Consider the following 228,806-nt stretch of genomic DNA (forward strand, 5'->3'; position numbering starts at 1 on the left):
TGAAAACCCTGCGCGGCATCGACTGCGATCCGGACGACGTGGTGGTCACCACCGGTATCCGGCAATCCATCAGCCTGGTGTCGGGCATGCTCGCCCCCCCGGACAACCTCGTGCACATCGAGGACCCGGGCTATCTGTTGACCCGGCGGCTGTTCGAGGCGCGCCACCTGCGCGTGCTTCCCGCGCCGGTGGACGAAGAGGGGATTCGCGTGTCCACCCTGGACGAGCGCGCCGCCGCGGTTTACGTGACCCCCGCGCACCAGTCGCCCCTGGGGGTCACCATGAGCGCCTCGCGCCGCGCCGAACTGCTCGGCTGGGCGCGAAAGCATGGCGCGCTGATCATCGAAGACGATTACGACAGCGAGTACAGCTATCTCAAATCGCCGCCCCCGGCCCTCAAATCCAGCGACCGGGACGACCATGTGCTGTTTTGCAGCAGCTTCAACAAGGTGCTGTATTCGGCCTTGCGCATCGGGTTCATGATTCCGCCTCGCGCCTGGCGCGACGACCTGATCCACCAGCTGCGGGCCACCGGCGCCCAGCCCGGCCAGATCGAACAGCAGGCGCTGGCCTCGATGATCGCCAGCGGCGACATCTACGCGCATATCCGCCAGAGCCGGCGAGTCTACGAGCGGCGGCGCGATATCGTGCTGCAGGCGCTCTCGCGCTGGATCGACAAATCGCACATCGCCGGCGAGCACTGCGGCTTCCATTTCGTGATCCGCCTGCCCGCCGGCATGGACGATGCCGCGCTATCGCGGGAACTGGCCCGCGCGGGGCTGTATCTGCGCCCCGTGTCCGACTACGCGATCGTGCCGCGGCTGTCCGGCCTGCTCGTTGGATTCGCCTCGGTGCCGGATGCGGAGCTGGCCGACGCGGCCGAACGACTGGGCCGGGAACTGGCCGCGCGCGGGATGTGAGCCACACGGGCAAAAAAAGACCGGCGCGGGGCCGGTCAACGGGGCACAACACAGGCTGAAGAAAACTAGTGTTTCGTACGGTGCAGCGAATACAGCACGCCGCCGGCGAGCAGGCCGAGCGTCACCGTCAGCGAGACTGGCGGGGTGATGTGGAATCCCACCCACTGCTGATCATGCAGGTAGGTCAGCCCCACCTTCGTGCCGATGAACACCAGCACCAGCGACAGCGCGTATTTCAGATAGTGGAAGCGCTCCACCATCGCCGACAGGGCGAAATACAGGGCGCGCAGCCCGAGAATCGCGAAAATGTTCGAGGTGTAGACCAGGAACGGGTCCTGGGTGATGGCGAAAATCGCCGGAATGCTGTCCACCGCGAACACCAGGTCGGCCGTCTCCACCAGAATCAGCGTCAGGAACAGCGGGGTCGCCCACCAGCCGGGCGCCAGTCCGTGCGCCTCGCCGCGCACCACGAACGCTTTGCCGACCAGCGTCGGCGTCAGGCGCAAGTGGCCACGCAAAAAACGGTAGACGCGGTTTTCCTCGAGGGGGCGCGGCGTGTCGTCGGCGAACAGCATCTTCACGCCGGTCACGATGAGGAACAGGCCGAACAGCAGCAGCACCCACTGGAATTTCGCCACCAGGAAGGCGCCCAGGCCGATCATCACCGCGCGCATCACGATCACGCCGAGAATGCCCCAGAACAGCACCCGGTGCTGCAGGGCGCGCGGAATCCCCATCCCCCCGAAAATCAGCGCCATCACGAAGATGTTGTCCATCGACAGCGACTTTTCCACGAGATAGCCGGTGAGATACTGCATGCCGGCATCGGCGCCCCGGTACCAGGCCACCCAGCCGCCGAACGCGAGGCCGGCGGCGATGTAGAACGCCGACAGCTTGAGGCTTTCGGACACCGAAATCTCGTGCTGGTCCTTGTGCAGGACACCCAGGTCGAACGCCAGGAGCACCAGAACCAGCACCATGAACATCAGCCACACCCAGAGCGGGTAGCCGGCCCACAAGGTCGTCAAGGCTTCCAAAAGCGGCGTCTCCTTATTAAACGGCGCGGCGAGCGCTCAGCGCTTCGATGCGCGACTCAAGGCTCGGATGGCTGGAAAACAGCGCGACCAGACCTTCGCGTCCCGAGATCCCCGAGGCGGCCATGGAGGCCGGCAAGGCGCCGCTGTCCATCCCGCCAAGACGGCGCAGCGCCGCCACCATCGGCTCGGGGCTGCCCAGGAGGGCCGCGGCGCCGGCATCCGCGCGGTATTCGCGCTGACGCGAGAAGTACATGACCACGGCAGAGGCGAGGATGCCGAACAGGATCTCGCACACCACCACGGTGACGAAATAGCCGATGCCGGTGCCGCTCGATTCGCTGTCCTTGTTGAGCGCCTTGTCGACGAAAAAGCCCACCACGCGCGCCAGGAAGAACACGAAGGTGTTGACCACACCCTGGATCAGCGTCAGCGTCACCATGTCGCCGTTGGCGATGTGCGCCACTTCGTGAGCGAGCACCGCTTCGACTTCCTTCTCGTTCATGTTGGCCAGCAGGCCCGTGGACACCGCCACCAGCGAACTGTTGCGGCTCGCGCCGGTCGCGAACGCGTTCGGCTCGCCCTCGTAGATCGCCACTTCCGGCATCGCCAGCCCGGCGCGGTCGCTGAGCTTCTGAACCGTGAACATCAGCCAGCGCTCCGTCTCGTTGGACGGCTGCTCGATGACGCGCGCGCCGGTCGACCACTTGGCCATGGTCTTGGACAACAGCAGCGAAATGAAGGCGCCGCCAAACCCCATCAGCGCCGAAAACGCCAGCAACGTGGTCAGGTTCAACCCGCCGCCGGACACGAAGCGGTTAAGGCCCAGCAAATGGGCGGCCACCGAGAGCACCAGCATCACCGCGATGTTGGTGACGATCAGAAGAATCACGCGTTTCATGTGAGTCGTCCTTGAAAGTAATAACGTGAAGTGCAGCATAGATGAATTTAAGGCACGAATAAATCGAATATAATCGGAAGATCAGTACGAAAATTTCGAATCATGACCGGCAAACTGAATTACAAGCATTTGCGCTACTTCTGGGCTGTGGCCCGCGAAGGGAGCGTCAGCGGCGCGGCCCGCTCGCTCGGCATGAGCGCCCAGACGGTCAGCGGCCAGATCTCGCGTCTCGAGCAGACGCTCGGGCAGGCGCTGTTCACGCTGGAAGGGCGGCGCCTGGCGCTCACCGACGCCGGCCGCCTGGCCCTGCGCTACGCGGACACGATTTTTCAGTTGGGGGAGGAACTGGAGGATTCGCTGCAGCAGGGCGAACTGACCCACAGTGTGCGCTTCACGGTCGGTATCGCCGATGTCGTGCCCAAGACCGTCTCCTGCCGACTGCTCGCACCGGCCATCGAAGGCCGTCATCCGGTGCGGCTGCGCTGCCTGGAAGGCGATTTCGACGATCTGTTGAGCGATCTGGCGCTGCACCGTCTGGACATGGTGCTCACCGACCGGCCGGTGCCGTCCGGCGCCCAGCAGCAATTCCGCTCGTTCCTGCTGGCCCGCTGTCCGGTCATGCTGTTCGGCGCGGGCGAGCTGGCCGACCGCTACCGGGAAGACTTCCCCGGGAGGCTCGACGGTGCGCCGATGCTGCTGCCGACCCGCGGCAACGTGCTGCGCAGCCAGCTTGACCAATGGCTCGACAGCGAAGGACTACGGGTCGATATCCGCGCGGAATTCGAGGACGGCGCGCTGCTCAACACCTTCGGCCGTCAGGGACTCGGCCTGTTCCCGGCCTCGGCGTTCGACGCCGCCGATATCGCCGAAACCTTCGCCGCCGGCCTCATCGGTCATGTTCCTGGGGTGTTCGAGCATTACTATGCCATCACCCACGCGCGCAAACTGCAGCATGTCGGCGTGGAGGCCGTACTCGCCTCGGCCATGCCGGAACAGGGCGCTTCGTGAGGCGATCCCCTCTGAAAAAACCTGCGACATCAGTCACTTAACATTTGCATTTTGTAGCATGGTTGCTATTGTCATCCTCATAAACAAGGCTTTCGCCGCACAACACACGAGGAGAGAACCATGAAACGCATCATCCCGCTGCTGTCCATCCTGCTCGCGCTTTGTACTGTGTTCTTGAGCCCGCCTTCCTTGGCGGGCGACTATACCCGCACCCGCTATCCCATCGTACTGGTGCACGGTCTGTTCGGTTTCGACACGGCGCTGGGTCTCGATTATTTCTACGGCATCCCCGCCGAATTGCGCGAGGGCGGCGCCAGGGTCTTCGTCGCCCAGGTCTCGGCCACCAACAGCAACGAAGTGCGCGGCGAGCAACTGCTCGCCGAAGTCGAGCGCATTCTCGCGATGACCGGCGCCGACAAGGTCAACCTGATCGGCCACAGCCAGGGCGCGCCGACAGTGCGCTACGTGGCCGCCGTGCGCCCGGATATCGTGGCGTCGGCGACCTCGGTGGGCGGTGTCAACGGCGGCTCCCGCGTCGCGGACCTGCTGCGCGCCGCCGCTCCTCCCGGATCACCCGCCGAAGCACTGGCGGCCAGGCTGGCCGGCACGCTCGCCAAACTGATCAGCCTTGTGTCGGGCAACCCTTCGCTGCCCCAGGTGCCGACCGCGGCGCTGAACTCGCTGACCACGGCGGGAATGGAGCGCTTCAACCGGCGCTTCCCCGAAGGCCTGCCCGCCAGCCGCTGCGGTGAAGGCGCCCACGAAACCGGTGGCGTGCGTTACTACTCGTGGAGCGGCACCAGCGGCCTGACCAACGTGCTCGATATCACCGACCCGGGCATCGGCATCCTGAGTCTGGTGCACGGCGAGGCCAACGACGGGCTGGTGAGCCGCTGCTCAAGCCATCTGGGTCAGGTCATCCGCAGCAATTACGCGATGAATCATCTCGATGAGGTCAATCAGATGGTCGGTCTGGTCAACCTCTTCGAGATCAGCCCGGTCACGCTGTTCCGCCAGCACGCCAATCGGCTGAAGGAAGCCGGACTGTGACATTCGCGGGACGATTCGCCGTCGCCGTGCTCGCGCTCGCGGTGGCGGCCATGATCTTCTGGCCCGGGCGGGACGACCCGCCGCCCCGTTCCGAATCGACCGGCGTGGCGTTGTCCCAGCAGGGCACCCAACCCGACGGCGCGGCGCGCGAAGCGCATGGCCGGCCGGTGGCCGACGCGGCGCTGCGCCGGCTGTTCGACTATCACCTCGCCGCGCTGGGCGAAAAAAGCGCCGCGGCGATCCGTCAGTCGCTCGCCGCGGCGCTGCCCGCCGGCCTTGACGCGCGGGCGCGCGGGGCGGTGCTCGACCTGTTCGACCGCTACCGTGCGTACAAGCAGGCCGTCGCCGCCCGAACGCCGGGTGCCGAAGAGTCGATGAAAGCCCGCCTCGACGCGATGCGTGCGCTGCGCGGGCGTTTTTTCCGGGAAGAGGAGGCGCGGGGGCTGTTCGGCGACAGTGACCGCTTCGACGATTTCAGCCTCGGGCTTCTGGCGATCCGCGCGGATCCCTCGCTCAGCGCCCAGGAAAAGACGCGCCGCGCCGGGGAGCTCGAGGCGGCCTTGCCGGCCGCCATGCAAGAAGCCCGGCGCGAGGCGGTGGCGCACACGGCGCTCGCCGACCAGGAGGCCGCGCTGCTGTCGCAAGGCGGCGGCGACGACGACCTTTACCGGCTGCGCAGCCGCGTGGCGGGCCAGGCCGCGGCCGGACGGCTCGCGGAAATGGACCGCCGGCAAACCGACTGGCAAAACCGCATCGCCGCCTACCGCGCCGAACGGGAACGCCTGGCCGGCAATGCCCGGCTCAGCCCCGCCGAGCGCGAGACGGCGCTGGCGGACTATGCCCTGGCGCATTTCGACAGCCACGAACGCCGACGGCTCGCGGCCTATTGACGCGCGCCCGGCTGGCGCGGCTTGAGAAACCTGTCCATCTGTCCGAGCATCCAGCCCGGATCGTCGTACATGATGTAATGCCGCGCCGACTCGCTGAGCGCCAGCGTCACGTCGCGCAGGCCCGAGAACTGGAGCCGGAACGTGTCCTCGACATCGCGCCGCGAGGCGACATCCCGATAGGCGACCCAACTGCCCAGCACCAGCGTCGGCGCCACGATGGCCGGCAAGCCGGGACGCAGGTCGGCCTTCATCATTTCGTAAGTCGCCTCGGCGATGGCGCGCCGGTCGGACGCCTTGTCCATGGCCAGCACCCGGTCGATGTCGACGGGGCGCGTCGCCAGGGTCGCCGCGACCTCGCGCCGGGTTTTCGGGTCGTGGGGCGCGTTGAGCGCTTCATCGCGGCTCCTGGCCGCCTGCCGTTCGATTCCGGCGGCCGGGATATCGTTATCCTCGGCCGCGCCGAGCGCGGGCAAGGTGTCGATGATCACCAGCGCGCCGACCATGCCCGGATGCCGTTCGGCAAAACCCAGCGCGATCGTGCCGCCGAGGTTGTGCCCCACCAGCACGGGCCGCTCCAGATGGCGCTCGCCAAGGTAGGCGGCGAGCGCCGCGTCGACCCTGGGCAGCAGGGCGCCTTTTATCGGCGGCGCGCCGCCCGAACCGGCCAGCGTCAACACATGGCATTCGTAACGGCCGGCGAAATGTTTCACTGTCCCGTCCCATACGGCGCCGGACGCGCCAAGGCCGGCGATCAGGATCATCGGCGGGCCCTGCCCCGACACATTGGCGACGAACGCCGCGGACTCCGGGCCGGCAACGGCAAGATACGGCAGGAACAGGGCAAGAGCGGCAAGACGACATATCACGACGGCCTCCATGTTCGCCTGAGCAACCATGCCAAAAGTATAACAAGCAATGCCGATGTTCTTGCCGCCGATGATCGCCGCAATCCACAACGACGCGTGCCCTCCTGTCCGACGCCCGATTCGACCGCAAGATGCGGAGTGCCCCGCCGCGCCCGCTCCCCTAGTCTGATACCGGCAAAGTCACCCACACCCCGGGAGGGATACCATGAAGAAGTTGGCGAACAAAACGGCGATCGTCACCGGCGCCAGTTCCGGCATCGGCCGCGAAACCGCGAAGCTTTTCGCGAGCGAAGGGGCCGGTGTCATCGTTGTCGCGCGCCGGGCGGCCGCGCTGGACTCGCTGGTCGGCGAAATCGCCGCCGCGGGCGGCCGGGCGGTGGCGCTGGCGGGCGACGTCCGGGACGAAGACTGCGCGAAGCGCGCCGTGGCGCTCGCGCGGGAGCGCTTCGGCGGCCTGGACATCGCGTTCAACAATGCCGGCTCGCTCGGCGCGCAAGGCTCCGTGACGGAGATGCCGCTCGATGGCTGGCGCGACACGCTCGACAGCAATCTGACCAGCGCCTTTCTCGCCGCGAAACACCAGATTCCCGCGATGCTCGAACGCGGCGCGGGCGCCTCGCTGATTTTCACTTCGTCATTCGTCGGTTACTCGGTCGGCTTCCCCGGCATGGCGGCCTACGCGGCCGCCAAAGCCGGTCTTGTCGGTCTGATGCGGACCCTGGCCGCCGAATACGGCGCGGCGGGACTGCGCGTCAACGCCCTGCTGCCGGGCGGCACCGACACCGAAATGGGACGGGCGGCGGCGAGCACGCCGGAACAAAAGGCGTTCGTTGAAAACCTGCATGCCATGAAGCGGCTCGCCAGTCCCGTCGAGATCGCGAGATCGGCGCTCTACCTGGCCTGCGACGACTCCAGCTTCACCACAGGAACCACACTGTTCGCCGATGGCGGCGTCTCGATCGCGCGCGTCTGAAAACCCGTGTCCGGCGCTGTCATCGGGCCGGACACGGAACTCACCCCTATAGCATATGAGAATCCTTCCCTTGAAATTAATTGGAAAATTTAATTTAATATGAAGAATTAACTTGCTTTAGGAGTGGTGTTTTGTCGTTGCCCCCCGCTGTCCGCTCGTCCTCGTCCCTGTTTCCGATGGTGCTGGCCCTGATTCTCGCCGGCCTCAACCTGCGCCCGTCGATGGCCGCCATCGGACCGCTGCTCACCCCGATCCGCGCCTCGCTGCCCTTGAGCTTCACGCTGATTTCCCTGCTGACCATGCTGCCGGTGCTGGCCATGGGCCTGGCCATGTCCGGCGGCGGCCGGCTTGCCGCGCGGCTTGGCGAGCACCGCGCGGTCGCGCTGTCGCTGGCGGTGATCGGCCTGTCCAGTCTCGCCCGCCTGTGGGCGGACGACGCCGTGGCGCTGATCCTCACCGCGGTGACCGCGGGCGCCGGCATCGCGGTGATCCAGGCGGTGATGCCCGGCATCATCAAACATCATTTTCCCGGGGGGGTGGCGTTGCTGATGGGGCTTTACGTGACCTCCATCATGGGCGGCGCGGCCATCGCCGCGGCGGCCTCGCCGTTCGTCGAAAGCTACGGCGGCTGGCATGCCGCTCTCGCGGTCTGGTCGGGACTGGCGGCTCTCGCGCTGGCGGCCTGGTACGCGGTGCGCCGCCAGGTCGGTGGCGTGGCCGCGCATGACGCCGACGACAACGAGGCGCCGGAATCGTTCGCGCGCAATCCTCGCGCCTGGCTGCTCGGCGTGTTTTTCGGGCTGGGCACGGCGTCCTACACCTGCGTGCTGGCGTGGCTGCCGCCCTATTTTGTGGAAATGGGCTGGAAAGACACCCAGGCCGGCCTGATGCTGGCTTTCCTGACCAGCATGGAAGTGCTCTCGGGTCTTGTGCTGCCGACGCTCGCGCAGCGCGCCACCGACCGCCGGCCGATCCTGTTCGCGGCGCTCGCCGGCGTGGTGGCGGGCTTCTCCGGCCTGCTGCTCGCCCCGACGGCCCTGCCGATGCTGTGGACCGGACTGCTCGGCTTCGGTATCGGCGGCGTGTTCCCGCTGACGCTGATCATCACCATGGATCACATCGCCAGCGCGCGCCGCGCCGGACGGCTCGCCGCTTTCGTGCAGGGCACCGGCTATTTCATCGCCGCGTTCTCGCCGATGGCGGCCGGGGCGATCCGCGACGCGACCCACGGTTTCGCCGGCGCCTGGCTGTTGCTGCTGGCCGTGACGCTGGGCATGCTGTTCATGGCCTCGCGCTTCGATCCGGCCCGCTACGAAGCGCTGTTCGCCCGGGCCTGATCCCGGCCGTCACAGCCAGCGCGACTCGGTGGTGAAGCACACGCTCAGCCACTGGGTCGTCTCGTCCAGCCCGAGGCGGCGGCACAGCGCGTCGCGGAAGGCGTCCTGGGCACGCACGCCGGCCAGCGGCGAATCGGGATGGATTTTCAGGTTGATGTCCAGAAAATACGTGCGGCCGGACTTGGCCACCGACGCCGTATGCCCGAGCACGCCATTCCCGGGCAGCATGACCTCGAGGGCCTCCGCGACATTCCGGCTCATCGCGTCCGGCGCGATGAACAGCACCTCCTTGAGGTTGGCTCGGATCACCGAGAGCGGAATCGTCAGCGACATCAGCGACAGCACCACGACCAGCAGGGGATCGACATACGGCAGCCAGCGCTCGAAGCGCGACCCTTCCATCAGCAGCGCGGCAAGAAAACCGAGGCCGATGCCGAAACTCAACAGTCCGTCCACCAGCCACTCGCGCGCGTCGACATCGACCAGCGAGGAACCGAGTTTTTTCGCCATCGCCGCTTCATAGCGGTACAGCAGCGCGCACACCACGATCACCGGAATCTCGTACCACAACGCGATGCCGGCGTCGACGCGGTGGCCTCCGCCGGCCAGCGCCATCGCCGCGGTGGTCAGCGCGTACAGGCACACCAGCAGGATCACCAGACCGTTGAACAGGTTGATCAACGGCTCGAAGCGCGAGTAACCGAACTGGAAGCGCTCGTTTTCGGGGCGGGTCACCAGATGCGACACCAGCATGCCAAGACTCGTCATGCCGGTGCTGATCAGCGTGAAAAAACCGTCGAACAGAATCGATTGCGAACCGATCGCCGCGCCGATGCCGATACCGAGCGTCGCCAGCGACAGGGTGCCGGCCAGAGAAACGGCCAGGGCCTTCTGTTCTTCGTTAAGACGGGTGAAACGCGATAGCGCGGGAGACATGGGCAGGATAGAAAAAACGATGATCACGACACCCGCCATCGTGACAATAAACGGCACGCGCTGGCAAGTGCCGGAGCGGACCGGTCATGCGCCGGCGAGAACCCCGCGGCGCGCGACGCCCAACTGGCGCGCAAGGGCGGCGAGGGTCAGCGCGCCGACCGCGAAAAGCGCGATCCAGGGCAATTCGGGCACCGCCTCCCGCCGCGCCAGATCGTAGAGCATGCCGCCACCGAAGTGGCCAAGCCCCCCGCCCAGCGCGAAACCGATACGCCCGAAGCCCAGATAGCTGCCGCGCCGCGCGGGATCGGCCATGCCGGCCACGAGGGTTTCCCGGGCGGGTTCGGCGATCAGCGTGCCAAGGTAAAAACCGCCCAGCAGCAGGAACATCGCCGTCACGCCGCCAGCCAGCGCCATCAACCCGAGGCACGCGGTCATCAGCGCCAGCCCGGCCATCAGGCGCTGCGGCAAGCTGAAATAGCGCTCGCCCAGCCGCGCGAGCGGATAGAGCAGGGTCAGCGACAGCGCGGTTTCCAGCGCGTACATCCCGCCCACCACGGTATCCGAGCCGGACAGATGCCGGAGCGCCACGGGAATGGTCAGCATGACCTGCACCAACAGCGCGTAATAGCCGCTGAGCGTCAGGACCAGCCGGCGAAAAGGCGCGTCGGCCAGAACGCGGCGCATGCCCGCCAGGATGGGCTCCCTCCGCGACGCGATGCGCCAGCGCGGCAAAAACAGCGCATTGATCAGCGCGGCGGCCAGAAACAGCCCCGCCCCCGCGCCGGCCACCCAGCGAAAATCATAGCGCATCAGCCAGCTGCCCAGCAGGGCGGCGCCCACCGCGCCGGCGCTGTCGCACATCATCAGCAGCGCGTAAAAACGGCTGCGCTCGCGCGGCCGGGTGAATTTCACCGCGAGCGCCGAGCGCGGCGGCTCGAACAGTGTGCCGCCGAAGGCCGAGAGCAGGCAGGCCAATATCAGAAGCGACGGTGTGTCGGCCGCCGCGAGGACGGCGAAGCCCGCCGCGCGGACCAGCATGCCGGCGACGATCAGCGGCTTGGCGCCGAAGCGGTCGGCCAGCGAGCCGCCGACCAGGCCGAATCCCTGCTGCGCCAGTTGGCGCAGCGCCAGCGCCGCGCCGACCAGCGCGCCGGCCCAGCCGAGCCGGTCCACGAAATGCAGACTCACCAGGGGAAACACCACGAAAAATCCGGCGACGACCAGAAGATTGTCGATCACGATAAAACATTTGCCGAAACGGCGGGCTGGCGAGGCGGGGGTCATCGCGAAGCTCCATGAACCAGGACCGGCACCAGTGTGACGCGCACTCTGCTATAGTTGAAGCGGTTATCCAGCTATAGTTTTTATAGATTTTCATTATGTCTGTTTCACTGACCGATCTGGCGCTGTTGTGCGATATCGCCGACCGGGGAAGCTTCAGCCAGGCGGCGGCCCTGCGCGGCTGGTCGCAGCCCCAGGTCAGCCAGCGCGTCGCCGCGCTGGAAGCCTGGCTCGGCGTTTCCCTGTTCGTCCGGCACCGGCGCGGCGCCGAACCCACCCAGGCCTGCCTCGCCTTTCTCGACACGGCGCGCGATGCCCTGGCCCGGCTGGATGCCGGCCGCGACGCCATCGCCGGCGCGCCGGCGCTGCCGCTGATGCCGATCGCCTGCATGCCGTCCCTGGCATCGACGCTGTTCGGACCGCTGATCACCGCGCTCGCCGATGCCCCGCTGGAGATCCGCTGCCAGACCGATCATTCTCCGAACATCATGGAAAACCTGCTGGCGGGACACACGCGGGTGGGATTCGTGCTCCGCTGCCCGCCGGTGGCGGGCATCGCCATGGAACGGCTGGCCCGTTCGCCGATCATCGCCGTCGCGGGCAGCGGGCACCCGCTGGCCGCGCGGACATCGCTCGAGATGGCCGATCTCGCGAATTGCCGACTTGTGCCGCAAGGATGGGGAGACGGCTGCGAAACATTGATACGGACACTGCGCTCCCTGCGCGGCAAGGCGCAGCCGCTGCACACCGTGCAGCCGGCCTCGGCGGCGCGGGAATTGGCGCTGCTGCACGGTTTCGTGGTGTTCATGCCGGCGCTCGCGGTCACCGACGATCTGTCGGCGGGCCGGCTCGTGCGCTTGCCGCTGGGCGACCTGCCGGCCTGGCAATGGGAAGTGATGATGGCGTGGCGCCCCGGCAAGCGCACGGACGCCGCGCGCGAGCGCATTCTTGACGCCGCCCGGGATATCGCCGCCAACTGGCGGCGGGCCGGCGTCTCGCTCTAGGATGCGGCGCGTCAGGCCGCCTGGGAAACGAGCCGCAGCACGGAAGAGCGGCGGCGGGCAAGATGCGCGCGGAACGCCGCGTCGTCCAGCAGGGCTTCGCCGATCTGCACGGCGTTGAGGGCGGCGCCCTTGCGCAGGTTGTCGCTGACGATCCACAGGGAAAGACCGGAGTCGAGGCTCACGTCGTCGCGCAGGCGCGACACGAACACCTCGTCGCGGCCCTCGACGAACAACGGCATGGCGAAGCGATCCTTGTCCGGTTCGTCAAGCAGCGCAACGCCCGGCGCCGCGGCCAGGATTTCCCGGGCGCGCGCGGCGCCCAGCGCGGAAGCGAACTCGATATTGACCGATGCGGAGTGGCCGACCATCACCGGCACGCGCACGCAGGTCACCGCCATGCGCACGTCGAAGCCAAGCATGCGGGCCGTTTCGGCCACCACTTTCTCTTCCTCGCCGGTGCTGCCGTCCTCGAGAAACGCGCCGATGCGCGGCACGACATTGAACGCCAGCGGCGCGGCCTCGCCCCCGCCCCAGCCGTCAGGCCAGGACATCGACCGGCCGTCATAGCGGGCGCTGCGGCTCTGGCGCGCGAGTTTTTCCAGACCGGCGCGGCCGGCTCCCGACACCGACTGGTAGGTCGACATCACCACGCGGCGCAGCGCGACCTCGCGGGCGAGCGGCGCCAGCACCATGGCAAGGGGAATGGCGGCGCAATTGCCGACCGGCAGGATGCGGCGCTTCTGCCATTCGCCGATCCTGTCGCCATTGACTTCGGGCACGATCAGCGGCACATCGCCGGCAAGCCGGAACGCGGAACTGTTGTCGATCACCACGCAGCCGGCGGCGGCGGCCTTCGGGCTGATCCGTCGCGACACCTCGGCCCCGGCTGACAGGAACAGAATGTCGGTGCCGGCGAAGTCGTGCTCGAACAGATCGCGCACCTCGAGCGTCTGCCCGGCGGCATGGATCACACTGCCCGCGCTGCGGGCCGACGCGAGCGGCACCAACTCGTCGGCGGGAAACCCGCGCTCCAGAAGAATGCGCAACAACTCCCTGCCCACATTGCCCGTCGCGCCGCCAATCGCAATCCGCACACCCATTTTGTTCCGGTTCCTGGTGATCTTATTGATCGATGGTGGAAGCTTATGCCTTGAGCACCCGGCGGACAAACGATATGATCTCACCTCAGCCATCAGAAAATTTCACAGGTAGCCGTGAACCTTCCTCCACTGAAAGCCCTGGTCGCCTTCGAAGCGGCGGCGCGTTTGAAGAACTTCACCCTGGCCGCCCGCGAGGTCTGCCTGACCCATGGCGCCATCAGCCGCCAGATCGCCCAGCTGGAGGACTATTTCGGCCAATCGCTGTTCCTGCGCCAGGCGCGCGGCGTGGCGCTGACCGAAACGGGAGAGCGCCTGTTCCGCCATGTCGCCCCGATGTTGTCCGGTCTGTCGGCGCTCGGCGACGAGCTGCGCGCCCGCACGGGCCCGGCGCTGGTGCGGGTCAGCCTGCCCCCTTCGTTCGGCGCGCACTGGCTGATGCCGCGCCTGCCCGAGTTCTACCATGCGTTCCCGGATATCGCCATCGAGCTGTCGGCGTCGCTGGAAGAGGCGGATCTGGCACGCGACGGATTCGATTTCGAAATCCGTTACGGCAAGGGAGAGTGGCCCGAAGCCATCAGCGAAAAACTGTGCAGCGAAGCGTTAAGCCCGGTGTGCCATCCCGACGTGAAAAAACGTCTTGGCGACCTCGCTTCGGCGCGCCTTGGCGCACCGCTGCTGCACGATGTGAACCACGCGCACTGGGAGTCGTGGCTCAAGGAGGCCGACCGCCTCGCGTGGCTGGACAGCGGCGGCATGATCTTCAACGATGGCAATCTGCTGATCGAAGCCGCGCTCAATGGCTTCGGCATCGCGATGGGGCGCTCCTGCCTGGTCGACCATCTGGTCAGCGCGGGACGCCTTGTCGAACCTTTCACGCTGCGGGTCGAATCCCCCCAAGCCTATTATCTGGCGCGTACGGCGCGCGCGCTGCAACCGGCCGCCGAACGTGTCTGGCAATGGCTGTTGCACCAGGGCGCGAGCTGACTGGTCGCCCATTTTTGATGGCTATCAATTGCCAATGTCGTAATTCTTGATCATAAGTTAATGTTTTTGCAGAATGTCGCGATGGATACCGAAAAGGCGTCGGGGTTCGCCCTCCCCCACGAAGAAGCCCTTGGCGCCGTCTGGCTGGTCGGCCGCGACCGGCGCATCGAATTCGCCAATGCCGCGGCATGCCGTCTGTCGGGGTTGCCGCCCGACGCAATGACCGGCCGTCCGGTCGATCAACGGTTCTTCTCCACGCCCGACGCCCCGCCTCTGCCCCTCGCGCAGGGCCCCGGTCTGCGTTTTAGCCGTGAGCCCCTTCCCGACGGGCGCCTCCTGATCCAGGCCGCCCATCCCCTGCATGAAACCTGGCGGCAAAGCGAAGCCCGCTTCCGTCTGATGTTCGAATGCAGCCCGGTCGGCAGTTTCCACTTCGACGCCACAGGCCGGATCACCGCCTGCAATGACCGCTTCGTCGCCCTGATGGGGTCAAGCCGCGATGCGCTCGAAGGGCTGGACATGCTGTCCCTGCCCGACAACCGCATCACGAACGCCGTGCGCACCGCGCTGGCCGGCGACAGCGGCGTGTACGAGGGCCGCTACCACTCGGTGACCGGGCGGCGCGATCTGGATGTGCGGGCACTGTTCGCGCCGCTGACGGATCATCGCGGCGAGGTGACGGGGGGCCTGGGACTGGTCGAGGATTTCAGCGAACGCAAGCATGCCGAGGAGGCGCTGCTCGCCTATCGCCAGCGGCTGGCGCTGCTCGTCGAGCAAACCGCGCTGGCGGTCATCGAATGGGACGAGCGCTTTTGCGTGCGCGACTGGAACCCGGCCGCCAGCCAGATGTTCGGCTACAGCCGCGAAGAGGCGATCGGGCAGCACGCCTATTTCATTCTTGACGAGACGGAGCGGCAACGGGTGAACGACCAGGTGCTCCAGTCGCTGCTCAGTCAGCGCGGCGGGCACCGCTTCACCAACAACAATCTGACCCGCGCCGGCCGTACGATTATCTGCGAATGGTTCAATACCACCCTGGTCGACAGCGACGGGCGCACCCTGGGTGTGATCTCCCTGGTGCTGGACATCACCGAGCGGCGGCTTGCCGAACAACAGATCCGTTATCTGGCGCACTACGACCCGCTGACCGGCCTGCCCAACCGCGCCCTGCTCACCGACCGCGCGGTCCAGGCCCTCAACGCCGCGCAAAGCGAGGACCGGCCGCTGGCGCTGATGTTTCTGGACATCGACCATTTCAAGAATGTCAACGACACGCTGGGGCACAGCATCGGCGACGCCCTGCTCGCCAAGCTCGCCCGGCGTTTCGGCACGGCCTTGCGGCGCACCGACACGGTGTCGCGCCTTGGCGGCGACGAGTTCATTTTCTTGCTGCCCGACTGCGATGCCGACGGCGCCGCCCACGTGGCCCAGCAACTGCTCGCGGAAACCGCGCGCGACTGCCGGATCGGGCTGCACGAATTCAGCGTCTCCGCCTCCATCGGCATCGCCCTGTACCCGGTCGACGGAACCGATTTCGAAACCCTCTCCCGCGCGGCCGATATCGCCATGTACCGCGCCAAGCAGGAAGGCCGCAACACCTTCCGGCTTTTCGAGCCGAAGATGCAGGAACGCGCGGCGCGCCATCTTGCCATTGAAAACGCGCTGCGGCGCGCGCTCGAACGCAACGAACTGACCTTGCACTACCAGCCGCAGCAATGCCTCAAAAGCGGTCGCATTCTCGGCGTGGAGGCGCTGCTGCGCTGGAAGAGCGCCGAGCTGGGCGACGTGCCTCCGGCCGAATTCATCCCTCTTGCCGAGGAAAGCGGGCTGATCGTTCCGATCGGGGAATGGGTCATGCGCACCGCGGCGCGACAGATGGTGGCCTGGATGGCGGCGGGGCTGCCTCCTCTGGTGGTGGCCGTCAATCTTTCCATGGTGCAGTTCCGCCAGAGCAATCTGCCCGCCCGGGTCGGCGCGATTCTCGCCGACACCGGACTGCCCGCCGGGCTTTTGGAAATCGAATTGACCGAAAGCGTGTCGATGAACCAGCCCGAAGCGGCCATCGCCATGACACGCGCGCTGCAGGCCTGCGGGGTCATGCTGTCCGTCGATGATTTCGGTACTTGCTATTCATCGCTCGCCTACCTCAAGCGCCTGTCCATCGACAAACTGAAAATCGACCGTTCGTTCATCGGGGAACTGGACACCGATCATGACGATCAGGCGATCGTATCGGCGATTGTCAGCCTGGCCGGTTCGCTGGGGCTGCAGACGGTGGCGGAAGGCGTCGAAAGCCCGGGACAACTGGATTTTCTGTCGCGGCTGGGTTGCGATATCGCCCAGGGGTATCTCATCTCCCGTCCGCTCGCCGCCCCGGACATGTTCCGCTGGCTCAAGAGCCGCGCGGGCTCCGTCCGCGCCGCGCCCCTCACTGCGGCGACGGCAGGGGCAGAACCATCGTCTGTTTGACCGGCTCGAGCGTCACGGTGGACTTGACGCTGCGCACCAGCGGCAGGCACATCAGCCGGCTCATCACGAACCGCGACAGCGACGGCAGGTCGGGCACCACGATGCGCAGCAGGTAGTCGGCCTCCCCCGCCGCCGCGTAGCACTCCAGCACTTCGGGCAGACGGGCGATGGCGTCGGCGAACTCCCTTAGCGATTGATCATTGTGCCGCTCGAGGCTGACATAGGCGAAGGCCGTCACCGACAGTCCCAATAAATCCGGCCTGAGCGCGATATGGTAGCCCTGGATGATGCCGGCCTCTTCCAGGCGCTGAATGCGCCGCCCGATCTGCGAAGCCGACAGGGGAACAGTCGCCGCCAGTTTCTGATGCGTCGCCCGCGCATCCTTCTGCAGCTCGGTCAAAATCATGTAGTCAAAGCGATCGCACTCGATATTGCGCATTTTCCGCACCAAAACAATCAATCATGCGGATATTCTGCGAAATTAACCCAATAATGGCAAGGATTGCGGCCCATCCGCACGCGGGTATGCGTAAACTGAAAGACTGCCCCCACTGACGGACTGTCCGACAATGACTGATCACCCCGATTTCGTGGTGCCCGACATCACCACTCGCAAAAATGCCGGCCTGGCGCACGACCCGCGCGATTTCACCCTGCCCCAGCCGGCGGCCCGCTATACGGACGAAGACCATGCCACCTGGGCGACCCTGTTCCGGCGCCAGAGCGACATGCTCGAAGGCCGCGCCTGCCGTGAGTTCCTCGAAGGACTCGATCTGCTCGGCATCGATGCGGAACGCATCCCGGACTTCGAGCGGCTCAACCGCACGCTGGCCGCGGCGACCGGCTGGCGTCTCGTCGCCGTGCCGGGGCTGATCCCGGACGAGGTGTTTTTCGGGCATCTGGCCGAACGCCGCTTCCCGGTGACCTGGTGGATCCGCGAACCGCACCAGCTGGACTACCTGCAAGAGCCGGACGTGTTTCACGACCTGTTCGGTCATGTGCCGCTGCTGGCCCACCCGGTGTTCGCCGACTATCTCGAGGCCTACGGCAAGGGCGGCATGAAGGCCAGCCGGCTGGGCGCTCTGCCGATGCTCGCGCGGCTTTACTGGTACACGGTGGAGTTCGGGCTGATCCGCGAGGGCGACGACCTGCGCATCTACGGCGCCGGCATCGTGTCGAGCCGCTCCGAATCGGTGTACTGCCTCGACAGCGCGAGTCCCAACCGGATCGGTTTCGACCTGGAGCGGGTGATTCGCACCCGCTACCGCATCGACACCTTCCAGAAAACCTATTTCGTGATCGACGATTTCGCCCAGCTGTTCGATGCCACGGCGCCCGACTTCACTCCGATTTACCACAAGCTCGCGGCCTTGCCGACCTACGGCGCCGGCGACATCGCGCCGGGCGACACGGTGCTGCAGGCGGGGAACCGCGAGGGCTGGGCCGACACGGACGATCTTTAGCGCTCGCCAGTGGCAACCGCGCCCGCCATTGCCTAGGATAAAAGCGGGCGCGCGGCTGCGCGCCTTCATCGCGCGGGCGGAGACGCACTATGGACAAAAACAAAGTACTGGTGATCGACGACGATCCCCTGGCCTTCGAAATCATCAAGGGCACCCTGAAAGAGAAATTCGCCCTGAGCTATGCCGCCACCGGCGAAGACGGACTGGCGCGGCTGGAAGGAGAGGATCCGTTTCTCATCCTGCTGGACATCCAGATGCCCGGCATCGACGGGTTCTCCGTCGCCTCGCGCATCCGCGACATGGCGCTGGCCGACCAGCCCTACATCATTTTCATTTCCGCCCACAACACCACCGAGGAAAGGCTCAAGGCCTACGCCGCCGGGGGCGACGATTTCATTCTCAAACCGCTGTCGCCCAAAGAAGTGCTGTTCAAGGCGGAGCTCGCCCAGGAAACCCATCACGATATCCAGCATCTGAAAGCCTCGGCGCAGGAGGCGGTCACCGCCGCCGAAGAGGCCCAGTGCCTGGGCATCGGAATGCAGTGCCTGCGCCGACTGCTGACCGGCCGCGAGCCGGGCGAGCTGGTCGATGCGTTGCTGGCGGCGCTCGCGGCTCTGGGGCTCAAGGGCGTGGCCCAGGCCTCGACGGACGGGGGGGTGGTGACACGCAATACCGAAGGACGGTCGAGCCAGATGGAGCGCGTGCTGCTGGAGGGACTGGCGACCGAGGAGCGGCATGTGGTGGATTACGGATCGCGCACCACCTTCCAGTACCCGGGATTGCAGTTGCTGGCCAAGAACATGCCGGAGGACGACGAGGAGCAGCGTTCGCGCTACCGCGATGTGCTGGTTCAACTGGCGCAAAGCGCCTCGGAACGCCTGGCGGCTTTCGCCCCCGCCCAGGCCGGCTCAGGCATCGAAGACGTCAAGCTCTACCACGCCGAGGTCCTGTCTATCCTCGGCGACGCGCGGCGCTCGCTGAGCGACACCGCGCATGAGCTCCGGCTCTCGCTCGATCAGGAAGACACCCTGCTTGACGTGATGAACGAGACCACGCGACGCGTCAACCGCACCTTGCAAACCTTCATTCGGCGATAGGAGCGGTGGCTCGGCCGCGCGACACGGCCAGCCCCACCGCGGCGCCAAGCACCAGCAGGCTGCCGGCGAGGCTCTGCGCCGACAGCGTTTCGCCAAGGAAGGCGATGCCAAGACCGACGGTCACCACCGGCTCGAGGGTCGACACGATCGAGGTCAGCGTCGGCCCGATCCGCCGCATGCCGACAAGAAACGCCGCCACCGCCATCACCGAACTGAAACCCGCCAGGGCGAAGAGCGCCAGCCAGCCGCGCGCGCTGTGAGGCAGCACCACACCGCCCTCCAGGCTCGCCAGCGCCAGATGCACCAGGGCGCTCGCCAAGAGCACCACGAAGGTCGAGGCAAGCGGATCGGTACGGGTGGCGAAGCGGCTGCCGATCAGGATGTACACCGCGTACAGGCTGCCCGACAGCAGGGCGAGCAACACCCCGGCGGGCCGGCCGGCAAGCGTCGCCTGGCCAAGCAGCATGGCCAGCCCCAGCACGCAGACGGCCAGCGCCAGCCCTTCGGCGCGGCCGAAGCGATCGAACCCCAGCAGCGCGGCGAGGATCGCCACCAGCACCGGGTAGGTATACACCAGCAAGGCCACCAGGCCGCTGCTCGCGTAGTGCAGCGCGGAAAAGTACCCCCAGGCGAGCGCGGCGAACAGCACGCCGAGCAGCGCGAAGCCGGCGAGCTCGCGTCCGCGCGGCAGACGCCGGCCGCTCATCGCCACCCAGCCGCCCAGGACCGCGGCCGCCAGCAGAAAACGCATGGCCAGCAGCGATGACGTGCCGACCCCATCGGCATAGTCCAGTCTCGCGAACAGCGCCATGCTGCCGAACCCCATGGCGGACAGCATCACCAGAAACGGTCCTAGCGTCTCTTTTTTCGTTGTCATCGTTGTCACCGCGCAATCCCGCATGTCATTTTCCGTCAGTCTAGGGGCTTGCCGGAACGCCGCGCAAACTGATAGTTTTCGGTCTATGCCATAATAATTTCATGCCAACCGATGAGCCGCCCCGATCTGCCCCCCCTGTTCGCCCTGCGCGCCTTCGAGGCCGCGGCGCGCCTCGAGAGCTTTTCCGAGGCGGCCGGCGAGCTGTGCCTGTCCAGCGGCGCCATCGCGCATCAGATCCGCCAGCTCGAGAGTTGGCTCGGCATGCCGCTGTTCACGCGCCTCACCCGCGGCGTGCGGCTGACGGCGGCCGGACGCCGCTACGCGTCGCAGGTCACGGCGCTGCTCGATGCGCTGGCCGAAGCCTCGAGCGCCTTGCGCCACGAAGCGCACGAAAGCCGCGCCGTGACAGTCAGCGCCATGCCCTCGCTGGTGACGCGCTGGCTGATGCCGCGCCTGCCGGATTTTCTCGCGGGCCACCCCGGCGTCGAAGTGCGGGTGCTCGCGGCGGTCAAACCGAGCGATCTGACGCGCGACGCGGTCGATGTGGCGATCCGTCTGGGATCGGGCCCCTATCCGGGGCTGCAGGACGACATCCTGTTCGGGGAGGCCTTCGTCGCGCTGGCGAGCCCGGCCTTCCTCGCCCGCCATCCGGTTCCCCGGCCGGAGGCGCTGCCGGGACTGCCGCTCTTGCACGACGTGATCATCGCGCAGATCGACAGGCAGACCGACTGGAAAAAATGGCTGGCGGCGGTGGGCGTGCCGGTATCGGGCCGCTTGCCCGGTTCGCTGTTTTCCCATACCTACCTGACGCTGGAGGCGGCGGCGGCCGGGCAGGGCGTGGCGATCGCCAGCCGTCCGCTGCTCGGCAACTTCGTCAGTTCCGGCCTCCTGGTCGAACTGTTCGGCGGGCTGTCGGTACAGGGCCCCTATCATTACCATTTGCTGCGCCTGCCGGAAGCCGAATCGCGTCCCCAGGTGAAAGCCTTCTGCGCGTGGGTGCGTGACGAAGCTGGCAAGACAACGGCGTAACGCCAGAAGGAAAAACGCGTGTTCAAGGGAATGGTATTCGGTCTGGCCGCCGGGGCCTTGTGGGGCATGGTGTTCATCGCGCCCCGGCTGCTCGACGGATTTTCACCGATGCTGCTGTCGGTGGCGCGCTACCTGGCGTACGGAGTGTTCGCCGTGGCGATGGCCATCCCGCTGGGGCGGCGCCTGTTCGGCAAGGTGACCGCGCGCGACTGGCGGGCGCTGGCCTGGCTCAGCCTCGCCGGCAACAATGTCTATTACCTGTTGCTGGCCGGTGCGATCCAGATGGTGGGCGTGGCACCGACCTCGCTGATCATCGGCATGATGCCGGTGCTGATCACGCTGGCCGGCTCGCGCGATCAGGGCGCGATGACGCTGCGCGAGCTCGCCGGGCCGCTGACGGCGATCTGCGCCGGCATCGCCGCCATCAACGCCGACGTGTTCCTCGCCTCCTCGGGCGCCGGCACCGCGACGCCGCTGGTGCGCGCGACCGGCATTCTGTGCGCGTTCGGCGCGCTGTTTTCCTGGACAGCGTACGCCATCGGCAACGCCCGGTATCTTGCGCGCCGGCCGGTGTTCAACAGCCACGAATGGTCGCTGCTCACCGGTGTGGCCACCGGCGCGCTGGCGCTCCTGACCGTGCCGCTTCTGCTGCTGGCCTGGCGCTGCGGCGTGTTCACGCCATCCATTGGCGACCAGGGATTCGCGCGCTTCATCCTCGTGACGGCCGCCGTGGCCATCGGCGCGTCCATTTTCGGCAACGGACTGTGGAACGCGGCCAGCCGCCGCCTGCCGATGACGCTGGGCGGCCAGATGATCATCTTCGAAGTGCTGTTCGCGACCGCTTACGGATTTCTCTACGACGGGCGCTGGCCGCGCCCGCTCGAGTGGCTGGCGCTGTGCCTGCTGGTCGCCGGCGTCACCTGGTCGGCCAGAAGGCACAGCCGGCCGGGCGGGGTGGCGCCGGCCTGAAGGAAAGGAACATCAGCGCAGCAGCAGGATCGCCGCGCCCAGCGCGATGCGGTACCAGGCAAAGCCGCGGAAGGTGTGACGCGCGATGAAACGCACCAGCAGTTTGACCACCAGCAGGGCCGACAGGAAGGCGACCACGAAACCGACCGCGATGCCGCCCATCTGGCTGGCGTCGATCTTGTCGTGGTGCTTGAGCAAATCGTAGAAGGTGGCGCCGAACATGGTGGGAATGGCCAGGAAAAAGGAAAATTCCGTCGCCGTCTGGCGCGACAGGCCACCAATCATGCCGCCGATGATGGTCGCCCCCGAGCGCGAGGTGCCGGGAATCATCGCCAGGCATTGCGCCGCGCCGATGCCCAGCGCCTGACGCCAGCCGATGCGCTCGGTGTCGTTCACGCGCGGCGCGCGCGGCCGCGCTTCGACCGCGAGGATCACCAGACCGCCGACGATCAGCGCGATCGCCACGCTGGTCGGGTTGAAGAACAGCGCCTTGATTTTCGAACCGAAGGCGAGCCCGACCACCACCGAGGGGAAAAACGCCAGAATCACCGCCAGCGAGAAGCGCCGGGCTCCGGCGTCGCCGGACATGAGACCGCCCAGCACGCGCAGGATCTTTTCCCGGTAAAGCCAGCACACCGCCAGAATGGAGCCCAGCTGGATCACCACTTCGAACACCTTGTCGCTGCCGCTGTCGAACGACAGCCAGTCGCCGAACAAAATCAGGTGGCCGGTGCTCGACACCGGCAGAAATTCCGTCATGCCTTCGACGATGCCCAGCAACAGGGCCTTGAAGAGATACATCACATCCATAGCGCGTCCGCTTTCAGAGTTGTCCCGAGATCGAAGCGGCAATGTTCCTTGCTGCGACGCGATGCGTCAATGGAAAAAGCCGGGAAACCGCCCCCGGCTCTTCGACAACCGACAGCTACCGGACAGAATCGTCCGGTCTTTTTCCGCCTTCACTCGGGCCAGACGACCGGCGCTGCCGACTTGACGCCATCGGCGATACCCGAGGCCGTCAGGCTGCCATCGGTCGCCTGAATCACGATGTAGTACAAATCTTCCCGCGAGTGATTGCGCCAGGTGCGCTCGCCCTGTGGCGCCACGCGCAGCACGGTTCCCTCGCCCACTGCGATGACGCGGCCGTCGACCTGGAACTGGCCGTTGCCGCGCACGAACACATAGAGTTCCTCATGCTCGCGGTGGGAGTGGCTGAACGGCATCTGCGCGCCGGCCGGCAATTTGTTCAGCGAGACCTCCATCGAGGTCAGCCCCAGGGTCTCTTGCAAAAAGAGCTTGCCCGGATAGCCCTTGAATGTGTAGCGGTCCAGTTGCGCCAGCGCTCCGGCGTGGGCACAGGCGAAATGGTCGCCGCGGTCCGACAGGGTCAACGTCGTTGCCATACTGCTCTCCTCAAATAGATGCATATACACATAAATACCGGCCGGCGAAACACCGGACAGCTTCCCGGCCCTATCAGCCGGGGTCGTCGGCCAGCGCCCTGGCCAGCGCGAAACTCGTTCGCGACAACGTTTCCATGTCGACCCCGGCCATGCGCGCCTCCAGCTCGCGCTGAGCGGCTTCCCACAGCGGCATGGCCGCAACCATCACGGCCTTGCCGTCCGGCTCGAGGCTCCAGAGCTTCTCGCGGCGGTCGCGCCCCGGCACGGACGCGATCCATCCGCGCTGCTTGAGCCCGGCGAGGGTGCGCGTCAGGGTCGTGCTGTCCATCACCATGGCGTCGGCGATCGCGGCGACGGTCGTGCCGGGCAAGGCATCAAGGAAGCGCAGCAGGCCGAACTGGTTGATCGTCAGCCCGCATGGCTGCAGATGCCGGTCATAAAGCTGGGTCACGGCGCGGGTCGCTTGCCTGAGCGAGCCGCAGTGGCAGGGAAGACGCAATGCGCGCATGAAAACCGTTTTTTCAATGGGAATGAAGGCAAATTACATGCATATACACCTAATGTCAATACGGAACAGAAACCCGCCCGGGCGGAAAATCCCCCAATGCATTGATTTTTCATCATTCGTTAGTGATTGACGCGGGTTCAGAAAAGACAACGCCGCGGTCCGGAAGGGCCGCGGCGTTGTTCAAGACAGCGTGTCGCTTCAGAACGCGATATAGGGTCCCGCGCCCAGCGGCGTGGACGCGCCCTCCAGAGCCGTCACGACGGTCTTGCCGTAATAGAACGGCAAGCCCCAGTCGAACGAGGCTCCGAAACCGCTCAGCCCGCCTCCGCCGAGATTGGCGAAAGCGGTTTTGCCTGTCGCGACCAGCGCCTCGGCGTTCGCGATGCCAAAACTCACCAGCACGCTGCCCTGCCCGTTGCTGCCGGTCAGCGTGGCCGACAGCGCGAGAGTCGACGCCGGGCAGTAGAACCCGCTGGCGGTGGCGCCGCACAGGGGGATACTGTCCGAGAAAAACAGACCGTTCGAACCGGTGTCGATAAAGCTGTCGACCAGGGAAACCCCCTTGTACCGTGTGGTGAAGTAACCGCTGCCGTTCACCGCGAGCACGGTCGCCGCGGTCGCCGGACTGTTGTTGGCGCGTGTGCCGATACCGAAGGTCAGGGTGCCGCTTGGCGCATAAAGACCGCCCGCTCCAACCACCGGCAGCGTGATGAGCGTGCCGTTGTTATCCAGGGGAAACGCCGAGACCGGGTTGATCACCTGTTGGGCGACAGGCAAGGTCCGGGCGCCGCAGCTCGCGCCGGCGCAAGTGAAATAACGGCTCTGGCCCGAATTGGACTCGCAGGTGCTGCCGCAATCCTTCGCTTGATGACCAATACCGAGAATACCGTTGGCCTGCAGCCCGGACACCGAGGTGATCGGGGTGCCCTTGCTCAGGCAGGACGCGGGAGGCGGCGCGAAGCCGGACGGACTGACAACCTGAACGGGGATCGACGAGGCCACTTCGTCGCCCATTTTGACATCGGCCTGCACCACCGGTCCCCAGACCGGCCCGGAGGCGAAGGTGTAGCATTCGGCGACCGGCTGGCCGTTGGCGCTGTTCACCACCGGGAGAAACCCGCTGGCGTCGAACGCCGCGCCGATCAGCCGCAGGCCGACCGACCCGGTATCCAGCAGTACGTGATCGATCGACTGGCATTGCGAGGTGCCGGGCACACAGACCTTCACCGTGACGAAAGGCTGGTTGACCGAACGGTTGTTCGGTCCGCTGTCCACCACCACGCTGACGCTGTTGACGAACGACGGGGTGGCGGGTGTGGAAGGCGTGGCCGGCGTCGACGACGAGCCGCCTCCACCGCCTCCGCCGCCGCAGGCGGTCAACAGGCTGGCGACAAATACGATCAGGCAGGCGATCCGGTTTTTCATGGAAACGTCTTTCACAGGTTTACTGGATCACATCCACCGGCACACCGGCCGGCAGCAGGGATTTGAGCCATGCGCGACCACGGAAAGTCATTCCGCGGCCGAACGATTGCACCACCAGGTCGGGGCCCGCGACCTCGGCTCGGCGGCGGTTGCCATTGCCCTCGCCGATGGCCCGGGTGTACTCGGCGAACCGCGACTTGCCAAGCAGGGCGCTCAGATCGGGGATATCGGATCCGTTCCAGGTGACCGCGAACACCGTGCCATCGGCGGCCGCGTATTCGCGGATCGTGATGCCGGCCGGATCCAGACTGGTGCGAACCGAATAACCGGCCGTATTCGCCGCCGCCGCCGCGATCACTTTGCGGCCGGCCGGCACCGGATCGGACAATTTGTCGCCCAGCGCCGCATGAGCGGCGGGCGCCAGGCACGCGGTCGCGAACAAGAGACTCAATAACGCTTTCATGTCATCCACCCAGAAAAAAGAAATCTTGGCGCGAAGCCATATCTTCCCATAATGGCATAGCCATGACGGGCTGCCAGCCCGCCGGACAGGTAAATTTTTCTCAGAAATGGCGCGAATCCGAAATCCGACCCCTTCGCGGGGAAGTCCCCAAACCCATCCTTCATGAAAATTGACACGGCACCGCCCCAGCACGTTATGATGGATCCCATGCCATATCTTCAGTCCGCCCGCCTTTTCCTTTCGACCCGGCCGTGTTGTCGCCCCACGCCGGCGATGCGGACTGCCTGAACGATTTTCCCGTTTTTCCCGAGCCGGCCACAGTCATCGATCATGCTGTGGCCTTTTTTGCGTCCCTTTCACGGAGACTCGCCATGCCGCTTCACCTGTACGACACCTGGACCCGCTCACTGCGCCCCTTCGAACCGATTCAAGCCGGGCAGGTCGGTCTGTATTGCTGCGGCCCGACAGTCTACGACTACGCGCATATCGGCAATCTGCGCACCTATCTGTTCGAGGACGTGCTGCGCCGGGTTCTGCGGATCCATGGCTACGCCGTGCGCCATGTGGTGAACATCACCGATGTCGGCCATCTGGTTTCGGACGCGGACGACGGCGAGGACAAAATGGAGAAGGGCAGCCGCCGCACCGGCAAGCGCGCCGAAGAGATCGCCGAGTATTATCTGGCCGCCTTCCTGGCCGACTGGCGCGCCCTGAATCTGGAAGAGCCGGAAATCTGGTGCCGCGCCACCGGACACATCGGCGAGCAGATCGCTTTCATCGCCGATCTGCAAAGCAAAGGATTCACCTACCGGACGCCCGACGGCATCTATTTTGACGCCACGCGCCAGCCCGATTACGGCCGGCTCGCCCGCCTGGACACCGAAGGCCTGATGGCCGGCGCTCGGGTGGAGGGCGGCGACAAGCGCCACCCCACCGACTTCGCGCTGTGGAAATTCAGCCCGGAAGGCGAAACGCGACAGATGGAATGGGACAGCCCGTGGGGCCGGGGCTTTCCCGGCTGGCATATCGAATGCTCGGCGATGGCGGAGCACTACCTGGGGCCCTGGTTCGACATCCACTGTGGCGGCGAGGACCATATTCCGGTCCACCACACCAACGAAATCGCCCAGACCGAGGCGCGCCACGGCACGCGTCTGGCGAACTTCTGGATGCACGGTTATTTCCTGAAAACCGGCAACGGCAAGATGTCCAAGTCCGACGGCGAATTCCTCACGCTCGCGCGCCTCGCCGAACGGGGTTTCGCGGCGCTGGACTGGCGCTACCTCTGTCTGACCGCGCACTACCGCCACCAAATGGTGTTTTCCTGGGAGGCGCTGGAGGCCGCGGCCGTCGCGCGGCGGCGGCTGGGCGACGGGGTGCGGCGTCTTGGCGAAACCGACGGGCGGATCGACCCGGCACGGCGCGAGAGATTCATGGACGCGCTCGATCAGGACCTGAACCTGCCGCAGGCGTTGTCGATCGCCTGGGAGACGCTGGGCAGCGCGCTCGCCGACGCCGACAAGCGCGCCACCTTGCTGTGGTTCGACCGTGTTCTCGGACTGGATCTGGGGAAGGCGGAAACCGTTTCCGTGCCGGATACGGTGCGCGATCTGTTGGCGCTTCGCGAAACGGCCCGCGCCACGCGCGACTGGAAAGAAGCGGACCGCCTGCGCGAAGCGGTCCGCGAGGAAGGCTACGACATCGAGGACGGCGCGGAGGGCCCGCGCGTCAGGCCACGTCTTCCAGGCTGAACATCTCGGTCTGGTCGTCGTAGTTGAAGATCTCGGCGTACCGGCCCCAGTTGATCACCGAGTCGAGGGTTTCCTCCGCCGCTTCGTCGGAGAGGAAATCCTCCAGCTCCTGCTTGAAGCGCTCGCGCGGCGCGCGCTGGCCGGGGCGTTCGTGCAGCACGGTGGCGATGCGCGACACCAGCGGCACGGTACGCACCAGTTGCGCGGCGAACAGCTGTTTGCGCTCCTGGGTGTCGAACTCGCCGAACAGCTTGCCGAAATGGGTCAGCATGATGTCGCCCTCGGACAGTTCGGCGAATCCCATGTGCTGCAGAAATTCCGCCACCGGGAAGAGATCGTCGACCTCCAGGTGCAGGCTCTGGGCGATCTCGGGCAAGTCGGCGCGGCCGTTGTAGGGCTGCTGGGCCAGGGTTTCGATCAGACCGGCCAGAAGGTTGGTCGACACCTGCGGCAGCCAGCTGCCCAGCTCCAGGCCGGCCTTGCGCGCCGCGTCGGCCGCCGGGCGGGCGGTCATCTTGGCGTAGATATCGTCGACCAGCTGGCGGAACGCCGGATCCAGGCGGTTGCGCGGATGCGGAAATGGCACGGTGATTTCCGCCACCATGCGCCCGGGGTTGGACGACAGCAGCAGGATGCGGTCGCACATGAACACCGCTTCCTCGATATTGTGGGTGACGATCAGAATCGAGTCGATCGGCAGGTCGCCGTCGTTCCACAGATCGAGCAGATCGGTGCGCAGCGTTTCCGCGGTCAGCACATCGAGCGCCGAGAACGGCTCGTCCATCAGGAGCAGGGTGGGATTGACCACCAGCGCCCGCGCGAAGCCGACGCGCTGGCGCATGCCGCCCGACATTTCGCGCGGATAGGCGCTCTCGAAGCCGTCAAGGCCGATCAGGTCGATGGCCTTGAGCGCGCGCTCGCGCCGCTCCTTGGCCGGCACGCCAAGGGCCTCCAGGCCCGCCTCGACGTTTTCCAGGACGGTGAGCCAGGGGAACAGGGCGAAGGTCTGGAACACCATGGCCACGCCTTCGGCCGGCCCCTTGAGCGGCTTGCCGCAGTAGTTCACCTCGCCTTCGGTCGGCCGGATCAGGCCGGCGATGATGCGCAGCAGGGTCGACTTGCCCGAGCCGGAGCGGCCGAGCAGGCCGACGATCTCGCCCTTTTTCAGGCTCAGGTCGACACCATCGAGCACGCGCTGTTCGCCCTGGGCCTTCTGGAAGCCGACGCCCACCTGGCGCACATTGAGAATTTCGTTGGGGATCGTATTGTGCATGGTAAAGAGCCCGCGAATTTAGTGAAGACGCAGCCGGTTCTCTGCGTAGACGTACATGGGACGCCACAGCAACCGGTTGAACATCACGACGAACAAAGACATCACGGCGATGCCGAGAATGATTTTGGGGTAGTTGCCGGCCGCCGTGTTCACGGCGATGTAGGAGCCCAGGCCATGGGCCTCCAGCCGCGTGTCGCCCCAGGACACGAGCTCGGACACGATGCTCGCGTTCCATGCGCCGCCCGAGGCGGTGATGCCGCCGGTCACGTAGTACGGAAAAATCCCCGGCAGCATGACCTTGCGCCACCATTGCCAGCCGCGAATGCGGAAATTGGTCGCCACTTCCTTGAAATCGTTGGGGTAGGCGGTGGTGCCGGCGATCACGTTGAACAGGATGTACCACTGCGTGCCCAGCACGATCAGGGGGCTGAGCCAGATGTCCGGATTGGCGTCGAAATGCACGATGCCCACCACGAAAATCGGGAACAGCAGGTTGGCCGGGAAGGCCGCGAGAAACTGCGCGAGCGGCTGGATCTTTTCCGCCAGCCGCGGGCGCAGGCCGATCAGCACCCCCAGCGGCACCCAGACCAGCGACGCGAGCGCGATCAGCAGCACGACGCGCACCAGCGTGATCAGCCCGAGTCCCAGCACCTTGAGGACTTCGCCCAGCCCGACGCCGTCGGCCACGAAGAAACCGACCTTGAGCACCACAGCGCACGTGCCGACGAGCACCAGCGCCGCCCAGGCAAGGTCGCCGGCGCGCTCGCCGCCGCCGAGCCGGGCGAAGAGGCCGCCGGGCACCGACAATGGCACAAGCCGCGGCGCGGCGCGGCGCGCGATGAGCGCGATGGCGAACAGCACGATGCCCTTAAGACCGAGGAACAGCGCGATGAAGAGCGCGAGCCACCACCAGAAGCCGAGCGCCGGCAACACCAGCGGGAAACGCGCCACCGCGGTCAGCATCGCGCCCAGCGGACTGAGCGAGCGCTGGATCAGCCGCGTGCGGCGAATCAGGTTGAGCAGCCAGGACTCCGGCTCGGCCTCGCCGCGGGTGTCCTCGAGGCGGAACTTGTCGGCCCAGGCCACCAGCGGGCGGAACAGGAACTGGTCGTAGCCGATGATCACCAGCGTCATGGTCAGGATCACCCAGCCGACCGCGCCCAGGTCGCGGGCGGCGATCGCCGCCGCGAGGTAGGACCCCACGCCGGGCAGGGTGACGCTGCTGTTGCCCACGGTGATCGCTTCGGAGGCCACCACGAAGAACCAGCCGCCCGACATGCTCATCATCATGTTCCAGATGAGGCCGGGCAGGGAAAACGGCACCTCGAGCTTCCAGAAACGCTGCCAGGGCGTGAGCTGGAAGTTTTTCGTCACTTCCGACAGGTCGCGCGGCACGGTGCGCAGCGACTGGTAGAAGCTGAACGTCATGTTCCAGGCCTGGCTGGTGAAGATCGCGAAAATCGCCGCGCACTCCGCGCCGAGCACCCTACCCGGGAACAGGGCGAGGAAAAACGTCACGGTGAACGACACATAGCCGAGCACCGGCACCGACTGCAGGATGTCGAGAATCGGCACCAGCACCCGCTCGGCGCGCTTGTTCTTGGCCGCCAGCGAACCGTAGGCCAGGGTGAACACCAGCGCCGCCGCCATGGCGGCGAGCATGCGCAGGATGGTGCGCAGCGCGTACTCGGGCAGGTTGGCCGGATCCAGCGACACCGGCTGGGTCTGAATCGACGACAGCGGCGCCATGGTTTCCTGGAAACCCGTGCTGCCCATCACGATAAGCCCGATGATCAGCGGAAACGCCAGGAAGTCCCAGCGGTTGGGCAGCAACCGGCGGGCCGAGGCGTTGATCACGGGTGGCAGTATTGTTCTCATGCGCTGTAAGCCCCCATCGGCGCATCGCCGCCCGCGCCTCCCGGCAAACGGGGGCGGAGGGGCGGCGCCGGAAATAAAACTGTTACCGGCAGGCGGGATCGAGCCCGGCTGCCGGTAACGGATGTTACGGATAGCGTGTGTTAATGGCTGTCAAAAAACAGTGTTCCGGCCGTCGTCTCGGAACATTGACGCTATTATGCCACTCATTGGCTCCGCTGCGCTCGGGTCGCATCGTTCGTCGACGGCGCGGCGGCCTTCCAGCCCCCGCCCAGCGACCTCACCAGGCCCACGCTCGCGGCGAGCCGGCGCGCGGCGACGCTGTAGTACGCGCGCGCGGCCGACTCCGTGGCGTTTTTGGCCACCAGCACATTGAGCCAGGCGACCGTTCCGGCGCGGTACTGGTTCATCACGATGGTTTCCGCCTCGCGGGCGTTCTGCCATGCCTCGCGGGTGAGACGCAGCGACGCGTCGAGCGACACGCTCGCCGCGAGATTATCCTCCACATCCTGCAGCGCCGTCAGCACGGTCTGGCGGTACACCGCGACCGTGTTGTCGTAATTGGCGCGCGCCGCATCCTCCGCGGCCTTTCGCGCGCCGCCGTCGAACAGGGTGAGCGCCAGCGCGGGCCCGAGCGACCACAGGCGCGCCGGCGCGGTGAACCACTCCGCGGCGCGGTCCGCCTTCCAGCCGCCCGAGGCCGACAGGGTCAGATCCGGAAAATACGCCGCGCGCGCCACGCCGATCCTGGCATTGGCCTCGGCCACGCGGCGCTCGGCGGCGGCGATGTCGGGACGGCGTTCGATGAGGTTCGCCGGCAGGGCGTCGGGCAACGGCAAGGAAACCGGCACGCCGGCGGGGGGCGTCAGCGTCAGATCGGCGGGCGCCACGCCGACCAGCACCGCGATGGCATGTTCGTACTGCTCGCGCTGCAAGCGCGCGTCGGCCAGTTGCGCTTCGAAGGTCTGCAGCTGGGATTGCGCCTGCAACAGATCGGCGCGCATCGCCACCCCGGCGTCGAGCTTGTGCTTCACCACCTCGAGCTGCCCGCGATAGGCGTCCACGCTCGCCGCCAGCGAATCCTGCTCGAGCACCGCGACACGCCATTGCAGGTAGGTCGTGGCCAGCTGCGCCCGGGCGCTCAGTGTCGCCGCGGCAAGATCCGCCGCGCTCGCCGCCGCTTCGGCGGCGCCGGCCTCGGCCCCGCGCGCGAGCTTGCCCCACAGGTCGGCTTCCCAGCCGGCATTGAGCGACAGCGAGGCGGTCGTCGCGGCGGAAGAGCCCGGTGTTTTGCCGCGCGAACTCGCGGCATTGGCCGACAGCGTCGGCCAGCGCGCCGCCGATGCCTGATCGTACAAGGCCTGCGCGCTCCTGAGTTTGGCCGCGTACTGGGCGAGCGTCTGGCTGTCCAGCGCCAGACGCGCCTCCAGCGCATCGAGCTGCGCGTCGCCGAATCCCGTCCACCACTGCCCGCGCACCACCTCGTCCGCCGGCGCGGCGATCTTCCAGCCGGGCACGGCCTTATAGACGGCCGGCAGCGCCATGCCGGGGCGCGCGTAATCCGGCCCCGCCGCGCATCCGGCGATCAGCAACACACAGGCACTACATGTCATCCAGCGCAACATCGTCGTTCAGTCCTTCGCGGGAAGCGGCGCCGCCGTCCGGCGCCACGGGCGCCAGCGGCGCAAACGGTCAAGGTAAAGGTAGACCACCGGGGTGGTGTACAGCGTCAGGATCTGGCTCATCACCAGGCCGCCGGCGATGGCGATGCCCAGCGGCTTGCGCAATTCGGCGCCGTCGCCGCTGCCCAGCGCCAGCGGAATCGCGCCGAACAGCGCGGCCAGGGTGGTCATCATGATCGGTCTGAAACGCAGGCGGCACGCTTCCAGAATCGCCTCGCGGGGCGGAACGCCGCGCTCGCGCGTCAGCGTCAGCGCCACGTCGATCATCATGATGGCGTTTTTCTTGACGATGCCGATCAGCAGCAGCACCGCGATCAGGGCGATGACACTGAATTCGGTGCCGCAGGCCATCAGCGCCACGAGCGCGCCGACACCGGCGGACGGCAGGGTCGACAGGATGGTCAGCGGATGGACATAGCTCTCGTACAACATGCCGAGCACCAGATAGACCGCCGCGATCGCCGCCAGAATCAGCAGCGGCATGGTGCGGAACGCGTCCTGGAAGGTCTTGGCGGTGCCCTGGAAACCGCCCTGGATCGTGGTGGGCACGCCAAGCTTGGCCATCGCCGCGCCGATGGCGTCCGTCGCGTCCGACAGCGAGCCGTCCGGCGGCAGGTTGAAGGTGATGGTGGAGGCGGCGAACTGGCCCTGGTGATTGACCGACAGCGAGGTATTGGTGGTGGTCACCCGGGCGAACGCCGCGAGCGGCACCGCCCCGCGCGAGGCCGACATCACGTAGATGTGCTTGAGCGACTCGGGACTCTGCCAGTACGCCGGCGCGAACTCCATCACCACCCGGTACTGGTTGAGCGCTTCGTAGATGGTCGACACCTGGCGCTGGCCGAAAGCGTCGTTGAGCGTGGCGTCGACCTGGCGCTGGGTCAGGCCGAGGCGCGCCATGGCGTCGCGGTCGAACACCAGCGAGGTCTGCATCCCCTTGTCCTGCTGGTCCGAGTTCACGTCGGCAAGCTGCGGCAGCCGGGTCAGTGCCTGGCGGATGCGCCCCTCCCAGAGCCGCAGTTCGGCCAGATCCTCGCCCTGCAGGGTGTACTGGTACTGGGCGTTGCCGGAACGTCCGCCGATGCGGATATCCTGGACCGCCTGCAGGAACAGGGTCGCGCCCGGCTCGCGGGCGAGACGTTTTCTGAGGCGGTCGATCACCTGCTCGGCGCTGTCCTTGCGCTCGGACAAGGGCTTGAGCCCGACGAACAGGTTGGCGACGTTGCGCTGCCCGCCACCGGTGAAGCCGGTGACCACATCGACGGCCGGATCCTTGCCGACGATCGCCATGAAGCGCTGCAGGGTGCCTTTCATCGCCTGGAAGGACATCGCCTGATCGGCGCGCAACTGGCCGCTGAGCCTGCCGGTGTCCTGTTGCGGAAAAAATCCCTTGGGAATGGCGATGTAGAGCGCCACATTAAGACCGATCGCGATCGCCAGCAGCAGCATCATGAAGCGGCGGTGATCGACCGCCCACGTCAGCGAACGCCGGTAGCCCCCCGCCATGCGGTCGATCAGGCGCGCGCCCCGCGACGGCCGGTCGCGCGACGGATCCCGCCGCCGCAGCCAGCGCGAACACAGCATCGGCGCGGTGGTCAGCGATACCAGGAGCGACACCAGAATGGCGGCCGACAGCGACACCGCGAATTCGCGAAACAACCGCCCGACGATGCCGCTCATCAGCAGCACCGGAATGAACACCGCGATCAGCGACAGGCTCATCGACACCACGGTGAAGCCCACCTCGCGCGAACCGGTCAGCGCCGCCTGCAGCGGCGTCATGCCCTCCTCGATATGCCGGGCGATGTTTTCCAGGACGACGATGGCGTCGTCCACCACAAAGCCGGTGGCGATGGTCAGCGCCATCAGCGACAGGTTGTTCAGGCTGAATCCGGCGAGGTACATCACCGCGAAGGTCGCGACCAGGGACACCGGCACGGTGATGGCCGGGATGAGCGTGGCGCGGGCATCGCCGAGGAACAGGAACACCACCAGCACCACCAGCGCCACGGAAATCAGCATCGAGCGCTCCACCTCGAACAGCGAGGCGCGGATGGTCGGCGTGCGGTCCTGGGCGACCTGCATGTGCACCGACTGGGGAATGGCGGCCTGCAATTCGGGCATCAGCGCGCGGATGCGCGTGACCGTATCGATGATGTTGGCCCCCGGCTCGCGGAACACCACGAGCAGCACCGAGGGCTTGCCGTTGATGGAGCCGGCGTTGCGCAGATCCTGCACCGCGTCCTGCACCTCGGCGACATCGGAGAGCCGCACCGCCGCGCCGTTCTTGTAGCTGACGATCAGCGGCAGGTAATCGGCGGCGCGGCGCGCCTGGTCGTTGGCGCCGATCTGCCAGTGCCGGCCGCCGCTTTCGATCATGCCCTTGGGGCGGTTGGCGTTGCCCGCCGTGATGGCGGCGCGCACCTCCTCCAGTCCGATGCCGTAGTGATTGAGCGCTTCGGGACGCAGCTCGACGCGCACCGCCGGCAACGAACTGCCGCCGATGTTGACCTGCCCGACGCCTTTCACCTGCGACAGTTTTTGCGCGAGCACCGTGGAGGCGAGGTCGTACATCTGCCCCTGGGTATGGGTCTCGGACGTCAGGGCGAGAATCATCACCGGCGATTCGGCCGGGTTGACCTTGCGGTAGGTCGGGTTGGACGGCAGGCTCGAGGGCAGCGAGGCGCGCGCCGCGTTGATCGCCGCCTGGACGTCGCGCGCGGCGCCGTTGATATCGCGGTCAAGGTCGAATTGCAGGGTGATGCGCGTCGAACCGAGCGAGCTGGACGAGGTGATCTCGTTGACGCCGGCGATCCGCCCGAGAGCGCGCTCCAGCGGCGTGGCCACCGAGGAGGCCATGGTCTCGGGACTCGCGCCCGGCAGCGACGCTTGCACCGATATCGTCGGGAAATCCACCTGCGGCAGCGGCGACACCGGCAGCAGGCCGAAGGCCAGGGCCCCGGCGAGCAGCAGCGCCAGGGTCAGGAGCACCGTGGCGACGGGACGGCGGATGAACGGCTCGGAGGGAATCATGCCGCGGCCCTGTAACCGAAGCGCCGGGCCAGCCGGTCAAAAGCGAGATAAATGACCGGCGTGGTGAACAGCGTCAGCACCTGGCTGACCAGGAGGCCGCCGACCATGGTCACGCCCAGCGGCTGGCGCAGCTCCGCGCCGACGCCGCTGCCGAACATCAGGGGCAGGGCGCCGAGCAGGGCGGCCATGGTGGTCATCAGGATCGGCCGGAAGCGCAGCAGACAGGCCTGGAAGATGGCCTCGCGCGGCGCCATGCGCTCATTGCGTTCGGCGTCCAGCGCGAAGTCGATCATCATGATGGCGTTCTTCTTGACGATGCCGATCAGCAAAATGATGCCGATGATGCCGATAATGCCCAGATCGTTGCCGGACAACATCAGCGCCAGCAGCGCCCCGATGCCGGCCGACGGCAGCGTGGACAGGATGGTCACCGGGTGAATGTAGCTCTCGTAGAGCACGCCCAGCACGATGTACATGGTGACGATCGCGGCGAGGATCAGCCACAGGGTGCTCGACAGGGACGCCTGAAAAGCCATCGCCGCGCCCTGGAAATGCGTTTCCATGTCGGAGGGCAGGCCGATGTCGGCCTCGGCGCGCCGTATCGCCTCCACCGCCTCGCCCAACGAGGCGTCGCGCGCCAGGTTGAAGGAGAGGGTCGCCGACGGGAACTGCCCCAGGTGGTCGATGGCCAGCGGCGTATGGCCTTCGGAGAGTGTCGCGACGGCGGTCAGCGGCACCGGCGCGCCGCCGCCGGCCGGCGTCAGGTACAGCGTCTGCAGACGCGCGAGGCCGTCCTCGCCGGGACGCTCTTCGAGCACCACCCGGTAGAGGCTGGTCTGGGTGTAAATGCTGGAAATCAGCCGCTGGCCGAAGGCGTTGTAGAGCGCGTTGTCGATCTGCGCCGGCGTGACGCCCAGGCGCGCGGCGCTGTCGCGGTCGATGTCCACGCGCGCCAGAAGGCCCTTGTCCTGCAGATTGCTCGCCACATCGGCGAGCGCCGGTTCGGTTTTCAGGCGGGCGACCAGTTTGGGCACCCATTCGCCCAATTCATCCGGCCGCGTCGCCTGCACCACGAACTGGTACTGGGTGCGGCTGACCCGGGTTTCGATGGTCAGGTCCTGCACCGGCTGCATCCACGGGCGGATGCCCGGCACCGCGGCGGCGCGCGCCTTCAGGTTTTCCAGCACCCGGGCCACGCGCGGCCGCCCCGAGTCCAGCGGTTTGAGCGTGATCAGCATGCGTCCGCTGTTGAGTGTGGCGTTGGCGCCGTCCACCCCGATGAACGACGACAGGCCGTCCACGGCGGGGTCGCGCAGCAGGACGTCGGCCAGCGCCTGCTGGCGCTCGGCCATCGCCGCGAACGACACCGATTGCGGCGCCTCGGTGATCACCTGGATCGCGCCGGTGTCCTGCAGCGGGAAAAACCCCTTGGGCACCAGCAGGTACAAACCGGCGGTCAGCGCCACCGTGCCCAGCGCGACGGCGAGGGTCAGGCGCTGGTGTTCGAGCACGCGCGTCAGGAGGCGGCCGTAGGCGGCGATGACGCGCTCGAAAAAGCGTCCGCTCGCATGGTAGAACCAGCCCTGGCGCTCCTCCGGCACATGCTTCAGAAACCGCGCGCACAGCATCGGCGTCAGCGTCAGCGACACGAAGGCGGAGATCAGGATGGACACCGCGAGGGTGATGGCGAATTCGCGGAACAGCCGGCCCACCACGTCGCCCATGAACAGCAGCGGAATCAGCACGGCGATCAGCGAGAAGGTCAGGGAGATGATGGTGAAGCCGATCTGTCGGGAGCCCTTGAGCGCGGCGGCCAGCGGCGCCTCGCCCTCTTCGATGTAGCGGGCGATGTTTTCGATCATCACGATGGCGTCGTCGACCACGAAACCGGTGGCGATGGTCAGCGCCATCAGGGTCAGGTTGTTGAGGCTGAAGCCGGCGAGGTACATCACGCCGAAGGTGCCGACCAGCGACAGCGGCACCGCCACGCCCGGAATCAGCGTGGCCGGCAGGTTGCGCAGGAACACGTAGATCACCATCACCACCAGCGCGATGGCCAGCATCAGCTCGAACTGCACGTCCGCCACCGACGCGCGGATGGTGGTGGTGCGGTCGCTGACCAGCGACACCGACACGGCGCCGGGCAGGCTGGTCTTCAATTGCGGCATCAGCGCCTTGATGCGGTCCACCGTTTCGATGACGTTGGCGCCAGGCTGGCGCTGAACGTTCAGGATGATGGCCGCCTCGCGCCCGCTCCAGGCGGCCAGGCGGTTGTTCTCGGCGTCCTCGACGACCTCGGCGACATCGGACAGCCGCACCGGCGCGCCGTTTTTCCAGGCGAGCACGATATCGCGGTATTCGCCGGCGGACTTGAGCTGATCGTTGGCGTCGATGGTCGACGCGGTGCGCGGCCCGTCGAAGCTGCCCTTGGCCTGATTGACGTTGGCGTTGCCGACCACGGTGCGGATGTCGTCCAGGGTCAGGCCGCGCGCCGCCAGCGCGCGCGAGTCGGCGCGGATGCGCACCGCCGGCCGCTGGCCCCCGCTGATGCTGACCAGGCCCACGCCCGGCAGGCGCGACAGCTTTTGCGCGAGCCGGGTATCGACCAGATCCTCGAGTTTCGGCAACGGCAGGGTTTTCGAGGTGATGGCGAGCGTCACCACCGGGGTGTCGGCCGGGTTGACCTTGTTGTAGACCGGCGGCTGGGGCAGATCGGAGGGCAGGAGGTTGGAGGCGGCGTTGATCGCGGCCTGCACTTCCTGCTCGGCGACATCCAGCCCGATATCGAGGCCGAACTGCAGGGTGATCACCGAGGCGCCGCCGGAACTGGTCGAGGCCATCTGGTCAAGGCCCGGCATCTGGCCGAACTGGCGCTCCAGCGGCGCGGTGACCGAGGAGGTCATCACTTCCGGGCCGGCGCCCGGATAGAGGGTCACCACCTGGATGGTGGGGTAGTCGACTTCGGGCAGGGCGGAAACCGGCAAAAAACGGTAGCCGATCAGGCCGGCGAGCAGGATCGCCACCATCAGCAAGGTGGTGGCGACCGGCCGCTGAATGAACTGGCGGGACGGATTCATCGTATCAGGCGGCCTTGTTCTGCTTCTCGCCGAGCGGGGCGGAGGCATCCGGCGCATGGCGTTCGCCTTGCCCGACCGGGTTGACTTTCTTGCCGTCGCGCAGCTGGTCGAGCCCGTCCAGCGCGACCCGCTCGCCCACCGCGAGACCCGATTCGATCACGGTGCGCTCATTTTCCGAGGGACCGGTTTTCACCGGGCGCAGGCTGACGGTTTTGTCGGCGTTCACCACAAAGACATAACTGCCCGGCTTGCCCTGCTGCACGGCGGCGGACGGCACCAGCAGCACGTTCTTGCGGGTCGCCAGGAGCATGCGCACATTGACGAAACGGTTGGGAAACAGCACATCGTCCCGGTTGTCGAAACGGGCCTTCAGCTTGAGTGTGCCGGTCGCGGTATCGACCTGGTTGTCGGCGGTCAAAAGCTCGCCGCGCGCCAGCAGCGTGCTGCCGTCGCGGTCGCGGGCCTCGACCGGCAACGACGGATTGGCGGCGCGCGCCCGGATCAGATCATCGAGCCGCGTCTCCGGAATGGAGAACACCACATTGGCCGGACGCACCTGGGTGATGACGACAAGTCCCGAGGCGTCCGAGGCGCGGATCATGTTGCCCTCGTCCACTTGCTTGAGACCGGCCTTGCCCGACACCGGCGCGACAATGCGGCAGTAGGACAGTTGCAGGCGCGCCGCCGCCACGGCGCCCTCGTCGACTTTCACGGTGCCGGCGAGCTGGCGCACCAGAGCCTCCTGGGTATCGACCTGCTGGCGGGAGGCGCCGTTCTGTTCAAGCAGCGTGCGGTAGCGCGCGAGATCGGCGCGGGCGTTGGCAAGCTGCGCCATATCGCGCGCCAGTTGTCCTTCGGCCTGGGTCACCTGCACGGCGAAGGGACGCGGATCGATCTGGGCGAGAACCTGGCCGGCGCGCACCTCCTGGCCTTCCTTGAAGTACAGCTTCTCGAGCTGGCCGTCGACGCGGCTTTTGACGACGACGGTGTTGTTGGCCGTCACCGTGCCCAGCGCGTCGAGGCTCACCCGCATATCGCCGGTAGCCGCCGTCGCCACCGACACGGTCGGCGTCTGGCGGCCGCGCTTGCCGTTCTTGTCATCCTGCGCGCCGGCTCTCTGCCAGGCGAGCCAGGCGACGGCCACCGCAGTCAGCGTGGCGACGGCGAACAGGACGCGGCGGCGCGCAAAAACGGAAACAGGAGAACCGGCAGGGGATTCGGGGGGCATTTCGGGCTTGGACATGGCATCGGGCGTCGGTCGGTCAATAATGGGCCCCGGGTCGGCGACAGGCGGGACCCGGTAATCTGCAATGATAGACGCACAGGGGCTTTGAGAGTTTTACCCCTGACAAAAATTTACATTGTCATGGAACGGTATTAATTCTTGATGACCGCCTCGCGCAGCCGCGCGCAGACCCGGAGTGCGTCGACGGCGGCCGGCGGCGCCATGACCAGCAGCGCGCCGCGCCGCGCGTCCTTGTCGTCGTCCAGTTCCACCTCCAGCTCCAGGCGGCCGTCCAGATAATGGGCGCGCAACTGGTCGAGCCGCAACGGCGCGTCCGGGAAATGCCGGTTCAATTCTTCCAGCAGCGCCTGGCGCGGAGGCAGACCGAGGTTTTCCGGGCCATCGGCGAGATCGGCGTCGATATGAATGGTGATGTCGGCCACCGCGAAGCGCTTCATCACCCGGTGCCGGGCCTGCAGCGCCACCTGGTGGCCCTCGGACACGCTGATGTGGCTGTCGACCAGAAGATGCGCATCGATGATCGCAAGGTCGCCGGTCTTGCGCGTGCGGATATCGTGCACGTTGAGCACGCCGGGCGTCTCGCCCAGCTCCGCGCGGATCGCCTCCACCGACTCTTCGTCCAGTCCGCGGTCCATCAGATCCTGCATGGCGTCGTAGGAGAAGTTCCAGCCCATGCGCGCCACCATGAAGCCGACGATCGCCGCCGCCAGCGGGTCGAGCAGCGGCCAGCCCAGGAGGTTGCCGACAATACCGGCGGCCACCACCAGCGAGGAGGCGGCGTCGGAACGGGCGTGCCAGGCATTGGCCACCAGCATGCCCGACTTGACCCGGTTGGCCACCGCCAGCATGTAGCGGAACAGGCTTTCCTTGGCCACCAGCGCCATCATCGCGACGGCCAGCGCATACCAGTGCACGCGGGGGATCAGCGACGGATCGGCGAATTTGTTCGCGGCGTTGCCGAGCATGCCGATGCCGACGGCGATGAGCAGCACCCCGAGCGCCAGCGAGGCGGCGTTCTCGAAGCGGGAGTGGCCATACGGGTGGTTGCGGTCGGCGGCCAGATGACTGAAGCGGTTGGCCAGCAGCACCACGAAATCGGCGACCAGATCGGACAATGAGTGAATGCCGTCGGCCACGAGAGCGCTCGAATGAGCGAACACCCCCACCGCGATCTGCACCGCGGTCAGAAGAAGGTTGACGGCGACACTGACCAGTGTGCTCTTTTTGGCCGCGGCCTGACGTTCGCCGCCGGTGAGGGCTTCGGCCGGCGCGACGGAATGGTTGTGTGCATGCATGGAATCGGTTTTTCGCTGAACATCGGTCCGGCTCCGGAGAGCCGATTGCATTAAACTCTCCGAAAACGCTTAATGCAATCTTAAGAACGGGACGCGGCGCTTTTCAAGCGGACGATTTTGGCCGATGATTCGCCGTTCGTTTTTTCTCCCGCCAGGAATCGTCATGCCGACCATGCAAGCTGTCCTGTTCGCCATCATGCAGGGCATCACCGAACTTTTCCCGATCAGCAGCCTCGGCCACGGAGTCATCCTCCCCGAGCTGCTGGGCTGGCAGCTTCACCCGGCGAGCGAAGCCTTCCTGCCGTTCATGGTCGTGCTGCACCTGGGCACCGCGCTCGCCCTGTTCCATTTTTTCCGCAAGGACTGGTTCCGCCTGATCGGCGGTTTCGTGCGCGCCCGCGGCGGAGACTCCGATCCCGAGGCGCGCCTGATGTGGCGTCTGTTCATCGGCACCGTGCCGGCCGGCCTGCTCGGGCTGCTCCTGGAAAAGAAACTCAAGGTGCTGTTCGGTTCGGTCGACATCATTCTGGTGGTATTGATGATCAACGGCGTGATCCTGATCGCCGGCGACGGCCTGCGCCGCCGCACCGGCGGCAAACCCCTCGAGGAACTGACGCCACTCAACGCACTGCGCATCGGCTTCGCCCAGGCGCTGGCGCTGATTCCCGGCATCTCCCGGTCCGGCGTGACCCTGATCGCCGGCATCAGCACCGGTCTTGATTACGCCTCGGCGGCGCGCTTCTCCTTTTTGCTCGCCACGCCGATCATCGCCGCGGCCGGCATCCTGGAAGTGCCCAAGATGCTGAAGATGGGCGCGCACCTCGATTTGGCTCTGGTCGGCGCCTGCGGCGTGCTCTCCGGCGCCTTCGCCTGGCTGAGCACCTGGGCGCTGATGCGCTGGTTCAACAAGCATGAAATCCAGGCCCTGCGCCCCTTCGGCGTCTACTGCATCCTGCTCGGACTCGCCGGGCTCGCGCTGCGGCAGCTATGACGTTGCGTCGCGCTCAGCCGCCAGCATCGACTTTAGCCGGGAAAGAGGCTCGGCGGACAAACCGGCCGCTTCGAACAGGGCGCAGACGACACTGACCGGCCAGCATGCAGGAACGCCGCGCTATCCGGAGCGGCTTTCCGCGCTCACACCGCCGATGACAGCCGCGACATCCGGTTGCCATGCCAGGCAGTCCGGCAACCTGCCATCCACCGTCACCGTCAGTCCGCCCATCGAGCGCGACACCCCCGGTTCCGGCAATGAACGCAGACTCCCTGTCGGCAGAACCGGAGCTCAGAATCAGGCCTGTCTTTGCCACTAGCCGGACTCCGCACGAATCATTCATTGAACAGAAAACGCGTCGCAGGGGACGCGCCGCGCTGCGCACTCACACAACATCGTCGGGCTCTTGAAACGACGCCAACACCCCGGAGTACTCAGCGCGTCACCCGCGTCACGCCCGACAAAGCCAGGGTCTCCATCAGCCAGTCCCGGAAGGTGCGGATCTTGGGCAGATTGGCCGATTCTTCGGGGTACATCAGGCAATAGGACCATTCGGTCTCCAGAATCACCGGGAACGGCACCATCAGCCGGCCCAGCCGCACGTCCTCCTCGATCATCGACAGCTGCGCGAGCGCCACGCCCATGCCGCGCGTCGCGGCGTAAAGGGCGAATTCCAGCGCATCGAAGGTCAGACCGCTCTCGCTTTTCACCCGCGTCGCGCCGGCCAGCGACAGCCACTGCGCCCAGCTGTCCTGTCCGCGCCAGGGGTGCAGCAGCGGGTAATGGCGCAGGTCGTCCGGTTCGCGCAGGGGCGGGCGGCCGATCAGCAAACCGGGCGCGCACACCGGCACCAGCAATTCCTGGCTGATCGTTTCGAGCACCATGCCCGGATGCTGCTCGCCTTCGCGCACCCCCTGGATCGCCAGATCGATACGGCTGCGGTCGAAGGGCATGCCGTCGCCCAACAGGGTTTCCAGGTGCACGGTGTAGTCGGGAAAACGGGTTTGAAAATCGGGAAGGTTCGGCAGCACCCAGCGCATGGCGGGTGTCGCGGCCGCCCTGACGCGGATGTCGCCCTGCCGCACGCGCAAGGCGTCGCTCGCCTCGCGGATCAGCGTGAACGCATCGCGCACCGGACCGAGCAGGGCCTGACCCTCGACCGTGAGCGACAGCCCCCGCGCCTGGCGCACGAACAGCGTGGCGCCATAGAACGCTTCCAGTCCCAGGATCTGGCGGCTGACCGCGCCCTGGGTCAGAAACAGGCGCCGGGCGGCGCGGGTGAACGACAGCTCTTCGGCGACGACAAGAAAGACGCGCAAGGCGTTCAAGGGCGGCAGTTTCATCGCTCAGGCATGAGATATTTGCATGGATGTCATGATGATAACTTGTTTGTCAGCCATAGTCCTATTCGCGTATTCTCGATAAAACCGCCGAAAAATCAAAACGGATTGCTCTTTATGTTGAATCTTCTCAAAGCCCCCTATTTTCTCCAACGTTTCCCCTGGCTTGCCGAGCAATGCGCCGGTGTCATGCAGGAAGTCCGCCCGCTCTGGCGTCTTGCCGTGCCGCTGATTCTTTCCCAGGTGACCTGGACCGGCATCCTGTTCATCGATTCGATCCTGATGGGGCAGCTGGGCGCGGCCGCGCTCGCCAGCGGCGCACTGGCGCTCAGCACGTTCTTCTTCTGTTATGTGCTCGGCGCCGGCGTGATTTCCGCGTCGGCCAACCTCGTGTCGCTCGCGCACGGCGCGGGCAACCGCGACGAGGTGGCGTCGGCCACCCGCGCGGGCCTGATCGTGGCGCTCTTCTCGCCGCTCTTTCTGGGCGTCGTGCTGTGGAACGCCAAACCGCTGATGCTGGCCCTGGGCCAGGATCCGAAAACCGCCGACGAGGCGATCCATTTCCTGCACATTCTGATGTGGGGTCTGCCGTTCGGCCTGATTTTCCTGACGCTGCGCGGCTTCGCCTCGGGCATCGGCAAGGCGGGGCCCGTGCCGGTGATCACCGGCGCGGCGCTGGTGCTCTCGCCCTGTCTGGGCTACGCGCTGTCGCAGGGCGTGGGAACCTGGCCGGGACTGGGACTCACCGGCATCGCCATTTCCTCGACGCTCACCTATGTGTTTCTCGGCGCCTCTTTCGCCTATCTGGTCGCCGCGCGCGAGCCATATCGCCATTACCGGATTTTCGGGAAATTCACGCGGCGCGACGTCAAGGCGCTCGTGCCGCTGCTCAAGCTCGGCATCCCGGCTGGCGGCACCATGGGGCTGGAAAGCGGCATGTTCACCGCCTGCGCCTATCTGATGGGCGCGATCTCGGCCGCCGCGCTGGCCGCGCACCAGAGCATGATGCAACTGGTGATCGCCAGCTTCATGATCCCGGCGGGCCTGACTTTCGCCACCTCGATCCGCGTCGGGCAGTTGGCCGGCGGCGGGGATATCCGCGCGGCGACGCGCGCCGGCGCGGCCGGCCAGGCGCTCGGCATTCTCTGGACGCTGCTGACCACAGTCGCGCTGATCGCGATGCCCGAGCCGCTGATCCGTCTGTTCCTGCCGGATGGCCGCGAAGGGGTGGAGGCGGCGCGCGCTGTGGCCATGACGCTGGTGCCGGTGGTGGCGACCATGCTGATCCTGGACGCGTGGCAGACCATTCTTTCCGGCTGTCTGCGCGCCCTCAAGGACGCGAGGGCGACCATGATCATCTATGCGGTCTGTTGCTGGGGTTTGGCGATACCGCTCGCCTGGTTCCTGTCGCATCGCGCGATGGGACCGATCGGGGTATGGGTGGGGATGTCCGCCGGCCTGCTGGCGGTCACCCTGCTGCTGTTGGGGCGGTTCCGGCGCCTGACCCGTCACCTGGTCGACGGACGCCGGATGCTGTGACCGGCTTACTCGCCCATCGCGGCGAGGAGTTCGGCCTGGTGCTCGGCGGTGAGCGCCGAGGTCAGATCGCCCAGATCGCCGTCCATCACTTGATCGAGCTTGTAAAGCGTCAGGTTGATGCGGTGGTCGGTGATCCGGCCCTGCGGGAAGTTGTAGGTGCGGATGCGCTCGCTGCGGTCGCCCGACCCGACAAGGCTCTTGCGCGTCGCCGCTTCGCGGGCCTGGGCCTCGCGCAGCCGGGCGTCCATGATGCGCGCGGCCAGCACCGCCATCGCACGGGCCTTGTTCTTGTGCTGCGAGCGGTCGTCCTGGCACTCCACCACGATGCCGGTGGGCAGGTGGGTGATGCGCACCGCCGAATCGGTCTTGTTGATGTGCTGACCGCCCGCGCCCGAGGCACGGAAGGTGTCGACGCGGATGTCGGCCGGATTGATGTCGACGTCCTCCACCTCGTCCGCTTCGGGCATCACCGCCACGGTGCACGCCGAGGTATGGATGCGGCCTTGTGTCTCGGTGGCCGGCACGCGCTGCACGCGATGCCCGCCGGACTCGAATTTCAGCTGCGAGTAGGCGCCCTCGCCGACGATGCGGGCGATGACTTCCTTGTAACCGCCAAGATCCGACTCGGACGCCGAGACGATTTCCACCTGCCAGCGGTTGCGCTCGGCGAAGCGCGTGTACATGCGCAGCAAGTCGCCGGCGAACAATGCCGCCTCGTCGCCGCCGGTGCCGGCGCGCACTTCGAGGTAGATATTGCGCTCGTCGTTGGGGTCGCGCGGCAGCAGCAGTTTCTGCAGTTCGGTTTCCAGCTCGGCCATCCTGGCCTTGCCCGCCACGATTTCCGTTTCGGCGAACGCCTTCATGTCGGGATCGGCCAGCATCTCGCCGGCGGCCTCGATGTCGTCGCCGCACCGGCGATACGCCTGCCAGGCCTCGACCACCGGGGTCAACTCCGCATGTTCACGGGTAAGTTTGCGGTAAGCGTCCATATTGCTGGTCGCGTCCTCCTGCGCCAGAAGGCGCGTCACTTCCTCGAGGCGCTCGGCCAGTTGGGAGAGCTTCTCCGCGATCGACGGTTTCATCATCAGTCAGGGTGAATCCGGTAAAGACGCGCCACCGCATCGATCAGCGCGTCACGCTCCGCGCCCTTGCCCGAGGACAGCGCCTGGGTGGGTGGGTGCATCAATTTGTTGGTCAGCTGGACAGACAGGGTCTCCAGCACTTTTTCCGGGGCATCGCCGCGGGCGAGCTGCTTCATGGCGCCTTCCAGCGCCTGGCGGCGCACCCGCTCGGCCTCGTCGCGCAAGGCGCGGATCATCGGCACCGCGTCACGGCGGCGCAGCCAGTCGACGAACTCGACCACGCGCGCCTCGATGATGGTCTCGGCCTCCTCGGCCGCCGTCTGGCGCGCCTCGCGGCCGACCTCGACGATGCCGGCGATGTCGTCCACGGTATAGAGGAACACGTCGGGCAGATCGCCGACCTCCTGCTCCACGTCGCGCGGCACGGCAAGATCGAGCATGAACACCGGACGGTGGCGCCGCTCGCGGATGGCCCGCTCGACCAGCCCCTTGCCGACGATCGGCAGCTGGCTGGCGGTGGAGGTGACCACCACGTCGTAGCGGGCGAGCACATTGGGCAGGTCGGACAGGGCGATGGCGTTGCCGCCGAAACGCTCGGCCAGAACCTGACCGCGCTCGACGGTCCGGTTGGCGATGGTGATACAGGAGGGGTGGCGCGCGGCGAAGTGGGTCGCCACCAGTTCGATCATTTCCCCCGCGCCGATGAACAGCACATTCAGTTCGGAGATGGACGGAAAAATCTGTTCGGCGAGCTTCACGGCCGCCGCCGACATCGACACCGAATTGGCGCCGACGCCGGTCTTGCTGCGCACTTCCTTGGCGACCGAGAAGGTTTTCTGGAACAACGCGTTCAGCATCGAACCGAGCGTGCCGGACTGCTCGGCCTGCCGCACCGCATCCTTGATCTGCCCGAGAATCTGGGTTTCGCCCAGCACCATGGAGTCGAGGCCCGACGCGACGCGGAAGGCGTGGCGCGCGGCATCGACCGGATCGAGCTGATACAGGTAGGGACGCAAATCGTCGAGCGGTACGCCGTGGAATTCGGCCAGCCACTTGAGCGCGGCCTCCGGATGCGGACTGCTGCTGTAGATCTCGGTGCGATTACAGGTCGAGACGATCACCGCCTCGGACGCCGCACGCGTTTGAACCAGACTGCTCAGGGCATCGGGCAGCACTTGCGCCGGAAAGGCCAGTTTTTCCCTGACCGTCAGCGGAGCTGTCTGATGATTGAGACCGAAGGCAACCAGATGCATGGGCAAGAAAACGCCGCAAAGTAAATGGGTTATTCTAGCCCAAACTGGCCGGAAGGGCGACAGGGCGGGCCGGGCCGCTCCGGCGCCGGGATCCGGCGGCTTTCATTGGCGCGCATCAATCCCGAGTGTCCCGCAACAGAGTAATATCCCAACCATGACCAAGGAGGATACATCATGTCGCTGAACCTCGCGGATATTCGCCTGGAATACACCAAGAAGGAACTGTCGCCCGAAGAATGCCTCGACGATGCCGTCGCCCAGCTCGAGGCCTGGCTCGAAGAGGCGATGCACTCCGAAGTGCACGAACCGACCGCCATGCATGTGGCAACCGTGGGCAAAGACGGGCGGCCTACCGGCCGGATCGTGCTGCTCAAGGGCGTCGAGGAGGGCGAACTGCAGTTCTACACCAATTACCTGTCGCGCAAGGGCGAACAACTGGGCGACAACCCCGCGGTCGCCATCACTTTCTTCTGGCCCGAACTGGAACGCCAGCTGAGGGTGGAGGGTGTCGCCCGCCGCCTGCCGCCGGAAGTGTCCGACGCCTACTTCAAGAGCCGCCCCTACACCAGCCGCCTGGGCGCCTGGGCCTCGGAACAAAGCCACGAGATTCCCTCCAAGGCCGAACTCGTCAAGCGCGCCGCGCTCTTCGGGCTGAAACACCCGGTGAGCGTGCCGCGCCCGGACCATTGGGGCGGTTACGCGGTAAAACCCGATCGCATCGAGTTCTGGCAGGGACGCCCCAGCCGGCTCCATGACCGGGTCGTTTACACCCTCGAAGAGGGAGGCGGCTGGCGCAAGGCGCGCCTCGCGCCATGACCTGACCGGAAAGTCAGGCGACAACGCGATGGCCGGCCCGCTAGACTGCCGGCCATCGCCACGACCGCACAGGCCAGGGAGACCATCATGCGCGGTGCGCTTCCTCTCGTTCTGTTCCTCTCGCTTGCGTCTTCCGGAGCCTTGGCCGCCGAATGGATCGACCTCGCGACCACGGCGTCGCCAAGCCTCGAGGATTCGCTGCGCACGCCGGCCATGAAAGATTGCGAACTGCGCGAAGAGCGTTCGCTGCGGCGGCCGGACGGCAAGCGCGTGGTCCGCTACCGGCAGTACTACCGCTCGGTGCCGGTGTACGGAGAGACCGTGGTGGTCGACGATGGAGTCCCGTCGGGGCGGCTATTGTCCGGCATTGACCACGACCTGCCGGCGGTGACGCCCCGACTCGACGGCGATGCCGCGCTTGCCCGGGCACGCGAAAACGATGGCGGCAAACCCGCGCGCAACGCCAAAAGCGAGCTCTTCGTCTATCTTGACGGTTCGCGCGCGCATCTGGTCTATCAGGTTTCCTACCTGATCATTTCAGGGGCGGACAAGCCCTCGCGCCCGTTCGTTCTTGTGGATGCCAACAGCGGAACCGTCCTGAAGCGCTGGGAAGGACTGGCCACCGCGCCTGACCGCGGCATCATTCCATAAAACTTCCCGCAAGTCCGCCACATTTCATGTCATAAGCATTAAACATTCTGAAAAAGAGGCAAGCCGACGGCTCATTCAGCCCTGCCCCTTTTTCCATGATCCGGCATACCGAGTCCGCGGTAAGCCACACACCCTCCTTCACTGGCGAAGCTCCGACAATCAATCCGCCAACAGATTTTCCAACATCGGTGAAACCCTTGCCGCTATTGCCTTCTACCGAGATAGGCAGATACGCCTGACAAAACATGTCCAGTATCCTTTCCCTCACAAGGCACACCTCCACGTTCCTTTATCCGCATATTCGCATTTCATTTTTGTTAAATAAGTTCCATTTACTGTCATAAAGTACAGCAGTCAAAACGGCCATTTCATTCGATACCGAACAGTCCCGGATAAAAAAATTTCAGCCGGAGATACTTGTTTCATCATTCGATGACAATGGAGATCACACACATGAACAGGAAAACCCTTTCGTCCACCACTTTGGGCCTCCTGGCCCTGGCCGTTTCCGCCCAATCTTTCGCGGCCGAACGGATCCATCTGGAAGCGCACAAGCCGATCAAAGGCTTTGCCGCCAGTCAGGGACTCGCGGAGAGCCTCGGCGCCGCCCCCGCCGATCTCAAAGCCCTGCGCAGCATCACGGCGGCGAACGGCAAGAGCGCGACCCGCTTCCAGCAGTACTACCGCGGCATCCCCGTCTGGGGCGAAGCGATCGTCGAAGAAAAAGCCGGCCACGCCACCAGCGGCTACAGCGGCGACTACATTGCCGGCATCGCGGCGGATCTGCCGTCCGTCACCCCGGCGCTCAGCCGCGAACAGGTGCTGGCGCAGACCAAGGCGCTCAAAACCCGCGGCTATCCGACCCGCAATGACAAGGCCGAACTCCTGATCCGGCTCAACGAGAAAAACACCGCGCAGCTGATCTATCTGGTGTCGTTCGTGGTGACCGGCACGGCGCCGAGCCGTCCCCACTTCATCGTCGACGCCATGTCCGGCCAGGTTCTCGCGCAGTGGGAAGGCCTGAACCACGATCAGGCCAACGGCCCGGGGGGCAACACAAAGACCGGCCGCTACTACTACGGCAAGGACTACGGCCCGCTGATCGTCACCAGCGATTGCGCGATGGACAGCGGCAATGTGGCCACCGTGGATCTGGGCGGCGAAGAGGACAACTCGAGCACGGAGCCCTTCAGCTTCACCTGCCCGACCAACACCTACAAGGCCATCAACGGCGCCTACTCGCCGCTCAATGACGCGCATTACTTCGGCAACGTAGTCTTCAATATGTACAAGGACTGGTTCAACCTGCGCCCGATCCAGCAAAAGCTGTACATGAAAGTCCACTATGGATCCGGGTATGAGAACGCGTTCTGGGACGGCAGCGCGATGACCTTCGGAGATGGCGCCACCCGCTTCTATCCGCTCGTCTCGCTCGATGTCTCGTCGCACGAGGTCAGCCACGGTTTCACCGAGCAGAACTCGGGTCTGGTGTATAAGGGGCAGTCCGGAGGGATGAACGAAGCGTTCTCCGACATGGCGGGCGAAGCGGCCAAGTACTACATGAAGGGCAGCAACGACTTCCTCGTCGGCGCCACGATCTTCAAGGGCAGCGGGGCGCTGCGCTACATGGACAAACCGAGCCGCGACGGCCGCTCGATCGACAACGCCAGCCAGTACCGGGCCGGGCTCGACGTGCATCACAGCAGCGGGGTGTACAACCGGGCGTTCTACCTGCTCGCCACCACGAGCGGATGGAACACTCGCAAGGCCTTCGAGGTGTTTGTCGACGCCAACCGCCTGTACTGGACGGCCAACAGCACCTTCAACCAAGGCTCGTGCGGCGTGATCAAGGCGGCGCAGGTCCGTGGCTACAAAACCACCGATGTGGTCTCGGCGTTTAGCAAGGTGGGCGTGAGCTGCCCGTCGCGTCCGGCGAAATAATCGGGTCGACAAAAGAAAAAAGCGGAGCCCGGACGGCCCCGCTTTTTTCAGACGGAGGAATCCGGCGAGCGGATCGCCGTCACCGTCCACTTTTTCGGCATCAGCCGGCCCTTCTTGCCGCGTTTGCCAAGGTATTCCTCGAGCGCGAGCTTTTCATCGCCGGTTTTTCCTCTGACCGACACGGTCGACAGCAGAGCTTTCGGCCCGTCGACCAGCCCGGCCGCGGTCAGTTTCTCGCCGGCGTCCAGCTGCATCAGCATCAGTCCGCGCCCTTTGGACAATTCCCTCAGTTCGGCAACCGGATAGGCCAGCAAACGGCCGTTGTCGGCCGCGACCACCAGTTGCAGCGCCGGATCGGCCCGTTCGGGCAAGGGCAGCGGAGCCAGCAGGGTTTCGCCCTCTTCGAGGGTGATGTAGGCCTTGCCGGCCTTGACCCGTCCGGCCATGTCGCCGATACGGCCGATGAAACCGTAGGCGCCGCTGTGACTGAGCACATAGCGGTCGGTCTCCTTGCCGGAGAGCATGCGCACCACCTTGCCGCCATCCTGCACGTCGACCAGCGAGGTAACCGGTACGCCGTCGCCGCGGCCGCCGGGCACATCGGCCACATCGATGGTATAGGCCCGTCCGTGGTTGTCGAGCACGACGACCGGCCAGACCGTGCGGGTCTCGACCACTTCGTACAGGCTGTCGCCGTCCTTGAAGGCGAGACTCGACAGATCGAGCGAATGGCCGGAACGGGCGCGGATCCAGCCTTTTTGCGACAGGATGACGGTGACCGGCTCGTCGGCGATGGTCTGGGTCAGCACCGCGCGCTCGGCCGGCCGGATCTCGGTGCGGCGCGCATCGCCGAAGCGGGCGCGGTCGGCGCGGATTTCGCCGGTGATCAGTTCGCGCTTGGCATCGTCGTTGTCCAGCAGATGGCGCAGCGATTCGCGCTCCTCGCGCAGTTCCGACAGTTCCTTCTCCAGCTTGAAGCCCTCGAGCCGGGCCAGCTGGCGCAGGCGGATCTCGAGAATGTCCTCGGCCTGGATTTCGGTCAGGCCGAACGCCTTGATCAGGTCGGCCTTGGGCTCGTCCGACTCGCGGATGACCCGGATCACTTCATCGATATGGATGAAGACGACCATCCGGCCTTCGAGAATGTGAATGCGCTTGTCGACCTGCGAGAGGCGGTGCTCGAGACGGCGCGTGACCGTCTGGCGGCGGAACTGCAGCCATTCGCAAAGAATGGCGCGCAGCCCCTTCTGGGCCGGACGGCCATCCAGGCCGATCATCACGAGGTTCAGCGACACATTGCCTTCGAGGCTGGTCTGAGCGAGCAGCAGGCGGATGAATTCGTCCGGATCCTGGCGGCTCGACTTGGGCTCGAACACCAGACGCACCGGTTGGGCCGAATCGGACTCGTCGCGGACCCGGTCGAGCACCGACAGCATCAGGCTCTTGAGGTTCTGCTGATCCTGCGACAGGGTTTTTTTGCCGGTCTTGACCTTCGGATTGGTCGCCTCTTCGATTTCGGCCAGCACCTTCTGCGCCGAGCTGCCCGGGGGCAGTTCGGTGACAATCACGCGCCACTGGCCGCGCGCGAGCCGTTCGATTTCCCAGCGCGCACGCACACGCACCGAGCCGCGCCCCGTGGCGTAGGCGGCGCGGATGTCCTCGGGCTGGGTGATGATCTGTCCGCCGCCGGGGAAGTCCGGTCCCGGCACGATGCCCATCAGGTCGTCGTCCGGCAGGTCGGGGTTATCCAGCAGCGCGATGCAGGCGTCCGCCACTTCGCAAAGATTGTGCGGGGGAATTTCGGTCGCCATCCCCACCGCGATGCCGGAGGCGCCGTTGAGCAGCACCATCGGCAGGCGGGCGGGAAGCAGGGCGGGCTCGTCGAACGCGCCATCGTAATTGGGCACGAAATCGACCGTGCCCATGTCGATTTCCGACAGCAAGAGCTCGGCGATCGGGGTCAGGCGCGCTTCGGTATAACGCATCGCCGCGGCGCCGTCGCCGTCGCGGCTGCCGAAGTTGCCGTGCCCGTCGATCAGCGGGTAGCGCAGCGTGAAGGACTGCGCCATGCGCACCATGGCCTCATAGGCCGAACTGTCGCCGTGAGGATGGTATTTGCCGAGGATTTCGCCGACCACGCGCGCCGACTTGACCGGCTTGGCGCCGGCGGACAGCCCCATGTCGCGCATTGCGTACAGGATGCGGCGCTGCACGGGTTTCTGGCCGTCGGCCACTTCCGGCAGGGCGCGGCCCCGCACCACGCTCATCGCGTATTCGAGGTAGGCGCGTTCGGCGTAAAGATCGAGGGGAATCCAGTCGCCGCCGCCGTCGGCCGGCGCGGCCGGCACGTCGGAGGGAGGGCCGCCGGCCCCGTCCGCGACGGGGTCGTCGAACAGATCGTTATGGTTCATTTCGTTTGAGAAGGCAGAATGCTTGGTTAAACTCGAACAGGTTATCGGTCACATCAGAACGGGATTGTACTATGGCGAGCTTGATTCAGTGGCATTGCCACGACTTTAACGGATTCACGCCCGAAACCCTCTACCAGGCGCTGGCGCTGCGCGACCGGGTTTTCGTGGTGGAGCAACGCTCCATCTACGGCGACATCGACGGCAGGGACCCCGATTGCCGGCACCTCGCGGGGTACGCGGGCGACGGCCGGCTCGTCGCCTACGCGCGCATCCTGGCGCCCGGCGTCGCCTACCCGGATGCCGCCGCGCTCGGCCGCCTGGTGGTGGACCCCTCGCTGCGCGGACAGGGCGTGGGCCGGCAACTGCTCGCCCGGGCGCTAGAGGAAGCCGCCCGTCTCCATCCCGGTCCGGTGATGCTGTCGGCCCAGACCCGCGCCAGCGGATTTTACGCCTCGTTCGGTTTCGTCCCGGTCGGCGAACCGTACGACGACGGCGGTATCGAGCATATCGACATGCGCAAGGAAGCCGACTGAACCGCCGCCGGGACCGTCTGCGCGGTTTCGGCGGTCCGTCTCATTCCGGGAAAACCTCCCGCCAGGCGGCGTAGGAGATCAGACAATACAGGGGGCATAGAACCAGCATCGCGAACAACACCGACGCGAAGCCCCATAACGAGCCGGGAATGGCCGCTCCCCCCGCCTCGTAGATCACACCGAACAGCAGGAAATAGACCAGATCAAGCACCAGAAACGCCAGCCAGTTGATCCTCACGGCCCTGGCCGCTCCCTTGAACGCGTTGAATGGCAGATAGCCTTGCATCTCGACCAGAATGGGTGCCAGCATGCAAATCCACTTGCCCAGGAACAGAATAACGAAGAGCGCCATGAAGACAAAGACAAGCATCGTGGTGTAGACCTGGAAAATGAAACCCAACGCCAAAACCAAAAGGGCAATCACCAAATACAATCCGGTCATCAGCAGCGCCAGCATCCCGATCGATCGTCCCGAAGCCCTGAAGCCGACAAACAAACTCCCCACCGCGACCGGTTCGCCGTGCTCCGATTTACACGCGCAAGAAGCGACGCCGGCGGCAAACGCCATCTGCAGGAACAGCCAGGCGACCATGCCAAGCAGCGGCACAGCAAGCCCGCAGAGCATCGACAGAACGGTCATCGCCAGCCAGGGCAATGTCCAGAACAGCGGACGCACGCGATACAGCGCCCAACCTCGGGATAGCCAGCCGAACACGCTGCCGGCCCCCACTCTGGCGGGATTGAACGCCTCCGCCATCACCACATCCGTCATTTTCTTTTTCTCCGGCAAGACACAACGCCGCGTCCCGCCAATAACTCAACCACGACAACAGGCGGGGAATATCCCCGTTCCCCTTACTCCGGAAAAACATCCTGCCAGGCGGCATAGAGCGCCAGATAATACAGCGGGCACACGATCAACAGCCCGAGCAGCATCGGCAGCACGCCGAGGAAGATCAGCACGATAAACACCACCCCCATCACCAGGAAGGCCGCCCAGTTGGTCAGCACCGCGCGGAAACTGACCATCAGCGCCTCCAGGGGCAGCAGCCCCTGCATTGTCACCAGAATCGGGGCGAACAGGAAGGCCGACTCGATCAACAGGGAAAACGCGGCGAAGACAAGGGCGAGGAGAATGATCAGCATGGCCGATCCGCCCTGGCCGAGCGAAGCGAAACGCGACGGGTCCATGTCCATCATCGCCGTCATCATCGTCTTGGCCCCGGCGAAACCGAATCCGATGCCCAGCGCAATGCCGACGATCACCACCGCCACCGCGATCAGAAAAACGATCTGCACCAGGGTCAGTACGGCAAGGGGGCGCCAATTCTGCCGGATCGCCCCGAACAGGTCGGCGATTTCGATCGCTTCTCCGCGGCAGGCGCGTCGCGCGCACAGCGCGAAACCGGCGACAAAGCCCAGGTGAAGAAACATTTGCCCGATCCGGCCAAGGATCGGCACGACACTGAGCAGCAACGGCAGGATCACCGTCACCAGCCCGAACAGCACCCAGATCAGCGGCTGCGCGCGGAACTGCGCCCAGCCCCGGGAAATCCAGCCGAACACGCTGCCCGCCCGCACCTTCGCCGGCCTGAGCGAGTCCGCCGTCGTCGTCAAATCAATCATTTTTCTTTTCTCCGCCAAAGTGTTTCAAAAAATCCGCGCCGCCATGCCAACAGCACAGCGGTTGCCGTACCGATGCGATATCGGCGATAATTCCATGATTTCTCAATGGTTGGGCAACCGTTGCCCGCCATTGTTCCGGTTCCCCACTCTCGAGGTTTCTTTGCATGGTTACCCGAACCGAACTTGCCAACGCCATACGCTTCCTGTCGATGGATGCGGTGGAGAAGGCCAAATCCGGTCACCCCGGCATGCCGATGGGCATGGCTGATATCGCTGAAGTCCTGTGGCGCGACCACCTCGCCCACAGCCCCGCCAACCCCCACTGGCACAACCGCGACCGCTTCGTGCTCTCCAACGGCCACGGTTCCATGCTGCTGTACAGCCTGCTGCATCTGACAGGCTACGACGTCACCCTCGAAGACCTCAAGAATTTCCGCCAGCTTCACTCCCGCACGCCGGGCCACCCCGAATACGGTTACGCGCCGGGCGTGGAAACCACCACCGGTCCGCTCGGCCAGGGCATCACCAACGCGGTGGGCATGGCCCTCGCGGAAAAACTGCTCGCCGACGAATTCAATCGCGACGGCTTCCCGATCGTGGATCACACCACCTGGGCGTTCCTCGGCGACGGCTGTCTGATGGAAGGCATTTCCCACGAAGCGTGCTCGCTGGCAGGCACCTGGGGCCTGGGCAAGCTTATCGCATTTTATGACGACAATGGCATTTCCATCGACGGCGACGTCGAAGGCTGGTTCACCGACGACACCCCGGCGCGCTTCGAAGCCTACGGCTGGCAGGTGGTGCGCAACGTCAACGGGCACGACGCCAGCGAGATCGACACGGCGATCCGCACCGCCAGGGCCGAAACGTCCCGCCCGACGCTGATCTGCTGCAAGACCCGCATCGGCTTTGGCGCGCCGAACAAGGAAGGCGGTCACGACGTGCACGGCGCGCCGCTGGGCGCCGCCGAAATCGCCGCGGCGCGCGGGCACCTGGGCTGGCCGCACGAACCCTTCGTGATCCCCGCCGACATCGCCCGCGCCTGGAACGCGGTGGACGCCGGACGCGAACGCGAAGCGGCGTGGAACGCGCTGTTTAACGCCTATCGCGCCGCGCATCCGGAACTGGCCGCCGAATTCGAACGCCGCATGAACGGCGAACTGCCGGCCGGCTTCGCCGCGCATGCCGCGCAAAAAATCGCCGAAGCCAACGGCAAGGCCGAAACCATCGCCACCCGCAAGGCTTCGCAGAACGCCATCAACGCCTTCGCCGAAATCCTGCCGGAACTTCTCGGCGGCTCCGCCGACCTCACCCCGTCGAACCTGACGAACTGGAAGGGATCGCGCCCGGTCACCCGCGACGCGGGCGGCAACTACATCCACTACGGCGTGCGCGAATTCGGCATGGCGGCGATCCTCAACGGTCTTGCGCTGCATGGCGGCTTCCGCCCCTTCGGCGCGACCTTCCTGATGTTCAGCGAATACGCCCGCAACGCCCTGCGCATGGCGGCGCTGATGAAGATCAACCCGCTGTTCGTCTTCACGCACGACTCCATCGGTCTGGGCGAGGACGGCCCGACCCATCAGCCTGTCGAGCAGACCGCCACCTTGCGGATGATTCCGGGCATGACGGTATGGCGTCCGTGCGACACCGTCGAATCCATGGTTGCCTGGAGCGAAGCCTTGGCCGCGAAGGATCACCCGAGCTGCCTGATCTTCAGCCGCCAGAACCTGCCGTTCGTCGAGCGCGACGACGCCGCGCTCGAGGCCGTCAAACGCGGCGGCTACGTGCTCAAGGATGCCGACGCGCCGCGCGCCGTGCTCATCGCCACCGGCTCCGAAGTGGAGCTCGCGCTCAAGGCCCAGGAAGCGCTCGCGGCCGAAGGCGTTCCGGTGCGCGTGGTATCGATGCCCTCGACCAACGCGTTCGACCGCCAGGATCGCGAGTGGAAGAGCAGCGTACTGCCCGCCGGCGTGCCGCGCCTGGCGATCGAGGCCGGCGTCACGGACTTCTGGCGCAAGTACGTCGGCCTGGAAGGCGACGTGATCGGCATCGACCGCTTCGGCGAATCCGCCCCCGCGGGCCAGCTCTTCAAGGAGTTCGGCTTCACGGTCGACAACGTCGTGGCCCGCACCCGGGCCCTGATCGGACAGCACTGATGCATCATCAGGGCCGTCAGCGCGTCGCCGCCGACGGCCCTTGTTTCTATTCAACGGGAGAGAAATAGAATGACCATCCGTATCGCCATCAATGGTTACGGTCGTATCGGCCGCCAGGTACTGCGCGCCATCTTCGAAAACAACCTGACGGACGAATTCGAAGTCGTTGCGGTCAACGCAACCGGCGAGCTGGCCCTGAACGCCCACCTGACCCGCTTCGATACCGTGCATGGCCGATTCCCCGCCGAAATCTCGCATGACGACACGCACCTGACCATCGACGGCCACCGCATCCGTTTCTTCTCGACCCGCAACCCGGCCGAACTGCCGTGGAAAGCGCTGGATATCGACCTGGTGATGGAGTGCACCGGCGCGTTCACCAGCAAGGAGAAGTGCCAAGTGCATCTCGACGCCGGCGCGAAGAAGGTGCTGATTTCCGCGCCGGGCGGAAACGATGTCGATGCCACCATCGTCTACGGCGTCAACCACTCGGTGCTGACGCCGGCGATGACCGTGGTCTCGAACGCCTCGTGCACCACCAACTGTCTGGCGCCGGTCGCCCAGCCGCTGAACGACAAGCTCGGCATCGTCAAGGGCCTGATGACCACCATCCACGCCTTCACCAACGACCAGGTGCTGACCGACGTGCGCCACAAGGACCTGCGTCGCGCCCGTTCCGCCACCGAAAACATGATTCCGACCAAGACCGGCGCCGCCAAGGCCGTGGGCCTCGTGCTGCCGGAACTGGCCGGCAAGCTCGACGGATTCTCGGTACGCGTGCCGACCATCAACGTATCGCTGGTCGACCTGACCTTCGAAGCGGCGCGCCCGACCACCGTCGAAGAAGTCAACGCCATCGTCAAGGAGGCGTCCGACACCTACCTGAAGGGCGTTCTGGGTTACAACACCCTGCCGCTGGTGTCGATGGACTTCAACCACACCTCGGAAGCCTCCACCTTCGACTCGACCCTGACCAAGGTGTCCAACGGCACGCTGGTGAAGGTGCTGGCCTGGTACGACAATGAGTGGGGTTTCAGCTGCCAGATGCTGAACACCGCCCGCGCCATGTGCGCCGCCCGCGGATAACGCGGGATAAGGGGTTCCGCCCCGCCGGGGCGGAACCGAACCGGAACGATTGACTACCGTGTCCCGCGGCGGGACGCATCGAGGCAGACCATGGAATTCAAGAAACTGGCCGAACAGGCTCTCGAAGGCAAGCGCGTGCTGATCCGCGTCGACATGAACGTGCCGGTGAAAAACGGCGCGATCGGCGACGATACCCGCATCCGGGCGTCGCTGCCGTCCATCCGCCATGCGCTGGACAAGGGCGCATCCGTCATCCTGATGACCCACCTGGGCCGTCCGACCGAAGGCGAACCCCGCCCCGAGGACAGCCTCGCGCCGGTCGCCGCCCGCCTCGCGGAACTGCTGGGCCGCGACGTTCCGGTGGTGGCCGACTGGAAAGGCGGCATCGCGCTGTCCGCCGGCGACGTCGTCATGCTGGAAAACGTCCGCCTGAACAAGGGCGAGAAAAAGAACAACGACGAACTGGGCCGCGCCTACGCCGCCCTGTGCGACGTGTTCGTCAACGACGCGTTCGGCACCGCGCACCGCGCCGAAGCCTCGACCCACGCGGTGGCGGTTCACGCGCCGATCGCCTGCGCCGGCCTCTTGCTGTCCGCCGAACTGGAGGCGCTGGGCAAGGCGCTCCTCGCGCCGGCGCGTCCGCTGGTGGCCATCGTCGCCGGCTCCAAGGTGTCGACCAAGCTGACCATCCTCGAATCGCTGGCCGACAAGGTCGACCGCTTGATCGTCGGCGGCGGCATCGCCAACACCTTCCTGCTCGCCGAAGGCAAGCCGATCGGCAAGTCGCTCGCCGAGCCGGACCTGCTGGACGACGCCCGACGGGTGATCGCCAAACTGCGCGCGCGCGGCGGCGACGTGCCGCTGCCGGTCGACGTGGTGACCGCGCCGGAATTCGCCGAAACCGCGCCGGCCACCCTCAAGGCGGCGGGCGAGGTCGGCGACAACGACATGATCCTCGACATCGGACCGGAATCGGCCGCGGCGCTCGCCGCCATCATCGCCGAAGCGGGCACCGTGGTCTGGAACGGCCCGGTCGGGGTTTTCGAATTCGATGCCTTCGGCAAGGGCACGGAAACGCTCGCCCGCGCCATCGCCAATTCCAAGGCCTTCTCGATCGCCGGCGGCGGCGACACCCTCGCGGCGATCGCCAAGTACGGCATCACGGACCAGATCGGCTACATTTCCACCGGCGGCGGCGCCTTCCTCGAGTTCCTCGAAGGCAAGACCCTGCCGGCCGTGGCGATCCTCGCCGAACGCGCCCGCGCCTGAGCGACGACACCGACACGGAGACTCCGACCATGACCCTCGCCACCTGGCTGCTGTTCGTCACCACGGTGTTTTTCGTGTCGGCCACGCCCGGGCCCAACATGCTGCTGGCCATGACGCACGGCATCCACCACGGCATGCGCGGCACCTTCGTCACCTGCCTTGGGCTGATGTCGGCGCTGGCGCTGATCATGGCCGTTTCGGCGGCCGGGCTCGGAGCGCTCCTGGCGACCTCGGTCACGCTCTTCGCGCTCGTGAAATACCTGGGCGCCGCCTACCTGATCTACCTGGGCGTGCGCACCTGGCGCGCGCGGGCCGAACCGCTGAACGCCGACGGCGCGCGGCGGGCCGCTCCGGTTCCGGCCGGACGGCGTTTTCGCACGGGATTCCTGGTGGCGATGAGCAACCCGAAAGCGTTCATTTTCTTTACCGCCCTGTTTCCGCAGTTCATGAATGCGCATGCGCCGCAAGGCCCGCAGCTGGCCATCCTCGCCGCGACGTTTTTCGCGATCGAGGCCTCGTGGCAATTCGCCTATGCCGCGGGCGGCGCCCGGCTTGCCGGCTGGCTCGGATCGGCGCGCCGCGTGCGGCTCGTCAACCGCCTGTCGGGCGGCGCATTCATCGGAGCGGGCATCCTGCTCACTGGCGTGTCGCGCCAGGCGTAGGTCGCTTCACGCAACTTTTATTACATCAACTTTAGCGCCCTGATGAGGAGAAATTCATGGCTCTCGTTTCGATGCGCCAGCTGCTGGATCACGCAGCCGAGTTCGGATACGGCCTGCCGGCCTTCAACGTCAACAACCTCGAACAGATGCGGGCCATCATGGAAGCGGCCGACAAGGTCGACGCTCCGGTGATCGTGCAGGCTTCCGCCGGCGCGCGCAAATACGCCGGCGCGCCGTTCCTGCGCCACCTGATCCTCGCCGCCGTGGAAGAGTTTCCGCACATCCCGGTGGTGATGCACCAGGATCACGGCACGAGCCCCGATGTCTGCCAGCGTTCGATCCAGCTCGGCTTCTCGTCGGTGATGATGGACGGCTCGCTCAAGTCCGACGGCAAGACCCCGGCCGACTACGATTACAACGTCGACGTGACCCGCACCGTGGTGAACTTCGCGCACGCCTGCGGCGTGTCGGTCGAAGGCGAGATCGGCTGCCTGGGTTCGCTGGAAACCGGCATGGCCGGTGAAGAGGACGGCGTGGGCGCCGAAGGCACCCTCGATCACAGCCAGTTGCTGACGGATCCGGAAGAAGCCGCGCGCTTCGTCAAGGATACCGGCGTCGACGCGCTGGCCATCGCCATCGGCACCAGCCACGGCGCCTACAAGTTCACCCGTCCGCCGACGGGCGACATCCTGGCGATCAACCGAATCAAGGAAATCCACGCCCGCCTGCCCAACACCCACCTGGTGATGCACGGCTCCTCCTCGGTGCCCCAGGACTGGCTCGCCATCATCAACGAATTCGGCGGCGAGATCCCGGAAACCTACGGCGTGCCGGTCGAGGAAATCGTCGAAGGCATCAAGCACGGCGTGCGCAAGGTGAACATCGACACCGACCTGCGTCTGGCGAGCACCGGCGCGGTCCGTCGTTATCTGGCGACGCACAAGGCCGAATTCGATCCGCGCAAATACCTGGCGGAAACCGTCAAGGCGATGCGCGACATCTGCATCGCGCGCTACGAAGCGTTCGGCTCGGCAGGGCAGGCGTCGAAGATCAAACCGGTGAACCTCGACACGATGGCCAACCGCTATGCCAAGGGTGAACTCGCGCAGATCGTGCGCTAAGCCAGCCCGGAAAAACCCATGCCCCGAAGGGTTCGACCCTCGGGGCATGGGTTTATGCGGAAAAAGGAAAACGGCGGTCAGGCCGTGCGGCTCGCGGACAGCGCGGCCACCATGTCGGACTGGGCGATGATGCCCACAAGGCGGCCTTCCTTATCGACCACCGGCAGGGTGTGCCGCCCTCCATCGGAAAACAGCGGCACAAGATCGGTGAGCGTCTGGTCGGCGCGGGCGCAGATCGCCGGCGCCGTCATCAGCGTTGCCACCGTTTCCTTGCGCAAGCGGAACAGGCGCCGCGCCATGCCGGCGACACTCATATCCATCCCGGCCAGAAAATCCGCCACGGACACCATGCCCAGCACGCGACGCCGCGCATCCACCACCGGCAATCCGCTGACACGGTGGCGCTTGAGCGTTTCCCAGGCCAGCTGGCGGCTGCAGGCGGGGGAAAGGGTCACCACCTCGCGCGCCATGATGTCGGCGGCCGTGAGCCCGCCGGCCAGCCGGTTCGCCGCATGGCGGGTGGCCGCGCGTACAATGGCCTCCAGATCGGCTGCGCTGATGTCCAGCAGATGATCGAGTTCCCGGATGCCCGAAGCGATATCTTCGTCGGTGATGCCGCTACGCGCCTGCGGAGGGGGATTGTTCACCCCGTGCGGACGGAGCGGCCGCGAGGGCAGGGGATACTGCCTCCCCGGCAGGAGACGGTGCAGCGCCATGCCGATGAGCACCATCAGCAGAGCGTTCACCCCGACCGGCAGCAGCACGAAATGAAAACCGAGCGCGTGCACCTGAGGGCCGCCGATCACCGCCGTCAGCGCGATGGCGCCGCCGGGTGGATGCAGACAACGCAATAAGGTCATGACCAGCAGCGCGCCCCCCACCGCCACGCCCGCGGCCAGATACACATCCGGTATCCAGCGCGCGCACGCCACTCCGATGGCCGACGACACCAGATGCCCGGCAAGGCAGGGCCAGGGCTGCGCCAAGGGGCTGCCCGGCAGACCGAACATCAGAACGGCCGCCGCGCCCATCGACGCGACGATCAGCGGGGAATGGCCGGCCGCCAGCGAGGTGATCCAGGCGGTCAGGGAAACGCTGGACACCGCGCCCAGGGTCAACAGCACGCGGTGCGACCAGGGCGCGCGCCAGACAGGGGTCAGCCACCCCTGCAGGGGAAGCGGCATGCTCATCGGCGCGGCTTACTTGACGGCGGCGTTGCGGCGGCCCTTGACGGCGTCGGCGAGAATGCGCAGCACCGATTCCGTATCTTCCCAGCCGATACAGCCGTCGGTGATGCTCTGCCCGTAAACAAGCTCGCAGCCCGGCTTGAGATCCTGCCGGCCTTCGACCAGATGGCTTTCCACCATCACCCCGAAAATGTGCCGGTCGCCGGCCGCCATCTGGGCGGCGACGTCTTCGGCCACTTCCACCTGGCGCCGGTAATCCTTGCGGCTGTTGGCATGGCTGAAATCGACCATCAGTTTTTGCGGCAGGCCGACCGCCGCCAGTTCCGCCGCCGCGGCGCGCACGTGCGTGGATGCGTAGTTGGGTTCCTTGCCGCCGCGCAGGATGACATGGCAGTCCGGATTACCCCCGGTGGAGACAATCGCCGAGTGTCCGGTCTTGGTCACCGACAGGAAATGATGCGGGACGCTCGCGGCGCGGATCGCGTCGACCGCGATCTTCAGGTTGCCGTCGGTACCGTTCTTGAAGCCAACCGGGGAGGACAGGCCGGAGGCCAGCTCGCGATGAACCTGCGACTCGGTGGTGCGCGCGCCGATGGCGCCCCAGGAAATCAGATCCGCGAAATACTGCGGCGTGATCATGTCGAGGAATTCGGTGGCGGCCGGCATGCCAAGATCGTTGAGCGCCAGCAAAAGCTTGCGGGCGATGCGCAAGCCGCCGTTGATGTCGAAGGACTCGTCCAGATGCGGGTCGTTGATCAGCCCTTTCCAGCCGACCGTGGTGCGCGGCTTTTCGAAATAGACGCGCATGACGATTTCCAGCTCGTCCGCATAGTGCTTGCGCAAAGGGAGCAGACGCCTGGCGTATTCTTCCGCGGCACCGATGTCATGGATGGAACAGGGACCGATCACCACCAGAAGCCGGTCGTCCTCGTCGCGCAACATCGAGGAGACCGCCCGGCGGGTATTGAAAATCAACTCGGACGACGATTCGCTGATGGGCAGCTCGTACAAATGAGCGATGGGGGGGAGGAGTTCCTTGATTTCGCGAATTCTGACGTCGTCGGTCTGCCGGTGCATGATGTTCCCTTGCCATGAAATTTTTCTGATGCTGCATGGCAAGATAACCCCTTTCGGCAACAGTGCACAAGACCGGCGACGCCGCGCGTGGCGCATATGCAAAACGCCACCCGCAGGTGGCGTTTTCAAGGGTTTGCGCGATGACGCTCAGTCGGCGTACTGGCGCTTCATCCGTTCGCGGCGCTCCTGGGCCTCGACGGACAAGGTGGCGGTCGGGCGGGCGATCAGGCGCTTGAGGCCGATCGGCTCGCCGGTGTCTTCACAAAAGCCGTAGGAGCCGTCTTCGATCTGGCGAAGCGAGGCCTGGATCTTTTGCAGCAGTTTCCGTTCGCGATCACGCGTACGCAGCTCCAGCGCATATTCTTCTTCCAGCGTGGCGCGATCGGCCGGATCCGGCGTCGCCTCCTGCTCCTGGAGATGGTTGGCAGTTGCGCTAGCGTTGTTCAACAACTCCTGCTGCATCTGTAGCAACTTCTCCTTGAAGAACTCAAGGTGGTCGGCGTTCATGTAATCGTCGCCTTCCCAGTTGAGGATATCCTGTTCGGTCATCTTGGCCATATTTGGTGCTTCCAGCATAGAGGTTGGCAGACAGGCACAAGAGATTACCTTCGGCCTTCTCTTTGTGCAACTGGAATCGGATGCTGTCTTTACCTGCTAACAGGAATATAGAGCGATTCTGGTTTTTTTCACGAATTCTTCACATAAAAAGGCGGCTTACGCCGCCTTTCTGGAAAATTCCGACGCTTATTTGAGCGACAGAATCCATTTAACGAGGGTTTTCACGTCCGCGTCGCTGACCTGCGGGTTCGGCGGCATCGGAATCTGGCCCCACGCCCCGACGCCACCGGCCTTGACCTTGGCGATCAGACGGGCCTCGGCGCCCTTGTCCTTGGCGTACTTCTTGGCCACTTCCTTATAGGCCGGACCGACCAGCTTGGCGTCAACCGAGTGACAGGTCAGGCAATTGTTCTTCTGGGCCAACGCCTGGTTGGCCATGGCGGGAGCGGCCATCGCGCCCAGCAGCAAGGCGGCGAGAAGGGTCTTCTTCATCTTGTATCTCCATAGCTGAAGTTGCACAGCCGTAACGCTTTAAACGACTTCTATCGGCTGCAACCTATGACAAATACACAAAAATTTACATCAACACCTTGAGTTGCATCAAGAACGCGCTTTCAAGGAACCGAACGGGCAGCATCAGAATCACCTGAATGACAAGAAACAACACCAGCGGCGCCAGATCGACCGACCCGACCCGGGCGAACCCGAAATGCCTCAGGTAAGGCCGGGTCAGCGAATCGAGAATCGGTGTCAATGGATTATAGGGGTTCACCCAGCTCATCACCGCCTGGACGATCACCGCGCCCATCAAAAGGTTCAGTGACTGTTTGAAAAGATACAGCAGCGCCAGAAGCGCCAGCGCCACCCAAGTCTGAGGCGAAGTGAAATCGTAAGCGATGGGATTGAGCGCCATGATCAGTATCGACGACACCATGGACACGCCCCAGCCCACCGCCAGGGTCGCCGCGTCGTAACCACGCAGCGACGGGATCAGGCGCCGCGCGGGAATCACCGCGAAATTGGTCACCGCCAGCACGAACTGGCATACCGGATGCTTGAACGGCGCGCGCGCCACCTGCAGGTAGAAGCGCAAAAGCAGCACCAGCACGAACAGATCGGATACGGTGCGCAGGAGAAATTGCAGGGTTTCGTAGAACATATCAGTCCTGACTGAGCTGTTGACCCATCTCGACCGAGCGGGCACGACAATCGAAAGCGCCGGCCACGATCGCGGCCTTGACGCCTTCGGCTTCGAAACGGGCGATGGCGCGTTCCGTGGTACCGCCCTTCGAGGTGACATTGGCGCGCAGTTGCGCGAAGCCGCTGTCGCTCGCGCCGGCCAGCGCCACCGCGCCTTCGAAGGTGGCCAGCACCAGGCGGCGGGCCTCGTCATCGCCGAATCCGGTCCGCCTTGCGGCCTCCATCATCGCTTCCATGAAATAAAACACATAGGCCGGGCCGCTGCCGCTCACGCAGGTAATGTCGTCGATGCCGCGCTCCTCGGCAAGACGCACCGCGATGCCCGTCGCCTCCATCATGCCCGTCACCCGCGCGACATCGTCGCCGCCGAGCGCCGGCGCGCCATACACGCCGCTGACGCCCTTGCCGACCATCGCCGGCGTATTGGGCATCACGCGCGCCACGCGGGCCGTCCCGAGCCAGCGGCACAGCGCCTCCGTCCCGATACCGGCCGCGACCGACACCACGAGCGCGCCGTCAAGCCGCCCGGCCAGCTCGAGCGCCACGTCCCGGAGTCCCTGCGGCTTGACCGCCAACACCACGATCTCGTCCGCGCCGAAGGATCCGGGCAGAACGGGCAGGGGCTCGATGCCGAAGGACGAGGACAGCGCCGCGAGCTTGTCCGGATTGCGGTCGGACACGCGGATGCGGTGTCCTCCCTGCCTGACAAGTCCGCCGATAATGGCGGACGCCATGTTGCCGCCGCCGATGAAGGTTATGTTCATGGTCGCTCTTCAATTAATGTCGATAGCTGCGGGATCCGAAAATGGCCGTGCCGACCCGCACATGGGTCGCGCCGGCGCGAATGGCCAGGGCCATGTCGGACGACATGCCCATGGACAGGGTATCCAGTTCGAAACCTTGCGCCGCGAGCCGGTCGCGCAGTTGCGCGAGCAGACCGAAACGCGCGAGCAGCACCGCCTCGTCGGCACTCGGCTCCGGAATGCACATCAGCCCTCGCAGCACGAGCCGCGGCAGCGCCGCCACCTTGCGCGCGAGCGCTTCCACCTCGTCCGGACGGCAGCCGCTCTTGCTCTCTTCTCCGGACACGTTGACCTGCAGCAGCACATTGAGCGGCGGCAGGGTGTCCGGACGCTGCGCGGACAGCCGCTCGGCGATCTTGTCGCGTTCGACGGAATGCACCCAGTGGGCGCGCTCGGCCACGGCACGCGTCTTGTTGGACTGCAATGGTCCGATAAAGTGCCATTGAATATCCAGATCAACAAGCTCTTCCGTCTTGCTTACCAACTCCTGCACATAGTTCTCGCCGAACGCGCGTTGTCCGGCGGCGTAAGCCGCACGCACCGCATCGGCGCCGAACGTTTTGCTGACGGCCACCAGGGCAACACTGCCGGCCGGCCGGCCGGCGTCTTCCTCGGCGCGGGCCACACCTTGACGGACATCGCCGAGTGCCTGGGCGATCGTTTCCAACATACGAATTCCTGACGGGTTTGACGACACAACGACCGATTATAGAACCAACAGGCGCACAATGGAGAATCTGCCGCACCGGGCAAGCCCCTTTGATACAATCGAAGGAAGACCATTACGGGCACGAGGCTTTCTGATGGAAATTTCCGAGCTGTTGGCGTTCACGGTCAAAAACCAGGCTTCCGACCTTCACCTGTCGTCGGGCATGCCCCCGCTGCTCAGGGTCAATGGCGACATCCGCCGCGTCAACCTGCCGCCGATGACGTCCCATGATGTCCACTCGATGATCTACGACATCATGAACGATTATCAGCGCAAAGGCTTCGAAGAAACCCTCGAGAGCGACTTCTCGTTCGCGCTGCCGGGCATCGCGCGCTTCCGGGTCAACGTATTCATGCAAAATCGCGGTATCGCCGCCGTGTTCCGCGTGATTCCCTCTCATGTGTTCACCCTCGACGAACTCGACGGCCCGCGCATCCTGAAGGAACTGTGCGATCTGCCGCGCGGCCTCGTACTGGTCACCGGCCCGACCGGTTCGGGCAAATCCACCACGCTCGCCGCGATGATCGATTTCATCAACGCCACCCGTTTCGCGCACATCCTCACGATCGAGGACCCGATCGAATTCGTGCACGACAGCAAGCAAAGCCTCATCAACCAGCGCGAACTCGGGCAACAGACCATGAGTTTCGCCAACGCCCTGCGCAGCGCGTTGCGCGAGGATCCGGACGTGATCATGGTCGGCGAGCTGCGGGACCTGGAAACCATCCGGCTCGCGCTGACCGCCGCGGAAACCGGCCACCTGGTGTTCGCCTCGCTGCACACCAGTTCCGCCCCGAAAACCATCGACCGGATCGTCGATGTGTTTCCGGCGGGAGAAAAAGACATGGTGCGCACCATGCTGTCCGAATCGTTGCGCGCGGTGGTGTCGCAGACCCTGATCAAGCAAAGCGACGGCAACGGACGGGTCGCGGCGTTCGAAATCATGATGGGCACACCGGCCGTGCGCAACCTCATCCGGGAAAACAAGCTGGCCCAGTTGCTGACGGCCATGCAGACAGGCAGCCAGTCGGGCATGCAGACGCTCGACCAGGCATTGCAGGAACTGTTGCGCCGCGGCCGCATCTCGCTGGCCGACGCGCGTGGCAAGGCCGCCCAGAAAGATCTGTTCTGAGGCGGAAGGAGTGGAAAGATGGATCAACACGAGGCTCGGCGGCTGATCGCCGATCTTCTGGCAACGGCGGTCGCCCGTCACGCCTCCGATGTGTTCGTCAGCGCGGATTTTCCCCCCGCCCTGAAAATCGACGGACGCCTGCAACCCGCGATGGAAAAACCCCTGCTCGCGCAGGAAGCGAAAGAGCTGGTGCAGGCGATGATGACGGCGCATCACCTTGGCGAATTCACCGCCACCAAGGAGGCGAACTTCGCCATCACCCAGGAGGGCATCGGCCGCTTCCGGGTCAGCGCCTTCATGCAACAAGGACACCCGGCGATGGTGATCCGCCGCATCACCACCGACATCCCGACGCTTGACGAGTTGCGCCTGCCCGCCGTGCTCAAGGATATTTCGATGATCCGGCGCGGGCTGGTGATTTTCGTGGGAGGCACCGGGTCGGGCAAATCCACCTCGCTCGCCGCGCTGATCGACTGGCGCAATACCCATGCCGAAGACCATATCATCACCATCGAGGAACCGGTCGAATTCATCCATCATCACAAAAAGAGCCTGATCACGCAGCGGGAGGTCGGCATCGATACCGACAGCTGGGGAATCGCGCTGAAGAACACGCTACGCCAGGCTCCCGACGTGATCATGATGGGCGAGGTCCGCGATCAGGCCTCGATGATGTATGCGCTGCAATTCGCCGAAACCGGCCACTTGTGCCTGGCCACCCTGCACGCCAACAACGCCAACCAGGCGCTGGAACGGGTCATCAACTTCTTCCCCGAGGAGCGCCGCCAACAGGTGCTGCTCGACCTGTCCCTCAACATGCGCGCCATCATTTCGCAACGGCTGGTGCCGCTCAAGGGCGGCAAGGGCCGTTGCGCGGCGGTGGAAGTCCTGCTCAACAGCCCGCTGGTGTCGGATCTGATCGTCTCGGGCGATGTGCACGGCATCAAGGACATCATGGGCCGCTCCACCGACCTTGGCATGCGCACCTTCGACCAGTCCTTGTTCGAACTGTACGAGGAGGGCCGCGTCGGCCTCGAGGACGCGCTGCGCAACGCCGACTCCATCAACGACCTGCGCTTGCGCATCAAGCTCTATAGCGAGCGAAGCAAATCGCGCGATCCGCTGGGAGGACTCGATCATCTGGATCTGGTCTGACCCGCCTCACGATAGGCGAACACCCCCGCCGCCTGTTCGGGCGGACGGGGGTGTTTCACGTGAAACAGGCCCGAAGACTCAGTGCTGCAGGATCTTGGACAGGAACAACTGGGCGCGTTCGGAACGCGGGCTGCCGAAGAAGGCTTCCTTGTCGCAGTCCTCGACGATCTGCCCCTTGTCCATGAAGATCACCCGGTTGGCCACGCGCCGCGCGAAGCCCATTTCATGGGTCACGCACATCATGGTCATGCCTTCCTGGGCCAGCCCGGTCATCACATCCAGCACTTCGTTGATCATTTCCGGATCGAGCGCCGAGGTCGGCTCGTCGAAAAGCATGGCGATGGGGTCCATCGACAGCGCCCGGGCGATCGCCACCCGTTGCTGCTGTCCCCCGGACAACTGCCCGGGAAACTTCGCGGCGTGCGCCTTGAGGCCCACCCGGTCAAGATAGAGCAGGCCTTTTTGCCGCGCCTCGTCCATGCTGCGTCCCAGCACCTTGACTTGCGCCAGAGTAAGGTTCTCGGCGATGGACAAGTGCGGGAACAGTTCGAAGTGCTGAAACACCATACCGACCCGGGAGCGCAGTTTCGGCAGATCGGTCGACGGATCGCCGACCGACACGCCATCCACCGTGATGACCCCCTTCTGGAAGGGTTCGAGCGCATTGACGCATTTGATCAGCGTCGATTTGCCGGACCCGGACGGGCCGCATACCACCACCACCTCGCCCTTGGCGACCGACGTCGTGCAGTCGGTCAGCACCTGGAAATCCCCGTACCATTTGCTGATGTTGTCAATTGTAATCATCTGGCTCATACCGACCACCTGGAATGAAGACGCTTGACCGCCCGGGAGGCGGTGAAGCTGATAAGGAAATACACCGCGGCGGCGAACAACAGGAATTCATGGGGCAAACCCACGATATCGCCCTTGGACCGCGCGGTATTCAGAAAATCCATCAGACCCACCGCGTACACCAGCGAGGTATCCTGAAAAAGGATGATGCTCTGCTGCAACAGCAGCGGCAGCATTTTGCGGAACGCCTGCGGCAGGATCACATAACGCATGGCCTGCCCATAGGTCATGCCCAGCGCGAACGCGGCGCCGATCTGCCCCTTGGGAATCGCCTGGATGCCCGCGCGCACGATTTCGGCGAAGTACGCCGCCTCGAACATCACGAACGCCACCACGCACGAAGTGAAGGCACCGACCGGGGTGACGCTTCCGGTGATCCACGACAACAACATCGGCACCACCAGGTAAAACCAGGAAATGACCAGCAGCAGCGGGATGGAGCGGAAGTAGTTGACGTAAAACAGTGCCGCCGCCGACATCAGGCGGTTGCTCGACAAGCGCGCGAGCGCCAGGAAGGTGCCCAGCACCACGCCGCCGATCACACCGCCGGCCAGCAGTTTCAGTGTCAGCGCCAGGCCTTCGATCAGTCCCGGCATGGCCGGCACGATCTGGCTGAAATCGAGAGAGGTCATTTGCCGGACCCTCCCATCATGCCGGGTACGCGCCATTTTTCTTCAAGACGGCTCATCAGTTTCATGAATCCCATGTTGATCACGAAATAGATTACCGTGGCCAGTGTGAAGGCCTCGAAGATGTTCGCCGTGTACTCGGCGGTCTGCTTGGTCTGCGCCAACAGATCCATCAGGCCGATCAGCGACGCCACCGAGGAATTCTTGATGATGTTCAGGAACTCGCCGGTCAGCGGCGGGATGATGATGCGGAACGCCTGCGGCAACAGCACATAGCGGTAGAGCTGCGCCCGGGTGAAGCCGATCGCGAGTCCAGCGCTGCGCTGCCCTCGCGGCAAGGCTTCGATACCGGTGCGCACCTGCTCGGCGACACGCGCCGCGGTGAAAAGCCCGAGGCACACCACCACGCTGATGAAGGCCGAGGTGCCGGGATTCAGGTCCTGCTTGAACCAGGTCTCGATCGGGCCGGGCAGCAGGTCCGGCACCAGGAAATACCAGAAAAACAGCTGAACGAGCAGCGGCACATTGCGAAACAGCGCGACATAGACGCCCGCCAGACGCGATGCGATGCCGCCTTCCAGAGTGCGCGCCACACCGATCACGGCCCCCAGGGACAGCGCGACGAGCCAGCCGCACAGCGCGATGGCCAGCGTCCAGCCCAGACCCGAGACGAACCAGTTCAGATAGATTTCATTGCCCACGCCGGTGGGGTTGAAATACACACCCCAGTTCCAGTGGTAATTCATGATTCATTCTCCAGCACGAAAAGGGGGCACGAATGCCCCCTTTGTCAGAATCCTGACTGGAACTCAGTCGGCGGCCTTGTCGGTCGGACTGGCGTACAGCGCCTTGAGGTCGGCGCTCATCGGGAAGTTCAGATTCAATCCCTTGGGCGGAATCGGGCTCTGGAACCATTTCTTGTACAGCGCGTTGACTTCGCCGGACTTGTACACGGCCTTGAGCGCATCGTCGACCACTTTCTTGAAGGCCGGATCGTCCTTGCGCAGCATGCAACCGTAGTTTTCATGGGTTTGGGCGCGGCCGACCACCACCCAGTCGGACGGATTGCGCGACTTGGCCATTTCGCCGTACAACAGCGCGTCGTCCATCATGAACGCCACCGCGCGGCCGCTTTCGAGCATCTGGAAGGATTCGCCGTGGTCCTTGGCCTGGATGATGTTCATGCCCATCTTTTTATCGGCGTTCATCGCGCTGATCAGACGCGCCGACGTGGTGCCGGCGGTGGTCACCACGTTCTTGCCGGCCAGATCGGCGAAATCCTTGATGCCGGAGGTTTTCTTGGTCATCAGGCGGGTACCGATCTGGAAAATCCCGACCGAGAAGGCGACCTGCTGCTGGCGTTCCACATTATTGGTCGTGGAGCCGCACTCGAGATCCACCGTGCCGTTCTGCACCAGGGGAATGCGGGTCTGCGAGGTCACCAGGTTGTAGCGCACCTGCAGGCCAGGCATGTTCAGTTCCTTTTTCACCTGATCGGCCACTTTATTGGCCAGATCCACGGCGAAACCGACGGGTTTCTGGTTGTTGTCGTAGTAGGAGAAGGGAATGGACGAATCGCGGTTGCCCAGCACGAGCGTGCCGGTCTCCTTGACTTTTTTCAGGGTGCCGGTCAGCTCGGCCGACATGGCCGGAGCCGAGGCGATCGCCGCCAGCGTGGCGGCACAGATAAGATGCTTGCTCATCAACATAGTTTTTCCTCCAGTGAATGACGGTTCGGCGCGACCGCCGGCAGCCTGTGACCCGGCGGTATCGCGCCTTTCCGGGACGTCCGTTCGCAGTGCGTCCCCGTTATCGGGGATCGAATGATGGGAAATGTCTGCTAACGGCCGTCGCGAATCGGTGTTCCGGCTAGCTCATCGGAGTGAGGAGCTGGCGCAGGAACTGTTTGGCGCGGTCGTGCTGCGGATTGAGGAAGAACTCCTCCGGTTCCGCCTGTTCGAGAATCTCGCCGTGGTCGACGAACACGACGCGGTCGGCCACTTCGCGGGCGAATCCCATTTCATGGGTGACGACCATCATGGTCATGCCGCTCAAGGCCAGGTCCTTCATGACCTTGAGGACTTCACCGATCATTTCCGGGTCCAGCGCCGAGGTCGGCTCGTCGAACAGCATGACCTTCGGTTGCATCGCCAGGCCGCGCGCGATCGCCACGCGCTGCTGCTGGCCACCCGACAATTGCGCGGGAAACGCGTCCTTCTTGTGTGCAAGACCAACGCGCTCAAGGAGCTCGACCGCCAGTTTTTCGGCCGCCGGCCGGGTCATCTTCTTGACCTGGATCGGCGACAGGGTGATGTTGTCCAGCACCGACAGGTGCGGATACAGATTGAAGTGCTGGAACACGAAGCCGACTTCGGCGCGCAAGGCGTTCAGGTCGGTCTTCGGATCGGCCACGTTCTTGCCGTCCACCCAGATTTCGCCCTCGTTGATCGTTTCGAGCTGGTTGACGGTGCGGATCAGTGTCGATTTGCCGGAGCCGGACGGGCCGCACACCACGACCACTTCTCCGGCCTTGACGTGCAGCGTGATGCCGTTGAGCACGTGCAGATCCTTGAACCACTTGTGAACGTTCATCAAACGTATCATTCAGCTTCGTCCCTGTTGTCTTGACCGGATGCGACCGGTTTTCCGGCTAATTCTGACCCGAACGCCATAAAACCACAACGTGCGGTGCACAATAGCCTTTTGATTATGAATAACTAATTATTTTTCTTATTGAATAGATAGTTCGTCATAGCCACATAGCACTCCACCGGCAAGCTTTCCGCCCGCGCGCCGGGGTCGATGCCAAGCGCGGTGAAACCCTCGTCGTCCAGCACGCCCTTGAGCGTATTGCGCAAGGTCTTGCGCCGCTGCGAGAACGCGCGGGTCACCAGATCCTCGAGCAAGGCCTCGTCCCGGGCGATGCCGCAACGGCCAGGCGCCGGAATCATCCGCACCACCGCGGAATCGACTTTCGGTGGCGGCCAGAACGCCTCGGGCGGCACGGCAAGGATGTTTTCCATCTCGAAACGGTATTGCAGCATCACGGTCAAGCGGCCGTAATCGGGTGTCGACGGCTCCGCCACCATGCGGTCGATCACTTCCTTTTGCAACATGAAGTGCATGTCCTTCACGCGCGCGCCAAAGCTCGCCAGATGGAAAAGCAGCGGGGTGGAAATGTTGTAGGGCAGGTTCCCGACGATTTTCAGGTCGCCCGGCACCGAGGCGAAATCGTAGGCGAGCGCGTCGCCCTCGTGAATGGTCAGGCGCTCGGGCGCCACCTTCTCCTTCAACCGGGCAATGATGTCGCGGTCGATTTCCACCACGTGCAGGTGGCGGAGCGTGCGCAGCAGCGGGAAGGTGATGGCGCCCAGTCCCGGGCCGATTTCGATGACGGTGTCGTCGGGCTGCGGATTCACCGCCGCGACGATGCTTTCGATGACGTGATTATCTTGCAGGAAGTTCTGTCCGAACCGCTTGCGTGGTATGTGCTGGCTCATAGGTGTCTTTTTTCCGTTTTCCGAATTTTAAACCGCGGTGGAGAAAACCGTCAGGTTTTTCACCCGGCAAGACGAATGACGGAATACGCCAGAATGGCATAGCGCGCCGCCTTGCCCAACGTCAGCCAAATGACGCAGGGCACGACAGGCAAGCGCAGCCAGCCGGCCGCCAGCGGAATCGCGTCGCCGATGAACGGCACCCAGGCCAGCGCCAGCGAGGCGCTGCCATAACGAGCGAACAACCGCTCGATGCGCGGCGGCATTTCCTTGCGTGGCGCGAGCCTCCCGATCACGAGACTCGTCAGGCTGCCGGCGGTGTTCGCGAATGTCGCCACGGCCAGCGCCCATGAGGCATCGTGCGGCCATTTGTAGAGAAACGCCGCGAGCGCGATTTCCGAGTTGCCGGGCAACAGCGTGGAGGAAAGGAAGGCCGAAGCGGCGAGGCCGCCGAGCGCCAGCGCCTCGCCGCTCATGCCTGAAAGCGGAAAGGCGCGCCGGCCGTCTCGCCGATCAGGGTTTCCAGCATGTCCGACAGCGACGAACCGTCACGGGTATTCACCCATTGTCCGTCCCGGAAGGCATAGTGAAAGCCGCCGCGTTTGGCCGCGACCCACATCTCCCGGTTGGGCAGGTGCCGGTTGACGATGATTTTCGCGCCATTGTCGAACGCGAGTTCAAGCACCCCGCCATTGAGCGCGTAATCGACGTCGATCTCCTGGTCGTCGAGCGCGTTTTGCAGGTTTTCCAGAAGCGCGTCGGTCAAATCGAGAAATTCGGATTCGGTCATGGCTGTTTCCCGCTGTGTGAGTTTGTTAGTATGGAATTTTGCCACAATCGGACGCTGCTCATGAGAACGCTGTTCGCCCTTCTCTTCACCCTCGCCGCGCTGACGGCCTGCGGCTACAAGGGCCCCTTGTACCTTCCCGCGCAAACCGATGCCAAACCGGCCGCGGCCAAACCCGCTCCCGCCACGGCAAGCCAACCCAAAGCCGACGCTTCGGGGGTCAAATGAACGTCTCGATCCGGCGGCTTGACCGGACCGATTCCGGTGATCTGGCGCTGCTTGTCGCCTTGACCGACGCCTATGCGCGGGATGCCGCGGGCGGTGGAAACGGGCTTTCGGCCCACGCCAGAGCCCATCTGGGGCAGGCGTTCGCCGCCCACCCCTCGACCTTCGCGCTGGTGGCCGAAGAGGGAGGGGAAGCGCTCGGCCATGCCTTGTGCTTTTTGGGGTTTTCCAGTTTCTACGCCGCGCCCACGGCGATGCTGCACGATCTGTCGGTATTGCCCGCGGCGCGCGGGCGCGGCATCGGACGCCTCCTGATGCTGGCCGTCGAGGAAGAAGGACGCCGACGCGGCTGCGCCAAGGCGATGCTGGAAGTGCGCGACGACAACACCGTGGCGCGCAAGCTTTATGAAACCTCCGGCTATGAGGTCAGCGGTCTTGGCGGTTCGCTCTACCGGATGATGGAAAAGGTGCTCTGACCGTGACACGCTACGCCCGCCATCTCGCTGCGCAACGCATTGCCAACCCTTTTCCCGGCATCGTCCGTCTGGAAAAGGCCATCGGCGGGCCGATCACCGCGCGCATCGGCTCCAACGAGAGCCTGCCGCTGGAAGGCTCTCCACTGGAAACGCTGTTCGGCGAGGCGGTGGCGGAACTGGCGCGGCTGTATCCGGACCCTTACGCGCACCGGTTGCGTGAGCAGGCCGCCGCGGCCAATGGCACGGCCCCGGACACCATCGTGTTCGACACCGGGGCCGACAGCCTGATCCTGCTCGCATTGCGGCTGTTCTGCTCGGCGGGCGACCGCGTCGTGTGCACGGCAGGGACCTATCCGACCTTCGGTTACTTCGCGCGCGGACAGGGCCTCGCGATCATCGAAACAGACTATCTTGACCGCTTGACCTCGCCCCGCGTCGATCTGGATGCGATGGCGGAAGCGGCCGGACGCCACGATGCGCGGCTGGTTTACCTCGCCAACCCGGACAACCCGACCGGCCACGCCTGGGACATGGCGACGCTCCGCGCCTTCCGCCGCGCCCTGCCGGCGGATACCCTACTGTTGCTGGATGAAGCCTACCGCGACTTTTGCGATGATGCCGACAGCGATAACGGCCCCATCGATGGCGTGATCCGGCTGCGGACCCTGTCCAAGGCCTTCGCGCTCGCCGGCCTGCGTGTCGGGTATGCGATCGCGCCTGCGCAATGGGTGGAACGCGCCGATGAAATCCGCCCGCAGTACGCGCTCTCGTCGATCGCCCAGGTCGCGGCGCAAGCCGCGCTCGATCATCCCGCGCATTCGAAACAGCTTATCGCGCGCACGCTGGCGCTGAAGAATGATCTCGCGCATATTCTGAGCTCGCACGGCCTCAGGGTGCTGCCATCGGCCACCAATTTTCTGGCGATCTGCTACGACACGCCGGACGAGGCCGCGCGACGGCAAAAAGCGCTGCTCGCCCAGGGCATCGCCGTGCATCGCCCGCCCCACGAGGCGACGGCCCACCTGCTGCGCGTCACCGTCCATCCACACTCCTTCGAGCCGGCCGTGATCGAAGGGTTGACCTTGCGATAGCCGCCGTACCCGTGATTGTCAGGGATAGGGGCTCACCGGACTGTCCTGGCTAACGTCAGCATCGTTAAGCGAATTTTGAAAGAGTAAAAACCCGGTAAACGGGATCATGCTCGCCTGCCATACGGCTTTTTGAATACTTCACATGAATAGCGAGCTATCCCCATGCAAGTGACCACCCCGACCCGATACAGCTTCCTGCCGACCCGAAATCAAGATCTTCTCGGACTGCGAAACTGGCTGAAAACCAGCGATTTCAGCGGCGCGTCCATCATTGGAATTTTCCCGTCCAAGGTCAAGGAAATCAGAAAAAACAGAGAAATCATCACCATCCGGCTGGATGAAGCGTTCGCCAATTGCCCGGGCAAAATCCCGGCCAAACTTGGCCGGGCCACCCAGGCTGTCAGACATATCGGCGAGCGGTTGAATGTTCATTCGATCAACCAGTGGGCCAACCAGCGCGACGCCCTCATGATCGATGCGATGAAAGTGCCGAAATGGCTGGAAGAAAAGGGCGTACAGAACGTCCCCAACCAGCCGCTGAGCAAAGACATGATCCTGAAGCTGCTCGAGCAAAACGGTCCGCTGTTGGCCGAATAATCCGATAACGGAGTGGGGCGGTCAGGTGCCCCACTGAAACACTTTCCCGCCGTGGCGGTCGCGCGGCGGCAAAAAATACCGCTCAACCGGGGTATCGCCGCCACCGTCCGTTCACCCGCTAACATTCGAACCGGTCGATGATGGAGGAGCATTCACGATCTTGTACCGCAGGCGGTGGATCATGGCCACGCAACGCATGCCGCGCTGCAGCGTCAGCGACCGACGGGAAAGGTACACTTTCCCGATGAACACCTCTCACCCCCATGACGCGATCTTCAAGCAGTTCATGTCCGATCCGGCGACCGCCCGGGACTTCCTGGACATCCACCTGCCGCCGGGCTTGCGCGGCCTGTGCGATCTATCCAGCCTGCGCCTGGAACCGGGCTGCTTCATCGAGCCGGATCTGCGCGCTTTTTATTCCGACATTCTCTACGCGCTGCGCGCCGATGGCCGCCCTGGCTACATCTCTTGCGTCGTCGAGCACCAGTCCCGTCCGGAAAAACTGATGGCCTTCCGCCTGATCCGTTACTGTCTGGCCGCGATGCAACAGCATCTGCGCCAAGGCCACGATCGGCTGCCGCTGGTGATTCCCCTGCTGTTCTACCACGGCACCGCAAGTCCGTATCCGTACAGCACCCACTGGCTGGATCTGTTCGAGCAGCCCGAGGTGGCCGCCCTCCTTTACAGCCAGCCCTTCCCGCTGGTCGACGTCACAGTGCTGTCCGGCGACGACATTATGAAGCACCGGCGTATCGCATTGCTGGAACTCGTGCGAAAACACATCCGCCAGCGCGATATGCTGGAGTTGGCCGAGCCGATCGGGTTTCTCTTGAGCCTGGGACTTTGCAGTACAGAAGCGAGGGCGTCAGGAAGGCATCCTTCAAGTCGCACGGCAACTTCTTGCCAAGGGCGTGGATCGCAGAATCATTCAGGAAACCACGGGCCTGACCGAACAGGAATTGCTGCAGTTGCGCCACTGAGCGCAGACTCGCGATTCCCAAAACCGTATCCGGAAAAACAAATGAAAAAACGGCGAGCGCGGATTGAGCCGTCGCCCGCCGTTCTTTTCATTCCCCGTTTAACCGCAGGATAGCCTCCTCATCGCGCCATTTCCCGACGACACAACACGAAACGTGAACGGTTTACGCGGACAAGCGGCGCCCGGCCACGTGCCCGCCGGCAAGATCCGCTTACTTTCCGGACAACGCCCGGCGCGCTGCGGCCAGGGTTTCGTCGATCAGCGCGTCGGTATGCGCGATCGATACAAAACCGGCTTCGTAGGCCGACGGCGCGAAGTACACGCCCTCTTCAAGCATCGCATGGAAGAAGCGGTTGAAGCCTTCGCGATCCGAATTGGTCACTTCCGCGTAGCAGGTCGGCACCTTGCCGGTGAAGTACAGACCGAACATGCCGCCGACGCTGTCGGCCGTCAGCGCGACACCGGTTTCGCGCCCCAGGGCGGCAAGCCCGTCGGTCAGGCGGCGGGTACGCGCCGTCAGGGTGTCGTAGAAGCCGGGTTCGCGAATCAGGCGCAGGGTGGTCAGACCGGCCGCCACCGCCACCGGATTGCCGGACAGGGTGCCGGCCTGGTAGACATTGCCCAGCGGCGCGATGCATTCCATGATGTCGCGCCGTCCGCCGAAGGCCGCGAGCGGCATGCCGCCGCCGATCACCTTGCCCAGCGTGGTCAGGTCGGGGATCACGCCATGCAGCCCTTGCGCGCAACGCGGGCCGACACGGAAACCGGTCATCACTTCATCGTAAATCAGCACCGTTCCACTCTTGTGCGTCAGTTCGCGCAAGGCCTTCACGAACGCTTCGGACGGGCGGATCAGGTTCATGTTACCGGCGAAGGGCTCGACGATCACGCAGGCGATGGTGTCGCCGATTCGCGCGAACGTTTCTTCCAGCTGCGCCACGTTATTGTATTCCAGCACCAGGGTATGACGCGTGAAATCGGCCGGCACGCCGCCCGACGACGGGGCGCCGAAAGTCAAAAGACCGGATCCCGCCTTGACCAGCAGACTGTCGGAATGACCGTGGTAACAGCCTTCGAACTTGACGATGGTGTCGCGACCGGTGAAGCCGCGGGCCAGACGGATGGCGCTCATGGTCGCCTCGGTGCCGGACGACACCAGCCGCACCTGCTCGAGCGACGGCAGCATGGCGCACAGGGTTTCCGCGATCTCGACTTCGGCTTCGGTCGGCGCGCCGAAGGACAGACCGCCCTCGGCGGCTTGCTGGACGGCGCGAATCACCTCGGGATGGGCATGACCGACGATCGCCGGTCCCCAGGAGCCGACGTAGTCGATGTAGCGCTTGTCGTCGGCATCCCAAAAGTACGGTCCATTGGCTTTCTTCACGAAACGCGGCGTGCCGCCGACGGAACCGAAAGCGCGGACAGGGGAGTTGACGCCTCCGGGGATCGGTTTTTTGGCGCGTTCAAACAATTCGAGATTGCGGGACATGATGGTTTCCTGTGTCTACACGTTCTTGGCCGGCAGCAAGGGCTACCAGCGGGAATACGGGGTTTTCGAGAGGTAGGCGTTGGTGAAGCGCGGGTCTTCGGTCACTTCTTCACCGATCCATGCCGGCTTGTCGAAGGGTGTCGCCTCGTCGGGCAATTCGATTTCCGCCAGCACAAGACCGGCGTTTTCGGCGAAGAATTCATCGACTTCCCAGATATGGCCGCGCCATTCGATGCGGTAGCGCAGTTTGTCGACCACCATGGGGCACATCGCATCCATCATGGCCTGAGCATCCGCAACCGGAATGGGATACTCGAATTCGTGGCGCGACACCTGGGTGATCCGCCCCTTGATCGTCAACCAGGCCTGTTCGCCCACCACGCGCACCCTGACCGTGCGCTCGGGATCCACCGACAGATAGCCCTGGCGATAACGCAAGCCTTCGGCCAGACCGCGCCACGCCTCGCCGGTGACACGGAAGCGCCGTTCGATTTCCACACCCATCACTTATCTTTCAGAAAGGTTTCACGACAACCAGGATGACCACCGCGAAGAGAATCAGCACCGGAATCTCGTTGAAAAAGCGGTACCAGACATGACTCTTTGCATTGCGTCCGGCACGGAAACGCGCGAGCAAACGCCCGCAGTAGCCGTGATAGGCCACCAGCAGCGCCACGAGCGAGAGTTTGGCATGCAGCCATCCTCCGCCGATGCCGAATCCCAGCCACAGCCACAGACCGAAAGCCAGCGCGAGCACGGCCAGCGGGGTCATGAAACGAAACAGCTTGCCCGCCATCAGCAGCAAGCGGTCCGTTTCGGCGCCGGGCGCGGCCATCGCCAGATTCACGAAGATCCGCGGCAGATAGAACAGGCCGGCGAACCAGCTCGTCACGAAGATGATGTGCAGTGCCTTCAGATAGAGGTACAGCAAACGGAACTCCCTTCCTGTTTCACGTGAAACAGGCCTACGGTTTCGGTGCGTTACGGTAAAGCGGCATGACCTCGGGCAGATGAGCGCTCAGCTCCTGGATGCGGGAGGTGCCGGACGGGTGAGTGGACAAGTACTCGATGCCACCATTATCCCCCCGCGCCAGCATTTTTTTCCAGAGGGAGATGGCGGCGTTCGGATCGTAGCCGGCGCGGGCCATCAATTCGAGCCCCATCACGTCGGCCTCGCTTTCCATGGTTCGGCTGTGCGGCATGGCCAGCGCCACATTGGCGAGCTTGCCCGCCATGTTCATTTGCCGCGAATCCAGACCCGCCGCCATGCCGATGATGCCCAGTCCGAGTTGCTGGGCCATCGCCTGGCTCATGCCTTCCCGGGTATGCTCGCGCAACGCGTGGGAGAACTCGTGGCCCAGCACGGCGGCCAGTTCCGCATCGCTGAGCGACAGCGATCTGACGATGCCCGAGTACACCATCACCTTGCCGCCGGCCATCGCGTAGGCGTTCAGCTCCGGCGCATCGGCCACGTTGACTTCCCACTTCCAGCGCGTGGCGTCGGAACGGTAGACGCCGACTTCGCGAATCACCCGGGACGCGATACGGCGCACCCGCGCGGTCAGCGCCGGATCATTGTTCAAACGTCCCTTGGCGCGCAAGGCCGCCAATTGTTCCGCGTAGCTTTTGGCCGACATGGCCTCGACTTCGGCTTCGGATACCCCGGACATCATGCGCTGCTGCCGCGCCACACCGACCGCGCCGCCCTGAGTGGTCGACACGCTGGCGCATCCGGCAAGGCATGCGGCCGCCACGATAGCGGCGAGTCCCGAAGCGAATCGCAATTTCATCGCTTTCATGACCGCCTCAGAGCTCGACCATTTCGAAATCGTCCTTGCGCGCGCCGCAATCCGGACACGTCCAGTTCATCGGCACATCCTCCCAGGGGGTGCCGGGAGCCAGTCCGTCTTCCGGTCGGCCGGCCTCTTCGTCATAAATAAAACCGCAGATCAGACACATCCAGGTGCGCATACAAATCCTTTGGGTCGGGTAAAATAACGATGATTCTAAATCGTGCCAGACAGCGAGGTTAAGTCTTCACCATGACAAGCCAACCGAATTTTCCGCCGGCCGTGATGACACTGGCCGGCTCCGATCCTTCCGGCGGCGCGGGCATACAAGCGGACATTCTCACCCTGGCCAGCCTGGGATGCCACCCCCTGTCGGTGATCACCGCGATGACCGTTCAGGATACCGCCGGTGTCAGCGAGGTGGTGGTCACCGACGCCGATCTTGTCAATGACCAGGCGCGTTACCTGCTGCAGGACATTCCCGTTTCCGCTTTCAAGGTCGGTATTCTCGGCAGTATCGAGAATGTCGCCATTGTGGCACAGCTGGCGACCGATTACCCCGAAGTCCCGCTGATTCTCGACCCGGTACTCGCCAGCGGCGGCGGCGACGAATTCGCCGACGAGGATCTTATCCACGCCATGCGCGACATGCTGATCCCGCATGTGACGCTGCTGACGCCGAACAGTATCGAGGCCCGCCGCCTGGCGGCGAACGACAGCGACGACGAGGATACGCTGACCCTGGATGAAGCCGCCCAGCGTCTGCTCGCGCTGGGGTGCGAGGCGGTGCTGGTGACCGGCACCCATGAAAACCAGCGCGAAGTGGTGAACATCCTCTACTCGCAGGACGGTACGGCGCGCAGCAGCCACTGGGAACGCCTGCCCGGCAGCTACCACGGTTCGGGATGCACCCTGGCCTCGGCGATCACCGCACTGATGGCCACCGGCATGCCGCTCGAAGAAGCGGTCAACGATGCTCAGGAATACACCTATCAGACCCTGCTGAACGCCTACCGTCCCGGCATGGGGCAATATATCCCCGACCGGCTGTTCTGGGCACGGGATGCGGCCGAACAAGAAGGCCAGGAAGGGGAAGGTGGCGATGAACGGGAAAACTGAGCGGATCGCCGGGCTTTACGCCATCACGCCCGACACGAACGATACCGAAAAGTTGATCCGCGACTGCGCCGCGGTGCTGGCGGGAGGGGCGAGAATGCTCCAATACCGCAACAAGGGGCAAGACGAAACCCTCAAACTGGCCCAGGCCAAAGGACTGCACGCGCTGTGCCGGGAGCACGGGGCGGCCTTCATCGTCAACGACGACATCACGCTGGCCAAACGCATCGGCGCCGACGGGGTGCACCTGGGGCGCGACGACGCCTCGCTCGCCCAGGCGCGCCGCGAACTGGGTCCGGAGGCGATCCTCGGCGTGTCCTGCTACAACCTGCTGATGCTCGCGCAAAACGCCGCCGAACTTGGCGCCGATTACCTCGCCTTTGGCGCGGTGTTTCCGTCGGCGACCAAACCCGGCGCCGTCCATGCCCCGCTCGAACTGTTCGCCGAAGCGGAAAAATTCGGCTTGCCGCGCGTCGCGATCGGCGGCATCACCGAACACAACGCCGCCCGGGTCATCGCCGCCGGGGCCGAAGCCATCGCGGTGATCGGAGGCCTTTTCGACACACCCGACCCCGGCCTTGCCGCCCGGGCGATTTCGGAGCTTTTTCCGGGTTAGGGCATATTGATGTTTTTGGACTGGAGATGGGGAGCATACCCAATCGATGTTCCTGCTCCAGGTTTGCGCTCCGGCGGCTACGCCTGCTGATCGAGGCTCGGAAAGCGCATCCGGGTAATTCCAGGAGAACGCGCCTCAATCACGAACAATACTGATTGGTACTAAACATTCCATCGCTACTGGTCCTTGGTTGAGAATACCTTTGCATTAGGCAGCCGATGTCCGTCCGTTTACTCTTGAAAACCGCTTTTGAACTCTTTAAAAAACAAGCGGTTTTCAAGTAATACTATTGACTACGATGGTATCGCAGCAGGACAAGAGCAGTAGTCGCCACACTGGGTCCCGTATCGTGATAACGATACCGAATGGCGCGGTCCGGCCGCCATGACAAGGCTCATGCACAGGCTCTCATGAGAGATCAGTCGAATTCTCTTTCCATGCGAGTGCGCAGTTCACGGTAGATTGCCGTGAGTTCGGGATCAAAATCACTGAGCCTGTCATGGAAATACTCGATGTAAAACTCTTCCGGCCACAAATGCAGGCCTTGATCGCCAAATTTACGCGTCCGCCAATAGCGTGATGGCCGTTCATCGACAATGTCGAAGAGGCAGAGAGGGGCATCAATCACATAGTATTCGTCAGGGAGTTCAAGCGAAACATCTCCGGGCGAGCCTATGCCGCACGACATGCCCATCACGGTATAAAGTTTGCCGATTTCGAGGTGGCTCCAGACACGTTGTTCACCAAGTTCGTTGCCCGTTTCTCTATTCGGTAATTGGATTGCTTTACAGAAAACTTTCATCTCTTATGGTGTCCTGATAACAATGGTCTTCGGTTCAACCAATTGCTTGGTGACGGTGTTCCAATATGCGTGAATTTCAAAACGAGTACCATCGACTGCAGTGTAGCTTTTACTAGATATTTTACGCCAATCCGATGGCCTCCCCCCGTATTCAGCAAGCAGCCTTTTGAGATCATGGATTGGTTTATCTGGCTGGTGCCCTGCCATTAGTTTTCCACCTGTGGACTTTAGTTCCGCCAATTGCGCTTCGCTGGCCAACTGCTTATTCAGTTGTGGTGCTGTAGCGGCGTTGTTTGCCTTGGGGTTGGGTTTAGGGAGGGACGGTAGTCTTGGAATGATTCGTACGACGGGAGTAATCCCGGTGGGCTGCGTGCATTCACTTGGTGCCAAGCCGTTCCTGAGTCGTGACGAGCCGCCTTCGTAGATGATGGTATCGCCAGGAAAAGAGCTATGGCCGATTCGTGGAGCTGTTACCTCGACAGCTGGTAATGCAGTGAACGTGTTGCGCTTTATTCGCCCAGGCAATTTGGCCCAGTTGGCCAACATATCGCGATGAAAACGAATGGCTCGTTGTATCCTTGTATCATGCATTTGCCGCTCACCAAAGTCGGCTAGCGTTTCATCTGCTTGCCGGTAACCTTGAATCGGAGTGAAAAAGCGTAGAGTGCTTTCCGTTATCGTTAACAGCAGGCTGTCCGGAGCTCTTTGGCGCAGTACCCGAATGGTGGCGAGTGCTTCCGAGAAACGGTGTTGGTTGCCCGAAGCGGTATCGAGTACGTCGGCAAGCATTGGCAAAGCAAGGCTCGCATCTCCCTTCTTCATACGCGAACGCGCCCAATTCACGCCATCCTCTAAGCGGTGACTTGCGATCAGATCCGCTAAATAGTGGCTAAAGGCAACAATGATCGCCTCTCGATTGCCAGTTTGCAGAGCTTGCTCCAGCGCGGTCTGACGACCGTTCAGATCCAGCGAAATGGAGTCGGCTTGGCGCTGATAGCGCCAACGTGCCAAGCGATCGATGCCACTTCTGTCTATCCCCTTACTCAACCCGGCTACTAATTCATCCTCCATGACGGCTTTCTCTTCTGCTTCACCAACAGTACCGTAGGGCCAGAACAGTAAATTAAGTGTTTGCAAGTTTGAGGCCAATACGGGCAAGTTCGATTGCGCCTGTAGGCGTTCAAGCAAGGCGTGGAACTGAACTCTCGCTTCGACCAGAGCTTGGGTTTCGCGCAACGCCCCTAATACCCAAGGGGTAGGGTGGCGTGTTGCGAGATCTTGTAGAAAATTGATTGTATTAGGCCGCTGATAGAGCTGTTCTGCCAGCGTGAAATATCGTACATACACCTGCGAAAACGGTATCTCCTGTTCGGCGAGTATTTCGAGTAGCGCCTCGAAGGCGGGTAAAGCCCGCTCTGGCCTGTCCGATTGGGCAAGATCCAATGCCTGCTGGTAGGCAACTTGCCAACTGGCGCGGTCCTGCTCGATGCGCTGATCGTGGGCAGAAAATGCTCTGTGTAATGTATCGAGCGCTGGCACGTTTGTTGCGGATGCTTGTTCAAGGAAAAATCCAAGGGTGATGAGGAGTAAGCTCAATCGCCGCGCCATGTCGTGTGCTCCAAATAGTGGTTTTTGGAGCGGATTTGACAGACGCCATAGCATGGCGTTCGATAGATATTTCTTGTAAAGCCCGAGAAATCGGAGTGCATCCGGCGAGGCAGATTGATCCGCCTCTCCTTAGGCTATACCAGTCCAGAAGTCGGTCACAGAAGGAAAATGACGGACATGAAACAGAGCGGCTTCTCCGAAGCCACGTTCTACAGGGTGTGGTAACGATATCGTTCGCATAACGGTGGTAGCCAATGTCGAACGTCAACAGGCCCCACAGGTTTCCCCAAGCGTCTCCCGCATCAGCCCCAGCACGCGGTCTGTCGCGCCGCGGTGCGCCAGCGAGAATTCCCGCGCGGCCTCCGACATCGCCTGGCGCGCCGGCGCGTCCCGCAGCAGATCCCGCACGACGGACACCAGCTCGCCGGCATCGGCGACCTGGCGCGCCGCGCCCGCTTCCAGCGCAAGACGACTCGCTTCGGCGAAATTGAAGGTGGACGGCCCGAACAGCACCGGTTTGCCCACGGCCGCGGGCTCGATCAGATTGTGCGCGCCCAGAGGTTCCAGACTGCCTCCGACGAAGGCCACATCGCAGGCGGCGTAATAGGCGTACACCTCGCCCATGCTGTCGCCGATCCAGACCCGCACGGACGGATCGATGATACCGTCCTCGCTGCGGCGCGCCACCTTCAGCCCTTGTTCGGCCGCGAGCCGCGCCACGGCGTCGAAGCGCTCGGGATGGCGCGGCACCAGCACCAGCAGGCAATCGGTTTGCACGGTGCGCCACGCGGCCAGAATCTGCGCCTCTTCGCCTTCGCGGGTGCTCGCGCACACGAACACCGGCCGCGCGCCGATCCGCGCTTTGAACGTCTCGCCCAGCGCCAGTTGCGCGGCGGGCGGCGCGATATCGTACTTGATGCTCCCGCATACCCGGATCCGGCACTCGCCCAACGCCTGAAAACGTCCGGCGTCTTCCTCGCTTTGCGTCGCGATGGCGGCCAGTTCGCCCAGCGCCGGGCCAATCAGCCCGCGCACGCGCCGGTACCCCCGAAATGACTTCTCCGAGAGGCGCGCATTGACCAGAAACAGCGGAATCCCCTGACGGCGCGCCTCGTGGATCAGATTGGGCCACAGCTCGGTTTCCATCAGCACGCCAAAACACGGCCGGACTTGCTCGAGAAAATCGCGCACCGACGAGGCGATGTCATAGGGCAGGTAACGGACACAGGCCTCGCCGCCGTACAGCGCGAGCGCCGTTGCCCGGCCGGTCGGCGTCATCTGGGTGAACAACAACGGCGCATCGGGCCAGGCTTCGCGCAAGGCCCTGACCAACGGCTCGGCCGCGCGGGTTTCTCCGACCGAGACCGCATGAATCCAGATCGCCCCGGGGGGAATGCCTTGCACCTCCCCGCTGAAGCGCTCGTTCCAGTGTTCGAGATAGGCGGGCGCCCGCTTCGCGCGGCGCCGCAGGTAGCGCTTCACCAGCGGTGTGACGCAACGCCACAGCAGGTTGTACAGCGTCAAACGGTTCATGGCGCGTTCCGGCGCGAAGCCAGCCGTTCGAGCACTTCGTCGACCGTCGGCACCGCGCCGATTCCGCCGCAATTGAGCGCGTGTTCGTTTTCCACCACTCCGGTGAAAAACGGATCGGTATCGGTATAGATCGCCACCAGCGGCACCGCCAGCGCGTTGGCCAGATGCGTCAGGCCGGTATCCACGCCGATCACCGCGGCGGCATGGCCAAGCAGGCCGGCCGCGTGCCTCAGCGTCAGCGGCGGCGCCACACAGGCCCCCGGAATCGCGCGGGCCAGGCGTTCGGCCCGATCCCGTTCGGCTTCGCTGCCCCAGGGCAACACGACGGCCAGACCTTTATCCGCGGCGAGCCGACAACCCGCTTCGATCCAGCGCGCTTCGGGCCATTCCTTGGAGGCGCGGCTCGTGGCATGCAAGAACACCGCATAGCGGCCGGGCGGCGCGAAATCGGGCCGATCGCCCGGCACTACGCCGAACACCGGCGGACTGTCGATTTCGTAACCGAACACCTGTCCGAACAAGCGGCGGTTGCGCTCGATCGCCGACAGATCGCGACCGACGCGGTAACGCTTGTGATAGAAAAGGCTCGCCAAGGGTTCCCGGATGCTTTTCGCGTCGTACCCGGCCAGCGGACCGCCGCTCAGGCGCGCCGGAATGGCGCTTTTGACCAATCCTTGCGAATCCACCACCCAATCCCAGCGAGTGTCGCGCAGCGCCTCCCGGAAGCGGCGCATTTCCCGCCAGGTTTCACGCCGAGAGAGGGATTTGCGCCAGCGGCGCCAGGCGATGGGGATGACCCGGACCACGGCGGGGTGCAGCGCGGGAATGTCCGCGAAGCGCTCTTCCGCGACCCAGGTGATCCGGATATTGGGGTAGTGCTTTACCAGATCCGTGATGGCGGGAAGGGTGTGGATCAAATCCCCCATCGACGAGGTACGCACGATCAGTACGTTCATCATGCGCGCATTGTAACCGAGCGGGCCTGTGGTTAACCACGTAAAATCCGTGCTATCCACATGTGGATAACCCGGACCTGAGTGGAAGCGTCGAAGTTATCCACATTTTGCCAGCCTGTCCTCCCTGTATGTAAACCATGGCCTCTCAACAAGGCAAGAATTTGTATCGTAATGGAAAAACAGGGTTATCCACAGAAAATGGTACCCTTCATTAGTATTATCAGTTTATAAAAGGGCGTGTATGAAAACAGAGGTACCGCGGTTTGGCGCGCACCAAAGCGCGATTCACAGCCCGTGGCGAACAGCTCGCCAAAAGCTGTGGACAAGCCGTATCATGCCGACAAAAGCCAAGTTATCCACAATTGGTCAACGCGATAAACCCGTGCCGGAGAACAGTTTGGCAAGAATCGCAACGTAATGAAAAAAAACAGAAAAAACAGGTTATACACAGAAGATGCCGGTATTCATCAAGCTTCTTCAAATAAATATAGGAACATCTTGAAATCATGCAGGTGGCTGTCAGTCTTGTTCTGATCACCAAAAATGCCGGACGGCAACTGGAAACCTGTCTGTCCAGTGTGCCGTTCGCCGACGAGATCGTGATCGTGGATTCGGGAAGCACCGATGACACGGAAACCATAGCGAGAAACTATGGTGCGAGATTTATCCACAATTCCTGGTGTGGGTTCGGACCGCAAAAGCGCTTCGCGGTCAACGCGGCGCGTAACGACTGGGTGCTGTGTCTGGATGCGGATGAGTGGCTGTCCGATGAATTATCGTTGAGTATCAAAAAGATATTGAACAATCCACAGGCCGATGCTTATCGCTTTCCCCGTTGCAACAAGTTCATGGGACGTTTCCTGCGCTACGGAGAAGGCTATCCTGACTGGAGTCTCAGGCTCTTCAATCGCACCCGGGCGAACTGGAGCGAGGACCTTGTGCATGAATTCGTGAAGACGGATTCGGCTGTGGAAAACCTCTCGGGCGACCTGATGCACGAGTCAGGCGAGGATATCGCGCGTTATCTGGACAAGCAGAACCGCTACACGACGCTGCAGGCGGAAGGGTTGTTCGCCTGTGGAAAACGTGCGGGTTTTGGCAAAATGCTTGTGAGTCCCCTGGTGCGCTTCGTGAAGTTCTATCTGGTGCGCCAGGGTTTTCGCGATGGATTGCCCGGCTTTGTCCACATCGCGATAGGATGCATGAACAGTTTTATGAAATACGCCAAGCTGATCGAGCTGTACCGGCTGGAGAACAAACAATGAAAATACTGGTAACCGGAGCGGCGGGGTTCATCGGCCGCGCTGTCTGTGAACAACTTCTCGAGCGCGGAATCGGCCAGGTCGTCGGCATCGACAATCTCAACGATTACTATCCGGTGGCGCTCAAGGAAGCGCGGCTGGCCACGCTGAGGGGAAGGGCGGATTTCGTGTTCGAGAAGCTCGATCTGGCCGACCGCGACGGCATGGACGCGCTGTTCGCCCGGGAACAGTTCGACTACGTGATTCACCTCGCGGCCCAGGCCGGAGTGCGGTACTCGATTCAAAACCCCCACGCCTACGCGCAAAGCAATCTGGTCGGGATGACCAATATGCTGGAAGCCTGCCGTCATCACGGGATCCGTCATCTGGTGTTCGCCAGTTCGTCGAGCGTGTACGGCAAGAACGCCAAAGTGCCGTTCAGCGAGGACGATCGCACCGACGAGCCGGTCAGTTTCTACGCGGCGACCAAGAAGGCCAACGAGGTCATGGCGCACAGCTATGCGCATCTTTTCGGGTTGCCTGTCACGGGTCTGCGGTTTTTCACGGTCTACGGCCCGTGGGGGCGCCCCGACATGGCGCCGTGGCTGTTCACCGAAGCCATTCTCAAGGGCGACACCATCAAGGTGTTCAACCACGGCGAACTGATGCGCGATTTCACCTATATCGACGATATCGTCGAAGGCATCCTGCGTGTCATGGAAAAGGCGCCGGAAGGGGCCGTGCCGTACCGGCTTTTCAATATCGGCAACCACAATCCGGTGGCGCTGATGGACTTCATCAAGGCGGTGGAAGGGGCCTGCGGCAAGGAGGCGGTGAAGGAATACCTGCCGATGCAGGACGGGGACGTGCCGGTGACCTACGCCGATACCGCGCGCTTGCGCGACGCGGTGGGGTTTTCCCCCGACACGCCGCTGACCGAAGGCATGCGGCGCTTTGTCGGCTGGTATCGCGCCTATCGCAACGTGTAGCGGACACCCGACAGCACGGCGATAAAACACCGTGGTGGCGGCTCCATGCCCCGTCACGGCGTTTTTACCTGAAAACCCATCAGCGTACACCATCGTGGCGCGTGAACGCGGTACGGCGGCTTTATGTGGCAAACAGCGGTATCGAGTGTCTTTCAGAGCCGACCGGATAGGCGCGGCCGGTTTTTTTGCTATAGTCGATACTTTTCCCGTTCCATGGCTTTGTCATGCCCACGCCCTTTCTTTCCATCGACGCCGCGCGGTGCCTGCAGTTGTCCGCCCAGGGCCTCCTCACCTCTCCAAAGCGCAAAGCCGTTCGTTCCGATGTGACGGCCGCCATCCGCCGCATGGCGCTCCTGCAGATCGATACCATCAGCGTGGTGGCGCGCAGTCCCTATCTTGTGCTGTTCAGCCGGCTGGGCGCGTACGATCCGTCCTGGCTCGACGACGCGCTGTGCGCGGGCGAGGTGTTCGAATACTGGGCGCACGAGGCGTGTTTCGTTCCCTCGGAGGATTACGGCTTGTTCCGTCGTTTCATGCTCGACACGAGCGAGACCGGCTGGAAGCGCCAGAAGGCCTGGGTGGAAAAGCACGCCGGCGAGATCGAACGCTTGCTCGGGCATATCCGCGCCAACGGACCGGTCCGCTCCGCCGATTTCGCGCGGCCAGGCGGCAAGAGCAACGGCTGGTGGGACTGGAAACCGGAAAAGCACCATCTGGAAGCGCTGTTCGTATTGGGCGAACTGATGGTCAGGGAACGAAAGCATTTTCACCGGGTATACGATCTGGCCGAGCGCGTGAGGCCGGACTGGAGCGACGAGCGCGACACGCTTTCCCGCGAAGAGGCGGAAATGGCGATGATCCGCAACAGTTGCCGCGCGCTGGGGCTCGTCAAACCCGCCTGGGTCGCCGATTACTACCGGCTCAAGCGCCGCCAGGGAAAAGGCTGGCTGACTCGCCTGACGGACGATGGCGAGCTGTTGCCGGTGCGGGTGGAGGGGTGGGAGGAGGACGTGTTCGTGCACGCGAGCCTGGCGCCGCGGCTCTCCGACGCCGAGGCCGGCAAGCTGGGCGCCACGGCGACCGCCATTCTCTCGCCGTTCGATCCCGTGGTGTGGGACCGGCGCCGGGCGCTGGAGCTCTTCGGTTTCGACTACCGGATCGAATGCTATACGCCAGCGGCCAAGCGCAAGTATGGTTATTTCGTGCTGCCCATCCTGCGCCGCGGCCGGCTGGTCGGACGCCTGGACGCCAAGGCCCATCGCCGCGAGGGGGTGTTCGAAGTCAAGGCGCTATACCTCGAAGAGGGTGTGAGGCCCGGCATCGGGCTGTGGCGAGACATCGATGGCGCGGTGCGCAAGCTCGCGAACTGGCACGGCACGCCGCTAGTCCGCTACGGACGCTTGCCCGATGGCCTACCCCCCGGGAACCTGTAACCGGTGCGGCGGTTCTAATCGCCATGACATTTTTCTGGAGCCGCCCATGATCAAGAACCGTTATCTGCTCATGGCCTCGTGCCTCGCGCTGCTGACCGCCTGCGACCCGCCTCAGACCGAACGCCTGAAAGAGAACGCCTCCTCGGCGCTCGCCGTGGTGCGGGAGGGCGCCAGCGCGCCTTTGGCGGTGGTGAAAGAGCGGGCCGACACGGCGCTCGGTGTGTTCGAAGCGGTGGGAAACGGGTTCATGAACGATCCGAGTCTGCGTCAGGAAGCCTTGCGTCTGAAAGAGGAGGCCTCGGCGCTCAAGGGCGCCATCGTTTCCCGTCTGGAAAAGCGCAAGGACGCGTCGCAGCCTGAAAAAAACTAGGCCCCGCACCTTGCGGTGACGGGGCCTGTCCGACGCGTGGCCGAAGGGATCAGTCGTCGTTCTTGCCGGCTTCGGCGCGAACCACCATGATCTTGTCGACGCGTGTCTTGTCCATGTCCATGACCTCGAAGGTGAAGCCGTTCCATTCGAAACGGTCGGTCACCACCGGCACGCGTCCCTGCTGGAACATCATCACGCCGCCCAGGGTATGGATGTTGCCGGTTTCCTCGCCGGGCAGCGGCTCGTCGTGATCGAGGTCGAAGAATTCCTTGAATTCGTCGAGCGTCACCATGCCGTCGATCAGCCAGCTGCCGTCCTCGCGCTGAACGAATTCGTCATCGTCGTCCTGGCCGGTGGCCGGCAGATCGCCGACGATGGCTTCCAGCACGTCGTTCATGGTGACGAGGCCTTCCAGCTCGCCGTATTCGTCGACCACGAGCGCGATGTGGGTGCGCGAGATCTTGAACTGCTCGAGCAACTGCATCAGCGAAACGGTGGCGGGCACGTACAGCGGCGGAATGATGTCGCTGGCGAAGTCGACCTTTTCCCCGGCGAGCGCAAGATCCAGCATGCGCTTGGCCTCCAGGATGCCGACGATGTGCTCCATGCCGCCCTTGCAGACCGGGAAGCGGGAGTAGGGGCTCTCGCGCAACAGGCGGACGTTGTCTTCCTGGCGGTCTTCGATGTCCAGCGAAATGATGTCCTTGCGCGGCGTCATGATCGAGGACACCTTGCGGTCGTCGAGGCGGAAGATGTTTTCCACCATCTCCTGTTCGGCCTGGTCGAAGACGCCTTCGTCGGCGCCCTGTTCCATCAGCACGCGGATTTCTTCCTCGGTGATCGACGGCTCGGAGCTTTGCTTGGCGCCGATGACGCGCAAGAGCCAGTCGGTCAGCACGCTGAGCACCTTGACCAGCGGACTGGACAGGCGCGAGAGCAGCAGCATCGGACGGGCCAGCGTCGAGGCGATGAGCTCTGGGTTGTGCATGGCGAGGCGCTTGGGCACGAGTTCGCCGAAAATCAGCGATACCGTGGTGATAAGAACCACCATCAGCGCGACGGAAACGGGTTTGCTGTAGGCGGCGACAAGCGGAAAGGTCGCCAGCCATTCTTCCAGATGGCGCGCGATCGCGGCTTCGCCGAACACGCCGGACAGGATGCTGATGGACGTGATGCCGATCTGGATGGTGGAAAGGAACCGGGTCGGTTCGTCGGATAGGGCGATGGCAGCTTCTGCTCCTTTGTCGCCGTCATCCGCCCACTGTTGCAACCGGACTTTCCGGGAGGAGACGATGGCTAGCTCGGACATGGCGAAAACGCCATTGAGCAGGATCAGAAGCAATAATATCAGTATGTCCACGGGCCTTGAGGGGTCAATTAGGGGAAAGATAGCTTAGGGCAACACTTCCCGTGTGGGAAGTGGGCCTGGTCCTATTTCTCCCCTTTTTTCCGTGAATGCATCAAAAAAGTGTCGGTTCCCGCCCCGCATCGCTCCATATGACCGGGGTTTTGCCGCGCGCGGCGAGCCAGGCGTTGCTTTCGGAAAAGTGCCGGCAACCAAAAAAGCCGCGGCTGGCCGACAAGGGCGACGGATGCGCCGCTTCGAGCACCAGGTGGCGCGAGGTGTCGATCTTTTCGGCATGCGCGCGCGCCCAGTTGCCCCACAGCAGAAAAACGCAGCCCGGATTATCGCGATTGACCGTGTCGATCAGCGCTTCGGTGACGGTCTGCCAGCCGAGCTTGCCGTGACTGCCGGCCTTGTCGGCCTCGACCGTGAGCACGCTGTTGAGCAGCAGCACGCCCTGTGTCGCCCAGCGGCTCAGGTCGCCGGAAGCGGGAATGCCCGCGCCGGTGTCGGCGGCGATTTCCTTGTAGATGTTGCGCAAGGACGGCGGAATACGTATTCCGTCCGGCACCGAGAACGACAGCCCCATCGCTTCCCCCTCGCCGTGATAAGGGTCCTGACCGAGGATCACGACCCTGGCATCGGCCGGCGCGAAAAAGGACAGGGCATGGAATACGCATTCCCGCGGCGGATAGACCGTGGCTCCCGCGTCGGCCCGGCGGCCGAGTTCGGCGTCGATCGCGGCGAGCCGGTCGGCGATGGCGGGCGTCTCGAACACCGGCAGCCAGCCCGGATGAATGCGTTTGAGCGAGGTATCCAGATAAGGGAGAGTTTTCATGGGAAGTTTCCTGGCCGGGGCGATGACCCGGCCGGGTAAGGGACGGAATGAGCGGGCCGGCTCAGTAATGCGCCAGGGACGGATCGACATCGCATGCCCAGGCTTCGATGCCGCCCCTGAGGCTGGCGACATCGTCGAAACCGGCGTCGATCAGGTAGCGCGCCACCTGGTAGCTGCGCACGCCATGATGGCACACGATGACCAGCGGCCGCTCGTCGGGCAGTTCCGCCATGCGCAGCGGCACGAGATTCATCGGCATGTGCAGCGCGCCGTCGATGTGCGCGATCTGCCACTCCCAGGTTTCCCGCACATCGACAAGCAACGGCGCGGCACCCGGACCGGACAGTTGTTCCGAGAGCTCGCGCGCGGTGACTTCCCTGACCATCAGAACGAGAACCGTTCCGGTTCGATCGCCTCGAAGCCGGTCAGACGGCTGATACAGGTATCGAACAGCACCGTTTCGGAGAAGGCGGTTTCGCTATCGCGGCGGATCAGCGTCGCGCGCATCACCGGTTCGTCGCCGATGACCACGACCATGCGGCCGCCGACGGCGAGTTGATCGCGCAGGGCGAGGGGCGCCACCGGCAGGGAGCCGCCGACGAAGATGGCGTCGAAGGGAGCCTTGGAAGGCAGCCCTTCAAGGCCGTTCGCCACATGCACCACGGCATTGGCGATGCCGGCTTTCTTCAGGTGCTTGCGCGCGGTGTCGGCCATGGCCGGGTCGCATTCGAGCGCGTGAACCTCGCTAGCGAGGTTGGCGAGCAGCGCGGTGACGTAGCCTGAGCCCGCGCCCACTTCGAGCACCCGGTCCTCGGCGGCCAGCGCCAGATCCTGGACCATTCGCGCCTCGACCTTCGGTTGCAGCATGGATGTGCCGTTGGGCAGCGGAAGTTCGGTATCGACGAAGGCGATCAGGCGCTGATCGTCCGACACGAACTCTTCACGTTTCACGTGAAACAACAGGTCGAGCACTTTCGGATCCAGGACGTCCCAGGGGCGGATCTGTTGTTCGACCATGTTGAAACGGGCATTCTCGAAATCCATTCGCTTCACTCCGGAGGGCTTCATGACGATAACTTGCGATTATCCCATATTTGCCTTACCTTCACAGCATCGCTAGGGGTCCTGCGCGGCAAGCGGTTTGCCGGCGCGGGTGAGACATACCCTCCGAACCTGATCCGGTTAACACCGGCGTAGGGAAGCGCATTTCGGCCTGCCGCGTACCCGGCACGGCACGCGGCGGCTCACGCCGCGCATCCGTTTCCCCTGCGCCGTTTCATCGCACCATACAAGGATGATACGAACGATGAACGCGCCAGCCAAACTCAATGAATCCCTGACGGTCGATACGGCCGCCATCCAGCCTTTCCCCAACTCCCGGAAAATCCATGTCGAGGGAAGCCGTCCGGATATCCGCGTGCCGATGCGCGAGATTTCCCTGGCCGACACGCCAACCCAGATGGGCGGAGAAAGGAATCCTCCGGTCACCGTTTACGACACCAGCGGCCCTTATACCGATCCGGCGGCGGTGATCGACATCCGCTCGGGGCTCGCGCCACTGCGCGCCGCCTGGATCGAGGAGCGCGGCGACAGCGAACGCCTCGCCGAGTTGACCAGCCGTTACGGGCGCGAGCGCGCCGCCATGCCGTCGCTGGACGACTTGCGTTTCAATCTGACGCGCCAACCGCGCCGCGCCAGGGCCGGAGCCAATGTGACGCAAATGCATTACGCGCGGCGCGGTATCGTTACGCCGGAGATGGAGTTCATCGCCATCCGCGAAAACCTGCGCCGCGACGCGTATCTCGCCTCGCTCAAGGCGCAGGGGCCGATGGGCGAGAAATTCGCCGCGATGATGACGCGCCAGCACCCCGGCCAGTCCTTCGGCGCGGCCCTGCCCGAAGCCATCACGCCCGAGTTCGTGCGTGGCGAGGTCGCTGCCGGGCGCGCCATTATTCCGTGCAACATCAACCATCCCGAATCCGAACCGATGATCATCGGGCGCAATTTTCTGGTGAAGGTCAACGGCAACATCGGCAACAGCGCCGTGAGCTCGTCGATCGCCGACGAGGTGGACAAGATGACCTGGGCGATCCGCTGGGGCGCCGACACCATCATGGATCTGTCCACCGGCAAGAACATCCATGAGACCCGCGAGTGGATTTTGCGCAACAGTCCGGTGCCGATCGGCACCGTGCCGATCTACCAGGCGCTGGAAAAGGTCGGCGGCAAGGCCGAGGAGCTGACCTGGGAAATTTTCCGGGACACGCTGATCGAACAGGCCGAGCAGGGCGTGGACTATTTCACCATCCACGCCGGTGTCCTGCTGCGCTATGTGCCGATGACCGCCGGCCGCCTGACCGGCATCGTGTCGCGCGGCGGCTCGATCATGGCCAAGTGGTGCCTCGCGCATCACAAGGAGAATTTCCTCTACACCCGCTTCGAGGAAATCTGCGAAATCATGAAAGCGTACGACGTGAGTTTTTCGCTGGGCGACGGCTTGCGTCCGGGATCGATCTACGATGCCAACGACGAGGCTCAGTTGTCCGAACTGCGCACGCTTGGCGAATTGACAAAAGTGGCCTGGAAACACGATGTGCAAACGATGATCGAAGGCCCCGGGCATGTTCCGATGCAATTGATCAAGGAAAACATGGACAAGGAGCTCGAGTGGTGCGACGAGGCGCCGTTCTACACGCTCGGTCCGCTGACCACGGACATCGCGCCCGGCTACGATCACATCACCTCGGCGATCGGCGCCGCGCAGATCGCCTGGTACGGTACGGCCATGCTGTGCTATGTCACGCCGAAAGAGCACCTTGGCCTGCCGGACAAGGACGATGTGAAGGAAGGCATCATCACCTACAAGCTGGCCGCCCACGCGGCCGACCTCGCCAAGGGTCACCCGGGCGCGCAGATCCGCGACAACGCCCTGTCCAAGGCCCGGTTCGAATTCCGCTGGGAAGACCAGTTCAATCTTGGTCTCGATCCTGACCGGGCGCGGGCGTTCCACGACGAGACGCTGCCCAAGGACAGCGCCAAGGTGGCGCATTTTTGCTCGATGTGCGGACCGCATTTCTGTTCAATGAAAATCACCCAGGACGTGCGCGACTTCGCCCGCGAACAGGGCATCTCCGAACAGGAGGCGCTCGATGCCGGCATGGAGGTCAAATCGGTGGAATTCGTGCGTAACGGTGCGCGGCTTTACGACAGGATCTGATTGCCCCGCCCGGCATTGTGGTTGATTTGGCGGGATGGGCGGAGCATGATCTGGCACATCCTGTCGTGCCTTCACCCATGAAAGGAGTCTGGATCCATGAAACTGTACCTGTCCACCGGTTCGTGCTCGCTGTCCGTTCACATCGCGCTGTGCGAGTCGGGCCTCGCGTTCAGCACGGAAAAGGTCAACCTGAAGGTCTCCCCGCACCTGACCGAGTCCGGCGCGCAATTCACCTCGATCAATCCGAAGGGCTATGTGCCGGCCCTGGAGCTGGACAACGGCGACATCCTCACCGAAGGCCCGGCCATCGTGCAGTACATCGCCGACCTCGTCCCGGAAAAGCACCTGGCGCCGGCCAACGGTTCGATGGCCCGCTACCGGCTCCAGGAATGGCTGAATTTCATCGCCACCGAGATCCACAAGTCGTTTGCCCCGTTGTGGAACCCGGCCTCGTCCGACGAGATGAAGCAGGCCGCCACGACCCGCATCCACAGCCGTCTTGACTGGTTGGCCGGCGAACTCGCGGATCGCCCCTATCTGATGGGCGAATTCACTGTCGCGGACGGCTATCTCTTCACCTGCCTGAACTGGATGAACTACCTGAAGATGCCCGTGGAAAACTGGCCCGCGGTCAAGTCCTACCTCGACCGGGTGGCGGCGCGCGAAGGCGTGGCGCGCGCCATGAAGGCCGAGGGTCTCGCGTAAGACATGGCGGATTATCTTGTCGATGCGGCGCCGCTTAGCGCGGCGCTCGAAACGTTTGCCGGCGAACGCGGCTGGGAGCCTTATCTTACCGCGCGCAACCTGATGCTGGCGCTGACCGGCGAAGTGGGGGAGCTGGCGGAGATTTTCCAGTGGATGAGCGACGAAGAGGCCGCGAACCTGTCCGCGGATCCGGAAACGTTCGCTCATCTGCAGGAAGAGATCGCCGACGTGCTGTTCTATCTTGTGCAGCTGGCGCGCGTCACCGGGGTCGACCTGGATCTGGCGTCGCGCGACAAGATCCGCAAGAACGCCAGGAAGTACCCGGCCCCCTCACAGGAAGCGTAGGGGGTCGATTTTCCATTTCTCCGGCGATTCGTGCCTGACGATGCGGTCGCCGCCGCCAAATCCGACGGGCCTGGCCAGATCGAGGATTTCCGGAGGAATGTAGCCGTTGCCGCGCAGACTGAAGAACACCTTGACCTTGGGTTGCGCGAGCTTGTCGGCGTTCTGTTCCACCACCACCGCCAGCCGCCCGCTTTCTAGCCTGACCAGCGCGCCGACCGGGTAAATCCCGATGCAGCGCATGAACGACTGGACCAGCGCGGGATTGAAGTGGAATTTCGACCATTCGTAGATCTTGCGCAGCGCATCGGTCGGTGGCATGCCCTCGTGGTAGCAGCGATCCGAAGTCAGCGCGTCGTACACATCGACGATGGCGGCCATCTGACCCAGCTGCGAGATTTCGTCGCCTTCCAGGCCTTCCGGATAGCCACTGCCGTCGTGGCGTTCATGGTGCTGGGAGGCCACGTCGATGGCGGTTTGCGAGATGCCCGACGTGGCCGTCAGGATGCGCCGGCTTTCCACCACATGGCATTTCATCACGGAAAACTCGTTTTCCGTCAGGCGGCCCGGCTTGTTCAGAATCTCGTCCGGCACCTTCATCTTGCCGATATCGTGCAGCATGCCGCCAATTCCGGCGTGATGGATCGTTTCCTTGTCCATGCCCAGCGCGTTGCAAAAACTCACCATCAGCGCGCCGACGCTCACCGAGTGCAGGAAGGTGTAATCGTCCTTGTCCTTGATCCGGCACAGCGACAGGAGCGCGCCATTGTTGCGCAGGATCGAATGGGTCATGCGTTCGACGGACGGCGTGATGTTTTCGAGTTCCACCTGGCGGCCAAGCCGGGCATCGTGCAACACCGAGCGGATGATCTGGTGGGCCTCTTCGTGGACCTGCTTCGCGCGGCCGATTTCTTCCCTGGCGTCCACACGCCGCTCGATGCCCTTTTCCCGGGTGGCGATTTCCAGTATCTCGCTCTCCAGCTGACGCTTGACCTCTTGCGCGGTCGGCGCGTCGGCGTCCAGCCCGCGGCTGGTGTCGATATACAGCTCGTGAATGCCAGCGCTTTGTATTTTCGCGATATCGGCTTCGTTTTCGAGGCGGAACCGGCTGCGTAAAAAAGGGTGGGACATCCAGTCGCAGTTCAGGTCATGGATGAACATGCCGACACGAAGATCCGAAATGTGGATGCGCTTGATCATGGGCGAACCGGACAAAAATCGGGACAACTGCAATAGTAGTGCCTGCGTAGCGGATTTGAGAAGCATCCGGGGCGGATCCGGGTACCGCGCCGGTTTACACGGAGTCTCGTTGAGCTATCGCAAACTTTTGCGATGAAAGACATTTTTTGCGCTAGGGGGAATGTACAGGAGAAGCCGCTGCCGTATAGTGAATAGTGGCGCAGCCCGGTCTGCTTAGCCTGCCCGGGAAGCTCTTGCCATAAGAGGATAGCGCGGTAGCGCAGGAACAGTAGGGGAGTTTCAGAATGGAAAACAACAAGAAGTGGGGCCGTTTGAGCCATCGCATCATCCTGGTGGCCGCGATCGCGATCGCGATCGGTTTCGCGGCGATGATCGCCCTGATCACCAGGCAAAGTTACGATTCGTCGGTGGAACTCGGCTATCTGCTGGCCGAGCAGAAGGCCGAAGCCTACAGCCATGACGTGGAGGGGGTGTTCAATCAGGGCTTCCTGTTGCCCGAACACCTGGCCAACTCCGTGCTCGGGCACAAGCGGGTCGCCCAGCCGGACCGTCACCATGTCGACAACGTCATCATGCAGTTGCTGGACAAGGCGCCGCAATCGATCGGATTGTGGATGCTTTGGGAGCCGGAAGCCTTCGACGGGCGCGATGACGCGTTCCGTCTGGACTGGCCGCGACATGATCCGACGGGGCGCTTCGCGCCCTATGTGACCCGCAACGACAAGGGCGTCGCGCAACTGGACGTGATGATGGATGCCGCCCGGGTCAAGGAATTCCCCAAGTACAAGGACAACCCGAAAAGCTATCAGCCGGATTATGAAAAAACCGGCTGGGGCGATTTTTATTTCGTCCCGAAAACCCGCTCCCGCGACACCATCACCGAGCCTTACATCTACGAAGTGCAAGGCAAGAAGGTGCTGGAAAGTTCACTGGTGGTGGCGATGAAGGACGCCAACGGCAAGTTCCTCGGCGTGTCGGCCACCGACATGTCGCTGGAGGATCTGCAAAAGCGGTTCGGCGCGATGAAGGTCGGCGACGACGGCTATGTGCGCCTGATCTCCGAAGGCGGACTCTATGTGGTTTCCCAAAAACCGGAGCTCAACGGCAAGCCGGTGGAAAAGGACAACCCGCTCGCGGCCCAGCTCGACAAGGTGAAGAAGGGGGAACGCTTTACCTTCGAAGCCGACGGTTTCACCCATTTCTTCCATCCGGTGAAAGTGGCCAATACCGGGCAGTTCTGGTCGGTCGGCGTGAGCGTGCCCACCTCGTCGATCACCGCCGCGGCGCGCAGCCAGGCGATGTGGGCGATCATCATCGGTTCCACGGCGCTGGTGGTGATTCTCGTGGTGCTCGGCATCGTGGTGACGTCGCTGACCCGGCCGCTTCTGACGATGGCCACCACCATGGAGGAAATGGCCGCCGGCAAGGGCGATCTGACGGTGCGCATCGATGTGGCCAACAAGGACGAGATCGGCCGCATGGCGCATGCTTTCAACGCGTTCATCGGGTCGCTCAGGGACATGTTCGTCGACGTGCGCGAGCAGAGCCTCGCGGTGACGCGCGCGGCGACGGAACTGGCCGGATCGGCCGCGCAAGTGGAAAAGGCTTCGGCGAGCCAGTCCGATGCGGCCAGCGCCACGGCGGCGGGGGTCGAGGAAGTCACCGTCAGTGTGCACCATATCGCGGATACCGCCGAGGAGGCGGGCAAGATCGCCCGTGAAACGGGGGATCTGGCCGAACACAGTGTGCAGACGGTCGATGAAGTAACGCGCGAAATCCAGAACATGACCACCAGCATGCACGCTCTGGCCGAGCGCATGAACCAGCTGGGCGCGCGCTCCGAAGAAGTGAGCACCATCGTCCGGGTGATCAAGGACATCGCCGACCAGACCAACCTTCTGGCGCTCAACGCGGCGATCGAGGCGGCGCGCGCGGGCGAGATGGGACGCGGCTTCGCCGTCGTCGCCGACGAGGTGCGCAACCTGGCCGGCCGCACGGCCGAGGCCACCGTGGAGATCACCCGTATCGTCAACGCCATCAGCTCCGAAACCCGCGACGCGGTGAACGATGTGCAAAAGAGCAATCAGCTGGTGGACAGCAGTGTCGGCATCGCCGAAAGCGCCAACCAAGCGATGAGAACCGTGTACGACCGGAACCAGACCCTGGCGCAGAGTATCGTCGATATCGCCGCGTCCACGCGCGAGCAGTCGGTGGCCAGTTCGGAAATCGCCCAGAATGTTGAGCGCATCAGCCTGATGGCTCAGTCCAACAGCGATGTGGTTCGCGAAGTGTCGGCATCGGTCGAGCATCTGCGCGGATTGTCGGCGAATCTGGAGGCTTTGGTCGGCAATTTCCGCCTGTGACGGGAAGCCCGTCATGGTGGCGGGCTTAACCTTGGCATGCGTTTCGGATTATAATCGGCGCATTATCCGAAGGAATACGCATAGCGATGAATGGTCTGGACGCCGCGCTCCACCCCAGTCCCCGGAACGGACGCCTGTCCGGCCGTCGTCGATCCGTCCGTTCACGGATGATGCGTTGTTTGAGAAAAAAGCTCCTGAATTGTCAGGGGCTTTTTTTGTATCCGGATGCGCTTAAGGAAACCGCCCCATGACCAATCCCCTGTACCGCAAGCACATCATTTCCATTCCCGATTTCAGCCGCGAGGAACTGGAACTGGTGGTGGCCACCGCCGCGAGCCTCAAGGCCGCGCCGCGCAACGACCTGTTGCGCGGGCGGCTGATCGCGAGCTGCTTTTTCGAACCGTCGACCCGTACCCGCCTGTCCTTCGAAACGTCGGTGCAGCGCCTGGGCGGCACGGTGATCGGGTTTTCCGATGGGGCCAACACCTCGGCGAAAAAGGGCGAGACGCTGGCCGACACCATCAAGATCATTTCCTCCTACACCGATGCGGTGGTGATGCGCCATCCCAAGGAAGGCGCGGCGCGTCTGGCCAGCGAATTTTCCGCCGTGCCGGTGATCAACGGTGGCGACGGCGCCAACCAGCACCCGACCCAGACACTGCTCGATTTGTTCACCATCCGCGAAACCCAGGGGCGGCTGGACAAGCTCAGCCTCGCCTTCGTCGGCGACCTGAAATACGGGCGCACCGTGCACTCGCTCGCCCAGGCGCTGTCGCTGTTCGACTGCCACTTCTATTTTGTCGCGCCCGACGCGCTGGCGATGCCGGACTATCTGTGCGAAGAGCTCGACGAGAAAGGCATCGCCTATACCCTGTGCGACAGCCTGGAAGAGGTGATTCCGCTGGTCGACATCCTGTACATGACCCGGGTGCAGCGCGAGCGTTTCGACGAGGCCGAGTTCAAGAAAATCCAGGGGCAGTATGTGCTGCGCGCCGACATGTTCCGCCACGCGCGGGACAACCTGCGGGTGCTGCATCCGTTGCCGCGCGTCGATGAAATCACGCCAGACGTCGATGCCACGCCCTACGCCTACTATTTCGAACAGGCGAAGAATGGCGTTTTCGCGCGCCAGGCGCTCCTGGCGCTGGTGTTGAACGAAACGGTGTAACGCAAAGGAAAGCACGATGGACTACACCCGCACTGTCGAAGCCCTCAAGGAAGGCACCGTCATCGATCACATCCCGGCCGGCCAGGGCCTGAAGATCCTGCGCCTGTTCCGTTTCTCCGATAGCGGAGAGCGGGTCAACGTCGGCCTTAACCTGTCGTCGCGGCATATGGGCTCGAAAGACCTGATCAAGGTTGAGAATATCGCGCTGACCGAAGAGCAGGCCAACGAGCTCGCGCTGTTCGCGCCCAAGGCCACGGTGAACGTGATCGAAAACTACGAAGTGGTGAAGAAGCACAAGCTGGAGCTGCCGGAAACGGTGGAGGGGATTTTTGCGTGCCCCAACTCCAATTGCATATCCCATAAAGAGCCGGTTCGCAGCTTTTTTTACGTTTCCGTGAAAAAAAGTGATACAAAAATGAAATGCAAGTATTGCGAAAAGGTGTTCAGTAAGGATATTGTTGTGGAAGTGCGCTAAGTCGTACAAAGGATGAAGAGAAACTAGAGGGCTGGTTCACAGCTCGACACAGCATCAAAATCAAAAAATCGCGAAGCGCCGCAGGTAACTGCGGCGCTTTCGTTTTTGGCGTCCTGCTACGGACTATTTTCCCCGCGGTTTGCGGCCAAGATGGGTTTTGACCGTCGGGTACATCCTCGCCAGCTGTTCCAGAACGGCGGCGTCCGGCATCGGGGCCGCCAGCGTGTCCGCAAGCTTGCGATCCGTTTCCGGTGAGTCGTAGCCGTGCGCGAGACCCAGGGTATGAGCCATCGCGTGCAGCGTGGCCGGCAGGCTGAGCGCGCACTCGCGCGTCATGTTGACGGGCTGAATGCCGCCGCTGCGGCCAACGCGGGTGTCGCAATGGCCGCGCTGTCTCAGTTCCAGAACATGCCGGTCGCCCGGTACGGCCGGACGAAAACGGATCCCCGCCTGCTCGCCGTACCATGCCGCGGCCTCTTCGAAAACCCGGCGCCCGTCGCCGGGATACTCCGCCGCGTAACGGTAAGGCACCACGCCCAGATGCCATTTGCGCACACCGTCGCGCACCGGCGCGCGCAGGGTGTCCTGTCCGTTGGCTTCGTTCACCAGTTGGGGCACGCCGCCCTGTTGCAGGACATCTTCGCGGCTGCCCACCACCATGTCGCCGCTCACCATCACATTGCCCTGTTGCCGCAGCCTCACTGGCCGTCCGCCGGGAATTTCCCAGGTGGTCATGCTGTCGTTCCGGCCGGCGGCGGGGATCGTGTTTGCCGGCCGCGCGTCATGGCGCGAGGTCTCCGGATCCTTGCGCAGGCCCGCGTCCCTCCGGTTCTCTGCGTCATCCTGTCCGGGCAGGAAGACGTCGCTCATGTCGACCGTCACGGGTTGGACGGTTGGCCTGTGCCGCGGCACGGTTTGGCTTGCCGGGGAACGCGGCGAGGTAACGCGCTTGGCGGCTTGCGGATAGCGTTTGGCCAGTTCGGGCACGATGGCATCGAGGTCGCCGTGCATTGCCCGGGTCCGGGAGATATCGCGGTAGAGCGGGTCATGCACGAGACCCAGCGCATGCGCCATCATATGAATAAGCACGGCGCCATTCACCGAATCGGCGCGCGTCAGACTCAGATCCTGACGCCCCCCGCGCCAGCCCAATACCGCGGAGGTGCGCTGCGGATCGAGCCTGACCCGTACGTAGTCGCCCAGGGCCCGTTCCTGACGGGCAAAGCGGATACCGGTTTTTTGCCGGTACCGCTCGGCGGCCTGTTCGAACGCGAGGCGCGCATCGGCGGGATAACCCTCGGAAAAACGGTAGGGCACGACAGCGTTTTCCCATGCCAGGATGCCGCGGACGGCGGGCTGTCTGAGGTAACGTCCGTCCTGTCCGGTCGGCGCCGCCGAAGCCAGTGCCGGCAAGCCTTCGGTATCCAGTGTTTGCCGGTCGAACGGCAGGATCATGTCGTCGCTGGTGGTCACCGCCGGCGAGTGGATGACGACAACCTGGCGGCCCGTTCCGCGTTCGGTCACGAGGCCCGGCGCGTCGTGGTGGCGGTAGACCGGCGTATGCCCGGCATAGCCGTTGAACGGTGGCGCGGCATGGGCGGACAAGATCGCCGGACCGGCCATCAGCCAGGCCAGTCCCGTCAGGTAGGTTCTGCGCATTTGCTGCTCCTGCCAAGTCATTAAAGCAGGAGACATTAGCCGAACGGAAGACGGCGCCGAATCAGTCAACAGCCGTTAGGCCGTCGGACATTTCCCCACTCGTTGCCGGACGGGCAATCCCGGAAAGGAGACGGCGCGTTCCGGCTAGCTGAGCCGTTTTTGCATGAACACCAAGTCCAGCCAGCGTCCGAACTTGATGCCGACCTCGGGCATGCGCGCCACTTCCGCGTAGCCCAGACGCCGGTGAAAACGGATCGATCCTTCGTTGGCCGCGTCGATGCCGCCGACCATCACATGCATGCCGGCTTGCCGGGCGCGTTCTTCCAGCTCGGTGAGCAGGCGGGCGCCGAGGCCTTTGCCCCGGCTGTCTTCGGCCAGGTGCACGCTGTGCTCGACCGTGAAGCGAAAGCCGGGAAACCCCCGGAATACGCCGTAGCTCGCGTAGCCGATCACCCGGCCATCCTCTTCGGCGACGATCACCGGAAATCCTTGAGCACGGCGGCCGGCGAACCATGCTTCGCGTTCTTCGAGCGTAACGGGGTCGTCGCAATACACGGCGGTGGAGGTGGCGATGACATGATTGAAAATGGCCAGGATCGACGGTACGTCATCCTGGCGGGCATCGCGGATCAGCATGGGTATTTCCGAAGTGGTGGCCGAGGTCTTCATGGTGCCATCCTTGCAAGCCTCGTGCCAATTGAACTGGCACGCTGTTTGCGAGAGCAGGGTGTCAGCCACTCTCCGGGGAGAGATCCATGTTCGCCCATTTTCGCGCGCCGCGCCGCCAGGCCTCCGAATCCGGCACGTCGGAGCTTGTGATGTTCAACTACCGGCGGCCGGTAAGGGCCCGCCTGGTATCGCTGGGACCGGGCAACGGCAAGCTTTGGCTCGTCGAAATGCTCGATGCGCAATCGGGTATCTGGATCTGGCAGGAAGAGTCGCGCGACTCGGCGGCGGCGCTCGATTGCGCCAGGCGGCTGAGCCTGTTGCTGTCCTGAAACGGTGCAGGCGTTCACCGAAGCGGGGCAGATGTTGTTTGATCTGGATCATGAGTGGTTGGCTCGATGAAGCTTATGATTTTGCCATTACCTGATTGGCCATTCTGTCATGCACACGCAAAGCGAGGACCCTGCGAGTCGTTTTCACGGCGCTCAGCGGTCTGCACAGCGGCAAGAACTCGACGAAGACAAACGGTTCGGACACGCATTCTGGCTGGGAGGCATTCCCGGCGCTTTCCTCGGTTGGTGGTTGTTTCCCGGTCTGGGTGTGACACCCCAGCTCGGCATCCTGATCGGCATGTTCGCCGGCATGGGACTGATTGGACTGATTCAGGAATGCCTGTCCAAATGAAAACGGGGCACGGTGTGGCGTGCCCCGCCGGTTGGTGCTAATTACCGTCAGGCCGCCGCTTCTTTCGGATGGCTGTCGCCGGGTCCGCCAAAACGCCCCATCAGCTCGTTTTCCTTTTCCCTGACGATCTCGTACTGTTTCGCCTTGACGTGGCCGAAACCGCGCACGCTTTCGGCCAGACGAGCGATATCGGCCGCCAGCGCGAGATTGTCGGCGCGCAGTCCGGCCAAGAGCCGTTCCACCAGGGTTTCGTACTCGGTGATCAGCCGGCGCTCCAGTTTGCGGTCGGTCTGCCAGCCGAACGGATCGAGGAGCGTGCCGCGCAGAAAGCGCAGGCGGCTGAGCACTTTCATCCCCGGCAATACCCAGCGTCCGAGCTTGAGTTTGCGCGGTTTGCCCCCGGTCATCCAGCTCGCGCCCAGGTGGAAGGTGAGCCGGTAATCGCCCTCGAACTGGTTGCCGAGTTCACGCAGGAATTCCCCGTCGGTGTAGAGCCGCGCCACTTCGTATTCGTCCTTGTAGGCCAGCACGTGGAAATAGGCGCGGGCCACCGCGAGCGTCAGCGCCTGGCTGCCGGGCTTGAGGCGTTCTTCGGCGTTTTTCACCCGCTGCGCCAATTGGCGGTAACGCTCCGCCAGCGCCTCGTTCTGATAGGCGGCGAGATAAGTCGAGCGGTGATGCAGCACGGCATCCGGTGTTTCACGTGGAACAAACTGCACCACCGCGTTCGGGGTGACCAGCGCTTCGATGCGCGCCGGATCGTGAGCGGCGTGACGTCCCCACCGGAACGCTTGCTGATTGAACGACACCGCCGCGCCATTGAGCCGCACCGCTTCCAGGATGGCCTCCTCGGACACCGGCACCAGCCCCTTTTGCCAGGCGAACCCCAGCATGAACATATTGCTGGCGATGGCGTCGCCCATCAGTTGGGTGGCGAGGCGGGTGGCGTTGACTTCCGAATACCGTCCGGCGCCGACCGAGTCGATCACGGCATCTTTCATCGAGCGCGCCGGATAGCGCAGGTCCGGGTTGCGCAGGAAGGCGCTGGTCGGCGCTTCGTAACTGTTCAGGACGGCGTGTGTGAAGCCTTCGCGCATTTTGGCGAGGGCCTCTTCGGCGGCCGTGACCACCAGATCGCAGCCGAGCACCAGATTGGCGTCGCCGGCGGCGATGCGTACCGCATGCAGTTTGTCCGGCGAGTCGGCGAGCCGCACGTGCGACCAGACGGAACCGCCTTTTTGCGCGAGGCCGGCCATGTCGAGCACGGTCACGCCCTTGCCGTCCAGATAGGCCGCCATGCCCAGCACCTGGCCGATGGTGACGACGCCCGTGCCGCCGACGCCGGTGACCATGATGCCATAGGGCTGCGACAGGTCCGGCAGCGACGGAGCGGGCAGGGCGGGAAGGTCCTCCAGGCGCGCGCGCGAGCCGGCCGAGGAGCGCAGTTTGCCGCCTTCCACGGTGACGAAACTCGGGCAGAACCCTTCCAGACAGGAGAAATCCTTGTTGCAGCTTGACTGGTCGATTCGGCGCTTGCGGCCCAGCGGCGTTTCCACCGGCAGCACCGACAGGCAGCCCGATTTCTGACCGCAGTCGCCGCAGCCTTCGCAGACGCGTTCATTGATGAACGCGCGCCGCGCCGGATCGGGAAATTCACCGCGCTTGCGCCGGCGGCGTTTTTCCGCGGCGCAGGTCTGATCGTGAATGAGGATGGTGGTGCCGTCGGTTTCGCGCAGTTCGCGCTGCAGCCGATCGAGTTCGCGGCGGTGAAACACCTCGACGCCCGCCGCCAGACCGGTCGCGTTGCGGTACTTGTCCGGGTCGTCCGAGGTGATGACGATACGCTTGACGCCTTCGGCGTCGAGCTGCCGGGTGATCATCGGCACATCCAGATAGCCGTCGACGTGCTGGCCGCCGGTCATCGCCACCGCGTCGTTGTAGAGAATCTTGTAGGTGATGTTGACGCCGGCCGCGACCGAGGCGCGGATGGCGAGCAGACCCGAATGAAAGTAGGTGCCGTCGCCCAGGTTCGCGAACACATGCCGTGTTTCGGTGAACGGCGATTGGCCGATCCAGGGCACGCCCTCGCCGCCCATCTGGGTGAAGGTCTTGGTGCTCGGATCGATCCACGAGGCCATGTAGTGACAACCGATGCCGGCCAGCGCGCGCGAACCTTCGGGCACTTTGGTCGAGGTGTTGTGCGGGCAGCCCGAGCAATAATGCGGCACGCGCGGCAGCGCCTCGCGCGGCTTGACCAGCTGGGCCTCCTTGTCGTCGTAGAACTTCAGGCGGTCGTGGATGACCGGGCTGTCGAACACGGTGGCCAGACGGCTGGCGATGGCGCGGGCGATCATCGCCGGGGTCAGCTCGCCCGCGGCGGGCAGCAGCCAGTCGCCGTGCGGCAGCGCCCACTCGCCCTTTTCGGCGAACTTGCCCACCACGCGCGGCCGTTCGCCGTCGCTCCAGTTGTACAGCTGTTCCTTGAGCTGGTATTCGATGACCTGGCGCTTTTCTTCGACGACCAGGATTTCCTCGAGCCCGCGGGCGAACTGGCGCACGCCTTCCGGTTCCAGCGGCCAGACCATGCCGACCTTGAAAATGCGCAGACCGATGCCGGAAGCGGTGGCTTCGTCGATACCCAGGTCATCCAGCGCCTGCATCACATCGAGATAGGATTTGCCGGTGGTGATGATGCCAAGGCGCGCCGCGGGCGAATCGAGCACCACCCGGTTGAGTTTGTTGGCGCGCGCGTAGGCGAGGGCGGCGTAGAGCCGGTGGTGCAGCACACGCTTTTCCTGCACGAGTGGCGGATCCGGCCAGCGGATATTGAGGCCACCTTCCGGAATCGGAAAATCCTCCGGCAGCACGATGTTCAGGCGCTCGGGGGAGATATCGACGATGGCCGAGCTTTCGATGGTGTCGGTGATCGCTTTGATCGAGACCCAGCATCCCGAATAGCGACTCATCGCCCAGCCGTGCAGGCCGAAATCGATCACTTCCTGGACACCCGACGGATTGAGCACCGGAATCATCGAAGCGGCGAGAATGTGGTCGGACTGGTGCGGGAAGGTGGACGACTTGGCCGAATGGTCGTCGCCCGCCACGATCAGCACCCCGCCCAGCGGACTCGTGCCCGCGGCGTTGCCGTGCTTGAGCACGTCGCCTGACCGGTCGACGCCCGGTCCCTTTCCGTACCACATGGCGTACACGCCGTCGTACTTCGCGCCTTCGAACAGATTGACCTGCTGGGTGCCCCAGACGGCGGTCGCCGCGAGATCCTCGTTGAGGCCGGGATGAAACACCACCTGGCGCTCGCGCAGGTATTTGGCGGCCTTCTGCATGGTCTGGTCGACATTGCCCAGCGGCGAGCCGCGGTAGCCGGTGACGTAACCGGCGGTGTGGTGGCCCTGGGCGCGGTCGCGGTCCTGTTGCAGCATCGGCAGGCGGACCAGCGCCTGGATGCCGTTCATCAATACGTGCCCGGTTGGAGCGGTGTATTTCTCCTCCAGGTCGACATGCCGTATGGACATGTTGTCTCTCCTCTTTTCCTTCCGCTTGTGGCGAATGACTCCCGGGGTCTGGCGTTGTGCGCCGCCCTTTATTCCGTTCTAGACGTTCGGGATCGTTTTCGCGGACTATAGTTAACGTTCACGTTAACGTCAAAAGACTTGACGAATTGAGTCGCGAAGGTGAGGCGATTGTGCCAGCGCAGCATTTTTAGCCCGGCCCGTGTCAGCGGCGCCGTTTGCGGTTATCCTCATGAGACACTCATCGTTTCACCGAAAGACATCATGCAAGCTTCACCCAAGGACGGCGGCGCTTCGGCCGGTGCGCTGTACGCCGTCGGCGCCTACCTTTGCTGGGGACTGTTCCCGCTTTACTGGAAACCGCTGCACGGTATTCCCGCGTTCGAAATTCTCTGCCACCGCGTGTTCTGGTCGGCGTTGTTCGTGGCCGCGCTGCTGGTGGCGACACGCGGCGCCGGCCCGCTGCTGGCCAGCCTGCGCGATCCGCGTCGCGTCGGGGTGTTCGCGCTGTCGTCGCTGATGCTTTCCGCCAACTGGATGCTGTATATCTGGGCCGTCAACAGTGGTCACGTGGTCGAATCCAGCCTGGGGTATTTCATCAACCCGCTGTTCAATGTGTTCCTGGGGCGCATGGTGCTCGGCGAGCGGCTGGGCCGGGTGCAGGCGGTGTCGGTCGCCCTGGCGGCCGTCGGCGTGATCTGGCTGACCGTGCGGCTCGGGCAGGTGCCCTGGATCGCCCTGGCGCTGGCGGCATCATTCGGCCTGTACGGCCTCTTGCGCAAGCGGGCGCCCTTGCCGTCGCTGCAGGGGCTCGCGCTGGAAACCTTCCTGATGCTGCCCGTCGCCGCCGGTGTGCTGCTGTGGTGCGAGGCTTCGGGTATCGGCCACTTCGGCCATGTTTCCCTCCCGGAAAACCTGCTGCTGGCCGGCGCCGGCGTGGTGACGGCCGTGCCGCTATTGATGTTCGCCGCCGCCGCGCGCCGCCTGACGCTGACCTCGCTGGGCCTTGTCCAGTACATCAGCCCGACCATGCAGCTTTTGCTTGGCGTGCTGCTGTTCGGCGAGCCGTTCGGCGGCGACCGCCTCGCCGGTTTCGCCTTCATCTGGGCCGGCTTGCTGCTCTATTCCGGGCACAGTCTGCTGCGCTTCGCCAGACGGCCCGCCGCCGCGTAATGCCTTTTCGCGTCAGGCCGCCGTTGCGGCCCGACGTCTCCACAGCGGCCACAGGCTGGCCAGTCCCGCCATGGCGATCGCCGATCCGAGCCACAACGGCGCGGTCAGGCCCAGGCCTCGGTCGATCAGCATTCCTCCCAGATAGGATCCCGCCATCAGGCCCAGATTGATGACGGCCATGTGCATCGCGTTGACGAGCGCGCTGCCGTCGGCCACGCGCAGCACGCGGGTGACCATGGCCGGATTCATCGGCAATCCGGCGAGTCCGACCACCAGAACGCACGCCAGCGTCAGGGATCGCGACGCCGCGCCGAGCGCGAAAATGGCGAAAATGGCGCTCAGGCAGACCAGTCCGGCGGTGAGCACTTCGCGCGTGTGCCGGTCGGCGAACCGGCCGGTGATCGCGGTGCCCGCCACGGTCGCCACGCCGTAAACCGCGAATAGCCAGGGCACGCTGACGGGCTCGAAGCCGCTCAGTGTCGTGAAAATCGGCGTGAAATAGGTAAAGGCGGCGAACACCGCGCCGATGATCAGCGCGCTGGATGCATAGGCGGCCCAAAGGGGCCCCCCGGCCAGCGCCGCCAGCTGCCGGCGCAGCGGTTCATGACCCGGCGCGGGATCTTTGGGCGTGGAAAGTCCGATCGCCAGGCCGCAGGCGAAGGTCAGCGCCGCGACCAGCCAGAAATTCGCGCGCCAGCCGACATGCTGGTCGATCAGGGTGGCCATCGGCAGGCCCGCCACGGAGGAGAGCATCAGACCGCCCAGCACGACGGACGAGGCGCGCCCCATGCGTTCGAGTCCGACACGACCGGCGATCAGCGCCATGGCGGTGCCGAAGAACGCCGACTGGGCGACCCCCGAGATCACCCGCGACGCCATCATGGCCGGATAGCCGGTGGCGGTGGCGGCGATCACCTGCCCCACGCAGAACACCAGCAACAGGATTTGCAGGACGGTTTTGCGCGCGACACGGCGCAGCAGCACGGTCAGCACCGGGCCGCCGATCACGACACTGGCGGCGAATGCCGACACCAGATTGCCGATGTCGGGCAGGGGAACGGCGAAGTCCGCCGCGAGCGAGGGCATCATGCCGGCCACCATGAATTCCGATGTCGTCATGGAAAAGATGCAGGCCGCGAGCAGGTACACGATAAATGGCATGGAATGAACTCCGGTGAGGGGATGATACCGGAATGCTAGACCTCCGTTGTTTACCGAAAAATAAGCTAGTATTCCGTTTTATCAGGACAAATAATCCGGAATCAGGACGGGCATGAATACATTCGCGGGCGTTGGGGTATTTGTGGAAGTGGCGCGGCAAGGCAGTTTTGTCGCCGCCGGACGACGCCTGGCGATTTCGGCGTCCGCGGTGGGCAAAAGCATCGCGCGGCTCGAGGCCAGGCTCGGGGTGCGACTGTTCCACCGCAGCACGCGGCGCCTGTCGTTGACCGGCGAAGGGCAGCGTTACCTGATGCGCTGCCAGCGCATGCTCGAAGAACTCGAGGCGGCGGAGCAGGAACTGCAAAGCGCGGCCTTGCCGCGTGGACGGTTGCGTATCGGTCTGCCCAGCGACGATGGCCAGCTGACCCTGGCGCTGGCCGGATTCTTACGGGAATACCCGGACATCGAGCTGGATCTGGATTACAGCGACCGGCTGGTCGACGTGATCGGCGAAGGCTTCGACGCGGTGATCCGCAGCGGCGAGCCGCGCGATTCCCGGCTGGTGGCGCGGGTGCTCGGGCAATTCCGGGTGGTGATGGTGGCCTCTCCTGGCTACCTCGCCGCCAGGGGCGTGCCCGATAGCCCGGCGGCGCTGGCCGGGCACCGTTGCCTGCATTACCGCTATCCGACAAGCGGCCTGCTCGCGCGCTGGCCGCTCTCGGGCGCGGAGGGCCTGAGCCTGCCGGCCACGGTGGTGTGCAATACCAGCCGCGCGCTGATCGAGATGGCCTGCCAGGATCAGGGCATCGCCTGTCTGCCCGAGTTCCACGTCAGGGACGCCGTGCGCGGCGGCCGGCTGGTGATCCTGATGGAGGAGTATGTCGACAGGTCGAGAACGACGCGGCGCGTGCTGTGGCCGGCGAGTCCGACGATTCCGGCCAAGCTGCGCGCGCTGATCGATTTTCTGGCGCAGCATCCGTTGCCGGATTTGCCCGGCGAGGAGCCATGACGGCTACTGGTTGGCGCGCACCCAGCGGTGCCACTGCTCGAAAAGCTCCGGATCGAGCGCGGCGATGGCCGAGCGTTTCCACAGGGTGTCCGACCAGTAGTCGTCGGTGTTGAGCGTGGCGAGCCGGCCGCCCGCCTCCTCGAGGATCACCGAGCCCGCCGCATAGTCCCACAGGCGCTGGCCGCCATGCAGATACAAGTCGTAGCGCCCGGCGGCGAGGTAACACCAGTCAAGAGTGCTCGATCCCATGCTTCGCTGGCTGCCGCAGGGCGCGAGGCCGTGCAGGCGCGCGGCGAGTTTCCCCGAGCGCAGGTATTTCACTTCGACGCCGGCGATCGCGTCGCGCATCGGATTGCAGCGCCGCTTCAGGGGAAGGGGCTGGCCGTTCATGAAGGCGCCCTGGCCGCGCGCCGCGTAAAACGTCTCGCCCGAGACCGGGTTGTGGATCACGCCAAGCTCGCTGCGGCCATGGCGCATCAGGGCCACCGAGACCGCGAAGTGCGGCAGTCCGTTGATGAAGTTGGTGGTGCCGTCGATCGGGTCGACCACCCATAGCCCATCCTGGTTGGCTTTCCATAGCGCATCCTGCGCTTCGCGCGGCATCTCCTCGCCGAGCACCGGGTAGGGGGCGATGGCGGGCAGTGTCTCGGTAAGCACCGCCTGGCAGGCCAGATCCGCCTCGGTGAACAGCGTTCCGTCGTCTTTGCGGCAGGAGCCGACCGCCATGAAACGCGGCATGATCTCGGTACGGGCCACGTGGGCGACGGCGTCGATGACCTGCTTGACGATCTGCATGCGGGTGAATCCTCGGTTCGGTGGAGAGCCGGCCGGGACCGCCGACCGGGTATAATTGTATCTAAATTTACGAAAAGGGTTTCCCTTTATGCCAAGGTTTTATCTGGAAGGGGCGATCGGCGTGGGGGAAACGCTGTCTCTGCCCGACGACGTGGTGCGCCACATGCATGTCCTGCGCCTGCGCGAAGGCGATGAAGTCGTGTTGTTCAACGGGCAGAGCGGCGAATACGCGGCGAAGCTCGTCCTCTTGGAAAAACGCGAGGCGCTGGCGCAGGTCGGCGCCTTTCATCCGGTCAGCCGCGAATCGCCATTGTGGCTGGGGCTCGCTCAGGGTATTTCCAGCGGCGACAGAATGGAGTTCACCCTGCAAAAGGGGGTGGAGATGGGCGTCAACGTGTTTCAGCCGTTGGCGATGGAACGTTCGGTGGTGAAACTGGCTGCCGAACGCGCCGACAAGCGCGTGGCGCGCTGGCGGGACATCGTGCGCTCGGCGTGCGAGCAATGCGGTCGCAACCTCCTGCCGGAGGTACGGCCGATCATGGGTATGCGCGAATGGCTGGAGCATTCGCGCGGCATCGGTTCGCGTCTTGTCCTGTCGCCGTACGGTGACAGGACCCTGTCGCAGCAAGCGAAACCGGAAGACGGGCGGTTGTGGCTGATGGCGGGGCCGGAGGGCGGTTTCGCGCCATCCGAGGAGCAGGCGGCGTTCGACGCGGGATGGCAGCCCTTGAAGCTCGGACCGCGCGTGCTAAGAACCGAAACAGCGGCGCTGGCCGCGGTGGCGGCCTTGCAGACCGTGTGGGGAGACTACACGACCTGACGGGCGCTGCGTCGGTAGATCAGCCGGCCGTCGAGCAGCAGTTCGTCCTCTTCGAGACGGAACGCGCCTCCCGGCGGCGCGGCGCGCTCGAACAGATAGCGCAACTGGTCGTATTCGATCCACGCCGGGATGGCGTCTCCCTGGAATCGTCCCAGGCTTTCTTCCGAGCGCAGCACATCGTCGCCATCTCCGACCACCAGCCCGGCGGGCGCCGGCTGGGGCTCGTTCAGTTCCCATTCGCGCGGATCGGTCGGCTGGGGCAGATTGCGCACGGCGCGCTGCAGCCAGAAGCGGAACAGCGCGCCGGGAATCATCACGCGGTGGACGCGCTTGTCGTCGGTGATCACGCAGGTGATCGGAAAACGTTCTCCGCAGGCGGTGCAGCATCCTTCCGCCGCCAGGAAAATCCGGTTGCGGATCAGGCTCGCGATGCCGGTCATCTGGTCGGCGCCGACCATCGTGCGGCACGCCGGGCATTGCTTGCCGAAACGTTGCACCTTCATGCCGTTGCTGAAGGTAATGGGCAGAAAACGGGAGATTTTGTCGGGTTTGGCCATGAACAGCGCGATCCACTTCGTCAAGATGGCGCCGGAACATCCCTGCGCCTGTCTGCCATAAAGTATAACGGTTTTCAGTCGGGTTCGTGGCGAATGCGGCAACCGAGGGTATGGTTTTCTCCCGGATCCAGCCGCCGGACATCGTCGCCCGCGTTGGCCGTTTCGATGCACACAAAGCGCGTCCAGGCGTCCGGCTCCAGATCGCCGAAGGCCGCGCACCGCTCGGCGCCGGGGTTCCAGATCACCGCGCTGGCGGAACCGGAAGTGGCGATGCGGATGCGCCGGCGGTTGTCCGGATCGCGCAGAACAAGCTCCCCGCCGGTGTAAACGATGCGGTCCACTTCGCCGCCGAAGCACTGGGGTTCGTCAACGTAACGGCCGCGCGTTCCGGTCACCTTGTCGTCGAAATCGCGGCCCGCCATTCCCGTTACCCGGGCGCGGCGCGCGTCGCCGACGGCGAAGTAGCTGTGCAGGGCGCTTCCCAGCGGCAGGGGGCGGTCCGAGCGATTGAGCGTCGAGAGCCGGATGCCGATGCCGTCGCCCAGTTCGAAACGGATGACGGGCTCGAGTCCGCGCCAGGCCGGCCCGGACAGTTCCACGTGAAACAACGTGCCGTCGCGCTCGAGCCGCGTCAGGGCCCAGCGCGACAGGCGCGCCACCCCGTGGGCGGGCTGATCCGGCTCGGGGATATTCGCGCCGAACCACGGCCAGCACAATGGCACCCCGCCGCGGATGGCGCGGCCCGCTTCGAAGCGGGCGCGCGGCGAAAGGTAGAGCAGGGGAGCCTGACCTGACGGGCTGTATTCGAGAAGCTGCGCGCCGTACAGGCTGATCACCGCGCGCATCGCGGGGCTGGTCAGCTCCAGTCCCGGGAAGCCGGGAGCCAGTTCGATCTGCCGGGCGCCGGACCAGTCGGCGAGCAGGTCATCGCAATCCATTTTGGGTGTCCGAATGTGGAATATATCCAGTGTAAATGCTGGCGGAGCTTGACGGAAGTCATTATGCGCAAGGCGGCCCCCGCGTCTGGTTGACTTTGCGCAAATGCTCGCACAAGCGGGGGTGCTTTGCCTGTGATTCTGAGGATAGAATGTATGGCATGGATACCCAAAGTCGCACACGACAACCCCGCTATCAGCAAATCAAAAGCTATATTCTCGATGGCATCTCGCGCCGGGTGTTTTTGCCCGGCTGCAAAATCCCGCCCGAAATGGAACTGGCGCGCCAGTTCGAAGTGTCCCGCATGACCGTCAACAAGGCGATCCGCGATCTGGCCGAGGCCGGCATTCTGCTGCGTTTCGCCGGAGACGGGACCTACGTGGCCGAGCGCAAGGCCGAGTCCCCGCTGCTGGACATCAACAATATCGCCGAGGAAGTCCGCTCGCGCGGCCACACCCACAGCAGCGATGTTCACTTGCTGTGCGAAGAGCCGGCCAGCGATGAGATCGCCCTGCGGCTTGGTGTGCAGACCGGCTCCATGGTCTACCGCTCGGTGCTGGTGCACCGCGAGGATGGCCTGCCGATCCAGCTGGAAGACCGGTACGTCAACCCGCAATGGGCGCCCGGCTATCTCGAGCAGGACTTCACCCAGACGACCCCGAACGCCTACCTGATGCTGACGTGTCCGTTGACCGACATCGAACACTCCGTCGAAGCCGTGCTGCCGACACCGGCCGAAGCAGGATTCCTGGAAACCTCGGTGACCGAGCCCTGCCTGCTGGTGCTGCGCCGCACCTGGTCGCACAAGAATCTGGTGAGCTTCGCCCGCCTCGTGCATCCGGGCAACAACTACAAACTGCGCTCCCGTACCCGGGTCCGCCCCTGATCCCCTCCCCGCAGGGGGGCGGACTGGTCATGTCCGGCCACCTGCGGCATTGTCCCCTTTCCCGTGTTTTCCCGTTGTTGACAGACTCATTTATTCGGCGTATTTGTATATACATTTCAGCCGATGGAGGGCATCATGGCCCGTCAACGCACGCTTTGGCACCACGTCCGCCTGGCGACGATGGATCCGTCGCGGCCGGAGCCCTACGGACGTCTCGACGGTCATGCGCTGATCGTCGAGGATGACCGCGTGGTGTCGATCGCGCCGCTTTCTTCCCTGTCGCCGGCCTCGTTCGACGGGCATGTCGTCGACGGCGGCGGACGCTGGGTGACGCCCGGCCTGATCGACTGCCACACGCATCTGGTTTACGGCGGGTCGCGCGCCGAGGAATGGGAAAAGCGCCTGACTGGCGTGCCCTACGAAACGATCGCCCGCGAGGGCGGTGGCATCCTGTCGACCGTGCGGGCCACTCGCGCCCTGGATGAGGAGGGCCTGTTCCAGGCCAGCCTGCCGCGCCTCAAAGCGCTGATGAACGAAGGGGTGACCTGTATCGAGATCAAGTCCGGCTATGGACTGGATCTTGATAATGAACTGAAGCAATTGAGAGTCGCGCGCCGACTTGGCCGGGAGTTCGCCGTCGAGATCGCGCCCACGCTGCTCGCCGCGCATGCCGTGCCGCCCGAGTTCGTCGGCGACGCGGACGGCTGGATCGAGCGGATCGCGGATACGCTGATTCCGGCGGCCGCCTCCGCGGGGCTCGCCGAAGCCGTCGATGTCTTCTGCGAAGGCGTGGGATTCTCGGTGGCGCAGTGTCGGCGGGTGTTCGACGCGGCGCGCGCGCACTCGCTCGCGGTGAAGGCGCATGCGGAGCAATTGTCGCACCGGGGCGGCGCGCAGCTGGTGGCCGACTGCGGCGGACTGTCCGCCGATCATCTCGAGCACCTGGACGCCGCCGGCGTGCACCGCATGGCGCAAGCCGGCACGGTGGCCGTGCTGCTGCCCGGGGCGTTTTATTTTCTGCGGGAAACGAGCCGGCCGCCTGTCGAAGCGCTCAGGCGCGCGGGGGTGCCGATGGCGGTATCCTCGGATCTGAATCCGGGCACCTCGCCGTTCGCCTCGCTGCGTCTGGCGATGAACCAGGCGTGCGTGCTGTTCGGCCTCACGCCCGAAGAGGCGCTGGCCGGCGCCACGCGCCACGCCGCGCGCGCGCTTGGCCGCGGGACACGCATGGGCGTGCTGGCCGAAGGCCGGCTCGCCGATTTTCTGGTGTGGTCGGTCGACCACCCTTCCGAGATCGTTTACAGCCTGGGCACGCCGCTGCTCCACCAGCGGGTATTCCGCGGGGTCGCCAGGCACATCGCACTGGAGTCCGATTCGTGACGCAACCGACAAATACATGGCATGGCCGGATCGATACCGGCGAGGGGGCGAAGGCCCGGCGCTGGCATCAGGAGGTCACCGTGGAGGGAAACCCCGGCGGACCGGGCATCGCGCTGGCCGGTTTCGCCGTCGACGCGGGCGTGGTGCGCAACCAGGGGCGCGCCGGCGCCGCGGCCGGACCCGACGCCTTGCGCCGCGCGCTGGCCAATCTCGCCTGGCATCAGACGCTTCCGGTCGCCGACACCGGCGATATCACCTGCGAGGGCGATGAGCTGGAGGAGGCCCAGCGGCGGCTGGCGGACCGGGTGGCCGGGCTGGCGCGCCGCGGCCGCACCCCGGTGGTGCTCGGCGGCGGCCACGAGACGGCTTACGGCAGCTGGCGCGGGCTGGCCGATGCGTACCCGGATCTGACCATCGGCATCGTCAACTTCGACGCGCACTTCGACTTGCGCGAGGCGCCGCGCGCCTCCTCGGGCACGCCGTTCGCGCAGATCGCCGCCGATTGCCGCGCCGAAGGGCGCGCATTCCGCTATCTGTGCCTGGGGGTGGCCGAACCGTCCAATACCGCCGCGCTGTTCGCCCGGGCCCGCGAATTGGGCGTCCAGTGGCGGCTCGACACGGACATGGCGCCCTGGCTGTGGCAGGACACCCGCGGCCAATTGATGGAATTCGTCGACAGTGTGGATCTGGTGTATCTGACCGTGGATCTCGATGTGTTGCCCGCCGCGGTGATGCCGGCGGTCAGCGCGCCCGCCGCGCGCGGAGTGGGCGTCGACGTCGTCGAGTCGCTGATCCGGCGCATCGCCGAGTCCGGCAAGCTCGCGCTGGCCGATGTTGTCGAATTGAATCCGTCCTACGACATCGACGGACATGGCGCCAGAACCGCCGCTCGGCTGGTCTGGACGTTGTGCCGCAGTCTCAAGCCGCACCGCGGCCATCAATAAGAAATCCTAAGGAGGAGAAACCGTGAAACCGTCCCGTCATGATCCGTCCCGAGTGATCCGCGCGCCGCGCGGTCCGGCGCTGACCTGCAAGAACTGGTTGATCGAAGCGGCTTTTCGCATGCTGCAGAACAATCTCGATCCGGAGGTGGCCGAGCATCCGGAAAACCTCGTGGTGTACGGCGGCATCGGCCGCGCGGCGCGCGACTGGGCGTGCTTCGACCGTATTCTCGAGGTGCTGGCGCGCCTGGAGCCGGACGAAACCCTGCTGATCCAGTCGGGCAAGCCGGTCGGGGTGTTCCGCACCCACGCCGACGCACCGCGCGTTCTGCTGGCGAACTCCAATCTGGTGCCGCACTGGGCGACCTGGGAGCACTTCAACGAGCTCGATCGCCAGGGGCTGATGATGTACGGGCAAATGACGGCGGGCAGCTGGATCTACATCGGCTCGCAGGGCATCGTGCAGGGCACTTATGAAACCTTCTTCGCGGTGGCGAACACCCATTTTGACGGCAAGCCGCAAGGGCGCTGGATCCTGACCGGGGGGCTCGGCGGCATGGGCGGCGCGCAGCCGCTCGCCGCCACCATGGCGGGCTTCTCCATGCTGGCGGTCGAGTGCGACGAGTCGCGCATCGATTTTCGTTTGCGCACCCGCTACCTGGACCGCAAGGCCGCATCGCTCGACGAGGCGCTGGCGCTGCTTGACACCGCGCGCCGCGAGGGCCGGCCGTTGTCGGTGGGGCTGACCGGCAACGCCGCCGATGTGTTCGCCGAACTGGTGCGGCGCGGCGTGACGCCCGACGTGGTGACCGACCAGACCTCGGCGCATGATCCGGTGCACGGCTATCTGCCGCAAGGCTGGACGCTCGAGGCCTGGCGCGAGGCGCAGAGCGCCGATCCGGCGCGGGTGGCCGAAGCGGCCAAAGCATCGATGGCGCGTCAGGTGGACGCCATGCTCGCGCTGCAGGCGCGGGGCGCGGCCACGCTCGACTACGGGAACAATATCCGCCAGATGGCCTTCGAGCGCGGCGTGGCCAATGCGTTTGATTTTCCCGGTTTCGTGCCAGCCTATATCCGTCCGCTGTTTTGCGAGGGAGTCGGGCCGTTCCGCTGGGTGGCGCTGTCCGGTGATCCCGAGGACATCTACCGCACCGACCGCAAGGTCAAGGAACTGATCCCGCACGACGCGCACCTGCACAACTGGCTGGACATGGCGCGCGAGCGCATCGCGTTCCAGGGGTTGCCCGCGCGCATTTGCTGGGTCGGCGTGAAGGACCGCGCGCGGCTGGGCCTCGCGTTCAACGAAATGGTGCGCAACGGGGAGCTGTCGGCGCCGGTGGTGATCGGGCGCGATCATCTGGACTCCGGTTCGGTGGCGAGCCCCAACCGCGAAACGGAAAGCATGCTGGACGGTTCGGACGCCGTGTCCGACTGGCCGCTGCTCAATGCGCTGCTGAACACCGCGGGCGGCGCGACCTGGGTGAGCCTGCATCATGGCGGCGGAGTGGGCATGGGGTTTTCCCAGCACGCCGGGGTGGTGATCGTCTGCGACGGCAGCCGCGAAGCCGACCGGCGCCTTGAGCGGGTGCTGTTCAACGACCCGGCCAGTGGAGTGATGCGTCATGCAGATGCGGGATACGATATTGCAATCGCGTGCGCAAAAGAGCAGGATCTCGACCTGCCGATGATTTTACGTGGAGATAACTGACCATGTCCGAACTCATTCTCAGACCCGGCCGCCTGACTCTGGCCGATCTGCGCCGCATTGCGCACGACCCGCAGTTGACCCTGTCGCTCGATCCCGCCTGCCATGACGGCATTCGCGCGTCGGCGGCGACGGTGTCGCGCGTGCTCGAGGAAGGACGGGTGGTGTACGGCATCAACACCGGCTTCGGCCTGCTGGCCAATACCCGCATCCCGGCCGACGAACTGGAGACTCTGCAGCGCAGCATCGTGTTGTCCCATGCCGCCGGTATCGGCGAACCGATGAAGGACAGCACGGTGCGCCTGGTGATGGCGCTGAAAATCAATTCGCTGGCCCGCGGGTATTCGGGGGTCCGGCTCGAGGTGATCGAGGCGCTGATCCGCCTGTTCAACACGAAAATCTATCCCTGGATTCCGCAGAAGGGGTCGGTCGGCGCATCGGGCGACCTCGCGCCCCTGGCGCACATGAGCGCCGTGCTGATCGGCGAGGGCGAAGCGCGAGCCGACGGGCGCACGGTGTCCGGGCGCGATGCGATGGCGCTGGCGGGCCTCGCTCCCGTGACGCTGGCGCCCAAGGAAGGACTCGCCCTGCTCAACGGTACCCAGGCCTCCACCGCGTTCGCCCTGGAAGGGCTGTTCGCCGCCGAGGACCTGTTCGCGGCCGGGGTGGTGACCGGGGCGATGACCGTGGAGGCGGCGCTGGGCAGCCGCCGTCCCTTCGACGAGCGGATTCACGCGGTCAGGGGGCACAAGGGGCAGATGGACGCGGCGCGGCTTTACCGCGACTTGCTCGGACACAGCGCCATCGAAGCCTCCCATGCGCGCTGCGGCAAGGTGCAGGACCCGTATTCACTGCGTTGCCAGCCGCAGGTGATGGGCGCGTGCCTGACGCAGATCCGCCAGTGCGCCGACGTGCTGCTGGTCGAGGCCAACGCGGTGTCCGACAACCCGCTGGTATTCGCCGACGACAACGATATCCTTTCCGGCGGCAACTTCCATGCCGAGCCGGTGGCCTTCGCCGCCGACAATCTCGCGCTCGCCATCGCCGAGATCGGCGCCTTGTCGGAGCGGCGCATGGCCTTGCTGATCGATAGCCATTTGTCGGGCCTCCCACCGTTCCTCGTCGATAACGGCGGGGTGAACTCGGGATTCATGATCGCTCAGGTGACGTCGGCCGCGCTCGCCAGCGAGAACAAGTCGCTGGCCCATCCCGCTTCGGTCGATTCGCTGCCGACGTCGGCCAATCAGGAGGATCACGTGTCGATGGCCACCTTCGCCGCGCGCAGGCTCGCGGACATGGCCGGGAACACGGCCGGGATTCTCGGCGTCGAGCTTTTGGCCGCTTGCCAGGGGCTGGATTTCCGCGCTCCGCTGAGCAGCTCCGAACCTCTGGAGGACGCGCGCCGCGAAGTGCGCGGACATGTGGCGTTCTACGACACGGACCGCTATTTCGCGCCGGACTTGCGCAAGGCCGGCGCGCTGGTGGCGTCGGGTTCCTTCAACCGTTTCATGGCACCCGGGATGTTGCCCTCTCTCGCGTGACGACGCGGTGCCCGAGAAGGCCTTCCAAGAGGTACAGGCCTTCTTCCCAGCGGGTATGGCCGGAGGCGGCGTTGATGTGGCCGGCGCACGGCAGCCAGACGAGTTCCGCATCCCAGTCCGAGGCGAGCGCCGCCGCGCGCTCTGCCGGGCAATACGGATCGTCGGTGCTGGCCACCACCAGAGAAGGAAAAGGCAGCGGCTCGCGCGGCAGAGGGGCGAAGCCGGTGATTTGCGGCGGCGCATCGGCGCGTTCCACATCCGCCGGCGCGACAAGCAGCGCCGCGCGGATCCGTTCGGGCCGATGCCTGGCATAGTGCGCGACGGTGATGGCGCCGAGACTGTGGGCGATCACCACCGCGGGGCTTCCCGCCTTGTCGAGGGCGTTATCCAGGCCGGCGAGCCAGTCGGGCAGCGATGGCCTGTGCCAGTCGGCGTTGCCGACCCGGATGGCGGGCAGGCGCGCTTGCCAGTGACTCTGCCAGTGATCGGGCGGCGAATCGTTCCAGCCTGGCTGGATAATATAGGGCAGGGTGGTGTGATGGGGCATGGCCGGTCTCGGTTGAGGTGACGGTTCAGGCTAGCATGCAGGATGGATGAAAAAAAAGAATATGGGGATTTAACTCAATAACCACTGGTTATTTTGAGGGAAACCCCGACGGTAGCGCGGCCCGAGGCGCGGGTGTACAGTATCGGCCTGTACCGATAATGAGGCCATCAAAGCATGGCCCACCGTTTACAAAGGTTTCCCCCCGATGTTTTCTGCCGATATCTACCAAACGCGCCGCGCCGGCCTGCTTGCCGGCGAGGCCAAGGGTCTTCTGCTGTTTCCGGGCAATCCCGAAGCGCCGATGAACTACCTGCACAATACCTACCCCTTCGTCCAGGATTCGTCCTTCCGCTATTTCTTCGGGCTCAATGAACCGAATCTGGCCGGTGTCATCGATACCGCCAGCGGAGAAGCGACCCTGTTCGGCGATGATCCGGGCGTGGACGATATCGTCTGGACCGGCGAACTGCCGACGCTCGCCGAACGCGCGGCGCGCTCGGGCGTGACGAAGGCGCGACCCTACGCCGATCTGGCGACGGTGGTGCAGGACGCGGTGCGCGCCGGCATCCCGGTTCATTATCTGGCCCCGTACCGCGCCGAAACGGTGCTGGAACTGGCGCGTCTGTTCGGGACCACGGCCATGTCGGTCAAGGCGGGATTCTCGCCGGCGCTGACGCGCCGCGTGGTGGCGCTGCGCGAAATCAAGGGCGAGGAAGAAATCGCCGAGATGGAGCGCGCGCTGTCGGTGACCCGCCAGATGCATATCGCCGCGATGAAGGCGGCGCGCCCCGGTGCGATGGAGCACGAAGTGGTCGGCGAGATGGAAGGCATCATGCGCCGCCGCGACTGGCAACTGGCCTACCCGTCGATTTTTTCACGGCGCGGGGAAGTGCTGCACAATCACCTGCATGACCAGCGGCTGGAAGCGGGCGATCTGGTCGTCAATGACACCGGCGCCAGCGCGGACTCCGGTTACGCGAGCGACATCACCCGGACCATCCCGGTCGGCGGCCGTTTCTCCGAACGGCAAAAGGCGCTCTACCAGATCGTGCTGGACATGCAGCTTGCCGCCATCGACGCGATCCGCCCCGGCGCGCGCTACCTTGACGTGCACAAGCTGGCCGCGCGCGTGATGGCCGAGGGTATGAAGGCGCTGGGCTTCTTCAAGGGCGATGTCGACGCGATCGTCGAATCGGGTGCTTACGCCATCGCGTTCCCGCACGGGCTGGGGCACCAGATCGGCCTCGATGTGCACGACATGGAAGCGTTGGGCGAGGATCTGGTCGGCTACGACGATACCGCCGAGCGCAGCAAACTCTTCGGCATGGGCTACCTGCGCCTGGGCAAGACGCTCAAGGCCGGCATGGTATTGACGGTGGAGCCCGGTGTGTATTTCATCCCGGCGCTGATCGACGCCTGGCGCAAGGAAGGCCGCCACGCCGACATGATCGATTACGACGTATTCGCTTCGTATCGTGATTTCGGCGGCATCCGCATCGAAGACAACGTGCTGGTGACGGACTCCGGCAGCCGGGTGCTGGGCGAACCGATTCCGAAAACGATCCGCGATGTCGAAGCCACGATGGCGTAATTGACCCGCGCCCCGATGAAAAACGCCGGATATGTTCCGGCGTTTTCGTTTACGGCCAAGGGCCGTGCCTTTCCCGCTCTCCTCATTTTTCCCCGCTTTTCCCGTTGCGCTGATCGTTTTTTGCAAGTCCCGACCCGGCGCCAAATTTAACATCCAACAAATTGTTATGTAAGGAAAAATGTAGAATGGCCATAGCGGTAGAGTCAGGTCGCCTCCCGGTGTTCGTCAAAATCAGACGCTTTCTTGGACAGTTGTACGACAGGCTGCGGCGCGCCCTCATTGGCGTGTCGAACCGCGGCGGTACGGTTCCGGCCGAGCCGGCGCGGCAATCCGTCAGTCTTCGTGTGCCAAGCCAGCTTGCCGGGGTGGCCGGGGGCGCCTCCCTTCGTGATTCGGCAAGCGGCCGCTCCGCCGGTTCTCCCGCACCCGTTGCCGGGCAGAGCGCCGGGGAACGGATCGCTTCGCTCAAGGCGGTGCTTGCGCGCCTGGAGGCCATGGGACAGCGGGGCGAGCCGCATGGCGGTCTGACGCTCGCGGCGGTCAGGGCGGGTATGGACGATCCCGGGCAACTGGACGGCTACCGGAAGGCCGCCGACCAGGCGTATGGCGATGAGTCGTGTCTGCCGCAAGCATTGAAAGACGGGCTGACCGATTCGTATTTTGCCGAAAAGGCCCGACTCAATGCGGATTACTTCATGGCGCTGCGGGCTGTGCTCGAGCTTTTCGCCGAGCAAACCGCGGATGAGGCGCTGCGTGCTGAAATCGGGCGGCTTGGCACGCTGGGCGCAGGCCCGGGCTTGCCATTGTCCGGCTTTTCGGCGCCGTTTCCTCTTCTGAGCCAGTGGCTCGGCGCCTTTTCCAACCCTGATAAACAGTTCGTGCTGGAGATCTGGCTAAGTTACCTCTCCGGTTCTTCCACGCCACCCTGTCCCCTGAGCGAGATACTGGATTGGGAGGCGTTGCAGGCGGTCTGGACGGCCCCGGTACCGCCTGCCGCGGCCGACGCGCCAACACGGATCCCGACCGGCGACCCGCGCGTCGATGCGGTGCGGTCCGCTGTGGATCTGCTTGATCTGCAGCATGGCAGGGGGCGGTATTTTCACGGACGCCTTGGCGCGAAGTTGTTGAAACAGGTGGCCGACAGACGGGATCCTTGTGTTCTCTTCATGGTTGGCGACCGCAAGACAGACGTCGAACCTTCCCTCTATTACCGCAAAGTGTTTGCCGTTAACAACCCTTATGACCGGCTGAAATGCAAACAGGCGGACACCGCGGCGATGCTCGTGTCCCTGATGCAGTGGAGCACGTCCATCGGTCGGGACCGACGTCTGGCCCACGCGCTGGCTTATTTGCGGGAGTGCCCGGCGCCTCGCGACATTTTCGATAATGATCTGGACATCGCGAAGCTGGTTCAGGCATGGATCGACCGCCATGTGAAGCCGGCGCACCGGCAAGCGGTGTTGGACTGGCTAAGATATCCTGGCTGCTGTTCCGGCTATTGTCCGGCGCTGTCCGAGGCCATCGACTGGGATGCGCTGGCCGGGCAGTGCGAACCCGAACCTCCCGCCGCCATGCCGGGACATGCCGAGGGTGATCCGCTGCGCGATGCGCCGAATCACTGGGAGGGGCTGTGCCGCGCCTTGGCCGATAGGCACATCCGTCATGCGTTTCATGGCGCGATCAGTCCGACGACCCTGATGTCGGGCACTGGCTCCACCGGCTTCGAACCGCCGGGCAACGGGCAGGCTACCCGCCCAGAACCCGTGGTGTCGCCTTACTACCCGGAAAGCGTGCTATCCCCGAACCTGAACTGCCGGTATTCGCCACCACTGAATGACCTGAAGCTCATCCGGGCCGATCAGTACGCCATGCTGCTCAGTCTGATCCATCTGACCTGGGCGCTGGGCGGGGATCGGTCGCTCGACGCAGTCCTGTCGTCGCCGTCCATGGCGCAGAAGGCAGTGCTGGATGGCGGTGCGCCCGAATCGCTCCCGGTCAGACAATGGGTGGATCGTTTCGTCAAGGAGCCGTACCGGCAGGATGCCAGTGCGCTGCTGACCGGCAGCCGTTATTCCCCAAGACCACTGACGGTTTCTCTATCGCTGGCGGACATGATCGACTGGAACCTGTTGCGCTCTGAGTGGACGACGTCTCTGGACAAGCCGGACAAGCGCGCTGGCGATACGGTTTCGCACGAGCAGGCGCGGGTCGCCCTCTTCGTGGATGCGCCGGCTTGGAGCGCGTCGCAGGGTGAGGTTTACGCGTATCTCTTCCCCGGGGTCGCCGGCCGGCAAACCGCGTGGTTCCACCTCGCACAACGGCAGTCGGGTGTGCGGGCGCTGCTGTTCCGGCAGGAAATCGCCGCCGCAGTCCGGCGTGACGATCCTGTGCGTCTGAAAGCATGTCTGCTTGGCATGCTGCCCGACACGCCGGCGACGCTGGGACTGGATATCGCCGGCCTGATCCGCATGGCGCAACGGCATGCCGATGCCCGGCTGGCTGACTACCTTGAGCACTATCCGCATGTGAGCGAGGGTGACGTGGAGCTCAATCTCAATGGCAAGGCCGAGTTCCATGATGGAAAAACAACCAAAATGGATTCGGCCAAGATCGTCTGCCGTCACTTGGCCGCTTATTTCGCCGAACTCGGCGGCAAGCCGGCGTTGAAGGATTTTCAGACGACCCGGAGTATTTCCGCGGCGATCGGCCATGATTGGGAGCGGCGGCATCTGCGCATGACCGAGAACAACCCGAAAGCCTACTATTTCCGCAACGACCGGCTCGGCGATCTGGTGCGCACGATGGTGAAACAGATGAGCGCCGAGGGAAAAACCCAAAAGCGCCTGATCATTCATTCGAGCAATCATGCGATGGCGCTGGTGATACAGAGGCACGCCGAAGGTTACGAGCTGGCCTTTTACGACCCGAACCGGACGGCGGTCTGCCTTGAAATGAAATTCGCCGACCCGGCGACGGTTCAACTGGACATCGGCGATCTGGTATCCATTCCGCACCACAACCTTTACTACGCCTACCATCTGGTCGGGATCACCGGTTATGAAAGCCTGGCCTACGATGTGGATTCGGCGGTGCTGGACGGCGACTGCGAGGGCAAGCGCGAATTGATCCTCTGTCATGAACGGCCGGCGGAGCTTGCCGATAGCGATTGGGTGACCCGTTTGCTGGTGCTGGACGCCTTCCGGCGCGTTGATGAGCAAGCGCTGCTGAAGTTGTCCATCGACTGGAAATCTGTCCAACGGAATATCAAGAAGCTTGTCCAGCAGGATCACGATTCGCTGGATTTACGCAATCTGATGGTGGCGTTGACGCATATTCCATCATCCATTGCCGTGCAGCTTCGCTGGAGCAAAATGGGTGGCGGGTTGCTTAAACAGGTGATGAGGCAGTACGGGATACCGGTCCATCTGCTGAAATTCCAGGAGTGATGCCGGGCCGCCTCGTGATGTTCACGTGGAACAGCGCGGGCTTTTTCCCCAACGCCGGAACCGTTCCGGCGTTTTGCTTTTTCCGGGGGAAATAAGCGGTTTTTACAAGAGAGTGTCCAGCTTAACAATTACCATGATTTTATGTTTATTTTTGCAACAAACAATATCACATGGTCTCCTGCGTACACGCCCCGGTATCCGGCGGTTTCTTCGTCGCCATCAAGCGGTTTTTCGGCAAACTTCTTCACAAATTCTTGACGGCGCTGAGCTGCGTGCGCACGGCCAATGACGTGACCTTGTCGACAGGTGGGCGGTTCAACCCGGTAGCGTTGCCCACCGGCATGGCGACCGTCGTGACCGGAGCCAGACCGGCGTCTCAGACGAGCCGCGCACCGGTCCCGGGCGAGGGAACAGTGCTTGATACTCCCTTGATCACCGACGGGGAAAAGGCCGAACCGGGAACGGTCGCCAGCGCTTCTGCCGGCTTGCACGAATCCCGGCCCAATTGCCGTGTGATACCGATCACATTGACCGGCCAACCATACCAGCCGGAAGGTAATGCTGATGTCATGGCGCCGGTCTCGATGCCCTCATCCGTTCCGTCGCGCCCTCTCGCACCGGCAACACCGGCACCGGCGCCAACGGCAGCACCGGTTCCAATCGATGCATCCGACCTTGTCGTACCCGCCGCGCCGGTTGCGCGAACGGTCTTTCGGCTGGACGACGCGCCCAGGCAGTGGAAAGCGCTGTTCGGGCAGTTCGACGCATGGCAAAAAGCCGGCGCCCAACACCGCCATGGCGGCATTTCCGCTCTGGCGCTGCTGGATGGCTTGCAAGGATTCGGTACGTTCATGGGCCACAGCCGCGGGCCGGCGTCGGAAAAAGAGGTCACGCTCTTCCGCCCCCCGTATGCCTTGGGACTGTTTACCGAACGCGCGCCTGACCAGATCGATATGATCCTGAGTCTTCTCCAGTTGGTGGGAGCGCTGAAGGGAGAACCAAGATTGCTCGACGCGTATACGGTGAGTATGAAATGTTGCGGGACCGGCGGCCGGAAAATGTCGAGGACGTATTCACGCGAGGCTCTCGATCCTGTTCTGGCGCGGTTGATCCGCCCGGAACATCTGAACCGGGTCAAAGCGCTGCTTTATGCCCAGGGCGAAATCGGGATTGCTCTGGCGGATGTCATCGATTGGGAGGCGTTGAACCGGGTCTGGAACGAAAAACGCACCGAAGAACCCGCAGGTCCGAGGCCGGCGGAAGATTTCAGCGGGTTGCGCGATGCGCTGTTCGCCGGCGAAAAGGCGCCGGACTGGAGCGGGAGCCGGGAGGCGGCGAGCGGCTATCTGGCGCTACGCGAAGGGCTGACGCCAGCGATGGAAGACAGTCTGCGGTATCCCGCGCTAAAAGGCGTGTATCTCCAGACTGCCATGCAAAAAGCGATGGAGCGCGAGGATTCCGAATTGTTCAAAGTCTGCTTGCTTGTCATGCATCCGGACGATCCCGACAGGTTGGGTATCGATACTTCCCGCCTGATCGACTTTGCCAAGACGCTGAACAACCGGCGAATGGTCGCCCGCCTGAAATGCTTCCCTTACCGCCGCGGAGCGGATGCGCAGCTTAACTGCAAAGTGGGATTCAAAGATGCACCTGTTCCGCCCGGATACATCGAGCCCATAAGCTGCGGCCATTTTTCCGCGTTTGTCGCCGACAATTACGCGGTGATGCCCAAGAACGAATTGTGGAAAATTCTGCAATCGAAAGAGGCCATCGCCGATCGCATGACTTCGCAGATCAAGCAGCGCTATCACGATATCGTTTCCAATAACAGCGATGTGTATTACTTCCGGAACGACAAGGCGGAGCAGCTTGTCCGGAAGATCGCGGCGCGCATGAACCAAGAGGGCGTTTCCCGCAAATCACTGGTCGTGACGACATTCAACCACGCCATGGCGGTCATTCTCGACAAGAAGAGCGATCATTATGTGCTGGTTTTTTATGATCCGAACGATACGGCGAAACGTACCCGGGTGGAGTTCCGCGACCCCGATTCCTTTACGCTGGATTTGAACGAATTCTTTACAAAGGCAAGACTGGCATCCTATTTCCCGGACCAGGAAACCGGACAGGAAATGCTGGCCTATGACACGGCGACGGCGGGGATGCGGCGAGGGAATCGGCAGAACGTTGTCCTTTGTCAGGATAAGCCGGCTGAATACTCGACGGAGCAATGGCTGGCACGGTTGGTTCTGCTCAACGTGCTGTTCGACATGGGCCCGCAATTCGATCATTCAGCGATCGATCTTGCCGAGGTCGAGCGCCTGCTCGAGGCCGCCGGGGAGCGTCTTGCAAAAACCGGAGCGTCGGTCGACAGGAATAATTTCCTGGCGTGCGTGAGCAACTTCGCTCTGTGGAAAGCCGGGAGGGAACCCAGAAGGCCTTGAGCGCGGGTTCGCGCCGCTTCGTTCCACGTGGAACATCACCCCCGGATCGGCAGACGGATCATCACGCGCAGGCCCCCGCCTTCGACATCTTCCAGCACCAGCGATCCATGATGCTGGCGTACCACGCGATCGACAATGGCCAGCCCCAGTCCGCTGCCTCCGTCGGTGCCCCGGTGGCTGGCCAGCCGTTCGAAGGGAGTGAGCGCGGCTTCGCGCAATTCGGCGGGAATACCGTCACCATGGTCTTGCACCATGAGCACCGCGTGCGGGCCATCCTTGCCGATTTCCACTTCGACGGGGGGCTTGCCGTAGCGGCGGGCGTTTTCCAGCAGATTGCTCAGCAGGCGTTCCAGCGCCAGGGCATCGGCGCGGATTTCCGGTTCGCTCTTGACCCGCAAGCGGTAATTCGAGGTATCGCGGTTGAAGCGGGCCACCACGCTGCTGGCCAGCTCGGCCAGTTGCACCGGCTCGCGCCGCGGCGGCTCTTCGCTGCGGGCGAAATCGATGAATTGCCGGACGATGCGCGACAGCTCCTCGAGATCGGCCAGCATGTCATGCTTGTCGGTGGTGTCATCCTGCATTTCCACCATCAGTTGCAGGCGCGTCAGCGGCGTGCGCAGATCGTGGGACAGGCCGGCGAGCATCAGTCTGCGCTCACCCGCGCTCGATTCGAGCGAATGCACCATGGTGTTGAAGCCGCGCGTCAGTTCGCGGACTTCGCGCGGACCGTGCTCTTCGGACACCGGTTCGGGATGCCGGCCCTGTTCGAGTTCGCGCAACGCCTGCACCACCTGGCTGATCGGCTTGGTGATCACCCATCCGAGCGAAAACGCCACGAGCCCGGCGAACAGGCAGGCAAGCAGCGACGCCTGGGCGAGAGGAGAAAACCAGTCGTCGCGGAAGCGGCCCAGCGGCACCACCAGCCAGTAATGGGCATCGAGGATGTGCTGGGAGATCCACAGCTGACGCCGCTCGCCCTGGGCGTAGTACTTGACCACGACCGGCTCTCCCATGGCGTGCGACAAATGCTCCGAAACGCCGCGCGCGATGGCTGGAAGGGATTCGAACGGCACGCCCTGATCGGCGTTGCCGGGCAGCAGCTGTGTCATGCCGGGCCGGTTGTAGGCGTACAGGAAAAGCGTGCGGCTCTCCGGCGGCAGGGCCTCCATCCGTCCTTCCAGATCCGCCAGCGTATCGAGCACCTGATGATAGATCTGTTTGGCGATCAGTTCGCGGCGGTCGCCCATCACGATCCACGCTGTGAACAGCTGCGTGGTGATGACCGCTGTCAGGACGAGAAGCGCGAGCCGCAGAAACAGCGAACCGGACAGATGCTTCAACCGCTATTCTCCCGACTGGCCGTCCGGAACAAAGACGTAGCCGTAGCCCCAGACGGTCTGTATGTAACGCGGACCGCCCTCTCCGGTATCGATCGCTTTGCGCAGACGCGAGATATGCACGTCGATACTGCGGTCGAGCGACTCGCCGTTGCCTTTGCCCAGCGCCATCTCCATCAATTGTTCGCGGGTCAGCGGTCGCCGCGGATGGGTGACCAGCACGGCCAGCACGGCATATTCGGCGCTGGTCAGCGAAATGGCTTTGCCCTTGCGCGTCAGTTCCCGGCGCCCGAGGTGCAGTTCGAACTCGCCGAACACGCACAGACTGTCCTCGTCGTGGTGCGCGGTCAGGGCCGGCGCGGCATAATGCCTGCGCAGCACCGACTGGATCCGCGCCGACAGTTCGCGCGGATTGAACGGTTTGGCCAGGTAGTCGTCCGCGCCCATTTCCAGTCCGACGATGCGGTCGATATCCTCGCCGCGCGCCGTCAGCATGATCACCGGGATCATCTCGCCCTGGGCGCGCAGGCGGCGCACCACGGCAAGACCGTCCTCGCCGGGCATCATCACGTCAAGCACCATGAGGTCCGGCCGGTTGCGCGCCAGCTTGCGGTCGATATCCCGGGCGTCGGGGAGCGTTTCCACGATGAATCCTTGCTGGTCCAGATAGCGGGACAGCAGGTCTCGAAGCTTCGCGTCGTCGTCGACGACAAGAATTTTGCTTTTGTCCATAGGTTCAGAGGGTAGCGGTTGGGACGCTTCGTGAGCGTTCAGTCATATAAAAAAATATTAAGCATGTCATTGTGTTTACAACCGTTAACATTTCAAATCGATCCGAACACGTTTGTGCAATTTCCTTTTCATAGAGTGAAATGACACAATACAAGCTTCACCGGGACTGTGAGCCCCTCTTCCCGATACCTGGGTAAAATGGAACCATGACGCAACGCAACCTCGCCTGGACGATTGTCGGTTGCCTGCTGGCCATCGCGTCAGCGGCAGAGGCGGGCAATGGCAGACCGTTGTCGCTCGACCGTTCGCGTCTCGAGGGCGGGATGGGTCATGGTGCCGCGTCGTCGGCGTCGCGTCCAGTGGAACCTTCGTTCAATGCCAGCCGCTTGCGGGATATCCGTTTGCGCGAAGCGGTCCGCGATGGCGACATCACCCGGGACGAGGCATTCCGCTTGCGCTCCGACCCTTCCAGCCAGTCGATTTCCTTTCCTCAAGGGCCGTCGCGCGAGCGCCCGGACGCGCTGGGAGACACCCCGGATATCGGCCGCAAACCGAAAAGTTTCTGGCGCGAGCACCGCAAGAAAGCCATCGATACCAACGGCGCCGAAACGCAGTAGTTCCGCTCTTGTTCAAGGCTCCAGAATGACCGATCCGGTGGTTTCCCGGTTTTCCAGCGCGCGATGGGCCTTTGCGGCGTCGGCCAGCGCGAAGCGGTGCGACGGGCGGATCGACAGGGTGCCGTCGGCGACGCGCGAGAAAAGTTCGCCGGAGGATTCCTCGAGCTCCTCACGGGTGGCGATGTAGTCGGCCAGGCGCGGGCGCGTGACGTACAGCGACCCCTTGCCCGCCAGTTGCAGGGGGGCGATGTCGGGCACCGGTCCTGAGGCGTTGCCGAAGCTGACGAACGTGCCGCGGCGGGCCAGGCAATCGAGCGAGACCCGGAAGGTGTCCTTGCCCACCGAGTCGTAAACCACCGGAACACCCTTGCCGCCGGTGATCTCCCGGACCCGCGCGACGACATCCTCGTCGCGGTAATTGATCACGTGGTGACACCCCATCCCGCGGGCCAGCGCGGCCTTGTCCTCCGACCCCACCGTACCGATGATCGTGACATCCATGGCCTTGAGCCATTGCAGGGCGATCTGGCCGACCCCGCCGGCAATGGCGTGCCACAGCACGGTCATGCCCGGCTCGACCCGGAACGTGCGGCGCACCAGATACTCCACCGTCATGCCTTGCAGCATCATCGATGCTGCGGCGTCGTCGCCGATGGTCTCCGGCAGTTTCACGAGAACGGAAGCGGGCAGGAGGCGCGCCGTCGAATAGGCGCCCGGCGTGCCGCCGGCATAGGCCACGCGGTCGCCCGGCGCGACATGGGTGACTCCGGCCCCGACGGCTTCGACCACGCCGGCCGCTTCCTGCCCGAGCCCCGAGGGCAGGGCGACCGGGTACAGGCCGGAGCGCTGGTAGGTGTCGATGAAATTGATGCCGATGGCGCGATGGCGGATCCGGACCTCGCCGGAGCCGGGCGCGCCGACCTCGACGGGAACGAGGCGCAGCACATCCGGGCCGCCGGCGGTGTCGAAGACGATGGCGTGATCCATGGGGAGTTCCTTTCCGAGTGAGTCGCCCCGCCTTCAGGCGCGGGCGAAGTCCGGCAGCGATTCCAGGCATTCCGGCCAGCGCGCGAGACGATGGTCGTCGCCGCTGAACACGGTCTGGCGGGCGCCGCGGAAGTGGCGCGCGGCGATGCGCCAGTCGAGCACTTCATCGCGGGCGCCGAGCACCAGCCAGTAGCGCGAGGGCTCGGGACGCTCGACGTGACGCTCGAAGAGCGTATCCAGATCCGCCCGCGTCAGGATATAGCGTTCGCCGGTATACGGGTTTTCCTGCTCGCCGACGTAGGGGGCGAGATCGAGATCCGGCACGACAGCCGGGTTGATCAGCACGGCGCGCCGGTCGAGTTTCTCGGCAAGCCAGGTGGCGTAAAACCCGCCCAGCGAGCTGCCGATCAGCAGCGTATCGCCGGGCAGCGTGCGGATCAGGTTTTCCGCCTGGGCGAGCGCCATGGCCGGATGAGGTGAGAGGCGGGGGCTGTGGAACAGGTGTCCGGCCCCGAGGCGCTCCATATACGAACGGGTTTCCCCGGCTTTGAGGGACTGGGGGCCGGAGTTGAATCCGTGCAGGTAGACTACTGGTACGAAGGGTTGGCGGCTTTGGGCGTCCATTGGTAGTTCTTCAGCAGCGTTTTGAGTTGGCCGGACTTTTGCAATTGCTCGATGGCCTGGTTCAACTGGTCGACCGGAAACGGCGCGTCCGGCGCGGCGGCGCACATGGTGGGCATCGACGTCACGATCATCGGATGCAGCTTCAGTCGGGCGGCGGAGGCCGGACGACTCTTGGCCCAGAAAGCGAACTCCAGCTCCGAGACCACGGCGACGTCGGAGAGCGATTTGAGGATGGCCTTGAGCTCCAGCTCGAGGTGCGCCTCGTCCTGGCGTATTGCCCGGCCCTGGGCGAACAGGCTGTCCAGCGACGGATAGTTGTAGCCGCGGATGGTGCCGATGCGCTTGCCGGCGAGCTGGGCGCGATCGCGCAGGTCCGGCATCGGCTTGAGCGAGGCGAGCCGTTCTATCTGGGGATAGATTTCCTGGGACCACTGCAGTTTATCGGCATTGGAAAACCACGCCGGGTTGGCGTTGCAGATGATGTGCACCTTGCCCGATTCAATGGACGGTTCCACGCGGCGGCGCGAAATGATGACGAACTCCGGGGTCATCTGCATGGCCCGGGCCAGGGCGGTGCCGATATCGAGAGTCAACCCGCCGCTCAGCTTCTGTCCGGTGAATTCGGCGATCGGCGGCCCGTCGGAGTCCGCCACTCCGATGCGCAGGGTTCCGCCGGCCACGGCGGCGGAACTTGCGAAAAGCATACTGATTAGCAGCAGGTTATTCTTTCGAATCATAAGCTTCTGCGCTCTCGTTCTGAAAAGGGACGGTCATTGCCGGAAAATGGCTGCTATGATGGGCAATTAACGCAAAACCTACTTTGTTGTAGACGAAAACAAAGAATACGCCATGACCCACCCTGTAGAGCAACACCTGGCCCGCCGCATTCTCGTTCTCGACGGGGGCATGGGCACCATGATCCAGCGCCACGAACTCACCGAAAGCGATTATCGCGGCGAACGCTTCGCCGACTGGCCGCACGATGTCAAGGGTAACAACGACCTGCTGGTGCTGACCCGGCCCGATGTCATCGGCGGCATTCACCAGGCCTATCTCGATGCCGGCGCCGATATTCTCGAAACCAATACCTTCAATGCCACCAGCATCGCCATGGCAGACTACCACATGGAGTCGCTGGTCTGGGAAATCAATCATGAGGCGGCCGCGCTGTGCCGGCGCCTGTGCGACGAGACGACGCGCCGCGACCCGTCCCGTCCGCGTTTCGTCGCCGGCGTGCTCGGGCCGACCAACCGCACCTGCTCCATCAGCCCGGACGTCAACGACCCGGGATTTCGCAATATCACCTTCGCCGCGCTGGCCGATGCGTACACCGAGGCGATCGACGGCCTGGTCAAGGGCGGCGCGGATTTCCTCTTGGTGGAGACGGTGTTCGACACCCTGAACGCCAAGGCGGCGGTGTTCGCCATCCACCGCTATTTCGACGAACACGGCGTGACGCTGCCGGTGATGATTTCCGGCACCATCACCGACCAGTCCGGCCGAACCCTGACCGGCCAGACCACCGAGGCGTTCTACAACAGTCTTGCGCATGCGCGGGCCCTGTCGTTCGGCCTCAACTGCGCGCTGGGCCCCGATCTGTTGCGCCAGTATGTCGAGGAAATGGGCCGGGTGTGCGCGGGCTACGTGTCGGCCCATCCCAATGCCGGTCTGCCCAACGCCTTCGGCGGTTATGACCTCGATCCGCAGGCCATGGCGCGCGAAATCCGCGGCTGGGCCGAGGATGGCCTGCTCAACATCGTCGGCGGCTGTTGCGGCACCACGCCGGAGCACATCGCCGCCATCGCGCGCGCGGTGGACGGGGTGGCGCCGCGCGCCTTGCCCGCGCCCGCGCCGCGCTGCCGCCTGGCCGGCCTTGAGCCGTTCAATATCGGCGACGGGGACCTGTTCGTCAATGTCGGGGAGCGCACCAACGTCACCGGCTCGAAGGCGTTCGCCCGGCTGATCCTCAACGGCGATTATCCCGCCGCGCTGGAGGTCGCGCGCCAGCAAGTGGAAAACGGCGCGCAGATCATCGACATCAACATGGACGAGGGCATGCTCGACGCCGAAGCGGCGATGGTGCGGTTTCTGAACCTGATCGCCGCGGAGCCGGACATCGCCCGTGTGCCGGTGATGATCGACTCTTCGCGATGGAATGTCATCGAGGCCGGACTCCAGTGTGTGCAGGGCAAAGGGATCGTCAATTCCATCTCCCTGAAGGAGGGCGAGGAAGCGTTCCTGCGTCAGGCGCGGCTGGTGAGGCGCTACGGCGCGGCGGTGATCGTGATGGCGTTCGACGAAACCGGGCAGGCCGATACCTATGAGCGCAAGATCGCCATTTGCGAGCGTTCCTACCGGATCCTCACCCGGGAGGCGGGTTTCCCGCCCGAGGACATCATCTTCGATCCGAATATCTTCGCGGTGGCCACCGGCATCGAGGAGCACGCCCGCTACGGACTGGATTTCATCGACGCCACCGGCTGGATCCGCGAACACCTGCCGCATGCCAAGGTCTCCGGCGGCGTGTCGAATGTCTCGTTTTCCTTCCGCGGCAACAACCGGGTGCGCGAAGCGATCCACGCGGTGTTTCTCTATCACGCCATCGCGCGCGGCATGACCATGGGCATCGTCAACGCCGGCGCGCTCGAAGTGTACGAGGAAGTCGATCCGCTTTTGCGCGAGCGCATCGAGGATGTGGTGCTGATGCGCGAACCGAAGGACGGCGGGGATGCCACCGAACACCTGATCGCGCTGGCTGAAACCTTCAAGGGCGAGGCCGCCGCCGGCAAGGCCGAGGATCTGGCCTGGCGCGAGCGTCCGGTGGCCGGGCGTCTGGAGCACGCGCTGGTCAAGGGCATCACCACCTATATCGTCGAAGACACCGAAGAGGCGCGCCGATCGCTGCCCAGGCCGATCAATGTGATCGAAGGGCCGTTGATGGACGGCATGAACGTGGTCGGCGATCTGTTCGGTTCGGGCAAGATGTTCCTGCCGCAAGTGGTGAAGTCGGCGCGCGTGATGAAGCAGGCGGTGGCCTATCTGGAGCCGTTCATCGAAGAAGAAAAACGCCGCCTTGGCACCGCCGGCGCGCGCGCGAAGGGCACCATCGTGATGGCCACGGTCAAGGGCGATGTCCACGATATCGGCAAGAATATTGTTGGCGTGGTGCTGCGCTGCAACAACTACGAAGTCATCGATCTGGGCGTCATGGTGTCCTGCCAGACCATTCTGGATGCCGCGCGCGAACACAAGGCCGACATCATCGGCTTGTCGGGCCTGATCACGCCGAGCCTCGAGGAGATGTGCCATGTGGCGCGGGAGATGCAGCGCCAGGGGTTCGCCATTCCGCTGCTGATCGGCGGCGCGACGACCTCGCGCACGCATACCGCGGTGAAGATCGCGCCCAATTACCACGGGCCGGTTGTCTATGTGCCGGACGCGAGCCGCGCGGTCGGGGTGTGCGCGTCCCTGCTTTCCGACGAACTCGCCGACGGGTACAAGGCGGCGCTCACCGAGGAGTATGAAACCGTCCGCGCCATTCACGCCAACCGCAAGGAAGGCAGGCTTGTCAGCCTCGGCGAGGCGCGCGACAACCGCATGAACACCGACTGGGCGGCTTACGCGCCACCCGTCCCCGCCTGGCTGGGGGTGCGGCGTTTTACCGATTACCCGCTCGAGGACATCGCCCGCTATATCGACTGGACACCGTTTTTCCAGAGCTGGGAGCTGGCCGGGCGTTATCCCGCGATTCTCGACGACGAGGTGGTCGGCGAGTCGGCAAGGGCGCTCTGGCAGGACGCGCGCGCCATGCTGGACACACTGATCCGCGAGAAGTGGCTGACCGCCAACGCCGTGATCGGCCTGTTTCCGGCGCACAGCGTGAACCACGACGATATCGCCGTGCTCGATCCGGACAGCGGCGAGACGCGCATGACCTGGGTCGGGCTGCGCCAGCAGTTGCCGAGGGCGGCAGGACAGGACGGCAAGACGCCGTCCAACCGCGCTCTGGCCGACCTTGTCGCGCCGGCGGACAGCGGGGTGCGGGATTACATCGGCGCGTTTGCCGTGACGGCGGGAATCGGCATCGATACGCATGTCGCCCGCTTCGAGGCGGCCGGCGACGACTACTCGGCGATCATGCTCAAAGCGCTGGCCGACCGGCTGGCCGAGGCGTTCGCCGAACGGATGCACGAGAGGGTGCGCAAGGAGTTCTGGGGGTACGCGCCGGACGAAGCGCTGGACAACGAGGGGCTGATCGACGAAGCCTATCGCGGCATCCGGCCGGCGCCCGGGTATCCGGCTTGCCCGGATCACACCGTCAAGCGCGCGCTGTTCGCGCTGCTGGACGCGCCGGGAATCGGCATGACGCTGACCGAGGGGTACGCGATGCTGCCCACCGCGGCGGTGAGCGGGTTTTATTTCAGCCACCCGGCGGGCCGCTATTTCGGCGTGGGCAAGATCGGCCGCGATCAGGTGGAGAACTACGCGGCGCGGCGCGGCATCAGCGTGGCCGAAGCCGAGCGCGATCTGGCGCCCAGCCTCGGCTACCCGCCAGGCGCCGCCTGAGGCTCAGCGCGCGGCCTTGAGCGGCGCGGGCTCGATGGCGACCGTGGTGGCGCCGTCGGACAGCCACATCGTGCCGTCCTGCACGGTGGCCGTCAGCTGCATGCCGCGCTGGCAGAGCGCGGCCAGCGCGGTCAGGGTTTCCGGCTCGATGCGCCATACCGCGAGGTTGTCGAAACGCGCGTAGCGGTCGCCGTTCTGCTGCCACCAGACATCGCCCGACCGGCCGCCGTAGCTGTATACCGTCACCGCGGCGGCGCGCCCGGCCGCGCGGCGCAGGCGTTTTTCGTCGGGCTCGCCAAGCTCGATCCAGTGCTCGATTTCGCCGGCGAGGTTGTGCTGCCACAGATCCGGTTCGTCATCGACCGAGATGCCGCGCGTGAACGCCAGCGTCTCGCTGGCGTTCAACGCGAACACCGCGATGCGCAGCATCATGCGCTCCAGGGTTTCCGACGGGTGCTGGGCCAGGGTCAGGCTATGGCTGGCGTAGTAGTTCCTGTCCATGTCGGAGAGGGACAGGTCGGCTTTGTAAATGGTTGCCTTCAGGGCCATGGGAGTGCGTTCCGTCTGATCAATGCGACAGTGTAACCGATGACGCCATTCCCAAGCCGGGCAAATACCGTTAGACTGCGGCCTCCCGCGTGGCACCAATTCACCGCGGTGGTTCCGCTTCATTTCGAAGTGTTCCGTTTTTTCTTCTACCGCAACGTCTGCCTGGATTGGAGTCGCGCACCGGCGCGGCGGGCCGTCGCTGGAGTCATCATGTCCGACCTTACCTTCAACGACCTCGGTCTGTCCGAGGCCCTGCTGCGCGCCGTCGCCGAGACCGGTTACCAACATCCCACCCCGATCCAGGCGCAGGCGATTCCTCTGGTGCTCGCCGGCGGGGACCTGCTGGCCGCCGCCCAGACCGGCACCGGCAAAACCGCCGGCTTCACCCTGCCGCTGCTGCAGCGTCTGGGAACCCACGCCTCGCGACAGGCGGGCCGTCCGCGCGCGCTGGTCCTGACGCCGACGCGCGAACTGGCCGCCCAGGTCGAGGAGTCGGTGCGCATCTACGGCAAATACCTGCCGCACCGCTCGATGGTGATGTTCGGCGGCGTCGGGTTCAACCCCCAGGCTTCGCAGCTCAGAAAACCGGTCGACATCCTGGTGGCGACACCGGGCCGTCTGCTCGATCATGTCAGCCAGAAAACCCTCGACCTGTCCGGGGTCGAAATCCTGGTGCTCGACGAAGCCGACCGCATGCTCGACATGGGCTTCATCCACGATATCCGCAAGGTGCTGGCGCTGCTGCCGGCTCGGCGGCAGAACCTGCTGTTCTCGGCGACCTTCTCCGACGAGATCAAGGCGCTGGCCGACCGCCTGCTCGACAACCCGGGCCTTGTGGAAGTCGCGCGTCGCAACACCACCAGCGAACAGGTGCGCCAGCGCGTCCATCTGGTCGATCGCGACCGCAAGACCGAACTCCTGACGCATCTGATCCGCGAAGGCAACTGGCATCAGGTGCTGGTGTTCACCCGCACCAAGCACGGCGCCAACCGCCTCGCGGAAAAACTCGACAAGAGCGGCATCACCGCCGCGGCGATCCACGGCAACAAGAGCCAGGGCGCCCGCACCCGCGCGCTGGCCGACTTCAAGTCCAACGATCTGCAGGTGCTGGTGGCCACCGATATCGCCGCGCGCGGCCTGGATATCGATCTGCTGCCGCATGTGGTGAATTTCGAACTGCCCAATGTGCCCCAGGACTATGTGCACCGTATCGGCCGGACCGGCCGCGCCGGTTCCACGGGCGATGCCGTCTCGCTGGTGTGCGTTGACGAATTCCGTTTTCTCGAGGACATTGAGAAGCTGACCCGGCAGTCGATCGAACGCTTCGTCATCCCCGGTTTCGAGGCGGATCTGACCGTCAAGCCCGAGCCGATCCCGATGGGCCGCGGGCAGTCGATGCGTGGCGGCGCCGCCAGGGGCAATGCCGGGCGCGCCGGAAACGGTCAACGCAAACCCGCGGCTCCTCGCGCCGGCCAGTCCGAACCGCGCCAGCGCAACGGTTCGGACAATCAGTCGCGGCGCAAACCGTCGGGGCAGAGCCGCCGCACGCCGGGCGGCCGCTGATCACTGCCGGGAGGTTTCCTGTACGCGGAGGGCCGTTGAATGCCGAAACGACTCAGCCTCACCCTCATGGCGGCCTGTCTTCTGTCCCTGGGCGGGACGGCTTTTGCGATGACGCGCCTGACGCTGTCGAATCAGGAGTGGCCGCCCTACATGGGCGAGCAGTTGCAGGAGGGCGGCATGCTGACGGCGCTGGTGTCGGCGGTGCTCGACAAGGCGGGCCTGAGCGCCCGCTACGTCTACCTGCCCAACAACCGCGCGCTCGCCAGCGCCCGCTCCGGAAAACTGGACGGCGCCGTCGGCTGGGCGCCGACGCCCGAACGTAGCCGGGAGCTGGTTTTCACCGAACCCGTGCTGATGGCGCGCATGGTGTTTTTCCAGCGCAAGGGCGAGCGCCTTCCGTGGTCTTCCCTGCGGGACCTGTCCCGCTACCGGATCGGCATCACGATCGGCAATACCTATTCCGAAGTCTTCTCCAGCCTGCAGGCGCAGGGCGTGCTGCATACCGATGGCGCCGGCGACGACCTGACCAATCTCAGAAAACTGCAGGCCGGCCGGATCGACCTGTTCCCCATCGAGGCCGATGTCGGCCGCTATCTCGTCGCCCGCTACCTCAATGGCGGTAACAGCGGGCTGACTCCGCAATCCCGGGCGTTCTGGACCGCGCCGCTGTGCGTCGCGATCCGCGCCGACCGGCCGAATGCCCGCGAGATGGTGGCGCGCTTCAACCACGCGCTGCGCGCCATGAAAGCGAGCGGCGAGCTGGAGCGACGGGTGGCGGCCTATCGCGCCGGCAACGGCTCCTCTTTCCACTGAAGGCTCGCGGCCAGGCGCCGCGCGAGCGCCGGATCGCTGACCGTTCCCGCCAGCAATTGCGCGCCGGCCATCAGCGCCAGCAACGATTCGGGCGACAGCTCGAGCACATGCCGCTTGCCGGCCATCGCCTTGCGCAACTCGGCGAGCAACTGCTCGATGCCATCGGTGAAGGCCTGGCGCGATGGGTTGTCGCGTCGCGCGAGTTCTCCTGCCAGAGTGGCGACCGGGCAGGGCGCGGGCGGCAAGGGAGCGTCGTTTTGCGCGAGGTAGGCGCCGACCGCTTCGCGCAGCGCGTCGGGACCGGCGGCGTCGAAGCGGGATCGCCACTCGTCGGCCAATTGGCCAAGGCTGTGCCGGCAGGCCGCGGCGACCAGGTCCTCCTTGTCCTTGAAATGGGCGTAAAAGCCGCCGTGCGTAAGACCGAGGTCCGCCATCAGATTGGCGATGCCGACAGACTGGATGCCTTCGGAGCGGAAGCGCAGGGCGGCGGTGTCGATGATTTTCTGTCGTATGACAGTTTTATGATCGCGTGGATATCGCATGTTGTGTCATGTATCCCGGATACTGTCGTTACATGATGGGGATCATACTAATTTAGCTCATAAGTTTCAATAACATAGACGCACTTCCTGCGCCATGGTTCTGATCAAGAATCACAGGGTATGTCACAGAAAAACCTCACTTTCGTCTCCCCGATGCAACATGGCAGGCTACTTGACGGCAATGTCATAGCCCCTGGAAAAGCGTCGACGTACAATACCCGGTTTAAAAAAACGATATCGCCTTAGAGCATCCCGAGCGGAATCCCGGAACCCACGAAACAACCGATGAATTTCCTGCAAGCGCACTTCGGACCTTGATATGGAATTACCCGTTTCTCGAGCGTTTCCCGCCCCGTGGGGCGGCGCGGTGCTGACTCTGTTCGCCTATCTGGCCGCGGGCGCGCTGCTGTGCGGCGGTCTCGCGCCGGAGCAGGCCGCTCCCTGCCTGATCTGGTTGCCCGCCGGCATCGCCCTGGCTTCCGTCATCCTGTGGGGCGCCTGGATGGCGGCGCCGATTTTCATTGCTTCCCTGCTGTTCACGGCCTGGCAGTCGGCGGCCGGCCCCACGACATGGTTCGCCATCCCCTGCTTCAATACCGCAGGCTCGCTGCTGGGCGGCCTGCTCGTGCGCAAGCGACGCACCCAGCGCCTCCCCGTCTTCCGCGTGGTCGACGCCGTCAGCCTGCTTGGGCTTGGCATCGGTGTATCCGCCATCGTCTCGGCGTTTGGCGGCATTGCCGTTCCGGGCTTGCAGGAAGGCGCGCGGCCCGTCATCGGCCGGTATGCGGACTGGTGGATTTCCGATATGGCCGGTGCCGCCGCCTGCGCGCCGTTGCTGCTTTTCTGCATGGCCCGCGACCGGATATGCCGGGCCGGCGAAGCGGTGTCCTGGGCGGAAACCGCGCTGGTCTCGCTGGTGACGCTGACGCTCGCCTTCCTGGTGTATTTCCGTCTTGACGGCATGTCGGGCCGCTACGAGGTGTGGCCGGTGCTGTTGCTGCTGCCACTCTTGTGGGCGGCGACGCGGTTGCCGCTGCTGCTGGCCCAGTTGCTCGGCAGCGCCGTGATGCTGATGGCCGTTTTCGCCTCGGCGCGGGGCATCGGCGCCTTTCATGCCGGGCCGCCCGGCCTGCAATCGGACAACACGGCCCTGATGGTGTTGGTCCAGTCGGCGATCCTCCTGATCATCGGCGCCCAGGTCGCCGAGCGGCGCGACGCCGAAGACAGCGCAAGGCAGGCCAATCTGTGGCTGGAGCGCAAAGTCGCCGAGCGCAGCCGCGCCCTGGCCGAAAGCGAAGCCCGTTTCCGGGATCTGGCCGATACCGCGCCGGTGCCGCTGGCGGTGAGCCGCTTCGGGGACGGTTCGGTGCTGTACGTGAATCAGAAGGCCAGGGAAATGTTCCAGGTCGAGGACAGTCCGTTCTCCCTGTGCGTCGAAGACTTTTATGTCAGCCGCAGCGCGCGCGCCCAGATCCTGGAGCGCCTCGATGCGCTCGAGTACCTGCAGGATCACGAGATGGAGCTCAAGGACAGCCTGGGACGGCAGTTTTGGGCGATGGTCAGCTGCACCTTGATTCGCCGCGATGGCGAGAAGCAGATCATTATCGGCATCAGCGACATCAGCAGCCGCAAGGTCAGGGAGCAGTCGCTGCAGATGGCCAACCGGGCCTTGCAGGCGCACCTGGTTGAAGTGGAAAGCCGTCACCAGGGCTTGCGTGATCAGGCCATGCGCGATCCGCTCACGGGGCTTTTCAACCGGCGTTTTCTTGATCAGGTATTGCCCGAGCACGTCTCGCTGTGCCGCTTCAGCGGCAGCCAGCTGGCCATCGTGATGATCGATGTGGATCATTTCAAAACCATCAACGATACCTGGGGACATCGCGGAGGCGACGATGTTCTGGCCACGCTGGGCGCCTATCTGTCCGACCAGTTCCGCAGCAGCGATCTGGTTTGCCGCTATGGCGGCGAGGAGTTCGTTGTCGTCATGCCGGACACGCCGCCGGACATGGCGCAGGCCCGGGCCGTCGAACTGTGCGAAATGCTGCGCACCAAAACCTTTTACGCCAACGGCCATCCCATCTCCATCACGATGTCGGTCGGGATGGCGGCGTTTCCGCTGCATGGCGACGATGCGGGGCCGCTGCTATTGCGTGCCGACGAAGCGCTTTACCAGGCCAAGCGCGAAGGCCGCGACCGCGTTGTGGTGGCCTCCGTTCCTCGCGCCTGAAGTCTTGCCGGCCCGTGCTAACATTGAGGCATGGAACTATACCGATTCATGCAGCAACAAGGGTTCGGCAGCCGCAAGGAATGCCGCCAACTGATCGAAGCGGGGCTCGTGCTCGTCGACGGCGAGGAGCCCGCGGACTACCGGCAGGCGGTCGAGCCGGCCTCGGTCGGCGAACTGGTCGTGGACGGCGAGATCTGGGAGCCGGTGGCGTTGCCCCTGTACCTGATGATGCACAAGCCGGCCGGCTACGAAACCTCCCACAAACCGATGCATCACCCGAGCGTGTTTTCATTGCTGCCCTGGCAGTTTTCCATGATGGACATCTCGGCGGTCGGCCGGCTCGATGTCGACACCACCGGGCTTTTGCTGTTCACCACCGATGGCCGGTTCGTCCATGCCTTGACCTCTCCGCGCCGTCATGTGCCCAAATGCTACGAAATTCTGCTCAAGCACCCTGTCGACGAGGCGTTCGCCGCGCACTTGAAGAAAGGCGTGTTCCTCCGGGACGACAATGAGCGGGTCGCGGCCGATGCGGTGGAGCTGGTCGATGAAATCACCGTCAGAATGACGATTTCCCAGGGCAAATACCATCAGGTCAAGCGCATGGTGGCCGCCGCCGGAAACCGGGTATCGGAACTGCACCGGCTGGCGTTTGGCGAGCTTGAGCTGGGCTCGCTGGAAGAAGGGCAGTGGCGTCACCTGTCCGGGGCGGAGCGTGGCGCGTTCGGGTTTTGACCGGCGCGCCGCCGGTACAGGGTACTGCGGCTGACGCCCAGCTCGCGCGCCGCCCGGCTGACATTGCCGCCGTGGCGGGCGAGGCAGGCCTCGAGTTCCGAGTGCCGTGCCTTGGGCCGTGCAGAAAACGTGAAAGGCAGATCCTCCGGCGTCAGCCGCGCTCCGTCCTCGGCCAGCGCGACAAGGGTACGCGCCAGATTGTCCATTTCCCGCAGGTTGCCCGGCCAGGAGTGCCGGGCGAATACCTCAAGCAACGCATCCGATACCGTGATTCTCCGGGTCCACGCGCCGTGCTCGGCGAAAAGCCGCAGCGCGACTTCGCGCAGGTCGCCGCGCTCGCGCAGGGCCGGCAGGGCGACCGGATAGTGGCAGAGACGGTAATACAGATCGGCGCGGAACGCGCCGGACTCGACCAGGGAGGGCAGATCGCGGTGTGTGGCGGCAATCAGCCGGAAATCCGTCTTGCGCGGCCGGCCGCCGCCCAGGGGCACGACTTCCCTGTCCTGCAGGACACGCAACAGCCGTGCCTGCAGGGCGAGCGGCATGTCCCCGATTTCGTCGAGGAACAGAATGCCGCCATCCGCTTCGCACAACCGTCCCGGATTGCCTTGGCGCCTTGCGCCGGTGAAGGCGCCGTCGACATAGCCGAACAGCTCGGCCTCGGCGAGCGACTCGGGAATCGCGGCGCAGTTGATGGCCACGAAGGGCTTGCCGCGGCGGCGGCTTGAGCCGTGCAGTGCGCGAGCCATGCGCTCTTTGCCCGTACCCGTCTCCCCGAGCAGCAGAACGGGGATATCCGCTTCCAGCAGCTTCCGGCATGTGGACAGGGCCTTGTCCGGCAAACCCGCCGCGGTGCCTCCATCCGGCGCCGCTGCCGTGTCCGCGCGGGGTCCGCTGCGCACCCGTCCATCATCCTGCAACGGCGAGGCGGGAAGGCGGAATACCGTTTCCCGGGTCGCCTGTCCGATCGCTTCGGTATCAAGGCCCAGACGCGCGAGCGCCGACGAGGTGGCCGCGCACAGGCGGCCTTCGTCGTCGAACGCCAGCCGGGCGGTATCCGACGCGCCGCCGGCGGGCAGAACGAGGCGCTGTCCCGCCGGGTGATCCGTGTCGAAGAGCGCGGCCTCGATGGATTCCGCCGCCTGATTGATCAACCGCGCCAGGCCGCGGCCCAGACGGCTTGGCAGTCCGGAGATATCCAAAATGCCGAGCACATGTCCGGAGGGCGCGAGAATCGGCCGGGCAAGGCATGCCAGCGCACGGTTGCAGGACAGGTAATGTTCGGCGCCGCGCACCAGCACGGCCTGTCGCTCGGCCAGCGCGGTGCCGATGGCATTGGTGCCGCGGCTGGTTTCCGCCCAATCCATGCCGGGGGTGAGATTCACGCGCTCCGCCTTGTCCAGAAAGTCGGGATGGCCGCGGCTTTGCAGGATCAAGCCATCGCGATCCGCCACCACGAGCACGTGCCCGGCCCGGTGCGCGGCCTCGAAAAGCCGGTCCAGATGGGGCTCCGCCACGGCGAGCCAATCCCCGTTCTCTTCCAGCCGTTCGGCAAGACGCGCCGCCTCCAGCCGTTCGCGGCGAGCCGGCCGCTCCGGCGTCAGCCCCTGCTCCCGGCAGCGCAGCCAAGAGGCGAGAATGGGTCGGGACGTCATCGATTCGGGCAATTGCCCCTCCTCGAAAAAACGGCGCCGGGCTTCGTTCAGTGTTGCGCAGGATGTCAGCGGTGGCATGGCGGTCTCCTGTCGCGATGTCGCGCGACAACTGTCGCAGTATGCGACAGTCACGGGCCGCTTTGCAGCCTGGTAAAGGGGTCTGTTTCTCTATTCCTGGCGGCGGATTTGTGCTGCGCCGCGAAAAACCCGGGCGATGCGATTGGCATGGCGGCCCGGGCGATTTGTTGCGCTGCGCAATCCGTTGGGGCTGGCACGGTTTGTGCCCTGTTGCGGATATGCCCCGTCCGGGGGGCCGATAATCAGGAGACAGACATGCCTACGCTCGAACCCGGCAAAACCGGTTACCCTCTTGAACTGAAAACCCGTTACGCCAATTACATCGGCGGACAGTGGGTGCCGCCCGTCAACGGCCGTTATTTCGAGAATGTCACTCCGGTGACCGGCCGCACGCTGTGCGAGATTCCCCGCTCCGGCGCCGAAGACATCGAGCTGGCGCTGGACGCGGCGCATGCGGCGCGGGCCCGCTGGGGGCACACGCCGGTGACCGAGCGCGCCATCGCGCTCAATCGCATCGCCGACTGCATGGAGCAGAACCTCGAATTGCTGGCGACCGTGGAAACCTGGGACAACGGCAAACCGATCCGCGAAACCCGCGCGGCGGACATTCCGTTGGCCATCGATCATTTTCGCTATTTCGCCTCCTGCATCCGCGCCCAGGAAGGTTCCCTCGGCGAGATCGACAGCCACACCGTGTCCTACCATTTTCACGAGCCGCTCGGCGTGGTCGGGCAGATCATTCCGTGGAATTTCCCCATCCTGATGGCCGCCTGGAAGCTCGCGCCCGCGCTGGCCGCCGGCAATTGCGTGGTCCTCAAGCCGGCCGAACAGACCCCGTTGTCCATTTTGCTGCTGATGGAGTTGATCGGCGACCTGTTGCCGCCTGGCGTGCTCAATGTGGTGAACGGCTTCGGCGTGGAGGCCGGCAAACCGCTGGCGAGCTCGCCCCGCATCGCCAAGATCGCCTTCACCGGGGAGACCGGCACCGGGCGGCTGATCATGCAATACGCCTCGGCGAACCTGATTCCGGTCACGCTGGAACTGGGCGGCAAGTCGCCGAACATCTTTTTCGGGGATGTCGCCGACAAGGACGACGCGTTCCTGGACAAGGCGGTGGAAGGTTTTGTGATGTTCGCGCTCAATCAGGGAGAAGTCTGCACTTGCCCGAGCCGTGCCCTCATCCAGTCCTCGATCTACGACCGCTTCATGGAAAAGGCGCTGGCGCGGGTGGCCGCCATCCGCCAGGGCAATCCGCTGGACGACGCCACCATGATCGGCGCCCAGGCCTCCCGCGAGCAGATGGACAAGATCCAGTCCTATCTGACCATCGGGCGCGAAGAAGGCGCGCAGGTGCTCGCCGGCGGCGAGCGCGCTCACCTAGGCGGGGATCTGGAGGGCGGTTTTTACATCCAGCCGACGGTGTTCAAGGGACATAACCGCATGCGGGTGTTCCAGGAGGAAATCTTCGGACCCGTGGTGTCGGTGACGACATTCGAGGATATCGACGAGGCGCTGCACATTGCCAACGACACGCTTTACGGCCTTGGCGCCGGTGTCTGGACCCGCAATATCAACACCGCCTTCACCATGGGGCGCCATATCGAGGCAGGCCGGGTCTGGACCAATTGTTACCACGCCTATCCGGCGCACGCGGCGTTCGGCGGATACAAGCAGTCGGGTATCGGCCGGGAAACCCACAAGATGATGCTTGAGCATTATCAGCAGACCAAGAACCTGCTGGTGAGCTATACCGAGGAGGCTCTCGGATTCTTCTGACGTGGAGTCTTGCAGGAAATACAGGGAAAAGCCGCTATGTTTTGCGGCTTTTTTTATTTTTCGTGGAAAATCGATGAACTTGCTGGCTTTAAGAGACTCTTTTAAAAGATATGAAAACTCATTGAGGAATTACTATGCTGGATTCGTTGGTAACCCAATTCGTGTTGATGTGGGCGGTGATCGACCCGGTCGGCACCATTCCTGTCTTTCTGGACCGCACATCGGGCTTTGGCGAGGCGCAAAAGCGCAATGTGGCGAAAAAAGCGGTGATGGTATCCGCGGGCATCCTGCTGTTTTTTCTCGCGGCGGGGCAATTGTTGCTCGAAGGCATGAAAGTGCCGCTGCCGGCGTTTCAGGTCGCGGGCGGCCTTGTGCTGTTCCTGTTCGCCCTGACGATGATTTTCGGGGCGGGCAAGCCCGAATCGGAACAGAGCATGCCCTCGGCGGCCGATGTGGCGGTGTTCCCGCTGGCCGTGCCGTCGATCGCGTCGCCCGGCGCGATGCTGGCGGTGGTGTTGCTCACCGATAATCACCGCTTCGCCCCTGCGCAGCAGGCGGTGACGGCGCTCCTGATGCTGCTGGTGCTGTTCGCCACGTATGGCCTGCTGGTGTCCGCCTCCCGTCTGCACCGCCATATCGGCGATATCGGCGCTTCGGTGGTCAGCCGGGTGATGGGGCTGATTCTCGCGTCGATCGCGGTCAGTCAGGTGCTGGACGGCATCAAGGCGTCGTTCGGGCTGGCCGGATGACAGAAAGCCCGGGAGGTTTTTTTACCGGGATTTTTTGCGGGTTTTACCCGGATCGTTCCATGCCATAGGTATTTTTTGTGCGTTTCGTTACGTATTTAATGAAAAGCGTAATTATATCATGTTGGATTTGTTATTCGCCGCGCTGGCCGGCGACCAGGCGTGACAGCTCGAGCGCGCTTTTGACGCCCATTTTGGCGAACACGCTCGCGCGGTGAACCTCCACGGTGCGCATGGTGATGTTCAGCTCGTCGGCGATCTGTTTGTTGAGTTTGCCGGACAGCACCTTGTCCATCACCTCGCGCTCGCGCGCGCTCAGGCGCGCAAGCCGGCTTTGCACGGCCTCCTGGGTTTCCTTGAGTCCGAGTCTGGCCTGGGCGATGGCCAACGCCTGCGCGATGCGTTCGAACAGCACGTCTTCACGGCAGGGTTTTTCCAGAAAATCGAACGCCCCGTTCTTGACCATGTCCACCGCGAGCGGAATATCGCCATGCCCGGAAAGAAACACCACGACGCGCTCGCTTTGCGCCGCGCGCAAGCGGTCGAAGGTTTCCGGTCCGCTCATGGCGGGCATCCGGACATCGAGAATCACGCAGCCCGCGCTGCGGCTCTCCGGCGCCGCGAGAAAGTCCTCGCCGCTTTCGTAGGTCGACACGGCAAACCCATGCGAACGCAACAGCAGGGACAGGGCGTCCCGGACATCGGCGTCATCGTCGACCAGAGCGACGGGAAGCGAAGTAAACGTGGTCATGACGGCAAGCTCACGGTGAATACCGCCCCGCCCTCAGGATGCGCGGCGACGCTAAGCTTGCCGTGGTGGTTCTCGACAACGGAACGGCAAATGCTCAGGCCCATGCCCATCCCCAGCGGTTTGGTGGTGTAAAACGCATCGAAAAGGCGCTCCGCCCCGGTCTGGTCGATGCCGTGTCCGCGATCGGCGACCGACACGATGATGCTGTCGCCGTTCAGGCGGCTGGTCACTTCGATATGACGGCGCTCGGCGCTCTGGCCTTCCACCGCGTCGAGCGCATTGCGGATCAGATTGAGCATCACCTGCTCGAGCAGGATCCGGTCTCCCTGGATGGACGGCAGATCACCGGCCAGCGACAAGGCGAGCCTGACGCCGCGGGCGCGCAGTTCGGGCGCGATCAGGCCGACGGCGTCTTCGATCACGCTGTCGATCGACACCGATTCGAGCAGGGGCGCGCGGCGCCGGACAAACTCGCGGATACGGCGCACCACCTCCGCCGCCCTGTGGGCCTGCTGGCCGATTTTTTCCAGGGTGGCGGCCAACTCGCCGCTGTCGCCCGCCTCGAGCAGGCGGCGGGCGGCGCCGGTGTAACTGCTCATCGCCATCAGCGGCTGGTTCAGTTCGTGGGCGAGCGTGGAGGCCATTTCGCCCATGGACACCAGGCGCGCGGTTTGCTGCAGCCGGGTTTCCTGTTCGCGCCGGAACGCCTCGGCCTGTTTTTGCTCGGTGACATCGATCACCGAGCTCATCCATCCGCGATGGCGTCCGAGCCGGTCGATCAGCGGCGCGGTATAGACTTTGGTGTGAACCACATGCCCGTCACGGTGCAGGATGCGCGCATCGAAACCCGAGGCGGGGGCCCGGCCTTCCAGCACTTCCTGATTGCGCCGCTGGTGCTCCTCCAGCGTATCCGGGTCCCAGTAAGGGTAGGGCGGCATGGCGCCGATCAGCGCCTCGGCGCTGAACCCCGTCATGCGGCAGAACGCCGGATTGGTATAAATGATGCGCCCCTGCAGGTCGCGCGCCCGCATGCCGACCGGCAGCGACTCTTCCATGGCCTGCCGGAACGCGTAGGCCTCTTCCAGGGCGCGTTCGGCGTTTTCCCGTCCCTGCACGTGGCGCTTGAGTCGCCACCAACTGAACAGCAGCGCGGCGGCCATCATGGCGACGGCGCCGATCAGGAGATTGCGCGCAAGTCCGCTGTTGTCGCGATAGGCGGTCACCTTAAGAGTCAGGCCGCGCCCGGGGGGATCGAACGCCATTTGCCAGGCCATGGCGCCGGCGCCGGGCCGGATGTTCAGTTGCGATTTGGCGGCGATGACCCGTTCGCTGCGATCCTGCAGCACGAGCTGGTATTTGGCCGCGAACCACCAGGGAACCTGTTGCTGGATCAGACGGGTGAGGGAAATCAGCGCGATGGCCGTGCCGTTCCCTTCGGCGATGATCTGCGCCACCACGGTATCCCGGTTCAGCGACAACGGTTCACTGTAGGCCGGCCGGCCTGTCAATTCGGCCAGGCGGCGGGAGTGGGCGAGCGATCCCGCGGCGGGACCGTTGCCGGGCCAGTGCGCGGCCAGCGCCGGGGTCGTGGGCGATTCGACACGCAACGCGATCACACCCGGACTCGCCTGCTGCAGCGCGGTGAACTGGTTGGTCAGATCGCGTTCGGTCAGGCTTCCGCTCTCGGCCGCGCGCGCCAGGGTCTTGAGGCGTTCCTGGGTCTGGTCGAGCTGGAAGCGCAAATTCTGTTCGATCCACAGGGCATCCGAGACCAGTGTCGCGCGCTGCTCCTCCCGCTCATCGACATGGGAATACCACAGCAGGCCGCCGACGGAGGCCACGAACAGCACAAGCGCGATGCGCGGCAGGATCCAGACCAGCCGGCGTGCGCGTTCCGGGGTGGGAGAAGGAGTAAAGAAGCTCATGCTTCGATGGTAATGCAATGACAACTTCATTGCCTTGTGGAAAACCGTAGTGTGCACCGCACTACGCGTAATCCACAATTGCCGCGGTGCCATGGATAATCCAAAAATCCAGCGAAAACAACGCGGTAACACCGCGAATACCGTTGCATTCCAGAGGAGAAACCATGATGAAACGCCGTGCCGTTCTGCTGTGCGCCGCCATCGCGCTGTGCGCCCCCCTGTCCGCTTTGGCGGATGCTCCCATCATCATCAAGTTCAGCCATGTGGTCGCCAATGACACGCCCAAGGGCAAGGCCGCCATGTACTTCAAGAAGCTCGCCGAAGAGCGCACGCACGGCCGGGTCAAGGTCGAGGTGTATCCGAACAGCCAGTTGTACAAGGACAAGGAAGAGATGGAGGCCCTGCAGCTTGGCGCCGTGCAGATGCTCGCGCCGTCGCTGGCGAAATTCGGGCCGCTGGGCGTCAAGGAGTTCGAAGCCTTCGATTTGCCGTATCTGTTCAACAGCTACGACGATGTCGCGCGCGTGATGCAGGGCAAGGTCGGGGCGAAACTGCTGGACAAGCTCGGCGGAAAAGGCATCAAGGGACTCGCGTACTGGGAGAACGGGTTCAAGAATTTTTCCGCGAACAAGCCGATCCATACTCCGGCGGATCTGAAAGGCGCGAAAATCCGCATCCAGAGTTCCAAAGTGCTGGACGAGGAGATGCGCGCGCTGGGCGCCCTGCCGCAGGTGATGGCGTTCTCCGAGGTGTATCAGGCGCTGCAGACCGGTGTGGTGGACGGCACCGAGCTTGAACCTTCGAATCTGTTCACCAGCAAATCCTATGAGGTGCAGAAGCACCTGACCCTGACCGGCCACGGTTTCCTCGGTTACGCGGTCATCGCCAACAAGAAATTCTGGGAAGGCTTGCCGGCCGATATCCGCGCCACGCTGGAAGGCGCCATGACGGATTCCACGATTTACGCCAACCAGATCGCCAAGCAGGAGAGCGACAAGGCCCTGGCCGCCATCAAGGCGTCCGGCAAAACCACGATCTATACACCGACCCCTGCCGAGCGGGAGGCGTTCCGTAAAGTCCTGCTACCCGTCCATGCCAAGATGCAGGATCGCATCGGTCGCGACCTGATCCAGGAAATCTATAAGGAAACCGGCTTCAAACCGGCCAAGTGACAGGCGTATGCGCGGGCGGGAAACGGCGGATTCCCGCTCGCCCGGAGGTGCACATGAAATACTTCAATCGGCTTGAGGAATACTTCATCGCCGTGCTGATGGCCGCGGCAACCCTGGTGATTTTCGCATCGGTGGTGCATCGCTATTTGTCCGGACTGGCGATTCCCGGTCTTCAGGACTGGCTGGTATCGATCAATATGTCGTGGGCCCAGGAGGCCTGCATTTATCTGTTTGTCTGGATGGCCAAGTTCGGCGCCGCCTACGGGGTGCGCACCGGCATTCATGTCGGTGTCGATGTGATGGTCAACCGCCTTGATGTGCGACTCCAACGCGGATTCGTGATTTTCGGACTGCTGGCCGGCGCGCTGTTCACCGGGGTGATCGCCTATTTCGGAGGGCGTTTTGTCTGGGAGCTGGCGTTCACCGATCAGACCTCGCCGGATCTCGAGTTGCCGATGTGGCTGGTGTACCTGGCCGTGCCCTGTGGCTCCTCGCTGATGTGCCTGCGGTTCCTTGAGGTGCTGTTCGGATTCCTGAAAACCGGCAGCGTGCCGCACCATGACGCGGCGCACGTGGCCGGAACCGCTGACGACCCGATGGAAGGAGGCGTGGTATGAGTCATGTTCTTGCCAGTCCGGCCAGGCCCTGGCCGGCCAGGGTGCCACTCATCCTGTTCGGTGTGCTGGCGGCCACCGCGTTGATCGGCGGCAACAAGGCGATCGTGTTTTGTCTGCTGATCGCGCTGATGCTCACCGGCATGCCCATTTCCATCGCGCTGGGCCTGACCGTGCTGATTTTCATGTTCACCATGACCTCGGTCCCGGTCGAGTCGGTGGCGCTCAAGTTGTTCACCGGTATCGAGAAGTTCGAAATCATGGCGATTCCGTTCTTCATCCTGGCGGGGAATTTTCTGACGCACGGCGGCGTGGCGCGGCGCATGATCGATTTCGCCACCTCGCTGGTCGGGCATTGGTACGGCGGGCTGGGTCTGGCCGCCGTGGTGGCCTGCGCGCTGTTCGCTTCCGTGTGCGGCTCGAGTGTTGCCACGGTGGTGGCCATCGGCGCGGTGATCCTGCCGGAAATGGAACGTCAGGGGTATCCCAAGCGTTTTGGCGCCGGCATCATCGCCACGTCGGGGGCGCTCGGCATCCTGATGTTGCCGTCGATCATCAAGGTGATCTACGCGGTGTCGACCAACACGTCGATCGGCGCGCTGTTCGTCGCGGGAGTGATCCCCGGCTTGCTGCTGACCGGCATGTTGTGTTTGACCACCTGGTATATCGCCAGAAAAAACAACTACCCCCGCATGGCTCGCGCCAGCTGGGCGGTCAGGTTCAAGGCCTTCCGCGAGAGCGCCTGGGGTCTGTTTCTGGTGGTCGTGGTGATCGGCGGGATCTATAGCGGCATTTTCACGCCGACCGAAGCGGCCGCGATGAGCGCGGTGTATTCCTTCTTCGTGTCGGTGTTCGTCTACAAGGATATGAAGCTGGCGCAGATTCCGCGGGTTCTGGTCGAGTCGGCGAGCATGAGCGCGATGCTGCTGTACATCATCACCAACGCGGTGCTGTTCTCCTTCCTGATGACCCACGAAAACATTCCGCAACTGATGGCGGACGGGTTGATGAATATGGGGCTCGCTCCGGTGGCCTTCCTTCTGGCGATCAATATCCTGCTGCTGTTGGCCGGCAATGTGATGGAGCCCAGCTCCATCGTGCTGATCATGGCGCCAATCCTGTTTCCGGTGGCGCAAAGCCTGGGCATCGATCCCATTCATCTGGGCATTCTGATCGTGGTGAACATGGAGGTCGGCCTTTGCCATCCTCCGGTCGGGTTGAATCTGTATGTGACCTCGGGCATTACGCGAATGGGCATCACCGAATTGACCGTCGCGGTCTGGCCATGGCTGCTGACCATGCTGGTGTTCCTTGTGATGGTGACGTACTGGCCCACGTTGTCCATCTGGTTGCCCAGGGCGCTCGGGATGATGTGATCGCTGTTACCGCCGCTAAACGCGAAGAGGCCCGCGATGGGCCTCTTTTCCATTCTGCCGCGAGCGCCGGGCCGGCCGCTCAGCGCGCTGGCGCTTCGGTGACGAAACCGATGCGTGTGACGCCGTTTCGCTGGGCGCTGGCGAGAATTTTCGCGACATGCTCGTAGGCCACCGCCTTGTCTGCGCGCAAATGCAGCTCGATCTTCGGGTTGGCTTGCGAGGCGGCCGCGAAGCGTTCGCCGAGCGATGCGGCTTCCACCGCGTCATTGTTCCAGTAGACCTTGCCCGCCGCATCGACCGCGACGCGGATCTCTTCCGGCTTGTCCTGATGGGCGGCCGCCGCCGCCGAGGGCAGGTCGAGCCGGACGGCGTTGGTCAGCAGCGGGGCGGTGATGATGAACACCACCAGCAGCACCAGCATGACATCGACCAGCGGTGTGGTGTTGATATCGGCCATCGGCGCCGACGAACCTTTCTCGAAACTACCGAATGCCATGGATTTCTCCTGCCTGGGTGAGCAATTGGGCATGCAGGTCATGGGCAAAATAGTCCATCTCCTGCGCCATCACGCGCTGCATGCGTGTCAGCGCGTTGTAGGCGAGCACCGCGGGAATCGCCGCCGCGAGTCCCGCCGCGGTGGCCACCAGCGCCTCTCCGATCGGCCCCGACACGGTGGCGATGGACACCTGGCCCTGCTGTCCGATGTTGACCAGCGCGTGATAGATGCCCCACACCGTGCCGAATAGCCCGATGAACGGCGCCGTCGAGCCAACCGAAGCGAGAAGGGTCATGCCGGACTCCTGTTTGCCGGTTTCCTGGGACAGGCTCTTGCGGATGGCGCGGGTCAGGAAATCATTCAGATTGCAGGCCTCGCCCAGCGAGCGATCCTTGTTCGCGTGGTAATGGCGCAGGGCGGCCAGGCCCGCGCGCGCGAGATTGGCATAGGAGGAGGCGGAGTCTCGCAGACTGCCTTCGGCCGCGCGCCAGTCGCTGGCCGACCACAGGGTGTGCTCGGTGGCCTTGTTGGCGCGGCTCGTTCGCCAGTGGCCGAAAAAGCGCACAAGGATGAGATACCAGGTCATCACCGACATGCCGGCGAGCAGAAGAAACACCGTGATGAGCACGGCGTCGCCTTGGTGGAAAACGGTCAGTAGATTCATGATTCAGGAGCTTTGCAAAGAAAAAACCACGGGAACAATGACGGATTCGGCGATGATTTCGTCGCCGCGCCTGGCGGGGGCGAACTTCCATTGTCGGACGGCCTCGGTCGCCGCGCGGTCGAGCCGCGGGTAACCGCTTGAACGCGACAGCGCGATATCCATCGCCTTGCCATCCTTGCCCACCATCACCTTGAGCAGAACCTTGCCTTCCTCTCCGAGTTCCCGGGACAGGGATGGGTACGACGGACGGGGATTATTCAGATAACCGGCCGAGAACAGCGGCGGAGTGACGGCGGACTCCGCGGCCTTGCCCTGGGCAGGACCGGGAGCGGTGGCCGGCGAGCCGTGAGCCTGTCCGGCGTGACTGCCTCCCTCCGCAACGGCCGGCACCGGCGCAGGCGCGGGTTTGGCGGCGGCGTGGCTGGTCGGCGTGGCCACCGGCTTGGCCTGCGGGGTCGGTATTTCCCGGCGGACCGGTTTGGGTGCGGGCGCCGGCGCCGGCGAAGCGGACCGCGCGGGGGCCGCGCTGGCGGGCGCGAGGCTGACCATTTCCATGCTGATCACCGACGGCGCGGTAACCAGACTGCCGGCGCTGGGGGAGGATATCCACCACACGCCGGCGGCATGCAGGCTGATGACCCCGGTCAGGGCTGCGGCGTGAAAGGCTCTGGTGTTCATACGTGAATGATAATGCAAACAATTACCATTTAAAATAGCGAAGGGGAAAAAGCCCCGGTTCTGAACGGTGGGCGGCGGGCGGCGCGATGGAGTTCTGATCGTGTATCTGTCTTGTTTTTTGCTGCTTAACCTACATATTCTGAAAAGCTGTCGCACGTCGCGGACAGCGCCTTAACGATTGGAATGCGAACCATGCAGCAGTTTGACGGAACCACGATCGTCTCCGTCCGCCGTGGAGGGCGCGTCGCGCTGGGCGGCGACGGCCAGGTCACGCTGGGCAACATTGTCATCAAATCGACGGCCCGCAAGATTCGCCGCCTGTATCACGATAAAGTGCTGGCGGGCTTCGCCGGTGGCACTGCCGATGCTTTCACCCTGTTCGAGCGCTTCGAGGCCAAACTGGAAAAACACCAGGGCCATCTGGTGCGCTCCGCGGTGGAACTGGCCAAGGACTGGCGAACCGACCGCATGCTCAGACGCCTCGAGGCGATGCTGATCGTGGCCGACAAGGAAAGCACGCTGGTCATCACCGGCAACGGCGATGTCCTGGAGCCGGAGCAGGGGATCGCCGCCATCGGTTCGGGTGGCGCCTTTGCCCAGTCCGCGGCACGCGCCCTGTTCGAGAATACCGAGATGGATCCGGCCGATATCGTCAAGAAGGCATTGGTGATAGCCGGCGATATTTGCATCTACACCAACCAGAACCATTTGATCGAATCGCTCGGGGAATGACCCGGGTGGCGGGACGCTCACCATGACCCAGATGACCCCTCAGGAAATCGTCCACGAGCTGGACAAACACATCATCGGCCAGAACGCTGCCAAGCGCGCGGTGGCCATCGCCTTGCGCAACCGCTGGCGCCGCCAGCAGGTCGAAGAACCGTTGCGCTCGGAAATCACGCCAAAGAACATTCTGATGATCGGCCCCACCGGCGTGGGCAAGACGGAGATCGCCCGCCGTCTTGCGCGGCTGGCCAATGCGCCCTTCATCAAGGTGGAGGCCACCAAGTTCACCGAGGTCGGTTATGTCGGCCGCGATGTGGACACGATCATTCGCGATCTGACCGAAGCGGCCATCAAGGATACCCGCGACGCGGCGATCAAGCGCAATCGCTATCGAGCCGAAGACGCGGCCGAAGAGCGCATTCTCGATGTGCTGCTGCCGCCGCCGGCGAAATCCGCCGGATTCTTCGCCGGCGAGCCCGCCGCGGAAAAGAGCGAAGACTCGGCGACGCGCCAGAAATTCCGCAAGATGCTGCGCGAGGGCAAGCTCGACGACAAGGAAATCGAAATCGAATTGGCCGAGCCGCAGGCCCGCATGGAAATCATGGCGCCTCCCGGGATGGAGGATTTTTCCAGTCAGTTGCAAAGCATGTTCCAGGGAATGGGCGCCGGACGCAAGAAGGCGCGCAAGGTGAAGGTCGCCGAAGCGTTGCGGCTTGTCGTCGAGGAGGAAGCGGCCAAGCTGGTTAATGAAGAAGAGATCAAGCTTGAAGCGCTGAAACTCGTCGAGCAGAACGGCATCGTGTTCATCGACGAGATCGACAAGGTCGCCAGCCGTTCCGAAGGACATGGCGCCGACGTGTCGCGCGCCGGCGTGCAGCGCGATCTTTTGCCGCTGGTGGAAGGAACCACGGTGACCACCAAGTACGGCATGGTGAAAACCGACCATATCCTGTTCATTGCGTCGGGCGCCTTTCACCTGGCCAAGCCTTCCGATCTGATTCCGGAACTGCAGGGACGTTTCCCGATCCGCGTCGAACTGTCGTCTCTCTCGGTGGAGGATTTCCGTCAGATCCTGACCAGCACCGACGCGTGCCTGACGCGCCAGTACCAGGCGCTGCTCGCGACCGAGGGCGTAGAACTCGATTTCACGGACAGCGGCATCGAGCGCCTGGCCGAAATCGCCTGGGAGGTCAACGAGAAGACCGAGAACATCGGAGCCCGGCGTCTTTACACCGTGATCGAGAAATTGCTTGAAGAAGTCTCCTTCGATGCGCGCCCGGGCCGGTTCGAGGTGGATGGCGCCTACGTCGACAGCAAGCTGGAGGCGTTGTCGCAACGCGAGGATCTTGCCCGTTACGTGCTCTGATCCCTGGTGCTCCGAGGAGGACATCGCGCCCTTCCGGCGGTTTTGCCGGGAGGGCGCGTTGTTTTGTGGCGGGAGGAAATGTGTATACAGGGGGTGTTTTGGGGAAATTTGGGTTAAAAAAGGGGTTGCGGTAAAAAAATCGTGGGAGGGGAGGGGCCGGGCGGGGGATTTTCGTGGTGAGGGGAGGTTTTTTGTGAAAGTTTAAAGTATTGGATAATCAGTGGGTTGAGTGATAAAACCTGTGAATTGGCGGTTTTTCCGCAAAACGGGAGTTGACGGGTGTGGGTTTGGGGGGTATAGTTCGCTTCCTCTGCTGCAGCGAAGAGCGCGGCGCCGATCTTTAATAATGCGAATAACCGATAGGTGTGAGTGTTTGGCGAAGCCGACACTTGCACGGCAAGACAGAAATGAACCTGGTTTTGTTTCTTTGATCTTGCGTGCCAGAAGTAAAGTTAGCGATTGAACTGAAGAGTTTGATCCTGGCTCAGATTGAACGCTGGCGGCATGCTTTACACATGCAAGTCGAACGGCAGCACAGGAGCTTGCTCCGGGTGGCGAGTGGCGAACGGGTGAGTAATGCGTCGGAACGTGCCGGGTAATGGGGGATAACGCAGCGAAAGTTGTGCTAATACCGCATACGCTCTGAGGAGGAAAGCGGGGGACCTTCGGGCCTCGCGTTATCCGAGCGGCCGACGTCTGATTAGCTAGTTGGGGGGGTAAAGGCCCACCAAGGCGACGATCAGTAGCGGGTCTGAGAGGATGATCCGCCACACTGGGACTGAGACACGGCCCAGACTCCTACGGGAGGCAGCAGTGGGGAATTTTGGACAATGGGGGCAACCCTGATCCAGCCATGCCGCGTGTCTGAAGAAGGCCTTCGGGTTGTAAAGGACTTTTGTCGGGGAGCAAATCCTGCCTGTGAATAGCGGGTGGGGATGAGAGTACCTGAAGAATAAGCACCGGCTAACTACGTGCCAGCAGCCGCGGTAATACGTAGGGTGCAAGCGTTAATCGGAATTACTGGGCGTAAAGCGTGCGCAGGCGGTTGGACAAGCTTGATGTGAAAGCCCCGGGCTTAACCTGGGAACGGCATTGAGGACTGTTCAGCTAGAGTACGTCAGAGGGGGGTAGAATTCCACGTGTAGCAGTGAAATGCGTAGAGATGTGGAGGAATACCGATGGCGAAGGCAGCCCCCTGGGATGATACTGACGCTCATGCACGAAAGCGTGGGGAGCAAACAGGATTAGATACCCTGGTAGTCCACGCCCTAAACGATGTCAATTAGCTGTTGGGGGTTTGAATCCTTGGTAGCGTAGCTAACGCGTGAAATTGACCGCCTGGGGAGTACGGCCGCAAGGTTAAAACTCAAAGGAATTGACGGGGACCCGCACAAGCGGTGGATGATGTGGATTAATTCGATGCAACGCGAAGAACCTTACCTGCTCTTGACATGCCAGGAACGCTGCTGAGAGGCGGCGGTGCCCGAAAGGGAGCCTGGACACAGGTGCTGCATGGCTGTCGTCAGCTCGTGTCGTGAGATGTTGGGTTAAGTCCCGCAACGAGCGCAACCCTTGTCATTAGTTGCCATCATTAAGTTGGGCACTCTAATGAGACTGCCGGTGACAAACCGGAGGAAGGTGGGGATGACGTCAAGTCCTCATGGCCCTTATGAGCAGGGCTTCACACGTCATACAATGGTCGGTACAGAGGGTCGCGAAGCCGCGAGGTGGAGCCAATCTCATAAAGCCGATCGTAGTCCGGATCGCACTCTGCAACTCGAGTGCGTGAAGTCGGAATCGCTAGTAATCGCAGATCAGCATGCTGCGGTGAATACGTTCCCGGGTCTTGTACACACCGCCCGTCACACCATGGGAGTGGGGGATACCAGAAGTGGGTAGGCTAACCGCAAGGAGGCCGCTTACCACGGTATGCTTCATGACTGGGGTGAAGTCGTAACAAGGTAGCCGTAGGGGAACCTGCGGCTGGATCACCTCCTTTCTAGAGAATGGCGACGTCAAGCGCTCACAACCTATCGGTTATTCGGAAGTTGGCAAGTAGAGACTGGGTTTGTAGCTCAGCCGGTTAGAGCACCGTCTTGATAAGGCGGGGGTCGTTGGTTCGAGTCCAACCAGACCCACCAGGACTCTGAAGGGGGGCATAGCTCAGTTGGGAGAGCACCTGCTTTGCAAGCAGGGGGTCGTCGGTTCGATCCCGTCTGCCTCCACCACAGTGCAAATCAAAGAGGATGGGAAGGGATCCGTCGTTTTTGATTTGCGTTGTAGCCAACGCGTTGATCTTTAACAAATTGAGAAGCTGATATGTAAAGTTCACCGATCCGGAGGAATCCGGGTGGGTGCGACTTGGGTAGATGATTGTATCGACGTGACGGTCTTGAAGGGGATCGTGACGTGTCGCGAAACTGGAGTCTGGGTGGTTTAGGCTGTTCAGATGATAGGGTCAAGCGATTAAGTGCATCTGGTGGATGCCTTGGCGATCACAGGCGATGAAGGACGTGCAAGCCTGCGAAAAGCGTGGGGGAGTTGGCAATGGAACATTGATCCCACGATGTCCGAATGGGGAAACCCGGCCCTTAGGGGTCATCCCTTCCTGAATATATAGGGAAGGCGAAGCGAACGCGGAGAACTGAAACATCTAAGTACCCGCAGGAAAAGAAATCAACCGAGATTCCGCCAGTAGTGGCGAGCGAAAGCGGAATAGCCTGTACGAGATAGTCGCGGCGTTAGTGGAAGGCTCTGGAAAGGGCGGCCATAGTGGGTGATAGCCCCGTACACGAAAACGTGGCGATGAGACTAGGCGTACGAGAAGTAGGGCGGGACACGCGAAATCCTGTCTGAAGATGGGGGGACCATCCTCCAAGGCTAAATACTCGTGATCGACCGATAGTGAACCAGTACCGTGAGGGAAAGGCGAAAAGAACCCCGGGAGGGGAGTGAAATAGAACCTGAAACCGGATGCATACAAACAGTGGGAGCCCTTGAAAAATGGGGTGACTGCGTACCTTTTGTATAATGGGTCAGCGACTTACGTTCAGTAGCGAGCTTAACCGAATAGGGGAGGCGTAGGGAAACCGAGTCCGAACAGGGCGACTGAGTTGCTGGGCGTAGACCCGAAACCGAGTGATCTATCCATGGCCAGGATGAAGGTGCGGTAACACGCACTGGAGGTCCGAACCCACTAGTGTTGCAAAACTAGGGGATGAGCTGTGGATAGGGGTGAAAGGCTAAACAAACTCGGAGATAGCTGGTTCTCCCCGAAAACTATTTAGGTAGTGCCTCATGTATCACTTCCGGGGGTAAAGCACTGTTATGGCTAGGGGGTCATTGCGACTTACCAAACCATGGCAAACTCTGAATACCGGAAAGTGCGAGCATGGGAGACAGACGGTGGGTGCTAACGTCCATCGTCAAGAGGGAAACAACCCAGACCGCCAGCTAAGGTCCCAAATGATAAGCTAAGTGGTAAACGAGGTGGGAAGGCACAGACAGCCAGGATGTTGGCTTAGAAGCAGCCATCATTTAAAGAAAGCGTAATAGCTCACTGGTCGAGTCGTCCTGCGCGGAAGATGTAACGGGGCTCAAGCTTATAACCGAAGCTGCGGATGTGACTTAGGTCACGTGGTAGGGGAGCGTTCTGTAGGTCTGTGAAGGTGTCCTGAGAGGGATGCTGGAGATATCAGAAGTGCGAATGCTGACATGAGTAGCGATAAAGCGGGTGAAAAGCCCGCTCGCCGAAAGCCCAAGGTTTCCTACGCAACGTTCATCGGCGTAGGGTGAGTCGGCCCCTAAGGCGAGGCAGAAATGCGTAGTCGATGGGAAACGGGTCAATATTCCCGTACTTTTGCAAGGTGCGATGTGGGGACGGAGAAGGTTAGGTCAGCGGCCTGTTGGAATAGGTCGTTCAAGCTGGTAGACGGGCGTGGCAGGCAAATCCGCCGCGCTGTTAACGTCGAGAGGTGATAACGAGGGTCTACGGACCTGAAGTGACTGATACCCCGCTTCCAGGAAAAGCCACTAAGCTTCAGCCTTGCAAAAACCGTACCGCAAACCGACACAGGTGGGCAGGATGAAAATTCCAAGGCGCTTGAGAGAACTCAGGAGAAGGAACTCGGCAAATTGATACCGTAACTTCGGGAGAAGGTATGCCCCGGTAGATTGTAGAGCCTCGCGCTCGAAGGTCGAAGGGGTCGCAGAGAATCGGTGGCTGCGACTGTTTATCAAAAACACAGCACTGTGCCAACACGAAAGTGGACGTATACGGTGTGACGCCTGCCCGGTGCCGGAAGGTTAAGTGATGGGGTGCAAGCTCTTGATCGAAGCCCCGGTAAACGGCGGCCGTAACTATAACGGTCCTAAGGTAGCGAAATTCCTTGTCGGGTAAGTTCCGACCCGCACGAATGGCGTAACGATGGCCACACTGTCTCCTCCTGAGACTCAGCGAAGTTGAAATGTTTGTGAAGATGCAATCTCCCCGCTGCTAGACGGAAAGACCCCGTGAACCTTTACTGTAGCTTTGCATTGGACTTTGAACAGACTTGTGTAGGATAGGTGGGAGGCTGGGAAGTGTGGACGCCAGTTCGCATGGAGCCGCCCTTGAAATACCACCCTGGTGTGTTTGAGGTTCTAACCTTGGTCCGTGATCCGGATTGGGGACAGTGCATGGTAGGCAGTTTGACTGGGGCGGTCTCCTCCCAAAGTGTAACGGAGGAGTTCGAAGGTCACCTAGGTACGGTCGGAAATCGTGCTGATAGTGCAATGGCAAAAGGTGGCTTGACTGCGAGACCGACAAGTCGAGCAGGTGCGAAAGCAGGACATAGTGATCCGGTGGTTCTGAATGGAAGGGCCATCGCTCAACGGATAAAAGGTACTCCGGGGATAACAGGCTGATTCCGCCCAAGAGTTCACATCGACGGCGGAGTTTGGCACCTCGATGTCGGCTCATCACATCCTGGGGCTGTAGCCGGTCCCAAGGGTATGGCTGTTCGCCATTTAAAGTGGTACGTGAGCTGGGTTCAAAACGTCGTGAGACAGTTTGGTCCCTATCTGCAGTGGGCGTTGGAAGTTTGACGGGGGCTGCTCCTAGTACGAGAGGACCGGAGTGGACGAACCTCTGGTGTACCGGTTGTCACGCCAGTGGCATTGCCGGGTAGCTAAGTTTGGAAGAGATAACCGCTGAAAGCATCTAAGCGGGAAACTCGCCTGAAGATGAGACTTCCCTGGAGGCTTGACCTCCCTGAAGAGTCGTTCGAGACCAGGACGTTGATAGGTCGGGTGTGGAAGCGCTGTGAGGCGTTAAGCTAACCGATACTAATGGCTCGTGAGGCTTGATCCTATCATTTGAACAGCTTGGGTGAGCCCAGGCTGGCGACGCGATGCGTCATCGACCCGATACATACTCCCGCGACGCGCGGGCGGCTTCTTGATTTGTTGACAGTTTATGTCTGGCGGCCATAGCGAGGTGGTCCCACGCCTTCCCATCCCGAACAGGACCGTGAAACGCCTTAGCGCCGATGATAGTGCGGTATTCGCCGTGTGAAAGTAGGACACCGCCAGACTCCCCCCTCCAAGCCCTGACCCTACGGTCAGGGCTTTTGGTTTTTATTCCGGCTGTGTTTCGGGCTATTGCCGATTGTCTACACTATCCTGAAGTTTGACAAAGCCGGCATTCACCGGCATGATGATTCGACCATGACGAATCGTGTTGACCTCCCCGTTGCCAACTACAGCAACTATTATTATCCGGTGTGCCGCAAGGCGCTCCGGAGGGCCGCATTCGTCCAATAATCATTGAGAATGACCGTTCCCGGGCCGCCTGAGAAGGCGGCCTTGTCATTTTCACCGTCCTTATCTCGCGCGTTTTCCGGTCACGGTCCACCTGACAAAGGGACTGACATGACCTCATCCGCGCGATCCTCCTGGGGATCGAAACTCGGTTTCATCTTCGCCGCCGCTGGCTCCGCCATCGGACTTGGCGCCATCTGGAAATTTCCCTACGTCACCGCCATGAACGGCGGCGGCGCATTCCTGGTGCTGTTCCTGTTTTTCAGTTTCACGCTGGGCCTCGCCCAGATGGTGGTCGAGTTCACGCTCGGCCGCCATGCCCGCCGCGGGCCTGTCGGCATGTTCCGCGCCCTGGCCGGCGGTGCTTGGCCGCTGGTCGGCATGATGGGCATTCTTGCCGGTTTTGTGCTCTACAGCTTCTACAGCGTGGTGGGCGGATGGACGCTGGGCTACGTCGCCCTGGCCGTCAAAGGCGATGTGCTGGTGCGCGATGCGGCGCAGTTGGGCCGACTGTTCGACGGTTATGCCAAGGATCCGCTCTGGCCTGTGCTCAGTCATGGTGTCTTTGTCCTCGCGACCCTGGGCATCGTGGTGGCGGGGATCGAAAAGGGCATCGAACGGGCGGGCAAACTATTGATGCCTGCGCTGTTCGGCATCATGCTGATCCTGATCGCCCGCTCTTTGACGCTTCCTCACGCCATCGAGGGTGTGCGGGCTTTTTTCATGCCGGACTTTTCCAAGGTATCGCCTTCCATGGTGGTGGATGCGCTGGGGCTGGCCTTCTTTTCCCTGTCGCTGGGCACCGGCGGCATGATCGCGTACGGTTCCTACGTCAAGGAAAAAACGCCGGTGTTCAACGCGGCGATCTGGGTGGTGGGTTTGTCGACGGTGGTGGCGCTGCTGTCCGGCCTGATGATTTTTCCGGCGCTGTTCGCCTTTGGATTGAACCCGGCTGCGGGGCCGGGACTGACGTTCATGACGATGCCGATCGTGTTCGCCAGCCTGCCCTTCGGCCAGTTCTTCGCGATTGCCTTCTTCGCGCTGCTCGCCGTGGCGGCGCTGACGTCCTCGGTGTCGATGCTGGAGTTGATCGCCACGTTGTTTCTTGATGAATTCGGATTTCAGCGCCGTCCGGTGATACTCGGTCTTTCCGCCGCTGTTTTTGTGTGCGGGATCCCCGCGTCGCTGTCCTTCGGGCCATGGCATGACATTACCGTTTTCGGAAAAACGCTGTTCGAGGCGATGGATTACAGTGTGTCCAACCTGATGATGCCGTTGGGCGGTATCGCCGTGGCGTTGTTCGCCGGCTGGCGGGTATGGCCGGCGATCGAGTCGGGAAGCGGGTTGGCCGGTGCGCGCCTCATGGCGCTCAAATGGAGTTGCCGTGTGGTGGCGCCGGTCGGTATCACGGTGATTTTGCTGAAAAATCTTTGATTGGCGCGCGGCCTTCGGACGTCTGGCGATGCACAATGGATATTGTATAATATCGCTTGACGACCGAACGCTCTCAAGGCATTCTTGTCATCTATGACGACACATTTCCTGACCCTTTCCTGCTGCTCCGGCAACTGGTGGTGGCGCCCCTGACAGGCGGCGCACCGGGTCACGACCCCGTCACAGGCCGCCGGAACTGGCGGCCTTGTCTTTTGTTCTTCACCGCATTTCCGGCGTGCCCGAATCAGTTCGGTTATCAACAATGGAGAATGCGTGATGTCCCGATCCCAATGGGGTTCCAAACTGGGTTTCATCCTGGCGTCTGCGGGTTCCGCAGTCGGTCTGGGGGCGATCTGGAAATTTCCTTACGTGACGGCCACGAACGGCGGTGGAGCGTTCTTGCTGATTTTTCTGGCGATCACGTTCACGATGGGCTTCGCGCTGCTTCTGGCCGAGTTCGCGATCGGCCGGGCGGTGGCCTCGGGCGCGGTCGGCGCGTTCCGGGCGCTGGGCAATCGCCGCTGGTCGGCCATCGGCTACATCGGTGTGCTGTGCTGTTTTCTGATCCTGTCGTTTTACAGCGTGGTGGGCGGATGGACGATCGGGTATCTGGTGCGGGCGCTCGATGGTCGCGTGATGACCAGTGACAGCCAGGCTCTGGGTTCCCTGTTTGGAAGCTATGTCGGCAATCCGGTCGAACCGCTGATCACGCACGGGATCTTTGCCCTGCTGACTCTGCTCGTGGTGATGTCCGGCGTGCAAAAGGGTATCGAGCGGGCCGGCAAGGTGCTGATGCCCGGTCTCTTCATCCTGATGCTGGTGCTGATCGCGCGCTCGCTGACGCTGCCGCATGCCATCGATGGTGTGATGGCCTTCTTCGCGCCTGACTTCACGAAGGTCAATCCGGGGATGCTGGTCGATGCCATGGGACTGGCGTTTTTTCATCTGTCGGTCGGGGCCGGGTGCATGCTGGCGTACGGTTCCTACCTTGACCGCCAGACCTCGCTGACCCAGGTCGGCGCCTGGGTGACGGGACTGTCCACCGTGACCGCCGTTCTCGCCGGGTTGATGATTTTTCCGGCGGTGGTATCTTTCGGGCTCAACCCGGCTGCCGGCCCCGGTTTGACCTACATGACCATGCCGGTGGTGTTCACCAGGCTGCCGTTCGGCCAGCTGTTCGCTGTGGCGTTCTTCGCCTTGCTGCTGCTTGCCGCGCTGATGTCCGCCGTTTCCTTGCTGGAACAACTGGTGGTGTTGCCCATTGATGAATGGAAACTGCCGCGCAAACCGGTGACGGTGGGTGTGACCTTGCTGATTTTCCTGATGGGTATTCCGGCATCGCTGTCGTTCGGTCCCTGGGCGTCATACACTTTTCACGGAAAAACCGTGTTCCAGCTGATGGACTACGCGTCATCCAATGTGCTGCTGCCGCTGGGCGGCATCGGCACGGCGCTGTTCGCCGGCTGGAAGATCTGGCCCCTGATGGCCGGTGAGCTGGCGCTGCCGCGCGCCATCGAGCCCGCTCTGAAGTGGACTTACCGGGTGGCGGCGCCCTGCCTGATCGCCTTGATCATGCTCTACAACCTTTGATTCCGGAAAAAACGGCCGCCCAGCGCACATCGCAGGGCGGCCGTGGTCGTATCAGGCGCCGTGGAACGGGTACTTGGCGCTGATGTCGATGGACTGCCGGGTAAAGATGTCGTTGGTCAGTGCGTCTGTCGTGCTCATTACCTGTTCGACCATACTGCGGCTGAAGGCGTCGAGCTTTTTCTGGGCCGCTTTCGGGTCTTTGGCCTGAATGCGCAGATACTCTTTTTCGAATGCCGTCTGCTGCTCGCGCAGGCTCGCGTTCAATTTGGCATAACCGGCTTTGACTATCGGCCCGTATTTCGGAAAGTCCTGCATGGCGAGCACCTGCAGCTTGCGGAATTTCCACCACGCTGACCGATTGTCCGCCTTGTCTTCGGCGATTTGCCAGGTTTCCGGTACCGGACTGCCCTGATAGAACGGAACGTAGATGCCCAGCGCCGTCATTCCCAGCGCCAGGTACTCGATGTTGGCGATCGGCAACGGCAGATTGTCGCGAAGCGCGAGGACATGCGATTGTTGTGTGCGGAACACCGAAATCGGCCGGTAACGGGTTTTGGGGTTTTGTGTGGTGTATGGGTCGTGTTCGCTGCCTTCATAATGGTTCTGCAGCGCGCCTTGCACATCATCGGCCGACAGTTTGCGGTCGGGTTTGAGGAAGACCGGCGAGTTGCCGGTGAGATAATCCCGGTTGACGTAGCTGGGGGTGAATTTGCCCTGCAAGGTCCAGACGCGGTAGTAATTATAAGTGGCATCGTTGGCGACATCGGCCGTATAGGCCTTGAACACGTTGAACTTGCCGTCGGTGCGTTTTTCGGCGAGCCCGTGGCCGACCGCGAACTCGGCGAGATCTCTGGAGGCCATGACATTGCGGGTGTCGGTCAGGTCGACCTCATGCAGTCGGCCCTGGTTGGCCGACACAAAATACACCTCGTCGGGAATGCGGACGGCGATCCAGCGATGGCCGCCGGCGTTTTCCAGGTACCAGGCTTCATGTTTGTCGGCGAACGCGATGCCGAAGCCTTCGCCGGATCCTTGCGTCTCGATGATTTTCCCCAAGAGTTCCACTCCCTGGCGGGCGGAGGTGATTTGCGGAAGGATCACGCTGGTGACCGAGCTTTCGGTGATGCCGCTTTCCTTGTTGTAAGGGTCGGCGGCCAGCGCTTTGGCGCTGCTGTAGATCGATTCGGTGGCCGACAGGGTCACGCCGGCGGTGTTGAAGCCGGCCTCTTCATAGGAGATGCCCTTGCCGTCGAAGTCGGGAATCCCGGTGTAGCTCATGGCGCCGGCCGGCATCGGGTAGGCGAACTTGTTCTCCACGGAGCGGAACGTGAACGCCTTGGCGACGGCCGCGTGGCGGAGGTAGTGGACCGGGTGATTGCCCAATCCTCCGTCGACATTGCGGCCGATGAGTATGGAGCCGTCGGCGGAGGCTTTCTTTCCGACGATCACGGTTGTGCAGGCAAACGAGGTGGCGCAGGACAAGCCAAGCATGGCGATGACGATTTTCTTCAGCATTTTTCATACCTTGTTTCAGACAAGCCGGCGACAGCATAGGCTTGTTCAGCAAAGTCTGATATTGCCATTGTGCATAGTGAGGCAAGAAACCGACACGGCGAAGAAGGTTGTTTAATCTGGGTCAGCAGACCAGCGGACCGCACTGGCTGGAAAACGGCCGCGGCTCTACAATCCCGCGGCCGCGACTTTGTCCGCGACGCTAAAGGCGGAACCGGCCGATCAAACGGGTCAGGGCATGGCCTTCCGCGTCCAGTGTGCCGGCCAGGTTTCCGGCGGCTTTGACCGCGTCGTCGGTTTGTCTGAGCATGGCGAGTATGGCGTCGATATGACTGGCAATCTCCTGGCTGACTTCCGATTGTTCGGCCGTGGCTCTTGCCGTGCCGCCCATGGCGGTGGCGACATCGCGCGCGTGCCGGCGGATCTGTTCGATGGTCTCGGCCACGTCCTGCGTCAGCGCGACCCCGCGGTCCACCAGCGCCAGCGCTCCTTCCACGTTGCTGGCCACGGTCCGGCTCTCCTCCTGTATGGTCCCGATCATGGCCGTGATTTCGCGAGTGGCGACCGCCGTGCGCTCGGCAAGCTTTCTGACTTCGTCGGCTACCACGGCGAATCCCCGTCCCTGTTCGCCCGCCCGGGCCGCTTCGATGGCGGCGTTCAAGGCAAGAAGATTGGTCTGGTCCGCGATGTCGCGGATGACGCCGGCAATGCTGCCGATCTGGCCGGTTCTGTCGTCCAGCTCGCCCACGGTGCCGGCCAGATGGCGCACCGTATCCGCGATGCGGGTGATTTCCCGGCTGGCCGTCATGACTTTGTCGGCGGCGTGTCCTGACAGGACATCGCTCAGTTCCGTGCTCTTTTCCGTCTGACCGACGGCTCCGGCGATCCGGGCGACGCTGTGAGACAAGGCCTCGATGCGCTGCGCGGTGGCACGGGCGGCCTCCGACTGTGTGCCGGAGCTCGCCACGATGCGTCCGATGTCGTGAGTCAATTGTGTCCCCGCGGCCTGAATGCTGTCGGCGGTGTCGCGAACTTCCAGCATCATGTCGTGCAACGAGGCGGTGAACTGATTGAAGGCGGCGGCGCTGCGGCCGATTTCATCCTGGCTGCCGGCATCCAGTTGACGTGTCAGGTCGCCCGACCCCGCCGACAGTGTCGTCATGGCGTGTTCGAGCCGGTTGAGCGGCGTGAGCAAACGGTGGACCATCAGTCCCATCAGCAGCAACGTACCGGCCAGAATGGCGATCCCGACCAGCAAGGATTGCCAGACCATTTCCCTGACGGGCGCCAGCGCGCGGTCAAGCGGGATGGAGATGCGCACCGCCCAGGGGCCTTCCGTGTCGCCGACACGAACCGGAACCAGGAAGTGCAGCCAGCCGTCGCCGCTCTGATAATCGTAATGTTTGCCCGATGCGATGGCGCGGCTCGCGTCGGCAGGCAGGGAAGTATCGGGTTTGCCAGCCCGGGCCGGATCGTGGCCCGCGAGCAGCAGGGCCTTGTTCGAGTAGAGCGACATATATCCGGTGTCGTAGGGCCGGATGCGCGCCGCCAGGTCGCGCAGGTGGTCGAGCGACAGGTCGCAGCCGACGATGCCCGCGACCTTGCCGTCAATGACGAGCGGAACGGAGAGTGTGCCCATGAGCACCTTGATATCGGGGTCGGTGTATGGCTCGGTCAGGTACGGTTTGCCGCTCTGTTTCGGGCGGGCATAGTAATCGCTGTCGTCGACGCCTTCTGCTCCCCAGACCACATCCGTCCTGCCGGCCTTGTTGAACCAGTAGACTCCCGCCCGCCCGGTCTTGTCGTTTTCCGGTTGTCCCGCGTGGCGGGCATCCGGACCATCAAACGCGTCGGGCTCCCAGATCGCCCAGTAGCCGATCGCGTCCGGGTCTCCCGACAATTGACGTCTTACGATATCCGCGAGGATGGCCCGGCCGTTGGCCGGAAGCCGTGATCGCAGCGCCAGGGCCGCGTTGGCCAGGGATTGCGTGGCATGGTAGCTGCGCTCAAGCCGCCGCTGGATGGTGCCGGCTTCCTGCTCGGCAAGCATGCGGCTTTCGTTGAGAACCGTGTCTTCGGCGTGCCGGTAACTGTTCCGGACAAAGAGGCCGACAAGCAGGCCGATCCCGATGAAGATCAAAAGCGCGGAACCGGTCAGGATCTTGCCGCGGGCGGTGGAGAAAAAGCGGGTACGCATGCGCAAGATCCTGCAAAAAAAGAAATTACGCAGTAACTATAGAAAACTCTTATCGATTTTAATAAAAAACATCCGAAGCACCCGCGGGCTCCGGATGTTCCGCTGTTACAAGGTAAAGCGCGCCATCAGGCGGGACAGGGTCTTGCCGGTGTCGGCCAGCGAGCTGACGGTTCCGGCCGAGTTTTTCACCGACTCGTCGTTCTGTTGCACCATCGAATGGATCTGCTCGATGTGCAGCGCGATCTGCTGGCTGGCGCTGGACTGTTCGCCCGTTGCCACCGCGATGTCGCCCATGGCGCTGACCATCGAACCGGAATGCTCGCGGATCCTGGCGATGGCGCTGGCGGCGCCGCCGGCCAGCGCCACACCGTTGTCGACCTGGGTCATGGCATCGGACATATTGCTGACCGCGGTGCGCGATTCTTGCTGGATCGCCTGGATCATGCCGTCGATTTCCCGGGTGGCCGACGACGTGCGTTCGGCGAGTTTACGTACTTCGTCGGCGACCACGGCGAAGCCGCGGCCTTGTTCTCCCGCTCTGGCCGCTTCGATGGCGGCATTGAGCGCCAGCAGATTGGTCTGGTCGGCGATATCGCTGATCACCCCGACAATGCTGCTGATCTCGCCGGAGCGTTCTTCCAGGTTGCCTAGCACTCCGGACAGCGTGCGCACCGTATTGGCGATGCGGTCGATCTCGCTGACCGCGTCCTGAACGGTCCGGGAGGCCTCTTCGGACATGGTTCCGGCCTCGCGCGCCAGCATTTCGGTCGCGCGGACCGAATCGGCAATATGGCTGATGCTGACCGACAGCTCTTCGATACTGGACGCCGTGGCGTTGGCCGCCATGGCCTGCTTGCCCGAGCCTTCGCTGATATGGTGAATCTCCTCTCCAAGATTCCCGACTGCGGCCAGCACGGTGTCGGCGGTGCCGCGGACTTCGAGCAGCATTTCCCGCAACGAGCCGGTGAAGGTGTTGAAGGCGGCGGCCGACTTGCCGATTTCGTCGGTGGTGGTGACGGGAAGCTCGCGGGTCAGGTCGCCGCTGCCGCCGGCCAGTTGCGTCATGGCGCCTTGCAGGGTGTCAAGCGGACGCAGCAGGCGATGCAGCACAAAGCCGAGAATGGCGAGAATGGCCGCGAGGATCGCAAGGCTCATGACGACAGCCTGCCAGGCGGCGGCTTTGACCGGCGCCATGGCCCGATCCAGCGGGATGGAGATGCGCACCGACCAGCTGTTGGGGATGCCGGCGATTTTGGCCGGCATCAGAAAGTGGCGGAAACCGTCGTCGCTCTCGTATTCATAGGCGTTGCCTTGGCGGATGGCTTCGGCGGCTTGCGCAGGGAGAGTGGGATCGGCTTTTCCCAGCTCGATGCCTTCCCGTCCGGCCAGTAAAAGGCCGCTATTCGAATACAAGGTCATGAACCCGGTATCGAACGGTTTGATGGCGGCGGCCAGCGAGGACAGATGCGACAGGCCCATGTCGCAGCCTGCCACTCCGACGGCTTTGCCGCCCGCAATCAGCGGGATGGTGAGCGTGCCCATCAGAATATGCACGTCTTCGTCGATGTAGGGCTCTGTCATGAACGGTTTGCCGGTTTTCAGTGGGGTCGTGTAGTACGCAACGTTATCCACACCACTGCCTCCCCAGACCACATCGATCTTGCCCTCCTTGCGCAGCCAGTACACGCCGCTGCGTCCGGTTTCATCGTTATGTTCCGTGCCCGCGAACTGGGCGTCGCGGCCATCCAGCGCGTTCGGCTCCCAGTCGAGCCAGTAACCGATGGCATTGGGGTTGCCGGGCAATTGCGCCTTGACCATGTCGGAGAGCAACTCGCGAGCGTTGCCCGGCTGGTGCGCCCGAACCGCCAGCGCGTCGCCGGCCAGAGTCTGGGTGCTGTGGAAAGCCTGTTCAATCATTTGGCCGACTTTGCCCGCCTCCCGTTCCGCCAGTGTGCGGGCATTGCTCATTACCGAGTCTTTGGCGCGTGAGTAGCTGGTGGCGATGTTGATGGCGACGATCGCGGTAAAGCCCGCGAGCACAAGCAAAGCGGAGGTGAACAGGATTTTGCGTCGAGTGGTAGTGAGCATTGCCTTTTCCGGGGAAGCAAGGAGAGAGGAAAGGTCGCGGACTTTAAATATTCGCGATGACAATCGCCTGTTATTTTATCACAAACTCGATTGAATATCATTATCGATTATCAATTTGTTGTGAAAATACCAAATGCGTATACATTGGATGAAAAAAAACCGGCCTCGCAGGGGAGGCCGGCCGGATGATGCCTGAACAAGGTCAGTTGCTGCGCTCAATGATCGCGCCAACCGCGTTGAGTTTTTTCTCGATATGCTCATAACCGCGATCCAGGTGGTAGATGCGGTCGACCACCGTTTCGCCTTCTGCGACGAGGCCGGCGATCACGAGACTGGCCGAGGCTCGCAGATCGGTCGCCATCACGGTGGCGCCGGACAGTGATTCCACGCCCTTGACGATGGCGGTGTTGCCTTCCACTTCAATGCGCGCGCCCATGCGATTCAGTTCCGGCACGTGCATGAAGCGGTTCTCGAAGATGGTCTCCGTGATGACCGCGGCGCCGTCGGCCACGGTATTGAGCGTCATGAACTGGGCTTGCATATCGGTCGGAAACGCTGGATAGGGCAGCGTGCGCACATTCACCGATTTGGGACGGTGTTTCATGTCCAGCGAGATCCAGTCGTCGCCCGCTTCGATGCGCGCGCCGGTCTCGGCCAGTTTGTCGAGCACCGATTCCATGGTCTTGGGCGCGGCGTTGCGCAGCACCACGTGCCCACGGGTCATCGCGCCGGCCACGAGGAAGGTGCCCGCCTCGATCCGGTCCGGCATGATCGAATGTTCCGCGCCATGCAGGCTGGCCACGCCTTCGATGACCAGGCGATCGGTGCCGATGCCGGAAATGCGGGCGCCCATCTTGTTCAGGCACAGGGCAAGATCGGTCACCTCCGGTTCGCGTGCGGCGTTTTCCAGCACGGTCACGCCATCGGCGAGCACGGCCGCCATGAGCAGGTTTTCCGTGCCGGTGACGGTGACCATGTCCATGACGATGTTGGCGCCCTTCAGGCGCTTGGCGCGGGCCTTGACGTAGCCGTGTTCGATGACGACTTCCGCCCCCATGGCGACGAGGCCCTTGATGTGCTGGTCAACCGGACGGCTGCCGATGGCGCAGCCCCCGGGCAGGGAAACCGACGCTTCACCGAAACGGGCCAGCGTCGGGCCGAGCACCAGAATGGACGCGCGCATGGTCTTGACGAGCTCGTAGGGCGCGACAAGGTTGTCGATCCCGGCCGCAGTGATTTCCACTTCGTGGACATTGTCGGTCATCACGCGCGCGCCCATGCCTTGCAGGAGCTTTTGCGTGGTGGAAACGTCGCGCAGCATCGGCACATTGCTCAGCTTGAGCGTGTCGGGGGTCAAAAGACCCGCGCAGAGAATCGGCAAAGCGGCGTTCTTGGCGCCGGATACGCGGATCTCGCCGTTGAGCGGTCCGTTGCCCTGAATGATCAGTTTTTCCATTCGTGTCAGCCTTGGAGCTTTTCCCATTCCGCGGGCGTGAGCGCCTTCTGGATGGAGAGTGCGTGAATTTCGTTGGATTGAATGCGGGTGCCGAGGACTTCCTTGATCATGCGATGGCGTTCGACGAGCCGCTTGTCGGCGAACTCCTCGGAAACCACGATGGCGTAGAAGTGGTGTCCGTCCCCCTCGACTTCGAGATGGGTACAGGACAGGCCTGCGGCGATGTATTGTCTGACTTGTTCAGCGGTTACCATGGGATATCCTGAAAAGCTTCGCGTTAGTGGCGCAATTTGTAGCCTCGCGCTACCAGTCGCAGGGCAAAGCCGGCAAGCAGCAAAAAGCTGCCGCCCGCCACCGCGGCCGAGAGCGCCGGATCGATATCGGCCTGCCCGAAAAATCCGTAGCGGAAACCGTCAATCATATAGAAAACCGGATTGAGGTGAGAGGCCGCGCGCCAGAACGGGGGCAGGCTGTTGATGGAATAAAACACACCCGACAGGAAAGTCAGGGGCATGATGAGAAAGTTCTGGAAAGCGGCGAGCTGGTCGAACTTCTCCGCCCAGATGCCGGCAATGATGCCAAGCGTGCCGAGCACCGCCGATCCGAGCATGGCGAAGAGCGCGACCCACAGCGGGTGGGCCGGCGCGGGCAGGCCGAAACCGCTGGTGACGAGAACCACGCCGAGGCCGACCACGAGTCCGCGGATCATCGCCGCAAGGAGATAGGCCGCGAAAAACTCTCCGGGCCCGAGCGGCGGCAGCAGAATGAAGACGATGTTGCCGGTGATTTTCGACTGGATCAGGCTGGACGAGCCGTTGGCGAACGCGTTCTGGGTCATCGACATCATCGCGAGGCCCGGGATCAGGAACGCTGTGTAGCTCACACCGGGATACACGTCGCCATGGCTTGACATCACGTGCGAGAAAATCAGCTGGTACATCAACGCCATCAGCACCGGCGCGGCCACGGTCTGGAACGACACTTTCCAGAAGCGCACCAGCTCTTTTTTCAGGAGGGTCAAAAAGCCCTGCATGTTCATGCTCCCCCACCGTTCATGGTTTTCACGAACACGCTTTCCAGATCGGTCTCGACCACGGACAGTTCGCGCACCTCGATGCCGTTCGCGCGCAGGCAGGCGAGCACGCCTTCGAGGGCGGCGATTTGCGGCAAACGCAGCACCACGCGGCCGTCCTCATCGCGAACCTTGAGCCCGGCAAGTTCGGACGGCAGCGCCGCGCCGAGCTTTAGCGCGACCTCGCGTTCGGCGCTGTGCGACAGCAGCGTGCTCTTGTCCTCCAAGGCGATGAGGCGGCCTTTCTTGAGCATGGCGATGCGATTGCACAAGGCCTCGGCCTCTTCCAGGTAATGGGTGGTCAGCACGATGGTATGGCCCGCTTCGTTCAGTTCCCGCACGAAGGCCCACAGGCTTTGCCTCAGTTCGACATCGACGCCGGCGGTCGGTTCGTCGAGCACGATGACGGGCGGACGGTGCACCAGCGCCTGGGCGACCATCACGCGGCGTTTCATGCCGCCGGACAGGGCCCGCATATTGCTGTCGGCCTTGTCGTCGAGTCCCAGCTTGAACAGCATTTCGTCGATCCAGGCGTCGTTGCGCGACAGACCGAAGTAGCCGGACTGGAAGCGCAGCGTCTCGCGCACGGTAAGGAAGGGATCGAACACCAGTTCCTGGGGAACCACGCCAAGATTGCGGCGCGCGTCCCGGTACTCGCGAATCACGTCGTGTCCCATCACGTGGATGGAACCCTCGTCGGGACGGGACAGTCCTGCCATCGCGCTGATCAGGGTGGTTTTGCCGGCGCCATTCGGTCCGAGCAGGGCAAAGAATTCCCCTGCGTCGATATCGAGGCTGACGGCGTCAAGCGCGGTCAGCGAGCCGAAGCGTTTGCTGACGTGACGGATGGAAAGAGCGCTGGGCATGGGCGCGAGCTGTAGGAGAAAAGAGCGGAATTATAGCGCTTTTCTTGCAAGTGTGTCAGTACGCCAGTCAGAGTCCTGACGGAAAAGTCCATGAAAAATGAAAGGTTTATCAGGAAGAGGCCGCCCGGAGGGGCGGCCTGGCGCTATTTCGCCGCGGAGGCGTCGGGCCGCGCCGGAGCCACCGGTGCCGAGGCGTCCGCCTTGGGCGGCGGCGACGAGGTCTCGCCCATGATGGCGTCGATGTTCATGTCGTCACCATCCGCCGGAGCCAGCCCCAGCGAGCGGTCGCGCACTTGCAGGAAAGCGTCGCGCGTGTAGGCATAGGGGTCCAGAGCGGCATCGTCGAGCACGCCCTCAAGCCCCAGCAGCTGTTCGCGGCGGCTCAGCAGGTTGAGTCCCGTCGCCACGTTCGCGTGGGCGGGTTCCTTGTAAAGATTGCGCTCCGGCGAGAACCAGACATAGACGCCGAGCCCCGCGCCGTCGCGCACCGTGGAAGGCCCCAGCAGCGGCAGCACGAGATAACTGCTGTTTTTCCAGCCCCAGCTGGCGAAGGTGTCGCCCAGGGTGTTCTTATTGTTTTTCAGGCCGGCCGGCGTGGCGATGTCAATCAGGCCGAACAGGCCGAACGTGCTGTTCATCGCCACGCGCAAGGTGTCGTTCAGCGCCTTCTCCGGTTCCGCGCGCAAGGTGTTGCTCACCACGCTGTAAGCATCGCGCAGGTTGTCGAAGAAATTGGACACGGCGGTGCGCACCGGTTGCGGCGTCACATCCCGGTATGCCTGGGCAACCGGTTTGGCCACCGCCCGGTCGGCGGCGTCGTTGAAGCGGAAGACGGCGCGGTTCATCGGCTCGAGCGGGTCGCGCGGATTGGTCGGCGCGCTGGCGCAACCGGCGAGCAGGGCCGCCGCGGCCGCGGCCAGAATCAGGGAACGGGTGTTCATGGTGTTGGCTCCACTGCCGGCAGAAACATGTCTTCCAGGCCGTAAAGTCGGGTCAGTGCGGTAAGTCCGGGCGGCATGCCGGCGATGTCCAGACGGACATCGCGGCGCGCCAGGCGCCGGCGCCATTCAAGAAGCAGGGCCAGCGCGGCCGAGTCGGCATCGCTCACGCCCGACATGTCGAGCCTGACGACGCCTCCTTGCGGGGCCGCATCATCCAGCCAGGCGATGAGGCCCGCCGCCGTATCCATGTCGATGCGGCCCTCGGGCCGGCGAATCAGCGCCTCCATCAGGCCCCCTTGCCGCCGTTCTTGTCCTTGAGGCTCTTGATCAGACCATCGATACCGTGCGCGCGGACATCCGCGTCGAACTGGTTGCGATAGACCGTAACGAGGCTCGCGCCCTCGACATTGATGTTGTAAACGCGCCAGCCCTGGGCCGTGCGGTACAGGATGTAGTCGACGGACACGGTTTTCTTGTCATTGCTGTTGGGCAGCGCGATATCGCTGTGAACGCTGGCTTCCTGGCCGTTGTTGTAGATGTTGGCGGACGGCTTCACGTCGACTTGCGCGTTCTTGAAGCGGGTCATGGTCGAGGAATAGGTCCGGATCAGCAGCAGCTGAAACTGAGCCGTCATCTCGTTTTGCTGATCGGGCGACGCGACGCGCCAGTTCTTGCCGAGGGCCAGCGCCGTCATGCGACGGAAGTCGAATTTCGGCAGCACCAGGGCTTCGACCTGGTCGCGGATCTTGGCCGTGTTCTTGCCATTCTCCTGCTTCAGAATGTCCAGAACCTGGCGCGACGTGTCGCGCACCAGATCCACCGGATTGTCGTTGGCGGCACAGGCGGGCAGGGCGATGCCGAGCATCAGGAACAGGGCGGTGAACAGTTTTTTCATCATGATTACGATCTTCTTTTTGATGGGTTGTCTCAATCAATGCGTGTTATTGGGCGGCGCTGCTGTCATGCCGGTCGCCTGCCGCTCCCTTTTCGGCGAAGCTGGTCATGAACTTGCCAATCAGTTGTTCCAGCACAATGGCCGAGGACGTCAGGGTGATGGTGTCGCCCTGCTTGAGATTCTCGGGATCTCCACCCTGGGTCAGACCGACGTACTGCTCCCCGAGCAGTCCCGACGTGAGGATTTCCGCGCTGGTGTCGCGGCTGAACGCGTAGCGGGTGTCCATCGACAGCGTCACGTGGGCGACGTAGCGCTTGGTATCGAGGGCGATCCCGCTGACGCGTCCGACCACCACGCCCGATGACTTCACCGGGGCCTTCACCTTGAGGCCGCCGATATTGTCGAAGTCGGCATAGAGCTCGTAACTCTTGTCGGCGCTTTGCGGGGCGAGGTTGGCCACTTTCAGGGACAGGAAGGCGACCGAGGCGATACCGATCGCCACGAAAATTCCTACCCACAAATCAATAGTAGAGCGTTTTAGCATGGTTTTTCCTAAAACATGAAAGCCGTCAGGATGAAGTCCAGCGCGAGGATGACCAGTGCGGAGGTCACCACGGTGCGTGTCGTCGCGGCGGACACGCCGGCGGCGGTGGGGGTGGACTCATGGCCTTCGAATACGGCGATAAGGGTGACGGCAATGCCGAAGAACAGGCTTTTGATCAAACCGTTGACGACATCGTAATGCAGATCCACGGCGTTGCGCGTTTGCGACCAGTAGGTGCCCTCGTCGATGCCGATCATCACGACGCCGACCAGATAACCGCCGAGGATGCCCATCACGTTGAACAGCGCGGCGAGCACCGGCATGGAGATCACGCCGGCCCAGAAGCGCGGCGCGATCACACGCGCCAGGGGATTGACCGCCATCATGTTCATGGCGTCCAGCTGTTCGGTGGCTTTCATCAGGCCGATTTCGGCGGTCATCGCCGAGCCCGAGCGGCTGGCGAACAGCAGGGCGGCAAGCACGGGACCGAGCTCGCGCAGCAGGGCGAGGGCGACCATCGCGCCCAGCGCGTCGGACGATCCGAAGCGCGCGAGGGTGTTGTAGCCCTGAAGCCCGAGCACCATGCCCACGAAAAGACCGGACACCACGATGATGATCAGCGAGAGAACACCGGCGAAATACACTTCGCGGATCACCAGATTGAAGCGCAGCAGGCTTTGTCCCGATGCGGCGATCAGCGCCACGAGGAAGCGGCTGATGAAGCCCAGGCGCCAGATGGCGTTGACGCAACGGTGGCCGAGGTGCCTGAGCGGCGACAGAATGAAGTCAAGCATGGGCGCCTCCCTGGCCGAGTCCGAGGTCGTCTTCGAGCCGGCTCTTGGCCGGGTAGGCGAAATGCACCGGGCCGTCGGCTTCTCCGTAGACGAATTGATGCACCCAGGGCGACGGCGACGCGCGAACCTCGTCCGGCGTGCCCTCGGCGACGATTTCGCCATTGGAGACGAAATAGACGTGATCGACGATGTCCAGCGAGGTGTGCACATCGTGCGTGACCATGATGGCCGTGGTGCCGAGCGCGTCGTTGAGCTTCTTGATCAGGTGAGCGATGACACCCAGCGAAATGGGGTCAAGACCGGTGAACGGCTCGTCGTAGAGCATCAGCGCCGGATCGAGGGCGATGGCGCGCGCCAGCGCGACGCGGCGCGACATGCCGCCGGATAGCTCCGCGGGCATCAGCGACTGGGTGCCGCGCAATCCGACTGCGTTCAGTTTGAGGGTGACGAGGTCGCGGATCATCGCGTCCGGCAGCCGGGTGTGCTCGCGGATGGGGAAGGCCACGTTCTCGAAGACCGTCAGGTCGGTGAACAGGGCGCCGAACTGGAACAGCAGGCCCATGCGCCGGCGATGTTCGAACAGTTCTTTCGCGCTCATGTCGCCGACATTACGGCCGTCGACGATGACTTCGCCTTTCCGGGCCCGGTATTGTCCTGAAATCAGGCGCAGCAAGGTGGTCTTGCCGCTGCCGCTGCCTCCCATGATGGCAACCAGTTTGCCGCGCGGAATGCTGAGGTTCACGTTCTTCAGGATGGGGCGTTCGCCGTAGGCGAAGCTGACATTCCTGAGTTCGATGTAGGGATCGATAGACACAACACTTCCGAAGTGGTTTTTAAAAAAAGCTTCGATTCTTAAATTTACATTAGTAGATTTTATCGGCTCCGGACTCTCATGCCAAATCGCCCGGGGTTTCCGGCCCCTGTTTGTGGTGCTCTGCACAACGACGACGGAAGCCGGCACGCCATGCGGCCGGCTTCCGGCAAGACGGGATCAGACGCCGCGCAGCAGTTCGTTGATGCTGGTTTTGGCGCGGGTTTTGGCATCGACCTTCTTGACGATGATGGCCGCGTACAGACTGTGGCTGCCGTCGCGGGCGGGCAGGCTGCCCGATACCACCACCGATCCGGGAGGCACGCGACCGTAGTGCGTTTCACCGGTTTCCCGGTCGTAGATGCGGGTGGACTGGCTGATGTAGACGCCCATCGAAATCACCGAGCCTTCGCCGACAATCACGCCCTCGACGATTTCCGAGCGGGCGCCGATGAAGCAGTCGTCCTCGATGATGGTCGGGTTGGCCTGCAGCGGTTCGAGTACGCCGCCGATGCCGACGCCGCCCGACAGGTGCACGTTCTTGCCGATCTGGGCGCAGGAGCCGACCGTGACCCAGGTGTCGACCATCGTGCCTTCATCGACATAGGCGCCGATATTCACATAGGACGGCATCAGGACGGCGTTGCGGCCGATGAAGCTGCCCTTGCGCGCCACGGCGTTGGGGACCACGCGGAAGCCGCCTTCGCGGAAACGCGCTTCGTTCCAGTCGGCGAACTTGGTCGGAACCTTGTCGAAAAAGTGGTTCACACCGTCGTCGAGAACGACGTTGTCGCGGATGCGGAAGGACAGCAGCACGGCTTTTTTGACCCATTGGTGCGTGACCCAGTCGCCATCGATTTTTTCGGCGACGCGCAACCGGCCTGCATCAAGCTCGCTGATGACTTGTTCGATGGCGGATTTCAACTCCGCGCTTACCGTGGAGGGGGTGATCTCGGCACGTCGTTCAAACGACTCTTCGATCAGGGCCTGGATGGGATGCATGTGATGGAGTCCTCCACAAAGATGAATGGAAACGGTCATGGTATCTCGTTCGGTTGGCCGGTCGCGCCGGTCGTGGACGAAGACAAAATCGCGGCGGCGGGCGATCTTGCCGAATCGGGACAGGATGCCAGAAGCGGAGGCTCCGCGTCGAATCGGGCTTCGTATCTTACCGGTAAATGTGTATCGGGTTGTCGTTCAGACAGGGTAAAGGGGATAATTGTTCCGGCATCCCGGAGCGGGATGACATTAACCTGGGAGGGTGCGCCATCATGAAATCCTGCTGTGTCAGTCCCGAGCGCGCGCGCAGGACGCGGATGCGGAATCTGGCGGTCATGCTTGTTCTTTTCGCCGCCGCACTGCTGATCGCCTGGCTGGCGGCGTGACCGAGCGAGCCCTTTAACCTTGTCCGCAGGCCGGACGCAGGGCCTTGATGGAGTAAAGATCGAAGCGGGTGCTCTTGCCATCGAGGTTTGCCGAGGGCGGATAGCCTTCGATCGGAGGTCCGAGGCGCGGGCGCTTGACGACCACGCGGGTACGCGCCGCGGCGATGGCCGCTTCCAACAGCGCAGCCGTATCCAGGTCATCGCCGATGACGTGCTGGAATGCCTGCATGTCTTTCTTGGCCGCGGCGCTTTTGCCGGTATCCGGAAACATGGGGTCGACGAAGACCACATCGGGCCTTTCCTTCTCGTCCAGGGCGGCGAGCCAGTCGATCGAATTGGCGTGGACCAGTCTCATCCTGGCGGCGATGTCCATGGTGTCGGGATGCACGCTGGCCCGTTCCAGCGCATCGTGAAGCAAGGCCGCGGCGACCGGGGAGCGCTCCACCAGCGTGACCCGGCAACCCAGGCTCGCCAGCACAAACCCGTCACGGCCAAGGCCCGCGGTGGCGTCCACCACGAACGGAGCGGCCACGCCGCCTTTCAACCCGATCGCCCGGGCGACCGGCTGCCCCCGTCCGCCCCCCTGCTCGCGGCGGTGGCGCGCCGCGCCTTCGACGAACTCCGCGTATACCGAACCGTGCCGGCCGACGGTCTCCAGTGACAGGCGCGTATCTCCCAGTTCCAGCCAATACCCCGTTTCCGGGCGTTGCTTTACCCGTGCAAGACCGAATCGTTCGGCCAGCCGCAGGGCCGTATCCTTGCGCGCCGGCTCGGCGCAGAACAATGGGGTGGAGTTCATGAAAAATCCCGATGCGTCAACCGCGCCACGATACGGCATGGTCTTCCGGCAGGCAAGGGCGATTCACAACCTGTCATGGGCGGGAAAATCATCTATATCGAACTCATGCTGTTGATACCAATGGCTTAACCGACTTTCAAGCCGATGAACGGCGCGATCCTGTTCTAGCCGTGCTGAGCATGATGAGGTGCTGGTGCTATGGATATGGATGCGTCATCGTTGAACCGGATTTATCGCGTGGTGTGGAGCGAATGCCGCCAAGCCTGGGTGGCGGTGCCCGAATTTGCCGGAGGAAAAGGCAAGCCGGCGCTGAGGCGGATCGTGCTGGCGGCGGCGATTACCGCTGTGGTGACCGAGGCCCGGGCCTTCACCGATCCTGTCGGTTCGGGAACTGTCGTGACTGGCGAGGTCGTCGTATCCGGTACGCAAAACGTGCTCTCCGGCGGCGCGGCAGTGACCACCGTGATCAATGTGTCCGGGACACAAATCGTCTCGAGCGGAGGCTCGGTTACTTCATCGACGGTCAACAATGGCGGCCAGTTGCTGATATCCGGGGGCGTGGCCGGCAGCGCGACCGTCAATAGCGGTGGTCAAGCAACGGTGCTCGGCGGGGGCGCCGCGGATCGCTCGGTCGTCAATGCCGGAGGAAGCCTTGCCGTCTCTTCCGGCGGCTCCGTCGCCAATACCACGCTCAACAGCCGCGGAACATTGAATGTTTCTTCCGGCGGCATCGCCGGGAGTACCGCCATTGGTAACGGCGGAAGATTGGTCGTGTCTTCCGGAGGGATCGCCACGGCCGTCGCTCAGGCCAGCGGCGGCGCGCTGATCGCCGACACGCGCGCGACGGTGTCGGGAACCAACGGTTCCGGGAGCTTTTTCATTTCCGGCAATACGGCCTCCAATGTTCTTCTGGAAAACGGCGGAACGTTGACCGTTGTTTCTGGCGGTACGGCGCTCTCGGCCTCTTTGCATAGCGGCGGGACCCTCGTCGTGTCTGCCGGAGGCAGCGCCATGGATGTCACTCAGTCAAGTGGCGGCGCGCTGGTCGCCGACACGCGCGCGACGGTGTCGGGTAATCATGTCTCCGGCAGCTTTTCCATCGGCGGCAATGTCGCTTCCAATGCTTTTCTGGAAAACGGCGGGGCGCTGACTGTCGCATCAGGCGGCCAGGCCGTCTCGACGCATCTTGGCACCAGCGGGCTCATGACCGTGGCGGCCGGCGGATCCGCCTCCTCCACAGGGATCGCCAGCGGAGGAAACCTGACCGTTTCGTCGGGCGGCGTCGCCACGGATGTCGTCCAGAGCGGCGGCGGGGCGCTGGTCGCCGATACCCGCGCGACGGTGTCCGGCAGCAATGCGTCGGGAAGTTTCTCCATCGCCGGCAATGTCGCGTCGGCGGTCCTTCTGGAGAATGGCGGAGGACTGACCGTGCTGTCGGGCGGTTCGGCAACCAGCACCTTCCTCGGAAGCGGGGGTACCTTGACCGTGTCGTCGGGCGGTGTGGCGACATCGATAGCCCAGGTATCCGGCGGGGCCCTGGTCATCGACAACACGGTGACCATTTCCGGAACCAACCGTCTGGGGAGTTTTTCGGTGGCCAGCGGTTCGGCATCCGGTGTACTGCTTGAAAACAACGGAGAGCAAACCCTCTCGTCGGGCGGTTTCGCCATCAGTACCACCATCTATAACCATGGCCAGCAAATCGTTCTTGGCGGCGGAGTGGCGTCTGCCACCGTGATCGACAGCGGCGGTCAGAATGTCAGCGGGGGCGGTTTCGCCTACGATACCACGATCGACCATGCCGGCGGCCAGCGGCTTTATGGCTACGCGAGCAATACCTCCGTGACCAACTCCGCGTGGCAGTCGGTCCGTTCGGGAGGCCGGGCATTCAGCACATTCGTGAGCCAGGGGGCGTTTCAGGACGTTTATCAATTCGCCGAGGCGACCGATGCGACCATCAACGCGGGTGGAGTCCAGCATGTCTTGGGAGGGATCACCAGCCGTACCGTCGTCAATAGCGGAGGCATTCAGTACATCTACGCTGGTGGAGTCGACAATTCGGCGAGCATTCATTCCGGTGGCAATCAGCTGATCAGTTCGGGCGGGCAGGCCATCTCGGGCGTGATTCAAACCGGCGGAACTCAGGCAGTGTCTTCCGGTGGAGCCGCCAGCGCGACACTTGTCAGCGGCGGGGCGCAGATTGTATTTGCCGGAGGGCAGGACAGGGATGCTTCGGTCATTTCCGGCGGCGTGCAGCAATTGTCGGGAGACAGCCTTGGCGCCGTCATCGGCAGCGGTGGAACACAAAACGTGCAGGCTGGAGGCGCGGCGACATCGGCGACGATCGGGGCAGGAGGGGTGCAGCTTGTCTCCACCGGCGGGCTCGCCCGCGCCGCGATCGTCAGCGGCGGCAGCCAGACGCTTTTCGCGGGCGGCGTCGACAGCGGCGCCACCGTGCTGGCCGGTGGCGTCCAGACCGTCAGTTCCGGCGGCGTGACCCGCGCCGGAACACTCGCTGCGGGCGGCAGCCAGCAGCTCTTGTCCGGCAGCACCGCCATGGCCACGACGGTCAGTGGAGGAACCCAGATCGTGTCGTCGGGGGCTGTGGCCGGCGGCGTCGCGATTCTGTCCGGAGGGCAGCAAACCGTGCTTGCCGGTGGCGCGGCGCCGGGCGCGCAGATCGGCAACGGCGGCCGCCAGGATCTGCGGGGCAGCGTCGTCGCCGGCGCCACAGTGCTCGCGGGCGGCCTGCAGGTGCTGTCGTCGGGCAGCATCGCCAGCGCCACATCCGTCAGCGGCGGCGGGCAGGTCATTCTGTCCGGCGCGCAGGCGCTGGCCAGCGTGATCGCGGCCGGCGGCATCCAGACCGTATCGTCGGGCGCGCTCGCCAGCGCGTCGCTCCTGAGCGCCGGCGGGGTGACCTCCGTGCTGGCCGGTGGCGTCGCGCGCGACACGGAAGTCAACGACGGCGCTCGGCTGACCGTCGATCAGGACGGGCTGCTGCAAGGCGTCACCCGCATCAACGGCACAGCGACCCTCGACGGCACGATGCCGATCCGCAATCAGGGCGAGGTGCGCGTCACCCCTGGCGCCGACCGCGTCTGGGGCACCGTGCTCGGAGACAGTGGCGGATTGACCTTGCAGGGCAGCCATACCCTGACGCTCGCCGCCGCGCAGACCTACAGTGGAATTACCTCGGTCGAAGGCGGCACGCTCAAGGCCGGCGTGGCCGACGCCATCGCCGCCAGTCAGCTGCTGCGCATCGGCGACGGGGCGCGCTTCGAGCTGGGCGGTTTCGACCAGCATGTGGCGCGGCTGCAGGGCGGCGGCACGCTGGCGCTGGGCGCCAATACCCTGACCCTGAACGGTGCCGGCGGCTCGGCCGTGTTCACCGGCACCGTGGAGGGCTCGGGCGAGTTGGTCAAGGACGGCGCCTATACCCAGGTGCTGGGCGGCGCGCTGACCTATACGGGTATCACGCGCATCAATGCCGGCACGCTGACCCTGGACGGCGGCGCGGGAGGCGGCCGTCTCAACGGCGATGTGATCGGCCGGCCGGGCAGCCGGCTGGTCCTGCAGAACGGCGCGACGCTGACCGGCGCCATCGATCCGCTGGATGTCAGCGTGCTGGCCGGCTCGACCTGGACGGTGACCGGCGACTCGACGATCGACACCCTGGAGTTGGCCGGCAACGTGACCTACCAAGTGCCCCGGACGGTGTCGATCAAGACCCTGCGCGTCACGAACCTGGTCGGCGAAAATGGCGTGTTGACGGTCAACGCCCTGCTGGGCGGCAACAGCTCCAGCATCGGTCACCTCATCATCGACGGCGGACGGGCGACGGGGAGCACGCGGCTGGCGGTGCGCAATCTCGGTGGCCTGGGCGGCTTGACGCAAGGCGACGGCATCCGGGTCATTCAGTCCGTCAACGGCGCCAGCACCGCCCAGTGGCAACTCTCCCTGCTCCAGCCGGTGCTGGCCGGCGCCTACGACTACCGGCTAAAGCGTGGTGCCGCGCAGCCGGACGACTGGTATCTGTCGTCCGATAGCGGGGGCAAACCGAACTATCGCTCCGAGGTGCCGCTGGACATGACGGTGCCGGCCGTGGCGCTCAAGTACGGCGCGATGCTGGCCGGCGGCTGGCGGGAACGGCGCGGGGGCATGGACAACGGGCCGTACTGGGGCCGGGTCATGGCTCAGAGCGTGCGCCACGACGGCGCGCGGGACAGCCTGGGGGACGGCGCGACGGCGTTCCGCGCGCACTTGTACGGACTCCAGGCCGGAGCCGACCTTTACCTGCGGAGCGGCGAGACGACGGACGACCGGGCCGGGATCTACGGCGCCTTGGGCCAGAGCACGGCCCATGTCACCCGGAACGACGGCGGCGCCGCCGGCAAGGCGACACTGGATGGCTATGCGCTGGGCGGCTACTGGACCCGGCGCGGTGCGGCGGGCTGGTATCTGGACGGAGTGCTGCAGGCGAACTGGTCGGAGGTGAAAGCCCGTTCGTCCAACGATCTGGACATGCGCACCCACGGCATGAGCTGGCTTGGGGCGCTGGAAGCCGGCTACGCGTTCCGCCGGGGTGACATCACAATCGAGCCGCAGGCGCGCGTGGCCTATCAACGGCTGCGGCTGGCGGATACCCGCGACGAGGCGTCGGCCATCCGCTTCGGACGCATCGAAAGCGTCCCTCTGCGCCTGGGGGTGCGCATTGCCCGACAGCTGGAACGCTCGTCCGCCGGCGCGCTGACCCTCTGGCTCCAGCCGGGAGTGGAGCATGAGTTCAAGGCCTCGCACCGGACCGGCTTCATCGCGCAAAACGGCTCCAGCACCACGCTGGGGTCGGACCTGTCGGGGTCGAGCTTCATTCTGGCGGCAGGGGTATCGGGTTGGGCGAGCAAAACGCTCAGGCTCGACGTGAAGGCCGATTACAAAACCTCGCTGTCGGGCACGGCGTTCCACGGCTTTGGGGCGACCTTCGCCGTCAATGCCCGGTTCTGATGGCGTCTTCGAATACAAATATCGATATTATTCCCCTGATGCGTTAGCACCGTCGGCACGGTGGGGCGCGGTAACATGAGTCATGCCCGTCTTGCTTGCCTTTTCCCTGGGGGTGACGGTATGCGCACTGTTGCCCGGCCTGCCGGATGTACGGCTATTGGCGCTGATGCTTCCGGTCGGGGTTGGCGCATGGCGCGCCGGTATGCAAAAACGCGCCTGGCTGGTCTGGTCTTTCGCGTTCGTCGTTGGCCTGGGCTGGGCCTGTTTGCGGGCGCAGTGGCGTCTGGACGACATGTTGTCTCCGTCCCTCGAGGGCAAGGTGGTTTCCGTTGAACTGGTGGTGCGGGACGCGCTGCCTGTCAGTGGACTGCGCACCCCGGTCGATGTCGAGATCGAAACGGCATCGACCCCCTTGCATGTGCCAGGCCATGTGCGTCTTGTCGACGGCAGGGGGCAGAGCTGGCCGGCGGGCAGCCGGTGGCGTGTGCCGGTGAGGTTGAAGGGGATGCACGGGACGGCCAATACGTTTGGCGCGGATCTGGAGCGCACTTCATGGGCCGCCGGTTCTCTCGGGTTCGCGTATCCCGCCGGTGGCCGGCAGCGTCTTGCCGATGCCACGGGTCCGCAGGCCATGATCGATCGCTTGCGTGAACGGATGGCCCGGCGGGTGAGCCATGTGCTGGGCAACAATCAGGAGGCGGCGCTGGTCGCCGCGTTGTCCGTGGGGGTGACCCGCGGCATGTCCAATGAGAGCCGGGAGCGTTTCGCCAATACGGGGTTGAGCCACCTGGTGGCGATTTCCGGCCTGCACATCGGCCTTGTCGCGGGACTGGTGGCGTTGGCCGTGCGACATTTTCTGGGATGGCTGGCTCTGCGGCGCGTGGCACCGAAGCCGGTCGCCGTCTGGGCTTGTGTCATGGCCGCGGCGGCTTACGCCGTGCTGTCCGGTTTTGCCGTTCCCGCCCGAAGGGCGTTTTTCATGGTGTTGTTCGTCGCGCTGATGCTGGCTTCCCGACGCGCGACAAGCGCGGCCGCCATTCTGTCCCTCGCGCTGGCCGCCATCCTGCTGGCCGATCCGTTCGCGGTCATGACTCCCGGGTTGTGGCTGTCCTTTTCCATGGTGGCGGCGCTCTTGCTGATCGGTTCGGGACGCCGGAAAGCCCGGTCGGGGTGGCGCTCGACGGTTGCCGCCCAGTGGGCGACATCGGTGATGTCGCTGGTGCCGGTCCCGTTGTTCTTTGGCGGACTGCCGCTGATCTCGCCGGTCGCCAACCTGATCGCCATTCCCTTTGTTTCGCTGTTGCTGGTTCCGCTGTCGCTCGTCGGTTCCCTGCTGCCGTTCGATAGCGTGCTGCGGGCGGCCGGCTGGCTGGCCGGTCTGTTCCTGCAGGGTGTGGCGCTGCTCGATGGTGCGCCGGTTCTGAATGTGGCGGTGCCTCCCGCGATCCTGTCGGTGGCGGCCATGGCCGGAGCAGGCTGGTTGTTGTTGCCGCGGGGAGTACCGGGAAAAGGGTTGGCGGCGCTGCTGCTCGCGCCGTTCCTGCTTTACCGGCCCGATGCCCTGCCGGGCGGCGTGTTCCGCATGACCGTGCTCGATGTCGGACAGGGGCTGTCGGTGCTGCTCGAGACCACTTCGCATGCGCTGCTTTACGATACCGGCGCGCTGGCCGCCGGCAAGGTGGTGTTGCCAGCCCTGGCCGGGCGCGGGGTCGGCCGTCTTGACCGGCTGGTGTTGTCGCATCACGACACCGATCATGATGGCGCTGCGCCGGCGCTGGTCGCGAAAATGCCCGTGACGGGTGTTCTGGCCGGCCAGGCCGATACATGGCACACCGCTCCGTTTCCCGCAGAGCAATGCCGTCCTGGTATGGCATGGCAGTGGGATGGCGTGTCGTTCGAGGTGCTTTCTCCGTCCGAATCCGTGTCGAGCCGTGGCAAAAACGATTACAGTTGCGTTATTCGCGTGACCGGACGCTTTCATTCGGCGTTACTGACCGGAGACATCACCGCCAGGGTGGAGCAGAGCTTGTCCTCCGATGATTCGCTGGAGTTGCGCAGCGATATCATGACCGCGCCACACCACGGCAGCAAGACTTCATCATCGGACTCTTTCCTTGCCCGGGTCGGACCGAAATGGGTGGTTGTCAGCGCGGGATTCCGCAACCGCTATGGTCATCCCCATGCCCTGGTGCTGGAGCGCTACCGGAAGGCCGGCATCGACGTGGCCAGAACCGACCTGGATGGGGAAGTGACGTTCACTGCGGAGCCCGTCATGCGCATCCGGCGCTACCGGAGCGATTCTGCGCGCTACTGGCGGGCGAGGTCCTCATCGCAGGGAGACCTGGGCCTCCACCACATTGCCTTTCCCCCGGTATTCCAGCCTGTCGAACGAGAGGCGCCGGGCAATCAGGATACCGCGTCCGTGCGTCTCGATCAGGGATGAGCCCGGCGCGGACAAATAATGTTCCCAGTCGAAGCCGCTGCCTTCATCCTCGATGACGAACCGGATGGATTCGGGGTCGCGCGCGAATCTGACCGTCACTTGCCGGGAGCCGTATTCGGCCGAGCCAAGGCGGCGTTCCAGTTCATGTTCCCATTGTCCGTCGGCTTGCAGCGCGGTTTTTTCCTGGAAGGACAGCGCGAGGTTGCCATGCTCGATGGCGTTGACCAGCAGTTCGAAAAGCCCCGTCGCCGCTTTCTCCGGGGAGGGGCAGGTCTTGGCCAGCAAGGTTGTCACCTGCTGCGCTTCCTTGTGCGTGCGCAGGGCGAAACAGGCTTCGTTCAGATTGCGCAAGGCTTCGATCTGCTGGGTGGCCAGTTCCTTGAAATAAGCGTGCCGATCCCAGTGGCTGACCGCGGCTTCGACAACGGCCAGCAGCATTTCCCGCGAGAACGGTTTGGTCAGATAGTAAAAGGCCCCGGCGGACAGTCCTTCCTGAACGCTCGCGGCCGCGCCGACAGCCGTTTGCATGATCACGGGGAGGAATTCGAGCGACGGCGTGCTCTTGATGCGTTTGAGCACTTCGAAGCCGTCCATGCCTGGCATCATCTTGTCCAGGAGAACCGTGGCGAAATTCGCTCCGTCTTTTTCCAGGATCGCCCAGGCCTCCTCGCCGGTTTCCGCCTGGACGGACTCGAAACCGGCATCCTCCAGCAGTTCGGCCATCAATTCGAGATTGAAAGGCTCGTCGTCCACCAGCAGCAACCTATGACCCATGGTCGGATACCTCCGGAGCAGTTGTGTCGCGGGGGATGCGGAACCGGAACAGGGCGCCGCCATCGGGCGTGTTGCTCGCCAGGATCTCCCCTTGATGAGCATGGATGATCTCCCGGCAGATTGCCAACCCCAATCCGGTGCCTCCCGCGCCGGTTTTGGTGGCGCTGCTCTGGATGAACTTGTCGAAGATGGTTTCCAGCTCGCCCGGTGGCACGCCCGGGCCTTGATCCTCGACACTGACTTCCACCATGGAATCGTCGGAAAGATGTACGCTGACCCGTATCCGGCTGTTGTCCGGGCTGAACTTGATCGCATTCGATAGCAGGTTGCGCATCACCTGGCCGATCCGCAACGAGTCCATGCGCGCGATAATCGGACGCACGGAGTAGATGGTTTCCATCTGGATGGCTCTTGCTCCGGCCAGCGGGGAAAACTCGTCGACCGCTTCGGATATGGCCTGGGCCAGATCGTGAGGGCCCATGCGGTATTCCATCCGCCCGACTTCCATCTTCGCGAGGTCCAGCAGGTCGTTGAGCAGGTTCAGCAAGCGGCTTCCGCTGGTGTGGATGCGTTCGAAGTAATGTCGCAGCCGCTCGTCCTGGAGCGGGCCGATCCGCGTCTGGCCCATTTCGGCGAAGCCGAGGATGGCGTGCATAGGCGTGCGCAGCTCGTGCGACATATTGGCGAGAAACTCGGTTTTCGCGCGGCTGGAGTCTTCGGCCAGTTCTTTGGCCGCGCGCAGGGCGTCCTCGACCGCCCGGTCCGACGAAAAGTCCTGATAAAGCCAGATGGTGCCAAGACCCGGAACCGAAGGGTTGAGCGCCTTGCCATACAGCCGGCACCAGAAGGGCCTGCCGTGCTTCGTGACGAGGCGCAGCTCCGATTTGACCACCTTGCCCTCGTTGAGCAGGTTATACAGCGCGCGGCCGGTGCGCAGCCACTGTTCCTCGCTCTGGTAGAAGCGCAGCGTGCTCTGATTGAGAATTTCCTGTTCGTCGTCGCACTGGAACATGTCAAGGAAGGCCTGGTTGACCTGTTTGAGGTTCCTGTCGACGATATAGGCCATGGCCATGGGACTGGCCTCCAGCAAGGCGGCAAGTTGGCTGCGCTGCATTTCCACCTGTTCGGCCAGGCTGTTCTTGAGGTTGATCAGGGCCGCTTCTTTTTCCTTGCGTACGCTGATATCCCGGCATACAACCAGATAGAACGGGTCATCCGGCATGTCCACGCGCGACAGGGACATTTCCACTTCGAGCTGCGACCCGTCGCTGCGCACGAGGTGCCCCTCGAACGGTTGCCGGCCCAGCGCTTCGGCCAGCGCTTCAAAATGGATCAGCCCCGTGGCATCGTACAGGTCGGGAAGCACGGAGCCTGCCGGAAGGCTCTCCAGGGTTTCCCCGGCCTGGTTGGCCAGTGCGGCGGCGGCCGGATTGGCGCTGATGATCGTGCCATGGCGGTCGATAAGAACAAAAGCGTCGGTACTGGCGCGAAGGATGGCCTGCTGGCGGGCCTCGCTCTCCAGACGGGCCTGCTCCGTTTTCACTAGCGCATCCTGAATGCTCGCCAGGGTGGACTGATCGGCGCTACGCATTTCCCTCTCTGCGGCCAGTTGCAGTCGGTAGCCATCGATTCGTGCGGTCAAACGGTAAAGCGCCAGCCACAGGAGCAGGCATGCCGTCGCGGTGAATGCCATGATGGTATAAGTGCCGGAAGATTTTTCGATGTCTCCTCCGTAACCGAAAAGCATGACCTTCATATCTCCGATGTCGTAAGTGAGGCTGTGCAGCGGCGCTTCGGGAGGAATGGGTCGGCCGGACCGGGAGTCGAACAGGATTTTCGAGTCGCCCCGCGCGGTTTTTTCCCAGGCGATCAGCCGGGACATGTCTTGCCGGTTTCCGGCCGCCATGTTCTCGCCGTACGCCAGCGTATCGCGATTCAAGCCCAGAAGCAGGATCCAGCGGTTGTCTTTCAATGTCACCGCTATGTATAGCCTCTGCGGCGCGCCGACGGCATCCCGGGATACGAGCAGTACCGGATGGGCGGTATTGCGCGCCCATTCCAGCGAACGGATCCATCCGGAAGACACGCCCATGTCGAGGCCGCGGGGAAGCGCGTTCGCTCCGTCCGGCAGCGAGGCCTCCACCGGAAAATAAATGGATCGCTGAGGACTGGGCTCCTGTTGCAAGCCGTTGACACCGTGAATCGTCAACGAATTGACGGTTTCGAAATCGGCGCGTTCCACCGGCAGGACGCGCCGGATCAGAGTGATGTCCGTGATTCCGGCATCCGGGCGGATGAATTCCCGGCTGACCAGGCTTAGCACCGGCATCGAAGGCTGGCGGTCGTTGTGCTGCAACGTGGCGAGGGCCAGCAAGAACGCCTGCTCCTGCAGACTGTCCAGCCGCTGGGCCAGGCTGTTCACATCATTGCGGACCATTGCCTGACGGGTGTCCTGCGCGGCTTGCCGATCGTGTTGCCGGATAACGGAGTATTCCGCGGCGAGCAGAGCGATCGAGATGACGACGCCGGCTGCCAGCAGGGCTATCCGTTTCCAGCGGGTTTCCACCGCGCTTCTCCCGTGCGCGGTCAGCGACCCGACAAATGGCGATACAGGGCGAGATATTCCTGTGTCAGCTTGTGCCGGGGCTCAAGGTGAATCATCGGGCGCGCTGCCTCATGCGACTCTCTGATGCGCACCGAGGAGGAAAGACGGGTCGGGATGACCGGCAGCCCTTCGGCCTCCAGTTCTTCGACCAGGCGGGAGGGCAGACTGGCCCGCGGCTGGAACTGGTTGACGACAATGCCTTCCACCGCCAGGCCGGGGTTGTGGTCGGAGCGGATTTCCTCGACGTTGCCGATCAGGGTGTACAGCGCTTGGCGGGAAAACGTATCGCAGTCAAAGGGAATGAGGCACCGGTTCGCCGCGATCAGGGCGGAGCGGGTATAAAAATTGAGGGCGGGCGGAGTGTCGATCCAGATCTCGTCATACGTGCCGGACAGGCGGTCCAGCGCCTCCTTGAGTTTGAACATCTTGTAGCGGGACTCGAGCTTGCCCATGAGCTCGGCCAGTTCCGGGTCCGATGCCAGCAGATCAAGGCCGTCGAACGGGGTCGGAATGACGTATTCTTCGACCTCCTTGCCGAACAGGGAGATATTGAGCGCCTGTTCAAAGAAGTCGCCGGCGGACGGTGTGTCGCCGGAGGGTTGCCCTCCGGTCAGATAATGACTCGCGTTGCCTTGCGGGTCCAGATCGATGAGCAGCGTCTTGCTGCCCAGATTGGCCGCCACGGCGGCAAGGTTGACGGCGATGGTGGATTTTCCCACCCCGCCTTTCTGATTGAATACCACACGGCGGATTGCGCTCATGGAACCCCTTTCACAAGCGCCGGGTCATGCCGTGCGGACCGGCTCAGTTGCCCGTGTCTTTTCCGCAAACGACGAGCATCTGCTGGTAGCTCGCCGAGTTTTGCACGACCGGCATAGGTTTTATCTGAGCGTCATTATAGGAGAAGCTGGAGATCTGCCGGCCATTTTCATCAAATAAATCCATCGCGGTCAGTTTGAATGTACGGTTGGCACAATCGATTTCCCAATAATTGAGGGAAATTTTATGCCGCGGGGTATTCAGGAAATTTTCTTTTCTGAGATTGAAAATCGTTTTTCTATCGCGGAAGGTCACTTTCTGACCATTGCGGAGAATCGACAGCTTGTCCAGTTCATTCAGGATGTTGCCATTGGGAGAGACGCCAAGATTGATCCAGTCGGCGCTGGCCTGCGGCGGCAGAGAGCCGTTTCGGACGACCGGCCGGGTGATGGTAGCGGCGGGTTGGGTGGCGCAACCGGCCAGGAAAAGGGCGGCCGCGACGGCCAAAAGACGGTATCGCATCGAAAAAACTCTCCGGGGAAATCGACGTCAGTGTCGCACAGTCGGTGATCGCCGGCCAAGCCGATGCATTTTTTTGGAGACGCGGGAACTCTTTGGCCTTGCCCCGTGTCTTTCATAGTGCGAGAGCATTTCCTCTTCGTTTCACATTGTCTCCATCTAAGGTTGAGCCGCCCCCAAAAGGGCGGCTGCTTTTTTTTCATGACGCTTCCGGGTTGATTTCATTTTTGGCCGGGGGTCTTCGTCATAGCGCCGCGAAGGTGTCGCACGGGAACAGCAGGCTGTTCAGTTTCGGGCAGTCGGCGTGCTGTTTCGCGGCGGGTTTGGGCGCCGGAGGCGTTTCCTCCAGGCCCATCGAGGGAAAGGGCATGATGCCGCTGATGCCGAGCGCCAGCACCAGTGTCGCCATGCAAAAATGCAGGGGGATCGTGGTGTCGCGCCGGATGTCGGCAAACAGGCAGTAGCCATAGGCCGAAACCGCATAGCCGTACAGCAGCGCGGCCGGGCCGGATGCCTGACCGGAAAAGAAAAGCATGGCGACCGCCTGCAGTGCGGCGCCACCGAGAAGCGGAAGCAGGGCCGGGGACAGACGACGCTCTGACATGACCGGATCCTCTCATCGGGAAAATGCCATAAGAGTATAGTGACAGCTTCCGCGTCCAGGGGGAAGCGCGGACGGCCAGCCGACCCGGCACAATCTGTCCGGATGGCTTAAAATGCCGGGTCCCACTGGAATCGATCCCCCATGCAGAATGCACTGACCTTACTGAGTTCCGTTTTCGGCTATCCGGCGTTCCGCGGTGAACAGGAAGCCATTGTCAATCATGTCGCCGGCGGCGGACATGCGCTGGTGCTCATGCCGACCGGCGGCGGCAAATCATTGTGTTATCAGATCCCCGCCCTGATGCGCGATGGCATGGCACTCGTGGTATCTCCCCTGATCGCGCTGATGCAGGATCAGGTCGCCGCCCTGACCGAGCTTGGCGTGGCCGCCGCCTGTCTCAATTCCGCCACCTCTCCGGACGAGGCGAGGGATATCGCCCGCCGCGCGCGCGCAGGCACGCTCGATTTGCTCTATGTGGCGCCGGAGCGCCTGCTCACGCCCCGGTTCCTGGCGTTTCTCGACTCCGTCCCGCTGTCGCTTCTGGCGATTGACGAAGCACATTGCGTCAGCCACTGGGGGCATGATTTTCGTCCCGAGTACCAGCAGCTCGGCATGCTGGCGGAACGTTTTCCGCAGGTGCCGCGCATTGCCCTGACGGCCACCGCCGACCAGCAAACGCGCGAAGATATTCTTCATTACCTGAAACTGTCGGATGCCCGCGTGTTTCTCTCGAGTTTTGACCGGCCCAATCTGTTCTATCAGGTGCTGGAAAAACACAACGCCAAGAAGCAGGTTCTGGCGTTCATCCAGAACGAGCATCCCGGTGCGTCGGGTATCGTGTACTGCCTGTCCCGCAAGCGCGTGGAAGACATGGCGCAATGGCTCGTCGAGAATGGCATCCGCGCCTTGCCCTATCACGCGGGTCTTGGGCACGATGTGCGCGAGCGCAACCAGCGGGACTTCATCCGGGAAGAGGGCGTAGTGATGGTGGCGACGCTGGCGTTCGGCATGGGGATCGACAAGCCCGATGTCCGCTTCGTGGCGCACGTGGACATGCCAAAATCTCCCGAAAACTTCTATCAGGAATCGGGCCGGGCCGGGCGTGACGGCCTGCCGGCCACAAGCTGGATGTGCTACGGGCTCAATGACGTGGTGCAACTGTCCGGCATGATTCAGAATTCGGAAATGGCGGACCTGCAAAAGCAGGTGGAGCTTGGCAAGCTCGATGCCATGCTGGCCTTCTGCGAGACCCCCGGGTGCCGTCGGCAACATATCCTCAAATTCTTCGGGGAAGACAGCGCCCCTTGCGGTCATTGCGACAATTGCCTCCACCCGCCGGTGCTGTATGACGCCACTTTGCCGGTACGCAAACTGCTTTCCTGTATCTATCGTGTCGGCCAGCGCTTCGCCGCCAGCCATGTGGTGGATGTCCTGATGGGCAAAATGACGCCCCTGATGGAAGGCACGCGTCATCATGACCTGCCGACTTTCGGGGTCGGCAAGGAATTCAACCAGCGCCAGTGGCGTTCCGTTATCCGGCAACTGGTGGCGCGCAAGCTGGTCGAGGTCGACCTCGCGCGCGGGCAGTCCCTGGTGCTGACCGCGGGTTGCCGACCCTTGCTCAAGGGCGAGGAACTCATTTACCTGCGGCCGCTCGCCGCTGAAAAGACCGGCGCTCGGCAGGGGCCGGCCGACCGCTGGTTGCGGACGGAACGGGAAGAGCGGCTGTGGCAGGCCCTGCGGCGCTGGCGCAAGGAGCGCGCCGACGAACACAATGTTCCTGCGTATGCGGTGTTTTCGGACAAGACCCTGCGGGAGCTTGTCGAGCGCCGGCCAGCCGATCTTCGCGAATTGGGCCGGATTCATGGTCTGGGCGAACTGAAACTGGCCCGATACGGCGGCGATCTGATGACGTTGCTGAAAGACAGCAGGGAAGAGGGCTGAGATCCCGACGCGTCATGCAATTGGGCTACAATCGTTCGGGTATGCGGAAATACCGTGAATGGGGAGAAGCAACATGGCAGTCAATCTCGTGGTGCCCGACACGCTGTTGCCTGTGCGCGGCGTTCATCTGAGTGTCGCCGAGGCGGGAATCAAGAAAGCGGATCGCAAGGACGTGCTGGTCATCCGGCTGGACAAGGGAAACACCGTGGCGGGTGTGTTCACACAGAACCGCTTTTGCGCGGCGCCCGTGCAAATCTGCAAGGCGCATCTGGACGCCGGTGTGCAGATCCGTGCGTTGGTGATCAATACCGGCAATGCGAATGCCGGTACCGGAGAGGATGGCCGGTCGCGCGCCCTGTCCGTATGCCGGGCTCTTGCGGCTGAACTGGACTGCCAGATCGAGCAGATCCTGCCGTTTTCCACCGGGGTGATTCTGGAGCCGTTGCCCGCCGATAAAATCCTGGCCGCCTTGCCTGTTCGGCGAGAAGCGGGATGGAAAGAGGCCGCCGAGGCGATCATGACCACCGACACGCTGCCCAAGGCTGTCAGCCGCCAGGTGCTCCTGGATGGGGAAACGGCGACGATTACCGGGATCGCCAAGGGCGCGGGCATGATCCATCCCAATATGGCGACCATGCTCGGTTTCATCGCGACCGATGCGCCTATCACCCGGCCGGTGTTGAACCAGTTGGTGCGGGAAGTCGCCGACGTCAGCTTCAATTGCATTTCCGTGGACGGAGACACTTCGACCAACGACAGCTTCATTCTGATGTCCACCGGCGCTGCGGCGACCCCGCTGATCGATTCCTCCGAGCATCCGGCGTACGCCATATTGAAGGCGGCGCTGACCGGGGTGGCCATCGAGCTGGCGCAAGCCATCGTTCGCGATGGCGAGGGCGCGACCAAATTCATCACCGTCAAGGTCGAGGGAGGCCGGTCCGTTGCGGAGTGCAAGGCCGTCGCCTATGCCATAGCCCGTTCGCCGCTGGTCAAGACGGCCTTTTTCGCTTCGGATCCGAATCTGGGGCGCTTGCTGTGCGCGATCGGCTATTCGGAGATGTCGGATCTGGATGTCGACCGGCTCGAGCTTTATCTTGACGACGTGCTGGTGGCGTGCGACGGGGGCCGTCATCCTGCCTACCGCGAAGAAGATGGCCAGCGCGTCATGCGCCAGGACGAGATCACCGTGCGGGTGGTGCTCAACCGCGGAGTCGCCGAGGCGACGGTCTGGACCTGCGATTTCTCCTATGAATATGTGAAGATCAACGCGGATTACCGAAGCTGATCCCTGGTGCTCCGAGGAGGACATCGCGCCCTTCCGGCGGTTTTGCCGGGAGGGCGCGTTGTTTTGTGGCGGGAGGAAATGTGTATACAGGGGGTGTTTTGGGGAAATTTGGGTTAAAAAAGGGGTTGCGGTAAAAAAATCGTGGGAGGGGAGGGGCCGGGCGGGGGATTTTCGTGGTGAGGGGAGGTTTTTTGTGAAAGTTTAAAGTGTTGGATAATCAGTGGGTTGAGTGATAAAACCTGTGAATTGGCGGTTTTTCCGCAAAACGGGAGTTGACGGGTGTGGGTTTGGGGGGTATAGTTCGCTTCCTCTGCTGCAGCGAAGAGCGCGGCGCCGATCTTTAATAATGCGAATAACCGATAGGTGTGAGTGTTTGGCGAAGCCGACACTTGCACGGCAAGACAGAAATGAACCTGGTTTTGTTTCTTTGATCTTGCGTGCCAGAAGTAAAGTTAGCGATTGAACTGAAGAGTTTGATCCTGGCTCAGATTGAACGCTGGCGGCATGCTTTACACATGCAAGTCGAACGGCAGCACAGGAGCTTGCTCCGGGTGGCGAGTGGCGAACGGGTGAGTAATGCGTCGGAACGTGCCGGGTAATGGGGGATAACGCAGCGAAAGTTGTGCTAATACCGCATACGCTCTGAGGAGGAAAGCGGGGGACCTTCGGGCCTCGCGTTATCCGAGCGGCCGACGTCTGATTAGCTAGTTGGGGGGGTAAAGGCCCACCAAGGCGACGATCAGTAGCGGGTCTGAGAGGATGATCCGCCACACTGGGACTGAGACACGGCCCAGACTCCTACGGGAGGCAGCAGTGGGGAATTTTGGACAATGGGGGCAACCCTGATCCAGCCATGCCGCGTGTCTGAAGAAGGCCTTCGGGTTGTAAAGGACTTTTGTCGGGGAGCAAATCCTGCCTGTGAATAGCGGGTGGGGATGAGAGTACCTGAAGAATAAGCACCGGCTAACTACGTGCCAGCAGCCGCGGTAATACGTAGGGTGCAAGCGTTAATCGGAATTACTGGGCGTAAAGCGTGCGCAGGCGGTTGGACAAGCTTGATGTGAAAGCCCCGGGCTTAACCTGGGAACGGCATTGAGGACTGTTCAGCTAGAGTACGTCAGAGGGGGGTAGAATTCCACGTGTAGCAGTGAAATGCGTAGAGATGTGGAGGAATACCGATGGCGAAGGCAGCCCCCTGGGATGATACTGACGCTCATGCACGAAAGCGTGGGGAGCAAACAGGATTAGATACCCTGGTAGTCCACGCCCTAAACGATGTCAATTAGCTGTTGGGGGTTTGAATCCTTGGTAGCGTAGCTAACGCGTGAAATTGACCGCCTGGGGAGTACGGCCGCAAGGTTAAAACTCAAAGGAATTGACGGGGACCCGCACAAGCGGTGGATGATGTGGATTAATTCGATGCAACGCGAAGAACCTTACCTGCTCTTGACATGCCAGGAACGCTGCTGAGAGGCGGCGGTGCCCGAAAGGGAGCCTGGACACAGGTGCTGCATGGCTGTCGTCAGCTCGTGTCGTGAGATGTTGGGTTAAGTCCCGCAACGAGCGCAACCCTTGTCATTAGTTGCCATCATTAAGTTGGGCACTCTAATGAGACTGCCGGTGACAAACCGGAGGAAGGTGGGGATGACGTCAAGTCCTCATGGCCCTTATGAGCAGGGCTTCACACGTCATACAATGGTCGGTACAGAGGGTCGCGAAGCCGCGAGGTGGAGCCAATCTCATAAAGCCGATCGTAGTCCGGATCGCACTCTGCAACTCGAGTGCGTGAAGTCGGAATCGCTAGTAATCGCAGATCAGCATGCTGCGGTGAATACGTTCCCGGGTCTTGTACACACCGCCCGTCACACCATGGGAGTGGGGGATACCAGAAGTGGGTAGGCTAACCGCAAGGAGGCCGCTTACCACGGTATGCTTCATGACTGGGGTGAAGTCGTAACAAGGTAGCCGTAGGGGAACCTGCGGCTGGATCACCTCCTTTCTAGAGAATGGCGACGTCAAGCGCTCACAACCTATCGGTTATTCGGAAGTTGGCAAGTAGAGACTGGGTTTGTAGCTCAGCCGGTTAGAGCACCGTCTTGATAAGGCGGGGGTCGTTGGTTCGAGTCCAACCAGACCCACCAGGACTCTGAAGGGGGGCATAGCTCAGTTGGGAGAGCACCTGCTTTGCAAGCAGGGGGTCGTCGGTTCGATCCCGTCTGCCTCCACCACAGTGCAAATCAAAGAGGATGGGAAGGGATCCGTCGTTTTTGATTTGCGTTGTAGCCAACGCGTTGATCTTTAACAAATTGAGAAGCTGATATGTAAAGTTCACCGATCCGGAGGAATCCGGGTGGGTGCGACTTGGGTAGATGATTGTATCGACGTGACGGTCTTGAAGGGGATCGTGACGTGTCGCGAAACTGGAGTCTGGGTGGTTTAGGCTGTTCAGATGATAGGGTCAAGCGATTAAGTGCATCTGGTGGATGCCTTGGCGATCACAGGCGATGAAGGACGTGCAAGCCTGCGAAAAGCGTGGGGGAGTTGGCAATGGAACATTGATCCCACGATGTCCGAATGGGGAAACCCGGCCCTTAGGGGTCATCCCTTCCTGAATATATAGGGAAGGCGAAGCGAACGCGGAGAACTGAAACATCTAAGTACCCGCAGGAAAAGAAATCAACCGAGATTCCGCCAGTAGTGGCGAGCGAAAGCGGAATAGCCTGTACGAGATAGTCGCGGCGTTAGTGGAAGGCTCTGGAAAGGGCGGCCATAGTGGGTGATAGCCCCGTACACGAAAACGTGGCGATGAGACTAGGCGTACGAGAAGTAGGGCGGGACACGCGAAATCCTGTCTGAAGATGGGGGGACCATCCTCCAAGGCTAAATACTCGTGATCGACCGATAGTGAACCAGTACCGTGAGGGAAAGGCGAAAAGAACCCCGGGAGGGGAGTGAAATAGAACCTGAAACCGGATGCATACAAACAGTGGGAGCCCTTGAAAAATGGGGTGACTGCGTACCTTTTGTATAATGGGTCAGCGACTTACGTTCAGTAGCGAGCTTAACCGAATAGGGGAGGCGTAGGGAAACCGAGTCCGAACAGGGCGACTGAGTTGCTGGGCGTAGACCCGAAACCGAGTGATCTATCCATGGCCAGGATGAAGGTGCGGTAACACGCACTGGAGGTCCGAACCCACTAGTGTTGCAAAACTAGGGGATGAGCTGTGGATAGGGGTGAAAGGCTAAACAAACTCGGAGATAGCTGGTTCTCCCCGAAAACTATTTAGGTAGTGCCTCATGTATCACTTCCGGGGGTAAAGCACTGTTATGGCTAGGGGGTCATTGCGACTTACCAAACCATGGCAAACTCTGAATACCGGAAAGTGCGAGCATGGGAGACAGACGGTGGGTGCTAACGTCCATCGTCAAGAGGGAAACAACCCAGACCGCCAGCTAAGGTCCCAAATGATAAGCTAAGTGGTAAACGAGGTGGGAAGGCACAGACAGCCAGGATGTTGGCTTAGAAGCAGCCATCATTTAAAGAAAGCGTAATAGCTCACTGGTCGAGTCGTCCTGCGCGGAAGATGTAACGGGGCTCAAGCTTATAACCGAAGCTGCGGATGTGACTTAGGTCACGTGGTAGGGGAGCGTTCTGTAGGTCTGTGAAGGTGTCCTGAGAGGGATGCTGGAGATATCAGAAGTGCGAATGCTGACATGAGTAGCGATAAAGCGGGTGAAAAGCCCGCTCGCCGAAAGCCCAAGGTTTCCTACGCAACGTTCATCGGCGTAGGGTGAGTCGGCCCCTAAGGCGAGGCAGAAATGCGTAGTCGATGGGAAACGGGTCAATATTCCCGTACTTTTGCAAGGTGCGATGTGGGGACGGAGAAGGTTAGGTCAGCGGCCTGTTGGAATAGGTCGTTCAAGCTGGTAGACGGGCGTGGCAGGCAAATCCGCCGCGCTGTTAACGTCGAGAGGTGATAACGAGGGTCTACGGACCTGAAGTGACTGATACCCCGCTTCCAGGAAAAGCCACTAAGCTTCAGCCTTGCAAAAACCGTACCGCAAACCGACACAGGTGGGCAGGATGAAAATTCCAAGGCGCTTGAGAGAACTCAGGAGAAGGAACTCGGCAAATTGATACCGTAACTTCGGGAGAAGGTATGCCCCGGTAGATTGTAGAGCCTCGCGCTCGAAGGTCGAAGGGGTCGCAGAGAATCGGTGGCTGCGACTGTTTATCAAAAACACAGCACTGTGCCAACACGAAAGTGGACGTATACGGTGTGACGCCTGCCCGGTGCCGGAAGGTTAAGTGATGGGGTGCAAGCTCTTGATCGAAGCCCCGGTAAACGGCGGCCGTAACTATAACGGTCCTAAGGTAGCGAAATTCCTTGTCGGGTAAGTTCCGACCCGCACGAATGGCGTAACGATGGCCACACTGTCTCCTCCTGAGACTCAGCGAAGTTGAAATGTTTGTGAAGATGCAATCTCCCCGCTGCTAGACGGAAAGACCCCGTGAACCTTTACTGTAGCTTTGCATTGGACTTTGAACAGACTTGTGTAGGATAGGTGGGAGGCTGGGAACTGTGGACGCCAGTTCGCATGGAGCCGCCCTTGAAATACCACCCTGGTGTGTTTGAGGTTCTAACCTTGGTCCGTGATCCGGATTGGGGACAGTGCATGGTAGGCAGTTTGACTGGGGCGGTCTCCTCCCAAAGTGTAACGGAGGAGTTCGAAGGTCACCTAGGTACGGTCGGAAATCGTGCTGATAGTGCAATGGCAAAAGGTGGCTTGACTGCGAGACCGACAAGTCGAGCAGGTGCGAAAGCAGGACATAGTGATCCGGTGGTTCTGAATGGAAGGGCCATCGCTCAACGGATAAAAGGTACTCCGGGGATAACAGGCTGATTCCGCCCAAGAGTTCACATCGACGGCGGAGTTTGGCACCTCGATGTCGGCTCATCACATCCTGGGGCTGTAGCCGGTCCCAAGGGTATGGCTGTTCGCCATTTAAAGTGGTACGTGAGCTGGGTTCAAAACGTCGTGAGACAGTTTGGTCCCTATCTGCAGTGGGCGTTGGAAGTTTGACGGGGGCTGCTCCTAGTACGAGAGGACCGGAGTGGACGAACCTCTGGTGTACCGGTTGTCACGCCAGTGGCATTGCCGGGTAGCTAAGTTTGGAAGAGATAACCGCTGAAAGCATCTAAGCGGGAAACTCGCCTGAAGATGAGACTTCCCTGGAGGCTTGACCTCCCTGAAGAGTCGTTCGAGACCAGGACGTTGATAGGTCGGGTGTGGAAGCGCTGTGAGGCGTTAAGCTAACCGATACTAATGGCTCGTGAGGCTTGATCCTATCATTTGAACAGCTTGGGTGAGCCCAGGCTGGCGACGCGATGCGTCATCGACCCGATACATACTCCCGCGACGCGCGGGCGGCTTCTTGATTTGTTGACAGTTTATGTCTGGCGGCCATAGCGAGGTGGTCCCACGCCTTCCCATCCCGAACAGGACCGTGAAACGCCTTAGCGCCGATGATAGTGCGGTATTCGCCGTGTGAAAGTAGGACACCGCCAGACTCCCCCCTCCAAGCCCTGACCCTACGGTCAGGGCTTTTGCCTTTTGGGCGGCGCCTCCGGCCCAACCTCGCCCCGCGGGCTATTTTCGTTCCATTCTCTGAAACTTTCCTGACACAGTCTTGCCTCATAGTGGTTGGTGCGCCAAAACGCGGCGTAATGCGGGTGCCCTTGCGTGGGCTATACTGACAATGACTTTCATTTGTGCCCGCATTGTCCTACAATCTGGCATTTTGGATTCGCGAAGGAGCAGTCATGTTGTATCCGGAACTCTTCGTTCAACTGGAAAAAGCCCGCTGGAACATGGCTGACGATATTCCCTGGGATAGCTTCGAAGCCGACAAGCTGACGGACGAGCAGGCCCGGACGATCAAGATGAACGCCATCACCGAGTGGGCCGCCCTGCCGGCCACCGAAATGTTTTTGCGCGACAACCGTCACGATTCGGATTTCTCGGCATTCATGTCCATCTGGTTCTACGAGGAGCAGAAACACGCGCTTGTGCTGATGGAGTACCTGCGGCGCTTCCGCCCGGAGCTTGTGCCCACAGAGGAGGAGCTTCACGCGATCCGTTTCGAATTCGACCCCGCTCCGCAACTGGAAACCCTGATGCTGCATTTTTGCGGTGAAGTGCGCCTGACGCAGTGGTACCGCTGCGCGTCCGAATGGCACGACGAACCGGTCATCAAGCACATCTACAAAACCCTCTCGCAAGACGAGGCCCGTCACGGCGGGGCCTATCTGAAATACATGAAGCAGTCCATCGAGCGCTTCGGAAACGAGGCCCGCGCGGCGTTCGCCAAGATCGGCCTGCTGATGGCGTCGTCCTCGCGCAGCAAGAAGCCCCTGCATCCGACCAATTTGCATGTCAACGAATCCCTGTTTCCCAATGACACCATCCAGTCGCGCCTGCCGGATCCCGAATGGCTGGAAGCATGGTTGACCCGCCAGATCAGCTTCGATGATCCTTGGGAAGCGCGCGTGGTGGGTGGTATCCTTCGTAACTTGTCCAATCTCTTCGAGCGGCCGATCGAGACCATTCATGCGCTCAATCGCTACCGCAAGGAACTGTCGGCGAGTCTGAAGGAAAGCAATGTCGTACCCCACCCCGCGGTTTGAAGCAAAAATTTGCCCCCCCGAGCAGCTGGCCGAACGCCTGGCCGGCTTGCCCCGCCCCCTGGTTTTCACGAATGGCTGTTTTGACATTCTTCATCGCGGGCATGTGACCTACCTTGCCCAGGCCCGCGAATTGGGCGCGAGCCTGATCCTGGCGCTGAATACCGATGATTCCGTGCGACGCCTTGGCAAAGGAAACGACCGTCCGGTCAATGCATTGCCCCTGCGTGCCGCGGTGGCCGCCGCGCTGGAGAGCGTGTCACTGGTGACCTGGTTCGACGAGGATACGCCCGCCGGGCTGATTGCCGAGATTTGCCCCGACATCCTTGTCAAGGGAGGGGATTGGCCAGTCGACAAGATCGTCGGCAGCCATGAAACCCTGGCGCGCGGTGGCGAGGTTCATTCGATTCCGTTTCTGCACCAGACTTCGACAACCGAAACCTTGCGCAAGGTTCGCGCGGGCGGTCGGGAGTGAGTCCGCTCGCCTTCGATATCCTCAAATTGCTCGCTGACGGCCGGTTCCACTCCGGCGAAGCGATGGCCGGTCTGTTCGGCTGTTCGCGGACGCTGATATGGCAAGCCGTCAAGGAGATTGGCGAGGAAACGGGAATCGATGTATTCAGTGTCCGGGGGCAAGGCTATCGCCTCGCCGAAGCGTTCGAGATACTGGATGTCACGAAAATCCGCGCCGGCCTTGAGCGCGCCGCCGGCGAAACGCTGACCGTCGCGGTGGCGGATCAGGTGGATTCGACCAACACCCAGTTGATGGCGCGGGCCGCCTCCGGGGGGTTGCACGGACTGGTGCTGGCGGCCGAGGTGCAAACGGCCGGCCGGGGGCGTCTGGGGCGACGCTGGAGCATGCGTCCGGGCTGTGGTCTGACATTTTCCGTTCTGTGGCGGTTCGAACGGACGATGTCCGAACTGTCCGGTCTGTCCCTCGCTGTCGGAGTGGCTCTCGCCCGTAGCCTGCGGCGTGCCGGCGCGGATGTCGGACTCAAGTGGCCCAATGATGTGCTGCTGCAGGACGCCAAGATGGCCGGTATTCTGATCGAGCTGTCCGGCGAGGCGAATGGTCCGGCCTCGGTCGTGATCGGTGTCGGATTGAATCTGACCGCGCCGGGCCCGGTCGACCAGCCGGTGGCCTGTCTCGCGCAGGTCGGTATCCGCCCGTCGCGCAATGCCTTGTTGGCCGCCTTGCTTAACGACCTGCACAATGTGCTGTCGGAATTCGACGGCAAGGGGTTCGATGCCCTGCGCGAAGAGTGGCTGGGGTTCTTCGCTCATCTTGACTGCCCTGTGACGCTCACGTTCTCGCATGGCGAGCCGGTCAACGGCGTGGCGCGGGGGGTGGCCGTGAACGGCGCGCTGCAGGTTGAAACCCTGCGCGGCCTGGAAACCTTTCATGCGGGAGAAGTCTCGGTCAGGAGACTGGCATGAGGCTTTTGATCGATGCAGGTAACAGCCGGATCAAGTGGGGCGTGCATGACGGTAAGGCGTGGGTGGACGGCGGCGTGGCCGAGCACGACGCGATCGGGACGCTCGCGGAGGTCTGGCGGCGCCATGCCATTGGCACGACCCTTGCGGCGAATGTCGCCGGACAGTCGGTGCGCGATGCGATCGAGAGCGTGGCGCCCACTGTGGTCAACTGGATTGGCGCGGAGGCGCGCCGGGACGGAGTGACCAACCACTATCGCCAGGTGGCCGAGCAGGGGGCGGATCGCTGGCTCGCGGTATTGGCGGCCCGGGCCCGCTACGACCAGGATATCGTGGTCGCCTGTGCGGGAACAGCGCTGACCGTGGAGGCCTTGACTGCCGAAGGCGAGTATCTTGGGGGCATCATCCTGCCGGGGTTCCGCTTGATGCTTGGCAGTCTTGCAACAGGTACCGCCCAGTTGGACAGAGCGCCGGGTGAGTATGCGGATTTTCCTCAGGGGACGAGCGATGCGCTGGCCAGCGGGGCGCTGGATGCGATGGCCGGCGCCATCGAACGCATGCGGCGCAAACTGGCTGAGCGGACAGGCCGGGAGCTTCCGCGTGCCATTCTGACCGGCGGGGATGCGCGGCGTGTCGCCGGGATGCTCGCCGGAAAGGTGGATATCGTGGATAATCTCGTTCTGGAAGGAATTTTGAGGGTAGCGAGCGCGCGATGAAATGGTTTGTCGGTCTGATTCTGGTCATGAACCTGCTGGTGGCAGGCTACGGGGCGCTGAAGGTGCGCGCGCCCCAGGATGTCCATGCCCAGGAGGTCAGCCCGGCTATGCTCAAAGTGCTGCCGGAGGGCTGGAAGCCTCCTGTCGAGTCGAGCCTGCCCGTTACCGCTTCGACCCCGGCCGCCTCCGCACCTGTCGTGGCGTCCGCACCGAAAACTTCGGTCTCGTCGGCGCCGTCTGCCGTGGCCCGGCCCGCCGTCGCGGCGTCCAAGCCGGCCGAGGTCAAGGCTTCCACCGCCGCGGCCGCTCAGTGTCGGGAATGGGGGCCGTTGAACAGCGCCTTGCTTGCCAGAGCCAGGGGCGGGCTGCCCGGTCTGCATCTGAAACCCGGGCAGTGGTCGGTGGCCGATGCGCCCGCCGCGACGGGTGCGGGCAAGGGCAAGGTATGGGTCTATTACCCGCCGCTCGCCACGCACGCCGAAACGCAAACCCTGTCTTCCGAGCTGAAGTCCAAGGGCTTTGATAACTATATCGTCGCCGGCGACGATCATAAGGGCGCCGTCTCGCTGGGGTTGTTCGGCAAGGAGGAGGCGGCCAAAGCCATGATGGCCAGGATCCGCGCAGCCGGTTACGACAAAGTCGCCATGGAAGCCCGCGGTGGAAAAGCGGTATCCAGCGTTATCTCGTTCAAGGGGCTGGATGACGCTGCCGCGTCACGCCTGGATGCCCTGCAGCAGCGCCTGACACCGGGCATCCGGCTCAAAACGGTGCCCTGCCAGCCCTGACCCGGTCGATCTCCGGTTTACCGCTCCGCGAACGTCGCTTCCCGGAGCGGTTTGCATTTGCGCTATTGCCAAAGATGGCAGTATTCGGTGTTGCCTTCGTAGTTCGCGCTGACCGAACCGTCTGCATTCAGTTTCTTGACCCAGCCGTTCGGTTTGGACGGTGTCGGTGGGTCTCCGCAATTGGTGTGAACCCAGTGAATGCCAATGCCCGTGGTGTAAGGTTGACCGCATAACTCAAGCCGGTCGTCGACGCGCAATGTGTCGAGCGGCGGCGGAATCCGGCCGCGCGCCTTGTCGTAGCCATCCGCGAAAACATTGTCGATGGCGACATCATAGGTTTGGCCGTCCTGATCCGCCGTGAGCGCCAGGTGCGTGTGCGACAACTCCACGCCTTTGAGCCGAGAACCCGGCTTGAATGTCGGCGCTTTGACGATCGTGCCGGTCAGATAGGTGCCGGCCGCGGCGTCGCAGTCGCTCTGGCCGTCGGCGAATGCCAGGGAAGCCAGACAAGCCATGCACAGTAACATTAGTGTCTTGATCATCGGGTGCCTCGCTGTTCGGGATAAGAAGGGGGTGTCGCTTGGAGCCGTGTTGGCGGAAAACAATGGAGACGGCTTCCGGCCCAAAGTTTGGGGTGGCTTGGTGAGTATAGAAACAGCGCATATAAATGTCGCAGGTGTATTTGTGCTTGTTTGCGCCCGAGGGCTTGCGACAGGACGGCAGACACGGCACACTTCGCACTCCACCCCGAAGGGGGGCGGCAGCCTTAACCCGTCGGCTTGATGATGGACGGGAATCGCTCGCGACTCCATCCGGCGCGGGCGTACTCTCTGACGGAGAGTTTCATGACAGATCTGATCACTGGTGACGGCGCGATTCGCCGTCCTTCCCTTTACGGCTCCTCGATTGAAAATACCTATGCAGGGGTGCTGTCGTTCATGCGGCGTACCTACACGCGCGATCTGACCGGCGCCGATGTCGTGGTGTCGGGGATTCCGCTCGACCTGGCGACCACGTTCCGTTCCGGCGCGCGTCTCGGGCCGCAGGCGATCCGTGCCGCAAGCGTGCAACTTGCCGAATTGAAGCCTTTTCCCTGGGGGTTCGATCCTTTCGACGACCTGGCCGTGATCGATTACGGCGACTGCTGGTTCGATGCGCATAATCCCCTGACCATCAAGCCCGCCATCGTGGAGCACGCCCGAACCATTCTCGCCTCGGGCGCGCGCATGCTCACCTTCGGCGGCGACCATTTCGTCACCTATCCGCTGCTGATCGCGCACGCGGAAAAATACGGCAAACCGCTGTCACTGCTCCATTTCGATGCCCACTGCGACACTTGGCCGGACGACTCTCCGGACAGCCTGAACCATGGCACCATGTTCTACAAGGCGGTCAAGGACGGGTTGATCGATCCGGCGCGCTCCGCCCAGGTCGGCATCCGGACCTGGAACGACGATTTCATGGGAATGAACGTGCTGGACGCGCCGTGGGTTCACGACAATGGCGTGGACGCCACGATCGCCCGCATCAAGAGCGTGATCGGCGACAATCCGGTGTACCTGACCTTCGATATCGACTGTCTGGACCCGGCGTTCGCGCCAGGAACGGGGACCCCGGTGCCGGGCGGATTGTCCAGCGCGCAGGCTCTGAAGATTGTCCGAGGACTTGGCGATCTGAACATCGTCGGCATGGATGTGGTGGAAGTCGCCCCATCGTACGACCAGAGCGAAGTGACGGCGATCGCCGCCGCCCATCTGGCCTGTGACATGCTGTGCCTGATGCGCAACCGCAAGGTGGCGGGCACCCTCTAAGCCGCGTTCACGCGGCCTCTCCGACGGCCAGCGCCGGGCTGCGGGCCCATTCCATGTAGCGCTCGGCGTGGCCGATCGGGGTGAACCCCGCCTTTGCGTAAAAGGGGCGGGCATCGCGCGATACCAGCAGGAAACGCCGCAGTTCCTGCAGGTCGGGATGGGCCATGATGGCTTCCAGGAGCAGACGTCCGGCACCCTTGCCGCGCCAGGTCGCCAGCACAAAAACATCGGACAGGTAGGCGACGGTCGCGTGGTCGGTGACGACGCGCGCGAAACCGATCTGTTGCGATCCCGCGTATACCCCGAAAATCAGCGAGTGGTCGATGGCGCGCTCCAGCGCCGTCCTGGTCATGCCGCGCGCCCAATGGCTGGTTTGCGCGAGGTACTGGTGAATCATGTCGCGATCGAGCCGGCGAGGATCGGAGCTGACGGCGAACCCGGACATCTGGCGTCTCCCACAAATAAAGATTTGCGCGAATTGTGCGCCGGCATCATCACGAAATGATGACAACCGGTGTTTCAATCCGCCGCGAAATCCCGGGGGGGCGGCTCGAGGCGCATCAAATAGGCGGGGTGACCTTCCAGCAAGGTCAGTTGGGCGAATCCGCCGGGTCGGACTTCAAGCAGGTCCGCCGTCGAGCGGCCGATGCCGAGGAGCTCCGCCATCAGCGAGGCAATGGCCTCCCCGCCCGCGACCAGAACCCGGTGGCTTCCGCGGGTTTCGCAGATCCATTCCGAAAAACCGGTCAGTAACAACGTGTCGAACCATTCCGACAGATCCAGGCTGCTGGAGCGGGGGTCGTCGAAACGTTCGTCGACACGCAACGGCACCCCGGCCGCCAGGGCGCGGGCCACAGCGAATTCGCGGCCGACCCTGTCGGTGCCGGTTGCCATCGCGGTGACCGGAGCCAGTTCGACAATTCGCCGCCAACTGGCAAAGAGCGCCGATGCGGCGTCTTCGGGAGTGCCGGGCGCATGCCGAAGAAGTGTCAGCGTATAAGGATTCATCTGGGGCACCCTATTCCAACTGCCGGACGGTGGCAAGTCTTTTGGAGCCGGCGGGTGTGCCCCAGGTAAGACAGCGGGGCGCCCCGGGTTTGACGTGTCCGGCCGCCTTGGCTATTCTCGCCGCCATGGACACAGAAATTCAGTATCTGGAAACCCGGGTGGCGGCGCTCATCGAACGGGTGAGGGAACTCGAGTCCCGCAACGGCCGCTTCGCCGAAGCCCTGTCACAGGCGTTGAAAGACAACGCCGAGCTCAATTACCGGCTGGAAGAGGCCCGCAGCCGGGTGGGCGCCCTGATTTCGCGCCTGCCATGCGACGAGGAGGTGAACTCATGAGCGATGTGGTTCAGGTGGATGTCTCTTTGCTGGGACGCCAGTTCACGATCGGAACGCCCGCTTCCGAGCAGGAGACGCTGCGCGAGGCGGTGCGATTGCTCGAGGACAAGGTGACGACCATCCAGTCTCAGGGCAAGATCGTGGAAACCGACAAGATCGCCATCATGGCGGCCTTGAATATCGCTCATGACCTTCTGCGCACGAAAGTGGGCGAGGGCTTGGAGATTGCCGAGTTTCAACGTAAAATAAGAGCCATGAGCGAAGCCGCCGACGAGGCGCTTCGCGCAAGCCAGCAGACCTTGTTCTGATTCTGGCGGCACCCACAGGTCAGTTTATCCCCTGCGGTGCTCGTGACGGCTCACAATTCCTTTGAACCAATGCGTTCGCTTCGGTTGCGGCAAAAGGTGCGGGAGTGCGCGTCCCTCTGTGGACGCACCCGAAGCACCGGGCAGGCGACCTCCCTGGAAACAGGGTTCAAGCGAATTATGCCCGAACGGCACTCGCGGGGGGCTCCCCCTTCTTGCCCATGAACACACCGGTTGTGTCCCCCGATGACAAAGTGCGATTGCGCAGGGAATTGCGCCGCCGCCGCAAGGCGCTGACGCGCGATGAACGGCGCCGCGCCGAGACCGCGCTCGTTCGGCACGCCATGCGTCTTGTCCGGCGGAACAAACGCATCGGCGCCTATCTCGCCGCCGGCTCCGAGCTCGACCTCGCCCCGCTCATCCGGCGCGCGCGACGTCTCGGTGCCGTGGTCCACCTGCCGGCCATTCCCCGTCAAGGGCGTCGTCTGTGGTTCACCCGCGTTGGCGACGACGCATCGCGCTGGCGGCTTCATCCCCGTTTCGGGATCCGCGAGTACGATGGCCCGCGGTGCCGCGCCGAACGGCTCGATGTCCTGCTCATCCCGTTGCTGGGAGTCGACCGGGATGGCTTCCGGCTGGGACAGGGGGGAGGCTTTTATGATGCCACTTTGGCGTTTCGCCGGCGCCGTGCCCTTGTGCGGCGTCCCCTCCTGATCGGCATTGCGTTCGATTGCCAGTGCGTCGAGCAGGTGCCGAGGGATCCTTGGGATGTCGCGCTCGACGGTGTACTGACCCCGTCCGGCCTGCGGCGTTTCTGAGGCCCGCGTCTTCCGTTAACGGGGGGTGAGCAAGGGTTGCACGAGATGCCAGTGCTCGTCGCTGACCGGCGTGACCGACAGACGGTTCCCTTTGCGCAGCACCTGCATGTCCTCGAGTCCGGGCGTGGCGCGCAGCGTAGCGGTCGGCACGAGACACGATTTCGAGACAAAGCGCACCATGACGGAAACCCAGCGGGGCGATGCCGGATCGGCGGCGGGGTCATGCCACGGACTCGCCGGATCGAACTGGCTGCTGTCGGCGCGGGCGGCGCCGCTGACGACAGCGATACCGGCGATACCCGGCGTGGCGCAACTCGAATGCCAGAACAGCACGAGATCGCCTTCCCGCATCCCGTCCCTCATGAAATTGCGCGCTTGATAATTGCGCACGCCCGTCCATTCGAAATCCCTGTCGGGCTCGGCGGCCAGGTCGTCGATGGACAGATCCTCCGGTTCGGATTTCATCAGCCAGTAGCGCATCGGATGACCCCCTCGCGAGTGTTTGCGGCGTCGCGCCGGAGCGTTATCCGGCGCCGCGGATAATTAATCGGGCCGCCCCCCTTCATCGTCAAGGCGGTCGGCGGCTATAATCGTCTGATTGTTTTCCGGAATCCTACATTCGGCAGATCACCATGCATGAACACTATTCTCCGCGCGAGGTAGAAGCCTCCGCACAGCAATATTGGGAAAAAACCGCCGCATTCAAGGCCGTCGAGGATGCGTCCCGTCCAAAATACTACGCGCTGTCGATGTTTCCCTACCCGTCGGGCAAGCTGCACATGGGGCATGTGCGGAACTACACGATTACCGACGCGCTGGCCCGGTTCATGAGCCTTTCGGGTTACAACGTCCTGCAGCCGATGGGCTGGGACGCTTTCGGCCTGCCCGCTGAAAACGCCGCGATGAAGAACAAGGTCGCGCCCGCCGCCTGGACCTATTCCAATATCGAAGACATGAAGGGGCAGCTCAAGAGCCTGGGGTTCGCGCTGGACTGGGACCGGGAAATCGCCACCTGCAAGCCGGATTACTACCGCTGGGAACAATGGCTGTTCACCCGGCTGTTCAAAAAGGGTGTCATCTACAAGAAGAACGGCGTGGTCAACTGGGATCCGGTGGATCAGACCGTTCTTGCCAACGAGCAGGTCGTGGATGGACGCGGCTGGCGTTCCGGGGCGCTCGTTGAAAAGCGCGAAATCCCGATGTATTACTTCGCTATTACGAAGTACGCCGATGAGTTGCTGGACGACCTCGATACCTTGAGCGGCTGGCCCGAGCAGGTCAAGACCATGCAGCGCAACTGGATCGGCAAGAGCTTCGGCTCCGAAGTCGAATTCCCCTACGATGAGAGCACGATCGGACAGGCCGGCGGACTGAAGGTGTATACCACCCGGCCGGATACGCTGATGGGCGCCACCTATGTTGCGGTCGCCGCCGAGCACCCGCTGGCGGAGCTTGCCGTGCAGCGTCGTCCCGAACTGGCCTCCTTCATCGCCGAATGCAAGAAGGGTGGCGTGTCGGAAGCGGATATCGCCACCCAGGAAAAACGCGGAGTCGATACCGGCCTGACGGTTTTGCACCCGCTGACCGGTGAAGCCTTGCCGGTGTGGATCGCCAATTACGTATTGTGGGGCTATGGCGAGGGCGCGGTCATGGCGGTGCCGGCGCATGACGAGCGCGACTTCGAATTCGCGTCGCGCTACGATCTGCGCAAGCAACAGGTGCTGCGTCTCAAGGACGGCTCCGCGCAGTTCGACCCGGCCCGTTGGCAGGACTGGTATGGCCTGAAGGACGAAACGCTGGAATTGTGCAACTCCGGCAAGTACGACGGTCTTGGCCATGCGGCCGGTTTCGACGCGATCGTGGCCGACCTGGAGGCCGCCGGACGCGGCGCGCGCCGGACGCAGTACCGCCTGCGCGATTGGGGCATTTCCCGTCAGCGCTACTGGGGTTGCCCGATTCCGATCATCCATTGCCCCGATTGCGGCGATGTGCCCGTTCCGGAACAGGATCTGCCCGTTGTTCTGCCGGAAGACGTCGTGCCCGATGGCTCGGGATCGCCGCTGGCGAAAATGCCGGAGTTCTATGAGACCACCTGCCCGTGCTGCGGCAAGGCGGCCCGTCGCGAAACCGACACCATGGACACCTTCGTCGAGTCGAGCTGGTATTACGCGCGTTATGCCAGCCCTCAGTGCGAGACCGCTATGGTCGACAAGGCCGCGGCCGATTACTGGTTGCAGGTCGACCAGTATGTGGGCGGCATCGAGCACGCCATCCTGCACCTGTTGTACGCGCGCTTCTTCCACAAGCTGATGCGCGATGAAGGTCTGGTGTCGTCCGATGAACCGTTCAAGAGCCTGCTCACCCAGGGCATGGTGGTGTGCGAGACGTTCTACCGCGAACGCTCCGATGGCGGTACGGACTGGATCGCGCCGGCCGACATTCTGATCGAACGCGACGGCAAGGGCCGGATCACCGGCGCCACACACCGTGAGGATGGCTTGCCGGTGCTGATCGGTGGTGTGGAAAAGATGTCCAAGTCGAAAAACAACGGTGTGGACCCCTCCGCCTTCATCGAGAAATACGGCGCGGACACGGCTCGTCTGTTCATGATGTTCGCCGCGCCTCCGGATCAGTCGCTCGAGTGGTCGGATGCCGGTGTCGAAGGCGCTTATCGCTTCCTCAAGCGCCTGTGGCGCACCGTATACGATCATCAGGTCAAAGGCGTGGTCGCGCCGTTTGCCGGCGGCGAACCGGGGGCCGCATTGCGCGACCTGCGCTACAAGCTGCATGCGACGATCCAGAAAGTGTCCGATGACTACAGTCGCCGCCAGCAGTTCAATACGGCGATCGCCGCCGTGATGGAACTGCTCAACACACTGGACAAGACCGATACGGATGGCGACGCCGGCCGCGCCGTGGCGCAGGAAACACTGGAGACGGCCGTATTGCTGCTCAATCCGATCGTGCCGCACATCACCGAGGCGCTGTGGGGGATGCTGCGTCCCGGCACGCGCCTGCTTGACCAGTCCTGGCCGAAGATCGACGATGCCGCTCTCGTCAAGAGCGAGATCGAACTGATGGTTCAGGTCAACGGCAAGCTGCGCGGCAGTGTCGTGGTGGCGGCCGACGCGGCCAACGATGCGATCGAAGCGGCGGCGCTGGCCAATGAGAACGTGCAGAAGTTCATGGAAGGCAAACCGGCTCGCAAGGTCATCGTCGTACCGGGCCGTCTCGTCAACATCGTGGTCTGAACAAGGATCGACAATGTCACGCTTACTGCGAATGACCCTGCTCGCGGCGCTTGCCGCCCTGCTGACGGCCTGCGGGTTTCACCTGCGCGGACTGGATGCGCCGTTGAAGCCGTTGCCGTTCTCGCGGCTGTTCCTGGCCTCCGACAACGCGCAGGTCACCCCGCCGCTCAAGGCGCTGCTGGCCGTCGATCCGCGGGTGATCCTGGTTTCTACGCCCAAGGACGCTCAGGCGATTCTGAGCGTGGTCGGCGAACAGAACAGCAAGGACATCCTGACCATCAATCGGGGCGGATCGATCAACCGCTACCAGTTGACCTACCGGCTGACGGTCCGGGTACTGCTGGATGGCGAAGAAGCCGGGCCGGATATTGAAATCGCGGTACGGCGCGAGCTCAGTTACAACGACCAGGACATTCTCGGCAAAGAGAAGGAAGAGGCGTTGCTGTGGGATGATATGCGCCAGGATGCCGCTCGCCTGCTGCTTTATCGTCTTGCCGTGCTGAAAAAGGCGCCGGCCATGACGCCGGTGCCGGATGCGTCAGGAAGCCATGCCGTCGTTAAGCCCTGACCATCTCGCGTCGGCGCTGGAACAGGGGCTTCGGCCCCTGTTCCTGATCCACGGAGAGGAGGCCTTGCTGGCCCTGGAGGCATGCGATGCCATCCGCGATGCGGCGCGCCGGCAAGGTTATGACGAGCGCGAGGTGCTGACGGTCGAGGCCGGTTTCGACTGGTCGCGCCTGACCGGTGCGTTGACCAGCGTGTCTCTGTTCGCGTCCCGCAAGGTGCTGGAAATCCGCATACCGGGCGGCAAGCCCGGCACGGAGGGCGCGGAAGCCCTGATGCGCTTGGCGGCCACGCCGCCCGACGACACGGTGACGCTGGTCGTGTTGCCGAGGATGGAGCGCGCCCAGCAGCAGAGCAAATGGTTCCAGGCGCTGGAGTCAAAGTCGCAGGTCATTCATGCCCAGCCGGTCGGACGCGGCGAGCTGCCCGGCTGGGTCGCCCGCCGCCTGAAGGCGCAGGGGCAGAGCATGGCGCCCGATGCGTTGGCCTTCTTCGTTGACCGGGTCGAGGGCAATCTGCTGGCGGCGCGCCAGGAAATCGACAAGCTGGCGCTGCTTTATCCCGCGGGGATGCTTGGCATGGAGGAGGTTCGCGAGGCGGTCGCCAATGTCGCGCGCTTCGACGTTTTCCATTTGTCCGAAGCCTGGCTCGCCGGGGAGGCCGCGCGCGTGACTCGCATGCTCGAGGGCCTTGAGGCCGAGGGCGAAAGCCCGGTGCTCGCGCTCTGGTCGCTGACCGAGGATGTGCGCATGCTGATCCGTCTTGGACGGGCGCTGGAGGAAGGGCGCGCGGTGCGCGACCTGGTGCGCGACCTGAAGCTGTGGGGCGTCAAGCAGAAGCTCGCCGAACCCGCCCTGCGGCGCATCGGGGCCAAAGCGCTGCGCGAGGCGCTGACCGAGTGCGCGAGAATCGACCGCATGATCAAGGGGGTGGAGCCTGGCGATGCCTGGCATGCCATGCGTTGTTTGGGATTGCGCCTTTCCGCCCGGCCGTAGCGACAATTCTTGCTGTCCTCCTTCTGAAAAGTCCGAAGTATTTCGGACTTTTTTTCTGTGTGTTTCAGCCGGTTCCGGCTATTGTTCCCCGCTGCCTACCAGTTAAGGTTTAACGGCTTGTTTGATGGATTCTGTAGCTGGCGATTCAGTCAGGAAGGAGGTCATATGCAGCCGGACAAGACATTGGCGCGGACGCGGAGCGTGCGCCGGGTGGTGAGTGATTGCATTCATAGCGCGCTTGATGCGCTGGAGTATGCCGAGGAGCCCAGACTGATCTGGTGGGATGGCAGGTTGCTGCGCATGCATCGCCTGACTTCGCGCAAGGCCCGGCAAATCATGCACGAGCCCGACGCCTTTCCCGGGTTGCTCGGCGTGTACGACCACCGGGCGCTCTACAGCGATCTTGCCGAACCGCTGGAGGATCTGCTCGGCGTGCCGCTTTAAGGCCAGGCGGCCGGTTCCTCACTCCCGGTGGTAGGGATGGTTGTTGAGAATCGATACCGCACGGTACAACTGTTCGGCGAGCATTACCCTGACCATGCCGTGCGGCAAGGTCATCGCCGACAATTGCAGAAGCAGATCGGCTCGGGACTTGAGTTCGGGCGACAGACCATCCGCGCCGCCGATGACGATGCACAGGTCCTCCCCTTCGGCGAGCCAGCGCTTCATCGAGTCGGCGAGTTGAACCGATGTGTACGCGCGTCCGCGTTCGTCCAGCACGATAAGCCTGGCGCGGGGAGGGATGGCGGCGAGAAGGCGGGAATGCTCGGCGGCGATGCCTTTTTCCGGGGTGACGCCCCCGCCGCGCTTCTCGGGTTTGATTTCCTTCAGTTCCAGCGTGATGTCACGGCCGAAACGTTTGGCATAGTCAGTGTAGGCTTCGTCGACCCAGCGGGGCATGCGTGTGCCGACCGCCAGCAGCGTGATTTTCATGCCGTGTCCGGTCAGACCGCTTTCCAGGGCTTGGCGCCCGTCGGCACGAAGGACGGCTTCTCTCCGCCCCACAGGGCTTCGATATCGTAATAATCGCGCACCGCCGGCAGCATCACGTGTACGACCACGTCGCCGGCGTCGACCAGAATCCACTCGCCGAATTCCTGGCCTTCGGTACCGACCAGTTCGACGCCCGCCTCTTTGAGCTTCACGGCGACGCTGTTGGCCAGCGCCTTGACCTGCCGGTTGGAGTCGCCGGTGCAGACGATCAGGCGCTGGAACAACGAGGTCAGCTCGGAGGTGTCCAGATCGATGATGTCCTTGCCCTTGACGTCTTCCAGGGCTTCCACGGCCAGTTTGGCGATATCTTCAATTTCCATGTGTTCTTCCAGATGGGGGCGCCGCGCTGCGGGGCGGCGACCGGGGGTTCGTGTGGCGTAGTAGCAGGGTCGTTTCTGTTAACGGTATAGCCTGTGTTCTCCGATATAGCGGAGAACCGGCGCGGGCACCAGCGCAGAGACGTCTTCGCCGCGAGAGATGGCCTCCCGGATCCGGGTTGCGGACAGATCGACAGGGGGCAGCCTCAGGGGGCGGATTGTACCTGAGGCGCGCTGATTTGAGAAATCAGCCACTTGCCGCTCGTGCCAGTGGCGGGCGACCTCGGGCGGGAGTGTGTCGGGGTGGAAGCCCGGCCGCAAGGCGACGGCCAGATTCGCCAGCCGGAACAGCCGCTCCCAGTCCTTCCAGCCGGGAAGGTTCGCCAGGGAGTCGCCTCCGATGAGAAACCAGAGTGGCGTCCGGGGGCCGATTTCCCCGCGCAATTCGGCGAGCGTGTCGACCGTGTAGGATGGCGCGTCGCGCCGGATCTCGCGGTCGTCGGCCTCCATGGCCGGTTCGTCGCGGACCGCCAGGCGGGTCATGGCGAGCCGGTCCCAGGCGCTGGCCGGTTCGGGCGGGGCGCGATGGTAGGGCTCTCCGGCGGGCACGAGCAACAGGCGTTCCAGGCCGATTTCGTCGCGAAAGGCGCGAGCCATGCGCAGATGCGCATGGTGGAAGGGATCGAACGTGCCTCCGAACAACCCGACGGCGGGGAGCGTCACGGCGCCTCGTCGAGGCCGGGATAGCCATCGACCACCAGATCCAGGGATCCGGTGCCCGGGTCGATCACCAGGCCGTGTACCGGGATGTCCCGGGGAATCAGCGGGTGCTGGCGGATCATGCTGACCGTATGGCGCACGCTTTCCTCGACATTGGCGAAGCCTTTCAGCCAGTTGTCCAGGTCGATGCCGGCCGAGCGCAGCGTGACGATGGTTTCCTCGCTGATACCGCGCTCCCGGGCCGCCTCGAGGATCGCATGGGGGTCGATGGCGTTCATGCCGCAATCGCGATGGGCGACGACGCAGATTTCCTCCGCCCGCAGGGCGTACACCGCCACCACGAGACTGCGCATGACCGAACCCCATTGATGGGTGACCAAAGCGCCGGCGTTCTTGATCAGCTTGGCGTCGCCGTTCTTCAGGCCCATCGCCTTGGGCAGCAGTTCGACAAGGCGCGCATCCATGCAGGCGAGCACGGCCAGGTTCTTGTCGGGGAATTTGTCGGTCTTGAGGGCTTCGTATTCTTTACGTTCGACGAAGCCACGGTTGTACTCCAAGAGACTGTTGAGCAAGCTCATTCGGTCCAACCTCCAAAATAGATGAATTGCTCCAGGCGGGGCGACATGGTACCACTTCTGGCCGCGGCGTTCACCCGGGGAGTCGGTATTTTACCACCGTGCTTCATGATCTTCGGTGACGCCGGCGAGCCGGTCCACGGACAGCGTCCGCCCGCTGAGCGGGTCGCGGACGGTTCCGTGAAAATGCCCGACCGGTTGCACATAGCGGCTCGCCGCCACGAAAAAGTCGCGGTTTTCATGGCGGGCGCCGCACGGCTCGAAGACCAGGTCGAGCAACCCGTCCGCAGTGCGTACCGTCCATGGCGCGAGCGGATCGCCGGCGTCGAAACCGAATGTCGCCGCCGCCAGGCGGTAGAGACGGTTGTCGAGCCACAGCGCGTTTTCGGCATCGCCCATATAGCCTTCCTGCAGGTTGAAGCCGAGTCCAGGCCGATGGGCGCTGGCCCAGCGCCACGCCGTCGTGCGGGCGAGTAGCCCGTCCGAGCGGTCAAGGCTCGCTGACGCCTTGTCGAATCGCCACTGGCGATCGCCCGCCGTCACGGTTCCCTGGGCCGGCAAGGCGCCGGTTTTCAGGGTGGCGTGGGCGGCCCAGTTGGCCGGCGCGATGCTGGCGAGAACCGGCGGCATGCCGGCAAGTTCGATCGCCGCGTCCAGCCGGAGCGCTTCCGAGCGGATCACCAGTTCCAGCATGCTGCCGCGTCGTTGCATGGCGATGACGCGTTTCGCGCGTTCGAAGCGGGCATCGCCGAACGACGCCTTATCGATGCGGACGGGCATGAACGGTATGCCGTCAAGGGACAGCGAGGCGGCGACGGCTCCGCTCGCGTAATCGAACAGATAAGCGAAGGCCGCGCTGGTCCAGCCGGCGTCGACCACGGCCATGCCGAGAAAGAACGCGTCATGGGAGACGGCCGCGTACTGCCAGCGCTTGTGATGCAGCCTGCGGGTCAGGCGCCGCGCCGACGGCAAGGCCAGCGGTCCCCAGTCAAGGGAGGGAATGATGCCTTCGTACATGCCGAATGCCGGCGTACCCGTGGCGCCGAACAGGGTTGACGGCGCGGGGGGCAATGGCTGGGTGGTCATCGCCATTCTCCTGATGCATTTGGAATGACAAGTCTAAAGCAAATCCAGCGGAATCTTCAGGTAGCGCACTCCGTTATTTTCCGGGCGGGGCAGCGCGCCGCCCCTCAGGTTCACCTGTATGGACGGAATCATCAATGCCGGCACCCCGAGTTGGCCATCGCGGGTTTCGCGCAACGCGACAAATTCCCGCTCGCCGATGGCGTCATTCAGGTGTATGTTGTGCGCCCTCTGTTCTCCGGCGAAATGGCAGGGTACCGGCTCCGCGCCGTTCGCCGGATAGTCGTGGCATAGATGCAGCCGGACGGTGTCGCCTAGGGACAACAGTCGTCTGGCCGATTGGTACAGGATCGCGGCATCGCCGCCGGGAAAATCGCAGCGGGCCGAACCGCTCTCGGGAGAGAATAGCGTGTCGCCGATAAAGACATCGTTACCGGTCCGGAACGCCATGTCGGCGGGCGTGTGGCCCGGCACCGACAGGGCTGTCGCGGCAAGGGCGCCGATCGGGAAGGTTTCGCCGTCTCGGAACAGGTGGTCGAACTGGCTGCCGTCTTCCGGGATTTCCCCTGCCGTGTTATAGACACGGTTGAAAATGCGGATCACTTCGACAACGCGCGCGCCGATGCCGAGTCGCCCGCCCACGCGCTGCTTGAGCCAGGCGCCCGCGCTCAGGTGATCGGCGTGCACATGGGTTTCGAGCAGCCATTCGACATGGAGCCGCTCCTGGCCGATGAAGGCGGCGAGCCGTTCGGCGCTATCGTGACGGATGCGTCCGCTGGCCGGGCAGTAATCCAGAACGGGATCGATGATGGCGGCCGACCCTCCCGGCTCGTCAAAGACGATGTGACTGAACGTGTGGGTGACGGGATCGAAAAACGACTGAATGCGGGCCTGCATGAGCGGTCTCCTGCAAATGGGTTGCAATCAGTATACAATTAAATATAATGATCGCAAGGCACGATCATTCCGTACAGAAGGTACACCATGGATCTGAACGTTGTGAGAGAAAACGCCTCGCGGGCGTGTGCCCTGTTGAAGAGCCTGGCCAACGAGGACCGGCTCCTGCTGCTGTGTCAGCTGGTGGACGGGGAAAAAACCGTCTCGGAACTGGAACGGCTGACCGGCATCCGGCAACCGACGCTGTCACAGCAGCTGGGCGTGTTGCGCAACGAAAACCTGGTCAGCACCCGTCGGGAAGGCAAGTGGATCTACTACAGCATCGGCAATCCGCAGGTCATGACCATGCTGGAGACGCTTCACGGTCTTTTCTGTCGGGAGACCTTCGGAGAAATGGATCTCAATGAGTCTCGATCTTGAACACTTCCAGCCCTGGCTCGCCTTTGCCGGAGGCTTGGCGATCGGCGCGGCCGCCGCGCTCCTGGCGGCGCTGAACGGCCGGATCGCCGGAATCAGCGGTATTCTCGGTGGTCTTGCCGATCGCGCCGGCGACTGGGGCTGGCGGCTCGCTTTCGTGGCGGGGCTTGTCGCCGCGCCGTGGCTTTCCCCCCTGGTTTTGCCGGCCGGTCTGGCGTTGCCGCCCGACAGGGGCGGCTCTTTTGCCGTGCTGATCCTGGCGGGCGTGCTGGTCGGCTTTGGCACCCGCATGGCGTCCGGATGCACCAGCGGACACGGCGTGTGCGGTCTTGCGCGGCTCAGCCCGCGTTCCCTGGTCGCGGTGCTCTGTTTCATGGCATCGGGTTTCGCCACGACTTTCATTGTGGAGCACCTGCTGTGAAATGGTTGACAACACTGACCGCCGGTCTTGCCGGGCTGCTGTTCGGACTGGGGCTGATCGTATCCGGGATGGCCGATCCTGCCAAAGTGCGCGGATTTCTGGATCTGGCGGGGGCCTGGAACCCCAGTCTGGCCTTCGTGATGGGTGGCGCCATTCTGGCCGCGTTCCTGCCGTTCCGTTTTCTGGCTTCCCGCCGCGCCAGCCTGCTGGGCGAACCTCTGCGCTTGCCGGCGCGCCGTGACATTACCCGGCCGCTTGTCGTCGGCAGCCTCCTGTTCGGGGCGGGCTGGGCCCTGGCCGGAGTGTGTCCGGGGCCGGCGCTGGTGCGCCTGGGATCGGGGTCGGCCGATGCGCTGGTGTTCACCCTGTCCATGCTCGCCGGCATGAAACTGTTTTCCCTGTACGACGCGCGATGCCGCTGAGCGGATGGCTGCCCCGGTGGATGACCGGATACCGGCGGCACTGGTGGTGGGGCGATGTCACGGCGGCCGTTGTCGTTACCCTCTTGCTGGTTCCCCAGAGCCTCGCCTATGCCGCCGTGGCGGGGTTGCCCGCCGGGATTGGCCTGACGGCCAGTGTCGTGCCGCTCGTCATTTATCCCTTCACCGGAAAAAGCCATGCCCAGTCCGTCGGGCCGATGGCCGTCACCTCGCTGATGGTGCTGGCCACACTCTCGAAGTTCGCCACTCCCCATGGCGCCGACTATGTGGCGCTCGCCGCGTTGCTGGCGCTGCTGTCGGGCGCGATGCTCGTCCTGATGGGCATGCTGCGATTCGGTTTTTTGGCGGATCTGGTGTCCGGGCCGGTGATGGCGGCGTTTCTGGCCGCCTCGGCGGGGTTGATCATCGTGTCCCAACTGGCCGCGCTGGCCGGGCTGCCCGGCGGTGGCACCGCCTTGCCCTCGCTTCTGGCCCATCTTTGGCGAGTCCGGGGGGCGCTGGATCCGGCCGCGGCCGGTTTCGGTCTGGTCTCGCTGGCCCTGTTCGCCGGATTGCGGCGTGTCGTCGCGCCGTCGCTGCTGTCGGCCGGCGTGAGCGAACGCATGGCCCAGGCGGCCGGCCGGGCGGTCCCCTGCCTGGTCATTCTTGCCGGGATGGCCGTCTGCCGTTACCTGCTGCCCGGTTTGCCACGGGTCGGCGAGGTGCCGTCCGGAGTCCCTGAGCTGGCGTTGCCGTGGTCCGTGCTGGGGCGCGTGCCGGACCTGGTCGTTCCCGCCTTTTTCATCGCGATCGTGAACTATGTGCAGAGTCTGTCTGTCGCACAATGGCTGGCGCAACGCCGCGGCGATACGGTGGATCCGGATCGCGAACTGCTCGCGATTGGGCTGTGCAATCTGGGCGCCGGGGCGTTCGGCGCGTTCCCGGTGACGGGCGGACTGACCCGCTCGGTCGTCAACGAATCGGCCGGCGCGCAGACCCAGCTCGCTTCGCTGATGACCGCGGCGCTGATGCTGTCGGTCATGCTGTTCGCCGGCCGTGCGCTCGCGTGGCTGCCACTGCCCGCGCTGGCGGCCACCATCATCGTCTCGGTGTCGGGCATGCTGACATTCGCTCCGTTGGTCCGCGCCTGGCGTACCGACCGGGCCGATGCCGCCGCCTGGGCGGCGACATTCGGCCTGGTGCTGCTGCTCGGAGTCGACGCCGGTATCATCGCCGGCGTGGTGGTGTCGTTGGCCAGCTGGCTGTGGCGCAGCCGCCAGCCGCACATGGCCGAGGTGGGCCGCGTGCCGGGTACCGAACATTTCCGCAATGTGCTGCGCTACGATGTCGAGCGCCTGCCGGGCGTGCGGATGCTGCGCGTCGATGAAAGTCTGTATTTCGGAAACCAGCGCGTGGTGCGGGAGCGCATACTCGAACGGGCCGGAGGCGACGGGGGTATCCGGTTTCTGGTTCTGGTGATGAGCGGGGTCAACCGGGTCGACGCTTCGGCGCTCGCCATGCTGTCCGATCTGGACGGCGCCTTGGCGGAACGCGGCGTGACGTTGTATCTTGCCGAAGTGAAGGGGCCTGTCGGCGACGTTCTCGAACGGGGTGGACTGCTGGCGGGCTTCTCGGGCAGGATATTCCTGTCCGCCCACGCGGCCTGGCGGTTCTTGTCGATGCCGGCCGATTTTCAGATTTGAGCGCGAAAGCGGCGACCCCGGTTCTCCGCCGTTTTTGCCCTGTTTGCGAGCCGCATGAAAAAACTACTTGTCGCGCTGCTGGCTGGCGCCACCCTGATGCAACCGATCGCCCTGTACGCGGATTTGCCGGATCTGGGCGAGATTTCCGATACCTCCCTGACCCTGGCCGACGAGGCCCGGATCGGCCGCGATGCGATGCGGGCGTTGCGGGAAGAGGGGGCCATTATCGACGACACCGAGATCAATACCTATTTGCAGGCGATCGGCGGCAGGATGGCGTCCGGCGCCAAAATCCCCAACCTGCATTTCACGTTCTTTGGCGTCAACGATTACGGGATCAACGCGTTCGCGATGCCTGGCGGGTATATCGGGGTCAACGCGGGACTGATCCTGACCTCGCAAAGCGAGGGAGAGCTCGCCTCGGTGATCGGGCACGAAATGGCCCACGTCACCCAGCGGCATATCGCCCGCGCGCAAGCGGCGAATTTTCCCAACCAGCTGATCATGCTCGCGACCATCGCCGCCGCCGTGCTGGCGTCGCGCGCCGGGGGCGGGCAGGCCGCAGCCGGCGCGGTGAACGCCGGCATGGGGCTGGCCATGTCGAATCAGCTCGCGTTTTCGCGCGATTTCGAGCGCGAGGCGGACCGGGTGGGCATGCAGTACTTGTCGGCGGGCGGCTTCGACGTGCGCAACATGCCGCAGTTTTTCGAGCGCATGCAGCAGGTGAACCGGTTCAACGACAATAACGCCTACGCTTTCTTGCGCACGCACCCGGTCACCGGCGAGCGGATCAGCGAAGCGCAGAACCGCGCCGAGGGCTATCCGGTGAAAATGAAGCCGGACAGCACCGACTACCTGCTGGTGCGCGAGAAGCTTCGCCTTGGCAACATGGAAGGACAGGACGCGATCAAGTATTACGAGGCCGCGTTGCAACGGCGCTTGTTCCTCAGCGAAGGCGCGGTCTGGTATGGCATGGCGCGCGCGCGTCTTGCCGGACACGACACGGCCGGTGCGCGCCAGGCGCTTTCCGAGGCGAGACGGCTGCTGCCGCCCGACCCGATGCTCTTCACCCTGGAGGCCGATATCGACCGGGAGTCCGGCAAGCTGTCCGCCGCGCTTGTCGCGTACCGGCAAGGGCTGGCCGCGTTCCCCGACAATCCCGCCCTGATGCAGGGAGAACTCGCCGCGCTGATCGACACGGGCGACCGGGTCACCGCGCTGGCCAAGGTGCGGACCCGGCTCGACCGTTTCCCGGCGGATTCCGAACTTTACCGGCTGCAAGCCCGTCTTTATTCCGAGAAGGACGCCCTGCGCTATCACGCCGCACTGGGGAACGCCTACTATTTCGATCGCCGTTTCGAAGCGGCGCTCGAGCAGTACCACTTGGCGGCCAAGGCG

The 228,806-nt window shown here is 63.5% G+C and carries 202 protein-coding genes, 4 tRNA genes, 6 rRNA genes, 1 other RNA gene and 1 riboswitch (2 of these 214 cut by a window edge); of the genes, 105 read left to right on the forward strand and 108 right to left on the reverse strand.

Going from position 1 to position 228,806, the window contains the following annotated elements; genetic code table 11:
• On the forward strand, positions 1-920 hold the 3' portion of the coding sequence (gene pdxR / locus JNO50_RS00225; RefSeq protein WP_189532614.1) for a MocR-like pyridoxine biosynthesis transcription factor PdxR. 544 nt of this gene lie to the left of the window's left edge; only the last 920 of its 1,464 coding nucleotides appear in the window; its start codon lies off the left edge, out of view; its stop codon occupies positions 918-920.
• A gap of 65 nt (positions 921-985) precedes the next feature.
• On the opposite strand, the gene JNO50_RS00230 is transcribed toward pdxR, so the two are convergent.
• Both JNO50_RS00230 and htpX read right to left on the reverse strand, forming a co-directional pair.
• Positions 986-1,957, reverse strand: a complete 972-nt coding sequence (locus JNO50_RS00230; RefSeq protein WP_189532616.1) for a TerC family protein — start codon at positions 1,955-1,957, stop codon at positions 986-988.
• Positions 1,958-1,973: 16 nt separating this feature from the next.
• The gene (gene htpX / locus JNO50_RS00235; protein WP_189532618.1) at positions 1,974-2,855 is read right to left on the reverse strand and encodes a protease HtpX; all 882 of its coding nucleotides are present in this window, start codon (positions 2,853-2,855) and stop codon (positions 1,974-1,976) included.
• Between the two features lie 102 nt (positions 2,856-2,957).
• Here htpX and JNO50_RS00240 point away from each other — a divergent pair, with 102 nt between their 5' ends.
• The 3 genes from JNO50_RS00240 (at position 2,958) to JNO50_RS00250 (ending at position 5,803) form a co-directional block, all read left to right on the forward strand.
• A complete protein-coding gene (locus tag JNO50_RS00240) occupies positions 2,958-3,863 on the forward strand; it encodes a LysR family transcriptional regulator (RefSeq protein WP_189532620.1) in 906 nt (301 codons plus the stop codon).
• A gap of 120 nt (positions 3,864-3,983) precedes the next feature.
• Positions 3,984-4,913, forward strand: a complete 930-nt coding sequence (locus JNO50_RS00245; protein ID WP_189532622.1) for an esterase/lipase family protein — start codon at positions 3,984-3,986, stop codon at positions 4,911-4,913.
• Positions 4,910-5,803, forward strand: a complete 894-nt coding sequence (locus tag JNO50_RS00250; RefSeq protein ID WP_189532624.1) for a lipase secretion chaperone — start codon at positions 4,910-4,912, stop codon at positions 5,801-5,803. The genes JNO50_RS00245 and JNO50_RS00250 overlap by 4 nt, the downstream gene beginning before the upstream one ends.
• On the opposite strand, the gene JNO50_RS00255 is transcribed toward JNO50_RS00250, so the two are convergent.
• Positions 5,797-6,669, reverse strand: coding sequence for an alpha/beta fold hydrolase (locus JNO50_RS00255; protein WP_189532625.1), 873 nt, complete (start codon positions 6,667-6,669; stop codon positions 5,797-5,799). The genes JNO50_RS00250 and JNO50_RS00255 overlap by 7 nt on opposite strands.
• A 205-nt stretch (positions 6,670-6,874) precedes the next feature.
• On the opposite strand from JNO50_RS00255, the gene JNO50_RS00260 reads away from it, so the two are divergent.
• Positions 6,875-7,642, forward strand: a complete 768-nt coding sequence (locus tag JNO50_RS00260) for an SDR family oxidoreductase (RefSeq protein ID WP_189532627.1) — start codon at positions 6,875-6,877, stop codon at positions 7,640-7,642.
• A 131-nt stretch (positions 7,643-7,773) separates the two neighbouring features.
• On the forward strand, positions 7,774-8,979 hold the full coding sequence (locus JNO50_RS00265; protein WP_215796436.1) for a cyanate transporter: 1,206 nt from the start codon (positions 7,774-7,776) through the stop codon (positions 8,977-8,979).
• Positions 8,980-8,988: 9 nt separating this feature from the next.
• Here the strand turns inward: JNO50_RS00265 and JNO50_RS00270 are convergent, their stop codons facing one another.
• Together JNO50_RS00270 and mdtH are read right to left on the reverse strand one after the other, a co-directional pair.
• Positions 8,989-9,942 carry a cation diffusion facilitator family transporter gene (locus JNO50_RS00270; RefSeq protein ID WP_189532630.1) on the reverse strand — a complete coding sequence of 318 codons (954 nt, stop codon included), beginning with the start codon at positions 9,940-9,942 and terminating at the stop codon, positions 8,989-8,991.
• Between the two features lie 57 nt (positions 9,943-9,999).
• Complete coding sequence (gene mdtH / locus JNO50_RS00275) at positions 10,000-11,199, reverse strand: multidrug efflux MFS transporter MdtH (RefSeq protein ID WP_189532632.1); 1,200 nt, start codon at positions 11,197-11,199, stop codon at positions 10,000-10,002.
• A 95-nt stretch (positions 11,200-11,294) separates the two neighbouring features.
• Between mdtH and JNO50_RS00280 the strand changes: the two genes are divergently transcribed.
• Entirely contained in the window at positions 11,295-12,200 is a 906-nt protein-coding gene (locus JNO50_RS00280; protein WP_189532634.1) for a LysR family transcriptional regulator, read from the forward strand.
• A gap of 11 nt (positions 12,201-12,211) precedes the next feature.
• Here the strand turns inward: JNO50_RS00280 and JNO50_RS00285 are convergent, their stop codons facing one another.
• Positions 12,212-13,300, reverse strand: coding sequence for an aspartate-semialdehyde dehydrogenase (locus tag JNO50_RS00285; RefSeq protein ID WP_189532643.1), 1,089 nt, complete (start codon positions 13,298-13,300; stop codon positions 12,212-12,214).
• Between the two features lie 114 nt (positions 13,301-13,414).
• Here JNO50_RS00285 and JNO50_RS00290 point away from each other — a divergent pair, with 114 nt between their 5' ends.
• Together JNO50_RS00290 and JNO50_RS00295 are read left to right on the forward strand one after the other, a co-directional pair.
• Entirely contained in the window at positions 13,415-14,284 is an 870-nt protein-coding gene (locus JNO50_RS00290; RefSeq protein WP_189532645.1) for a LysR substrate-binding domain-containing protein, read from the forward strand.
• A gap of 81 nt (positions 14,285-14,365) precedes the next feature.
• Complete coding sequence (locus JNO50_RS00295; protein ID WP_189532647.1) at positions 14,366-16,753, forward strand: sensor domain-containing protein; 2,388 nt, start codon at positions 14,366-14,368, stop codon at positions 16,751-16,753.
• Here the strand turns inward: JNO50_RS00295 and JNO50_RS00300 are convergent.
• Positions 16,713-17,192 carry an Lrp/AsnC family transcriptional regulator gene (locus JNO50_RS00300; protein ID WP_189532648.1) on the reverse strand — a complete coding sequence of 160 codons (480 nt, stop codon included), beginning with the start codon at positions 17,190-17,192 and terminating at the stop codon, positions 16,713-16,715. The genes JNO50_RS00295 and JNO50_RS00300 overlap by 41 nt on opposite strands.
• A gap of 130 nt (positions 17,193-17,322) precedes the next feature.
• Between JNO50_RS00300 and phhA the strand changes: the two genes are divergently transcribed.
• Both phhA and JNO50_RS00310 read left to right on the forward strand, forming a co-directional pair.
• On the forward strand, positions 17,323-18,216 hold the full coding sequence (gene phhA, locus JNO50_RS00305; RefSeq protein ID WP_189532650.1) for a phenylalanine 4-monooxygenase: 894 nt from the start codon (positions 17,323-17,325) through the stop codon (positions 18,214-18,216).
• A gap of 89 nt (positions 18,217-18,305) precedes the next feature.
• Positions 18,306-19,313, forward strand: a complete 1,008-nt coding sequence (locus JNO50_RS00310; protein WP_189532652.1) for a response regulator — start codon at positions 18,306-18,308, stop codon at positions 19,311-19,313.
• Here the strand turns inward: JNO50_RS00310 and JNO50_RS00315 are convergent.
• Positions 19,300-20,190, reverse strand: a complete 891-nt coding sequence (locus tag JNO50_RS00315) for a DMT family transporter (RefSeq protein ID WP_189532654.1) — start codon at positions 20,188-20,190, stop codon at positions 19,300-19,302. The genes JNO50_RS00310 and JNO50_RS00315 overlap by 14 nt on opposite strands.
• 111 nt (positions 20,191-20,301) lie before the next feature.
• Here JNO50_RS00315 and JNO50_RS00320 point away from each other — a divergent pair, with 111 nt between their 5' ends.
• The gene (locus tag JNO50_RS00320; RefSeq protein ID WP_189532655.1) at positions 20,302-21,219 is read left to right on the forward strand and encodes a LysR substrate-binding domain-containing protein; all 918 of its coding nucleotides are present in this window, start codon (positions 20,302-20,304) and stop codon (positions 21,217-21,219) included.
• 18 nt (positions 21,220-21,237) lie between these two features.
• Positions 21,238-22,188: a DMT family transporter gene (locus tag JNO50_RS00325; protein ID WP_229804570.1), complete on the forward strand. Its 951-nt coding sequence runs from the start codon at positions 21,238-21,240 to the stop codon at positions 22,186-22,188.
• Between the two features lie 12 nt (positions 22,189-22,200).
• Here the strand turns inward: JNO50_RS00325 and JNO50_RS00330 are convergent, their stop codons facing one another.
• From JNO50_RS00330 to JNO50_RS00350, 5 genes are all read right to left on the reverse strand, one after another.
• Positions 22,201-22,998 carry an undecaprenyl-diphosphate phosphatase gene (locus JNO50_RS00330; protein ID WP_189532658.1) on the reverse strand — a complete coding sequence of 266 codons (798 nt, stop codon included), beginning with the start codon at positions 22,996-22,998 and terminating at the stop codon, positions 22,201-22,203.
• 149 nt (positions 22,999-23,147) lie between these two features.
• Positions 23,148-23,591, reverse strand: coding sequence for a cupin domain-containing protein (locus tag JNO50_RS00335; protein WP_215796437.1), 444 nt, complete (start codon positions 23,589-23,591; stop codon positions 23,148-23,150).
• A 73-nt stretch (positions 23,592-23,664) separates the two neighbouring features.
• Positions 23,665-24,099: a MarR family winged helix-turn-helix transcriptional regulator gene (locus JNO50_RS00340; RefSeq protein ID WP_189532660.1), complete on the reverse strand. Its 435-nt coding sequence runs from the start codon at positions 24,097-24,099 to the stop codon at positions 23,665-23,667.
• A gap of 198 nt (positions 24,100-24,297) precedes the next feature.
• Positions 24,298-25,524, reverse strand: a complete 1,227-nt coding sequence (locus JNO50_RS00345; RefSeq protein ID WP_189532661.1) for a DUF3443 family protein — start codon at positions 25,522-25,524, stop codon at positions 24,298-24,300.
• Between the two features lie 19 nt (positions 25,525-25,543).
• Positions 25,544-25,987, reverse strand: coding sequence for a DUF2844 domain-containing protein (locus tag JNO50_RS00350; protein WP_189532663.1), 444 nt, complete (start codon positions 25,985-25,987; stop codon positions 25,544-25,546).
• 371 nt (positions 25,988-26,358) lie between these two features.
• Between JNO50_RS00350 and cysS the strand changes: the two genes are divergently transcribed.
• Positions 26,359-27,738, forward strand: a complete 1,380-nt coding sequence (gene cysS / locus JNO50_RS00355) for a cysteine--tRNA ligase (protein ID WP_189532665.1) — start codon at positions 26,359-26,361, stop codon at positions 27,736-27,738.
• Here cysS and JNO50_RS00360 read toward each other — a convergent pair.
• From JNO50_RS00360 to JNO50_RS00390, 7 genes are all read right to left on the reverse strand, one after another.
• On the reverse strand, positions 27,716-29,011 hold the full coding sequence (locus JNO50_RS00360; RefSeq protein ID WP_189532666.1) for an ABC transporter ATP-binding protein: 1,296 nt from the start codon (positions 29,009-29,011) through the stop codon (positions 27,716-27,718). The genes cysS and JNO50_RS00360 overlap by 23 nt on opposite strands.
• A gap of 18 nt (positions 29,012-29,029) precedes the next feature.
• On the reverse strand, positions 29,030-30,889 hold the full coding sequence (locus JNO50_RS00365; RefSeq protein WP_189532668.1) for an ABC transporter permease: 1,860 nt from the start codon (positions 30,887-30,889) through the stop codon (positions 29,030-29,032).
• Positions 30,890-31,092: 203 nt separating this feature from the next.
• Positions 31,093-32,511 (reverse strand): efflux transporter outer membrane subunit, encoded by a 1,419-nt coding sequence (locus tag JNO50_RS00370; protein WP_189532670.1) that lies wholly within the window; start codon positions 32,509-32,511, stop codon positions 31,093-31,095.
• A 6-nt stretch (positions 32,512-32,517) separates the two neighbouring features.
• A complete protein-coding gene (locus JNO50_RS00375; RefSeq protein WP_189532673.1) occupies positions 32,518-35,601 on the reverse strand; it encodes a multidrug efflux RND transporter permease subunit in 3,084 nt (1,027 codons plus the stop codon).
• Positions 35,598-38,678, reverse strand: a complete 3,081-nt coding sequence (locus JNO50_RS00380; protein WP_189532675.1) for an MdtB/MuxB family multidrug efflux RND transporter permease subunit — start codon at positions 38,676-38,678, stop codon at positions 35,598-35,600. The genes JNO50_RS00375 and JNO50_RS00380 overlap by 4 nt, the downstream gene beginning before the upstream one ends.
• Positions 38,679-38,682: 4 nt before the next feature.
• A complete protein-coding gene (locus JNO50_RS00385; protein WP_215796438.1) occupies positions 38,683-39,921 on the reverse strand; it encodes an MdtA/MuxA family multidrug efflux RND transporter periplasmic adaptor subunit in 1,239 nt (412 codons plus the stop codon).
• 134 nt (positions 39,922-40,055) lie between these two features.
• Positions 40,056-41,219 (reverse strand): cation diffusion facilitator family transporter, encoded by a 1,164-nt coding sequence (locus JNO50_RS00390; protein WP_189532676.1) that lies wholly within the window; start codon positions 41,217-41,219, stop codon positions 40,056-40,058.
• 163 nt (positions 41,220-41,382) lie between these two features.
• Here JNO50_RS00390 and JNO50_RS00395 point away from each other — a divergent pair, with 163 nt between their 5' ends.
• On the forward strand, positions 41,383-42,210 hold the full coding sequence (locus JNO50_RS00395) for an undecaprenyl-diphosphate phosphatase (RefSeq protein ID WP_215796439.1): 828 nt from the start codon (positions 41,383-41,385) through the stop codon (positions 42,208-42,210).
• A gap of 120 nt (positions 42,211-42,330) precedes the next feature.
• Here JNO50_RS00395 and JNO50_RS19100 read toward each other — a convergent pair whose 3' ends face one another.
• Together JNO50_RS19100 and JNO50_RS00400 are read right to left on the reverse strand one after the other, a co-directional pair.
• Positions 42,331-42,453, reverse strand: coding sequence for a hypothetical protein (locus tag JNO50_RS19100; protein ID WP_280530239.1), 123 nt, complete (start codon positions 42,451-42,453; stop codon positions 42,331-42,333).
• Positions 42,454-42,644: 191 nt separating this feature from the next.
• Positions 42,645-43,553, reverse strand: coding sequence for a LysR substrate-binding domain-containing protein (locus JNO50_RS00400; protein WP_189532678.1), 909 nt, complete (start codon positions 43,551-43,553; stop codon positions 42,645-42,647).
• A 114-nt stretch (positions 43,554-43,667) separates the two neighbouring features.
• On the opposite strand from JNO50_RS00400, the gene JNO50_RS00405 reads away from it, so the two are divergent.
• The gene (locus JNO50_RS00405) at positions 43,668-45,089 is read left to right on the forward strand and encodes an MATE family efflux transporter (protein ID WP_189532680.1); all 1,422 of its coding nucleotides are present in this window, start codon (positions 43,668-43,670) and stop codon (positions 45,087-45,089) included.
• Between the two features lie 5 nt (positions 45,090-45,094).
• Here the strand turns inward: JNO50_RS00405 and prfA are convergent, their stop codons facing one another.
• Together prfA and hemA are read right to left on the reverse strand one after the other, a co-directional pair.
• Complete coding sequence (prfA, locus tag JNO50_RS00410) at positions 45,095-46,171, reverse strand: peptide chain release factor 1 (protein ID WP_189532908.1); 1,077 nt, start codon at positions 46,169-46,171, stop codon at positions 45,095-45,097.
• A gap of 2 nt (positions 46,172-46,173) precedes the next feature.
• Positions 46,174-47,424, reverse strand: a complete 1,251-nt coding sequence (gene hemA, locus JNO50_RS00415) for a glutamyl-tRNA reductase (protein ID WP_189532682.1) — start codon at positions 47,422-47,424, stop codon at positions 46,174-46,176.
• Positions 47,425-47,598: 174 nt separating this feature from the next.
• Here hemA and pdxH point away from each other — a divergent pair, with 174 nt between their 5' ends.
• Both pdxH and JNO50_RS00425 read left to right on the forward strand, forming a co-directional pair.
• On the forward strand, positions 47,599-48,240 hold the full coding sequence (gene pdxH / locus JNO50_RS00420) for a pyridoxamine 5'-phosphate oxidase (protein ID WP_189532684.1): 642 nt from the start codon (positions 47,599-47,601) through the stop codon (positions 48,238-48,240).
• Between the two features lie 87 nt (positions 48,241-48,327).
• Positions 48,328-48,891, forward strand: a complete 564-nt coding sequence (locus tag JNO50_RS00425; protein WP_189532686.1) for a PepSY domain-containing protein — start codon at positions 48,328-48,330, stop codon at positions 48,889-48,891.
• Here JNO50_RS00425 and JNO50_RS00430 read toward each other — a convergent pair.
• Positions 48,881-49,138, reverse strand: a complete 258-nt coding sequence (locus tag JNO50_RS00430) for a hypothetical protein (RefSeq protein WP_189532688.1) — start codon at positions 49,136-49,138, stop codon at positions 48,881-48,883. The genes JNO50_RS00425 and JNO50_RS00430 overlap by 11 nt on opposite strands.
• Positions 49,139-49,344: 206 nt before the next feature.
• Between JNO50_RS00430 and JNO50_RS00435 the strand changes: the two genes are divergently transcribed.
• A complete protein-coding gene (locus JNO50_RS00435; RefSeq protein ID WP_189532690.1) occupies positions 49,345-50,832 on the forward strand; it encodes a M4 family metallopeptidase in 1,488 nt (495 codons plus the stop codon).
• A 47-nt stretch (positions 50,833-50,879) separates the two neighbouring features.
• Here JNO50_RS00435 and parC read toward each other — a convergent pair whose 3' ends face one another.
• Complete coding sequence (parC, locus tag JNO50_RS00440; RefSeq protein WP_189532692.1) at positions 50,880-53,243, reverse strand: DNA topoisomerase IV subunit A; 2,364 nt, start codon at positions 53,241-53,243, stop codon at positions 50,880-50,882.
• A gap of 71 nt (positions 53,244-53,314) precedes the next feature.
• Between parC and JNO50_RS00445 the strand changes: the two genes are divergently transcribed.
• Positions 53,315-53,776 (forward strand): GNAT family N-acetyltransferase, encoded by a 462-nt coding sequence (locus tag JNO50_RS00445; RefSeq protein WP_189532694.1) that lies wholly within the window; start codon positions 53,315-53,317, stop codon positions 53,774-53,776.
• A gap of 40 nt (positions 53,777-53,816) precedes the next feature.
• On the opposite strand, the gene JNO50_RS00450 is transcribed toward JNO50_RS00445, so the two are convergent.
• A complete protein-coding gene (locus JNO50_RS00450; RefSeq protein ID WP_189532696.1) occupies positions 53,817-54,548 on the reverse strand; it encodes a hypothetical protein in 732 nt (243 codons plus the stop codon).
• A gap of 83 nt (positions 54,549-54,631) precedes the next feature.
• Positions 54,632-55,402 (reverse strand): BPSS1780 family membrane protein, encoded by a 771-nt coding sequence (locus tag JNO50_RS00455; RefSeq protein ID WP_189532698.1) that lies wholly within the window; start codon positions 55,400-55,402, stop codon positions 54,632-54,634.
• A gap of 164 nt (positions 55,403-55,566) precedes the next feature.
• Between JNO50_RS00455 and tkt the strand changes: the two genes are divergently transcribed.
• The 5 genes from tkt to fba all read left to right on the forward strand — a co-directional run bounded on the left by tkt (position 55,567) and on the right by fba (position 61,699).
• A complete protein-coding gene (gene tkt, locus JNO50_RS00460) occupies positions 55,567-57,561 on the forward strand; it encodes a transketolase (protein ID WP_189532700.1) in 1,995 nt (664 codons plus the stop codon).
• A 69-nt stretch (positions 57,562-57,630) separates the two neighbouring features.
• A complete protein-coding gene (gene gap, locus JNO50_RS00465; protein WP_189532708.1) occupies positions 57,631-58,647 on the forward strand; it encodes a type I glyceraldehyde-3-phosphate dehydrogenase in 1,017 nt (338 codons plus the stop codon).
• 90 nt (positions 58,648-58,737) lie between these two features.
• Positions 58,738-59,916, forward strand: coding sequence for a phosphoglycerate kinase (locus tag JNO50_RS00470; protein WP_189532710.1), 1,179 nt, complete (start codon positions 58,738-58,740; stop codon positions 59,914-59,916).
• A 29-nt stretch (positions 59,917-59,945) separates the two neighbouring features.
• On the forward strand, positions 59,946-60,578 hold the full coding sequence (locus JNO50_RS00475; RefSeq protein WP_189532712.1) for a LysE family translocator: 633 nt from the start codon (positions 59,946-59,948) through the stop codon (positions 60,576-60,578).
• A gap of 56 nt (positions 60,579-60,634) precedes the next feature.
• Complete coding sequence (fba, locus tag JNO50_RS00480) at positions 60,635-61,699, forward strand: class II fructose-bisphosphate aldolase (RefSeq protein WP_189532713.1); 1,065 nt, start codon at positions 60,635-60,637, stop codon at positions 61,697-61,699.
• 77 nt (positions 61,700-61,776) lie between these two features.
• On the opposite strand, the gene JNO50_RS00485 is transcribed toward fba, so the two are convergent.
• From JNO50_RS00485 to JNO50_RS00515, 7 genes are all read right to left on the reverse strand, one after another.
• The gene (locus JNO50_RS00485) at positions 61,777-62,889 is read right to left on the reverse strand and encodes an HPP family protein (RefSeq protein WP_189532715.1); all 1,113 of its coding nucleotides are present in this window, start codon (positions 62,887-62,889) and stop codon (positions 61,777-61,779) included.
• A gap of 9 nt (positions 62,890-62,898) precedes the next feature.
• Positions 62,899-63,963 carry a 3-deoxy-7-phosphoheptulonate synthase AroG gene (aroG, locus tag JNO50_RS00490; protein WP_189532717.1) on the reverse strand — a complete coding sequence of 355 codons (1,065 nt, stop codon included), beginning with the start codon at positions 63,961-63,963 and terminating at the stop codon, positions 62,899-62,901.
• Positions 63,964-64,110: 147 nt separating this feature from the next.
• Positions 64,111-64,521, reverse strand: a complete 411-nt coding sequence (gene dksA / locus JNO50_RS00495; protein WP_189532724.1) for an RNA polymerase-binding protein DksA — start codon at positions 64,519-64,521, stop codon at positions 64,111-64,113.
• A gap of 186 nt (positions 64,522-64,707) precedes the next feature.
• Positions 64,708-65,013, reverse strand: a complete 306-nt coding sequence (locus tag JNO50_RS00500; protein WP_189532726.1) for a c-type cytochrome — start codon at positions 65,011-65,013, stop codon at positions 64,708-64,710.
• A gap of 85 nt (positions 65,014-65,098) precedes the next feature.
• Positions 65,099-65,680 (reverse strand): YggT family protein, encoded by a 582-nt coding sequence (locus JNO50_RS00505; protein ID WP_189532728.1) that lies wholly within the window; start codon positions 65,678-65,680, stop codon positions 65,099-65,101.
• 1 nt (position 65,681) lies between these two features.
• Positions 65,682-66,485, reverse strand: a complete 804-nt coding sequence (gene proC, locus JNO50_RS00510; RefSeq protein WP_189532729.1) for a pyrroline-5-carboxylate reductase — start codon at positions 66,483-66,485, stop codon at positions 65,682-65,684.
• Positions 66,486-66,498: 13 nt separating this feature from the next.
• On the reverse strand, positions 66,499-67,194 hold the full coding sequence (locus tag JNO50_RS00515) for a YggS family pyridoxal phosphate-dependent enzyme (RefSeq protein ID WP_189532731.1): 696 nt from the start codon (positions 67,192-67,194) through the stop codon (positions 66,499-66,501).
• A gap of 133 nt (positions 67,195-67,327) precedes the next feature.
• On the opposite strand from JNO50_RS00515, the gene JNO50_RS00520 reads away from it, so the two are divergent.
• Both JNO50_RS00520 and JNO50_RS00525 read left to right on the forward strand, forming a co-directional pair.
• Positions 67,328-68,365, forward strand: a complete 1,038-nt coding sequence (locus tag JNO50_RS00520; RefSeq protein ID WP_189532734.1) for a type IV pilus twitching motility protein PilT — start codon at positions 67,328-67,330, stop codon at positions 68,363-68,365.
• A gap of 18 nt (positions 68,366-68,383) precedes the next feature.
• Positions 68,384-69,520 (forward strand): PilT/PilU family type 4a pilus ATPase, encoded by a 1,137-nt coding sequence (locus JNO50_RS00525; RefSeq protein ID WP_189532736.1) that lies wholly within the window; start codon positions 68,384-68,386, stop codon positions 69,518-69,520.
• A gap of 78 nt (positions 69,521-69,598) precedes the next feature.
• On the opposite strand, the gene JNO50_RS00530 is transcribed toward JNO50_RS00525, so the two are convergent.
• The 8 genes from JNO50_RS00530 to cyaY form a co-directional block, all read right to left on the reverse strand.
• Positions 69,599-70,327: an amino acid ABC transporter ATP-binding protein gene (locus tag JNO50_RS00530; RefSeq protein WP_189532910.1), complete on the reverse strand. Its 729-nt coding sequence runs from the start codon at positions 70,325-70,327 to the stop codon at positions 69,599-69,601.
• Positions 70,328-70,332: 5 nt separating this feature from the next.
• Entirely contained in the window at positions 70,333-71,007 is a 675-nt protein-coding gene (locus JNO50_RS00535) for an amino acid ABC transporter permease (protein WP_189532738.1), read from the reverse strand.
• Complete coding sequence (locus tag JNO50_RS00540) at positions 71,004-71,750, reverse strand: amino acid ABC transporter permease (protein WP_189532740.1); 747 nt, start codon at positions 71,748-71,750, stop codon at positions 71,004-71,006. Before JNO50_RS00540 ends, JNO50_RS00535 begins: the two co-directional genes overlap by 4 nt.
• Before the next feature lie 63 nt (positions 71,751-71,813).
• Positions 71,814-72,713, reverse strand: a complete 900-nt coding sequence (locus tag JNO50_RS00545; protein WP_189532742.1) for a glutamate/aspartate ABC transporter substrate-binding protein — start codon at positions 72,711-72,713, stop codon at positions 71,814-71,816.
• Positions 72,714-72,873: 160 nt separating this feature from the next.
• Complete coding sequence (locus tag JNO50_RS00550; RefSeq protein WP_189532744.1) at positions 72,874-73,608, reverse strand: amino acid ABC transporter ATP-binding protein; 735 nt, start codon at positions 73,606-73,608, stop codon at positions 72,874-72,876.
• Between the two features lie 113 nt (positions 73,609-73,721).
• Entirely contained in the window at positions 73,722-74,504 is a 783-nt protein-coding gene (rsmA, locus tag JNO50_RS00555; RefSeq protein WP_189532746.1) for a 16S rRNA (adenine(1518)-N(6)/adenine(1519)-N(6))-dimethyltransferase RsmA, read from the reverse strand.
• Positions 74,505-74,563: 59 nt separating this feature from the next.
• Entirely contained in the window at positions 74,564-74,977 is a 414-nt protein-coding gene (locus tag JNO50_RS00560; protein ID WP_189532748.1) for a YqaA family protein, read from the reverse strand.
• Positions 74,974-75,291: an iron donor protein CyaY gene (gene cyaY / locus JNO50_RS00565; RefSeq protein ID WP_189532750.1), complete on the reverse strand. Its 318-nt coding sequence runs from the start codon at positions 75,289-75,291 to the stop codon at positions 74,974-74,976. The genes JNO50_RS00560 and cyaY overlap by 4 nt, the downstream gene beginning before the upstream one ends.
• 60 nt (positions 75,292-75,351) lie before the next feature.
• Between cyaY and lptM the strand changes: the two genes are divergently transcribed.
• From lptM to JNO50_RS00590, 5 genes are all read left to right on the forward strand, one after another.
• Entirely contained in the window at positions 75,352-75,516 is a 165-nt protein-coding gene (gene lptM, locus JNO50_RS00570; protein WP_189532752.1) for an LPS translocon maturation chaperone LptM, read from the forward strand.
• A complete protein-coding gene (locus JNO50_RS00575) occupies positions 75,513-75,989 on the forward strand; it encodes a GNAT family N-acetyltransferase (protein ID WP_189532754.1) in 477 nt (158 codons plus the stop codon). The genes lptM and JNO50_RS00575 overlap by 4 nt, the downstream gene beginning before the upstream one ends.
• A gap of 2 nt (positions 75,990-75,991) precedes the next feature.
• Positions 75,992-77,080: a pyridoxal phosphate-dependent aminotransferase gene (locus JNO50_RS00580; RefSeq protein WP_189532756.1), complete on the forward strand. Its 1,089-nt coding sequence runs from the start codon at positions 75,992-75,994 to the stop codon at positions 77,078-77,080.
• A 162-nt stretch (positions 77,081-77,242) separates the two neighbouring features.
• Complete coding sequence (locus tag JNO50_RS00585; RefSeq protein ID WP_189532759.1) at positions 77,243-77,677, forward strand: hypothetical protein; 435 nt, start codon at positions 77,243-77,245, stop codon at positions 77,675-77,677.
• A 181-nt stretch (positions 77,678-77,858) separates the two neighbouring features.
• A complete protein-coding gene (locus tag JNO50_RS00590) occupies positions 77,859-78,770 on the forward strand; it encodes an Rpn family recombination-promoting nuclease/putative transposase (protein ID WP_373298324.1) in 912 nt (303 codons plus the stop codon).
• A 97-nt stretch (positions 78,771-78,867) separates the two neighbouring features.
• Here the strand turns inward: JNO50_RS00590 and hemL are convergent, their stop codons facing one another.
• The 5 genes from hemL to JNO50_RS00615 are packed head-to-tail and all read right to left on the reverse strand — an operon-like array spanning position 78,868 to position 82,116.
• Positions 78,868-80,145 carry a glutamate-1-semialdehyde 2,1-aminomutase gene (hemL, locus tag JNO50_RS00595; RefSeq protein WP_189532761.1) on the reverse strand — a complete coding sequence of 426 codons (1,278 nt, stop codon included), beginning with the start codon at positions 80,143-80,145 and terminating at the stop codon, positions 78,868-78,870.
• Between the two features lie 42 nt (positions 80,146-80,187).
• A complete protein-coding gene (locus tag JNO50_RS00600) occupies positions 80,188-80,649 on the reverse strand; it encodes a CYTH domain-containing protein (protein WP_189532763.1) in 462 nt (153 codons plus the stop codon).
• Between the two features lie 10 nt (positions 80,650-80,659).
• Positions 80,660-81,076, reverse strand: a complete 417-nt coding sequence (locus JNO50_RS00605) for a CopD family protein (protein WP_189532765.1) — start codon at positions 81,074-81,076, stop codon at positions 80,660-80,662.
• A 34-nt stretch (positions 81,077-81,110) separates the two neighbouring features.
• A complete protein-coding gene (locus JNO50_RS00610; protein ID WP_229804574.1) occupies positions 81,111-81,944 on the reverse strand; it encodes a M48 family metallopeptidase in 834 nt (277 codons plus the stop codon).
• Positions 81,945-81,951: 7 nt separating this feature from the next.
• Positions 81,952-82,116, reverse strand: a complete 165-nt coding sequence (locus tag JNO50_RS00615; protein ID WP_189532766.1) for a rubredoxin — start codon at positions 82,114-82,116, stop codon at positions 81,952-81,954.
• 71 nt (positions 82,117-82,187) lie between these two features.
• Here JNO50_RS00615 and thiD point away from each other — a divergent pair, with 71 nt between their 5' ends.
• The gene (gene thiD, locus JNO50_RS00620) at positions 82,188-83,054 is read left to right on the forward strand and encodes a bifunctional hydroxymethylpyrimidine kinase/phosphomethylpyrimidine kinase (protein ID WP_189532768.1); all 867 of its coding nucleotides are present in this window, start codon (positions 82,188-82,190) and stop codon (positions 83,052-83,054) included.
• Entirely contained in the window at positions 83,038-83,667 is a 630-nt protein-coding gene (gene thiE, locus JNO50_RS00625) for a thiamine phosphate synthase (protein ID WP_189532770.1), read from the forward strand. The genes thiD and thiE overlap by 17 nt, the downstream gene beginning before the upstream one ends.
• Before the next feature lie 418 nt (positions 83,668-84,085).
• Here the strand turns inward: thiE and JNO50_RS00630 are convergent, their stop codons facing one another.
• The 4 genes from JNO50_RS00630 to waaC form a co-directional block, all read right to left on the reverse strand.
• Positions 84,086-84,469, reverse strand: coding sequence for a hypothetical protein (locus JNO50_RS00630; RefSeq protein WP_215796440.1), 384 nt, complete (start codon positions 84,467-84,469; stop codon positions 84,086-84,088).
• A 3-nt stretch (positions 84,470-84,472) separates the two neighbouring features.
• Positions 84,473-86,077: a hypothetical protein gene (locus JNO50_RS00635; protein ID WP_215796441.1), complete on the reverse strand. Its 1,605-nt coding sequence runs from the start codon at positions 86,075-86,077 to the stop codon at positions 84,473-84,475.
• A 264-nt stretch (positions 86,078-86,341) separates the two neighbouring features.
• Positions 86,342-87,610 carry a lipid IV(A) 3-deoxy-D-manno-octulosonic acid transferase gene (gene waaA, locus JNO50_RS00640; protein ID WP_189532771.1) on the reverse strand — a complete coding sequence of 423 codons (1,269 nt, stop codon included), beginning with the start codon at positions 87,608-87,610 and terminating at the stop codon, positions 86,342-86,344.
• Complete coding sequence (gene waaC / locus JNO50_RS00645) at positions 87,607-88,569, reverse strand: lipopolysaccharide heptosyltransferase I (protein ID WP_189532773.1); 963 nt, start codon at positions 88,567-88,569, stop codon at positions 87,607-87,609. Before waaC ends, waaA begins: the two co-directional genes overlap by 4 nt.
• Before the next feature lie 503 nt (positions 88,570-89,072).
• On the opposite strand from waaC, the gene JNO50_RS00650 reads away from it, so the two are divergent.
• The 4 genes from JNO50_RS00650 (at position 89,073) to JNO50_RS00665 (ending at position 92,599) form a co-directional block, all read left to right on the forward strand.
• Positions 89,073-89,831, forward strand: a complete 759-nt coding sequence (locus JNO50_RS00650; protein WP_189532775.1) for a glycosyltransferase family 2 protein — start codon at positions 89,073-89,075, stop codon at positions 89,829-89,831.
• A complete protein-coding gene (locus tag JNO50_RS00655; protein ID WP_189532777.1) occupies positions 89,828-90,796 on the forward strand; it encodes an NAD-dependent epimerase in 969 nt (322 codons plus the stop codon). Before JNO50_RS00650 ends, JNO50_RS00655 begins: the two co-directional genes overlap by 4 nt.
• Positions 90,797-91,020: 224 nt before the next feature.
• On the forward strand, positions 91,021-92,229 hold the full coding sequence (locus JNO50_RS00660) for a winged helix-turn-helix domain-containing protein (RefSeq protein WP_189532779.1): 1,209 nt from the start codon (positions 91,021-91,023) through the stop codon (positions 92,227-92,229).
• Positions 92,230-92,275: 46 nt separating this feature from the next.
• The gene (locus tag JNO50_RS00665; RefSeq protein ID WP_189532781.1) at positions 92,276-92,599 is read left to right on the forward strand and encodes a YajG family lipoprotein; all 324 of its coding nucleotides are present in this window, start codon (positions 92,276-92,278) and stop codon (positions 92,597-92,599) included.
• A 49-nt stretch (positions 92,600-92,648) separates the two neighbouring features.
• Here JNO50_RS00665 and JNO50_RS00670 read toward each other — a convergent pair whose 3' ends face one another.
• From JNO50_RS00670 to JNO50_RS00685, 4 genes are all read right to left on the reverse strand, one after another.
• Positions 92,649-93,908 (reverse strand): hemolysin family protein, encoded by a 1,260-nt coding sequence (locus JNO50_RS00670; RefSeq protein ID WP_229804576.1) that lies wholly within the window; start codon positions 93,906-93,908, stop codon positions 92,649-92,651.
• A 151-nt stretch (positions 93,909-94,059) separates the two neighbouring features.
• On the reverse strand, positions 94,060-94,782 hold the full coding sequence (locus tag JNO50_RS00675) for a uracil-DNA glycosylase (protein WP_189532785.1): 723 nt from the start codon (positions 94,780-94,782) through the stop codon (positions 94,060-94,062).
• 61 nt (positions 94,783-94,843) lie between these two features.
• Entirely contained in the window at positions 94,844-95,167 is a 324-nt protein-coding gene (locus tag JNO50_RS00680) for a rhodanese-like domain-containing protein (protein WP_189532787.1), read from the reverse strand.
• Positions 95,167-95,826 (reverse strand): protein-L-isoaspartate O-methyltransferase family protein, encoded by a 660-nt coding sequence (locus JNO50_RS00685; RefSeq protein WP_189532789.1) that lies wholly within the window; start codon positions 95,824-95,826, stop codon positions 95,167-95,169. The genes JNO50_RS00680 and JNO50_RS00685 overlap by 1 nt, the downstream gene beginning before the upstream one ends.
• Before the next feature lie 64 nt (positions 95,827-95,890).
• Positions 95,891-95,999: riboswitch (TPP riboswitch) on the forward strand.
• 89 nt (positions 96,000-96,088) lie between these two features.
• On the opposite strand from JNO50_RS00685, the gene thiC reads away from it, so the two are divergent.
• The 3 genes from thiC to JNO50_RS00700 all read left to right on the forward strand — a co-directional run bounded on the left by thiC (position 96,089) and on the right by JNO50_RS00700 (position 99,049).
• Positions 96,089-97,999 (forward strand): phosphomethylpyrimidine synthase ThiC, encoded by a 1,911-nt coding sequence (gene thiC / locus JNO50_RS00690; protein WP_189532791.1) that lies wholly within the window; start codon positions 96,089-96,091, stop codon positions 97,997-97,999.
• A 96-nt stretch (positions 98,000-98,095) separates the two neighbouring features.
• The gene (gstA, locus tag JNO50_RS00695) at positions 98,096-98,704 is read left to right on the forward strand and encodes a glutathione transferase GstA (RefSeq protein ID WP_189532793.1); all 609 of its coding nucleotides are present in this window, start codon (positions 98,096-98,098) and stop codon (positions 98,702-98,704) included.
• Positions 98,705-98,707: 3 nt separating this feature from the next.
• Positions 98,708-99,049, forward strand: coding sequence for a nucleotide pyrophosphohydrolase (locus JNO50_RS00700; protein ID WP_189532795.1), 342 nt, complete (start codon positions 98,708-98,710; stop codon positions 99,047-99,049).
• Here the strand turns inward: JNO50_RS00700 and JNO50_RS00705 are convergent.
• Positions 99,035-100,246, reverse strand: coding sequence for an HD-GYP domain-containing protein (locus JNO50_RS00705; protein ID WP_189532797.1), 1,212 nt, complete (start codon positions 100,244-100,246; stop codon positions 99,035-99,037). The two genes, JNO50_RS00700 and JNO50_RS00705, sit on opposite strands and share 15 nt — an antisense overlap.
• Positions 100,247-100,530: 284 nt before the next feature.
• Here JNO50_RS00705 and JNO50_RS00710 point away from each other — a divergent pair, with 284 nt between their 5' ends.
• The 3 genes from JNO50_RS00710 to pyrI all read left to right on the forward strand — a co-directional run bounded on the left by JNO50_RS00710 (position 100,531) and on the right by pyrI (position 104,252).
• Entirely contained in the window at positions 100,531-102,609 is a 2,079-nt protein-coding gene (locus JNO50_RS00710; protein ID WP_189532799.1) for a methyl-accepting chemotaxis protein, read from the forward strand.
• A 247-nt stretch (positions 102,610-102,856) separates the two neighbouring features.
• Positions 102,857-103,777, forward strand: a complete 921-nt coding sequence (gene pyrB / locus JNO50_RS00715; protein WP_189532801.1) for an aspartate carbamoyltransferase — start codon at positions 102,857-102,859, stop codon at positions 103,775-103,777.
• A gap of 16 nt (positions 103,778-103,793) precedes the next feature.
• Positions 103,794-104,252, forward strand: a complete 459-nt coding sequence (pyrI, locus tag JNO50_RS00720; protein ID WP_189532803.1) for an aspartate carbamoyltransferase regulatory subunit — start codon at positions 103,794-103,796, stop codon at positions 104,250-104,252.
• A gap of 123 nt (positions 104,253-104,375) precedes the next feature.
• Here the strand turns inward: pyrI and JNO50_RS00725 are convergent, their stop codons facing one another.
• Both JNO50_RS00725 and JNO50_RS00730 read right to left on the reverse strand, forming a co-directional pair.
• On the reverse strand, positions 104,376-105,911 hold the full coding sequence (locus JNO50_RS00725) for a M12 family metallopeptidase (protein WP_189532805.1): 1,536 nt from the start codon (positions 105,909-105,911) through the stop codon (positions 104,376-104,378).
• Between the two features lie 144 nt (positions 105,912-106,055).
• Positions 106,056-106,580 (reverse strand): GNAT family N-acetyltransferase, encoded by a 525-nt coding sequence (locus JNO50_RS00730; RefSeq protein WP_280530240.1) that lies wholly within the window; start codon positions 106,578-106,580, stop codon positions 106,056-106,058.
• 86 nt (positions 106,581-106,666) lie between these two features.
• On the opposite strand from JNO50_RS00730, the gene JNO50_RS00735 reads away from it, so the two are divergent.
• Together JNO50_RS00735 and JNO50_RS00740 are read left to right on the forward strand one after the other, a co-directional pair.
• Positions 106,667-106,909 carry a hypothetical protein gene (locus JNO50_RS00735; protein WP_189532806.1) on the forward strand — a complete coding sequence of 81 codons (243 nt, stop codon included), beginning with the start codon at positions 106,667-106,669 and terminating at the stop codon, positions 106,907-106,909.
• A 109-nt stretch (positions 106,910-107,018) separates the two neighbouring features.
• Positions 107,019-107,261 (forward strand): hypothetical protein, encoded by a 243-nt coding sequence (locus JNO50_RS00740; RefSeq protein ID WP_189532808.1) that lies wholly within the window; start codon positions 107,019-107,021, stop codon positions 107,259-107,261.
• A gap of 47 nt (positions 107,262-107,308) precedes the next feature.
• Here JNO50_RS00740 and JNO50_RS00745 read toward each other — a convergent pair whose 3' ends face one another.
• Positions 107,309-110,791, reverse strand: a complete 3,483-nt coding sequence (locus JNO50_RS00745; protein ID WP_189532810.1) for an indolepyruvate ferredoxin oxidoreductase family protein — start codon at positions 110,789-110,791, stop codon at positions 107,309-107,311.
• 261 nt (positions 110,792-111,052) lie between these two features.
• On the opposite strand from JNO50_RS00745, the gene rarD reads away from it, so the two are divergent.
• Entirely contained in the window at positions 111,053-111,961 is a 909-nt protein-coding gene (rarD, locus tag JNO50_RS00750) for an EamA family transporter RarD (RefSeq protein ID WP_189532812.1), read from the forward strand.
• A gap of 12 nt (positions 111,962-111,973) precedes the next feature.
• Here the strand turns inward: rarD and JNO50_RS00755 are convergent, their stop codons facing one another.
• Positions 111,974-113,122 (reverse strand): MFS transporter, encoded by a 1,149-nt coding sequence (locus tag JNO50_RS00755; protein ID WP_189532814.1) that lies wholly within the window; start codon positions 113,120-113,122, stop codon positions 111,974-111,976.
• Between the two features lie 112 nt (positions 113,123-113,234).
• Here JNO50_RS00755 and JNO50_RS00760 point away from each other — a divergent pair, with 112 nt between their 5' ends.
• Entirely contained in the window at positions 113,235-114,131 is an 897-nt protein-coding gene (locus JNO50_RS00760) for a LysR family transcriptional regulator (RefSeq protein WP_189532816.1), read from the forward strand.
• 3 nt (positions 114,132-114,134) lie between these two features.
• On the opposite strand, the gene JNO50_RS00765 is transcribed toward JNO50_RS00760, so the two are convergent.
• Complete coding sequence (locus JNO50_RS00765; RefSeq protein WP_189532818.1) at positions 114,135-114,926, reverse strand: inositol monophosphatase family protein; 792 nt, start codon at positions 114,924-114,926, stop codon at positions 114,135-114,137.
• An 88-nt stretch (positions 114,927-115,014) separates the two neighbouring features.
• Here JNO50_RS00765 and JNO50_RS00770 point away from each other — a divergent pair, with 88 nt between their 5' ends.
• Positions 115,015-115,746 carry a 16S rRNA (uracil(1498)-N(3))-methyltransferase gene (locus tag JNO50_RS00770; protein WP_189532820.1) on the forward strand — a complete coding sequence of 244 codons (732 nt, stop codon included), beginning with the start codon at positions 115,015-115,017 and terminating at the stop codon, positions 115,744-115,746.
• Here JNO50_RS00770 and JNO50_RS00775 read toward each other — a convergent pair.
• Positions 115,734-116,327, reverse strand: a complete 594-nt coding sequence (locus tag JNO50_RS00775; protein ID WP_189532822.1) for a hypothetical protein — start codon at positions 116,325-116,327, stop codon at positions 115,734-115,736. The genes JNO50_RS00770 and JNO50_RS00775 overlap by 13 nt on opposite strands.
• 50 nt (positions 116,328-116,377) lie before the next feature.
• The gene (locus JNO50_RS00780) at positions 116,378-117,241 is read right to left on the reverse strand and encodes a D-hexose-6-phosphate mutarotase (protein ID WP_189532824.1); all 864 of its coding nucleotides are present in this window, start codon (positions 117,239-117,241) and stop codon (positions 116,378-116,380) included.
• 158 nt (positions 117,242-117,399) lie between these two features.
• Here JNO50_RS00780 and hutC point away from each other — a divergent pair, with 158 nt between their 5' ends.
• The 5 genes from hutC to hutH all read left to right on the forward strand — a co-directional run bounded on the left by hutC (position 117,400) and on the right by hutH (position 123,692).
• The gene (gene hutC, locus JNO50_RS00785) at positions 117,400-118,125 is read left to right on the forward strand and encodes a histidine utilization transcriptional repressor HutC (RefSeq protein WP_189532826.1); all 726 of its coding nucleotides are present in this window, start codon (positions 117,400-117,402) and stop codon (positions 118,123-118,125) included.
• A gap of 135 nt (positions 118,126-118,260) precedes the next feature.
• Positions 118,261-119,505: an imidazolonepropionase gene (hutI, locus tag JNO50_RS00790; protein ID WP_189532828.1), complete on the forward strand. Its 1,245-nt coding sequence runs from the start codon at positions 118,261-118,263 to the stop codon at positions 119,503-119,505.
• Entirely contained in the window at positions 119,502-120,449 is a 948-nt protein-coding gene (gene hutG, locus JNO50_RS00795; RefSeq protein WP_189532830.1) for a formimidoylglutamase, read from the forward strand. Before hutI ends, hutG begins: the two co-directional genes overlap by 4 nt.
• A gap of 22 nt (positions 120,450-120,471) precedes the next feature.
• The gene (hutU, locus tag JNO50_RS00800; protein ID WP_189532832.1) at positions 120,472-122,154 is read left to right on the forward strand and encodes a urocanate hydratase; all 1,683 of its coding nucleotides are present in this window, start codon (positions 120,472-120,474) and stop codon (positions 122,152-122,154) included.
• Between the two features lie 2 nt (positions 122,155-122,156).
• The gene (hutH, locus tag JNO50_RS00805; RefSeq protein ID WP_189532834.1) at positions 122,157-123,692 is read left to right on the forward strand and encodes a histidine ammonia-lyase; all 1,536 of its coding nucleotides are present in this window, start codon (positions 122,157-122,159) and stop codon (positions 123,690-123,692) included.
• Here the strand turns inward: hutH and JNO50_RS00810 are convergent.
• Positions 123,658-124,239, reverse strand: coding sequence for an RBBP9/YdeN family alpha/beta hydrolase (locus JNO50_RS00810; RefSeq protein WP_189532836.1), 582 nt, complete (start codon positions 124,237-124,239; stop codon positions 123,658-123,660). The two genes, hutH and JNO50_RS00810, sit on opposite strands and share 35 nt — an antisense overlap.
• Positions 124,240-124,444: 205 nt before the next feature.
• Here JNO50_RS00810 and JNO50_RS00815 point away from each other — a divergent pair, with 205 nt between their 5' ends.
• The 3 genes from JNO50_RS00815 to JNO50_RS00825 all read left to right on the forward strand — a co-directional run bounded on the left by JNO50_RS00815 (position 124,445) and on the right by JNO50_RS00825 (position 131,720).
• The gene (locus tag JNO50_RS00815; protein ID WP_189532838.1) at positions 124,445-125,830 is read left to right on the forward strand and encodes an aminopeptidase P family protein; all 1,386 of its coding nucleotides are present in this window, start codon (positions 124,445-124,447) and stop codon (positions 125,828-125,830) included.
• 185 nt (positions 125,831-126,015) lie between these two features.
• Positions 126,016-129,276: a ShET2/EspL2 family type III secretion system effector toxin gene (locus JNO50_RS00820; RefSeq protein WP_189532840.1), complete on the forward strand. Its 3,261-nt coding sequence runs from the start codon at positions 126,016-126,018 to the stop codon at positions 129,274-129,276.
• A 272-nt stretch (positions 129,277-129,548) separates the two neighbouring features.
• Positions 129,549-131,720 carry a ShET2/EspL2 family type III secretion system effector toxin gene (locus tag JNO50_RS00825; RefSeq protein WP_215796443.1) on the forward strand — a complete coding sequence of 724 codons (2,172 nt, stop codon included), beginning with the start codon at positions 129,549-129,551 and terminating at the stop codon, positions 131,718-131,720.
• 35 nt (positions 131,721-131,755) lie between these two features.
• Here JNO50_RS00825 and JNO50_RS00830 read toward each other — a convergent pair whose 3' ends face one another.
• Together JNO50_RS00830 and ompR are read right to left on the reverse strand one after the other, a co-directional pair.
• Positions 131,756-133,060, reverse strand: a complete 1,305-nt coding sequence (locus JNO50_RS00830; protein WP_189532844.1) for an ATP-binding protein — start codon at positions 133,058-133,060, stop codon at positions 131,756-131,758.
• Positions 133,061-133,063: 3 nt separating this feature from the next.
• A complete protein-coding gene (gene ompR, locus JNO50_RS00835; RefSeq protein ID WP_189532852.1) occupies positions 133,064-133,789 on the reverse strand; it encodes an osmolarity response regulator transcription factor OmpR in 726 nt (241 codons plus the stop codon).
• Positions 133,790-133,995: 206 nt separating this feature from the next.
• Here ompR and JNO50_RS00840 point away from each other — a divergent pair, with 206 nt between their 5' ends.
• Positions 133,996-134,406, forward strand: a complete 411-nt coding sequence (locus JNO50_RS00840; RefSeq protein WP_189532854.1) for a hypothetical protein — start codon at positions 133,996-133,998, stop codon at positions 134,404-134,406.
• A gap of 12 nt (positions 134,407-134,418) precedes the next feature.
• On the opposite strand, the gene JNO50_RS00845 is transcribed toward JNO50_RS00840, so the two are convergent.
• The 3 genes from JNO50_RS00845 to JNO50_RS00855 are packed head-to-tail and all read right to left on the reverse strand — an operon-like array spanning position 134,419 to position 136,721.
• Positions 134,419-135,393 (reverse strand): quinone oxidoreductase family protein, encoded by a 975-nt coding sequence (locus JNO50_RS00845; RefSeq protein ID WP_189532855.1) that lies wholly within the window; start codon positions 135,391-135,393, stop codon positions 134,419-134,421.
• Between the two features lie 33 nt (positions 135,394-135,426).
• Positions 135,427-136,017, reverse strand: coding sequence for a YqiA/YcfP family alpha/beta fold hydrolase (locus JNO50_RS00850; protein ID WP_189532857.1), 591 nt, complete (start codon positions 136,015-136,017; stop codon positions 135,427-135,429).
• Entirely contained in the window at positions 135,981-136,721 is a 741-nt protein-coding gene (locus JNO50_RS00855; RefSeq protein ID WP_229804577.1) for a substrate-binding periplasmic protein, read from the reverse strand. Before JNO50_RS00855 ends, JNO50_RS00850 begins: the two co-directional genes overlap by 37 nt.
• A 145-nt stretch (positions 136,722-136,866) precedes the next feature.
• Here JNO50_RS00855 and metH point away from each other — a divergent pair, with 145 nt between their 5' ends.
• A complete protein-coding gene (gene metH, locus JNO50_RS00860; RefSeq protein ID WP_189532861.1) occupies positions 136,867-140,583 on the forward strand; it encodes a methionine synthase in 3,717 nt (1,238 codons plus the stop codon).
• A gap of 3 nt (positions 140,584-140,586) precedes the next feature.
• On the opposite strand, the gene JNO50_RS00865 is transcribed toward metH, so the two are convergent.
• A complete protein-coding gene (locus tag JNO50_RS00865; protein WP_189532862.1) occupies positions 140,587-141,132 on the reverse strand; it encodes a YaeQ family protein in 546 nt (181 codons plus the stop codon).
• A gap of 210 nt (positions 141,133-141,342) precedes the next feature.
• Here JNO50_RS00865 and JNO50_RS00870 point away from each other — a divergent pair, with 210 nt between their 5' ends.
• Together JNO50_RS00870 and JNO50_RS00875 are read left to right on the forward strand one after the other, a co-directional pair.
• Positions 141,343-142,695: a DEAD/DEAH box helicase gene (locus JNO50_RS00870; RefSeq protein ID WP_189532864.1), complete on the forward strand. Its 1,353-nt coding sequence runs from the start codon at positions 141,343-141,345 to the stop codon at positions 142,693-142,695.
• A gap of 39 nt (positions 142,696-142,734) precedes the next feature.
• Positions 142,735-143,508, forward strand: a complete 774-nt coding sequence (locus tag JNO50_RS00875) for a substrate-binding periplasmic protein (protein WP_215796444.1) — start codon at positions 142,735-142,737, stop codon at positions 143,506-143,508.
• Here the strand turns inward: JNO50_RS00875 and JNO50_RS00880 are convergent.
• Positions 143,475-144,050 (reverse strand): TetR/AcrR family transcriptional regulator, encoded by a 576-nt coding sequence (locus JNO50_RS00880; RefSeq protein ID WP_189532866.1) that lies wholly within the window; start codon positions 144,048-144,050, stop codon positions 143,475-143,477. The genes JNO50_RS00875 and JNO50_RS00880 overlap by 34 nt on opposite strands.
• A gap of 319 nt (positions 144,051-144,369) precedes the next feature.
• On the opposite strand from JNO50_RS00880, the gene JNO50_RS00885 reads away from it, so the two are divergent.
• Positions 144,370-146,277 carry a sensor domain-containing diguanylate cyclase gene (locus JNO50_RS00885; RefSeq protein ID WP_189532868.1) on the forward strand — a complete coding sequence of 636 codons (1,908 nt, stop codon included), beginning with the start codon at positions 144,370-144,372 and terminating at the stop codon, positions 146,275-146,277.
• Between the two features lie 30 nt (positions 146,278-146,307).
• Positions 146,308-147,012 (forward strand): pseudouridine synthase, encoded by a 705-nt coding sequence (locus JNO50_RS00890; RefSeq protein WP_189532870.1) that lies wholly within the window; start codon positions 146,308-146,310, stop codon positions 147,010-147,012.
• On the opposite strand, the gene JNO50_RS00895 is transcribed toward JNO50_RS00890, so the two are convergent.
• Positions 146,973-148,745: a sigma-54-dependent Fis family transcriptional regulator gene (locus JNO50_RS00895; protein ID WP_189532872.1), complete on the reverse strand. Its 1,773-nt coding sequence runs from the start codon at positions 148,743-148,745 to the stop codon at positions 146,973-146,975. The genes JNO50_RS00890 and JNO50_RS00895 overlap by 40 nt on opposite strands.
• Before the next feature lie 255 nt (positions 148,746-149,000).
• Between JNO50_RS00895 and adh the strand changes: the two genes are divergently transcribed.
• The gene (adh, locus tag JNO50_RS00900) at positions 149,001-150,521 is read left to right on the forward strand and encodes an aldehyde dehydrogenase (protein ID WP_189532874.1); all 1,521 of its coding nucleotides are present in this window, start codon (positions 149,001-149,003) and stop codon (positions 150,519-150,521) included.
• A 134-nt stretch (positions 150,522-150,655) separates the two neighbouring features.
• Positions 150,656-151,270 (forward strand): MarC family protein, encoded by a 615-nt coding sequence (locus JNO50_RS00905; protein WP_189532876.1) that lies wholly within the window; start codon positions 150,656-150,658, stop codon positions 151,268-151,270.
• Between the two features lie 130 nt (positions 151,271-151,400).
• Here the strand turns inward: JNO50_RS00905 and JNO50_RS00910 are convergent, their stop codons facing one another.
• Together JNO50_RS00910 and JNO50_RS00915 are read right to left on the reverse strand one after the other, a co-directional pair.
• A complete protein-coding gene (locus tag JNO50_RS00910) occupies positions 151,401-152,018 on the reverse strand; it encodes a response regulator transcription factor (protein ID WP_189532878.1) in 618 nt (205 codons plus the stop codon).
• On the reverse strand, positions 152,015-153,943 hold the full coding sequence (locus JNO50_RS00915; RefSeq protein WP_189532880.1) for a sensor histidine kinase: 1,929 nt from the start codon (positions 153,941-153,943) through the stop codon (positions 152,015-152,017). Before JNO50_RS00915 ends, JNO50_RS00910 begins: the two co-directional genes overlap by 4 nt.
• A gap of 167 nt (positions 153,944-154,110) precedes the next feature.
• Here JNO50_RS00915 and JNO50_RS00920 point away from each other — a divergent pair, with 167 nt between their 5' ends.
• Genes JNO50_RS00920 through JNO50_RS00930 form a run of 3 tightly spaced genes read left to right on the forward strand, consistent with a single transcriptional unit; the run spans position 154,111 to position 157,105 of the window.
• Positions 154,111-155,115, forward strand: a complete 1,005-nt coding sequence (locus JNO50_RS00920) for a TRAP transporter substrate-binding protein (protein ID WP_189532922.1) — start codon at positions 154,111-154,113, stop codon at positions 155,113-155,115.
• Between the two features lie 53 nt (positions 155,116-155,168).
• Positions 155,169-155,732 carry a TRAP transporter small permease gene (locus JNO50_RS00925; protein ID WP_189532882.1) on the forward strand — a complete coding sequence of 188 codons (564 nt, stop codon included), beginning with the start codon at positions 155,169-155,171 and terminating at the stop codon, positions 155,730-155,732.
• On the forward strand, positions 155,729-157,105 hold the full coding sequence (locus JNO50_RS00930; RefSeq protein ID WP_189532884.1) for a TRAP transporter large permease: 1,377 nt from the start codon (positions 155,729-155,731) through the stop codon (positions 157,103-157,105). The genes JNO50_RS00925 and JNO50_RS00930 overlap by 4 nt, the downstream gene beginning before the upstream one ends.
• A 79-nt stretch (positions 157,106-157,184) precedes the next feature.
• Here JNO50_RS00930 and JNO50_RS00935 read toward each other — a convergent pair whose 3' ends face one another.
• The 3 genes from JNO50_RS00935 to JNO50_RS00945 are packed head-to-tail and all read right to left on the reverse strand — an operon-like array spanning position 157,185 to position 158,943.
• On the reverse strand, positions 157,185-157,601 hold the full coding sequence (locus JNO50_RS00935) for an ExbD/TolR family protein (protein ID WP_189532886.1): 417 nt from the start codon (positions 157,599-157,601) through the stop codon (positions 157,185-157,187).
• The gene (locus tag JNO50_RS00940) at positions 157,588-158,265 is read right to left on the reverse strand and encodes a MotA/TolQ/ExbB proton channel family protein (protein ID WP_189532888.1); all 678 of its coding nucleotides are present in this window, start codon (positions 158,263-158,265) and stop codon (positions 157,588-157,590) included. The genes JNO50_RS00935 and JNO50_RS00940 overlap by 14 nt, the downstream gene beginning before the upstream one ends.
• Before the next feature lie 3 nt (positions 158,266-158,268).
• Complete coding sequence (locus JNO50_RS00945) at positions 158,269-158,943, reverse strand: energy transducer TonB (protein WP_189532890.1); 675 nt, start codon at positions 158,941-158,943, stop codon at positions 158,269-158,271.
• 192 nt (positions 158,944-159,135) lie between these two features.
• Here JNO50_RS00945 and hslV point away from each other — a divergent pair, with 192 nt between their 5' ends.
• The 9 genes from hslV (at position 159,136) to JNO50_RS00990 (ending at position 169,858) form a co-directional block, all read left to right on the forward strand.
• A complete protein-coding gene (gene hslV, locus JNO50_RS00950) occupies positions 159,136-159,675 on the forward strand; it encodes an ATP-dependent protease subunit HslV (protein WP_189532892.1) in 540 nt (179 codons plus the stop codon).
• Positions 159,676-159,697: 22 nt separating this feature from the next.
• Positions 159,698-161,035, forward strand: a complete 1,338-nt coding sequence (hslU, locus tag JNO50_RS00955; protein WP_189532894.1) for an ATP-dependent protease ATPase subunit HslU — start codon at positions 159,698-159,700, stop codon at positions 161,033-161,035.
• Positions 161,036-161,496: 461 nt separating this feature from the next.
• Positions 161,497-163,034 (forward strand): 16S ribosomal RNA (locus tag JNO50_RS00960).
• Between the two features lie 65 nt (positions 163,035-163,099).
• Positions 163,100-163,176: transfer RNA gene (locus tag JNO50_RS00965), tRNA-Ile, on the forward strand.
• Between the two features lie 11 nt (positions 163,177-163,187).
• Positions 163,188-163,263 (forward strand) — tRNA-Ala (locus JNO50_RS00970).
• Positions 163,264-163,491: 228 nt separating this feature from the next.
• Positions 163,492-166,385: ribosomal RNA gene (locus JNO50_RS00975) — 23S ribosomal RNA — on the forward strand.
• Between the two features lie 108 nt (positions 166,386-166,493).
• Positions 166,494-166,608 (forward strand): 5S ribosomal RNA (gene rrf / locus JNO50_RS00980).
• The 16S, 23S and 5S rRNA genes sit together here with 2 tRNA genes alongside, the layout of an rRNA operon.
• A 337-nt stretch (positions 166,609-166,945) precedes the next feature.
• The gene (locus JNO50_RS00985) at positions 166,946-168,268 is read left to right on the forward strand and encodes a sodium-dependent transporter (protein WP_189536789.1); all 1,323 of its coding nucleotides are present in this window, start codon (positions 166,946-166,948) and stop codon (positions 168,266-168,268) included.
• A 276-nt stretch (positions 168,269-168,544) separates the two neighbouring features.
• Positions 168,545-169,858, forward strand: a complete 1,314-nt coding sequence (locus JNO50_RS00990) for a sodium-dependent transporter (RefSeq protein ID WP_189536791.1) — start codon at positions 168,545-168,547, stop codon at positions 169,856-169,858.
• Between the two features lie 51 nt (positions 169,859-169,909).
• Here JNO50_RS00990 and JNO50_RS00995 read toward each other — a convergent pair whose 3' ends face one another.
• From JNO50_RS00995 to JNO50_RS01065, 15 genes are all read right to left on the reverse strand, one after another.
• A complete protein-coding gene (locus tag JNO50_RS00995) occupies positions 169,910-171,373 on the reverse strand; it encodes a C69 family dipeptidase (protein ID WP_189536793.1) in 1,464 nt (487 codons plus the stop codon).
• Positions 171,374-171,572: 199 nt separating this feature from the next.
• Positions 171,573-173,567 carry a methyl-accepting chemotaxis protein gene (locus JNO50_RS01000; protein WP_189536795.1) on the reverse strand — a complete coding sequence of 665 codons (1,995 nt, stop codon included), beginning with the start codon at positions 173,565-173,567 and terminating at the stop codon, positions 171,573-171,575.
• Positions 173,568-173,672: 105 nt separating this feature from the next.
• Entirely contained in the window at positions 173,673-175,655 is a 1,983-nt protein-coding gene (locus JNO50_RS01005) for a methyl-accepting chemotaxis protein (protein ID WP_189536798.1), read from the reverse strand.
• Positions 175,656-175,857: 202 nt separating this feature from the next.
• Positions 175,858-177,111 (reverse strand): UDP-N-acetylglucosamine 1-carboxyvinyltransferase, encoded by a 1,254-nt coding sequence (murA, locus tag JNO50_RS01010; RefSeq protein ID WP_189536800.1) that lies wholly within the window; start codon positions 177,109-177,111, stop codon positions 175,858-175,860.
• Between the two features lie 5 nt (positions 177,112-177,116).
• Positions 177,117-177,365: a BolA family protein gene (locus JNO50_RS01015; protein WP_189536802.1), complete on the reverse strand. Its 249-nt coding sequence runs from the start codon at positions 177,363-177,365 to the stop codon at positions 177,117-177,119.
• 23 nt (positions 177,366-177,388) lie between these two features.
• Positions 177,389-178,144, reverse strand: a complete 756-nt coding sequence (locus JNO50_RS01020; protein WP_189536804.1) for an ABC transporter permease — start codon at positions 178,142-178,144, stop codon at positions 177,389-177,391.
• A 2-nt stretch (positions 178,145-178,146) separates the two neighbouring features.
• Positions 178,147-179,049: an ABC transporter ATP-binding protein gene (locus JNO50_RS01025; protein WP_189536805.1), complete on the reverse strand. Its 903-nt coding sequence runs from the start codon at positions 179,047-179,049 to the stop codon at positions 178,147-178,149.
• Positions 179,050-179,192: 143 nt separating this feature from the next.
• Complete coding sequence (locus JNO50_RS01030; protein ID WP_189536808.1) at positions 179,193-179,990, reverse strand: MlaA family lipoprotein; 798 nt, start codon at positions 179,988-179,990, stop codon at positions 179,193-179,195.
• The gene (locus JNO50_RS01035; protein ID WP_189536810.1) at positions 179,987-180,277 is read right to left on the reverse strand and encodes an STAS domain-containing protein; all 291 of its coding nucleotides are present in this window, start codon (positions 180,275-180,277) and stop codon (positions 179,987-179,989) included. The genes JNO50_RS01030 and JNO50_RS01035 overlap by 4 nt, the downstream gene beginning before the upstream one ends.
• Positions 180,277-180,888: an MlaC/ttg2D family ABC transporter substrate-binding protein gene (locus tag JNO50_RS01040; protein ID WP_229804931.1), complete on the reverse strand. Its 612-nt coding sequence runs from the start codon at positions 180,886-180,888 to the stop codon at positions 180,277-180,279. Before JNO50_RS01040 ends, JNO50_RS01035 begins: the two co-directional genes overlap by 1 nt.
• A 43-nt stretch (positions 180,889-180,931) precedes the next feature.
• On the reverse strand, positions 180,932-181,429 hold the full coding sequence (gene mlaD / locus JNO50_RS01045; protein ID WP_189536812.1) for an outer membrane lipid asymmetry maintenance protein MlaD: 498 nt from the start codon (positions 181,427-181,429) through the stop codon (positions 180,932-180,934).
• Between the two features lie 8 nt (positions 181,430-181,437).
• Positions 181,438-182,223, reverse strand: coding sequence for a lipid asymmetry maintenance ABC transporter permease subunit MlaE (gene mlaE, locus JNO50_RS01050; RefSeq protein ID WP_189536814.1), 786 nt, complete (start codon positions 182,221-182,223; stop codon positions 181,438-181,440).
• A complete protein-coding gene (locus tag JNO50_RS01055; protein ID WP_189536815.1) occupies positions 182,216-183,037 on the reverse strand; it encodes an ABC transporter ATP-binding protein in 822 nt (273 codons plus the stop codon). The genes mlaE and JNO50_RS01055 overlap by 8 nt, the downstream gene beginning before the upstream one ends.
• Positions 183,038-183,214: 177 nt before the next feature.
• Complete coding sequence (dapD, locus tag JNO50_RS01060) at positions 183,215-184,036, reverse strand: 2,3,4,5-tetrahydropyridine-2,6-dicarboxylate N-succinyltransferase (protein ID WP_189536817.1); 822 nt, start codon at positions 184,034-184,036, stop codon at positions 183,215-183,217.
• Between the two features lie 396 nt (positions 184,037-184,432).
• A complete protein-coding gene (locus JNO50_RS01065; protein ID WP_189536819.1) occupies positions 184,433-185,218 on the reverse strand; it encodes a class I SAM-dependent methyltransferase in 786 nt (261 codons plus the stop codon).
• 219 nt (positions 185,219-185,437) lie between these two features.
• Between JNO50_RS01065 and JNO50_RS01070 the strand changes: the two genes are divergently transcribed.
• The gene (locus tag JNO50_RS01070; protein ID WP_215796445.1) at positions 185,438-190,222 is read left to right on the forward strand and encodes an AIDA repeat-containing protein; all 4,785 of its coding nucleotides are present in this window, start codon (positions 185,438-185,440) and stop codon (positions 190,220-190,222) included.
• 82 nt (positions 190,223-190,304) lie between these two features.
• Positions 190,305-192,665 carry a DNA internalization-related competence protein ComEC/Rec2 gene (locus JNO50_RS01075; RefSeq protein WP_189536921.1) on the forward strand — a complete coding sequence of 787 codons (2,361 nt, stop codon included), beginning with the start codon at positions 190,305-190,307 and terminating at the stop codon, positions 192,663-192,665.
• On the opposite strand, the gene JNO50_RS01080 is transcribed toward JNO50_RS01075, so the two are convergent.
• The 5 genes from JNO50_RS01080 to JNO50_RS01100 form a co-directional block, all read right to left on the reverse strand.
• Entirely contained in the window at positions 192,549-193,439 is an 891-nt protein-coding gene (locus JNO50_RS01080) for an ATP-binding response regulator (RefSeq protein ID WP_189536918.1), read from the reverse strand. The genes JNO50_RS01075 and JNO50_RS01080 overlap by 117 nt on opposite strands.
• Positions 193,429-196,005 carry a sensor histidine kinase gene (locus tag JNO50_RS01085; protein ID WP_189536917.1) on the reverse strand — a complete coding sequence of 859 codons (2,577 nt, stop codon included), beginning with the start codon at positions 196,003-196,005 and terminating at the stop codon, positions 193,429-193,431. Before JNO50_RS01085 ends, JNO50_RS01080 begins: the two co-directional genes overlap by 11 nt.
• Positions 196,006-196,025: 20 nt before the next feature.
• On the reverse strand, positions 196,026-196,805 hold the full coding sequence (locus JNO50_RS01090; protein ID WP_215796446.1) for a ParA family protein: 780 nt from the start codon (positions 196,803-196,805) through the stop codon (positions 196,026-196,028).
• A 43-nt stretch (positions 196,806-196,848) separates the two neighbouring features.
• Positions 196,849-197,325 carry a surface-adhesin E family protein gene (locus JNO50_RS01095; protein WP_189536916.1) on the reverse strand — a complete coding sequence of 159 codons (477 nt, stop codon included), beginning with the start codon at positions 197,323-197,325 and terminating at the stop codon, positions 196,849-196,851.
• A gap of 241 nt (positions 197,326-197,566) precedes the next feature.
• Positions 197,567-197,926 carry a hypothetical protein gene (locus JNO50_RS01100; RefSeq protein ID WP_189536914.1) on the reverse strand — a complete coding sequence of 120 codons (360 nt, stop codon included), beginning with the start codon at positions 197,924-197,926 and terminating at the stop codon, positions 197,567-197,569.
• Between the two features lie 141 nt (positions 197,927-198,067).
• Here JNO50_RS01100 and recQ point away from each other — a divergent pair, with 141 nt between their 5' ends.
• The 12 genes from recQ (at position 198,068) to JNO50_RS01160 (ending at position 210,776) form a co-directional block, all read left to right on the forward strand.
• Entirely contained in the window at positions 198,068-199,870 is a 1,803-nt protein-coding gene (recQ, locus tag JNO50_RS01105) for a DNA helicase RecQ (protein ID WP_189536911.1), read from the forward strand.
• A gap of 73 nt (positions 199,871-199,943) precedes the next feature.
• Positions 199,944-201,155, forward strand: coding sequence for a bifunctional glutamate N-acetyltransferase/amino-acid acetyltransferase ArgJ (gene argJ, locus JNO50_RS01110; RefSeq protein ID WP_189536909.1), 1,212 nt, complete (start codon positions 199,944-199,946; stop codon positions 201,153-201,155).
• Positions 201,156-201,616: 461 nt separating this feature from the next.
• Positions 201,617-203,154 (forward strand): 16S ribosomal RNA (locus JNO50_RS01115).
• Positions 203,155-203,219: 65 nt separating this feature from the next.
• Positions 203,220-203,296: transfer RNA gene (locus JNO50_RS01120), tRNA-Ile, on the forward strand.
• Between the two features lie 11 nt (positions 203,297-203,307).
• Positions 203,308-203,383 (forward strand) — tRNA-Ala (locus JNO50_RS01125).
• 228 nt (positions 203,384-203,611) lie between these two features.
• A 23S ribosomal RNA gene (locus JNO50_RS01130) occupies positions 203,612-206,505 on the forward strand.
• A 108-nt stretch (positions 206,506-206,613) separates the two neighbouring features.
• Positions 206,614-206,728 (forward strand): 5S ribosomal RNA (gene rrf / locus JNO50_RS01135).
• Positions 206,729-206,980: 252 nt separating this feature from the next.
• Positions 206,981-207,844, forward strand: a complete 864-nt coding sequence (locus tag JNO50_RS01140; protein ID WP_189533737.1) for a ferritin family protein — start codon at positions 206,981-206,983, stop codon at positions 207,842-207,844.
• The gene (locus tag JNO50_RS01145; RefSeq protein ID WP_189533735.1) at positions 207,819-208,316 is read left to right on the forward strand and encodes an adenylyltransferase/cytidyltransferase family protein; all 498 of its coding nucleotides are present in this window, start codon (positions 207,819-207,821) and stop codon (positions 208,314-208,316) included. The genes JNO50_RS01140 and JNO50_RS01145 overlap by 26 nt, the downstream gene beginning before the upstream one ends.
• Positions 208,313-209,278 carry a biotin--[acetyl-CoA-carboxylase] ligase gene (locus tag JNO50_RS01150; protein WP_189533733.1) on the forward strand — a complete coding sequence of 322 codons (966 nt, stop codon included), beginning with the start codon at positions 208,313-208,315 and terminating at the stop codon, positions 209,276-209,278. The genes JNO50_RS01145 and JNO50_RS01150 overlap by 4 nt, the downstream gene beginning before the upstream one ends.
• Positions 209,275-209,991, forward strand: coding sequence for a type III pantothenate kinase (locus JNO50_RS01155; protein ID WP_189533731.1), 717 nt, complete (start codon positions 209,275-209,277; stop codon positions 209,989-209,991). The genes JNO50_RS01150 and JNO50_RS01155 overlap by 4 nt, the downstream gene beginning before the upstream one ends.
• A complete protein-coding gene (locus tag JNO50_RS01160) occupies positions 209,988-210,776 on the forward strand; it encodes an SPOR domain-containing protein (RefSeq protein WP_189533729.1) in 789 nt (262 codons plus the stop codon). Before JNO50_RS01155 ends, JNO50_RS01160 begins: the two co-directional genes overlap by 4 nt.
• 62 nt (positions 210,777-210,838) lie before the next feature.
• Here JNO50_RS01160 and JNO50_RS01165 read toward each other — a convergent pair whose 3' ends face one another.
• Positions 210,839-211,291, reverse strand: coding sequence for a hypothetical protein (locus JNO50_RS01165; RefSeq protein WP_189533727.1), 453 nt, complete (start codon positions 211,289-211,291; stop codon positions 210,839-210,841).
• Positions 211,292-211,621: 330 nt separating this feature from the next.
• Here JNO50_RS01165 and speB point away from each other — a divergent pair, with 330 nt between their 5' ends.
• Positions 211,622-212,587: an agmatinase gene (gene speB / locus JNO50_RS01170; RefSeq protein ID WP_189533725.1), complete on the forward strand. Its 966-nt coding sequence runs from the start codon at positions 211,622-211,624 to the stop codon at positions 212,585-212,587.
• A 7-nt stretch (positions 212,588-212,594) separates the two neighbouring features.
• Here the strand turns inward: speB and JNO50_RS01175 are convergent, their stop codons facing one another.
• Together JNO50_RS01175 and JNO50_RS01180 are read right to left on the reverse strand one after the other, a co-directional pair.
• Complete coding sequence (locus JNO50_RS01175) at positions 212,595-213,032, reverse strand: GNAT family N-acetyltransferase (protein WP_189533723.1); 438 nt, start codon at positions 213,030-213,032, stop codon at positions 212,595-212,597.
• A 74-nt stretch (positions 213,033-213,106) separates the two neighbouring features.
• Positions 213,107-213,595 (reverse strand): histidine phosphatase family protein, encoded by a 489-nt coding sequence (locus JNO50_RS01180; protein ID WP_189533721.1) that lies wholly within the window; start codon positions 213,593-213,595, stop codon positions 213,107-213,109.
• A gap of 125 nt (positions 213,596-213,720) precedes the next feature.
• Between JNO50_RS01180 and JNO50_RS01185 the strand changes: the two genes are divergently transcribed.
• From JNO50_RS01185 to JNO50_RS01200, 4 genes are all read left to right on the forward strand, one after another.
• Positions 213,721-213,930 (forward strand): hypothetical protein, encoded by a 210-nt coding sequence (locus JNO50_RS01185; RefSeq protein WP_189533719.1) that lies wholly within the window; start codon positions 213,721-213,723, stop codon positions 213,928-213,930.
• Positions 213,927-214,238 carry a cell division protein ZapA gene (locus JNO50_RS01190; protein ID WP_189533717.1) on the forward strand — a complete coding sequence of 104 codons (312 nt, stop codon included), beginning with the start codon at positions 213,927-213,929 and terminating at the stop codon, positions 214,236-214,238. The genes JNO50_RS01185 and JNO50_RS01190 overlap by 4 nt, the downstream gene beginning before the upstream one ends.
• Positions 214,239-214,263: 25 nt before the next feature.
• A non-coding RNA gene (ssrS, locus tag JNO50_RS01195) (6S RNA) lies at positions 214,264-214,443 on the forward strand.
• Between the two features lie 28 nt (positions 214,444-214,471).
• Positions 214,472-215,053 carry a 5-formyltetrahydrofolate cyclo-ligase gene (locus tag JNO50_RS01200; RefSeq protein ID WP_215796448.1) on the forward strand — a complete coding sequence of 194 codons (582 nt, stop codon included), beginning with the start codon at positions 214,472-214,474 and terminating at the stop codon, positions 215,051-215,053.
• Between the two features lie 15 nt (positions 215,054-215,068).
• Here JNO50_RS01200 and JNO50_RS01205 read toward each other — a convergent pair whose 3' ends face one another.
• The gene (locus tag JNO50_RS01205; protein WP_189533712.1) at positions 215,069-215,533 is read right to left on the reverse strand and encodes an EVE domain-containing protein; all 465 of its coding nucleotides are present in this window, start codon (positions 215,531-215,533) and stop codon (positions 215,069-215,071) included.
• A gap of 152 nt (positions 215,534-215,685) precedes the next feature.
• On the opposite strand from JNO50_RS01205, the gene leuS reads away from it, so the two are divergent.
• From leuS to JNO50_RS01225, 4 genes are all read left to right on the forward strand, one after another.
• Entirely contained in the window at positions 215,686-218,304 is a 2,619-nt protein-coding gene (gene leuS / locus JNO50_RS01210) for a leucine--tRNA ligase (protein ID WP_189533710.1), read from the forward strand.
• Between the two features lie 13 nt (positions 218,305-218,317).
• On the forward strand, positions 218,318-218,872 hold the full coding sequence (locus JNO50_RS01215; protein ID WP_189533708.1) for an LPS-assembly lipoprotein LptE: 555 nt from the start codon (positions 218,318-218,320) through the stop codon (positions 218,870-218,872).
• Positions 218,853-219,863, forward strand: a complete 1,011-nt coding sequence (holA, locus tag JNO50_RS01220) for a DNA polymerase III subunit delta (protein ID WP_189533706.1) — start codon at positions 218,853-218,855, stop codon at positions 219,861-219,863. The genes JNO50_RS01215 and holA overlap by 20 nt, the downstream gene beginning before the upstream one ends.
• A gap of 165 nt (positions 219,864-220,028) precedes the next feature.
• Positions 220,029-220,307, forward strand: a complete 279-nt coding sequence (locus JNO50_RS01225) for a hypothetical protein (protein WP_189533704.1) — start codon at positions 220,029-220,031, stop codon at positions 220,305-220,307.
• An 18-nt stretch (positions 220,308-220,325) separates the two neighbouring features.
• On the opposite strand, the gene rlmH is transcribed toward JNO50_RS01225, so the two are convergent.
• The 6 genes from rlmH to JNO50_RS01255 form a co-directional block, all read right to left on the reverse strand.
• Positions 220,326-220,796, reverse strand: coding sequence for a 23S rRNA (pseudouridine(1915)-N(3))-methyltransferase RlmH (gene rlmH / locus JNO50_RS01230; protein ID WP_189533701.1), 471 nt, complete (start codon positions 220,794-220,796; stop codon positions 220,326-220,328).
• Between the two features lie 11 nt (positions 220,797-220,807).
• On the reverse strand, positions 220,808-221,176 hold the full coding sequence (gene rsfS, locus JNO50_RS01235; protein WP_189533699.1) for a ribosome silencing factor: 369 nt from the start codon (positions 221,174-221,176) through the stop codon (positions 220,808-220,810).
• Positions 221,177-221,254: 78 nt separating this feature from the next.
• Complete coding sequence (gene nadD, locus JNO50_RS01240) at positions 221,255-221,896, reverse strand: nicotinate-nucleotide adenylyltransferase (RefSeq protein ID WP_189533697.1); 642 nt, start codon at positions 221,894-221,896, stop codon at positions 221,255-221,257.
• Entirely contained in the window at positions 221,893-222,471 is a 579-nt protein-coding gene (locus tag JNO50_RS01245; protein WP_189533695.1) for a beta-class carbonic anhydrase, read from the reverse strand. The genes nadD and JNO50_RS01245 overlap by 4 nt, the downstream gene beginning before the upstream one ends.
• Before the next feature lie 90 nt (positions 222,472-222,561).
• Positions 222,562-223,554 carry a DUF2804 domain-containing protein gene (locus JNO50_RS01250; RefSeq protein WP_229804646.1) on the reverse strand — a complete coding sequence of 331 codons (993 nt, stop codon included), beginning with the start codon at positions 223,552-223,554 and terminating at the stop codon, positions 222,562-222,564.
• A gap of 33 nt (positions 223,555-223,587) precedes the next feature.
• Positions 223,588-224,448, reverse strand: a complete 861-nt coding sequence (locus JNO50_RS01255; RefSeq protein WP_189533691.1) for an MBL fold metallo-hydrolase — start codon at positions 224,446-224,448, stop codon at positions 223,588-223,590.
• An 87-nt stretch (positions 224,449-224,535) separates the two neighbouring features.
• On the opposite strand from JNO50_RS01255, the gene JNO50_RS01260 reads away from it, so the two are divergent.
• The 5 genes in view from JNO50_RS01260 to JNO50_RS01280 are tightly spaced (at most 54 nt apart) and all read left to right on the forward strand, a layout consistent with a single transcriptional unit that may run on beyond the window.
• Positions 224,536-224,868 (forward strand): ArsR/SmtB family transcription factor, encoded by a 333-nt coding sequence (locus tag JNO50_RS01260; RefSeq protein WP_189533690.1) that lies wholly within the window; start codon positions 224,536-224,538, stop codon positions 224,866-224,868.
• Complete coding sequence (locus JNO50_RS01265) at positions 224,852-225,286, forward strand: YeeE/YedE family protein (protein ID WP_189533688.1); 435 nt, start codon at positions 224,852-224,854, stop codon at positions 225,284-225,286. The genes JNO50_RS01260 and JNO50_RS01265 overlap by 17 nt, the downstream gene beginning before the upstream one ends.
• Entirely contained in the window at positions 225,283-225,708 is a 426-nt protein-coding gene (locus tag JNO50_RS01270) for a DUF6691 family protein (RefSeq protein ID WP_229804640.1), read from the forward strand. The genes JNO50_RS01265 and JNO50_RS01270 overlap by 4 nt, the downstream gene beginning before the upstream one ends.
• A complete protein-coding gene (locus JNO50_RS01275) occupies positions 225,699-227,408 on the forward strand; it encodes a SulP family inorganic anion transporter (protein WP_244976378.1) in 1,710 nt (569 codons plus the stop codon). Before JNO50_RS01270 ends, JNO50_RS01275 begins: the two co-directional genes overlap by 10 nt.
• 54 nt (positions 227,409-227,462) lie before the next feature.
• Positions 227,463-228,806: the 5' portion of a M48 family metalloprotease gene (locus tag JNO50_RS01280; protein ID WP_189533686.1), read on the forward strand. The gene runs 93 nt beyond the window's last position; only the first 1,344 of its 1,437 coding nucleotides appear in the window; its start codon is at positions 227,463-227,465; its stop codon lies off the right edge, out of view.

Source organism: Paludibacterium paludis, from assembly GCF_018802605.1.
GTDB classification, from domain to species: domain Bacteria; phylum Pseudomonadota; class Gammaproteobacteria; order Burkholderiales; family Chromobacteriaceae; genus Paludibacterium; species Paludibacterium paludis.

Bases quoted from the DNA above. Each gene is read 5' to 3' on its own strand.
- JNO50_RS00300 (WP_189532648.1), bottom strand. From the start codon at position 17,192: ATGCGCAATATCGAGTGCGATCGCTTTGACTACATGATTTTGACCGAG.
- JNO50_RS00875 (WP_215796444.1), top strand. From the start codon at position 142,735: ATGCCGAAACGACTCAGCCTCACCCTCATGGCGGCCTGTCTTCTGTCC.
- JNO50_RS00530 (WP_189532910.1), bottom strand. From the start codon at position 70,327: ATGATTACAATTGACAACATCAGCAAATGGTACGGGGATTTCCAGGTG.
- JNO50_RS00430 (WP_189532688.1), bottom strand. From the start codon at position 49,138: ATGTTTTGTCAGGCGTATCTGCCTATCTCGGTAGAAGGCAATAGCGGC.
- JNO50_RS00680 (WP_189532787.1), bottom strand. From the start codon at position 95,167: ATGGTCAGGGAAGTCACCGCGCGCGAGCTCTCGGAACAACTGTCCGGT.
- JNO50_RS01100 (WP_189536914.1), bottom strand. From the start codon at position 197,926: ATGTCAGAGCGTCGTCTGTCCCCGGCCCTGCTTCCGCTTCTCGGTGGC.
- JNO50_RS00455 (WP_189532698.1), bottom strand. From the start codon at position 55,402: ATGATTGATTTGACGACGACGGCGGACTCGCTCAGGCCGGCGAAGGTG.
- JNO50_RS00885 (WP_189532868.1), top strand. From the start codon at position 144,370: ATGGAATTACCCGTTTCTCGAGCGTTTCCCGCCCCGTGGGGCGGCGCG.
- JNO50_RS00585 (WP_189532759.1), top strand. From the start codon at position 77,243: ATGCAAGTGACCACCCCGACCCGATACAGCTTCCTGCCGACCCGAAAT.
- JNO50_RS00810 (WP_189532836.1), bottom strand. From the start codon at position 124,239: ATGCCCCATCACACCACCCTGCCCTATATTATCCAGCCAGGCTGGAAC.
- JNO50_RS00870 (WP_189532864.1), top strand. From the start codon at position 141,343: ATGTCCGACCTTACCTTCAACGACCTCGGTCTGTCCGAGGCCCTGCTG.
- JNO50_RS01205 (WP_189533712.1), bottom strand. From the start codon at position 215,533: ATGCGCTACTGGCTGATGAAATCCGAACCGGAGGATCTGTCCATCGAC.
- JNO50_RS00245 (WP_189532622.1), top strand. From the start codon at position 3,984: ATGAAACGCATCATCCCGCTGCTGTCCATCCTGCTCGCGCTTTGTACT.
- dksA (WP_189532724.1), bottom strand. From the start codon at position 64,521: ATGGCCAAGATGACCGAACAGGATATCCTCAACTGGGAAGGCGACGAT.
- JNO50_RS01260 (WP_189533690.1), top strand. From the start codon at position 224,536: ATGGATCTGAACGTTGTGAGAGAAAACGCCTCGCGGGCGTGTGCCCTG.
- hemA (WP_189532682.1), bottom strand. From the start codon at position 47,424: ATGCATCTGGTTGCCTTCGGTCTCAATCATCAGACAGCTCCGCTGACG.
- JNO50_RS01255 (WP_189533691.1), bottom strand. From the start codon at position 224,448: ATGCAGGCCCGCATTCAGTCGTTTTTCGATCCCGTCACCCACACGTTC.
- JNO50_RS00450 (WP_189532696.1), bottom strand. From the start codon at position 54,548: ATGACGGATGTGGTGATGGCGGAGGCGTTCAATCCCGCCAGAGTGGGG.
- JNO50_RS00820 (WP_189532840.1), top strand. From the start codon at position 126,016: ATGGCCATAGCGGTAGAGTCAGGTCGCCTCCCGGTGTTCGTCAAAATC.
- JNO50_RS00630 (WP_215796440.1), bottom strand. From the start codon at position 84,469: ATGAAAGTTTTCTGTAAAGCAATCCAATTACCGAATAGAGAAACGGGC.
- JNO50_RS00945 (WP_189532890.1), bottom strand. From the start codon at position 158,943: ATGAACACCAGAGCCTTTCACGCCGCAGCCCTGACCGGGGTCATCAGC.
- JNO50_RS00655 (WP_189532777.1), top strand. From the start codon at position 89,828: ATGAAAATACTGGTAACCGGAGCGGCGGGGTTCATCGGCCGCGCTGTC.
- JNO50_RS00315 (WP_189532654.1), bottom strand. From the start codon at position 20,190: ATGACAACGAAAAAAGAGACGCTAGGACCGTTTCTGGTGATGCTGTCC.
- hutH (WP_189532834.1), top strand. From the start codon at position 122,157: ATGTCCGAACTCATTCTCAGACCCGGCCGCCTGACTCTGGCCGATCTG.
- JNO50_RS00610 (WP_229804574.1), bottom strand. From the start codon at position 81,944: ATGAAAGCGATGAAATTGCGATTCGCTTCGGGACTCGCCGCTATCGTG.
- JNO50_RS01030 (WP_189536808.1), bottom strand. From the start codon at position 179,990: ATGAACACCCGTTCCCTGATTCTGGCCGCGGCCGCGGCGGCCCTGCTC.
- JNO50_RS01180 (WP_189533721.1), bottom strand. From the start codon at position 213,595: ATGAATCCTTATACGCTGACACTTCTTCGGCATGCGCCCGGCACTCCC.
- JNO50_RS00390 (WP_189532676.1), bottom strand. From the start codon at position 41,219: ATGCATGCACACAACCATTCCGTCGCGCCGGCCGAAGCCCTCACCGGC.
- JNO50_RS00635 (WP_215796441.1), bottom strand. From the start codon at position 86,077: ATGGCGCGGCGATTGAGCTTACTCCTCATCACCCTTGGATTTTTCCTT.
- waaC (WP_189532773.1), bottom strand. From the start codon at position 88,569: ATGATGAACGTACTGATCGTGCGTACCTCGTCGATGGGGGATTTGATC.
- JNO50_RS00890 (WP_189532870.1), top strand. From the start codon at position 146,308: ATGGAACTATACCGATTCATGCAGCAACAAGGGTTCGGCAGCCGCAAG.
- dapD (WP_189536817.1), bottom strand. From the start codon at position 184,036: ATGCATCCCATCCAGGCCCTGATCGAAGAGTCGTTTGAACGACGTGCC.
- JNO50_RS00660 (WP_189532779.1), top strand. From the start codon at position 91,021: ATGCCCACGCCCTTTCTTTCCATCGACGCCGCGCGGTGCCTGCAGTTG.
- JNO50_RS00345 (WP_189532661.1), bottom strand. From the start codon at position 25,524: ATGAAAAACCGGATCGCCTGCCTGATCGTATTTGTCGCCAGCCTGTTG.
- JNO50_RS00940 (WP_189532888.1), bottom strand. From the start codon at position 158,265: ATGAATCTACTGACCGTTTTCCACCAAGGCGACGCCGTGCTCATCACG.
- hslU (WP_189532894.1), top strand. From the start codon at position 159,698: ATGACCCAGATGACCCCTCAGGAAATCGTCCACGAGCTGGACAAACAC.
- htpX (WP_189532618.1), bottom strand. From the start codon at position 2,855: ATGAAACGCGTGATTCTTCTGATCGTCACCAACATCGCGGTGATGCTG.
- JNO50_RS00675 (WP_189532785.1), bottom strand. From the start codon at position 94,782: ATGAAAACTCTCCCTTATCTGGATACCTCGCTCAAACGCATTCATCCG.
- JNO50_RS00500 (WP_189532726.1), bottom strand. From the start codon at position 65,013: ATGAAGAAGACCCTTCTCGCCGCCTTGCTGCTGGGCGCGATGGCCGCT.
- JNO50_RS00755 (WP_189532814.1), bottom strand. From the start codon at position 113,122: ATGCCATTTATCGTGTACCTGCTCGCGGCCTGCATCTTTTCCATGACG.
- JNO50_RS00515 (WP_189532731.1), bottom strand. From the start codon at position 67,194: ATGTTGGAAACGATCGCCCAGGCACTCGGCGATGTCCGTCAAGGTGTG.
- JNO50_RS00995 (WP_189536793.1), bottom strand. From the start codon at position 171,373: ATGCTGAAGAAAATCGTCATCGCCATGCTTGGCTTGTCCTGCGCCACC.
- waaA (WP_189532771.1), bottom strand. From the start codon at position 87,610: ATGAACCGTTTGACGCTGTACAACCTGCTGTGGCGTTGCGTCACACCG.
- JNO50_RS00685 (WP_189532789.1), bottom strand. From the start codon at position 95,826: ATGGATTTCGAGAATGCCCGTTTCAACATGGTCGAACAACAGATCCGC.
- tkt (WP_189532700.1), top strand. From the start codon at position 55,567: ATGGTTACCCGAACCGAACTTGCCAACGCCATACGCTTCCTGTCGATG.
- proC (WP_189532729.1), bottom strand. From the start codon at position 66,485: ATGAACATAACCTTCATCGGCGGCGGCAACATGGCGTCCGCCATTATC.
- JNO50_RS00935 (WP_189532886.1), bottom strand. From the start codon at position 157,601: ATGGCATTCGGTAGTTTCGAGAAAGGTTCGTCGGCGCCGATGGCCGAT.
- JNO50_RS00445 (WP_189532694.1), top strand. From the start codon at position 53,315: ATGGCGAGCTTGATTCAGTGGCATTGCCACGACTTTAACGGATTCACG.
- JNO50_RS00375 (WP_189532673.1), bottom strand. From the start codon at position 35,601: ATGATTCCCTCCGAGCCGTTCATCCGCCGTCCCGTCGCCACGGTGCTC.
- JNO50_RS00350 (WP_189532663.1), bottom strand. From the start codon at position 25,987: ATGAAAGCGTTATTGAGTCTCTTGTTCGCGACCGCGTGCCTGGCGCCC.
- JNO50_RS01155 (WP_189533731.1), top strand. From the start codon at position 209,275: ATGAGGCTTTTGATCGATGCAGGTAACAGCCGGATCAAGTGGGGCGTG.
- fba (WP_189532713.1), top strand. From the start codon at position 60,635: ATGGCTCTCGTTTCGATGCGCCAGCTGCTGGATCACGCAGCCGAGTTC.
- JNO50_RS00335 (WP_215796437.1), bottom strand. From the start codon at position 23,591: ATGGCAACGACGTTGACCCTGTCGGACCGCGGCGACCATTTCGCCTGT.
- hemL (WP_189532761.1), bottom strand. From the start codon at position 80,145: ATGTCCCGCAATCTCGAATTGTTTGAACGCGCCAAAAAACCGATCCCC.
- JNO50_RS00915 (WP_189532880.1), bottom strand. From the start codon at position 153,943: ATGAGCTTCTTTACTCCTTCTCCCACCCCGGAACGCGCACGCCGGCTG.
- JNO50_RS00985 (WP_189536789.1), top strand. From the start codon at position 166,946: ATGACCTCATCCGCGCGATCCTCCTGGGGATCGAAACTCGGTTTCATC.
- rsfS (WP_189533699.1), bottom strand. From the start codon at position 221,176: ATGGAAATTGAAGATATCGCCAAACTGGCCGTGGAAGCCCTGGAAGAC.
- murA (WP_189536800.1), bottom strand. From the start codon at position 177,111: ATGGAAAAACTGATCATTCAGGGCAACGGACCGCTCAACGGCGAGATC.
- JNO50_RS00880 (WP_189532866.1), bottom strand. From the start codon at position 144,050: ATGCGATATCCACGCGATCATAAAACTGTCATACGACAGAAAATCATC.
- JNO50_RS01185 (WP_189533719.1), top strand. From the start codon at position 213,721: ATGGACACAGAAATTCAGTATCTGGAAACCCGGGTGGCGGCGCTCATC.
- JNO50_RS01075 (WP_189536921.1), top strand. From the start codon at position 190,305: ATGCCCGTCTTGCTTGCCTTTTCCCTGGGGGTGACGGTATGCGCACTG.
- JNO50_RS00485 (WP_189532715.1), bottom strand. From the start codon at position 62,889: ATGAGCATGCCGCTTCCCCTGCAGGGGTGGCTGACCCCTGTCTGGCGC.
- JNO50_RS00705 (WP_189532797.1), bottom strand. From the start codon at position 100,246: ATGATCAAGCGCATCCACATTTCGGATCTTCGTGTCGGCATGTTCATC.
- thiD (WP_189532768.1), top strand. From the start codon at position 82,188: ATGACAAGCCAACCGAATTTTCCGCCGGCCGTGATGACACTGGCCGGC.
- pdxH (WP_189532684.1), top strand. From the start codon at position 47,599: ATGTCGCTGAACCTCGCGGATATTCGCCTGGAATACACCAAGAAGGAA.
- JNO50_RS00385 (WP_215796438.1), bottom strand. From the start codon at position 39,921: ATGTCCAAGCCCGAAATGCCCCCCGAATCCCCTGCCGGTTCTCCTGTT.
- JNO50_RS00710 (WP_189532799.1), top strand. From the start codon at position 100,531: ATGGAAAACAACAAGAAGTGGGGCCGTTTGAGCCATCGCATCATCCTG.
- JNO50_RS00365 (WP_189532668.1), bottom strand. From the start codon at position 30,889: ATGAGAACAATACTGCCACCCGTGATCAACGCCTCGGCCCGCCGGTTG.
- gstA (WP_189532793.1), top strand. From the start codon at position 98,096: ATGAAACTGTACCTGTCCACCGGTTCGTGCTCGCTGTCCGTTCACATC.
- JNO50_RS00895 (WP_189532872.1), bottom strand. From the start codon at position 148,745: ATGCCACCGCTGACATCCTGCGCAACACTGAACGAAGCCCGGCGCCGT.
- JNO50_RS00990 (WP_189536791.1), top strand. From the start codon at position 168,545: ATGTCCCGATCCCAATGGGGTTCCAAACTGGGTTTCATCCTGGCGTCT.
- rsmA (WP_189532746.1), bottom strand. From the start codon at position 74,504: ATGAGCCAGCACATACCACGCAAGCGGTTCGGACAGAACTTCCTGCAA.
- mlaE (WP_189536814.1), bottom strand. From the start codon at position 182,223: ATGCTTGACTTCATTCTGTCGCCGCTCAGGCACCTCGGCCACCGTTGC.
- JNO50_RS01265 (WP_189533688.1), top strand. From the start codon at position 224,852: ATGAGTCTCGATCTTGAACACTTCCAGCCCTGGCTCGCCTTTGCCGGA.
- leuS (WP_189533710.1), top strand. From the start codon at position 215,686: ATGCATGAACACTATTCTCCGCGCGAGGTAGAAGCCTCCGCACAGCAA.
- JNO50_RS00340 (WP_189532660.1), bottom strand. From the start codon at position 24,099: ATGCGCGCATTGCGTCTTCCCTGCCACTGCGGCTCGCTCAGGCAAGCG.
- argJ (WP_189536909.1), top strand. From the start codon at position 199,944: ATGGCAGTCAATCTCGTGGTGCCCGACACGCTGTTGCCTGTGCGCGGC.
- JNO50_RS01090 (WP_215796446.1), bottom strand. From the start codon at position 196,805: ATGAGCGCAATCCGCCGTGTGGTATTCAATCAGAAAGGCGGGGTGGGA.
- thiC (WP_189532791.1), top strand. From the start codon at position 96,089: ATGAACGCGCCAGCCAAACTCAATGAATCCCTGACGGTCGATACGGCC.
- mdtH (WP_189532632.1), bottom strand. From the start codon at position 11,199: ATGACCCCCGCCTCGCCAGCCCGCCGTTTCGGCAAATGTTTTATCGTG.
- JNO50_RS00545 (WP_189532742.1), bottom strand. From the start codon at position 72,713: ATGTTGATGAGCAAGCATCTTATCTGTGCCGCCACGCTGGCGGCGATC.
- JNO50_RS00535 (WP_189532738.1), bottom strand. From the start codon at position 71,007: ATGACCTCTCTCGATTTCAGCCAGATCGTGCCGGCCATGCCGGGACTG.
- JNO50_RS00770 (WP_189532820.1), top strand. From the start codon at position 115,015: ATGCCAAGGTTTTATCTGGAAGGGGCGATCGGCGTGGGGGAAACGCTG.
- hutC (WP_189532826.1), top strand. From the start codon at position 117,400: ATGGATACCCAAAGTCGCACACGACAACCCCGCTATCAGCAAATCAAA.
- JNO50_RS00745 (WP_189532810.1), bottom strand. From the start codon at position 110,791: ATGTCCATACGGCATGTCGACCTGGAGGAGAAATACACCGCTCCAACC.
- rarD (WP_189532812.1), top strand. From the start codon at position 111,053: ATGCAAGCTTCACCCAAGGACGGCGGCGCTTCGGCCGGTGCGCTGTAC.
- JNO50_RS00665 (WP_189532781.1), top strand. From the start codon at position 92,276: ATGATCAAGAACCGTTATCTGCTCATGGCCTCGTGCCTCGCGCTGCTG.
- hslV (WP_189532892.1), top strand. From the start codon at position 159,136: ATGCAGCAGTTTGACGGAACCACGATCGTCTCCGTCCGCCGTGGAGGG.
- speB (WP_189533725.1), top strand. From the start codon at position 211,622: ATGACAGATCTGATCACTGGTGACGGCGCGATTCGCCGTCCTTCCCTT.
- JNO50_RS00855 (WP_229804577.1), bottom strand. From the start codon at position 136,721: ATGCTTTTCGCAAGTTCCGCCGCCGTGGCCGGCGGAACCCTGCGCATC.
- JNO50_RS01165 (WP_189533727.1), bottom strand. From the start codon at position 211,291: ATGGCTTGTCTGGCTTCCCTGGCATTCGCCGACGGCCAGAGCGACTGC.
- JNO50_RS01225 (WP_189533704.1), top strand. From the start codon at position 220,029: ATGCAGCCGGACAAGACATTGGCGCGGACGCGGAGCGTGCGCCGGGTG.
- rlmH (WP_189533701.1), bottom strand. From the start codon at position 220,796: ATGAAAATCACGCTGCTGGCGGTCGGCACACGCATGCCCCGCTGGGTC.
- JNO50_RS01015 (WP_189536802.1), bottom strand. From the start codon at position 177,365: ATGGTAACCGCTGAACAAGTCAGACAATACATCGCCGCAGGCCTGTCC.
- thiE (WP_189532770.1), top strand. From the start codon at position 83,038: ATGAACGGGAAAACTGAGCGGATCGCCGGGCTTTACGCCATCACGCCC.
- JNO50_RS01250 (WP_229804646.1), bottom strand. From the start codon at position 223,554: ATGACCACCCAGCCATTGCCCCCCGCGCCGTCAACCCTGTTCGGCGCC.
- JNO50_RS00765 (WP_189532818.1), bottom strand. From the start codon at position 114,926: ATGCAGATCGTCAAGCAGGTCATCGACGCCGTCGCCCACGTGGCCCGT.
- JNO50_RS00550 (WP_189532744.1), bottom strand. From the start codon at position 73,608: ATGATACGTTTGATGAACGTTCACAAGTGGTTCAAGGATCTGCACGTG.
- JNO50_RS00425 (WP_189532686.1), top strand. From the start codon at position 48,328: ATGCGCGGTGCGCTTCCTCTCGTTCTGTTCCTCTCGCTTGCGTCTTCC.
- JNO50_RS00575 (WP_189532754.1), top strand. From the start codon at position 75,513: ATGAACGTCTCGATCCGGCGGCTTGACCGGACCGATTCCGGTGATCTG.
- pyrI (WP_189532803.1), top strand. From the start codon at position 103,794: ATGGACTACACCCGCACTGTCGAAGCCCTCAAGGAAGGCACCGTCATC.
- JNO50_RS00405 (WP_189532680.1), top strand. From the start codon at position 43,668: ATGTTGAATCTTCTCAAAGCCCCCTATTTTCTCCAACGTTTCCCCTGG.
- JNO50_RS00520 (WP_189532734.1), top strand. From the start codon at position 67,328: ATGGAAATTTCCGAGCTGTTGGCGTTCACGGTCAAAAACCAGGCTTCC.
- JNO50_RS00560 (WP_189532748.1), bottom strand. From the start codon at position 74,977: ATGAGCGGCGAGGCGCTGGCGCTCGGCGGCCTCGCCGCTTCGGCCTTC.
- JNO50_RS00650 (WP_189532775.1), top strand. From the start codon at position 89,073: ATGCAGGTGGCTGTCAGTCTTGTTCTGATCACCAAAAATGCCGGACGG.
- JNO50_RS01080 (WP_189536918.1), bottom strand. From the start codon at position 193,439: ATGGGTCATAGGTTGCTGCTGGTGGACGACGAGCCTTTCAATCTCGAA.
- pyrB (WP_189532801.1), top strand. From the start codon at position 102,857: ATGACCAATCCCCTGTACCGCAAGCACATCATTTCCATTCCCGATTTC.
- recQ (WP_189536911.1), top strand. From the start codon at position 198,068: ATGCAGAATGCACTGACCTTACTGAGTTCCGTTTTCGGCTATCCGGCG.
- JNO50_RS00310 (WP_189532652.1), top strand. From the start codon at position 18,306: ATGGACAAAAACAAAGTACTGGTGATCGACGACGATCCCCTGGCCTTC.
- adh (WP_189532874.1), top strand. From the start codon at position 149,001: ATGCCTACGCTCGAACCCGGCAAAACCGGTTACCCTCTTGAACTGAAA.
- JNO50_RS01245 (WP_189533695.1), bottom strand. From the start codon at position 222,471: ATGAGCTTGCTCAACAGTCTCTTGGAGTACAACCGTGGCTTCGTCGAA.
- JNO50_RS00400 (WP_189532678.1), bottom strand. From the start codon at position 43,553: ATGAAACTGCCGCCCTTGAACGCCTTGCGCGTCTTTCTTGTCGTCGCC.
- JNO50_RS01145 (WP_189533735.1), top strand. From the start codon at position 207,819: ATGTCGTACCCCACCCCGCGGTTTGAAGCAAAAATTTGCCCCCCCGAG.
- JNO50_RS00540 (WP_189532740.1), bottom strand. From the start codon at position 71,750: ATGAATTACCACTGGAACTGGGGTGTGTATTTCAACCCCACCGGCGTG.
- JNO50_RS00840 (WP_189532854.1), top strand. From the start codon at position 133,996: ATGACGCAACGCAACCTCGCCTGGACGATTGTCGGTTGCCTGCTGGCC.
- JNO50_RS00260 (WP_189532627.1), top strand. From the start codon at position 6,875: ATGAAGAAGTTGGCGAACAAAACGGCGATCGTCACCGGCGCCAGTTCC.
- JNO50_RS00905 (WP_189532876.1), top strand. From the start codon at position 150,656: ATGCTGGATTCGTTGGTAACCCAATTCGTGTTGATGTGGGCGGTGATC.
- JNO50_RS00760 (WP_189532816.1), top strand. From the start codon at position 113,235: ATGAATACATTCGCGGGCGTTGGGGTATTTGTGGAAGTGGCGCGGCAA.
- JNO50_RS00735 (WP_189532806.1), top strand. From the start codon at position 106,667: ATGTTCGCCCATTTTCGCGCGCCGCGCCGCCAGGCCTCCGAATCCGGC.
- JNO50_RS00360 (WP_189532666.1), bottom strand. From the start codon at position 29,011: ATGCACAATACGATCCCCAACGAAATTCTCAATGTGCGCCAGGTGGGC.
- lptM (WP_189532752.1), top strand. From the start codon at position 75,352: ATGAGAACGCTGTTCGCCCTTCTCTTCACCCTCGCCGCGCTGACGGCC.
- JNO50_RS00280 (WP_189532634.1), top strand. From the start codon at position 11,295: ATGTCTGTTTCACTGACCGATCTGGCGCTGTTGTGCGATATCGCCGAC.
- JNO50_RS00865 (WP_189532862.1), bottom strand. From the start codon at position 141,132: ATGGCCCTGAAGGCAACCATTTACAAAGCCGACCTGTCCCTCTCCGAC.
- JNO50_RS01020 (WP_189536804.1), bottom strand. From the start codon at position 178,144: ATGCAGGGCTTTTTGACCCTCCTGAAAAAAGAGCTGGTGCGCTTCTGG.
- JNO50_RS00505 (WP_189532728.1), bottom strand. From the start codon at position 65,680: ATGTTCTACGAAACCCTGCAATTTCTCCTGCGCACCGTATCCGATCTG.
- JNO50_RS00780 (WP_189532824.1), bottom strand. From the start codon at position 117,241: ATGGATTGCGATGACCTGCTCGCCGACTGGTCCGGCGCCCGGCAGATC.
- JNO50_RS00615 (WP_189532766.1), bottom strand. From the start codon at position 82,116: ATGCGCACCTGGATGTGTCTGATCTGCGGTTTTATTTATGACGAAGAG.
- JNO50_RS00600 (WP_189532763.1), bottom strand. From the start codon at position 80,649: ATGGGTGTGGAAATCGAACGGCGCTTCCGTGTCACCGGCGAGGCGTGG.
- JNO50_RS01040 (WP_229804931.1), bottom strand. From the start codon at position 180,888: ATGATGAAAAAACTGTTCACCGCCCTGTTCCTGATGCTCGGCATCGCC.
- gap (WP_189532708.1), top strand. From the start codon at position 57,631: ATGACCATCCGTATCGCCATCAATGGTTACGGTCGTATCGGCCGCCAG.
- JNO50_RS00740 (WP_189532808.1), top strand. From the start codon at position 107,019: ATGCACACGCAAAGCGAGGACCCTGCGAGTCGTTTTCACGGCGCTCAG.
- JNO50_RS00815 (WP_189532838.1), top strand. From the start codon at position 124,445: ATGTTTTCTGCCGATATCTACCAAACGCGCCGCGCCGGCCTGCTTGCC.
- JNO50_RS01140 (WP_189533737.1), top strand. From the start codon at position 206,981: ATGTTGTATCCGGAACTCTTCGTTCAACTGGAAAAAGCCCGCTGGAAC.
- cyaY (WP_189532750.1), bottom strand. From the start codon at position 75,291: ATGACCGAATCCGAATTTCTCGATTTGACCGACGCGCTTCTGGAAAAC.
- JNO50_RS00700 (WP_189532795.1), top strand. From the start codon at position 98,708: ATGGCGGATTATCTTGTCGATGCGGCGCCGCTTAGCGCGGCGCTCGAA.
- JNO50_RS00525 (WP_189532736.1), top strand. From the start codon at position 68,384: ATGGATCAACACGAGGCTCGGCGGCTGATCGCCGATCTTCTGGCAACG.
- JNO50_RS00320 (WP_189532655.1), top strand. From the start codon at position 20,302: ATGAGCCGCCCCGATCTGCCCCCCCTGTTCGCCCTGCGCGCCTTCGAG.
- JNO50_RS00910 (WP_189532878.1), bottom strand. From the start codon at position 152,018: ATGACCACGTTTACTTCGCTTCCCGTCGCTCTGGTCGACGATGACGCC.
- JNO50_RS00925 (WP_189532882.1), top strand. From the start codon at position 155,169: ATGAAATACTTCAATCGGCTTGAGGAATACTTCATCGCCGTGCTGATG.
- hutI (WP_189532828.1), top strand. From the start codon at position 118,261: ATGGCCCGTCAACGCACGCTTTGGCACCACGTCCGCCTGGCGACGATG.
- parC (WP_189532692.1), bottom strand. From the start codon at position 53,243: ATGAACCATAACGATCTGTTCGACGACCCCGTCGCGGACGGGGCCGGC.
- JNO50_RS00370 (WP_189532670.1), bottom strand. From the start codon at position 32,511: ATGTTGCGCTGGATGACATGTAGTGCCTGTGTGTTGCTGATCGCCGGA.
- JNO50_RS00380 (WP_189532675.1), bottom strand. From the start codon at position 38,678: ATGAATCCGTCCCGCCAGTTCATTCAGCGGCCGGTCGCCACCACCTTG.
- JNO50_RS00240 (WP_189532620.1), top strand. From the start codon at position 2,958: ATGACCGGCAAACTGAATTACAAGCATTTGCGCTACTTCTGGGCTGTG.
- JNO50_RS00930 (WP_189532884.1), top strand. From the start codon at position 155,729: ATGAGTCATGTTCTTGCCAGTCCGGCCAGGCCCTGGCCGGCCAGGGTG.
- JNO50_RS00330 (WP_189532658.1), bottom strand. From the start codon at position 22,998: ATGGATGTGATGTATCTCTTCAAGGCCCTGTTGCTGGGCATCGTCGAA.
- JNO50_RS00295 (WP_189532647.1), top strand. From the start codon at position 14,366: ATGGATACCGAAAAGGCGTCGGGGTTCGCCCTCCCCCACGAAGAAGCC.
- JNO50_RS00590 (WP_373298324.1), top strand. From the start codon at position 77,859: ATGGCCACGCAACGCATGCCGCGCTGCAGCGTCAGCGACCGACGGGAA.
- JNO50_RS01035 (WP_189536810.1), bottom strand. From the start codon at position 180,277: ATGGAGGCGCTGATTCGCCGGCCCGAGGGCCGCATCGACATGGATACG.
- JNO50_RS01000 (WP_189536795.1), bottom strand. From the start codon at position 173,567: ATGCGTACCCGCTTTTTCTCCACCGCCCGCGGCAAGATCCTGACCGGT.
- phhA (WP_189532650.1), top strand. From the start codon at position 17,323: ATGACTGATCACCCCGATTTCGTGGTGCCCGACATCACCACTCGCAAA.
- JNO50_RS00395 (WP_215796439.1), top strand. From the start codon at position 41,383: ATGCCGACCATGCAAGCTGTCCTGTTCGCCATCATGCAGGGCATCACC.
- JNO50_RS00845 (WP_189532855.1), bottom strand. From the start codon at position 135,393: ATGGATCACGCCATCGTCTTCGACACCGCCGGCGGCCCGGATGTGCTG.
- JNO50_RS00730 (WP_280530240.1), bottom strand. From the start codon at position 106,580: ATGAAGACCTCGGCCACCACTTCGGAAATACCCATGCTGATCCGCGAT.
- JNO50_RS00850 (WP_189532857.1), bottom strand. From the start codon at position 136,017: ATGGACGCCCAAAGCCGCCAACCCTTCGTACCAGTAGTCTACCTGCAC.
- JNO50_RS00725 (WP_189532805.1), bottom strand. From the start codon at position 105,911: ATGCGCAGAACCTACCTGACGGGACTGGCCTGGCTGATGGCCGGTCCG.
- metH (WP_189532861.1), top strand. From the start codon at position 136,867: ATGACCCACCCTGTAGAGCAACACCTGGCCCGCCGCATTCTCGTTCTC.
- aroG (WP_189532717.1), bottom strand. From the start codon at position 63,963: ATGCACCGGCAGACCGACGACGTCAGAATTCGCGAAATCAAGGAACTC.
- JNO50_RS00470 (WP_189532710.1), top strand. From the start codon at position 58,738: ATGGAATTCAAGAAACTGGCCGAACAGGCTCTCGAAGGCAAGCGCGTG.
- cysS (WP_189532665.1), top strand. From the start codon at position 26,359: ATGCCGCTTCACCTGTACGACACCTGGACCCGCTCACTGCGCCCCTTC.
- JNO50_RS01005 (WP_189536798.1), bottom strand. From the start codon at position 175,655: ATGCTCACTACCACTCGACGCAAAATCCTGTTCACCTCCGCTTTGCTT.
- holA (WP_189533706.1), top strand. From the start codon at position 218,853: ATGCCGTCGTTAAGCCCTGACCATCTCGCGTCGGCGCTGGAACAGGGG.
- ompR (WP_189532852.1), bottom strand. From the start codon at position 133,789: ATGGACAAAAGCAAAATTCTTGTCGTCGACGACGACGCGAAGCTTCGA.
- JNO50_RS01025 (WP_189536805.1), bottom strand. From the start codon at position 179,049: ATGCCCAGCGCTCTTTCCATCCGTCACGTCAGCAAACGCTTCGGCTCG.
- JNO50_RS01065 (WP_189536819.1), bottom strand. From the start codon at position 185,218: ATGAACTCCACCCCATTGTTCTGCGCCGAGCCGGCGCGCAAGGATACG.
- JNO50_RS01175 (WP_189533723.1), bottom strand. From the start codon at position 213,032: ATGTCCGGGTTCGCCGTCAGCTCCGATCCTCGCCGGCTCGATCGCGAC.
- JNO50_RS01215 (WP_189533708.1), top strand. From the start codon at position 218,318: ATGTCACGCTTACTGCGAATGACCCTGCTCGCGGCGCTTGCCGCCCTG.
- JNO50_RS00670 (WP_229804576.1), bottom strand. From the start codon at position 93,908: ATGTCCGAGCTAGCCATCGTCTCCTCCCGGAAAGTCCGGTTGCAACAG.
- prfA (WP_189532908.1), bottom strand. From the start codon at position 46,171: ATGAAACCGTCGATCGCGGAGAAGCTCTCCCAACTGGCCGAGCGCCTC.
- mlaD (WP_189536812.1), bottom strand. From the start codon at position 181,429: ATGCTAAAACGCTCTACTATTGATTTGTGGGTAGGAATTTTCGTGGCG.
- JNO50_RS01160 (WP_189533729.1), top strand. From the start codon at position 209,988: ATGAAATGGTTTGTCGGTCTGATTCTGGTCATGAACCTGCTGGTGGCA.
- JNO50_RS01275 (WP_244976378.1), top strand. From the start codon at position 225,699: ATGCCGCTGAGCGGATGGCTGCCCCGGTGGATGACCGGATACCGGCGG.
- JNO50_RS00285 (WP_189532643.1), bottom strand. From the start codon at position 13,300: ATGGGTGTGCGGATTGCGATTGGCGGCGCGACGGGCAATGTGGGCAGG.
- JNO50_RS01095 (WP_189536916.1), bottom strand. From the start codon at position 197,325: ATGCGATACCGTCTTTTGGCCGTCGCGGCCGCCCTTTTCCTGGCCGGT.
- JNO50_RS00920 (WP_189532922.1), top strand. From the start codon at position 154,111: ATGAAACGCCGTGCCGTTCTGCTGTGCGCCGCCATCGCGCTGTGCGCC.
- JNO50_RS00435 (WP_189532690.1), top strand. From the start codon at position 49,345: ATGAACAGGAAAACCCTTTCGTCCACCACTTTGGGCCTCCTGGCCCTG.
- JNO50_RS00475 (WP_189532712.1), top strand. From the start codon at position 59,946: ATGACCCTCGCCACCTGGCTGCTGTTCGTCACCACGGTGTTTTTCGTG.
- JNO50_RS01190 (WP_189533717.1), top strand. From the start codon at position 213,927: ATGAGCGATGTGGTTCAGGTGGATGTCTCTTTGCTGGGACGCCAGTTC.